The organism is Streptomyces sp. SD15, assembly GCF_054462255.1.
In genome coordinates this window covers 1-229,866 of the sequence record NZ_JBTLMO010000003.1, presented here as the reverse complement: position 1 = coordinate 229,866, position 229,866 = coordinate 1, and the positions used below count along the sequence as shown (strand labels likewise).

The 229,866-nt window shown below is 70.0% G+C and carries 183 protein-coding genes, 21 pseudogenes and 1 riboswitch; of the genes and pseudogenes, 111 read left to right on the top strand and 93 right to left on the bottom strand.

Annotated features, from left to right (window positions below):
* Positions 1–4: 4 nt before the first annotated feature.
* Positions 5–448, bottom strand: coding sequence for a nitroreductase family deazaflavin-dependent oxidoreductase (locus ACX28W_RS04535; RefSeq protein ID WP_458997436.1), 444 nt, complete (start codon positions 446–448; stop codon positions 5–7).
* A 184-nt stretch (positions 449–632) separates the two neighbouring features.
* On the opposite strand from ACX28W_RS04535, the gene ACX28W_RS04530 reads away from it, so the two are divergent.
* Positions 633–1,073, top strand: coding sequence for a nuclear transport factor 2 family protein (locus ACX28W_RS04530; RefSeq protein WP_458997435.1), 441 nt, complete (start codon positions 633–635; stop codon positions 1,071–1,073).
* Between the two features lie 69 nt (positions 1,074–1,142).
* Here ACX28W_RS04530 and ACX28W_RS04525 read toward each other — a convergent pair whose 3' ends face one another.
* Positions 1,143–1,775 carry a LysE family transporter gene (locus ACX28W_RS04525; protein WP_458997434.1) on the bottom strand — a complete coding sequence of 211 codons (633 nt, stop codon included), beginning with the start codon at positions 1,773–1,775 and terminating at the stop codon, positions 1,143–1,145.
* A 434-nt stretch (positions 1,776–2,209) separates the two neighbouring features.
* Between ACX28W_RS04525 and ACX28W_RS04520 the strand changes: the two genes are divergently transcribed.
* From ACX28W_RS04520 to ACX28W_RS04510, 3 genes are all read left to right on the top strand, one after another.
* Complete coding sequence (locus ACX28W_RS04520; protein ID WP_458997433.1) at positions 2,210–3,394, top strand: cytochrome P450; 1,185 nt, start codon at positions 2,210–2,212, stop codon at positions 3,392–3,394.
* A gap of 18 nt (positions 3,395–3,412) precedes the next feature.
* On the top strand, positions 3,413–3,607 hold the full coding sequence (locus ACX28W_RS04515; RefSeq protein ID WP_458997532.1) for a ferredoxin: 195 nt from the start codon (positions 3,413–3,415) through the stop codon (positions 3,605–3,607).
* 185 nt (positions 3,608–3,792) lie between these two features.
* A complete protein-coding gene (locus ACX28W_RS04510) occupies positions 3,793–4,350 on the top strand; it encodes a flavoprotein (protein ID WP_458997432.1) in 558 nt (185 codons plus the stop codon).
* On the opposite strand, the gene ACX28W_RS04505 is transcribed toward ACX28W_RS04510, so the two are convergent.
* Together ACX28W_RS04505 and ACX28W_RS04500 are read right to left on the bottom strand one after the other, a co-directional pair.
* Positions 4,328–6,028 carry an ArnT family glycosyltransferase gene (locus ACX28W_RS04505; protein WP_458997431.1) on the bottom strand — a complete coding sequence of 567 codons (1,701 nt, stop codon included), beginning with the start codon at positions 6,026–6,028 and terminating at the stop codon, positions 4,328–4,330. The two genes, ACX28W_RS04510 and ACX28W_RS04505, sit on opposite strands and share 23 nt — an antisense overlap.
* A 68-nt stretch (positions 6,029–6,096) precedes the next feature.
* Positions 6,097–6,951, bottom strand: coding sequence for an endo alpha-1,4 polygalactosaminidase (locus ACX28W_RS04500; protein ID WP_458997430.1), 855 nt, complete (start codon positions 6,949–6,951; stop codon positions 6,097–6,099).
* Positions 6,952–7,247: 296 nt separating this feature from the next.
* Between ACX28W_RS04500 and ACX28W_RS04495 the strand changes: the two genes are divergently transcribed.
* Positions 7,248–7,853 carry an NADPH-dependent F420 reductase gene (locus ACX28W_RS04495; protein ID WP_458997429.1) on the top strand — a complete coding sequence of 202 codons (606 nt, stop codon included), beginning with the start codon at positions 7,248–7,250 and terminating at the stop codon, positions 7,851–7,853.
* Positions 7,854–7,875: 22 nt separating this feature from the next.
* Complete coding sequence (locus ACX28W_RS04490) at positions 7,876–8,790, top strand: alpha/beta fold hydrolase (RefSeq protein ID WP_458997428.1); 915 nt, start codon at positions 7,876–7,878, stop codon at positions 8,788–8,790.
* A 380-nt stretch (positions 8,791–9,170) separates the two neighbouring features.
* On the opposite strand, the gene ACX28W_RS04485 is transcribed toward ACX28W_RS04490, so the two are convergent.
* The gene (locus ACX28W_RS04485; protein WP_458997427.1) at positions 9,171–9,992 is read right to left on the bottom strand and encodes a phytanoyl-CoA dioxygenase family protein; all 822 of its coding nucleotides are present in this window, start codon (positions 9,990–9,992) and stop codon (positions 9,171–9,173) included.
* Positions 9,993–10,056: 64 nt separating this feature from the next.
* Between ACX28W_RS04485 and ACX28W_RS04480 the strand changes: the two genes are divergently transcribed.
* Positions 10,057–11,031, top strand: coding sequence for a helix-turn-helix domain-containing protein (locus ACX28W_RS04480; protein WP_458997426.1), 975 nt, complete (start codon positions 10,057–10,059; stop codon positions 11,029–11,031).
* Positions 11,032–11,117: 86 nt separating this feature from the next.
* Here the strand turns inward: ACX28W_RS04480 and ACX28W_RS04475 are convergent, their stop codons facing one another.
* Positions 11,118–13,511 (bottom strand): SpoIIE family protein phosphatase, encoded by a 2,394-nt coding sequence (locus tag ACX28W_RS04475; RefSeq protein ID WP_458997425.1) that lies wholly within the window; start codon positions 13,509–13,511, stop codon positions 11,118–11,120.
* A gap of 253 nt (positions 13,512–13,764) precedes the next feature.
* Here ACX28W_RS04475 and ACX28W_RS04470 point away from each other — a divergent pair, with 253 nt between their 5' ends.
* Positions 13,765–16,857 (top strand): glycoside hydrolase family 2 TIM barrel-domain containing protein, encoded by a 3,093-nt coding sequence (locus ACX28W_RS04470; RefSeq protein WP_458997424.1) that lies wholly within the window; start codon positions 13,765–13,767, stop codon positions 16,855–16,857.
* A 62-nt stretch (positions 16,858–16,919) separates the two neighbouring features.
* Here the strand turns inward: ACX28W_RS04470 and sigJ are convergent, their stop codons facing one another.
* On the bottom strand, positions 16,920–17,867 hold the full coding sequence (gene sigJ, locus ACX28W_RS04465; RefSeq protein WP_458997423.1) for an RNA polymerase sigma factor SigJ: 948 nt from the start codon (positions 17,865–17,867) through the stop codon (positions 16,920–16,922).
* A gap of 743 nt (positions 17,868–18,610) precedes the next feature.
* Between sigJ and ACX28W_RS04460 the strand changes: the two genes are divergently transcribed.
* From ACX28W_RS04460 to ACX28W_RS04425, 8 genes are all read left to right on the top strand, one after another.
* A complete protein-coding gene (locus ACX28W_RS04460) occupies positions 18,611–18,793 on the top strand; it encodes a hypothetical protein (RefSeq protein WP_458997422.1) in 183 nt (60 codons plus the stop codon).
* A gap of 110 nt (positions 18,794–18,903) precedes the next feature.
* Positions 18,904–19,245 (top strand): hypothetical protein, encoded by a 342-nt coding sequence (locus ACX28W_RS04455; RefSeq protein ID WP_458997421.1) that lies wholly within the window; start codon positions 18,904–18,906, stop codon positions 19,243–19,245.
* A 405-nt stretch (positions 19,246–19,650) separates the two neighbouring features.
* Positions 19,651–20,274: a hypothetical protein gene (locus ACX28W_RS04450; protein WP_458997420.1), complete on the top strand. Its 624-nt coding sequence runs from the start codon at positions 19,651–19,653 to the stop codon at positions 20,272–20,274.
* Between the two features lie 201 nt (positions 20,275–20,475).
* On the top strand, positions 20,476–20,949 hold the full coding sequence (locus ACX28W_RS04445; RefSeq protein ID WP_458997419.1) for a DUF1153 domain-containing protein: 474 nt from the start codon (positions 20,476–20,478) through the stop codon (positions 20,947–20,949).
* Between the two features lie 378 nt (positions 20,950–21,327).
* Positions 21,328–21,918, top strand: a complete 591-nt coding sequence (locus ACX28W_RS04440) for a hypothetical protein (protein WP_458997418.1) — start codon at positions 21,328–21,330, stop codon at positions 21,916–21,918.
* Positions 21,919–22,582: 664 nt separating this feature from the next.
* Entirely contained in the window at positions 22,583–22,828 is a 246-nt protein-coding gene (locus tag ACX28W_RS04435) for a hypothetical protein (protein WP_362075225.1), read from the top strand.
* A 3-nt stretch (positions 22,829–22,831) separates the two neighbouring features.
* Positions 22,832–23,209, top strand: a complete 378-nt coding sequence (locus ACX28W_RS04430) for a toxin Doc (RefSeq protein WP_458997417.1) — start codon at positions 22,832–22,834, stop codon at positions 23,207–23,209.
* Positions 23,210–23,841: 632 nt separating this feature from the next.
* On the top strand, positions 23,842–25,737 hold the full coding sequence (locus ACX28W_RS04425) for an RICIN domain-containing protein (RefSeq protein ID WP_458997416.1): 1,896 nt from the start codon (positions 23,842–23,844) through the stop codon (positions 25,735–25,737).
* Between the two features lie 390 nt (positions 25,738–26,127).
* On the opposite strand, the gene ACX28W_RS04420 is transcribed toward ACX28W_RS04425, so the two are convergent.
* The gene (locus ACX28W_RS04420) at positions 26,128–26,679 is read right to left on the bottom strand and encodes a hypothetical protein (RefSeq protein ID WP_458997415.1); all 552 of its coding nucleotides are present in this window, start codon (positions 26,677–26,679) and stop codon (positions 26,128–26,130) included.
* A 309-nt stretch (positions 26,680–26,988) separates the two neighbouring features.
* Here ACX28W_RS04420 and ACX28W_RS04415 point away from each other — a divergent pair, with 309 nt between their 5' ends.
* The gene (locus ACX28W_RS04415; RefSeq protein WP_458997414.1) at positions 26,989–27,447 is read left to right on the top strand and encodes a protease inhibitor; all 459 of its coding nucleotides are present in this window, start codon (positions 26,989–26,991) and stop codon (positions 27,445–27,447) included.
* 140 nt (positions 27,448–27,587) lie between these two features.
* Here the strand turns inward: ACX28W_RS04415 and ACX28W_RS04410 are convergent, their stop codons facing one another.
* Complete coding sequence (locus tag ACX28W_RS04410; RefSeq protein WP_458997413.1) at positions 27,588–27,776, bottom strand: hypothetical protein; 189 nt, start codon at positions 27,774–27,776, stop codon at positions 27,588–27,590.
* 268 nt (positions 27,777–28,044) lie between these two features.
* Between ACX28W_RS04410 and ACX28W_RS04405 the strand changes: the two genes are divergently transcribed.
* Genes ACX28W_RS04405 through ACX28W_RS04385 form a run of 5 tightly spaced genes read left to right on the top strand, consistent with a single transcriptional unit; the run spans position 28,045 to position 34,488 of the window.
* Positions 28,045–28,899: an ABC transporter permease gene (locus ACX28W_RS04405; RefSeq protein ID WP_458997531.1), complete on the top strand. Its 855-nt coding sequence runs from the start codon at positions 28,045–28,047 to the stop codon at positions 28,897–28,899.
* A complete protein-coding gene (locus ACX28W_RS04400) occupies positions 28,896–29,783 on the top strand; it encodes a carbohydrate ABC transporter permease (RefSeq protein ID WP_458997412.1) in 888 nt (295 codons plus the stop codon). The genes ACX28W_RS04405 and ACX28W_RS04400 overlap by 4 nt, the downstream gene beginning before the upstream one ends.
* Positions 29,784–29,812: 29 nt before the next feature.
* The gene (locus ACX28W_RS04395; RefSeq protein WP_458997411.1) at positions 29,813–31,462 is read left to right on the top strand and encodes a type 2 periplasmic-binding domain-containing protein; all 1,650 of its coding nucleotides are present in this window, start codon (positions 29,813–29,815) and stop codon (positions 31,460–31,462) included.
* A 46-nt stretch (positions 31,463–31,508) separates the two neighbouring features.
* Entirely contained in the window at positions 31,509–32,582 is a 1,074-nt protein-coding gene (locus ACX28W_RS04390; protein ID WP_458997530.1) for a LacI family DNA-binding transcriptional regulator, read from the top strand.
* 22 nt (positions 32,583–32,604) lie between these two features.
* Positions 32,605–34,488 (top strand): DUF2264 domain-containing protein, encoded by a 1,884-nt coding sequence (locus ACX28W_RS04385; RefSeq protein WP_458997410.1) that lies wholly within the window; start codon positions 32,605–32,607, stop codon positions 34,486–34,488.
* Positions 34,489–34,496: 8 nt separating this feature from the next.
* Here the strand turns inward: ACX28W_RS04385 and ACX28W_RS04380 are convergent, their stop codons facing one another.
* Together ACX28W_RS04380 and ACX28W_RS04375 are read right to left on the bottom strand one after the other, a co-directional pair.
* Positions 34,497–36,767, bottom strand: coding sequence for a caspase family protein (locus ACX28W_RS04380; protein WP_458997409.1), 2,271 nt, complete (start codon positions 36,765–36,767; stop codon positions 34,497–34,499).
* Positions 36,764–37,702, bottom strand: a complete 939-nt coding sequence (locus ACX28W_RS04375; RefSeq protein WP_458997408.1) for a hypothetical protein — start codon at positions 37,700–37,702, stop codon at positions 36,764–36,766. The genes ACX28W_RS04380 and ACX28W_RS04375 overlap by 4 nt, the downstream gene beginning before the upstream one ends.
* Before the next feature lie 195 nt (positions 37,703–37,897).
* Here ACX28W_RS04375 and ACX28W_RS04370 point away from each other — a divergent pair, with 195 nt between their 5' ends.
* The gene (locus ACX28W_RS04370; RefSeq protein WP_458997529.1) at positions 37,898–39,172 is read left to right on the top strand and encodes an MDR family MFS transporter; all 1,275 of its coding nucleotides are present in this window, start codon (positions 37,898–37,900) and stop codon (positions 39,170–39,172) included.
* Between the two features lie 114 nt (positions 39,173–39,286).
* A complete protein-coding gene (locus ACX28W_RS04365; RefSeq protein ID WP_458997407.1) occupies positions 39,287–40,870 on the top strand; it encodes a phosphatase PAP2 family protein in 1,584 nt (527 codons plus the stop codon).
* A 10-nt stretch (positions 40,871–40,880) separates the two neighbouring features.
* Here the strand turns inward: ACX28W_RS04365 and ACX28W_RS04360 are convergent, their stop codons facing one another.
* The gene (locus ACX28W_RS04360) at positions 40,881–42,380 is read right to left on the bottom strand and encodes an MFS transporter (RefSeq protein WP_458997406.1); all 1,500 of its coding nucleotides are present in this window, start codon (positions 42,378–42,380) and stop codon (positions 40,881–40,883) included.
* Positions 42,381–42,730: 350 nt separating this feature from the next.
* Here ACX28W_RS04360 and ACX28W_RS04355 point away from each other — a divergent pair, with 350 nt between their 5' ends.
* Positions 42,731–42,949 carry a hypothetical protein gene (locus ACX28W_RS04355; protein WP_458997405.1) on the top strand — a complete coding sequence of 73 codons (219 nt, stop codon included), beginning with the start codon at positions 42,731–42,733 and terminating at the stop codon, positions 42,947–42,949.
* Positions 42,950–43,038: 89 nt separating this feature from the next.
* Entirely contained in the window at positions 43,039–43,575 is a 537-nt protein-coding gene (locus ACX28W_RS04350; RefSeq protein ID WP_458997404.1) for an SRPBCC family protein, read from the top strand.
* Positions 43,576–43,579: 4 nt separating this feature from the next.
* Here the strand turns inward: ACX28W_RS04350 and ACX28W_RS04345 are convergent, their stop codons facing one another.
* The 4 genes from ACX28W_RS04345 to ACX28W_RS04330 all read right to left on the bottom strand — a co-directional run bounded on the left by ACX28W_RS04345 (position 43,580) and on the right by ACX28W_RS04330 (position 49,745).
* Positions 43,580–46,408, bottom strand: a complete 2,829-nt coding sequence (locus tag ACX28W_RS04345; RefSeq protein WP_458997403.1) for an NHLP bacteriocin export ABC transporter permease/ATPase subunit — start codon at positions 46,406–46,408, stop codon at positions 43,580–43,582.
* A 1-nt stretch (position 46,409) separates the two neighbouring features.
* Positions 46,410–48,632: an NHLP family bacteriocin export ABC transporter peptidase/permease/ATPase subunit gene (locus ACX28W_RS04340; protein WP_458997402.1), complete on the bottom strand. Its 2,223-nt coding sequence runs from the start codon at positions 48,630–48,632 to the stop codon at positions 46,410–46,412.
* On the bottom strand, positions 48,629–49,438 hold the full coding sequence (locus ACX28W_RS04335; RefSeq protein WP_458997401.1) for an HlyD family efflux transporter periplasmic adaptor subunit: 810 nt from the start codon (positions 49,436–49,438) through the stop codon (positions 48,629–48,631). The genes ACX28W_RS04340 and ACX28W_RS04335 overlap by 4 nt, the downstream gene beginning before the upstream one ends.
* A gap of 91 nt (positions 49,439–49,529) precedes the next feature.
* On the bottom strand, positions 49,530–49,745 hold the full coding sequence (locus tag ACX28W_RS04330) for a type A2 lantipeptide (RefSeq protein ID WP_405877391.1): 216 nt from the start codon (positions 49,743–49,745) through the stop codon (positions 49,530–49,532).
* Positions 49,746–50,474: 729 nt separating this feature from the next.
* Between ACX28W_RS04330 and ACX28W_RS04325 the strand changes: the two genes are divergently transcribed.
* Entirely contained in the window at positions 50,475–51,791 is a 1,317-nt protein-coding gene (locus tag ACX28W_RS04325; RefSeq protein ID WP_458997400.1) for a S1 family peptidase, read from the top strand.
* Positions 51,792–51,914: 123 nt separating this feature from the next.
* Here the strand turns inward: ACX28W_RS04325 and ACX28W_RS04320 are convergent, their stop codons facing one another.
* Positions 51,915–54,050, bottom strand: coding sequence for a SpoIIE family protein phosphatase (locus tag ACX28W_RS04320; protein WP_458997399.1), 2,136 nt, complete (start codon positions 54,048–54,050; stop codon positions 51,915–51,917).
* Between the two features lie 170 nt (positions 54,051–54,220).
* Between ACX28W_RS04320 and ACX28W_RS04315 the strand changes: the two genes are divergently transcribed.
* The 5 genes from ACX28W_RS04315 to ACX28W_RS04295 all read left to right on the top strand — a co-directional run bounded on the left by ACX28W_RS04315 (position 54,221) and on the right by ACX28W_RS04295 (position 59,497).
* Complete coding sequence (locus ACX28W_RS04315) at positions 54,221–56,671, top strand: SpoIIE family protein phosphatase (RefSeq protein ID WP_458997398.1); 2,451 nt, start codon at positions 54,221–54,223, stop codon at positions 56,669–56,671.
* Positions 56,672–56,735: 64 nt separating this feature from the next.
* The gene (locus ACX28W_RS04310; protein WP_458997397.1) at positions 56,736–57,026 is read left to right on the top strand and encodes a cupin domain-containing protein; all 291 of its coding nucleotides are present in this window, start codon (positions 56,736–56,738) and stop codon (positions 57,024–57,026) included.
* 431 nt (positions 57,027–57,457) lie between these two features.
* Positions 57,458–58,354 carry a hypothetical protein gene (locus tag ACX28W_RS04305; protein ID WP_458997396.1) on the top strand — a complete coding sequence of 299 codons (897 nt, stop codon included), beginning with the start codon at positions 57,458–57,460 and terminating at the stop codon, positions 58,352–58,354.
* Positions 58,333–58,956: a hypothetical protein gene (locus ACX28W_RS04300; protein WP_458997395.1), complete on the top strand. Its 624-nt coding sequence runs from the start codon at positions 58,333–58,335 to the stop codon at positions 58,954–58,956. The genes ACX28W_RS04305 and ACX28W_RS04300 overlap by 22 nt, the downstream gene beginning before the upstream one ends.
* A 10-nt stretch (positions 58,957–58,966) precedes the next feature.
* Positions 58,967–59,497 (top strand): metallophosphoesterase family protein, encoded by a 531-nt coding sequence (locus tag ACX28W_RS04295; RefSeq protein WP_458997394.1) that lies wholly within the window; start codon positions 58,967–58,969, stop codon positions 59,495–59,497.
* A gap of 15 nt (positions 59,498–59,512) precedes the next feature.
* On the opposite strand, the gene ACX28W_RS04290 is transcribed toward ACX28W_RS04295, so the two are convergent.
* The gene (locus ACX28W_RS04290) at positions 59,513–60,628 is read right to left on the bottom strand and encodes an XdhC family protein (protein ID WP_458997393.1); all 1,116 of its coding nucleotides are present in this window, start codon (positions 60,626–60,628) and stop codon (positions 59,513–59,515) included.
* 1,961 nt (positions 60,629–62,589) lie between these two features.
* Here ACX28W_RS04290 and ACX28W_RS04285 point away from each other — a divergent pair.
* The 4 genes and pseudogenes from ACX28W_RS04285 (at position 62,590) to ACX28W_RS04270 (ending at position 66,305) form a co-directional block, all read left to right on the top strand.
* The gene (locus ACX28W_RS04285) at positions 62,590–62,964 is read left to right on the top strand and encodes a VOC family protein (protein ID WP_458997392.1); all 375 of its coding nucleotides are present in this window, start codon (positions 62,590–62,592) and stop codon (positions 62,962–62,964) included.
* Positions 62,965–63,569: 605 nt separating this feature from the next.
* Positions 63,570–64,097, top strand: a pseudogene (locus ACX28W_RS04280) (GTP-binding protein); the annotation flags it as partial.
* A gap of 88 nt (positions 64,098–64,185) precedes the next feature.
* Entirely contained in the window at positions 64,186–66,054 is a 1,869-nt protein-coding gene (locus ACX28W_RS04275; protein ID WP_458997391.1) for a glycoside hydrolase family 5 protein, read from the top strand.
* Positions 66,030–66,305: a transposase gene (locus tag ACX28W_RS04270; RefSeq protein ID WP_458997390.1), complete on the top strand. Its 276-nt coding sequence runs from the start codon at positions 66,030–66,032 to the stop codon at positions 66,303–66,305. Before ACX28W_RS04275 ends, ACX28W_RS04270 begins: the two co-directional genes overlap by 25 nt.
* On the opposite strand, the gene ACX28W_RS04265 is transcribed toward ACX28W_RS04270, so the two are convergent.
* Together ACX28W_RS04265 and ACX28W_RS04260 are read right to left on the bottom strand one after the other, a co-directional pair.
* Positions 66,251–67,195 carry an ornithine cyclodeaminase family protein gene (locus tag ACX28W_RS04265; RefSeq protein ID WP_458997389.1) on the bottom strand — a complete coding sequence of 315 codons (945 nt, stop codon included), beginning with the start codon at positions 67,193–67,195 and terminating at the stop codon, positions 66,251–66,253. The genes ACX28W_RS04270 and ACX28W_RS04265 overlap by 55 nt on opposite strands.
* A 247-nt stretch (positions 67,196–67,442) precedes the next feature.
* A complete protein-coding gene (locus tag ACX28W_RS04260; RefSeq protein WP_458997386.1) occupies positions 67,443–67,991 on the bottom strand; it encodes a MarR family winged helix-turn-helix transcriptional regulator in 549 nt (182 codons plus the stop codon).
* A 140-nt stretch (positions 67,992–68,131) separates the two neighbouring features.
* Here ACX28W_RS04260 and ACX28W_RS04255 point away from each other — a divergent pair, with 140 nt between their 5' ends.
* Both ACX28W_RS04255 and ACX28W_RS04250 read left to right on the top strand, forming a co-directional pair.
* Positions 68,132–68,695 carry an NADPH-dependent FMN reductase gene (locus ACX28W_RS04255; RefSeq protein ID WP_458997388.1) on the top strand — a complete coding sequence of 188 codons (564 nt, stop codon included), beginning with the start codon at positions 68,132–68,134 and terminating at the stop codon, positions 68,693–68,695.
* Between the two features lie 579 nt (positions 68,696–69,274).
* A complete protein-coding gene (locus tag ACX28W_RS04250) occupies positions 69,275–70,783 on the top strand; it encodes an MFS transporter (protein WP_458997387.1) in 1,509 nt (502 codons plus the stop codon).
* 341 nt (positions 70,784–71,124) lie between these two features.
* Here ACX28W_RS04250 and ACX28W_RS04245 read toward each other — a convergent pair whose 3' ends face one another.
* Entirely contained in the window at positions 71,125–71,673 is a 549-nt protein-coding gene (locus tag ACX28W_RS04245) for a MarR family winged helix-turn-helix transcriptional regulator (RefSeq protein WP_458997386.1), read from the bottom strand.
* Between the two features lie 413 nt (positions 71,674–72,086).
* Here ACX28W_RS04245 and ACX28W_RS04240 point away from each other — a divergent pair, with 413 nt between their 5' ends.
* From ACX28W_RS04240 to ACX28W_RS04230, 3 genes and pseudogenes are all read left to right on the top strand, one after another.
* Positions 72,087–72,647 (top strand): DoxX family membrane protein, encoded by a 561-nt coding sequence (locus ACX28W_RS04240; RefSeq protein ID WP_458997385.1) that lies wholly within the window; start codon positions 72,087–72,089, stop codon positions 72,645–72,647.
* 412 nt (positions 72,648–73,059) lie between these two features.
* A complete protein-coding gene (mca, locus tag ACX28W_RS04235; protein WP_458997384.1) occupies positions 73,060–73,941 on the top strand; it encodes a mycothiol conjugate amidase Mca in 882 nt (293 codons plus the stop codon).
* Positions 73,942–74,308: 367 nt separating this feature from the next.
* Positions 74,309–75,022 (top strand): annotated as a pseudogene (locus ACX28W_RS04230) (IS5 family transposase).
* Between the two features lie 20 nt (positions 75,023–75,042).
* Here the strand turns inward: ACX28W_RS04230 and ACX28W_RS04225 are convergent.
* A complete protein-coding gene (locus ACX28W_RS04225) occupies positions 75,043–76,302 on the bottom strand; it encodes a YncE family protein (protein ID WP_458997383.1) in 1,260 nt (419 codons plus the stop codon).
* Between the two features lie 204 nt (positions 76,303–76,506).
* Between ACX28W_RS04225 and ACX28W_RS04220 the strand changes: the two are divergent.
* Positions 76,507–76,671 (top strand): annotated as a pseudogene (locus ACX28W_RS04220) (TetR/AcrR family transcriptional regulator); the annotation flags it as partial.
* A gap of 135 nt (positions 76,672–76,806) precedes the next feature.
* Here the strand turns inward: ACX28W_RS04220 and ACX28W_RS04215 are convergent.
* Positions 76,807–78,102, bottom strand: coding sequence for an alpha/beta fold hydrolase (locus ACX28W_RS04215; RefSeq protein WP_458997382.1), 1,296 nt, complete (start codon positions 78,100–78,102; stop codon positions 76,807–76,809).
* Positions 78,103–78,143: 41 nt separating this feature from the next.
* Between ACX28W_RS04215 and ACX28W_RS04210 the strand changes: the two genes are divergently transcribed.
* Both ACX28W_RS04210 and ACX28W_RS04205 read left to right on the top strand, forming a co-directional pair.
* Positions 78,144–78,812: a response regulator gene (locus ACX28W_RS04210; protein ID WP_458997381.1), complete on the top strand. Its 669-nt coding sequence runs from the start codon at positions 78,144–78,146 to the stop codon at positions 78,810–78,812.
* Positions 78,813–78,948: 136 nt separating this feature from the next.
* On the top strand, positions 78,949–79,941 hold the full coding sequence (locus ACX28W_RS04205) for a polyprenyl synthetase family protein (protein ID WP_458997528.1): 993 nt from the start codon (positions 78,949–78,951) through the stop codon (positions 79,939–79,941).
* On the opposite strand, the gene ACX28W_RS04200 is transcribed toward ACX28W_RS04205, so the two are convergent.
* From ACX28W_RS04200 to ACX28W_RS04190, 3 genes are all read right to left on the bottom strand, one after another.
* Entirely contained in the window at positions 79,928–80,236 is a 309-nt protein-coding gene (locus ACX28W_RS04200) for a hypothetical protein (RefSeq protein ID WP_458997380.1), read from the bottom strand. The two genes, ACX28W_RS04205 and ACX28W_RS04200, sit on opposite strands and share 14 nt — an antisense overlap.
* Entirely contained in the window at positions 80,233–81,126 is an 894-nt protein-coding gene (locus ACX28W_RS04195) for a bifunctional 5,10-methylenetetrahydrofolate dehydrogenase/5,10-methenyltetrahydrofolate cyclohydrolase (protein ID WP_458997379.1), read from the bottom strand. Before ACX28W_RS04195 ends, ACX28W_RS04200 begins: the two co-directional genes overlap by 4 nt.
* Before the next feature lie 23 nt (positions 81,127–81,149).
* A riboswitch (ZMP/ZTP riboswitch) is annotated at positions 81,150–81,236 on the bottom strand.
* 247 nt (positions 81,237–81,483) lie between these two features.
* Entirely contained in the window at positions 81,484–81,849 is a 366-nt protein-coding gene (locus ACX28W_RS04190; protein ID WP_458997378.1) for a nuclear transport factor 2 family protein, read from the bottom strand.
* Between the two features lie 241 nt (positions 81,850–82,090).
* On the opposite strand from ACX28W_RS04190, the pseudogene ACX28W_RS04185 reads away from it, so the two are divergent.
* Positions 82,091–82,321, top strand: a pseudogene (locus ACX28W_RS04185) (hypothetical protein); the annotation flags it as partial.
* 139 nt (positions 82,322–82,460) lie between these two features.
* Here the strand turns inward: ACX28W_RS04185 and ACX28W_RS04180 are convergent.
* Positions 82,461–84,215, bottom strand: a complete 1,755-nt coding sequence (locus ACX28W_RS04180; protein WP_458997377.1) for an ABC transporter ATP-binding protein — start codon at positions 84,213–84,215, stop codon at positions 82,461–82,463.
* A 234-nt stretch (positions 84,216–84,449) separates the two neighbouring features.
* Here ACX28W_RS04180 and ACX28W_RS04175 point away from each other — a divergent pair, with 234 nt between their 5' ends.
* From ACX28W_RS04175 to ACX28W_RS04165, 3 genes are all read left to right on the top strand, one after another.
* Positions 84,450–85,535 (top strand): S-(hydroxymethyl)mycothiol dehydrogenase, encoded by a 1,086-nt coding sequence (locus ACX28W_RS04175; RefSeq protein WP_458997376.1) that lies wholly within the window; start codon positions 84,450–84,452, stop codon positions 85,533–85,535.
* Positions 85,535–86,164 carry an MBL fold metallo-hydrolase gene (locus ACX28W_RS04170; RefSeq protein WP_458997375.1) on the top strand — a complete coding sequence of 210 codons (630 nt, stop codon included), beginning with the start codon at positions 85,535–85,537 and terminating at the stop codon, positions 86,162–86,164. Before ACX28W_RS04175 ends, ACX28W_RS04170 begins: the two co-directional genes overlap by 1 nt.
* Before the next feature lie 113 nt (positions 86,165–86,277).
* Positions 86,278–87,204 carry an SDR family oxidoreductase gene (locus ACX28W_RS04165; RefSeq protein WP_458997374.1) on the top strand — a complete coding sequence of 309 codons (927 nt, stop codon included), beginning with the start codon at positions 86,278–86,280 and terminating at the stop codon, positions 87,202–87,204.
* Positions 87,205–87,206: 2 nt separating this feature from the next.
* Here the strand turns inward: ACX28W_RS04165 and ACX28W_RS04160 are convergent, their stop codons facing one another.
* Complete coding sequence (locus ACX28W_RS04160; RefSeq protein ID WP_458997373.1) at positions 87,207–87,737, bottom strand: hypothetical protein; 531 nt, start codon at positions 87,735–87,737, stop codon at positions 87,207–87,209.
* Positions 87,738–87,778: 41 nt separating this feature from the next.
* On the opposite strand from ACX28W_RS04160, the pseudogene ACX28W_RS04155 reads away from it, so the two are divergent.
* The 3 genes and pseudogenes from ACX28W_RS04155 to ACX28W_RS04145 form a co-directional block, all read left to right on the top strand.
* Positions 87,779–88,372 (top strand): annotated as a pseudogene (locus ACX28W_RS04155) (SDR family NAD(P)-dependent oxidoreductase); the annotation flags it as partial.
* 150 nt (positions 88,373–88,522) lie between these two features.
* Positions 88,523–89,218, top strand: a complete 696-nt coding sequence (locus tag ACX28W_RS04150) for a L,D-transpeptidase family protein (RefSeq protein ID WP_458997372.1) — start codon at positions 88,523–88,525, stop codon at positions 89,216–89,218.
* Positions 89,219–89,315: 97 nt separating this feature from the next.
* On the top strand, positions 89,316–89,507 hold the full coding sequence (locus ACX28W_RS04145; RefSeq protein ID WP_458997371.1) for a hypothetical protein: 192 nt from the start codon (positions 89,316–89,318) through the stop codon (positions 89,505–89,507).
* Between the two features lie 44 nt (positions 89,508–89,551).
* On the opposite strand, the gene ACX28W_RS04140 is transcribed toward ACX28W_RS04145, so the two are convergent.
* Positions 89,552–90,934, bottom strand: coding sequence for a S1 family peptidase (locus ACX28W_RS04140; protein WP_458997370.1), 1,383 nt, complete (start codon positions 90,932–90,934; stop codon positions 89,552–89,554).
* A gap of 256 nt (positions 90,935–91,190) precedes the next feature.
* The gene (locus tag ACX28W_RS04135; protein ID WP_458997369.1) at positions 91,191–92,537 is read right to left on the bottom strand and encodes an NAD(P)/FAD-dependent oxidoreductase; all 1,347 of its coding nucleotides are present in this window, start codon (positions 92,535–92,537) and stop codon (positions 91,191–91,193) included.
* Positions 92,538–92,766: 229 nt separating this feature from the next.
* Between ACX28W_RS04135 and ACX28W_RS04130 the strand changes: the two genes are divergently transcribed.
* Both ACX28W_RS04130 and ACX28W_RS04125 read left to right on the top strand, forming a co-directional pair.
* Positions 92,767–93,405 (top strand): HAD family acid phosphatase, encoded by a 639-nt coding sequence (locus ACX28W_RS04130; RefSeq protein ID WP_458997368.1) that lies wholly within the window; start codon positions 92,767–92,769, stop codon positions 93,403–93,405.
* A gap of 23 nt (positions 93,406–93,428) precedes the next feature.
* On the top strand, positions 93,429–93,815 hold the full coding sequence (locus ACX28W_RS04125) for a PPOX class F420-dependent oxidoreductase (RefSeq protein ID WP_458997367.1): 387 nt from the start codon (positions 93,429–93,431) through the stop codon (positions 93,813–93,815).
* 55 nt (positions 93,816–93,870) lie between these two features.
* On the opposite strand, the gene ACX28W_RS04120 is transcribed toward ACX28W_RS04125, so the two are convergent.
* Complete coding sequence (locus ACX28W_RS04120) at positions 93,871–94,542, bottom strand: hypothetical protein (protein WP_458997366.1); 672 nt, start codon at positions 94,540–94,542, stop codon at positions 93,871–93,873.
* A 449-nt stretch (positions 94,543–94,991) separates the two neighbouring features.
* Here ACX28W_RS04120 and ACX28W_RS04115 point away from each other — a divergent pair, with 449 nt between their 5' ends.
* The gene (locus ACX28W_RS04115; protein WP_458997365.1) at positions 94,992–95,972 is read left to right on the top strand and encodes a pectate lyase family protein; all 981 of its coding nucleotides are present in this window, start codon (positions 94,992–94,994) and stop codon (positions 95,970–95,972) included.
* A 37-nt stretch (positions 95,973–96,009) separates the two neighbouring features.
* A complete protein-coding gene (locus tag ACX28W_RS04110; protein ID WP_458997364.1) occupies positions 96,010–96,816 on the top strand; it encodes a pectate lyase in 807 nt (268 codons plus the stop codon).
* 80 nt (positions 96,817–96,896) lie between these two features.
* Here ACX28W_RS04110 and ACX28W_RS04105 read toward each other — a convergent pair whose 3' ends face one another.
* The 3 genes and pseudogenes from ACX28W_RS04105 to ACX28W_RS04095 all read right to left on the bottom strand — a co-directional run.
* The gene (locus ACX28W_RS04105) at positions 96,897–97,367 is read right to left on the bottom strand and encodes a Zn-ribbon domain-containing OB-fold protein (protein WP_458997363.1); all 471 of its coding nucleotides are present in this window, start codon (positions 97,365–97,367) and stop codon (positions 96,897–96,899) included.
* Positions 97,368–97,494: 127 nt separating this feature from the next.
* Positions 97,495–98,163 (bottom strand): TetR family transcriptional regulator, encoded by a 669-nt coding sequence (locus tag ACX28W_RS04100; RefSeq protein WP_458997527.1) that lies wholly within the window; start codon positions 98,161–98,163, stop codon positions 97,495–97,497.
* 142 nt (positions 98,164–98,305) lie between these two features.
* Positions 98,306–98,577, bottom strand: a pseudogene (locus tag ACX28W_RS04095) (low molecular weight phosphatase family protein); the annotation flags it as partial.
* On the opposite strand from ACX28W_RS04095, the pseudogene ACX28W_RS04090 reads away from it, so the two are divergent.
* A pseudogene (locus ACX28W_RS04090) lies at positions 98,578–98,718 on the top strand (aquaporin family protein); the annotation flags it as partial.
* On the opposite strand, the gene ACX28W_RS04085 reads toward ACX28W_RS04090, so the two are convergent.
* Entirely contained in the window at positions 98,705–99,091 is a 387-nt protein-coding gene (locus tag ACX28W_RS04085) for an ArsR/SmtB family transcription factor (protein WP_458997362.1), read from the bottom strand. The pseudogene ACX28W_RS04090 and the gene ACX28W_RS04085 sit on opposite strands and share 14 nt — an antisense overlap.
* Positions 99,092–99,197: 106 nt before the next feature.
* Between ACX28W_RS04085 and ACX28W_RS04080 the strand changes: the two genes are divergently transcribed.
* The 3 genes from ACX28W_RS04080 (at position 99,198) to ACX28W_RS04070 (ending at position 102,319) form a co-directional block, all read left to right on the top strand.
* Positions 99,198–100,562: an NAD(P)-binding domain-containing protein gene (locus tag ACX28W_RS04080; RefSeq protein ID WP_458997361.1), complete on the top strand. Its 1,365-nt coding sequence runs from the start codon at positions 99,198–99,200 to the stop codon at positions 100,560–100,562.
* 247 nt (positions 100,563–100,809) lie between these two features.
* Positions 100,810–101,763: an LAETG motif-containing sortase-dependent surface protein gene (locus tag ACX28W_RS04075; protein ID WP_458997360.1), complete on the top strand. Its 954-nt coding sequence runs from the start codon at positions 100,810–100,812 to the stop codon at positions 101,761–101,763.
* A gap of 187 nt (positions 101,764–101,950) precedes the next feature.
* The gene (locus ACX28W_RS04070; protein ID WP_458997359.1) at positions 101,951–102,319 is read left to right on the top strand and encodes a hypothetical protein; all 369 of its coding nucleotides are present in this window, start codon (positions 101,951–101,953) and stop codon (positions 102,317–102,319) included.
* A gap of 41 nt (positions 102,320–102,360) precedes the next feature.
* Here the strand turns inward: ACX28W_RS04070 and ACX28W_RS04065 are convergent, their stop codons facing one another.
* Positions 102,361–102,756, bottom strand: coding sequence for a luciferase domain-containing protein (locus ACX28W_RS04065; RefSeq protein ID WP_458997358.1), 396 nt, complete (start codon positions 102,754–102,756; stop codon positions 102,361–102,363).
* Positions 102,757–103,094: 338 nt separating this feature from the next.
* Positions 103,095–105,563, bottom strand: coding sequence for a SpoIIE family protein phosphatase (locus tag ACX28W_RS04060; RefSeq protein ID WP_458997357.1), 2,469 nt, complete (start codon positions 105,561–105,563; stop codon positions 103,095–103,097).
* 203 nt (positions 105,564–105,766) lie between these two features.
* On the opposite strand from ACX28W_RS04060, the gene ACX28W_RS04055 reads away from it, so the two are divergent.
* Complete coding sequence (locus tag ACX28W_RS04055) at positions 105,767–106,516, top strand: peptidoglycan-binding protein (protein ID WP_458997356.1); 750 nt, start codon at positions 105,767–105,769, stop codon at positions 106,514–106,516.
* Between the two features lie 11 nt (positions 106,517–106,527).
* Here the strand turns inward: ACX28W_RS04055 and ACX28W_RS04050 are convergent, their stop codons facing one another.
* The 5 genes from ACX28W_RS04050 to ACX28W_RS04030 all read right to left on the bottom strand — a co-directional run bounded on the left by ACX28W_RS04050 (position 106,528) and on the right by ACX28W_RS04030 (position 112,783).
* Positions 106,528–107,604 carry an SGNH/GDSL hydrolase family protein gene (locus ACX28W_RS04050; RefSeq protein WP_458997355.1) on the bottom strand — a complete coding sequence of 359 codons (1,077 nt, stop codon included), beginning with the start codon at positions 107,602–107,604 and terminating at the stop codon, positions 106,528–106,530.
* Between the two features lies 1 nt (position 107,605).
* Entirely contained in the window at positions 107,606–108,589 is a 984-nt protein-coding gene (locus ACX28W_RS04045; RefSeq protein WP_458997354.1) for an alpha/beta fold hydrolase, read from the bottom strand.
* 446 nt (positions 108,590–109,035) lie between these two features.
* The gene (locus ACX28W_RS04040) at positions 109,036–109,545 is read right to left on the bottom strand and encodes a methylated-DNA--[protein]-cysteine S-methyltransferase (RefSeq protein WP_458997353.1); all 510 of its coding nucleotides are present in this window, start codon (positions 109,543–109,545) and stop codon (positions 109,036–109,038) included.
* Positions 109,546–109,746: 201 nt separating this feature from the next.
* Positions 109,747–111,696 carry a phosphatase PAP2 family protein gene (locus ACX28W_RS04035; RefSeq protein WP_458997352.1) on the bottom strand — a complete coding sequence of 650 codons (1,950 nt, stop codon included), beginning with the start codon at positions 111,694–111,696 and terminating at the stop codon, positions 109,747–109,749.
* Positions 111,697–111,871: 175 nt separating this feature from the next.
* A complete protein-coding gene (locus tag ACX28W_RS04030) occupies positions 111,872–112,783 on the bottom strand; it encodes an N-acetylglucosamine kinase (RefSeq protein WP_458997526.1) in 912 nt (303 codons plus the stop codon).
* Between the two features lie 239 nt (positions 112,784–113,022).
* Between ACX28W_RS04030 and ACX28W_RS04025 the strand changes: the two genes are divergently transcribed.
* The 5 genes from ACX28W_RS04025 (at position 113,023) to ACX28W_RS04005 (ending at position 119,754) form a co-directional block, all read left to right on the top strand.
* Entirely contained in the window at positions 113,023–114,159 is a 1,137-nt protein-coding gene (locus tag ACX28W_RS04025; RefSeq protein ID WP_458997351.1) for an ROK family transcriptional regulator, read from the top strand.
* Positions 114,160–114,428: 269 nt separating this feature from the next.
* Positions 114,429–115,760 (top strand): ABC transporter substrate-binding protein, encoded by a 1,332-nt coding sequence (locus tag ACX28W_RS04020; protein ID WP_458997350.1) that lies wholly within the window; start codon positions 114,429–114,431, stop codon positions 115,758–115,760.
* A gap of 272 nt (positions 115,761–116,032) precedes the next feature.
* Positions 116,033–117,010 carry a carbohydrate ABC transporter permease gene (locus tag ACX28W_RS04015; protein WP_458997349.1) on the top strand — a complete coding sequence of 326 codons (978 nt, stop codon included), beginning with the start codon at positions 116,033–116,035 and terminating at the stop codon, positions 117,008–117,010.
* Positions 117,011–117,029: 19 nt separating this feature from the next.
* On the top strand, positions 117,030–117,917 hold the full coding sequence (locus tag ACX28W_RS04010; RefSeq protein WP_458997348.1) for a carbohydrate ABC transporter permease: 888 nt from the start codon (positions 117,030–117,032) through the stop codon (positions 117,915–117,917).
* Between the two features lie 4 nt (positions 117,918–117,921).
* Complete coding sequence (locus tag ACX28W_RS04005; protein ID WP_458997347.1) at positions 117,922–119,754, top strand: hypothetical protein; 1,833 nt, start codon at positions 117,922–117,924, stop codon at positions 119,752–119,754.
* Here the strand turns inward: ACX28W_RS04005 and ACX28W_RS04000 are convergent.
* From ACX28W_RS04000 to ACX28W_RS03955, 10 genes are all read right to left on the bottom strand, one after another.
* Complete coding sequence (locus ACX28W_RS04000) at positions 119,684–120,382, bottom strand: nucleoside/nucleotide kinase family protein (RefSeq protein WP_458997525.1); 699 nt, start codon at positions 120,380–120,382, stop codon at positions 119,684–119,686. The two genes, ACX28W_RS04005 and ACX28W_RS04000, sit on opposite strands and share 71 nt — an antisense overlap.
* 365 nt (positions 120,383–120,747) lie before the next feature.
* Positions 120,748–121,980, bottom strand: coding sequence for a serine hydrolase domain-containing protein (locus ACX28W_RS03995; protein WP_458997346.1), 1,233 nt, complete (start codon positions 121,978–121,980; stop codon positions 120,748–120,750).
* A gap of 131 nt (positions 121,981–122,111) precedes the next feature.
* Positions 122,112–123,392, bottom strand: coding sequence for a CAP domain-containing protein (locus ACX28W_RS03990; protein WP_458997345.1), 1,281 nt, complete (start codon positions 123,390–123,392; stop codon positions 122,112–122,114).
* Between the two features lie 75 nt (positions 123,393–123,467).
* Positions 123,468–123,779 (bottom strand): DUF1232 domain-containing protein, encoded by a 312-nt coding sequence (locus tag ACX28W_RS03985; RefSeq protein ID WP_458997344.1) that lies wholly within the window; start codon positions 123,777–123,779, stop codon positions 123,468–123,470.
* Positions 123,780–123,911: 132 nt separating this feature from the next.
* Positions 123,912–124,289, bottom strand: a complete 378-nt coding sequence (locus ACX28W_RS03980) for a hypothetical protein (RefSeq protein ID WP_458997524.1) — start codon at positions 124,287–124,289, stop codon at positions 123,912–123,914.
* Positions 124,290–124,570: 281 nt separating this feature from the next.
* A complete protein-coding gene (locus ACX28W_RS03975; RefSeq protein ID WP_458997343.1) occupies positions 124,571–125,494 on the bottom strand; it encodes a MurR/RpiR family transcriptional regulator in 924 nt (307 codons plus the stop codon).
* A gap of 323 nt (positions 125,495–125,817) precedes the next feature.
* Entirely contained in the window at positions 125,818–127,110 is a 1,293-nt protein-coding gene (locus ACX28W_RS03970; protein ID WP_458997342.1) for a ThuA domain-containing protein, read from the bottom strand.
* Between the two features lie 22 nt (positions 127,111–127,132).
* A complete protein-coding gene (locus ACX28W_RS03965) occupies positions 127,133–129,283 on the bottom strand; it encodes an RICIN domain-containing protein (RefSeq protein ID WP_458997523.1) in 2,151 nt (716 codons plus the stop codon).
* A 106-nt stretch (positions 129,284–129,389) separates the two neighbouring features.
* Complete coding sequence (locus tag ACX28W_RS03960; protein ID WP_458997341.1) at positions 129,390–130,769, bottom strand: ricin-type beta-trefoil lectin domain protein; 1,380 nt, start codon at positions 130,767–130,769, stop codon at positions 129,390–129,392.
* Positions 130,770–130,956: 187 nt separating this feature from the next.
* Complete coding sequence (locus ACX28W_RS03955) at positions 130,957–132,687, bottom strand: cholesterol oxidase substrate-binding domain-containing protein (RefSeq protein ID WP_458997340.1); 1,731 nt, start codon at positions 132,685–132,687, stop codon at positions 130,957–130,959.
* A 161-nt stretch (positions 132,688–132,848) separates the two neighbouring features.
* On the opposite strand from ACX28W_RS03955, the gene ACX28W_RS03950 reads away from it, so the two are divergent.
* The 5 genes and pseudogenes from ACX28W_RS03950 to ACX28W_RS03930 form a co-directional block, all read left to right on the top strand.
* Positions 132,849–133,832, top strand: coding sequence for an aldo/keto reductase (locus ACX28W_RS03950; RefSeq protein ID WP_458997339.1), 984 nt, complete (start codon positions 132,849–132,851; stop codon positions 133,830–133,832).
* A 128-nt stretch (positions 133,833–133,960) separates the two neighbouring features.
* Complete coding sequence (locus tag ACX28W_RS03945) at positions 133,961–134,140, top strand: hypothetical protein (RefSeq protein WP_458997338.1); 180 nt, start codon at positions 133,961–133,963, stop codon at positions 134,138–134,140.
* Positions 134,141–134,350: 210 nt separating this feature from the next.
* Entirely contained in the window at positions 134,351–134,542 is a 192-nt protein-coding gene (gene tgmA / locus ACX28W_RS03940; protein WP_362068321.1) for a putative ATP-grasp-modified RiPP, read from the top strand.
* A 15-nt stretch (positions 134,543–134,557) separates the two neighbouring features.
* On the top strand, positions 134,558–135,499 hold the full coding sequence (locus tag ACX28W_RS03935) for an MvdC/MvdD family ATP grasp protein (protein WP_458997337.1): 942 nt from the start codon (positions 134,558–134,560) through the stop codon (positions 135,497–135,499).
* A gap of 29 nt (positions 135,500–135,528) precedes the next feature.
* A pseudogene (locus ACX28W_RS03930) lies at positions 135,529–136,015 on the top strand (amidohydrolase family protein); the annotation flags it as partial.
* Here the strand turns inward: ACX28W_RS03930 and ACX28W_RS03925 are convergent.
* Entirely contained in the window at positions 136,007–137,620 is a 1,614-nt protein-coding gene (locus ACX28W_RS03925) for a serine/threonine protein kinase (RefSeq protein WP_458997336.1), read from the bottom strand. The pseudogene ACX28W_RS03930 and the gene ACX28W_RS03925 sit on opposite strands and share 9 nt — an antisense overlap.
* Positions 137,621–137,779: 159 nt before the next feature.
* A complete protein-coding gene (locus ACX28W_RS03920; RefSeq protein ID WP_458997335.1) occupies positions 137,780–138,997 on the bottom strand; it encodes a 4-hydroxybenzoate 3-monooxygenase in 1,218 nt (405 codons plus the stop codon).
* 300 nt (positions 138,998–139,297) lie between these two features.
* Here ACX28W_RS03920 and ACX28W_RS03915 point away from each other — a divergent pair, with 300 nt between their 5' ends.
* From ACX28W_RS03915 to ACX28W_RS03900, 4 genes are all read left to right on the top strand, one after another.
* On the top strand, positions 139,298–141,922 hold the full coding sequence (locus ACX28W_RS03915; protein ID WP_458997334.1) for a hypothetical protein: 2,625 nt from the start codon (positions 139,298–139,300) through the stop codon (positions 141,920–141,922).
* The gene (locus ACX28W_RS03910; protein ID WP_458997333.1) at positions 141,919–145,344 is read left to right on the top strand and encodes a hypothetical protein; all 3,426 of its coding nucleotides are present in this window, start codon (positions 141,919–141,921) and stop codon (positions 145,342–145,344) included. Before ACX28W_RS03915 ends, ACX28W_RS03910 begins: the two co-directional genes overlap by 4 nt.
* Positions 145,341–146,453 (top strand): hypothetical protein, encoded by a 1,113-nt coding sequence (locus ACX28W_RS03905; RefSeq protein WP_458997332.1) that lies wholly within the window; start codon positions 145,341–145,343, stop codon positions 146,451–146,453. Before ACX28W_RS03910 ends, ACX28W_RS03905 begins: the two co-directional genes overlap by 4 nt.
* A 103-nt stretch (positions 146,454–146,556) precedes the next feature.
* Positions 146,557–147,057, top strand: coding sequence for a VOC family protein (locus tag ACX28W_RS03900; RefSeq protein ID WP_458997331.1), 501 nt, complete (start codon positions 146,557–146,559; stop codon positions 147,055–147,057).
* A 109-nt stretch (positions 147,058–147,166) separates the two neighbouring features.
* Here ACX28W_RS03900 and ACX28W_RS03895 read toward each other — a convergent pair whose 3' ends face one another.
* From ACX28W_RS03895 to ACX28W_RS03865, 7 genes are all read right to left on the bottom strand, one after another.
* Entirely contained in the window at positions 147,167–147,517 is a 351-nt protein-coding gene (locus ACX28W_RS03895; RefSeq protein ID WP_458997330.1) for a UBP-type zinc finger domain-containing protein, read from the bottom strand.
* Positions 147,514–148,962: an ATP-binding protein gene (locus tag ACX28W_RS03890; RefSeq protein WP_458997329.1), complete on the bottom strand. Its 1,449-nt coding sequence runs from the start codon at positions 148,960–148,962 to the stop codon at positions 147,514–147,516. Before ACX28W_RS03890 ends, ACX28W_RS03895 begins: the two co-directional genes overlap by 4 nt.
* A complete protein-coding gene (locus ACX28W_RS03885; protein ID WP_458997328.1) occupies positions 148,959–150,635 on the bottom strand; it encodes an NAD(P)/FAD-dependent oxidoreductase in 1,677 nt (558 codons plus the stop codon). The genes ACX28W_RS03890 and ACX28W_RS03885 overlap by 4 nt, the downstream gene beginning before the upstream one ends.
* Positions 150,636–150,722: 87 nt before the next feature.
* A complete protein-coding gene (locus ACX28W_RS03880) occupies positions 150,723–151,973 on the bottom strand; it encodes a DUF4032 domain-containing protein (protein ID WP_458997327.1) in 1,251 nt (416 codons plus the stop codon).
* A gap of 163 nt (positions 151,974–152,136) precedes the next feature.
* The gene (locus ACX28W_RS03875; protein WP_458997326.1) at positions 152,137–152,934 is read right to left on the bottom strand and encodes an N-formylglutamate amidohydrolase; all 798 of its coding nucleotides are present in this window, start codon (positions 152,932–152,934) and stop codon (positions 152,137–152,139) included.
* A 57-nt stretch (positions 152,935–152,991) separates the two neighbouring features.
* Complete coding sequence (locus ACX28W_RS03870) at positions 152,992–153,444, bottom strand: Crp/Fnr family transcriptional regulator (RefSeq protein ID WP_458997325.1); 453 nt, start codon at positions 153,442–153,444, stop codon at positions 152,992–152,994.
* Positions 153,445–153,595: 151 nt separating this feature from the next.
* Positions 153,596–156,298: a SpoIIE family protein phosphatase gene (locus ACX28W_RS03865; RefSeq protein ID WP_458997324.1), complete on the bottom strand. Its 2,703-nt coding sequence runs from the start codon at positions 156,296–156,298 to the stop codon at positions 153,596–153,598.
* 159 nt (positions 156,299–156,457) lie between these two features.
* Here ACX28W_RS03865 and ACX28W_RS03860 point away from each other — a divergent pair, with 159 nt between their 5' ends.
* Positions 156,458–156,694, top strand: a complete 237-nt coding sequence (locus ACX28W_RS03860; RefSeq protein WP_458997323.1) for a DUF6296 family protein — start codon at positions 156,458–156,460, stop codon at positions 156,692–156,694.
* Here ACX28W_RS03860 and ACX28W_RS03855 read toward each other — a convergent pair.
* Complete coding sequence (locus ACX28W_RS03855) at positions 156,612–157,856, bottom strand: MFS transporter (RefSeq protein ID WP_458997322.1); 1,245 nt, start codon at positions 157,854–157,856, stop codon at positions 156,612–156,614. The two genes, ACX28W_RS03860 and ACX28W_RS03855, sit on opposite strands and share 83 nt — an antisense overlap.
* Positions 157,857–158,066: 210 nt before the next feature.
* Here ACX28W_RS03855 and ACX28W_RS03850 point away from each other — a divergent pair, with 210 nt between their 5' ends.
* The gene (locus ACX28W_RS03850) at positions 158,067–159,059 is read left to right on the top strand and encodes an ArsR/SmtB family transcription factor (protein ID WP_458997321.1); all 993 of its coding nucleotides are present in this window, start codon (positions 158,067–158,069) and stop codon (positions 159,057–159,059) included.
* Between the two features lies 1 nt (position 159,060).
* Here the strand turns inward: ACX28W_RS03850 and ACX28W_RS03845 are convergent, their stop codons facing one another.
* From ACX28W_RS03845 to ACX28W_RS03835, 3 genes are all read right to left on the bottom strand, one after another.
* Entirely contained in the window at positions 159,061–159,861 is an 801-nt protein-coding gene (locus ACX28W_RS03845) for a VOC family protein (protein WP_458997320.1), read from the bottom strand.
* A gap of 228 nt (positions 159,862–160,089) precedes the next feature.
* Positions 160,090–160,305, bottom strand: a complete 216-nt coding sequence (locus ACX28W_RS03840) for a DUF4177 domain-containing protein (protein WP_028804134.1) — start codon at positions 160,303–160,305, stop codon at positions 160,090–160,092.
* Between the two features lie 361 nt (positions 160,306–160,666).
* On the bottom strand, positions 160,667–162,382 hold the full coding sequence (locus ACX28W_RS03835; protein WP_458997319.1) for an acyltransferase: 1,716 nt from the start codon (positions 162,380–162,382) through the stop codon (positions 160,667–160,669).
* Between the two features lie 163 nt (positions 162,383–162,545).
* Between ACX28W_RS03835 and ACX28W_RS03830 the strand changes: the two genes are divergently transcribed.
* The 3 genes and pseudogenes from ACX28W_RS03830 to ACX28W_RS03820 all read left to right on the top strand — a co-directional run.
* Positions 162,546–163,175, top strand: coding sequence for a DUF6629 family protein (locus ACX28W_RS03830; protein ID WP_458997318.1), 630 nt, complete (start codon positions 162,546–162,548; stop codon positions 163,173–163,175).
* 174 nt (positions 163,176–163,349) lie between these two features.
* A pseudogene (locus tag ACX28W_RS03825) lies at positions 163,350–163,577 on the top strand (ABC transporter substrate-binding protein); the annotation flags it as partial.
* Positions 163,578–163,626: 49 nt separating this feature from the next.
* Positions 163,627–163,829 (top strand): annotated as a pseudogene (locus tag ACX28W_RS03820) (LuxR C-terminal-related transcriptional regulator); the annotation flags it as partial.
* Positions 163,830–163,914: 85 nt separating this feature from the next.
* On the opposite strand, the gene ACX28W_RS03815 reads toward ACX28W_RS03820, so the two are convergent.
* The 5 genes from ACX28W_RS03815 to ACX28W_RS03795 form a co-directional block, all read right to left on the bottom strand.
* Positions 163,915–165,981 (bottom strand): RICIN domain-containing protein, encoded by a 2,067-nt coding sequence (locus tag ACX28W_RS03815; RefSeq protein ID WP_458997317.1) that lies wholly within the window; start codon positions 165,979–165,981, stop codon positions 163,915–163,917.
* A 106-nt stretch (positions 165,982–166,087) separates the two neighbouring features.
* Entirely contained in the window at positions 166,088–168,157 is a 2,070-nt protein-coding gene (locus ACX28W_RS03810; RefSeq protein ID WP_458997316.1) for a beta-galactosidase, read from the bottom strand.
* Between the two features lie 101 nt (positions 168,158–168,258).
* The gene (locus ACX28W_RS03805) at positions 168,259–169,593 is read right to left on the bottom strand and encodes an ABC transporter substrate-binding protein (protein ID WP_458997315.1); all 1,335 of its coding nucleotides are present in this window, start codon (positions 169,591–169,593) and stop codon (positions 168,259–168,261) included.
* A gap of 84 nt (positions 169,594–169,677) precedes the next feature.
* The gene (locus ACX28W_RS03800) at positions 169,678–170,634 is read right to left on the bottom strand and encodes a carbohydrate ABC transporter permease (RefSeq protein WP_458997314.1); all 957 of its coding nucleotides are present in this window, start codon (positions 170,632–170,634) and stop codon (positions 169,678–169,680) included.
* 4 nt (positions 170,635–170,638) lie between these two features.
* Positions 170,639–171,565 (bottom strand): carbohydrate ABC transporter permease, encoded by a 927-nt coding sequence (locus ACX28W_RS03795; protein ID WP_458997313.1) that lies wholly within the window; start codon positions 171,563–171,565, stop codon positions 170,639–170,641.
* A 244-nt stretch (positions 171,566–171,809) separates the two neighbouring features.
* Here ACX28W_RS03795 and ACX28W_RS03790 point away from each other — a divergent pair, with 244 nt between their 5' ends.
* From ACX28W_RS03790 to hypE, 17 genes are all read left to right on the top strand, one after another.
* Positions 171,810–172,892: a LacI family DNA-binding transcriptional regulator gene (locus ACX28W_RS03790; protein ID WP_458997522.1), complete on the top strand. Its 1,083-nt coding sequence runs from the start codon at positions 171,810–171,812 to the stop codon at positions 172,890–172,892.
* A gap of 246 nt (positions 172,893–173,138) precedes the next feature.
* Complete coding sequence (locus tag ACX28W_RS03785; RefSeq protein WP_458997312.1) at positions 173,139–173,891, top strand: NUDIX domain-containing protein; 753 nt, start codon at positions 173,139–173,141, stop codon at positions 173,889–173,891.
* 385 nt (positions 173,892–174,276) lie between these two features.
* Positions 174,277–176,034 carry a hydrogenase maturation protein gene (locus ACX28W_RS03780; RefSeq protein WP_458997311.1) on the top strand — a complete coding sequence of 586 codons (1,758 nt, stop codon included), beginning with the start codon at positions 174,277–174,279 and terminating at the stop codon, positions 176,032–176,034.
* 52 nt (positions 176,035–176,086) lie between these two features.
* Positions 176,087–177,175, top strand: a complete 1,089-nt coding sequence (locus ACX28W_RS03775) for an NADH-quinone oxidoreductase subunit B family protein (RefSeq protein ID WP_458997310.1) — start codon at positions 176,087–176,089, stop codon at positions 177,173–177,175.
* 74 nt (positions 177,176–177,249) lie between these two features.
* A complete protein-coding gene (locus tag ACX28W_RS03770; protein ID WP_458997309.1) occupies positions 177,250–179,034 on the top strand; it encodes a nickel-dependent hydrogenase large subunit in 1,785 nt (594 codons plus the stop codon).
* Positions 179,031–179,627 (top strand): hypothetical protein, encoded by a 597-nt coding sequence (locus tag ACX28W_RS03765; RefSeq protein ID WP_458997308.1) that lies wholly within the window; start codon positions 179,031–179,033, stop codon positions 179,625–179,627. The genes ACX28W_RS03770 and ACX28W_RS03765 overlap by 4 nt, the downstream gene beginning before the upstream one ends.
* Positions 179,624–180,274, top strand: coding sequence for a DUF5947 family protein (locus ACX28W_RS03760; protein ID WP_458997307.1), 651 nt, complete (start codon positions 179,624–179,626; stop codon positions 180,272–180,274). Before ACX28W_RS03765 ends, ACX28W_RS03760 begins: the two co-directional genes overlap by 4 nt.
* Positions 180,271–180,966 carry a DUF6084 family protein gene (locus tag ACX28W_RS03755; RefSeq protein ID WP_458997306.1) on the top strand — a complete coding sequence of 232 codons (696 nt, stop codon included), beginning with the start codon at positions 180,271–180,273 and terminating at the stop codon, positions 180,964–180,966. Before ACX28W_RS03760 ends, ACX28W_RS03755 begins: the two co-directional genes overlap by 4 nt.
* On the top strand, positions 180,963–182,393 hold the full coding sequence (locus ACX28W_RS03750; RefSeq protein WP_458997305.1) for a hypothetical protein: 1,431 nt from the start codon (positions 180,963–180,965) through the stop codon (positions 182,391–182,393). The genes ACX28W_RS03755 and ACX28W_RS03750 overlap by 4 nt, the downstream gene beginning before the upstream one ends.
* Positions 182,390–182,935: a hydrogenase maturation protease gene (locus ACX28W_RS03745; RefSeq protein WP_458997304.1), complete on the top strand. Its 546-nt coding sequence runs from the start codon at positions 182,390–182,392 to the stop codon at positions 182,933–182,935. The genes ACX28W_RS03750 and ACX28W_RS03745 overlap by 4 nt, the downstream gene beginning before the upstream one ends.
* Positions 182,936–182,946: 11 nt before the next feature.
* The gene (locus tag ACX28W_RS03740; protein ID WP_458997303.1) at positions 182,947–183,051 is read left to right on the top strand and encodes a DUF6893 family small protein; all 105 of its coding nucleotides are present in this window, start codon (positions 182,947–182,949) and stop codon (positions 183,049–183,051) included.
* Positions 183,052–183,242: 191 nt separating this feature from the next.
* Positions 183,243–183,638: a hydrogenase maturation nickel metallochaperone HypA gene (gene hypA, locus ACX28W_RS03735; protein WP_458997302.1), complete on the top strand. Its 396-nt coding sequence runs from the start codon at positions 183,243–183,245 to the stop codon at positions 183,636–183,638.
* Between the two features lie 4 nt (positions 183,639–183,642).
* Positions 183,643–184,419 (top strand): hydrogenase nickel incorporation protein HypB, encoded by a 777-nt coding sequence (hypB, locus tag ACX28W_RS03730; RefSeq protein WP_458997301.1) that lies wholly within the window; start codon positions 183,643–183,645, stop codon positions 184,417–184,419.
* Positions 184,416–186,845, top strand: coding sequence for a carbamoyltransferase HypF (hypF, locus tag ACX28W_RS03725; RefSeq protein ID WP_458997300.1), 2,430 nt, complete (start codon positions 184,416–184,418; stop codon positions 186,843–186,845). Before hypB ends, hypF begins: the two co-directional genes overlap by 4 nt.
* A 54-nt stretch (positions 186,846–186,899) precedes the next feature.
* Complete coding sequence (locus ACX28W_RS03720; protein ID WP_458997299.1) at positions 186,900–187,220, top strand: HypC/HybG/HupF family hydrogenase formation chaperone; 321 nt, start codon at positions 186,900–186,902, stop codon at positions 187,218–187,220.
* Complete coding sequence (gene hypD, locus ACX28W_RS03715; RefSeq protein WP_458997298.1) at positions 187,217–188,341, top strand: hydrogenase formation protein HypD; 1,125 nt, start codon at positions 187,217–187,219, stop codon at positions 188,339–188,341. Before ACX28W_RS03720 ends, hypD begins: the two co-directional genes overlap by 4 nt.
* Positions 188,334–189,413: a hydrogenase expression/formation protein HypE gene (gene hypE / locus ACX28W_RS03710; protein ID WP_458997297.1), complete on the top strand. Its 1,080-nt coding sequence runs from the start codon at positions 188,334–188,336 to the stop codon at positions 189,411–189,413. The genes hypD and hypE overlap by 8 nt, the downstream gene beginning before the upstream one ends.
* A 15-nt stretch (positions 189,414–189,428) precedes the next feature.
* Here the strand turns inward: hypE and ACX28W_RS03705 are convergent.
* The 3 genes and pseudogenes from ACX28W_RS03705 to ACX28W_RS03695 form a co-directional block, all read right to left on the bottom strand.
* Positions 189,429–192,424: pseudogene (locus tag ACX28W_RS03705) on the bottom strand (glycosyl hydrolase).
* An 855-nt stretch (positions 192,425–193,279) separates the two neighbouring features.
* The gene (locus ACX28W_RS03700) at positions 193,280–195,184 is read right to left on the bottom strand and encodes an AMP-dependent synthetase/ligase (protein WP_458997296.1); all 1,905 of its coding nucleotides are present in this window, start codon (positions 195,182–195,184) and stop codon (positions 193,280–193,282) included.
* A gap of 316 nt (positions 195,185–195,500) precedes the next feature.
* A complete protein-coding gene (locus tag ACX28W_RS03695; RefSeq protein WP_458997521.1) occupies positions 195,501–196,376 on the bottom strand; it encodes a carbohydrate kinase family protein in 876 nt (291 codons plus the stop codon).
* A gap of 315 nt (positions 196,377–196,691) precedes the next feature.
* On the opposite strand from ACX28W_RS03695, the gene kstD reads away from it, so the two are divergent.
* Together kstD and ACX28W_RS03685 are read left to right on the top strand one after the other, a co-directional pair.
* The gene (kstD, locus tag ACX28W_RS03690) at positions 196,692–198,494 is read left to right on the top strand and encodes a 3-oxosteroid 1-dehydrogenase (RefSeq protein ID WP_458997295.1); all 1,803 of its coding nucleotides are present in this window, start codon (positions 196,692–196,694) and stop codon (positions 198,492–198,494) included.
* A gap of 81 nt (positions 198,495–198,575) precedes the next feature.
* Complete coding sequence (locus ACX28W_RS03685) at positions 198,576–198,965, top strand: 4'-phosphopantetheinyl transferase family protein (protein ID WP_458997294.1); 390 nt, start codon at positions 198,576–198,578, stop codon at positions 198,963–198,965.
* Positions 198,966–199,099: 134 nt separating this feature from the next.
* On the opposite strand, the gene ACX28W_RS03680 is transcribed toward ACX28W_RS03685, so the two are convergent.
* The 5 genes and pseudogenes from ACX28W_RS03680 to ACX28W_RS03660 form a co-directional block, all read right to left on the bottom strand.
* Positions 199,100–200,056 carry an alpha/beta hydrolase gene (locus ACX28W_RS03680; RefSeq protein ID WP_458997293.1) on the bottom strand — a complete coding sequence of 319 codons (957 nt, stop codon included), beginning with the start codon at positions 200,054–200,056 and terminating at the stop codon, positions 199,100–199,102.
* A gap of 348 nt (positions 200,057–200,404) precedes the next feature.
* Positions 200,405–200,599 carry a hypothetical protein gene (locus ACX28W_RS03675; protein WP_458997292.1) on the bottom strand — a complete coding sequence of 65 codons (195 nt, stop codon included), beginning with the start codon at positions 200,597–200,599 and terminating at the stop codon, positions 200,405–200,407.
* A gap of 105 nt (positions 200,600–200,704) precedes the next feature.
* A pseudogene (locus tag ACX28W_RS03670) lies at positions 200,705–201,307 on the bottom strand (transposase); the annotation flags it as partial.
* A gap of 143 nt (positions 201,308–201,450) precedes the next feature.
* On the bottom strand, positions 201,451–201,780 hold the full coding sequence (locus ACX28W_RS03665; protein ID WP_458997291.1) for an antibiotic biosynthesis monooxygenase family protein: 330 nt from the start codon (positions 201,778–201,780) through the stop codon (positions 201,451–201,453).
* Between the two features lie 76 nt (positions 201,781–201,856).
* Positions 201,857–202,012, bottom strand: a complete 156-nt coding sequence (locus tag ACX28W_RS03660; RefSeq protein ID WP_458997290.1) for a hypothetical protein — start codon at positions 202,010–202,012, stop codon at positions 201,857–201,859.
* A gap of 1,064 nt (positions 202,013–203,076) precedes the next feature.
* On the opposite strand from ACX28W_RS03660, the pseudogene ACX28W_RS03655 reads away from it, so the two are divergent.
* A pseudogene (locus ACX28W_RS03655) lies at positions 203,077–203,625 on the top strand (YciI family protein); the annotation flags it as partial.
* 574 nt (positions 203,626–204,199) lie between these two features.
* Here the strand turns inward: ACX28W_RS03655 and ACX28W_RS03650 are convergent.
* Together ACX28W_RS03650 and ACX28W_RS03645 are read right to left on the bottom strand one after the other, a co-directional pair.
* On the bottom strand, positions 204,200–204,826 hold the full coding sequence (locus ACX28W_RS03650; protein ID WP_458997289.1) for a glyoxalase: 627 nt from the start codon (positions 204,824–204,826) through the stop codon (positions 204,200–204,202).
* 5 nt (positions 204,827–204,831) lie between these two features.
* Positions 204,832–205,189: pseudogene (locus ACX28W_RS03645) on the bottom strand (helix-turn-helix domain-containing protein); the annotation flags it as partial.
* A gap of 602 nt (positions 205,190–205,791) precedes the next feature.
* Between ACX28W_RS03645 and ACX28W_RS03640 the strand changes: the two are divergent.
* Positions 205,792–206,583, top strand: a complete 792-nt coding sequence (locus ACX28W_RS03640; RefSeq protein WP_458997288.1) for an inositol monophosphatase family protein — start codon at positions 205,792–205,794, stop codon at positions 206,581–206,583.
* Between the two features lie 416 nt (positions 206,584–206,999).
* Here ACX28W_RS03640 and ACX28W_RS03635 read toward each other — a convergent pair.
* Both ACX28W_RS03635 and ACX28W_RS03630 read right to left on the bottom strand, forming a co-directional pair.
* Positions 207,000–207,380, bottom strand: a pseudogene (locus ACX28W_RS03635) (transposase); the annotation flags it as partial.
* 549 nt (positions 207,381–207,929) lie between these two features.
* Complete coding sequence (locus tag ACX28W_RS03630) at positions 207,930–210,278, bottom strand: GH92 family glycosyl hydrolase (protein WP_458997287.1); 2,349 nt, start codon at positions 210,276–210,278, stop codon at positions 207,930–207,932.
* 395 nt (positions 210,279–210,673) lie between these two features.
* On the opposite strand from ACX28W_RS03630, the gene ACX28W_RS03625 reads away from it, so the two are divergent.
* Both ACX28W_RS03625 and ACX28W_RS03620 read left to right on the top strand, forming a co-directional pair.
* Positions 210,674–210,802, top strand: a complete 129-nt coding sequence (locus ACX28W_RS03625; RefSeq protein WP_458997286.1) for a hypothetical protein — start codon at positions 210,674–210,676, stop codon at positions 210,800–210,802.
* Between the two features lie 31 nt (positions 210,803–210,833).
* Positions 210,834–211,076: a hypothetical protein gene (locus ACX28W_RS03620; protein WP_458997285.1), complete on the top strand. Its 243-nt coding sequence runs from the start codon at positions 210,834–210,836 to the stop codon at positions 211,074–211,076.
* A 153-nt stretch (positions 211,077–211,229) separates the two neighbouring features.
* On the opposite strand, the pseudogene ACX28W_RS03615 reads toward ACX28W_RS03620, so the two are convergent.
* Together ACX28W_RS03615 and ACX28W_RS03610 are read right to left on the bottom strand one after the other, a co-directional pair.
* Positions 211,230–211,358 (bottom strand): annotated as a pseudogene (locus ACX28W_RS03615) (oxidoreductase); the annotation flags it as partial.
* A gap of 410 nt (positions 211,359–211,768) precedes the next feature.
* Positions 211,769–212,446, bottom strand: a complete 678-nt coding sequence (locus tag ACX28W_RS03610) for a winged helix-turn-helix transcriptional regulator (protein ID WP_458997284.1) — start codon at positions 212,444–212,446, stop codon at positions 211,769–211,771.
* Between the two features lie 154 nt (positions 212,447–212,600).
* On the opposite strand from ACX28W_RS03610, the gene ACX28W_RS03605 reads away from it, so the two are divergent.
* Together ACX28W_RS03605 and ACX28W_RS03600 are read left to right on the top strand one after the other, a co-directional pair.
* Complete coding sequence (locus tag ACX28W_RS03605; protein WP_458997283.1) at positions 212,601–213,440, top strand: class I SAM-dependent methyltransferase; 840 nt, start codon at positions 212,601–212,603, stop codon at positions 213,438–213,440.
* A 298-nt stretch (positions 213,441–213,738) separates the two neighbouring features.
* On the top strand, positions 213,739–213,930 hold the full coding sequence (locus tag ACX28W_RS03600; RefSeq protein WP_458997282.1) for a hypothetical protein: 192 nt from the start codon (positions 213,739–213,741) through the stop codon (positions 213,928–213,930).
* A gap of 511 nt (positions 213,931–214,441) precedes the next feature.
* Here the strand turns inward: ACX28W_RS03600 and ACX28W_RS03595 are convergent.
* The 3 genes and pseudogenes from ACX28W_RS03595 to ACX28W_RS03585 all read right to left on the bottom strand — a co-directional run.
* Entirely contained in the window at positions 214,442–214,930 is a 489-nt protein-coding gene (locus ACX28W_RS03595; RefSeq protein ID WP_458997281.1) for a GNAT family N-acetyltransferase, read from the bottom strand.
* A 191-nt stretch (positions 214,931–215,121) separates the two neighbouring features.
* Entirely contained in the window at positions 215,122–215,298 is a 177-nt protein-coding gene (locus tag ACX28W_RS03590; RefSeq protein ID WP_458997280.1) for a hypothetical protein, read from the bottom strand.
* A gap of 350 nt (positions 215,299–215,648) precedes the next feature.
* A pseudogene (locus ACX28W_RS03585) lies at positions 215,649–216,016 on the bottom strand (ISAzo13 family transposase); the annotation flags it as partial.
* A gap of 367 nt (positions 216,017–216,383) precedes the next feature.
* On the opposite strand from ACX28W_RS03585, the gene ACX28W_RS03580 reads away from it, so the two are divergent.
* On the top strand, positions 216,384–217,253 hold the full coding sequence (locus ACX28W_RS03580; protein WP_458997279.1) for a hypothetical protein: 870 nt from the start codon (positions 216,384–216,386) through the stop codon (positions 217,251–217,253).
* Between the two features lie 95 nt (positions 217,254–217,348).
* Here ACX28W_RS03580 and ACX28W_RS03575 read toward each other — a convergent pair.
* Positions 217,349–217,513 (bottom strand): annotated as a pseudogene (locus ACX28W_RS03575) (DUF899 domain-containing protein); the annotation flags it as partial.
* Positions 217,514–217,752: 239 nt separating this feature from the next.
* Between ACX28W_RS03575 and ACX28W_RS03570 the strand changes: the two are divergent.
* Positions 217,753–218,151, top strand: a complete 399-nt coding sequence (locus ACX28W_RS03570; RefSeq protein ID WP_458997278.1) for a hypothetical protein — start codon at positions 217,753–217,755, stop codon at positions 218,149–218,151.
* Between the two features lie 231 nt (positions 218,152–218,382).
* Here ACX28W_RS03570 and ACX28W_RS03565 read toward each other — a convergent pair whose 3' ends face one another.
* Entirely contained in the window at positions 218,383–219,030 is a 648-nt protein-coding gene (locus tag ACX28W_RS03565; protein WP_458997277.1) for a TetR/AcrR family transcriptional regulator, read from the bottom strand.
* A gap of 110 nt (positions 219,031–219,140) precedes the next feature.
* Here ACX28W_RS03565 and ACX28W_RS03560 point away from each other — a divergent pair, with 110 nt between their 5' ends.
* On the top strand, positions 219,141–220,151 hold the full coding sequence (locus tag ACX28W_RS03560) for an NADP-dependent oxidoreductase (protein WP_458997276.1): 1,011 nt from the start codon (positions 219,141–219,143) through the stop codon (positions 220,149–220,151).
* 72 nt (positions 220,152–220,223) lie between these two features.
* Here the strand turns inward: ACX28W_RS03560 and ACX28W_RS03555 are convergent, their stop codons facing one another.
* Positions 220,224–220,883: a CoA transferase subunit B gene (locus ACX28W_RS03555; RefSeq protein ID WP_458997275.1), complete on the bottom strand. Its 660-nt coding sequence runs from the start codon at positions 220,881–220,883 to the stop codon at positions 220,224–220,226.
* A 1-nt stretch (position 220,884) separates the two neighbouring features.
* The gene (locus ACX28W_RS03550; RefSeq protein ID WP_458997274.1) at positions 220,885–221,661 is read right to left on the bottom strand and encodes a CoA transferase subunit A; all 777 of its coding nucleotides are present in this window, start codon (positions 221,659–221,661) and stop codon (positions 220,885–220,887) included.
* Between the two features lie 1,262 nt (positions 221,662–222,923).
* Here ACX28W_RS03550 and ACX28W_RS03545 point away from each other — a divergent pair.
* From ACX28W_RS03545 to ACX28W_RS03535, 3 genes are all read left to right on the top strand, one after another.
* Positions 222,924–223,718 (top strand): 3-hydroxybutyrate dehydrogenase, encoded by a 795-nt coding sequence (locus tag ACX28W_RS03545; protein ID WP_458997273.1) that lies wholly within the window; start codon positions 222,924–222,926, stop codon positions 223,716–223,718.
* Between the two features lie 73 nt (positions 223,719–223,791).
* Positions 223,792–225,153 carry an MFS transporter gene (locus ACX28W_RS03540; RefSeq protein ID WP_458997272.1) on the top strand — a complete coding sequence of 454 codons (1,362 nt, stop codon included), beginning with the start codon at positions 223,792–223,794 and terminating at the stop codon, positions 225,151–225,153.
* A gap of 105 nt (positions 225,154–225,258) precedes the next feature.
* Positions 225,259–227,193 carry a helix-turn-helix domain-containing protein gene (locus tag ACX28W_RS03535; RefSeq protein ID WP_458997271.1) on the top strand — a complete coding sequence of 645 codons (1,935 nt, stop codon included), beginning with the start codon at positions 225,259–225,261 and terminating at the stop codon, positions 227,191–227,193.
* A 266-nt stretch (positions 227,194–227,459) separates the two neighbouring features.
* On the opposite strand, the pseudogene ACX28W_RS03530 reads toward ACX28W_RS03535, so the two are convergent.
* Positions 227,460–227,592: pseudogene (locus ACX28W_RS03530) on the bottom strand (transposase); the annotation flags it as partial.
* A 76-nt stretch (positions 227,593–227,668) separates the two neighbouring features.
* Between ACX28W_RS03530 and ACX28W_RS03525 the strand changes: the two are divergent.
* Positions 227,669–229,470 (top strand): annotated as a pseudogene (locus ACX28W_RS03525) (ISAzo13 family transposase).
* On the opposite strand, the pseudogene ACX28W_RS03520 reads toward ACX28W_RS03525, so the two are convergent.
* A pseudogene (locus ACX28W_RS03520) lies at positions 229,353–229,727 on the bottom strand (transposase); the annotation flags it as partial. The pseudogenes ACX28W_RS03525 and ACX28W_RS03520 sit on opposite strands and share 118 nt — an antisense overlap.
* Positions 229,728–229,866: the final 139 nt, after the last annotated feature.

The following is a 229,866-nucleotide window of genomic DNA, read 5'->3' as shown; positions in this document are numbered from 1 at the left end:
CCGGTCAGTCGGTCGGCTCCAGCACGAAGACGGGGATCTCCCGGTCGGTCTTCTTCTGGTAGTCGGCGTACGGGGGATACGCCGCGACCGCGCGCTCCCACCACTGGGCCTTCTCCTCGCCCGTGACCTCACGGGCCCTCAGTTCCCGGCGTTCGGGGCCGTCCTGGAGCTCCACGTGCGGGTCGGACTTCACGTTGTGGTACCAGACGGGGTGTTTGGGCGCACCGCCGAGCGAGGCCACCGCCGCGTAGCGTCCGTCGTGCTCGACGCGCATCAGCGGGGTCTTGCGGATCTTGCCGCTCTTGGCGCCGCGGGTCGTGAGAATGATGACCGGGAGGCCCGTGTCCATCAGCGTATTTCCCTTGGTGCCGCCGGAGCTCTCGTACAACTCCACCTGCTCGCGTACCCACTGTGTCGGGCTGGGTTCGTACTCACCCTCAAGAGGCATGACTGCCGTCCCATCGTCACGTCGTACCGGTGTTGTCTCCGCCTGATTCAAACACCGAAGCCCAGGCAATTCATCCACACCATTACCTCGCGCGTCATCGCCGCCGAGGGTGGACTCCTGGCACGGTGGAACGGTTCCCGCGCAGTAAAGATGACAGACACGACACAACAGAGGGGCGGCCCCCATGCCCATTCCCACCGACCGCGCGACGACGACGCGCGCCGTGGTCGAGGAACTCTTGCGCCGGATGGGCGCCGGCGACCCCGAACGGATCGCCGAACTGTACGCCGAGCGGGGCGACTGGAAACTGAGCTGGCCGCAGGACGAGCACGGGCGTGCCGAAACGCCGTGGATCCGCCACCGGTCCACGCGCGCCGATGCCGCCGCCCACTACCGCGAACTCGGCGCGCACCATGTGCCCGGTAGCGCGGCCACCGAGATCGAGCGGATTCTCGTCGACGGTGGCGACGCCGTCGTGCTGGGTGAGATCCGGCAGACGGCTCGGGAGACCGGGCGCGCCTATCGCGCCCGGTTCGCTCTCCACCTGACGGTCGAGGACGGGCTCGTCGTACGGCATCACGTGTACGAGGACAGCCTCGCCGTGGCTCGCGCGTTCGAGGTGTGAGCGCGCGCCGGGTGCGTCGGCCCGGCGCCCGCTCACGGCTCATCCCCAGGTGGCTCCCGCCGGCTCCACTCATTGCGGCGCGAGGAGCATCCGCACCGCGAGCACCATGGTCACGACGCCGGCCGCGAGCGCCGTGACCAGTCGCCCCCGGTGGCCGGTCAGCGCTCGGCCGAGCAGCGCTCCACCCCCGGCGAGCAGCAACTGCCAGCTCGCGGACGCGACGAACGCGGCGAGGACGAACACCCCTTGCTCCAGGGGCCGCACCGCCTCGGCCGTCCGGCTGCCCAGGACCAACGCGGCGAAGTAGACGACGGTGGTGGGATTCAGCAGGGTGATCCCCAGCAGCGTCAGAAACGCCCGCGCCGGGCGCTCGGGATCCCGGCCGGACCGGGCGGCGAGCCGCCGCTCGCGGTACTGCCGGCACGCGGTGACCGCGCCCCGTACCGCCAGCGCCACCAGTACCAGCCCGGCGGCCCAGCGCAGCGGCACGAGTACAGGCTGCAGCACGGTCGCGAGCCCGGTACCCCCGACCACCGCGACCAGGGCGTACAGCCCGTCGGCGGTCGCGACGCCGAGCGCGGCGCACCCGCCGATCCGCAGGGACGTGCGCGCGCTGAGGGAGACGAGGTAGGTCCCGACCGCTCCGACGGGGATGGCGATGCCGAAGCCCGCGAGGAGCCCCGCGACGAGCGCGGCCGTCATGACCCGGGAAGCTCGGGCCTTTGCGGTCGGCCGGGCTGCTGCTGGACCCGCACCGGACGAACGGCGGTGAAGGTCGGCGGCAGGAAGGCTTCGATCGTGGACATGGGTAGATCCTGGGGCCCGAGGATCTGCCCGGGCAACCGAATTTCGGGGACGCCGACGAGTCACGGGAGCCAGGCGTTCACAGCGGCGGGAGCAGGGGATCGAGCCATCCGCGTGTCACCGCGCGATCACATCGGCCCGTAGGAGCTCGGCGGCAGTCCCCACGGGCAACGGCGTTCGGCCAGATCGCCTCTCCGGCCCATCTGGCCGAACTTTACGTGGCCCTATAGATGCCTGGGGCATCTAATGGGGAGTAGGATCAGAAAAAGGTATGAAAGGTGCGAAAGGTCGGAAAGATAAGCAAGAGGGAACCGTCGTCTGCGAGGTCACTCATGACAGAACCCGTCGCCTTCCCCCAGGACCGTACGTGTCCCTACCACCCGCCCACCGGTTATGACGCTCTGCGCGCGGCCCGCCCCCTGTCGCGGATCTCCCTGTTCGACGGGCGCGGCGTATGGGTCGTCACCGGGCATGCCGCCGCCCGTGCACTCCTCACCGATCCCCGATTGTCGTCCGACCGCACCAGCCCGGCGTTCCCGATGATCACGGAGCGGCTCGCCGGAGTCCGCGACCGGCGCGTCGCACTGCTCGGGCTCGACGATCCGGCGCACCACACCCAACGCCGCATGCTGGTCCCGAGCTTCACCCTGAAGCGGACCGCGGCCCTGCGCCCGCGCATCCAGGAGACCGTGGACCGGCTGCTGGACGCCATGGAGAAGCAGGGCCCGCCCGCCGAGCTGGTGAGCGCCTTCGCGCTGCCTGTGCCCTCGATGGTGATCTGCAATCTGCTCGGTGTTCCGTACGCCGACCACGACTTCTTCGAGGAACAGTCCCGCAGGGTGCTGCGCGGCACCGTCGCGGACACCCAGGACGCGCGCGACCGACTGCACGGGTACCTGGGCTCGCTGATCGACCGCAAACGGAAGGATCCGGGAGACGGCCTCCTCGACGAACTCGTCCAGGAACAGCTGCGCGAGGGGACGGTGGACCGCCGGGAGGTGATCGACCTGGCGCTGATTCTCCTGGTCGCCGGGCACGAGACGACCGCGAACATGATCTCGCTCGGCACGTTCACGCTGCTGACGCACCCGGAGCAGCTGGCCGAACTGCGCGCCGAACCGACCCTCATGTCCGCCGCCGTCGAGGAACTGCTGCGCTTCCTCTCCATCGCGGACGGGCTGCTGCGGGTGGCCACCGAGGACATCGAGGTGGCCGGGACGACGATCCGGGCCGGCGAGGGCGTCGTCTTCTCCACCTCCGTCATCAACCGCGACGCGGACACCTTCCCCGAGCCGGACGCCCTGGACTGGCGCCGCTCGGCCCGCCACCACGTCGCGTTCGGCTTCGGCATCCACCAGTGCCTCGGCCAGAACCTCGCCCGCGCCGAGATGGAGATCGCCCTGCTCGCCCTCTTCGACCGGCTGCCCGGGCTGCGCCTTGCCGCCCGGGCGGAGGACATCCCCTTCAAAGCCGGCGACACGATCCAGGGGATGCTGGAACTCCCCGTGACCTGGTAAGAGGCTGCGGCCATGACTATCGAGATCTCCATCGACCGGGACGTCTGCATCGGCGCGGGACAGTGCGCGCTGACCGCACCGAATGTCTTCACCCAGGACGACGACGGATTCAGCGCGCTGCTGCCCGGCCGGGAGGACGGCGGCGGCGACCCGCTCGTCCGGGAGGCCGCCCGAGCCTGCCCGGTGGGCGCCATCACCGTCGCCGAGACGTGACGGGCCGAGCCCCGACGGTCACTCACAGGGAACGGCCGGACCGAGTCGGCGTAGGCGTACGGGGTCCGCGATCACGTTGATCCGTTGACCAGGGCGGGCGCGGCGAACCGCGCCCGCCGTCAGCCACCGTGCCCGCGCCACACCGCCGAGCGCGGGGCGCCTTCCCGGTTCATCAGGGTGCCCGCGTGACCGAACACGCCGAGCAAGCCCCCGCCGTCAAGCCCTTCCTCTGTCTCGTCGTCTGCGCCGCGGGCATCGCGCAGGACGTCGGCGAACTGATCACCGCGGCGCGGAAGCGGAACTGGGAGGTCGGTGTCATCGCCACCCCGCAGGGGCTCGGCTTCTTCGACGCGACGGCCGTGGCGGCGCAGACCGGCCGACAGATCCGGTCCGCCTGGAGATCCCCGGGCGACCCGCGCCCCTTCCCCGCCCCCGACGCGGTGGCCCTCGCTCCGGCCACCTTCAACACCGTCAACAAGTGGGCGGCCGGCATATCCGACACGCTCGCCCTGGGCACCCTGTGCGAGGCATATGGCCTCGGTGTCCCGATCGCCTTACTGCCCTGTGTGAGCGACGCGTTGGCGGCCCACCCCGCCTACCGTGCGAGCGTCGACCGCCTGCGCGGTATGGGTGTCCGGTTCGGTGACCGCTACTCCGGGGAGCCACGGGAGGACGGCCGCCGCGAGGAGTTCCGCTGGGAGCGGGCGCTGGACCTGCTCGCTACGGCCGACGGTAGATCGTGATCGAATGGCCGACCTCGTCGACCGGCGTACTGCCCTCGAGCAGCGCCGCCAGCCGGCCGTCGGCCTTCGCGGCGGAGGTGTCCGAGACGACGAGCAGCCCGTGCACCTCGCTCGGCGGTGCCTTGCGCGGATCGGCCGCTTCGATTCCGTAGTACGACGGCACACCGCTGCCCTTGTAGACGAGCCAGACCCGCTCGTGCGGATACCGCTCGTCCAGGCGGTCGGCCAGCCGCCCCAGATCCTGTCCCCAGTCGACGTTCGAGTCGTGCAGACGCAGATGGGTCTTCGACGGACCGCCGAACGTCTCGTTGGAGTACGGCAGGTAGTACGGGAACGCGCGGAGCGAACTGACCGCGACGAACAGGACCAGCGCCGCCGCGGCGGTGTGGGCCCAGCGTTGTCGAAGGGCGAGGACCCCGGCCGCGGCGACCGCCAGGAAAACCGGGATGAAAAGGGCGTACCGAACGCCGAGGTCACGGGATCCGCTCATGGCCACAGCCAGCAGTACGGCCGGGGGGAGAAGGATGTGGACGCTCGCGGGCCGCAGCCGGGGAACGGCCGCCATCGCCACCCCGCCGGCCGCCCAGAGCGCGAGCATGCCGAGCGGCGTCTTCACCAGCAGCGCGGCCGGCAGGTAGTACCAGAGCGAACCGTGGTAGAGCCTGCCGAAGAGAAAGCCTCCCCAGGTGGCGTTCTCCAAGCCGAACTGGATGCGCATCCCGTCCCGGTACGGCCTCGGGAAGGGCAGCCGGTCGAGGACGAGCCCGCGCAGACCGTGCACGGCCGGGAGGTTGGCGGGCGGCGTCCAGCGCAGCTGCGGGTCGACGACGAGGTAGGTGGCCCACACCACGGCGAGGGCCAGCAGCCCCATGCCGGACGCCACCGCGATACCCAGCCCGGCGAGCCGCCGTCGCGCACGCGGGCCGAGGTCACCCGCGTGGCGGGCACGCCGGAAGGACCAGAAGGCGAGGACGGCCAGGATCAGCAGCACCGGAACCCCCGGCAAGGTGCTCATCTTGGTGGCGATCGCCGCGCCGAGCGCCACTCCCGCGAGCGAGAGGTGAAGGAGGGGCCGCCGCTGCCGGGCCCGCCACACCAGCCACACCGACGTCAGCAGAAAACCGACCGCCGGCATGTCGAGCGTGGCCAGTGATCCGTTCGCGATGATGTCCGGCGAGAACGCGTACAGCGCGAGCGCCACCAACCCGCCCACGCGGCCGGCGAGTTCACGGGCGAACGTGAGGACGACCAGACCGAACAGCAGCGTCAGCACGATCACCGGCAGCCGCGCCCACAGCATCACCCGCCATGGATCATTGCCCGACTCGTACAGCACGCTCCGTCCGAGCGCCGTCTGACCGCCCGTGAAGTGGGCGTCGAGGCGCGGGTGGGCGAACACCAGCCCGCTCGCGATGATCAGTTTGCCCAGCGGCGGATGCTCGGGGTTGTAGCGCAGGCTGTGTTCGCGGACGTGGACCACGGCCGTGCCCACATACACCGGCTCGTCGATCGTCGGGGTCTGACGCACGGCCGTCGTGACCATCGCTACCGCCATCTGGGCCAGCAGCGCGATCACGACCGACAAGAACAGCCGGCGCCGGTGCTGCCGGAGCCCGGCGAACCGCCCCGGCGGCTCGCCGGAGCTCGTCAGCGGGCGGACTTCCTGTCGGTCGGCCATGGACGTCGACATACCCTTTGTTACGTTCGCCCCACACAAACCCGTTCATCCGGCGGCATCCGACCCGGTCAGCGGGTCCGGCGCACATACTCCGCGCTGTCGGGCGTCGACACCAGCACATCCCGGCGCACGACGCTCAGCCGATCGCCGTAGCCCGCAAGGGCCTTGCGCAGTCCGCTGTCGGTGTACTCGATGACGACCACCCGGTCGTCGAACGCCTTCGCGTACGTGCCGCACTCGTCGTACTCACCGCACTCCTCCGCCACCGCGAAGTCGAGACCGGCCCTCGACCTGAGTCCGGCCAACTCTGCGGTGTTCTTCTGCCCGATGGCCAGCCCGCGGGAGTGCGCGCGCGCCGAGAGCTGGGTGATGAACGCGGTGGCGTCGTCCGCGGTCAGCAGATTCTGGGAGCGGGTGTAGCTGTCGTAGTTGTCCGGCTCGACCGCGTCGAATCCGCTGTCCGCGCAGCCGTCGATCCACTGGTTGATCCGTGCGGCCACCCGCTTGCGCTTGGCCGGGGTGCCGATGTCGAGGAGCGCCTCGTCCCAGGTGCGGTCGACGACGACCTCGCCCCGCGCGTCCCGCAGCAGCAGGTCGGCGGGCCATTGCCGCTGCTCGCCCGGCTGGACCTGGAAGGCGTTGACGTAACAGATGTTGTAGAGCCCGGGCGCGGGCGCCGCCGCACGGTCGCGGCTGACGATGCGGACACCGGACGGCGGCGGATAGACGCCGCCGATCTGGTAGTCGAAGCCCGCGTGGAGCGGGGGGAGCTTCACGGCCGTCGAGGCGGCCTGGGAGGACGTGGGTTTCCGGGACGGCCCGCCCTCGTCCGGCTCGGACGTACAGCCCACCAGCGTCACGAGCGCCAGCAGGGCGGCGGCCACGCCGAGAACTCCGACGCGGGGCGCACGCGTGACGGGCATGTCCACTCCATCAATCGCGAGTACGGCCCCGCCTCGGACGCTTTCGCGATCCTGGCGACTTGGGCCGGACTTGAACCGTGTTCGCTACCGGCTGGGCGCACCTCTGGGTGCCGGGCGGCACGCCTCGGCACGTCACGATCAAAGCCTCTGGACAAAGTCCGCGTCAAGGCCACACGACGCGATCGCGCCGCGGCCCGAGTCCGGTCATCTGACAGACGCGCCGCTGTAACCTGCGGCGCGATGCTGCATGGCACCTCTTGTAGTAGTCGCGCGGACCTAGAGGAAGAGGACACGTCATGCCCATCGGAATCATCGGGGCCGGAGCCATCGGGCAGGCCCTCGCGTCCCGGTTACTGGCCGCGGGTGAGCGGGTGGTCATCAGCAACAGTCGTGGCCCCCAGTCGCTGCGGGGCCTCGCCTCCTCGATGGGGCCGGGGCTCAAAGCCGCCACCGTCGCCGAGTCGGCCGGCGAGGAGATCGTCGTCCTCGCCGTACCGTGGCGGCGGCTGCGCGAGGCGGTGGCCGCGGCGGACGTGCCCGACTGGCAGGAGCGGATCGTCATCGACACCACCAACCCGCTGGGCCCGCCCGACTTCAAGGCCGCCGACCTCGGCGGCCGTACCTCCAGCGAGGTCGTCTCCGAACTCGTGCCCGGAGCCCGCCTGGTGAAGGCATTCAACACGCTGACACCGGCGGTCCTCGGCTCGGACCCCCGAACGTTCGTCGGACGACGGGTGATCTTCCTGTCCGGCAACCACGCCGGCGCCAACGAGCGCGTCACCCGACTCGCCGACCGCGTGGGCTGGGCGGTCATCGACCTCGGCCCGCTGGAGGTCGGAGGACGGCTGCAACAATTCCCGGGAGGCCCGTTGCCGACGCTCAATCTGCTCCTGGAGCCCTGACCCGAGGCCTTATTGTCAGGACATGACCGGAGACCGCATCGCACTGGCCGTAGACGACCACGGGGGCGAGGGCCCACCTCTGCTCCTGCTGCACGGAGCCGGACGCACCCTGGCCGACTGGACCGCCGTGGCCCCGCTCCTCGTCCCGCACCACCGCGTGCTCGCCGTGGACCTGCGCGGACACGGTCGCTCACCGTCCGGAACCTGGAGTCTTCCCCGGGTGCTCGGGGACATCGAGACGCTCTTGGAGGAGTACGGCATCCCCGGCGCACTCCCCGTCGGGCATTCGCTCGGCGGGATGATCGCCGTGCGCTACGCGCTGGAGCACCCGGACGTCACTCCCGGCGCGGTCAATCTGGACGGATATGCGTGGGGCCGCCCCGACCAGTACGTGGGCCTGGACCCGGAGTATGTCGAGCAACGGCTCACGCAGGTACGGGAATGGGCGGCCGCGACGCTGTTGCGCGAGCCGCTTCCGGCCGACGGCTTGAAGGTCCTGCTCGCGCAGCGGCGCGCGATGTCGGAACAACTGGGCATCCCCTATGAACTGTTGGAGGCCTGCCTCCTGCGTTCGGTGCACACCAGGTCCGACGGGCGGCTGGAGTTTCGGCCGGAACGTCCGCACGCGCTGGAGATGCTGGCCGAGATCGAGTCGCTCGACCTCTTCGACCTCTTCGGGAGCATGCGGCGGCCACTGCTGCTCGGACGGGCACTGCGGCCTGTGCCGTCCATCCCCGGCGTCGACTGGTTCGACGAGCTGATGACGGCGTACGGGAAGGGGCTCGCCCGGGACCTCGCCGCACTGGCCGAGCGGAGGGCCAATGTGACGGTGGTGGGGATCGACGGAACGCACGAGATGCTGCTGGAGAACCCCAGGGCGGCCGCCGCCGCGATCATCGCCTTCGCCTCCGAAGCACTCGCCGGGTTCACCTCATAACTCCGCTCGGGGACGAGTGGATCGTCGGCCGAGATCATGAACTTGCCTTGCTGACAAGGCTGGTGGGCTAGATCACCGCAGGGTCGACCGGGGCCCTGATGATGGCGGGCGGCCCCGGCGCGGGCAAGAGCGTCCTCCTGGACGCCGCCGCGCGCTTGGCCCGCCGGGCCGGGGTGCGGGTGCTGCGCTGCCGGGGCAGCGAGGGCGAATCGGGCCTGCCCTTCGCCGGACTGCACCAGCTGCTGCGGCCCGTCCTGGACCGGGCCGAAGGGCTGCCCTTACGTCAACGGGCCGCGCTGCCCGGTGTGTTCGGCCTCGACGACGCAACGGAGACGGTCTCCGATCCCTGGCTGACCTCGCTCGGCGCGCTGAACCTGACGTCAGTGGGGGGCCGTCGCGGCGAACTCCGTGCCGCACGGCCCCGAGCCCTCGCTCTCGGGCAGGGCGACCGGATCGCCGCTCATCGTGAGTGCGCGGTACCAGCCGCCGATCTGCTGGGTGGAGGCGCCGACGTAGTGGCCGATGAAGGAGCGGCGGAAGCGGTCGGCGCTGCGGTTGGGCCCGGAACCGTGCACCAGGCTGCCGTTGAAGAACAACACGTCGCCCCGCTCCATGTCGACCGGTACCGCGGTGAGTCCGGGCGGCGGCGGCACGTACTCCTGTACGAACGACAGCGCCGGGTCCGCCTCCTCCGGACAGAACAGGTCCATGCGGTGCGTGCCCGGCACGACCTCCAGGCCGCCGTTCTCCCGGTCGATCGCCTCGCAGGCGACCCAGGCGGCGACACAGGTGCCCGGCTCGACCCGCAGATAGAAGTTGTCCTGGTGCAGCGCCTGGCCGCGGGCGCCGGGCGGCTTGAAGTAGAACATGCTCTGCGCGGCCAGCACCTCTTCGCCCAGCAGGGTCTCCAGCACGTCCCGCAGTCGGGGGTCGAGCAGGAGCCGCAGGGACAGCGCGTTGATGCGGTGCGGCTGCATGACCCGGGGGTAGGCGTGCAGCGGATCGGCCGGGCCGCCGGTCCCCGCGGGGCGAGGTTCGAAGTGCCCCGGGACCGGCCCCGCGGCATGCAGCGCCGCGAACTCGGCGCACAGCTCGTCGATTTCGGCGGCGGTGAACAGCCCGCGCACAACTGCGAACCCGTTCTCCTCGAACTCCTCGAACTCCTCGAACCGCCGAGGCCGGCTCATGTCCGTGACTGTCATCCGACTGTCCCTTCTCATCGGTGTCCCAGGTGCTTCACGCTAGGTCGGTGAGTCATTCGGGAGGATGCCTGTGCGTGCTGACGTGTTGCCCGAGCCTGCTGTCCCGTCCCCGCCGCCGGGCCTGGTGACCATCGGGCGCTTCGACCAGCGAACGGGGTACCGCATCAACCGGCCGCGTGGCTCGGACAGTTGGCTCTTCACCTGGACCACCGCAGGACGAGGACTGCTGCGACAGGGGGCGACCCGGACCGTGGCCGGCGCCGGTGACCTGGTGGTCCTGGGTCCTGGCGTACCGCAGCGCTACGCCGTCGAACCGGGCGCCGGGCACTGGGCCTTCTGGTGGGCGCACTGCCAGGCCAGGTCGTCCTGGGCCGGGTGGCTGCGGCCGTACGCGCTCGACGACGGGGTGTACGCCGTCGGGCCCGGGCAGGACCGGGAGCGCATCGAGGGGGAACGCGACGCGTGGGAGCGTAGGGAGCCGGAACGTGACGAGGCGGCGTTCCCGGGGCGGGAACGCATCGAGGCGGCGTTCCGGCGGATGCTCGCCGACGCCCGCTGGACGGGGGACGGTCCGCCGCCCGGCCCCTCGGAGCCCGTCGACGGGGCCATGGCTGTCGCTGTCGCGCACGGCACCGCCGCGAGAGAGCTGACGCTCTGTTCCCTGGAGGAGATCGTCCTGCTCACCACCGCCCGGGTGGAGCGGCGCCGCCCCGACGTCGACGCCCGCGTCCGTCGGGCCGAGGCATTGATCGCCGCCGATCCGAGCGCGCCGCACACCGTCCGATCGCTGGCCGAAGCGGTCTCCCTCTCACCGTCCCGTTTCGCCCACCTCTTCACCGAACAGCTCGGCCGTTCCCCGATGCGGGCCCTGCGCGAGGCCCGACTGCTGCACGCGGCCCGCCTCCTGGAAGCCACCCGGCTCCCGGTGGAGCGGGTGGCCGCGGCCTCCGGTTTCACCAGCGCCTTCCACTTCAACCGGGTCTTCCGGCAGCGGTACGGGACACCGCCGGGCGCCTACCGGACTCGAACCGCTAGGTGAGATAGTCCAGGGTTCGGTGCTGCGGGACACGGTCGTGGCGCGCGGCCGTCACATGAGACGCCGCACCATCCGCCCCGGTGAGGCTGTCAGGCCTCGCCGAGCAGCGTCATCTCCGCCCAGATCGTCTTGCCTTCGGCCGTGTGGCGGCTGCCCCAGCGCTGGGTGAGCTGGGCGACCAGCAGCAGCCCGCGCCCGCCCTCGTCGAAGGTCTTGGCCCGGCGTAGATGCGGCGCGGTGTGGCTGCTGTCGGAGACCTCGCAGATCAGGGTCACGGCGTCGTGGATGAGCCGCAGCCGTATGGGCGGCTCGCCGTACCGGATCGCGTTGGTGACCAGTTCGCTCACCACGAGTTCGGCGGTGAACGTCGCCCCGCTCAGCGCCCAGGTGTCCAGCTGCTCCACGACCTGCTTGCGGATCGGCGCGACCAGGGCAGGGTCCGCGGGGATCTCCCAGGTCGCCACCTGCGAGGGGTCCAGCCCGCGGGTGCGGGCAACCAGCAGCGCCACGTCGTCCTGGGCCCCGCCGACGGGCAGCAGGGCCTGGAGGATCGCGTGGCACGCGCCTTCCAGGGAGTTCGCGGACCATGCCAGGGCGTGGTGCAGCAGCTGCTGGCTGGTGTCGAGGTCCCGCCCGCGGGTCTCGATCAGACCGTCGGTGTACAGGGCGAGCACCGTGCCCTCTTGAAGGGTGAGTTCGACGGACTCGAACGGCAGCCCGCCCAGGCCCAGCGGCGGCCCGGCCGGGACGTCGATCTCCCTGGGCGGTTCGCCCGGCGGGAGAATGACGGGCGGTGGATGCCCGGCCCGGGCGAGGGTGCAGCGCCGCGACACCGGGTCGTACACCGCGTACAGGCAGGTCGCGCCGACTTCGCCGGTGATGCCCTCTGCTCCGGCCTCGGTGGACAGCCGTAGTACGAGGTCGTCCAGGTGGGTGAGCAGTTCGTCCGGGGCCAGGTCGATGTCGGCGAGCGTACGGACGGCCGTGCGCAGCCGTCCCATGGTCGCGGAGGCCTGGATGCCATGCCCGACGACGTCGCCGACGACCATGGCGACACGCATCCCGGACAGCGGGATCACGTCGAACCAGTCGCCGCCCACCCCGGCCCGCGCCGCCGGAAGGTAGCGCGAGGCCGCTTCCAGGGCGGCCGTCCGGGGCAGCGACTGGGGGAGCAGGCTGCGCTGAAGGGCGAGCGCGGTCTCGCGCTCCCGGGTGAAGCGGCGGGCGTTGTCGATGCAGACGGCGGCCCTGGCCGTCACTTCCTCGGCGAGCAGCACGTCGTCGGCGGTGAAGGGGTCGCGGCGCCGGAACCGTGTCATGACGGCCACGCCGAGGGTCTGGCCGCGGGCCTGGATCGGCACCGACATGGTGGCGTGTATGCCGTACTGCGCGATGCGTGAGCCGCGCACCTTGTCCCAGGAGAGCCATTCGGTCAGCGAAGTGGTGGCGTCGGGCGCCACGATCGTCCGGCCGGCTGTGAGGGAGGCCGCCTGCGGTGAGGTGGCGGGGTAGACGTCGATCTGTCCGAGGTTGACGACTGCTTCGGGGGAGCCCGGGTTCACGGACCGATGGGCGGTGCGGCGCAGGGTGATCGGGGGGGTCGGCGGGTCCGTGTGGGGTTCGCCGCCGTGCTCCGGCGGATCCAGCAGATCGACGCTGACGAAGTCGGCGAGGGCGGGCACACAGATGTCGGCCAGCTCCTGGGCCGTTCGCGTGACGTCGAGGGTGCTGCCGATCCGCACGCTTGCCTCGTTGACCAGCTGCAGGCGCTCGCGGGACTGGAACTGCTCGGTGAAGTCGTGCGCGGCCAGGCACACGCCCTGCACCCGGCCCTCGGGGTCGACGAGCGGCGAAAGCCGCGCCAGCCAGGCACGCGCGTGGTCCTCGCCACCCGTCTGCAGGCTCGTCTCCACGTCGCGCTCGGTTCCGGAGGCGAGCACCTCGTAAAGGTGCCGTTCAAGCTCCTCGCTCTCGGGCTTCCCGCCGATCTCGGAGAGCCTGAGGCCCAGGACGAGTTCTCCCGGCAGACCGATCGCGTCGGCCATGGCGCGGTTGAGCCCGTACAGCCGCAGTCGCTCGTCGTAGACGGCCGTGGCGCACGGGGACTGCGCCAGCACGGCCGTCGCCAGCGGATCGCCCAGCGGGCGGCGCTCGGGGGCCTCCAGTGGAGTGACCACGAGCCAGTCGCCGCGCTTGCCCCGCTTCGGCTGTCGGTGATGGGCGAGCAGCCACACGGACACGGTGTGCCCGTCGCGATGCCGCAGGTCAACGATGCCGTTCCAGTGCATACCGCGAGGTACCGGCGGCTCGGCCGGTACGGGCGACCCCGCGGCCAGCAGATCGGCGGCGGGCCGGCCCTCGACCTCCTCGGGGGCATGGCCCAGCAGACGGCTGGCCCCTTCGCTCCAGCGGAGCAGGGTGCCGTTCTCGTCGATGACAGCCCGTGCTGTGGCGGCCTCGTCGAGGGGGTGGACCGGGCTCATCGTCGCCACTCCATTGCGGACACTCACAGTGGTCAAGCGCGTCACTCGGGTTCCAGCCTAGTGCGTGGGCGCGTTCCGCACCCGGGACACGGGCTGTGGATGGGGCGCATGGGCATGACGGTTTCAGGCCGATGTGATCTCTGAGGCGGAAGTGAGTTCCGGACCCTTGACGGCCGTGTGTGTCACACCGTCAGAATCTGTTTGTTCACGATTAGTTGTGATGATTTATGGGTCCTGATGAGGGAGAGCCGCCATGACGGTCACTCGAAGATCGGTATTGATCGCAGGAACCGCCGCGCCCGCCGCCGGAGCGCTCCTTGGCGCCTCCGACGCCTGGGCCGCGTCCCCGGGGCGGGCGGGGGGCCGACGCACCGTCGCGTTGCGCAACGGCTGGCGCTTCGCGCTGGTGAATCCGGGCGGGATCACCGATCCCACGGGCGCGTACGAGGGCGCCGCACAGCCCGGCCATGACGACTCCGCGTGGCGCGAGATCGCCGTCCCGCACGACTGGAGCATCGAGCAGACACCCACCACGGACCACGGCACCACCAGCGGCACCGGCTTCTTCCCGGGCGGCCTCGGCTGGTACCGCACCACGTTCACCCTGCCGCCCGCCCTGGCCGGCAAGCGGATCTCCGTGGAGTTCGACGGCGTCTACATGGACTCGTACGTCTACTGCAACGGCAAGGAAGTCGGCCGCCACCCCTACGGCTACACGGGGTTCGCCTTCGACCTCACCGACTTGCTGCACACGGACGGCACCACCGACAACGTCATTGCGGTCAAGGTCCACAACCAACTCCCCAGCAGCCGCTGGTACTCGGGCAGCGGCATCTACCGCGAGGCCCGCCTCGTCGTCACCGACCCGGTGCACGTCCAGCGGTGGGGTACGTATGTCACGACGCCGGACATCACCGAGGCGAAGGCGGTCGTACGGGTCCGAACGACCGTGGTGAACGAGTCGGGCGGCGCGAGCGACGTGCAGGTCCGGTCGAAGGTGGTGGACCCAGACGGCCGTACCGTCGCCCGCGCCGCCTTCACGGTCACCGTCGGCGACCAGCACACCGAGCCCCATGAACTCACCGTGACCGAACCGAAGTTGTGGGACTTCGCGACCCCGCACCGCTACACCCTGGAGACCGAACTGCGCGTCGGCGGCGAGATCGTCGACACCTACCGCACCCCCTTCGGCATCCGGCAGTTCCGCTTCGACCCGGATGAGGGGTTCCACCTCAACGGCGGCTACGCCAAGATCAAGGGCGTCGACCTGCACCACGACCTCGGCGCGCTCGGGGCAGCGATCAGCATCGACGCCGTGCGCCGACAGATGACCATCATGAAGTCGATGGGCGTCAACGCCTTCCGCACCTCCCACAACCCGCCCTCGCCCGAGATGATCCAGGTCTGCGAGGAGCTGGGCATCGTGATGATGGTGGAGGCGTTCGACTGCTGGCGCACCGGCAAGACGACCTACGACTACGGCCGGTTCTTCGACGAGTGGTGCGAGAAGGACACCACCGAGATGGTGCTCGCGGCCCGCAACTCGCCCGCCGTGGTCCTGTGGTCCATCGGCAACGAGGTCCCCGACTCCACGTCCACCGCCGGGCTCGCCATGGCCGACCGGGTCATCGACGCGATCAGGGCGGCGGACGACACCCGTCCGCTGGTCATCGGCTCGGACAAGTACCGCCGCCTCCCCACGAAGGGCTCCGCGGCCGACCTCATGCTCGCCAAGCTGGACGGGCTCGGCCTCAACTACAACACCGCCAAGTCGGTGGACGCCCTGCACGCCGCCTATCCGCACCTCTTTCTCTTCGAGTCCGAGTCGTCGTCCGAGACCTCGACGCGCGGCACGTACGAGGAGCCGGAGCATCTCAACACGGGCGAGAACCACACCCCCGGCAGACGGGCGACGTCCTCCTACGACAACAACCTCGCGTCCTGGACGATGAGCGGGGAGTACGGGCACAAGAAGGACCGGGACCGGAAGTGGTTCGCGGGGGAGTTCCTGTGGTCGGGCATCGACTACATCGGGGAGCCCACGCCGTACGACGTCTTCCCGGTGAAGGCCTCGTTCTTCGGCGCGGTGGACACGGCCGGTTTCCCCAAGGACATGTACCACCTGTTCAAGAGCCAGTGGACGAGCGAGCCCATGGTCCATCTGCTGCCCATGACCTGGAACCACGAGCCGGGCGACACGGTCGAGGTCTGGGCGTACGCGAACGTCGACACCGTGGAGCTCTTCCTCAACGGAAAGTCTCTCGGTATCAGGCAGTTCGACACCAAGAAGACCACCGACGGCCGTACCTATCTGGAGACCACCGAGGCGACCGGGGACGACAAGACGTTCACCTCGGGCCCGTATCCGGGCAGTTACACCAGCCCGAACGGCAGCGCGGGCAAGCTCCACCTCACCTGGAAAGTGCCGTACGAACCGGGCGAGTTGAAGGCGGTCGCCCGCCGTGACGGCCGTACGGTCGCCACCGACACCCTGCGCACGGCCGGGGCGCCGCACACGATACGGCTCACTCCCGACCGCAAGTCGACGGCCGCCGACGGCCGTTCGCTGGTCTTCGTGACCGCGGAGGTGGTCGACGCCCGAGGTGTGGTCGTGCCCGACGCCGATCAGCTGATCGCGTTCGACGTCGATGGCGGATCGCTCGCGGGTCTGGACAACGGCCAGGAAGAGAGTGCCGAGCGCTATCAGGCGAGTACGCGAACGGCCTTCCACGGCAAGGCACTCGCGATCGTGAGGTCCGGCACGAAGGCGGGCACCTTGAAGGTGACCGCCCGCGCGGAAGGCCTGCGTTCGGGTTCCGTCACCGTACGCACCACTCCCGCAGGGGTGAAGGCGACCACTCGGGCGTCGGCCTTCCGCCCCGACTACCCGGCGGCCCTGAACTACCCACACGCGGACGCCAGTTACTCGGGTCGTCCGGACACCCTGCCCGCCGCCATGCTCGACGGCGACTCGGCCACCGGCTGGTCCAACGCCTTCTACAAGTCGGCCACGGCCCTGCTGCCCGCCTTCAACGGGGCCCGGCCCAAGGACTGGGTCTCGATCACCTGGGCCCGCCCCCGCACCGTCGACCGCGTCGAGGTCTCCTTCACGGCCGACGCCACGCACGCCCTGCCCGCCTCGGTCGAGGTCTCGGTGTGGGACGGCAAGCGGTATGTGCCGGTGACCGGGACGGCCGTCGACTGGGCCACCGGGTCCGACGCGCCCACCGTGATCACCTTCGACGCGGTACGCGGCGCACGGCTGCGGCTCGTCATGACCAGCGGCCACCCGGGCTCCGCCGCCGGCGGACTGCGGATCAGTCGCCTGGAGGTCCCGGTCGGCTGAGGACAGCCGTCGCTCCTGCGCGGTCGGGGTGGGGGTTTCTACGGGTGGGCGCTGCGGCGCCGTCACGCGGGCTCCCCCTCCTCGGTCGCGGCCTCCTCGTCCCGCCGTACGTGAGTGAGTTTCTCGGGATTGGTGACGATGTAGACGTCGGACACCTGCTCGCCGTCCGCAGTGAGGTCCATGACCATGACCGCGTACGGCGACTCGCCCTCGAAGATCACCGCGGAGTCGTCGCCGTTGACCCGGCGATAGCGGATGTCGAGGTTCGTGCCGCGGCGCGTGGCGTAACCGGAGAGCAGCCGCGCCGCCTTGTCCCGGCCGTGCACCGGCCGCAGCCCGGCCGACGCCTTGCCGCCGCCGTCCGTCCACACCGTCACGTCCGGCGCGAGGATCTCCATCAGGGCGGCGATGTCCCCGCCGAGCGCGGCCGCCACGAAGCGCTCGGTCGCCTGACGGCGGACGCGAGGATGGGCCCGGTAGAGCGGTCGGCGGGCGTGCACATGCTCCCGCGCGCGATGCGCGAGCTGGCGTACCGCCGCGGGGCTGCGGTCGATGACCTCCGCGATCTCGGTGTGCGGGTAGCCGAACACCTCGTGGAGGACGAAGACCGCCCGCTCCAGCGGAGTGAGCGATTCGAGGACCACGAGCATCGCCAGCGACACCGACTCCGCCCGCAGCGCGCGGTCGGCCGAGTCGTCGGAGGCGGGTTCGTCGAGCAGCGGCTCCGGCAGCCACGGGCCGACGTACGTCTCCCGGCGGCGGGTGATCGCGGCGCGCCGGGCGAGGGCGTGGTTCACGGCGATGCGTACGAGGTAGGCGCGCGGGTTGGTGATCCCTTCGAGCGGGGAACGGCGGGCGCGGGCCGTCCATGACAGCCAGGTCTCCTGGAGCACGTCCTCGGTGTCGGCGACGCTGCCGAGGATGTTGTAGACGATCGCGAAGAGCAGCTCGCGCCGGCCGACGAACACCTGCGTCGGACCGTCGGTCGCGGCCTCGGGGCTGTCCGACATGCCTTGCCTCCCTCGATGCGTTCACTACTGCGAGGGGAGAACGGGCCGGAATGTGACGCCCGACGGGCGAAATGTGATGTAGGTCTCAGGTGCTCGACATCGACGTTTTCGTTGATCGGCGTGGGGGTCGCTTGAGCTGAGGACAGACGAGTCCGCCAGAAGGGTAGCGGCGCTGCGCCCGTGTGCCGCTGCCATGTCTCGGCGAACGCGGTGGCGGTGTCGTGGTCCGCGATGACGTCGGAGGGGGAGTGGCCGAGGCCGGCCAGGTGAGTGGCGAGGGTGCTGGCCTGCTCGGCAGAGAGGGAGGGTGAGGGTCAGGCGGCCGCGCGGAGTGCGATAAAAGATGGCGCGGACCTCGCCTTCTGATGTACTCGACTTGGGTGCGCGCTTGCCCAGAGATGAGCCGCCGCCGCCGTGACTGGCTAGGGCCTGTCCGGCGGATCAGGTCGGAGGGAAGCGGCGGTGCCTTGTCGGCGCAGGTGAGCGGGGTCTGGTGCGTCGAGCTGCAAGGCGGAGGAGGGCGTCGACGCGATGGGGGTCCCCCCTGTTCGGGCGAAGCCGAGAGTGGGGGAGTCGGCAACCGACGACAACGCCGCAGATCGGCGTGCCGGACCCCGCGTCTCCGGCATGATCCGCCGGCCAGGCCCTAAACCTCTGCCAGCCACATGGGCGTTCGGGGCGATCGTGCTCACGCTCGCGTTCCTCTCGCGTCGCTCCCCGGTCGGCGAAGCCCGGCTTGACGAATGGCGCAACGGGTCGGGTGCGCGCGATCAGTCCTCGTCCTCGGCATCTTCGACGGCATCCGGGTTGCGGAAGGGGCGCAGGCCCTGGCCAGGGCCTGCGCCCCTTCCGCCTGCGAGGGCGCCCGCGCTGTCGGCCGCGACGCCGTGGCTCAGGACCTGGTCCGCGAGCTGACCCGCCGCTAGGACCACGCCGTGGCCTGCGGGAAAGCGGCCAATCCCCACCGGCCGGGAACCAAGAAGCCCTTCGCCCGCCAGGTCTCCGACCGCATAGAGCGCCGCCGAGCCGACATCCTGTGCTTCTGCGCGACCTCGCCGTCCCCTTCACCAGCAACCAGGGCGAGCAGGACATCCGCAGGGTCAAGGTCCAGGTGAAGACCAGCGGCGGCCGGCGCCCTCTCGACGGCGCCAACCGCCGGCTCCTGGTGCGCTCCTGCCTCTCCACCGCCCGCAAGCACGGACAAAACTCCCTCGCTGTGCTCCGCGACGTGTTCACCGGGAAGCTCTGGCTACCGCCACTCCGGCGTGGTCAACAGGCCTGGGCAGTCACCGTCCCGCTGGTGCTTTCGCCGGTCAGAGGCCGCTTCCGCTGGGCGGAGGCGGCCTTTGGCGTGTCCTGCCGCGAGGCGTTCGGGTGAACGGTGGCGTCCCACACCCGGAAATCCGACAATCGGCGTGCTTGATCACCGTAACGTGGCCTTGATCGCTCGCGCGACCCCCTGGGCGTCCGCGCCGGGCTCCCGAACGGCCGGAGGCTGTCGGCGGCGGTCGCGTGCTTTTATCCGACGCCTCCGGCTCCGTCAAGTCCCGAGTCCTCGGAACATGACCAGGCTTTGCCGGTCAGGCCTACTTGAAGTGCGGGCCTCACCGGAACGGAAACGAGGCAGCACGGTAAGGCGGAATTCCTCACCGAGGATACTCCCTCTCACTGAACCGCAGGTTATTCAGGTATGGCGGTCCCGGTCGAAACCGGTCCGCCGACCGGCACCCCGAATTTTCCGGGGAATGCCAGAAATCCCCTCTGTGTCAGAAAGAGATAATCCATGACCCATGACGTTCACACTCACAACCAGGCCCAGCCCAAGCGACGGGGCTTCCGCCTCGCGATGCTTTGCGCCACGACCGCTCTGGTCTCTGGGGCTGTCGCCCTTCCGGCGTCCGCCTCGACGCCGGTCATGAGCCAGCCCACGTCCGCGATCTCCCTCGTCACCGACGGTGGAAAGGGCGGCGCCGGCGGTGCCGGCGGCAACAGCGAGACCGGCAACGCCGGCAACGGTGGTGCCGGTGGTGCCGGCGGCAGCAGCGAGGACGGCGACGCCGGCGACGGCGGCCGCGGCGGCGACGGCGGCAACAGCAAGACCGGCTCCGGCGGCGGTGGCGGCTCCGGCGGTGCCGGCGGCAGCAGCGAGGACGGCGACGGCGGCAACGGCGGCCGTGGCGGCAACGGCGGCGACAGCGAGACCGGTGGCGGCGGCGGTGGTGGCGGCGGCGGTGGTGGCGGCGACAGCGAGACCGGCGACGGCGGCAACGGCGGCCGTGGCGGCAACGGCGGCGACAGCGACGAAGGCGACGGTGGTGACGGCGGCGTCGGCGGTGGCGGCGGCGACAGCGACGAAGGCGACGCAGGGGTCGGCGGCGGCGGTGGTACGGGAGGCACCGGCAACTGATCGTCACACGTCGGCGGCCCGGACTTCCCGCGACGTCCGGGCCGCGATTGCCCACCTCAACGGGGTGGAGGTCTTCAGCACCTCCACCCCACTCCCCCCCAGCCCCCCATCGACCACCGCAAGCGGCCCGGTCGCCCGAACACGACGTCCGGGGGCGCAGCGCCCGCAGGGGACACCCTTGTCATGGAAACGGAGAACCCAATGCCCAGAAGTCTCTGGCAGCGTCCATTCATCCTGGCGATAGCCGCTCTGGCCATTGCCACCGGCACCGCGACCGTGTGCACTGCACAGGCGCCGCAGAGTGCCACGGAAGTCACAAGCAACTCCGTCAGTGCCGGCGACCTCCTCGGCCACCGTTCGGACTGCGGCAAGGGCGGGGAAGGCGGCAAGGGCGGGGAAGGCGGCAAGGGCGGCGAGGGCGGCAAGGGCGGCGAGCCCGGTGAGCCCGGCCAGCCCGGCCAGCCCGGCTGTTCCCCCTCCGACGACCTGGACGAGTTCGACGACCTGGACGACCTGCCGGACAAGCCGAAGGAAGAGCTCTCAGAGGTGGACAAGGTACGGATCGTGATGACCGTGCTGTCCGGGAACGTGACGAAGGACGAGGTCGCCGAGAAGTACGAGATCTCGGAAGACGAGATCGACAAGTGGGCGCTGCAGGCCCTCGACAGCGACTAGTCCGCGTTCATCACAGAGGAGAGGCGTGCATCCAGCTGTGGGGGATCACGCAGTAGCCGATCGGCCGCCCGGGCCTTGTCGTCCAGGTGGCCGATCCCAGTGCGAGGCGCTCCGGCCGATGCGGGCCGGGGCGCCCACGTGCCTGAAGGGTGTCGTGTCACCTTCCGGCTCTGGCGAAACGCGAGGCTGCTTATACCGCTTCCCTCGATTGCCTCTAAAGTTCCGGCATCTCGGAGCGTGACGACCGGGCCTAATCGATACAGGGCATCGCCCGGCAGCCCTTTCCGCTTCTTCCCACATCGTCCTCATGAGGCGAAGTGGAAAAAGCGAGCAAGGGAAACCGTTGCACGGACAAAATTTTCGGAAAGAGAGAACTACATGCGTATGCACTCTTGGAAATTCCGTCTCGGCCTCGTGGTCTCGACCGCCCTGATCGGCGGGGGCGCGATGGCGCCGGCCGCGACTGCAGCGCCGATGCCACAGACAGATGTGACCGTCACGAACGCAGCCCAGCACCTTCCTGCCGCACCCAAGGGCGACGGCAACTCATCGGGCGGCGGTCGGTTCGTCGGCAACGGAGAGTTCGGCGACATCCAGGTGGGCAGCGACAGCGTCCGCATCGGCGACCGGGTGTGCGCGGGTAACTGCAGCGGGACCGTCAACGGCAGCAACGGCTCGAACGGCGGCATCTGCGCCGGGGTGTGCAACGGCAGTGCCAACGGCGGCAACGGCACCAACGGCGGGCCAGGCCGCAACGGCACCAACGGCGGCAACGGCGGAATCTGCGCCGGGGTCTGCGGTGGCAGTGCCAACGGGGGCAACGGGGGCAACGGCGGGGACGCGGTCAATGGCGGCGACGGCGGCAACGGCGGGAAGGGCGGCAACGGCGGGACCTGCACCGGTACCGGCTGCCAGACCAGCGGTCAGGGTGGCCGCGGTGGCAACGGCGGCAACGGCGGCAACGGCTGACGTCCAACGGTTCCGTGCCGCGCCGTGTCCAGCTGGTCGTCCTCGCCACGAAGTTCCGCATCGGCGGTACGCCCAACCGCCAAGAGTTGAGCCATCAGATCCGCGCCCACCTGGACACTTCCCTGGCCCGACTCGGATCCGGACACGCCGCTTGCGGAGTTGGTCACCCGGTACGCGTGGCGCTGGTCGATCGAGGTCACCTTCGCCGAGGCCCGCGACCTGCTCGGGGCCGGCCAGACTCAAAGCCACACCCGCCACGCGGTGGAGCGCGCCGTGCCGTTCGGGCTGTACTGCTACACGATCACCGTGGTACACCACCAAGGCCGAGCCGTCCCTGTCCGACAGGGTCGCCAGGCTCCGCCGGGTGATCATCGCTGCCCGATTTACGCCCATCAGCCCAAGCCGGCCCACGGATGCGGAAATCCGCGCCGTCCAGCAGGCATGGGCCGCAGCCAGCGCAGCCTGATCACCCAAAACCGTCAGAACGTCGAAAGTCGAGTCAGGTGTCGAGTCAGGTAGCGTGTCGGTGGAATGGGAACCCCAGGGAGGTCCTCCCTGGCCCGGACGGTTCCGCTGATCCCCGTCGGTCGCCGCCGGTACCGCTGTGCATGCCTCTTGAGCAGGGAATATTTACGGGTAAGTACCCTGGCGGTACCGTGGGAGCATGCCAGCTCTGAATGTGGAGTTCAGCGACCGCGAGCTAGAGGACCTGCGGCAGATAGCCAAGGAGCGCGGTACGTCGATGAAGGCCCTGGTGCGCGAGGCGGCTGCCGCAGACATCGTGCGGCACCGGGCGCTGCAGGAAGGCGCCGAAGTGTTCCGCCGGTTCTTCGCGGCGCACGCGGAGGAGTTCGCCGCCGCCTTCCCGGAGGACGAACCGCCCGGCAAGGGCGAGGGGCGGGCCGCCTGACCGATGGCTCCCGTCATCCATATCGACGTTCCCTGGCTGCTGCAGCGCCACGAAGAGGTGCTGCCCGACCAGCCCACGGTCAATGACTTCTCGGCCCTGGTCGCCGCCGTGGCCCGACATCGTGTCGACCCGCCCCGCCTCGGCGTCGACTCCGACCCGGCCTGGCGCGCCGCCGCCCTCCTGCACACCCTGGCCCTGCTGAAGCCCTTACCGGCGTCCAATGCCCGATTCGCCTGTTCGGCGGCGGTGGCGTACATGTTCGTCAGCGGCGTGGGGATCGACCCGCCGTACGGGGCACTCGTCGACCTCGCCCGGGATCTGATCGACGGCAAGACGGACGTCTACGGCGCGGCCGACCGCCTCCGGTCCTGGCAGATCTGACTCCGGTCCTCACGGGTCCGACTCCGATCGCGGCAGATCGACTCCGATCGCGGCGGATCTGGGACCGGCTGCGACGGATTTGGGACCGGCCGCGCGGTCCGTGCTGCGACCGCCTTGGGGCCGCCGGCCGAGGGAGGGGGGATCGGGGCCGGCGGCCGGTTTCGCGCGGGAGAGCCGCCGTCCTGCGGCGGGCCTCCGAGAAGGGCCGGTTCCAGTGGACTACGGAGTTCCGTGCGCCGGGAGTGTGTGATGGGCTCCGGTGCGAGCGCGCGGTTCACACCGGGCGCATGGAATTTCGAAAGCCGGTACGAGTCACACGAGTTGACGCAGTGTCTGACTATCTTTCAAACATACGGATGTTGCTCAAGTGCCTTGTTGGCCATGAGCGTGTTGTGCAAGGGTGAACTTACTGCGCGTGGTCAATGGCCGGGCATGAAATCGGTGTTCGTTTATTCCGGACTGTCGACGAGCTCAAAAGGCTCTTGGTCGAAGGTCGTCGTACGGCCCTCGCCCCCGGCCGTTTCCCCGGCGCACCGTCAAAAAGGCACGCACCGAGCACATCAAGCGGCAGCTCCTTTTCGGCGGTCAAGAACTTCAGTGCGCCACCTTGCACCGTGGAAGGAACCGGCTCTGTGCCCACCCCCCACCCCCCTCGTCCCTCCTATCCTCCCGGCGGCGCCCCCGGGGAATCCGACGAGAGACTCGCCGCCCAGCTCAGAGGCCGGCCGGAGAGCGAGGCCGCGCACCCCGTCGCACTGCTGATGGCACGGCACTGGCAGCCGACGTACGACTACTCGGTCATCTGCCTCGCTTCTTCGGCGAACGTCGCCTCGATGGTTGCCGCGACCTCCTTCCATCATGTGCTCGACCGGCTGACGCGCGGCAGGTCCGGAGTCGCCCTGCGACCCCAACTCCTCGTGGCGGTCAGGGACACCGTCAGGGAGTGGTCCGCGGAGGACCGTATATCCGGTGTTCTGCCGGACCTGAGGAAACCCGCCGGAGGTCGCGGTATGCGGGCGGCGAAGTCCATGACGGCCGAAAATCGGAAGCTCGCCGAGCGCTCTTTCCAGGCCCTCCCACCACTCGCCCAGTGCCTGCTGTGGCACACCGAGGTCGAGGCCGAACACATATCCGTACCGGCCGGTCTGTCCGGCATGGATGCCGACATCGCGTCGGCCGCTGTCGAGCAGGCCCGGGAACAATTCCGCGAAGGCTGTGTGCGCGCCCACCGGGAACTGGCGCCGACCAAGGAATGCGGCTTCTACAACCGGTTGCTGGACGTCCCGATCCGACGCGGCGGCGCCTTGCTGCCGGATGTCCAACAGCATCTGGCGGAGTGCCGCTACTGCCGTTACGCGGCCGAGCAACTCGGCCATTTCGAGGGCGGGTTGGGACTGCTGCTCGCCGAGTCGGTGCTCGGCTGGGGCGCGCGTCGCTATCTCGAGGCGCGCCGGGGGCGGGCGCAGCAAGGAGTGCGCTCCCGGGGAGGTTCCGCGTTCGGCGGCAGGCGCCAGGGCGGCGGCGGGCGCGTCGGGAGTGGTGGAGTTTTCGGGGGTGGCGGAGGGTTCGGGGGTGGCGGGCGCGTCCGGGATGGCGGACGTCCGGGGAGCGGCGGGCGCCACCGTCTGCTGGTCCGGTTGCCCACGCCGGGCCGCCGGACCGGGGCGGCACCGCGGCCGTCGAAGGCCCTGATCACGGGGGCGGGTACGGTCTCGGCCGTGCTGGTCGTGAGCGTCCTCGCCGTCAGCCTGTTGTCCCACGAGGACGGCGGCGCCGATCCCGCCGCCTCCACGGGCGCCGGGAGCAGCCGCACCATCTCCCCGACGCCCGGTTCCACGGACCCGTCCGCCATGTCGTCGCCGCCGACCTCGGCCGGACTGCCCACGAGCACCGAACGGACCCGGCTGCGCAACCTCGCCGCCGACCTGTGCCTCGACATCAGGGGAGGCGAGGCGAAGTCCGGTGTCGAGACCGAGCTGGCGGTCTGCTCGTCGGCCTGGACCCAGCAGTGGTCGTACGAGAACGACGGTCTGCTGCGCAGCATCGCCGACCCCGCATTGTGCCTGGACTCCCGCGCCGCGGACGGTGTCGTCTTCCTGGACCGCTGCGTCGCGCGGAGCGACGCACGCGGCGGCAACGTGCGCTACGACCTCACAGTGCGGGGCGAGTTGCTGCCCCGGTCGCGCGAGGGGCTGGCGCTCGCGCCCACTTCCACCGATCCGGGCGTTGACATCGTAGTCAAGGTCCGGGACGGCTCCGACGCACAGCGATGGCGGACCGACTCCCTGTCGGCCGGCCCCGAGTCGCTCTCGGTCGCGGGGACGGCGAGTGCGTCGATGCGGCCTGAGCCGCCGTCCGCCGACAGTACGGCCGGGCAGCCGACGGGCGTGGCGTCCGAGCCGGAGACGACCCCGACGGAGAACTATGGGGAGCCCCGTTCTGTGACCGCCGGCGACGACACGAGCCGGGGGCCTGTGCTTCCGTTGCCCGTCCAACTCCCGGTCCTTGCCATGGGAGGGGGGCTGTAGCAGTCAGGGTGGGTTTGTCGCCCCCGCCGCCCCTACCCGTCCCATCCCTACCTGGGGGCTGCCGCCCCCAGACCCCCGCTTCGGCCTGAACGGCCTCGTCCTCAAACGCCGGACGGGCTGAAAGGCTGCCGGTTGGCGCCAAAAACCTTCAAGCGCCGCCCGGCACCATCCAGCCCGTCCGGCGGGGCTCCAGCGGGGGACGGGCGGTGGAGCGCATGGTGGCGCGTGGGGTGGACGGCCCTGTCACCGCTGGGGTGTGCGGTGCGAGCGGATGCCGTTCTCATGGGGTTTGCCGACGCCAAGGCTGGGCGCAAGCACCACACCAGAGGACGGTTCATCCGTCTTTCTGGCTCTCGGCGGACGAAAGCTCCCTCGGGGTCGGGCCTTGTTTCACTCCTCGTCCGCCGGCGTGCCCTGAGGTTCCGCGTCCGGTCCCTGTGCCCGGACCCGCTGCACGTGTTCGAGCGAGTCGCGCAGCTCGGTGAGCCAGTCGTCGGTGTGGCGCTGGACGAGGCGGACGCACCAGGCGAGGGCGTCGCTGCGGCTGCGGGCGACGCCGGCCGCGATCAGGGTGTCCAGGACCTGGCGCTCGGGCTGGCGCAGCCGGGTCATGACGGGCGCGGCGATGTGCGTGAACAGGGCGCGCTCGTCACCGCACTCCACACCCCAGGAGACCTTCTTGCGGAAGTGGTGCTCCGCCTCGCGCGCCACCGCGACGCGGTCCTCGCGTGTGCGCTCCCGGAATTCCTGGATACGCGCCTGGACGGCCGCCTCCTTCTCGGTGTCCGAAGCGCCTTCGGCGAGCCGGGGCTCGGGGATACGGCCGACGACAGTGATCTCCTCACGGTCGACCGTCACCTCTTCGAGGCTCTCGAAAAGATCGTCGGGCAGGCGGCCGGCGAACCAGCCGCGCAGCTTCTCTCGTTGCTCTGCAGTAATCATGTAATGACGATTACTCCGTAGCGGGAGATGAGCAAGAGGATCCGCCCTGGGCTGAAGCGGAATGTTTCAGGACGATTGCCGAGCCGTGGGAAACCGGCCAGGAGGAGACTCCCGACGATCAACGACCGCTCAGTTCCGGGGCTTGAACGTTCGAATTTCGTTACTTCACGCCAGTGATTCAATACTCAAAGTTACCGAAAGACGTCGGGTCGATGTGTGTTTCCGGTCCGGACTCGGCAGACTCGCGCTCGCCGTACCGGCATCCGACCGAGCCGGTACCGCATTCGATCGAGCGGAAGGATGCACACAATGCCGAACACCGCACGCTGGGCAGCGGCTCTCACCCTCACGGCCGCCGCCGTCGGCGGACCCCTCGGAGGGGCCGCCCTCGCCGCCCCCGGCGTCGTCCCGAGTCAAGCCTCGGTGTCCGCCCCCTCGGGGCTCTATGCACCCTCGGCCCTGGTGCTCACCACGGGCCACGGCCAGAGCGCCGCCACCGTCACTCCGGAACGCGCGGTCACGCTGAACTGCGCCCCGACCGCCTCCGGCACCCACCCCGCCGCCGCCCGGGCCTGCGCCGAACTCCGCGGAGCCGGCGGCGACCTCGACGCCCTGACCGTCAGAGACGGGGCGATGTGTACCAGGCAGTTCGACCCGGTGGTCGTCACGGTCGCCGGTGTCTGGCAGGGCAAGCGTGTCGCCTACGAGCGCACCTTCGCGAACGAGTGCGTGAAGAACTCCTACGGGACGACCCTCTTCACGTTCTGAGGGACCGGGATCGCGCGGCCGCTGTGAACGACTGACCGAGGGCGCGTAGCTGGGGAGTGCGAGCCCTCGAAGCGGTGCGCCGGGCGATCTCGCACCGGGGGCCGGCCTGACGGAGTGGGGCCGTCGGCCGGCCCTCGGGATCAGTCGGACGCGATGGACCAGCGCCCCACCTCGCGGTAAGCGGAGTCGTATACGACCGACCCGTCCCCGGGCTTCAACTCGTAGTGGCCGAGGTTCCCGCCCCAGTACCGCAGGATCCGCCCCAACTCCTGAGCGGTCTCCGCGCCCCAGCCCGCTTCCTCCAGGTCGACTTCGAGTACGAACTTCACCTACGCGCCTCCACTTCCGGATCGTCGTCCACCCGAGCCCCGATCGTTTCACGGGCAACTCCCAGTTGTGTCAGAAGTGTTGACCCGACTCTGAAAACGTTTTAACTTCCCCTCACCCGACAGCCAGAGGTGAGGAGGTTCCGTGGCAGCGCTGCTACGGGAGCGCCCAGGTAAGACGACCGTGACCCCTTCCCGTCGTCGCCCACCCGGCGCTCGTACGAAGCGAAAAGGTTTTCAGGGCAGGCGGAGCTGGGCGCTGTTCCTGCTGATGCTCCCCGGGCTCGCCTACTTCCTGGTGTTCCACTACGGCGCGCTGCTCGGCAACGTCATCGCGTTCAAGGACTACGTGCCCTTCGACGGCATCTGGGGCAGCCGCTGGGTGGGTCTCGGCAACTTCCAACGGATGTTCGAGGACGGCGAGTTCTGGGACGCGGTCCTCAACACGCTCTGGATCGCGGTCCTCCAGATCGTCTTCTACTTCCCCGTCCCGCTCGCCCTCGCGCTGCTGCTGCACAGCCTCACCTGGAGCAGCGTCCGCCGCTTCGTGCAGTCGGTGGCGTATCTGCCGCACTTCATCTCGTGGGTGATCGTCGTCGCCCTGTTCCAGCAGGTCCTGGGCGACACGGGCATGGTGAACGGTTATCTCGGCGACGCGGGCCTGCACACCGTGGACATCATCGGCAACCCGGACGCCTTCAAGCCGCTCGTGGTCGCCCAGGTCGTCTGGAAGGACGCCGGCTGGGGCACGATCATCTTCCTCGCCGCGCTCTCCCAGGTCGACGAGCAGCAGTACGAGGCCGCCGCCATCGACGGCGCGGGCCCCTGGCGCCGCTTCTGGCACGTCACGCTGCCCGCCATCCGCCCGGTGATCGTGCTGCTGCTCATCATGCGGCTCGGCGAGATCCTCTCCGTCGGCTTCGAGCAGATGCTGCTCCAGCGCGACGCGGTCGGCCCGCAGGCCGCCGAGATCATCGACACCTTCGTGTACTACCAGGGCATCGTCGGCGGCGACTACGGATTCGCCGCCGCCGCGGGCCTGTTCAAGGGTGTCGTCGGCGCCCTGCTCGTCTACGCGGCCAACAAGGTCGCCCACCGCCTCGGCGAACAGGGGGTCTACAAGTGAGCGCCCACGCACGGCCCGGCTGGATGGAGAAGCCGAAGCCCGTGACCCAGGCGGCCAAGGCCGTCGCCCTCGTCATCGTCGTCCTGCTGGTCTGCGTACCGTTCCTCGTCATCCTGTCGACCTCGCTGGCCTCCCAGCGCGAGGTCGTCGCGAACGGCGGCTGGGTGCTCTGGCCGCAGGAGCCCACGCTCAAGGCCTACCGCGACATCCTCGACGGCGGCATCGTCACCCACGCCCTCGGCGTCAGCGCGGGCGTCACCCTCATCGGCACCCTGCTCAGCCTCGCCTGCACCGTCACCCTCGCCTACGCCCTGTCCCGCCCCGGCGTCTTCGGCGGCAAACCCGTCCTGGTCCTTGTCCTGTTCACCTTCCTCTTCCCACCGGGCATGATCCCCGGCTTTCTGCTGGTCAAAGAGCTGGGCATGCTCGACTCGTACAGCTCACTGATCCTGCCCGTGCTGGTGAACGTCTTCAACCTCGTCGTCCTGCGCGGCTTCTTCCAGGCGATCCCGGAGGAGCTGTACGAGGCCGCACGGCTCGACGGCGCGGGGGACTGGCGGGTGCTGTGGGCGGTCGTCATACCCCTGTCGAAGGCGGCCCTCGCCGTCGTCGGCCTCTTCTACGCGGTGGCCTACTGGAACTCCTGGTTCTATGCGTCCCTCTACCTGGAGAGCGATCACTGGCCGCTCCAACAGGTGCTGCGCACCTATGTGGTGGCCGGCTCCGGACTCACCGACACGACCGTCGGCGAGGGCACCGTCAACGCCCCGCAGACCGTGCAGATGGCGGTCCTGGTGATCGCCACCGTGCCGATCCTGCTCGTCTACCCCTTCCTTCAGAAGTACTTCACCAAGGGCGTGCTCACCGGCGCCATCAAGAGCTGACTCCCGCCACCAGGAAAGGTCGGTTTCCCATGCCCTCCCTGTCCCGGCGCACTCTGCTGCGCTCGATCGCCGTCGGCGGCGCCGCACTCGCCGCGCCCGGCGTGCTCACCGCCTGTTCGACCGGTTCGGACGACGGCGATGTCTCCAACGCGGGCAAGAAACTCGCCCCTTGGCCCGCCTACAAGGCGTTCTCCGGGCCGAAGCCCGATCTCGCTCCCACCGACGCGGGGGTTCAGGCCGGATACCCGACCTACCCCTCCGACCTGGTCACCGCGGTCTCCCGGACACCGGGCGACGGTTCCACCGTCAAGGTCATGTCGGTGACCTTCGGTACGCCGCCCAAGCCGGCCTCGGCGAACAAGTTCTGGGCCGCTGTCGAGAAGGCGCTCGGCGTGAAGATCGAGTACACGATCATCGCGCAGAGCGACTACCAGAAGAAGATGGCCACCGTGATGGCAGGTGATCCGGGCGAACTGCCCGACATCATCAACATCTTCTCCGGCTTCACCCTGCCCCGTGAGGCCCAGTTCGTGCAGCGCAGGGCCGAGGACCTCACGCCCTACCTGTCCGGCGAGGCGATCGCCGACTACCCCAACCTCGCCAACATCCCCACCCACGCCTGGCGCGACATGGGCCGCATCGGCGGGCAGATCTACGGCATCCCCCTCGAACGCCCGCTGCCCGGCTCCACCCTCTGGGTCAACCAGGGCTTCTTCACCGACGCCGGGATGAAGGAGGGCTGGACTGCCGAGGACTTCGCCGCCGTCGCCAAGAAGGGCACCAGCGGCAAGAAGTACGCGCTCGGTGCGGCGAACGGTTCGCTCTTCGGCAACGCGGTGCACTCCGCCGCGCACAACGCCCCGCAGGGCTGGGCCGTCGACAAGGACGGCACCTTCCGCGCCAACTACGGCGACGAGCGCTACAAGGCCGCGGTCGCCTACCAGGCACAGCTGCGCAAGAACGGCTCCTACCACCCCGACGCCACCTCCTTGTCCCAGCCGGACCTGACCACCCTCTTCCTCAACGGCACCGTCGGCTCCATGCAGGACGGGTTCGGCGGCTATCTGCCGAAGTACCTCGACTCCAAGGGATTGCTGACCCCGGCCGCCGCACTGCCGTACAGCGTGGACGGCACGCCCGGCGGCATCGTCGCGGCCCGCCGCTCCTTCGGTTACACCATCCTGAAGAAGGCGAAGAAGGAACGCGTCGAGCTGCTGCTGCGCATCCTGGACCACCTGGCCGCGCCCTTCGGCAGCAAGGAGTGGGAACTCGTCCACTACGGCGTCGAGGGCACCCACTTCACCCGCGGCCAGGACGGCTCGCCCGAGGCGACCGAGCTGGGCAAGGTCGAGAACAACACCAACCTGCCGCTGAAGTACCTCGCCGAGGGACCGCAGGTGCTGTTCGTGCCCGGTATGCCCGACGCCGTACGAGCCCTGCACGCCTGGCAGCAGAAGGTGGTGCCGGTCGCCATCCGCAACGCCTCCTTCGGGCTGCAGTCCCCGACCTACACCTCCCAGGGCACCACGCTCAGGGCGCTGATGGACGACACCGTCACCGGCGTCGTCGCGGGCCGCGTGCCGCTGTCCGAGCTCGACGCGGCCGCGAAGAAATGGCGGGCCCGCGGCGGCGACAGAATGGCCGAGGAGTTCGCAGAGGACTACGCCGCCAACACCTGAGGCGGCGGGGCCGGTTGAGGGAAAGGCGCGGGGGATGGGGAACGAGATGACGTCGAAGGGCCGGGTCACGATCCGCGAAGTGGCCGAGCGGGCCGGAGTGTCCATGGCCACGGTCTCGCGGGTGCTCAGCGGCAACTACCCGGTGCCCGCGTCCACCAGGGCCCGGGTCCTGCGCGCGGCCCGCGACCTCGACTACGTCGCCAACGCGCACGCCCGCGCCCTGGTCGGCGGCGGCCGCAAGATGGTCGCCGTCGTCCTGCGCCAGGTCACCAGCCCCTTCTACGCCCAGGTCGCCGAGGGCGTCGAGGCGGAGGCGGCCTCCCGAGGCTGGCTCTGCCTGGTCGGCACCACCGGAGGCGACCCTGGGCGTGAGCTGGAATTCGTCCAGTTGATGCGGGAGGAGGGCGCCCGGCTGGTGATCCTGGTCGGCGGGGTCGTCGAGGACGACGCCTACCGGGAGCGCGTCGCGCACTACGCGCAGGCCCTCGCCGCGTCCGGTGCGCGGCTCGTGCTGTGCGGACGGCCCGCTCCCGACCCCGACATCCCCGCACTCGTCGTCGAGTTCGACAACGAGGCCGGCGCCCGGGCCATCACCGGCCACCTGCTGTCGGCCGGCCACCGCAGGATCGTGTTCCTGGGCGGCCTGCCGGGCAACACGGCCCTCGATGCCCGCGTCGCCGGATACCGGGCCGCGCTCGCCGAACACGGTCTCGGACCCGAAGCCGCCCATGTGGTCGACTGCGGGCTCGGCCGCGCGGCGGGGCACCGCGCGATGACCGAACTGCTCAAGGGCGGCGGGGATGGACGCGCGCCCTTCACCGCGCCCTTCACCGCGGTCTTCGCCGGGGACGACATGGTCGCCGCCGGAGCCTTGCGGGCCATCTCCGACGCGGGGCTGCGCGTGCCCCAGGACATCTCCGTCGTCGGCTACAACGACATCCCGCTCGCCGAGGACTTCAACCCACCGCTCACCACCGTCCGCACCCCCGCCGAGGAACTCGGCCGCGCCGCCGTCCGCATCGCCCTGCGGGATCCCGAACACGCGGCGGGCGCCCACCACTTGCTCGGCACGCACATCGTCGTACGCGACAGCGTTCAGCCGCCCCCGCCCGGGGCTTAGAAGACGGAGGATCCACCCCCGTATGACCCTGCCGCATGTGTCGCCCACCGCCCCGACGCACCTGCCGCCCCCCGACCTCACGCACTCACCCGTCACCGGCTGGACCCGGGCCCACTGGGAGGCCACGGCGGACCACCTCCTGGACGGACTACTCCCTTACGCGTCACCGGAATTGGCCCAGTACCGGCTGCCGGGCCGGGCCAGTCACTCCGGCCCCTGGTCCGACGGTCTCGAAGGCTACGCACGCTCCTTCCTGCTCGCCGCCTTCCGTATCGCGGGCTCCGGCGGGCAGGTGAGCCCCGCCCTGATCGAGCGGTACGCGGCCGGACTCGCCGCCGGCACGGACCCGCACAGTGCGGACCGATGGCCGCACATCACCGACCGGGGGCAGCCGATGGTCGAGGCGGCGTCCGTCGCGATCGCGCTGCACGAGACCCGGCCCTGGATCTGGGACCGCCTCGACGACCGCGTCCGCCAGCGGGTCGTGGACTGGCTGAGCGGGTTCATCGGCGCGACGGTCAACGACTCCAACTGGCGCCTCTTCCAGGTCATCACCGAGGAGTTCCTCGCCTCGGTCGGCGCCCCGCACAGCCGTGCCGAGATCGACGCGGGACTGGCACGGCTGGGGGACTGGTACCGGGGCGGCGGCTGGTACACGGACGGCGACGGCCGCAAATTCGACTACTACAACGCCTGGGCCCTGCACCTGTACCCGGTGCTGTGGGAGCGCGTCGCGGGAGAGCGGGCCGACCAGGAGCTGGTGGCGCTGCACCGCGCCCGGCTGCGCGAATTCCTGGGCATCCACCAGTACTTCTTCGGCTCGGACGGCGCACCCGTGCACCAGGGCCGCTCCCTCACCTACCGCTTCGCGACCACCGCCCCCCTGTGGGCGGGCGTCCTCGCCGACGCGACCCCGCTGTCACCGGGCCTCACCCGGCGGCTCGCCTCCGGAGCCCTGAAGCACTTCGCCGAACGCGGAGTGCCCGACGAGAAGGGACTGCTGTCCCTGGGCTGGTACCGCCCCCATCTCCCGGTCACCCAGCGCTACTCCGGGCCCGCCTCCCCGTACTGGGCGAGCAAGGCGTTCCTCGGTCTGCTGCTTCCCGCCGACCACCCCGTGTGGACGGCTCCCGAAGAGCCCGGCCTTGTCGACACGGCCGACCGCTGCGTTGCGCTGCCCGCCCCGGGCTGGCTGCTGCACTCGACGGCCGCCGACGGTGTCGTACGACTGGTCAACCACGGCAGCGACCGGCTGCCGCCGCCACCGGCCGAGGCGGAGGACAGCCCGCACTACGCGAAGTTCGCGTACGCCAGCGCGAGCGCACCCGACACCGTGGGGGCCGGGATCGACAACCACATCGCGCTGGTCGCGGCGGACGGCACGGCGTCCCGCCGCGGCCGGATCCACCCCTTGGGCGCGGCCGGGTGCCGCGCCGCCTCATGGCACATGGCGAGCCTGTCCGGCGCGGACCATCGCATCGAGACGACCAGCGTGGTGCACGGTGCGTGGGAGGTCCGGGTGCACCGGGTGGCGGGGCCGCGTGGTGCGGTCGTACGGGAAGGGGGGTGGGCGCTGGCCGACGACGCCGGGCCGTTGGCGCAGGACGTGGGGCCAGGGTGGGCGCGGGCGCGGCGCCCGGACGGGCTGACGAGTGCGGTGGTCGCGCTGTACGGCTGGGACGGCGCGCGTCCCGGCGCGGTCGCGCACGCCCGGGACGCCAACGCCTATGGGGAGCACTCGGCAACTCCCCATCTGCTGCTGCCCGTTCACCCGGGTGGCGTCCATCTCCTCGTCACCTTGGTGGTGCTCGGCGCCGACCCCGAGATCGCCGGTGCCGGCGCCCGGGTCACGGCCGAGGGCGGGGTGGTCGTCCGCTTCCCGGACGGGACGGAGCAGGAGGTTTGAGGTAGCTGTCAGGGTGGCGGTGGTTGTCGTCGCAGTTGGCGGACGTAGAGGCTCTTGTCGGCTGCCGCGCGGACGGTGACCTCTTTGCTGCCCCGTTGGTCCTGGGTCACCACGATCTCGGGGGTTCCAGGGGTCGCGATGAGCACCACGGCGGAAGGTGCGTCGAACATCTCGGGCATGCCGTCGACGAGTTGGCCCCACATGTGCTCGGTGAGGGGTTGCAGGACGTCGGATGCCCCCGTGCCTGCGGGAAGGTGATCCGGCGGGGAGGGGGCGACCGGAGGGTCCGGGCTCTTCCGGGTGTCTGCGTTCCGTTCCGCCGCGAGCGCCTGTGCCATCCGGTCCGAGGTGCCCGGTGGCGCGGCGTCGCGCAGTTCCTTGGCGAACGACTCGTGGTAGAGCCGGTACACCGAGCGTCCGGTCGCGTCCAGGCCCTCGACGACGAAGGGCGCCGCGGCGTCCAGGGCCCGTCGGACGTCGTCGTCTTCCAGCGGCAGAGGGAAATGGAAGAGGCCGGACACGGTGTCCGGCCACAGTCCGCCGGCCCACGGCAGACCCGCATCGGGAGCGAAGGCGAGTCCGGTCAGCAGGGCATGTGTCGTCCTCAGCTCGTCGGGGTCGCGGCAGCGCGCTTTCAACGCGTCGAGGAACACCCCGCCGACGCCGGCCGTTTCCCCGTCCGGCTCGGGCGGCGGGCCGGCATCCGTCGGCGGTGGCGCGGCATCAGTCGGCGGTGGCGCGGCCAACGTCAGCCGGGCCAACAGGTTCAGCAGCAGATGGTTGCCCTGCGCCTTGTGGACCAGAGCCGGTGCGGCCCGGTCCGCCTGGTCGGAGGACCAGCCGCCGGTGCTGCCCGGACCGTCCGGTCGGGTCAGCAGACGAGCCGCATGAGCCGTGAGGTCGCCCTCTCCCGCCTCCTCCAGCTGATCCAGGTCGAGCACGTCGGGGCGCGGCTGCTTGCCCACCAGGTCTCGCGACGCCGTGCCGATCACGCGCATCCAACGCACCAGCGATGTGAGGACGTCGAGGTACCGAGTGATCCGGGCCGGCTCGCTCGTGTCGTCCGGCGATCCCGCCTCCTCCACTCCGTCCACCACCAGGACGAACCGTTCCGTCCGGCTGTGCAGGATCGACAGCAGCTGATCCGGCGGGATCCCGGGGTCGGCGCCTTCGGCGACGGCCAGCTGCTCGAGCAGGTCTTCGAGGTGCCGGTGCCGGACGTCGACGAACAGCCATGTCGCAGACTTGGCGCCGTCCGGCCGGTCCGGCTCATCGACGAAGCGGCGGTAGAACTCGGCGAGGAGTGCCGACTTGCCGGTACCGGGATCGCCGGTGACCGCGAGCCAGGTGCCGGGCGGATCCACCGCGGCCACCCAGGCACGGAGGTGTTCCAGCGCGGCGGCGCGGCCGACGAATCGGCCACCCGCCGGCGGGGGCGGAACGGCCGCGGACCGTCCACTCGGGGGCAGCGGGGCGCCGTTGGGATGCGTGCGCGCCCATGCGTCCTGATGGGACACGGAGACACCTTCCGGAGCGCCCGGTATGAAGGCCGGATTGGGGAAGAACGGTTCGCCCTGGAGGTCGCTCAGGAGGGTCACATGGGTGACGTCCTGCCCCTGGCCCCGGCTCCTGAGCTTGCGGCCGACGTGCTCCACCACGGTTTCCAGCTGCAGCCGCTCGGCCAGCATCCCGCCACACGCCTTGCCGTGCACCGTCTCGGCCAGGGCTTCGGAAAAGGCGCAGTCGTAGGCCCGCTGGTAGTCCCGTGCCGCCGATATCACCGAGAACGCCACCAGTTGCCGGTCGGCGTAGATTTCGAGACGCTGCGCCATTTCCATGGCGGCGCTCCGGGCGGCCTGGCCCGCTCCCGCTCCCGCCCAGCACGTGTCGATGAGGAGAAGCAGCCGCCGGGCTCCCCGCTCCGCCAGGATCCGCACCAGATCCTCGGTCGCGAGTGCCGTCGCCGTCGGCCGCTCCCTGGCACTCTCCTCGCACACGAGGTAGTGGCGGCTGTTGGCGTTGGTCCCATGGCCGCTGTAGTAGACCACCACGGTGTCCTCCGGGCGGAAGGTCCGGCCGGGCTCTCCTGCCAGCCCCTTGCGCAGCGTCTCCGCGGTCCGGGCGTCCAACTCCTCGGCGAGCTCGTACGAAAGTTGCTGCTCGAAGAGGGCGTTCATCCGGCTCAGGTCGGTCACCACTCCGGCCAGCGGCAGGTACTCCGGGTCGTCGTACTCCGCGGCTCCGGCGGCGAAGAACCGCCGCCTGCCCGGCCGTGTCATAGGAGCAACCCCCTGCCGATCGCGGCGCCCGTCCGACGCGCTGTGAGGTAGTGCGCCAGGGAGTGGGCCTCCCATCCGTTGTCCACGGTGAGGTCCTCGACCGCTCGCGCCTGCTCGGCGTCCGCGTCGACATCGACCGAGAGGTCCTCGACCGCGCCCTCGTCGCCGTCGAACAGCGGGCCCAACCTCTCCACCAGCGCCACCACATCGTTGCGATCACAGACGTTGGTCCACCGCGCGACACACCCCGGCCAGGGCCCTCTGCCCGCGACCGGTGTGGGCTGAAGCCGGTCGAAGACGAGGTGACGGATACCCAGTGGTGAGCCGAGTGTGACCAGCACGCGCGCCGGGTCGTCAGGGCGGGCACACAGGACTTCGTACGCCACCACGGAGCCGAGGGAGTGCCCCACCACGACCCTGGTGTCCTTGGTGATCTCGGCGGACACGGCGGCCTGGACGCGGGCGCGTATGTCGGGGTCGTGGAGGTAGTCCCGTACCTGGCGCAGCGTGCCGCGCAACGCGCGCTCCGTGAGACGGGTCGCGAAGCGGGACATGCTGAGGGCGCGCAACGCCGCCTTCACCGTCAGCGGTGTCCTCGCCTTCGCTCCCTCGACGTCGTCCGGCCGCTGGACGTGGTCGCGGTCGATGAGAGCCGCCGCGGCCCACCAGGCGCGGGCGAGGTCGGCCTCGAAGGGATCGTTGGGATCATTGGGATCATTGGGATCGCCCTCGTCGGAGGACGGATCGGATGCGCCTTTGCCTCCCGATGCCCTGAAGACATCCCCGTAGAAGGCCGTACGGATGTCCTCCACTGCGGGCGGAACCAGTCCCGCGAAGCCCACGCCGTCGCGCAGCGAGCGAGCGAGCGGGAGGTGAAGCGTTTCCGGCCCCTCGTACTGCTGTCCGATGCCATGCACCACCACGACTGCTGCCACTGGACGGCCCCCCCGGGTTTCCGTTGCAGGAAAGCCTCCCCCCGTAATGGGGAGAGATGCCGGGAAATTACCCACAGGTCAAAATCACTACCCTTCGATGCGGTCTGCACCGTTCTCGGTCCATGTCCGGGGCGGATCGAAGGGGTATCTCATAATGCCTATGATGTGCAGGTGCGGAAATTCGACAAAAGAACGGTGGTCCAGTCGAAAGCCGCTCCGCGCGAACGCGTCCGCAAGCAGCTGTCTCCTCTCCTGCGCCTGCTGATCCTCACCCAACTCGCCTTCAACATCGGTTTCTTCGCCGTGCTGCCCTTTCTGGCCGAGCACCTCGGCACGGCGATCGGAATGACGGGCTGGCTGGTCGGGCTGGTGCTCGGGCTGCGGACGTTCAGTCAGCAGGGGATGTTCGTGCTGGGTGGCTGGCTGAGCGACCGTTACGGGGTGCGGCCCGTGGTGCTCGCGGGGTGCGTGCTGCGGATCGCGGGGTTCGCCTGGCTGGGATACGCGGCTCACACGTGGGCGGTGATCGGGGCAGTCGTCCTGATCGGCTTCGCGGCCGCGCTGTTCTCGCCCGCCGTGGAGTCGGAGGTCGCACGACAGGCCGTGGCCTGGGAACAGGACGGTGGCGGGTCCCGCACGCGGGTGCTGGCGCTGTTCACCGTGGCGGGCCAGGCCGGCGCGTTCGTCGGGCCCCTGCTGGGCGCGCTGTTGCTGGCGGTGGACTTCCGCGCCGTCTGCCTCGCCGGAGCGGCTGTCTTCGTGGTGGTCCTGGCGGGGCATGCGTGGCTGTTGCCGCAGCACATACCGGGCCGCATACGGGTGACGGGCGGGGGAGGTTTCCGCGCCCTGGCCCGCAACCGCCGTTTTCTGGCGCTGTGTGGTGCGTACGGCGCCTATCTGCTCGCGTACAACCAGCTCTATCTCATCCTGCCCGAGGAGGTGGAGCGCGCGGCGGGCTCTCAGGCGCCGCTGGCCTGGCTGTTCGCGCTGTCCTCCCTGCTGGTCGTGACCGCCCAGCTGCCGGTCACCCGCCTGGTCGCGGACCGGCTCGACCTGCGCCGGTGCATGGCGGCCGGGCTGCTGCTCATCGGCGCCGGGTTCGGCGTGGTGGCCGTGGCCCGGCCCGCCGCGTCGACGGGAACCGTGGGGCTGCTGCCCGCGGCGGGCTTCGTCGTCCTGCTCACCCTCGGTCAGATGCTTGTCGCGCCCGCCGCCCGCGCCTGGGTGCCCGACCTCGCCGACGACGGCCGGCTCGGTCTCTACACCGGTGCGATGTCCTCAGTCTCCGGCCTCATCGTTCTCGTCGGCAGCGCGGGAACCGGCTCCCTGCTGGACACAGGACTGCCACCCGCGGTGCCCTGGCTGGTCCTCGCCGCGATCCCCGTGGCGTCGATCGCGCTGCTGCCCCGCCACCCGGAGCCGCGCCAGGGGCGCAGCCACGACCACCAGCCGGGCACCGCCCAGCGGTAGCGCTCGTACTCCGAGCCGAACCGGTCGGCCGTGCGTGCGCTCGGTGAAGCAGTGCCGACGCCGGTGCGCGTCGTACGGGATGCCGACATGGGCGTGGCGCCGTAACGATGGAGCATGCGTGTTCTCGGCGAGTGGGACCAGCGACTGTTCACATGGGTGGCCGCGGCGCGGCTGCCCGGCGCCGATCCGGCGCTGCGGCGGCTCAGCCACTCCGCCGATCACGGACGGCTGTGGCTGGGCGCGGCGGCCGGCCTCACCGTCATCGGGGGCCGCACGGCCAGACGGGCGGCCCTGCGGGGCGTCGGCTCGCTCGCGCTGGCCTCGCTGACCGTCAACACCGTCGTGAAGTGGAGTACCCGGCGGCCCCGTCCGCTGCTGGACCTCGTACCGCCGATCCGGCATCTCACCCGGCAGCCGCACACCACCTCCTTCCCCTCCGGGCACTCCGCCTCGGCCGCGGCCTTCACCACCGGAGTCGCCCTGGAGTCCGCCGGATACGGCGCGCTGGTCGCGCCCGTCGCGGCCGCGATCGCCTTCTCGCGTGTCTACGTGGGGGTGCACTACCCCGCGGACGTGCTGGCCGGGGCGGCGATCGGCGTCGGGGCCGCCGCGCTCACCTGCCGCTGGTGGCCGCCCCGCCCGGCGCTCCGGGAGCGGGAACGGCCCTCGGCACCCGCGCCCGCGCTGCCCGGCGGCGAGGGGCTCGTCGTCTTCGTCAACAGCCGGGCCGGGACGGGGACGCCCGTGGCGCCGCTGCCGCCCGCCGAGCGGCTGCGCGGGCTGCTGCCCCGGGCCGAGCTGATCGAGCGGGGCCCGGACGACGACTTCGCCGCGCTGCTCGCCCGCGCGGTCGACCGGGCCGCGGAGGCGGGCGGAGCGCTGGGGGTGTGCGGGGGCGACGGCAGCGTCAACGCCGCCGCCCGTGCGGCGGCCCGGCGGGAGCTCGCACTCGCGGTGTTCCCCGGCGGCACCTTCAACCACTTCGCCCAGGACCTGGGCGCGGCCGACTTCGAGGACACCGCCGCCGCCGTCGAGCGCGGCGAGGCGGTGGCCGTGGACGTCGGTGTGGCGAGGTCGGGGGCCGGACACGAGGTGCGGTTCCTCAACACCTTCAGCATCGGCCTGTATCCCGAACTTGTCCGGATGCGCGAACACTTGGAGGAGCGGTGGGGCAAGTGGCCCGCGGCGGCCGTCGCCCTGGTCCGCGTCCTGCGCACCGCGACCCCCATCGAACTGCACGTCGACGGCCGCCACCGACGCCTGTGGCTGCTCTTCGCGGGCAACGGCCGCTACGAACCCGAGGGCTTCGCCCCCGCCTTCCGGCCACGTCTGGACGATGGCCTGCTCGATCTGCGCCTGATCGACGGTGACCACCGCCTCGCCCGCACCCGCGTCGTCGTCTCCGCGCTCGCCGGGGCGCTCGGCCGGTCCCGTGTCTACAGCGCCGAGGCTGTTTCCTGGGTCGAGCTGGAGGAGCTCGGAGGAACGGACGCACTGGCCTATGACGGTGAAGTCGCTCCCACGCCACCCGGGTGGAGGCTGAGGTTGGAGAAGGAGCGGCGCGCGCTGGTCGTGTACCGGCCCGCCGTGCCGCGGAGTGAGGTCGTCCAGCAGGCCCGCCTCGCCGCCGCGACGGCGCGCCACCGCGGACGCGGGAGGGGCCGCCGTCTCCCTGCAGACGGCGGCCCCTCGGTCTAGGGACGGACGGTCACATGTGAACGGCCCGTACGGCGTCCAGGTCCGGCTCCTGAGTGCCGCGGCGGTAGAGCAGGACGGTGATCAACGCGCCCGCGGCGAAGAATCCGGCCGACCACCAGAAGGTGGTGGTGTAGCTCTCGATCGTCGACTGGGCCTGGACCAGTTTGTCGGTCGCGTCCTTGCCGGACAGGTAGCTCGTCGCAGCGCTCGCGGCCAGCGTGTTCAGCAGTGCGGTGCCGATCGAACCGCCCACTTGCTGCATGGTGTTGACCGTCGCCGAGGCGACACCCGCGTCCTCGGCCGCGATCCCGCTCGTGGCCAGCGACATGGCGGGCGGCATCACCATGCCGAGGCCCGCGCCGATCAGGAGCAACTGCGGCAGCACGGCGGTCGAGAAGTCCGAGCCGACACCGATGCCGGTCAGCCAGGCCATACCGGCCACCGCGATCGCGAAGCCCGCGGGGATGACGGCCTTGGGGCCGATCCGCGGCACCAGGACGGTGGTGGAGACCTGCGCCATGACCATCAGGGCCGCCATCATCGGCAGGAAGGCGACACCGGTTCTGGTCGGGCTGAAGCCCAGGTTCAGCTGCAGGTAGTAGGTGAGGAAGAGGAAGACGCCGAACATACCCGCGCCGGTGATCAGCACGGTGACGAACGAGGCGGCACGGTTGCGGTCGAGCAGTACGCGCAACGGCAGCAGCGGGTGCTCGGCCCGGGTCTGCCACCAGGCGAACGCGCTCAGCAGAATGCCGCCGGCCGCCAGGAAGCCCCATGTCTGGGGCGAACTCCAGTCGTGTGTCTCGGCGTTGGAGAAGCCGTAGACGAGGGTGAAGAGACCGGAGGAGACCAACAGCGTGCCTGGCAGGTCCAGCTTGGAGTTCGCCGCGTCCCGGCGGTTGCTCAGCAGCATCCAGCCGCCGGCGAAGGCGGCGATCGCGAAGACGATGTTGACGTACAGCGTCCAGCGCCAGTCGAGCGCGTCGGTCAGCAGGCCGCCGAGCAGCAGCCCGATCGCACCACCCGCGCCGGCGATCGCGCCGTAGACGCTGAACGCCTTGGCGCGCTCCTTCGCGTCGGTGAACGTCGTGTTCAGCAGCGAGAGCGCGGCGGGCGCGAGCAGCGCGCCGAAGACACCCTGCAGGGCGCGTGCGGTGACCAGCATGCCGAAGCTGGTGGAGGCGCCGCCGAGCACGGAGGCGCCGGCGAAACCGGCGATACCGACGAGGAAGGCGGGCTTGCGGCCGAAGAGGTCGGCGATGCGCCCGCCGAGCAGCAGCAGGGAGGCGAAGGCCAGGGAGTAGGCCGTGACGATCCACTGCCGGTTGCCGTCGGAGAAGCCGAGGTCCGCCTGTGCGGACGGCAGGGCGATGTTCACGATGGTGGCGTCGAGGACGACCATCAGCTGGGCGATGCCGATGATCGCGAGGATCCACCACCGCTTCGACGATGGCGCGGACCGCGCGTCCACGGAGCCCTTGCGGGCCCCCTCGGCCAGGGTTTGGGGCATGGGAGAACCACTCCAGGGAAGTCGCTCAAAGGCAATGAGAACGTAAACGAAACTGTTTCGTACGCGTGGAGGCTAGATCAGTTCTAGCGAAACGGCAACGTTTCGCTAGCGGTGGCGTGTGAGGTGGACGTCACAGTTGATCGCGAGGGAGGCTTCTGCTGCGGCGACGAGTCCGCGACTCGGGGCACAGGAGCGGAGTCCAGGGATGCGCACGGGCAGGTACGACGTCGACGGGGCCGAGCTCTCCTACGAGGTGCGCGGCGGCGGGCCCGCGCTGCTGCTCATCGGCGGAGCCGGGGGAGACGCCTGGCCACCACGAGGCCGCGCCGACGGCGGCCCCGTTTCCGATCGTGCTGGGCGCGGGCTCGGCCGACCGTGGCACGTACTACGCCCGGCCCTCGGTCGAGATCGCGCGGCGGATCGGCGTGCCGTGGGTGGAGCTCCCCGGCATCCACCTGGAATTCCTGCCGCGCCCCGCGGGCTTCGCGGCGGCCGTACGGGTACTCGCTACGGAGATGTACAGCCGCGGCTCGGGGGTGCCCGAGTACTGGCGGGGCGCGACGAACTGAAGGACCACACAAGCCCCTTCCCCGGAAGCCGACCCCTTCCCCAGAAGCCGAACCCCCCGGAAGACCCCTCCCCGAAGGACTGAGCCACCATGCCCGTCGACCCCATCGCCCGCACCGGCACCTGTCTAACCCTCGACGACGGCCGCCCCGCCGTCCGTTTCAGCCGCACCTACGAACACCCCGTCGACCGAGTCTGGCGATTCGTGACCGATGCGGACGAGCTCGCCGGATGGTTCCCGTCCCGCCCCGAGATCGAGCTGCGGCCCGGCGGCACGATCACGTTCAGCGGCGACCCGCACGCGGCCGACTCCACCGGACATGTCATCGCCGTCGACCCGCCCCGGCACCTCTCCTTCGACTGGGGCGGCGACGAGCTGTGCTTCGATCTCGAAGCACTCGAGGAGAAGCGCACGTTCTTCACGCTCACCGACATCCTCGCGGCAGAGAACACCGCGGCCCGCAACGCCGCCGGCTGGGAGGTGTGTCTCGCCGCCCTCGACGCGACGGCGCGGGGTGAGCGCGTCGAAGGGCCACACGCCGGAGCCACGGCTCCCTGGAAGGAGATCTACCGCGGCTATGTCGAGGCCGGCGTCCCCTCGGGTGCCCCGGTCCCGGGTCTCGACTGACCACCTACCGCATCTGCCGCCGCACCAACTCGTGCAACCGCCCGCCCGTGTCCGCGAGGAGCTGCGCGGGCGGGCCCTGCTGGGCGACCCGGCCGTCCTCCATCACGATGACCCGGTCCGCGTCCATCACCGTGGACAGGCGGTGCGCGATCACGACCCGAGTGGCGTTGAGAGCCCGGGTGCTTTCGATGACCGTGCGCTGGGTCTCGTTGTCCAGGGCGCTGGTCGCCTCGTCGAAGAAGAGGATGCGGGGGCGGCGGATCAGCGCCTGGGCGATCATCAGGCGCTGACGCTGACCGCCGGAGATCGCTCCACTGCCGGAGACGATCGTGTGCAGGCCCATCGGCATCCGCTTGATGTCCTCGGCGAGCCCCGCCATCTGGGCCGCCGCCATCGCCTCCTCGGGCGTGTACGGCTCGGTGCCGCAGATGCAGTCCAGGATCGACCCGGTGAACGGCTGCGCGTGCTGGAGCACCACTCCGCATTGACGGCGTACAGCGGACTGGTCGAGGGCGGCCAGATCCTGGCCGTCGTACAGCACACTGCCCGAGACCGGCTTGTCGAAGCCGATCAGCAGCCGCAGCAGGGTGGACTTGCCGCAGCCGCTGGGGCCGACGATCGCCACGAACTCGCCCGGCCTGATGTCGAACGACACGTCGTCCAGGACCAGCGGACCGTCGTCGGAGTACCGGAAGGAGAGCCTCCGGGCCTCGATGCCACCGGAGAGGACGCCGGGGCGGGTGCTGGCTCCCCGCACCTCGGGCGTCGCGTCGAGCACCGGCTTGATCTCCTCGAACATCGGCAGCGCGGCCGCCGCCGAGACGAACGCGCCGGTGATCTGGGTGACCGAGGTCAACAGCATCGTCATCGACGTGTTGAAGGTGAGGAAGTCGGCGGCCGAAAGAGAACCGCTCGCCGGGCCCGCCAGCAGCATGAACATCAACAGCGAGCAGAGCGGCAGATACACCGCGCCCATCACCGTCGTCAGGTTCTTGATGCGACCGACCTTCTGCTGGAGCTCACGGCTGCGCGCGAACTCACCCGCCCAGGCGGCGTACGCGTAGTTCTCGGCGGCGGCGACCCGCAGCTTGGGCAGGCCCCGCAGGGTCTGGAACGCCTGGTTGTTCAGCTTGTTGCTCAGCACCACCAGCCGCCGCTGCCAGCGCACCTGCCACAGGCCGAGCCCCAGGAACCCGGCCGCGATGACGACGAGCATGCCGATCGCGGCCAGCGCCAGGGGCACGCTGAACCAGAGCAGCAGGCCCAGGTTCATCGCGCCGACCGTGCCCGCCTGCGCGAGTGTCGGGCCGACGCCCGCGAGGAGCCGGCGGATCGCGCTGATGCCCATCGCGGCGCTGGCCAGTTCACCGGTCGAGCGGGAGGTGAAGAACTTGGTCGGCAGCCGCAGCAGCCGGTCCCACACGGCCGGTTGGAGGGTGGCCTCGATCCGCCCCTCCATCCGCAGGATGGTGAGGTTCTGCAGCAGCATGAATGCCGCCGACACCACGCTGGTGATCATGATGGCCAGGCAGACCTGCACGATGAGGCTGTGCTGGGCCTTCGGCACGTACTCGCCGAGCACCTTGCCGGTGGCGATCGGCACCAGCGCGCCGATCGCGACGGTCACCAGCCCGCTGATCGCGAGATTGCGCAGATCGCCGCCCGTGCCCTGGAGACAGAAGCGCAGCAGCCGCAGCGGACTGAGCCGACTCTCGGGAAGCGGGCGGTAGAACATCACGGCCCGCGGCTCGAACTCCCCTGCGTTGGCTTTCTCGACCGGCGTCTCCCGGCCAGAGGACGGTTGTACGGCCACGTATCCGCCGCGCCGCCACAGCAGCGCGACCGGTGTCCCCGACACGGCCCGGTGGCCCACCAGCGGGCCGACGTTGTCCCGCCACCAGCGCCCGTCGAGGCGCACCGCGCGGGTGCGCACGCGCGAGGCGAGCGCGATCCGCTCGACCGGGTCGAGCCGATCGCTCTCCGCGCCGCTGTGCGACGGCTCCGCGAGCGTGATCCCGGCCGCGCGGGCGACCAGCTTGCAGGCCGCGTAGGAGGCGTCCGTGTCGGCCGTGGTCGGGCGCTTCGCCGACGGCTTTCCGATGGACGCCAGCAGCGTCCGGTCGGCCTGGGCGCGGACGGCCTCGCCCGCCTTGATGCCCGCCGCCGTACGGTCCTCGTGGCCGGCCTCGACCCGCTCGATCCAGCGGTCGAGCGTGGCCAGCAGTCGGTACTGCTGGTCGACCATGCCCTGCCAGACCGCCGAGTCCATCAGCAGGTCGGCCGCGGCCTCCGCGCCGTACAGCGAGCCGTACTGCACGCTCCCGGGCGGCACCTGCATCCAGAAGACGTCGTCGTCGGTGAGCGCGGCGGCGTTCTCCGTGGCCATCGGCGCCTGGAAGAGGATGGAGAGGCTGCGGCCGACGCCGAGGGCGAGGGCGTACTCCAGTGGGCTCGAAGTCGGGGGTACGTACTGGGGGTTGCCGTACTCGTCGTAGGACCAGGTCTGGGTGTCGACGGGCTGGTACAGCTCGCGCAGCACGATCCGGCGCACCGCACAGTCTCTGAGCGGCCGTCCGACGAGCGTGTGCTGGGGCCCCGCGACCGGGCCGAGCAGCAGCGAGCCCGCTTCGAGGCGGCCGAGGTGGTGCCAGTGGCCCTGCTGCACGGCGTCGACCGCGAACAGGTCCATGGCGCCCGCCGCGACGAGCCACAGCACCTGCGGGCCTTCCAGGTCAAGGCGGTTGAGCCCGGAGCAGTCGATCGGCGTGCCCATACCGCCGAGCGCGCCGAGGACGAGATCTCCCTCGCGTGCGCCCTCGTGAACCGTGGTCATCTCATCGCTCCTTGACCAGCTCGGCGTACGGACCGCCGGCCGCGACCAGGGCGTCGTGCCGCCCGCGTTCCACGATCGTGCCGTGCTGGAGCACCACGATCTCGTCACTGTCGCGCACGGTGCTGAGCCGGTGCGCGATCACCACACAGGCGCAGCCGCGCTTGCGCAGGTTGTCGATGACGGTCTGCTCGGTCTCCGCGTCCAGCGCGCTCGTCACCTCGTCGAGGACCAGGATGCTGGGCCTGCGCACCAACGCCCGTGCGATCTCGAGGCGCTGCCGCTGGCCGCCGGAGAAGTTGTGCCCGTCCTGCTCGACCCGGCTGTGGATGCCACCGGGGCGACGCATGACCACGTCGTACAGCGCCGCGTCCTCCAGCGCCGCGACCACCGCGTCGTCGGGGATCGAGGGGTCCCACAGCGCCACGTTGTCGCGGACCGTCCCCTCGAAGAGGAAGACGTCCTGGTCGACGAAGGAGACGGAGGCCGCGAGCGCGCCGCGCGGGATGTCCTCCAGACGCTGCCCGTCGATGCGGATCACCCCCTCCCACGGGGCGTACAGTCCCGAAATCAGCCGGGAAACCGTCGACTTGCCGCTTCCCGAGCCGCCGACCAGCGCGACCTGCTGGCCCGGGCCGACCGTCAGCGAGAAGCCGGTGAGCAGGGGCTTGTCCAGCGGGCTGTAGCCGAACGTGATGTTCTCCAGCTCGACATGGCCGTGCAGGCGGCGGGTGGAATCGCCGCTGCCGGAGCGGGCGTACAGCGGGTCGGCCTGGAAGTTCTCGACGTCCTTGAGGCGCGCGACGTCGGCCGCGAAGTCCTGGATACGGCCCGCGACGCCGTTGAGCCGGGTGAGCGGCGCGGTGAAGCGGGTGACGAGAGCCTGGAAGGCGACCAGCAGACCGACCGAGATGTGGCCCTCGATCGCTCGCAGACCGCCGATCCACAGAATCAGCGCGGAGTTGAGCGTCGCGAGCGTCGGCGCGACCACGCCCAGCCAGGCGCTCGGCACACCGAGGCGTTGCTCCTCCTCCAGCGTGGTGGCGTGCTGCCCGGCCCACTTGCGGAAGTAGCCGTCCTCCCCGCCGGTCGCCTTCATCGTCTCGATCAACTGAAGCCCGGTGTACGCCGTGTTGGTGAGGCGGGCGCTGTCCGCGCGCAGCTTCGCGGTGCGGGTCGCGCGCAGCCGGATCACCACCCGCATCGCCACCACGTTCAGCAGCGCGACACCGATACCCACGGCCGTGAGCTGCGGATCGTAGGTGTAGAGCAGCACGGCGTAGAGGACGATCACGATCGCGTCCACGCCCGCCGCCGCCAGGTCGCGGGCCAGGGTCTCGGCCACCGCGTCGTTCGACTGGAGCCGCTGCACCAGGTCGGCCGGGCTGCGCTGGGAGAAGAAGGTGACAGGCAGCCGCAGCAGATGGCGCAGGAAGCGGGCGCTGGAGAGCGTCGAGGAGATGATGCGGCCGTGCAGCAGATTCGCCTGTTGCAGCCAGGTCAGCACCACCGTGAGCACCACGGAGGCGCCCATCGACGCGAACAGCACGCCGAGCAGTGAGGTCTGACCACCGATCAGATAGCTGTCGATGTACGTCCGGCTGAGCGCCGGCACCGCCGCGCCGACCGCCACCAGCAGCAGGCTCGCCAGCACGGCCGCGGGCATCGTGCCCGAAGTGCCGCGCAGCCGGGCCGGCATGGCACCGAGGACGCCCGGCTTGCGGCCGCCCCTGCGGAAGTCGGGCCCCGGCTCCATGACCAGGACCACACCGGTGAAACTGGTGTCGAAGTCCTCCATCGGGATGAAACGGCGGCCCTTGCCGGGGTCGTTGATATGCACGCCGCGACGTCCGAAGCGGCGGCCCATGCCGTCGTACACGACGTAGTGGTTGAACTCCCAGAACAGGATCGCGGGCGCCTTCACCTCGGCGAGCGCGGCCGTGTCCATCTGCATGCCCTTGGCCGTGAGGCCGTAACTGCGCGCCGCCTTCAGGAGGTTGCTGGCGCGTGAGCCGTCCCTGGAGACACCGCACGCGATGCGCAGCTCCTCGAGGGGGAGGTGGCGCCCATAGTGGCCGAGCACCATGGCGAGGGAGGCCGCGCCGCACTCCACGGCCTCCATCTGGAGCACGGTGGGGGTACGGACGGTCTTGCCCCGGCCCTTGGGAGTCGTGCGCTTCGGCGGGGCGGAGCGGCGCCTGCCCCGGGTGTCCTGTGCGGCGGTCACGGCAGGAGCCAATCGATCGGGCGCTGGTCGGCCAGACGGATCGCACCCGTGGCCAGGGTCATGGAGGTCAGCGCGTACGGTGGTCCGTCCATCGAGGACCACTTGAGGCCGCTCTCGGTGCCGGACGAACGGTCGAGGCGGACCAGGACGGCCACCGGCCTGCCCTTCTTGGTGAACTGCTCGCCGAGCTGGCTGTCACCGAGGAACGAGGCGATCTGCTGTTGGGTCTGCACACTCCGGCCGACCGCCTTCACATGGCCGCGCAGCACCCCGTACTGCTGGGTCGGCACCGACTGGACGGTGAGGTCGACCGCGGCGTTCGCGGGGATCGTGGAGGCGCTCTCGGCGGGGACGTAGACCGTCGCGTACAGCGGATCGTCGGCGTCCGCGACCTTCTCGACAGCGGCGACGTTCGCGCCGGTGGAGATGATCGCGCCGATGGTGGCGGCGAGCGCGGTGACGCGGCCCGCGGCGACCGTGCGTACGACAGCCGTTTCGCCCTCTGCGGTACGGACCTTCAGTACCGGGGCGTTCGCGGCGAGCTGTTCGCCCTCTTTGGCGAGGACCGCGGTGACCTGACCGGCGACCGGGCTCTGCAAGACGTAACTGCCCTGCCCGTGGGTGAGGATGGCGGGGGCGCTGACCGTGGACGCCACGGTGCCCGTCACCGCCCAGACGGAGGCGGCCGCCATGACGACCACCGTCACGGACAGCACCAGCCAGCCCTGTGGGCGAGCGAAGCGCACCGGAAGGTCGAGCTCTTCGGGCGACTGCAGCTTGGCGAGGGCCTGTTGGCGGAACTGCACGGTACTTCCCTCACCTGTTCGAGAGATTTACGGCATCCGAGAGTCCCGGAACCGGGGAGTGGTTCCGGGACTCAACGGCACATACCTGCGATCAGAGACCGGCAACCAGGCCGGTGACCGGGGCGGTGTTCAGACCGGTCACGCCCTCGACGGTGCCGACGACGGTGCCCACGAGGCCGGAGACCGGGGCGATGCCGTCGACCAGGCCGGTGACGGTGCCAACGGCGTTCAGCGACAGGCCGCCGGAGACGTTGTCGAGGTCGGCGTCCGAGATCTCGGCGGTCTCAACACGGGGGGTGGAGTTCATGATGGAACTTCCCTTCGTATGGGTATTCATAAGGGGGTAGAGCGGCCCCCTCTGGGGACAGTGACGGCCGCCACCGCGGGGGTGCGGCACCCGTTTGCGGGAACCGTGTGGTCCCCGTTCCCGGGAGCTTTGCTGCGACCTCCGCGGTGCAACGGATCAAAGCACGGTCGCGGGGTACGCATCCAATCAACCAGGGCTCTCACCTGGGAATTTGAACGCCGTCGCGGTCCAACCGTGCAGGTGTGCGCACGTCTCGACGGTCAGTTCTTCACATGCTGCACAGCAAAGTCCTGGGCCGGCCCTTGCCGCCCCGCGAGCGAAAGGGACAGTCCCACCGCAATGGCGCGGAGCGGCCCGCGCGACTGTGCAGATCTGTCGCACGCCGTGACGCGCCTGCGTATTCGATGTGCAGATTCCCTGAAGCAGGGATTCCGATCCGGTGGAGAGACGGAACGTCACCAACTGGTCGCGGACTGTGTGCTGTTCGGCCGAAGGGCGCGTACACGGTGCTCGCGCGCGCCGTGTCGGTCGACAGGTCCAGGTCGAGCTCCCGGGGGCGGTGGAAAGGCCCGATTGCCTGGCAATCCGCACCTTTCGTCGATGCAACTCCTGTCTTTCTTCAGGGCAGTTGAACAACCCACGCGGCTCACGCGTACCAACAAGCATCCAGGCGCCCCCCTAATCAGCTGCCGGACGGCGGCATCGACCCCGTCCCCAGGAGGTCAAGAGTTGAGTCACAAAAGGATTCCCAAGCGCAAGGCCGCACTGGCTGTAGGAAGCGTCGCGGCGCTCGGAGCGGCGGCCCTGCTGCTGCCCAACGCCAACGCGTCCCAGACCGACGCGACCGACGCCGCGCCCAAGACGCTGAAGGCCGCGGACGCCTCGGACCTCGCTGCCCTCCTCGCCTCCCAGCTCGGTGAGGCCTTCGGTGGCGCCTACTACGACGCCGCGAAGCAGCAGGTCATCATCAACGTCGTCGGCGACAACAGCAGTGTCGTCCAGGTGATCGAGAGCGCCGGAGCCGTCCCGCGCAGCGTGGACAACAGCCTGGCCACCCTCGAGACCGCGGCCAAGACGCTGAAGACGGACGCGACCATCCCCGGCACCGCATGGTCCGTCGACCCCAAGACGAACCAGATACAGGTGACCGCCGACAGCACCGTCACAGGTGCGAAGTGGGACCAGCTGACGTCGACCGTCGACTCGCTCGGCTCCGGCGTGGCCACCGTCAAGAAGTCCGCCGGTACGTTCAAGACGTTCGTGGACGGCGGCGACGCCATCTTCGGCGGCGGAGCCCGCTGCTCGCTGGGCTTCAACGTCACCGCGGGCGACGGCAGCCCCGCCTTCCTGACCGCGGGCCACTGCGGTGTCGCCGCGGCCGCGTGGTCGGACGCGCAGGACGGCGAGCCGATCGCCACCGTCGACCAGGCCACCTTCCCCGGCGACGGCGACTTCGCCCTCGTCAAGTACGACGACCCGGCCACGGTGACCAACAGCGTGGTCAACGTCGGAGACGGCCAGACCGTCGAGATCAACCAGGCCGCCGACGCCGCGGTGGGCCAAGAGGTCTTCCGGATGGGCAGCACCACCGGTCTGTTCGACGGCACCGTCACCGGACTCGACGCCACCGTGAACTACCCGGAGGGCACGGTCACCGGTCTCATTCAGACCAACGTGTGCGCCGAACCGGGCGACAGCGGCGGCTCGCTGTTCACCCAGGACGGCAGCGCGATCGGCTTGACCTCGGGCGGCAGCGGTGACTGCACCGTGGGCGGCGAGACCTTCTTCCAGCCCGTGACCACCGCGCTGGAGGCGGTCGGCGCGACGCTGGGAGCGGGTGACGCCATCGGCGGCGCGGGTGACGCGGAAGGTGGCGCGGGTGACGCCGAGGGTGGCGCGGGTGACGCCGGCGACGTGAGCGCCGAGCCCAGCGACCCCGCGGTGGGTGACGAGGCCGGGGCCGGCGCCGAGGAGTCGGGCGCCGCGGGTGACGACTCCGGCACCGGTGTGGACGACGGCTCCGGCCTGGTCACCACGACCCCGTGACGCCGGTGACGCACAGCCACTGACCTGGCCGCGGAACAACGGTCCCGGTCGACAGTGGAAAGGTCCGGCCCTCCGGCGGGAGGGCCGGACCGCACTGTTGGCGTAACCGCCCTGAGAGTTGCCTCAGTCGTGCGGTCGCGCCCGCAGCAGGAGCAGCGCGACGTCGTCGCGTCGCTCCCCCGTCGCCGTCTGGCTCCGCTGGACCAGGCTGTCGGCCAGCGCGTCCAACGGCAGGTCGTCGCCCTCGGCGAGCCACCGCCCGAGGTCGGCCAGGGCGTCCTCGATGTCCACGCCGGGGGACTCGATCAGGCCGTCGGTGTAGAGGGCGAGCACGGAACCTGGGACGAGCGGGACCTCGGTCGTCGGATAGGTGGCGGCGGCGTCGATCCCCAGCAGCGGCCCTCCGGCCAGGTCCAGCACCCGCACCCGGCCGTCCGGCCGCCGCAGCAGCGGGGGCGGGTGACCCGCCCGCGCCATGACGGCCACCTCGCGCGCGGGGTCGAGCCACAGATACAGGCAGCTCGCGAACAGCTCGGTACCCAGGTCGATCAGCATCCGGTTGGTGCTGCGCATGACCTCCTCCGGTGGCTGACCGACGGTCGTGTACGCGCGTACGGCGGTACGGAGCTGCCCCATCAGCCCCGCCGCCGTCACGTTGTGGCCCTGGACGTCTCCGATGACCGCCGCGGCCCGCCCGTGCGAGGGCACCAGGTCGTAGAAGTCGCCGCCGATGTCCATGCCCTGGGTGGCCGGGAGATAACGTGCGGCCGCCTCGATCGAGGGCAGCGAAGGCAGTGAGTGCGGCAGTAGTGCGGCCTGCAGACCGTGCGCCAGCTGCAGCTTGGCGTCGTAGAGGAGGGCCCGCTCCAGCGCCTGCGCGATCAGACTGCTCAGGCTCGTCAGCACCGCCCGCTCGTCCGCCGGGAAGGTGTGCGGCTGCGCGTACCCGAGGACGCAGGTGCCCACCGGACGTCCGGACGCGATCAGCGGCAGATACGCCCACGCGGCCATGCCGTCGGCTGTCGCGCTCCGGGCCGGATAGAGGAGCTCCAACTGCTGACGGGAGCCGAAGAAGGCCGGCACCCCGGTGTTCAGGGCCTGGGTGCCCGGCGTGTGCTCGCTGAGCGGCAGCCCCTCGAAGCGCTCCACGATGTGCGCGTCCGGGTACCCATGGTGTCCGAGCACATGCAGGCGGCCCGCCCGTGAACCGAGGACGGCCAGGGCCTGGCTTCCCGCGGCGGGCGCGATCTCGTCCGCGACCAGCTGCACCACGTCCTGCACACTCGCCGCCTCGGTGAGCGCGCTGGCCAGGCTGAGCACATGGGAGATGGTCACCAGACCCGGGGTGGCGTCGTCGCCGTCCTGCGCCCCGCCGCGGCTCGACCTGGACACAGGCCGGGCCCGGGAGATACGGATGCTCACCCCGTTCGTACTGGGATAGAGACGGAACGACAGCCAGTCGCCCGGCGGCCGCAGCGCCATGAACGACGTCACTTGCTGGCTGATCAGCGCGCCGCGGTATCGGTCCGCGTGGACGGGGTCGTCCAGCCAGGGCACGGACTCCCACAGCCGGGTGCCCAGCAGATCACCGACCGGGACGCCGAGCAACTCGCCCGTCGCCGCGTTGGCGAAGCTGACCCGCCCGTTCAGGTCCAGTGCGCACAGCCCGTACGGCAGCCGGGCCACCATCCGCGTCGCCTCCGCCGCGCCGAGCGGGCCGACGAGTAGATCCGGCTCGGGGTGGACCGGCCGGTCCTCTTCCGCCGCCCGTTCCAGGTGCAGCGCGAGCCGGTCGCAGGCCGCGGTGATACGGCCGCGGACCCGGTCGTACAGCTCCGGCGGATGGGCGCCGGGCCAGAGCAGGAAGACGGCGCCGTACGTGGTCTTCTCGGTCGCCACCGGCAGGGCTGCCAGCGCGAAGGGATAGGGCAGGACCACGGCGACCCGGGGAAAGCGGCGGGCCATCTCCTCCTCGCCGCTGACCCAGATCGGCCGACGCTCGCGCACCGCCGCGGCGACCGGAATCGGGGTGTTGAGCCCCACTCGCGCCCACGGCGAGGCGAACGCCCTGGGCATGCCTGCCATCACCGCCAACTCCAAGACGGGCTCGCCGGACGCCAGCAGATACACCCCGCCCGAGTCAGCGTGCACGTCGTCCATCAGAGAGGCCAGCGTCAACGACAGCAGCGGCCGTTCGACCGGCGCCGCACCTTCGGCCGGCTCCCGCTCGGACCCCTGCCCGTCGGACACGCCGACCACCTCCTAGCAGGGCCGCGCGACAAGGTCCCAGGGATCAAGGCTCCCCCTTGACCACCCTTTCCGCACGGCGAGCACACGCCCGCCGCGGGGTGCGGCTGCTGGGCTCCGTCGCAGGCCCGACGGCCTCGGAACGGTCACAGGGGCTGCGCGAGCGCCCCGGAAGCGCTGTAATGACGGACGTGGCAAGTCAGGGCGCGACGGAACGCGGAACGAGAACGCTGCGTGCCGAACTTGCCCTCAAGACGCTCACCACGGACCTGGAACCGGGTGAACGGCTGCGCCGCCTCCTCGAACAGGCCCTCGTCTTCGCCGACGCGACCATCGTCGTGGTGTACTCGCCCACACAGAGCGGTGACGAACTCTGCCTGGCCGAGTCCGTCGGCGTGCCCAGGACGCTCTACGGGCTGCGCGACAGCTATCCCCTCACCGGCACATCCCTCGCGGCGGACGTACAGCGCTCGGGCCGCCCGCGGTGGTTCGGCCCGGCGGAACTGGGCCGCTGCGCCGATGCCCGTCGGCTGCCGTCCCAGGACTTCTGGCTGGCCGTCCTGCCGCTGCGGGACGCCGGCTGCCTGGTCGCCGTCAGCGAGAAGCCAGGCGGATTCGACCCCGAGAACCGGGCATGCCTGGCGCTGATCGCCGAGGCCGGGGTCTCCCCGCCCCCCGCCGCCGCCGCCGCCGCGGCCGACCACGACGAACGGCCGGCCAGCTCGTTCGACCTCGCCATGGACACCGGGCACGTCGAGGTCGACGACGAGATGCTGGAGCTGTTCGGCCTGGGCCCGGCCGAATTCGACGGCAAGGTCGAGACCCTGCTGTCGTTCACCGTCCCGGAGGACCTGCCCTCGCTGATGTCCGTGGTGGAGGCGGACCACATGTCCATCGGCGACCGCGAGCTGGAGTTCCGCATCCTGCAGCCCTCCGGCGAGCAGAAGTGGCTACGGCTGCGCGGCCGCCTCCTGCCCGGCGGTGAGGGCCGCCCGGCCCGGCTGGTGGGCACGGTCTCCGACACCTCCGAACTGCGCCCCGGCGTCAACGACGTGGCTCGCGTCCAGCGGCTCGCCGCCGCCCTCGCCACCGCGGGCACCGTCCGCGACGTCGGCCGGGCCGTGGTCGCCGCGCTGCGGACGCCCCTCCAGGCCGACCGGATCGCCCTCGCCGAGCTCGAGGGAGACCGCCTGGTCGTCACCGTCCTCGACCCGCCCGAAGCGGATGCCTGGCCCGACCTGTGGCGCTCCGAGTGGCGCTCGGAGTGGCCCGACGCGCCAGTACGTTCCATGCCGACGCTCGAGGCGGCCCTCAGAGAGGGGCGCCCCGCCGTCTGGCCCGCCGGGGCACCCCTGGAACCTGCGCTCGCCGACGTGGGTCCCGGCGGTCTCGCCGTCCTCCCGCTGCCCGCCGGTGGACGCATCGCCGGCGCCTGCCTGATCGGCTGGGACGCCCCGCACGAGTTCGGTACCGACGAACGCGCCCTGCTCACCGCGTCCGCGGGCCTCGCCGGCCAGGCCCTGGTGCGTGCCCGCGCCTTCGACGCCGAACACGAGCTGATCGGCATGCTCCAGCGCACCCTGCTCCCGCGCAGGCTGCCCAAGCTCCCCGGAGCGGTCGCCGTGGCCCGCTATCTGCCCACCACGGCGGGCCTGGAGGTCGGCGGCGACTGGTATGACGTGATCCCGCTGCCCGACAACCACGTCGCCCTCGTCATCGGCGACGTCCAGGGACACAACGCCTCGGCTGCGACGCTGATGGGCCAGATGCGCACGGCGCTACGCGCGTACGCCGTGGAGGGCCACCCCCCGGACGTCGTCGTCTCGCACGCCAACCGCCTCCTCATGGACCTCGAGACCGACCTCTTCGCCACCTGCTGCTACGTCGACGTGGATATGGAGGAGGGCTCCGCCTGGTGCGTACGCGCCGGACACCATCCACCGGTGCTGCGCCACCCGGACGGCGGTACGGAGGTCGTCCAGTCCGAGGGCGGGCCGCCGCTCGGCGTGGTCCTGCAGGCCGACTTCCCGATGAGCCCGCTGCGGCTCCAGCCCGGCACGATCGTGGCCCTGACCACGGACGGGCTCGTCGAATCCGTCGAGGTCGACATCGAGGACGGCCTGGACCGGCTCGCCGGGGAGCTCGCCGCCTCCGACCCCGCACACCTCGGAGTGGTGGCGGACGGACTCCTCACGGGCGCCAACCGCAGCGACGACGTCGCCCTTCTCCTCATGCGCTACGACGGCTTGGCCGTGCGCCCGCTGCGCGAGACCTGGACGGTCTGGCGCGTCCCCGAGGCGGTCCGGCACGCCCGCCGCTTCACCCGGCGCACCCTGCGCGCCTGGGGCGTCGGCGACGAGATCGACGCCGCACTCCTCGTCGTCTCCGAACTCGTCACCAACGCCCTCGTGCACACCGACGGTCCGGTCCGATTCGACCTCACGCTCATCAACCACCGCCTGCGGATCGCCGTCGCCGACTCCTCACCACGGACACCGGTCAAGCCCACCAGCATCGGCTGGGAGGCCACCGGCGGCCGCGGCATCCTCCTCGTCGAGGCCATGTCGGCGGCCTGGGGCACGGTGCCGGTCAGTGGCGGCAAGCAGGTGTGGAGCGAGATCCTTCTGGACTGAGCTCGTTTCTTCGACTCCCTGGTGTGACAGGGCACCCCACGCGCCTGGATGTTGTCCTCCCGGGATGGCCTCGACCGACCCGCCCCTCGCCACGGACGACCGCCACGGCAGCGCATGCCGCGGCGGCATCCGAAGGAGAAAGGACGCCAGCCATGTCGGCAATGAGCAGCGACTGGAACCGACGATCCGTACCGCGAGCCTCCGCGGGCCTCTCCGCACCCGCGGCGCCTGGCACCGCCATCTCCTCGGACAGCCCCTGCACGTCACCGAGGGCATCGGCCTGGTCCGGGCACGCGGCGGCAAGCTCATCGTCATGCGCCCCGGCGACACCGTCTACACGCCGCCGGGCGAGTGACACTGGCACGGCGCAGCCCGCGAGCACTTCATGATCCACCTCGCCATGGTGGAATTCCAGGGCGACGGGGGCGGCGCCACCGAGTGGGGCGACCTCGTCACCGACGAGGAGTACGACGGCAAGTAACGCCCCCCGTTCGCCGCCGGCCCTCGACCGGCCATCCGCCTGCTCAGGTGGCGTCAGACATCCTCGTACTTCCCCTTCGGCCGCCGATGCGCACCAGGTATCTCGTCGCCGTTGCGGCTTGTCGTGCTTCCTTCTCCTCCACATGACGATGATTGTGGCCCCCGGCACTGCGAGGCCCTGATAGCTGGGCCTCGCAGCACGTGAACACGGCCTTCGGCTCAACCTCACGTCCGGGGCCGGTCAGGCGGATAAGGTCGCGGACCAGACGCTCCAGAGGGGGCCGGTCGACACGGGGGGCACCAGGCATGCAGACGCCGGATCAGATAGGGGACGACGCCGATCTGCCCACCCGACGGCTCGCCGGGCTGGCGCTCAACCCGTCCGCGCCGCAGGACGTCCTGCTGCGCCTGCTTGCCGACGGTCCGCTCGCCGTACGGATGGTGCTGTGCCGGGACCGGATCCTGCCCGACGCCGTCGTCGATGCCGTGATCGAGCACCCCGACACATACACCCGCAGCTTCTTCGCCCGTAACCCGCACGTCGATCCGGCCCAGCGGGCACGGCTGATCGACGACCCGGAGTGGTTCGTCCGCGCCCACCTCGCCGAGGGGCCCCGGATGCCCAGCCCCGCACGGCCCAGGCCGCTGCCCGACGAGGCCATCGTGCACATGATCAGCACGTACGACGACGAACACATGGGCAGCCTCGGCTTCTACCAGCAGATCTCCACCGGGCTGAGACGGTCCATGCACACGCATCCGGTCGCGAAGGTCCGCTGTTGGGGGGTCGGCAGATGGTCAGTGCTGTCCGCCGATGCGCGGGCCGCGCTGCTGGCGGACCCCGACGCCGATGTCCGGGAGCGGGCGCAGCGGCACCAGCGCTACGAGGATCCGGCGTGCATGGAGAGGGAGTTGCCCGCGAGGCCCTGCCACACACGCACCGACATCCTGCGCAACCGGGCCCTCAGCAGAGCAGTCGTGGACAGCGTCCTCGCCGCTCCGGCCAGAGAGGAAGAGCGGGCGACGATCGCCGCCAACCCCAGCCTCCCCACCGACGTGGTGGTCCTCCTGGCCGCCGATCCGGACCCGGAGGTACGGAGGAGGATCGCGTCCCGCGCGGACCTCGGCCCGCTGAGCGCCGCGCACTCGCCGTGGACCCCGACCCGAAGGTGCGACTGGCGGTGTCCGTGCACCCCGAGCTGAGCGAGAAGGAGCGGGCCGCGATCGACTACAAGGTCCCCATGGACTGCGGCTTCTGCTTCCGACACACGCCCGAGGTGACCCCGGCCCCCGAGGACGTTCGCCGCGACGCACTCTCCGCCCACCCGCTGCTACGCCGGAAAGCGGCCGGGGACCACTCGCTGCCGCCGGACCTCGTGGCACGCCTGGCCGCCGACGAGGACCTCGGCGTACGCGTGTTGCTGGCCCAGAACCATCCGCACGCCCCGGCGCCCCTCCTGCTGCGCAGCTTCCTGGAGTACACCGGCCCGGAGCGCGCCCATCTCACCACCCGGCCGAACTTCCCGACCACCGGACTGGCCGCCTTCGCCGACCACGAGGACCCCGAGGTCCGCGCCTCGGTCGCGCTCGACCTCGAGACAGCTCCGGCAACCGCGGAACGCCTCACCCGGGACCCGGACCCCGCCGTACGGGCTGCCCTGGCACGCCACCCGAACCTCCCGCCACCCCGGCTGACGGAACTCCTCGACGACGAGGAACTGGCCCACGCGGCCGCCGCGAACCCGGCATGGGACGCGGACACGATCCGCCGACTCGCGGCGACACCCCTGGACGACAGGACATAGCCTGAACGCCGTGCGTCTGCTCCTCATGTCCGACACCCACCTCCCCAAGCGGGCCAAGGAATTGCCCCCGCAGTTGTTGGCCGAACTTCCGCGCGCCGACGTCGTCGTCCACGCGGGCGACTGGGTGGACACCGCCACCCTCGATCTCCTGGAGGAGCGTGCGCGCAGGGTCGTCGGGGTGTACGGCAACAACGACGGCGCGGCCCTGCGCGCCCGCCTCCCCGAGGTCGCCCGCGTGGAACTCGACGGCCTACGCCTCGGAGTCGTCCACGAGACCGGAGCCGCCCAGGGCCGCGAGTGGCGCTGCGCCGAGCGCTACCCCGACCTCGACGTCCTGGTCTTCGGCCACAGCCACATCCCGTGGGACACCACCACGGAGACCGGCCTGCGCCTCCTCAACCCGGGCTCCCCGACCGACCGTCGTCGCCAGCCCCACTGCACGTACATGACCGCGACCGTGGCCGACGGGCAGTTGGCCGACGTGACCCTGCACCGGCTTTCGCCCCGCACCGGTGTGCCAGCCCCCGCGTCTCCGGCATGATCCGCCGGACAGGCCCTAGCTCCCTGGTTCGAGGTGCCGTGGATGGATCGCGCCGCCCGTCGCCGTCAGCGGCGTCCCGCTGCCGCCCCACCGCAGCGCGACGATCTCCGCGGCGACGGACACGGCCACTTCCTCCGGTGTACGCGCGCCCAGGTCGAGCCCGACCGGCGAACGCAGCCGTGACAGCTCGCGCTCGTCGAGCCCGGCGTCCCGCAGCCGTTGCATCCGGTCCTCGTGGGTACGTCGGCTGCCCATCGCCCCGATGTACGCGGCGGGGCGGCGCAGCGCCGCCTCCAGCAGGGGCACGTCGAACTTGAGGTCGTGGGTGAGGACGCAGATCACCGTGCGCGCGTCGGTCGTCGTAGCGCTCAGATAGCGGTGCGGCCAGTCGACGACGACCTCCACGCCTTCGGGGAACCGCTTCGGCGTGGCGAAGACCGGGCGGGCGTCGCACACGGTGACGCGGTAGCCGAGGAAGTCGCCGATGCGGGCGACCGCGGCCGCGTAGTCGATCGCGCCGAAGACCAGCATGCGCGGCGGCGGCGCGAAGGAGTGGAGGAAGACGGCGACGGCGTCCTCGCGGCGCTCGCCGTTCGGACCGTAGTGCCGCTGTCCGGTGGCGCCCTGCGCCAGTTCGCCGCGGGCGTCGGCGGTGACGGCCACGTCGAGACCGGTCGCCCCGAGGGAGCCGGAGACCTGGTCGGGCCAGACGGCGAGCGTGGCCCCGCGCGGCGCCGGGCCGCCGATCACCGTCGCCACGGTCACCGGGCGTCCGGCGGCCACCGACTCGGCCACCGCGCCGAAGGAGGGATCCTCGGCGGGCGTCACCCGGCGGACGAGCAGCGTGATCTCGCCGCCGCAGGTGAGCCCGACCGCGAACGCGTCCTCATCGCTGTATCCGAAGGTCGCGAGGCGTGTCTCGCCGCACTCGACCACCTCCTGGGCCAGCTCGAAGACCGCCCCCTCGACACAGCCGCCCGAGACACTGCCCACGACCTCGTCGCCGGGCCCCACGGCCATGGCGGCTCCCGGGTCGCGGGGCGCGCTGCGGCTGACCGCGACCACCGTGGCGAGCCCGAACGGGGACCCCGCCGTGTACCACCGATGCAGCGCCGGGAGGATCTCACGCATGGCTCGCTCCGCTCTCCGCAGGGTGCGTCTCACTCAAGGTTCCGCTCCTCTCACCGCCGCCGCCCTCCCGGCGGCCAGGGGTGCGTAACCGGGGCCTCACCACGCACTGCGCAAGCGGCCGCGTGGCGCCGTTGCCGGCGCGGCGCGCTGCCCACAGCGCGAGGTGGTCGCCCCACCGGTCGGGCGGCGGGGCGCCGGTGTCGACGTCGGCGACCTTCAGAAGATGTGCGGCTGTGGGGTCGGCCGCCTCGTCGAGCAGGTCGGCGGCGGTGACGGTGGTTGCCGAGCGGGCCCGGCGGCGGGAGTACCTCTCGCTGGCGGCGTCCCACAGGGGGGATTCGCCGGGGTCGCAGCCGCCGCCCAGCAGGAACCACCGACGCTCCGCAGAGGTGGGCCGACGGCAGGCGCCGGCCCACCAACCGGATTTCCTCCATCAGCGTGCTGGGGTTGTAGCCGACCAAGTCCGCGGCCTCGTACAAGGTGGCCGGGGAGTTGTCGCTGTGCCAGTTGTTCAGCTGCGTGACGGTGTTCCGCGCGGTCTGGAGCAGGTCTGCCGGGCTGTTCAGTCCGGCTTGGAGGCCGGGGTAGACGGCCTGGATGGCGACGTCGTTGCCGTCGCTGACCCAGCCGGAGCCTTCCGAGGTCTGCCGGAAGACGGTCTGACCGTTTCTCGTCATCGTGGGCAGCGGCGCGAGGTCGCTGTCGATGTGCTGCCAGGTGGGGATGAGCGAGTCGTTGATGCCCAGGTCCCTGCTCATGTCGATCAGCCCCTGGAACAGCAGGTGCACCAGCCCGAGCGAGAGGATGCTGTTGGTCCGCGGATAGACGCCACCCTCCTGCGGCGCGTCGTTGTGGATGTTGTACGTGCCCGTGGAGCTGGACGAGCTCTTCGCGGCGCAGTGCGCCGTCGTAGGCGAGCGTGATCAACAGCCGGTTGCGCAGTGATTCCTCGGCCGCGGCGGCCAGAATCCGTTGCCAGACCTGTTCGTTGGGGATCCAGGGTGCCTGTTCGATGCGCCGCACGAGGCCCTGCCGGGCTCTGCGACCGCCGCGGCTTGCCTGTCCTCGGCGGACCGGGTTCTGCTCACGCAGCCCGTCTTCCACCAGGTACTCGTAGTACGAACGGACGGCCACCAGACGCTGCTGGATCGTCGCGTTCGCCAGACCCGTCTCGCCCTGGCGAGGCCCCTTCGACCGTCGTTTCACAGGCCGGTCCAGCATGGCCCTGATCCAGGCGGCGATGGCGTCCGCAGGGGCCAACAGCGGGTCGATGCCTCCCGCGGTACAGAATCGCAGATGGTCCTCGACCGCCCGCCCGTACGCGTCGATCGTGTTCGGTGCCCGACCGATGTTCGCTGTGAACTGCAACCACCGATGGGCCAGTTGATGTTCCGCGACAGTGGGGAACTTGCCCCATGGGATGGGGGCCATGACTGCAGGCTAGACCCGGTCGATTCCACATAGGACAGCCGAGACAACTCGACTTGGGTGTTTCTGCCAGGCCGATGGAGGTCAGGTAACGGACACAGTCCGTGCGGGACCAGCCGAGGTCGATGGACCGCCCGAAGTTCAGCGGAACTGAAACTTCTTTGGGTTGAACTTCGGTGGAAAGGGTGGCTCTGCGTGCAATGGGGGTGGAAGTTTTCGGGAGCCCGGTTTGGGGAGTTGGGGTCGTTGACGGGCTGGGGGTGCGGCGCATTCGGGGCTTGGGTATGGGTTTATGTAATGTGCCTTATTCGTTCGTGATGTGGGTGCTCAGGGCGGTTGTTGTTCGGGGTCCGGTTCGAGGATTGAGCGGGCGGCGTTCGCGTAGCGGATGGCAGATCCTGCCGCTGCCTCCCCTTTCGGTGAAGCGCGGCGGCGGTCCGGCGTACCGCCGCGCATGCCCGCCGCCGCGGCGGGTACGACCCCTCCCGTACGGGGACGTCGCGGAAGCGGCTGAAGAGCGAGGGGTGTCGGAAGTGATTCGAAAGCTGCAGGCGGTCGCGCTGGACTGCGCCGATCCGGTACGGCTCGCGGAGTTCTACGCGGATCTGCTCGGCGGCCGGGTGGTCGCGGACCCGGAGGATCCCGACTGGGTCGAGGTGCACGGGTTCGAGGGGACGCCGCTGGCCTGCCAGCGGGTGGACGGCTACCGACCGCCCGAATGGCCCGGCCAGCAGCGCCCGCAGCAGCTCCACCTGGACTTCGACGTGGACGACCTCGACGGCGAGGAGAAGCGGGCGCTCACCCTCGGCGCGACCGTGCTGGAGCGGACGGACCAGCTCCGCCCGGAGGCCAACTGGCGGATTTACGCGGACCCGGCCGGCCATCCGTTCTGCCTCTGCCTCCACTGAATCCACCGGGCCCATCGCAGTCACTGAGGCGCGGCGTCAGGATCGGCCGTCGGGCGGGGACTTCGGCCCGGGTTCGATCAGCCAGGCGCAGCCCAGCGACACGGCCAGCACCAGCGCGTCGACGCGGGTGTGGTGGGTTTGCGCAGTGGGTTTGTGCAATGTGCTGTAGAAGTCGATTGGTCCCGGTGCGCGAGCGACCTCGCCAGCACCCTCATCTGCTACCGCCTCTACACCAAATGAGGCGATCTTTTATTGGTTTGCCGCCGGCCAGCCCGGTCGGATAGGAAGCTTGCATACTAAAGGGCAGCAAGGTCGGGCTCAGGGCCCGGCACGAGGACGACATCCCGATCCTGCAGGCCGAGCTCTACGACGACGTGATCAACTCCTCGCGGTCCGAAGGCCGGCCGTGGCGGCCGATCACGCCCGGCTCGAAGGACTCGCTGCTCGTGGTGGGCGACAAGGAACAGTGGCACGTCCCGTTCTCCGTGGTGGAGCTGGACGGCGGCACGCTGCTCGGCACCGCGTCGCTGTGGAGCATCGACAACCACAACCGGTCCGCGCACATCGGGCTGGGACTGCTGCCGTCCTCCCGCGGCAAGGGCTACGACGAATTCGGCGTCGACGTCCTGTTCCACGGGACCACACCCCTCTGCATCGAACGGCCGGTCGGAACCGGAGCGTCGGTCGAGTTCAACGGAAAGGACCCCAATCTCGACAAGAGCATGTCCGGCACGGGCGCCGACTTCCGGAGCCTGACACCGCTGGTGGTGATGAGCGCGCTGCGGGAAGCGGGCACACGCGTGTACGAGCCGATGCACCGTTTCCGCCTGGAGGCCCCGGCGGACACGCTGGGAGCGGTGCCGCCGGTGCTCGCCAAGCAGCGAGCCGTACCGGGAGCCACCGAGATGCGCGGGGCGTCATGCGGGCTGGAGGGGCGGATCCCGGTCGCCCAGGTGCATGAACTCGAGCCGCAGCTCCCGGGGCTGACCCGTGGTGAGGGCGACCTGGAATGCGCCTTCGACCACTACGCACCCGTGGACCCCGGCACGGTCCCCGACCGACCGCGTACCGATCTCAACCCGATCGGCCGGAAGGAGTACCTGCTGAACGTGACACGGCGGGTCGGCGCGTAAAGGCAGGGGCCCAAGGTCGCAAAAGCTGAAACTTACTCTGGAGTCAGAGGTGTTGACGCCCCCTGATGCAGCCGCGACTGTTGTGAACATGTCGAAGTTACGTGCGCGTCTGCTCGGCGTCCTCGTACTCCTCACCGGCTTCCTCTCGGCGGCGGGCACACAGCCCGCCGCCGCGGACGGACTCCCCGACTCCCTGTGGTTCGACGCACCGGCGGCGGCCACCCTCACGGTCGACGGCGGCCGCTTCACCGACGGTCTCGGCCGCGAGGTCGTCCTGCGCGGCTACAACGTCTCCGGCGAAACGAAGCTGGCGGAGAACAAGGGACTGCCCTTCGCCTCGGTCGCCGACGCCAAGAAGTCCGCGTCGGCCCTGCGCGCCCTCGGCGGTGGCAACTCCGTACGCTTCCTGCTTTCCTGGGCCTACGCCGAACCCGTACGCGGACAGGTCGACACCACCTACCTCGCCGCGGCCACCGACCAGATGCGCGCCTTCCTCGACGTCGGAATCCGCGTGTACCCCGACTTCCACCAGGACCTCTACTCCCGCTACCTCTTCAACACGGGCAGCTGGTACACCGGCGACGGCGCCCCCAAGTGGGCTGTGGATGCCGGTAATTACCCCAGCGAGTCCTGCGGGATCTGCATCTTCTGGGGCCAGAACATCACCCAGAACGGGGCCGTGACAAAGGCGTCGTACGACTTCTGGCACAACGCGTACGGCCTCCAGGACGCCTTCCTCACCACTGCCCAGGCCACCATGACCTACGTCAGACAGCACCTCACCACCGCCCAGTTCGCGGGTCTCGTCGGCTTCGACCCGTTCAACGAGCCGCACGCGGGCACCTACTCCTCCGGGCAGACCAGCCGCATGTGGGAACGGGATGTGCTCTGGCCGTTCTATGTGAAGTTCCGGGCCCGGATGGACGCGGCCGGCTGGCAGGACAAGCCCGCCTTCGTCGAACCGAACCTCTTCTGGAACGCCAACATCGACACGCAGAAGCAGGAGGGCGGCCTGCTGGACGCGGGCACACTGGGCCCGCGCTATGTGTTCAACACGCACTTCTACGACCAGAAGGCGATCTCAGGCATCCTGATGTGGGGCAACGCGCAGGACGGCCAGTACGCCACCGACTTCGGGACGGTGCGCGACCGCGCCTCGGCCGCCGGTACGACGGCGATCGTGAGCGAGTTCGGCCATCCGCTGGCGGGAACGGTCGCGGGCAAGGCCCCGACCGTCCTGAAGGCGATGTATCAAGCCCTCGACTCCCGGGTGCCGGGCGCGAGTTGGTGGTCCAGGCCGGCGTCCTCCGGCCCGGTGCTCTCCGGCACCCAGTGGCAGTGGGACATCTACAACGGCCGTCACCACGAGCTGATGAACAACAACCCCGACAAGGTCCTGACCTCCGGAGACGCCTGGAACGACGAGGACCTTTCCGCCGTACGCCTCGACGACTCCGGTACGGCCGTACTGCGCCAGGACGCCCGCCTCCTGGACCGCGTCTACCCGAGTGCGACCTCGGGCAGCACCGTCGCCTTCACCTACGAGGACCGCTCCCGGGACGGCTCCACCACCCTGACCTGGAACCCGGTTCCGTCGTCCCTGCCGCGCGTCTCCCAGCTGGTCGGATCGGGCCAGTACAGCCTGCTGCTCTGGCGCTCCGACGGCACCAGCGCGCCCACCGAACTCCATCTGCCGGCGTCCTTCCCGACCTCGGCCACGACGGTGGTGTCCGACCTCGGCACCACGTTCTCCCCGCCCGCCTACACCACGACCACACCGATCGCCGTGGCCCCCGAGCCGGGCGGCACCGGCAGTCGCCGCCTCCTGCTCACCGCACCGGACTCGGGAACCCTGCACTACGCGCTGGTCACGAACGGGGCGAGCGCTCCGTCCGCCGAACTGTTGAGTGCGGCCCGGTCCGAACTGACCTCGTGGGCCGCGACGGCGGTCAACTAGGCGGTTTCGTTTGGATCGGTCGGTCGTTTGGTCCGGGTGTGCCGTTAACAGACGCGCAGTGGGCTCGGATCGAGCCGTTACTCCCGGACCGGACGCCGAAGCGGGGCGGCCGCTGGCGGGATCACCGGGAGGTGATCGACGCGATCGCCTTCAAGTTCCAGACCGGAACGCAGTGGGTCTACCTGCCGGAGAAGTGTCAGGAGAGCAGGTCGATCTTCTGTCCGATGTCATGCTGCTCTGCCTGCTGGTAGGCGACCCACGCCAGAGCGAGGTCTTGCCAGGGAAGTCCGACAGGCGCGTAGACGGAGCGGTCCGTCGCGCGGGTACGTCCCGGATGGTCGCCACGCAGAACCTCGCTGAGTGTGGCCTCGGCAGCCCAGGCCGCAAGGCCGGCGGCCGACAGCGCGCCTGTGGTCGCGGCGAGTTCTCGGTCGTCGACGACCAGGAGTGCAGATTCCAGCAGGTCGGCGGCGAGTTCCTGTTTGCCGGGTTCGTCGGCTCCTAGGCTTGTGATGTGCTGTCCTGGCCGGGTATCGGCCAGCCGGAGCAGCGGTGAGCGTGACCAGGTGGCGAGCAGGACGATGTCAGCGGCTGCGGCGACCTGTGTGGCAGATGTCAGGAGGCGGCCGTCGTGGCGTGAGGCGAAGGCGTGGGCGCGATCCGGATCCGAGTCGTGAATGACGATCTCGCGATGCCGTCGCAAGGCACTCAGACCACGCACCACGAGCTCGGCCTGCGCGCCTGCGCCGATCACTCCGAGTACTGACCCGGCCGCCGAGGCGGGGCTGGCCAGAAGGTGGGTTCCCAGGGCCGCAGCCAGTCCGGTGCGCCATGCGGTGATGGTGGCGGAATCCATCAGCGCGAGAAGTCGACCGTCATCACCACTGTGGAGGCAGACAACTCCGCGCAGAGCTGGTCGGGCACCTGGGAACTTGGCGTTGACTTTCACCGTGTACGCCTTGATGCCAGGCAGCACACCGGGGATCAGAGCCGTGGCCGTTCCGGGAAATGGCAGGTCAGTACGTATTCTTTGTCCGGCTATCGGGGAGGCGGCGGCGCGGAAGCCGTCGCGCAGCGCAGCCATGCAAGACACCGGCTCCAGCACGGCCTGCAAGTCACTTCGAGTCAGTAGGCGGGTCATTCACTCATGATCTCTCTGGGCTTCAGGTCTCTGCCCCCGTACATGGGCGTGGCTTGTATGGGCGTAGGCGACGGCTGCCGGTGGCCGGTCCCGCCCGTTTGCCCGGATCAAGCGGTGTGATGAAACCGCCCCGGGTTCGGTAGGGATCTCACGACGTCTGGGATGGGGATGAGTGGCGCCACCGTGACGGCTGTTGCCGGGGTCGTTGCGTGCGACGTCGGGTGTTCGGCGTTGCTCGCGTCGAGGTTCATTGTGGCGTGGTGTCCTGCTGTGGTTGCCGGGGGGCGGTGTTCTTGCGGGGGTTGGCCTGCTGTTCCTGGCGGTCGATCGTCTCGTTGATCTTCTCGGCGGTGGTGCGCAGGGTGTCGAGTTCGGCGGGGTGGAGAACGTCGAAGACGAGGTCGCGTACCCGGGCTACGTGTCCTGGGGCGGTTTCGGCGAGGTGGGCGTGGCCGGCTTCGGTCAGGATCGCTTGGGTGTAGCGGCCGTTGGTGGGGTCGGGTTCGCGGCGGACGAATCCTCGGCGTTCCAGCCTGCTGATCAGGTGGGAGAGGCGGGACTGTTCGGAGTTGGCGCGGACGGCCAGGTCGCTCATGCGCATGCGGTGTCCCGGCTGCTCGGACAGTCCGGCGAGGACGTAGTACTCGATGTAACTGAGGTGCGCGTCTTGCTGCAGCTGCGCTTCCAGGGCGCTGGGCAGTCTCTGCATCATCAGGCCGAGTTGCTGCCATGTCTTTAGCTCCGCCGGGGTCAGCCAGCGGCGCTGATCGTTCGGGTGCGGAGGCTGTTCAGGCATGCCTGGAGTCTATCTGGCATGAACGTTCAGGAGTCGCGGCTCACACTTGAACATTCATGAGTCATTGCTCTAGGGTGTGACATGAAAGTTCATGTGAAAGGGCCGGCCTCGCATCGGCGGCCCATCAAGGAGAAGACCCCATGAGTGACCTGAAGATCGCCGTCATCCTCGGCAGCACCCGGCCCGGCCGCAACGGCAAGGTTGTCGCGGACTGGGTGGTGGACCGGTCCGGCGCCCGCACCGGCGTCGAGTACGAGCTGGTCGACCTCGCCGACTACCCGCTGCCCCACCTGGACGAGGCCATTCCGCCGGCCATGGGCCAGTACCAGGGTGAGCACACCAAGGCGTGGGCGGCCAAGATCGCCGAGTTCGACGGATACATCTTCGTGACCCCCGAGTACAACCACTCCACCTCCGGCGTACTCAAGAACGCGATCGACTACCTGTACGGCGAGTGGAACAACAAGGCCGCCGCCTTCGTCTCCTACGGCTCGCTCGGCGGCGCTCGGGCCATCGAGCACCTGCGGAGCGTGGCCAGCGAACTGCAGTTGGCCCACGTACGTCAGCAGCTGTCCTTCTCGCTGTTCACCGACTTCGAGAACTTCTCCGTCTTCAAGCCGGGCGAGCAGCACGACGTTGCCGCGACCACCCTGTTCGACCAGCTCGAGTCCTGGGCCCGCGCCCTCAAGACCGTCCGGGGCTGACGCCCTCGCCCGTCGGAAGGCGGGCGACGGGGAGACCGTCCATTCTCAGGTGAGTCCCGGAACGGACTGCGTTCCGGTTCCGGGACCGCACCTGAGAGCCCCACCATTCCCGCTACCGGGCCACGGAGTGGTTCTTCGACCGCGAGGGCCCCTCGGGCCGCTTCACGATGCGGCGTACCGCTGCCGTCCGGATCAACCTGGACGGCGGGGATGAGTCCAACAGTTTCTCTGGCCGTCGTCACCGCTGGGAACTCGCTCACCGTGTCGGCCCCGTCCGCGTAGCCGCCTTCGCCACTCCCCGATCGAGGACGGCCTGCCCAGTGGATGATTGTCCACGGGGCAGGCCGTCCGAGGGACCAGCCGCTCCGCATCATCGACCTCACGCCCTGACCGGGCACGGGGGCGGGGGTCTGGGGGCGCAGTACCGCCGAACGCGACGACGCGAGCGGGAATCCGCCGGACAAGTAGTCACCTCTTCCGTGGCGGAGGCCCTCGCGGAGAGCGGTGATCCCTTCGAGGCGCGCCCTCAGGCGCCTGCAGCCAGCCTTTTCCTCACGAAGTCCCGAAGTGGATACCTTCATGTCTCGAACAGCTTTCAAGGCTCCCGGTGACGCGCACGCCAACCGCTGGAAAGCGCTCGTCTTCATCGCGCTCGCCCAGCTGATGGTCGTCCTCGACACCACCATCGTGAACATCGCCCTGCCTTCCGCCCAGCAGGATCTGGGCATCTCCGACGGTGACCGGCAGTGGGTCGTCACGGCCTACGCCCTGGCCTTCGGCGGTCTGCTCCTGTTCGGCGGCCGGGTGGGCGACCTGTGGGGCCGCAAGCGCGCCTTCGTCATAGGCCTGATCGGTTTCGCCGCCGCCTCCGCGCTCGGCGGCGCGGCGACCACCGGCGCGATGATGTTCGGCGCCCGCGCCCTCCAGGGCGTCTTCGGCGCCCTGCTCGCCCCGGCCGCGCTCTCGCTGCTCGCCGTGATGTTCACGGACGCCAAGGAGCGCGCCAAGGCGTTCGGCATCTACGGCGCCATCGCCGGTGGCGGCAGCGCCGTCGGCTTCATCCTCGGAGGTGTGCTCACCCAGTACCTGGACTGGCGCTGGACGTTCTTCGTCAACGTCCCGTTCGCGATCGCCGCAGCGGCCGGCGCCTACTTCGTCGTCCGTGAGCCCGAGGGCGGCCGCAACCACTCGCCGCTCGACATCCCCGGCGTCGTCCTGTCCACCCTGGGCCTGGTCTCGCTGGTCTACGGCTTCACCCGTGCCGAGTCCGACGGCTGGGGCGACACCACGACCATCTCCCTGTTCGTCGTGTCGGTGGTCCTGCTGCTTACCTTCGTTTTCACCGAGGCCAAGGTCAGGGCACCGCTGCTGCCCCTGCGCGTGATCACCGACCGCAACCGCGGTGGCGTCTACCTCTCCCTCGGTATCGCGGTCATCGCGATGTTCGGCACCTTCCTGTTCCTGACGTACTACCTGCAGGTCGTGAAGGGCTACTCGCCGGCCAAGAGCGGGTTCTGCTTCCTGCCGATGGTGGCGGGCATGATGGTCGGCTCGACCCAGATCGGCACGCGTCTGGTGACCCGCGTCCCGCCCCGGTTCCTGATGGGCCCCGGCTTCCTGGTGGCCATGGCCGGCATGCTCCTGCTGGCGCAGCTGGAGGTCAGCTCGTCGTACGCCTCGACCGTCCTGCCGGCGCTGGTGCTGCTGGGTCTCGGTATGGGTACGACGTTCACGCCCGCCATGTCCCTGCCCACCCTGGGCATCGAGCCCCGGGACGCCGGTGTCGCCTCCGCGATGATCAACACCTCGCAGCAGGTGGGTGGCGCGATCGGCACGGCCCTGCTGAACACGCTCGCCGCCTCCGCCACGACCTCGTACGTCAAGGACCACATCGCCGACGCCGCGACGGAGCCGCAGCGGCAGCTGGTCCAGCTGCAGGGTGTGGTGCACGGCTACGCCAACGCCATCTGGTTCGCCGTCGGCATGCTGGTGATCGCCACGCTGATCGTCCTGGCCCTGGTCAACGCCGGCCGCGCGGGCAGTGAGGGCGTCGAGGACGACGTGGCGGTGCCGGTGGTTGCCCACTGAGGCACCGGGTAGCCCTGAGGAAACCTGTCGTGGGGGCGTTGAGGGACGCCGTGCAGCCACGGATCCCCGGGACCTGCCCCTGCTTCCTGAATGAGCGGCTCAGCGGAGCCAGGGCAGGTGCACACCCGCTTCGTTCAGATGAAGATCCTCCAGATGAAGACCCTCGGCGACGATCTCCATGTTCTCGTCGAGGGTCTCTGCTGCTCGGATGGGCCAGCCGCTCGAACAGCGCCAGGCGCACGGCGGTCACACGGCCCGGCGTCGTGCGCCGCAGACCGCCACACCCTCGTCGATGATCCTTGCGTGCGACGTCGGGTGTCCGGCGTTGCTCGCGTCGAGGTTCATTGCGGCGTGGTGTCCTGCTGTGGTTGCCGGGGGGCGGTGTTCTTGCGGGGGTTGGCCTGCTGTTCCTGGCGGTCGATCGTCTCGTTGATCTTCTCGGCGGTGGTGCGCAGGGTGTCGAGTTCGGCGGGGTGGAGAACGTCGAAGACGAGGTCGCGTACCCGGGCTACGTGTCCTGGGGCGGTTTCGGCGAGGTGGGCGTGGCCGGCTTCGGTCAGGATCGCTTGGGTGTAGCGGCCGTTGGTGGGGTCGGGTTCGCGGCGGACGAATCCTCGGCGTTCCAGCCTGCTGATCAGGTGGGAGAGGCGGGACTGTTCGGAGTTGGCGCGGACGGCCAGGTCGCTCATGCGCATGCGGTGTCCCGGCTGCTCGGACAGTCCGGCGAGGACGTAGTACTCGATGTAACTGAGGTGCGCGTCTTGCTGCAGCTGCGCTTCCAGGGCGCTGGGCAGTCTCTGCATCATCAGGCCGAGTTGCTGCCATGTCTTTAGCTCCGCCGGGGTCAGCCAGCGGCGCTGATCGTTCGGGTGCGGAGGCTGTTCAGGCATGCCTGGAGTCTATCTGGCATGAACGTTCAGGAGTCGCGGCTCACACTTGAACATTCATGAGTCATTGCTCTAGGGTGTGACATGAAAGTTCAAATGAAGGGTCGTCCTCCTGCGTGGCGGCCCGTGGTAGCCGAGAAGGCGAAGCCGCAAGGGTGCACCCGTCCGGCACGCACCCGCGCGTCCTCACACCGTCCGACGCCGCCCGGCTGCACCCAAGCGCGCCAGGAAGGTCCTGGACGACTGCGAGCCCGCCGGTCGGCGCCCTGCTTGATCTCCCGTTCCCGCACCTCCGGACCGATACATGCGACCCGACATCTCCTCGCCATGCAGTCGCTGCGCCCTCATGGGTCGCGCGGCGCGACGCGACGTCGGGCTCGCAGGCCGTACAAAGCATCCTCAGAAAGGACTCCGAGATGTCCGTTTTGCCTGTCGACACTCTGGACCACTCCGACTCCCGCGCTTCCGGAGCCGGTGAGCCAGGTACCCGGCTGCACGCCCACGACGCCGGGCTGCTGCTGTTGCGCCTGGCCCTCGGCCTGCCGATGGCGAGCCACGGAGCGCAGAAACTGTTCGGCTGGTTCTCCGGGGGAGGTGTGGACGGTACGGGACAGTTCTTCACCTCCGTCGGTTATCCGTCCGGGAAGACGATGGCCGTGGTGGCAGGGCTGAGCGAACTGCTCGGCGGGCTGGGCCTCGCCCTGGGGCTGCTGACGCCGCTCGCCGGAGCGGCGGTCGTCGGAATCATGGTGAACGCCGTGGCCGTGAAGTGGGGTGGCGGCTTCTTCGCCCCGACGGGCGTGGAGTACGAACTCACCCTTGCCGCAGGGGCGGCGGCCCTGGCCCTCAGCGGGCCCGGCCGCCTCGCTCTCGACGCTCACCTGCCCGGCGTGCGGACGCACCGTGCGGGCTACGGCGTCGCCGCGGTGGCTCTCGGCGTACTCGTGGCCACGATCGTGCTGCTGTTCCGCGCCTGACCGCGGACCGGTCTGACAGCCCCCCGGCGTCGGGCATCGGGATCGCGGCCGCCACAGCGGGCGTCCCGCTCCGGGCCCCACCTCACCGCGCAACCCACGGGCTCGACAAGGAGCACGGGGCGTACGAGCTGAGCCGCGATCCGCAACCCGGTGCGACGCCGACGGCATGTGGAGGCTGAACGGCCCGCTGAACAGCCCGCGGCGTCCGGGCACCGGGCGTGTACACCATGACGTGGACCCAGATGCTCGACGAAGAACTCGAGTTGACCGCCACGGCGACGGTGGACCGATACGCACACAACATTACGGCCATGAAAGGCATGGCAGGCCGGTGAGTGGTCCTCTGTTCGGTGCGGAGGGCCCCGGCTGAGGACTCCCGCCCCGCTGCGGGGCGATTCGGAAGGAACATGCGTTGACAGAGCAGTTGCGGATGATGGCGGTCCACGCCCACCCGGACGACGAGTCCAGCAAGGGCGCGGCCAGCATGGCGAAGTACGTCGCCCAGGGCGTGGACGTCCTGGTGGCCACCTGCACCGGGGGAGAGCGCGGTTCCATCCTCAACCCCAAGCTCCAGGGCGACCCGGAGATCGAGGCCAACCTCCACGAGGTCCGGCGCAAGGAGATGGATGCCGCGCGGGAGATCCTCGGCGTCAAGCAGGCATGGCTGGGCTTTGTCGACTCCGGCCTGCCGGAGGGCGACCCGCTGCCCCCGCTGCCCGAGGGCTGCTTCGCCCTGGAGTCGGGGGAGAAGGCCGCGGAGCCGCTGGTGCGGCTCATCCGCGAGTTCCGCCCGCACGTGATCACCACGTACGACGAGACCGGCGGCTACCCGCACCCCGACCACATCATGACCCACACGATCACGAAGGCCGCCTTCGATGCGGCCGGGGACCCCGACGCCTACCCGGAGTCCGGTGAGCCCTGGCAGCCGCTGAAGCTGTACTACAACCACGGCATGTCGATGGCCCGGATCCGAGCCCTCCACGCCTACCTGGTGGAACACGGCCACGAGTCCCCCTACGGCGAGTGGATCGCCGGCTGGGAGAAGGAGGGCCGCAAGGAGCGCGAGTTCACCACCCGGGTGCAGTGCGCCGACTGGTTCGAGGTGCGCGACCGGGCGTTGATCGCCCACGCCACCCAGATCGACCCGGACGGCCCATGGTTCCGGGTACCGCTCGACGTCCAGCGCGAGGTCTGGCCGACCGAGGAGTACGAGCTGGCCCGCTCGCTGGTCGACACCTCGCTCCCTGAGGACGACCTGTTCGCCGGCGTCACCGCCGACATCACCGTCTGACCCTGTCCGCTCTTGTCGGCAATTCCAACTGTCACGCGTTGACACGGAGCTGGAGCCGGGATGGGTGGCTGTGGTTGGCGCGGTCGAGGGGGCGACCTTTGCACCAGGCTGCGAGGCGGATGAGGTCGAGGGCGGTAGCGCCGGTGATGTGGTCGAGGTGGGTCTCGGCGAGGCCGCGGTAGCGGGCGCGACGTAGTCCGGTGGTGTGGGAGGCCTGGCGGATGGCGCCTGCCCTCGATGCCGGCGCGCAGGGCGTAGTCGTGATTCCATTCGTTGGTTTGGTTGGGTCGGCAGCTGGCCGCCATCGTGCAGGTGCTGCCGGGTGAGGTGAAACGCCCTCTGCCATTCCGCGGCTAGGCGGTTTCGTTTGAATGGGCCGGTCGTTGGTCCGGGTGTGCCGTTAACAGATGCGCAGTGGGCTCGGATCGAGCCGTTGCTCCCGGACCGGACGCCGAAGCGGGGCGGCCGCCGGCGGGATCACCGGGAGGTGATCGACGCGATCGCCTTCAAGTTCCAGACCGGAACGCAGTGGGTCCACCTGCCGGAGAAGTACGGCAACTGGCGGGGCATCTACAACCGGCTGCGCATGTGGGCTGTCGACGGCACCTGGGAGCGGGCGTTCACCGCGCTCATGGCTCAGGCCGACGCCGAAGAGGACCTGGCCTGGGCCGTGTCGGTGGACTCCACGATCGTGCGGGCTCACCAGCACGCGGCCGGGGCCCGCAAAAAGGGGCCCCTGCCGGCGAACCGGCCGACCACGCCATCGGCCGGTCCCGCGGCGGGCTGACCACCAAGATCCACCTGGCAGCCGATGCCCGCTGCCGACCTCTGGCATTCGTTCTCACCGCCGGACAGGCCGGCGACGCTCCCGCCTTCACCGACGTCATGGCCCGCCTGCGCGTTCCCCGACGGCGCGGCCGTCCGCGCACCAGGCCGGACGTGGTCCTTGCGGATAAGGCTCGAGCGGTGCATCAACCGCATGAAACAGTGGCGAGGCATCGCGACCCGCTACGAGAAGACCGCGACTATCTACCTGGCCGGACTCCACATCGCCGGCATCTTCCTGTGGTCCGCCCGGTGATCCAAACGAAATCCCCTAGGTCAACCAGCCGAGGGACCGGTCCAGTTCGCCTCCACATGGCCGAGGCGAACGCGCTGGGGGTGGTCGCCGACCGGCACCGACACCGTCTTCTGCCCAGTGGCGAAGTCGATGGCGGTGACCTGGTCGGCGCCGCTCTCGGAGACGACGCAGTCCTTGCCGTCACCGCTGACGGTCGCCCAGTACGGCTTGGCGGCGGTGACCAGCGGACCCTCCTGGAGGGTCGCCCGGTCGACCACGGTCGCGTAGTCGTCCATCGTGCCCGCGACGCACAGCTTGGTGCCGGCCGGGTTCATCGAAATGCCGTGGTGGCGGGAGTCGTTGACCCAGGTGGTGCGGTCCGTGCTGGTGGCGGGGTTCTTCGGCAGGGTCTTCACCCGGGTGATCTTGTCGGTGGCGATGTCGTACTCCAGGAAGCCGTTGAAGAAGGAGACCTGGAAGTACAGCTTGGACTCGTCCGGCGAGAAGACGGCGGGGCGGACGGCGTCCGAGTAGTCCGTGAGGCCGATCGCGTCGAGCCGCGCCCGCATGTCGATCACCTTGACCTGCTGGAAGGTGGTCGCGTCGACGACGGTGATGCGCCGGTCGCCCTTCGTCCAGTCCAGCCACGGGTCGTCGAGCGCGGTGTTCACGTCGCCGATGGCCATGTTCCAGATGTACTTGCCGTCACGCGTGAAGATGTTCTCGTGCGGCTTGTCGCCCGTGGCGAAGGAGCCGAGCTGCTTGCCGGTGCTGATGTCCAGGACATGCACGGTGTTCGAGGTCGACGCGGAGACCGCCACCCGGGTGCCGTCCGGGGACACCGCCATGTGGTCGGAGCGGTAACCGGAGACGGGGAAACGCCAGTTGATCTGCCCGGAGGCGAGGTCGATCGAGACGACGTCGGCGAAGCTCGGGCGGGAGACGACCACCGACTTGCCGTCGGGGGTGGAGTACATGTCGTCGACGAACTGGTCGTGGCCCTCCCCGACGCCGTTGCGGATGGCGAGGAAGTAGATCCATTTGATCGGGTCGGCGTTGATCGCCGCCATCCGCGCGTCCTTGTCCGGGATGACGTTGATCCGGCCGACCTTCGCGAAGTCACCGGTGGACTTGATGACGTCCGCGGTGCCGTCCCAGTTGTTGCCCACGAACATCACCTCGCGCAGATCGTTCGCGGCGGCCTGTGCGGTGGCTGTGGCGGACGCGGTCGCCGTGCTGCCCAGAGTGAGGGCGAGGGTGGCGGCGAGGGCGCAAAGGTGCCTGGGTCTGAGGGCAGACATGGGGGGTCCTTGTCGTAGGCGGGGCATGCGGGTGCCGAGGGCATGGCAAGCGATGGCAAGCGAGAAATAACTGAACACGGCTGTGTTCAGAGTGACTTACTGGAAAGTAAGTATGGGGCTCCCTTCTTCACAAGGGGCCGTACACGACAAAATCGAGGGAGAACGGAGGGGTGAACCGTTCGTCGGACTGCGGAGGGGGAACGCGTGGCGGGCAGGCCCGAACAGCCGGCCGGCCGTCACGGGGGCAGGACCGCCGCCGAACGCCAGGCCGAGAGACGCGTGCGGTTCCTGGATGCCGCACTCCAACTCTTCGGCGACAGCCCCGGCTTGTACATCACTCGCATGCGCGGCCTCGATGAGGTCGTCGGTCATCCGCCCGATCAGCGCCCTGGCCATCTCGACCACCCGCAGGAGCTTCCCGGCCCCGGTGGTGCTGCGGTGCAGGCCCTGCCCCCGGGCCGACTCCAACTCCGCCCGAGGCCACATCGCCCAGCGATCCCGCGGTCATGATCGCTGCTCGCACACTGGCCAGTTTGGCGGGGGCCACGGCCGGTGCCCCGTGGCTCGACCGGCCGGTTCCGCGTCGAGGAATCCCGTGACAGCCCTGCGGTAGAGCTCGGGCTGTTCGGCGTCGACGATGTGACCGGCGCCGACGCCGGCGATGGTGCGGAGCGTGGAGTTCGGCAGTACCTCGTCGTACTCCCGGGCGATGCCGGGGTTCTTGTAGTCGCAGGCGCCGCGCAGGACCAGGACCGGGACCCGGGTGCGGCGCAGCGCGGGGCGCGGGTCGGGGACCGTGAGCTGGTCCTCGGTGGTGAACTGGTTGGAGTAGAAGCCGGGCAGCGAGGCCGGGAGGTGCTTCAGCGGGCGCTCGGGATGACAGGTCGCGGCCGGGGCGGCGATGGTCAGGAGCTTCTCGAAGACCGGGTCGAGCTCGGAGTCGGGTACCAGCGCGTGGGCGGCCTTCGGGTTCGCGTCCATCAGCAGCGACCAGGCCGCCGGCCGCGGACTCGCCTCGAGCGCGTCGATCCGGCGCTGCTGCGCCGGCGTGAGCCGGTCCCAGATGTCGCCCTCCTCACGGTCCTGCCAGGCAGGGGCCCACAGCACACCGGGCGAGGTGAGCACCATCCGGGCCACCCGGCCGGGATGGGCGGCCAGATACTCGGCGGCCAGCGTCGCGCCCCAGGACGCACCGAGCAGCACGACACGGTCGGCGCCGATCCGTCGGCGTACGGCTTCCAGGTCGGCGACCTGCCGGGCCACCGTGTACCCGGTGGGATCGGCCAGCCGGTTCGAGCGGCCGGAACCGAGCTGGTCGTAGGAGTACACGTCGTAGCCGCGCGCGGCGAGGGCGCGCTCGACCGGATCGGGCCCGTCACCGGGCGTGCCGGGGCCGCCGTGCAGCACGATCACCGGCGCGGCACGCGGTGTGCCGTGTGCGCGCTGGAGGCTGTAGGCCAGGCGCGAGCCCGTCGGGAGGTTCCAGTACCCGGTCGGTTGGGAGTGCGGCTGGGGGACGGTTTCGTCAAGGGGCTGAAAGGCCGTCAAGAAGGCTGCAGACGTGGCGAGAAGTGTCACGACGGCGGTCACCAGCACGGTGACGCCCCGGCGGCGCACCCCCGCGTACACCGGCAGCGCGCAGCCCACGATCAGTGCCGCCAGCGCGGCCGCGACGAGCAGCACGATGCGGTCTGTGACCGTGGCGGTGGCGAGGAAGGCCGCGACCGCCGAGACCGGTCCCAGTGCGACGCCGAGCGGAGTGAGGAGGATCGCGCGCAGCAGGTGCCGCCCGGCAGCCACCGCTGGTGTGTGAGGGCCCTCATTCCCCTGAAGGAGCTGGTGTGATCCGCTTTCTGTTGGCCGACGACGAAGACCTCATGCGGGCCGGGCTGCGGATGATGCTGGGGACCCAGCCCGACATCACGGTGGTCGGCGAGGCGGCCGACGGGCGGGAGGCGGTGCGGCTGGCGGGCGCCACCGCACCCGACGTCGTCCTGATGGACATCCGTATGCCGCGCCTGGACGGAGTCTCCGCCACCCGGGTCATCGTCGACGCGTCGGTGAACGGCACGCCCAAGGTGCTGGTCCTGACGACGTTCGAGCTGGAGGAGTACGTCTTCGCGGCCGTCCGCGCGGGCGCCGGCGGCTTTCTGCTCAAGCGCAGCGCGCCCGAGACCCTGATCGAGGGCGTCCGCACCCTCGCCGCGGGCGACGCCCTGCTCGGCCCCTCGGTCACCCGCCGTCTGCTCGCCGAGTTCGCCCGCACCACGCCCGCCGCACCCCCACCCGAGGTCACTCGCCGTCTGTCCCGTCTGACCGACCGCGAACGCGAGGTGTTGCTCCTGCTGGGTCGCGGACTGTCGAACGCGGAGATCGCCGCCCGACTCCACGTCGGCGAAGCCACCGTGAAGACCCACGTGGGCCGTGTCCTCGACAAGCTGGGCCTGCGCGACCGTGTGCACGCGGTGGTGTTCGCCTTCGACCACGGTCTGGTGCGGCCAGGGGGGTAGCCGTCGGGGGCAGAACCGCCACCGTCACCGCCACTGGCCGGCCATGGCCGAAAGTCGCTCTGGTTGCCCGGCATCCGGAGTGATCGAATCGGTGCTCGATTCAATCTTGGTGGTGGGGAGTCGGCACGTGCGTTCCATGTCGTACCTGGATCTACATCGGCAGTTCTCGGCGGCCATCGACGCGGAGATGCGGGCCACGCTCGAAGGACTCGCCCCGGAGGCCGGCGCGGTGCGCGACGCGGTTGCGCAACTTGTGCGGAATCGGGGGTTCAAGTACCCCCTGTCCGTGCTGCCGATGATTGTGCACGCCGTCGAGACGGGCGCGCCCGAACCCGCCGTTCCGCTGGCTGTCGTGCATGAGCTGTGGTGGACTTCGGCGTGCTGTCTCGATGACCTGGCCGACGGACAGGGCGCGTTCCTCGCCGGTGAACTCAGCGAGAGCGAGGCACTGCTCGCGACGTTCGTCTGTGGAATTCCCCTCCCTCATCTCGTCGTTCAGTCGCAGCGCATTCCGGCATCGGTGCGCGGCGCCCTGTCGGACGAGATCGTGCGGTGCTGCATCGTCGCGACCCAGGGCCAGCTGAGAGACCTTCGCGGAGATGCGCGCGCCGCCACGCGAGACGCGGTGACCACGGCGTACAGAGGAAAGTCCGGAGCCCCCTTCAGCATGGTCACGGCGATGGCAGCACAACTGGCGGGTGTCGAGAAGGAGAGGGTGGAGCTCTGGCGCGAGTTCGGCGATGTCTTCGGCATCCTGTGGCAGATATTCAACGACCAGGAAGACATCCTGTCCGGCCGTAACGAAGACCTCCTGAACGGCACGGCGACGTATCTCCTGGCCTGCGCCCTTGAGGAGCCGGAGCCTCATGCCACGGAACGTGTCCTGGGGCTGAGCGCCGCCGCGAGGAACTCCCCGCACGCCCGGGCGGAACTCACCGACGTACTTCTCTCACCCGTGGTTCTTCGTCGGTACGAGGACGACATCAACGAGTTCCGCGCCGCATCCCACCGCATTCTGGATGAACTGGGCGGCGACGAAGCCTACGTGTCCGTCCTGCGACACCTGGTGGACGAGTCGTCCAGGATGCTGCTGCGCGCCGACCTCGCCCAAAGGGTCAACGTCGGCTGACCGAAAAGAGCGTCACCAGGGCGAGGTCAGGCCGAGCAGGAACCCGGTGCACAGATGTCGCCGCAGCACCCGGTACGTCGCACGAGGCGCTGAACACCTCCCCACTCAACTGGACGCGCAGAGGCTGCGCCCGGCCGGAGCCGTCACCGACCGGCTGGGCCGCCAGGGGCAGGCGTGCGTGTACGACGACAAGGCCCGCTTCGAGCGCCGGATGCTGATCCTGGACCCGGCGACCGGCGCCGTACTCGGCCTTGAGGACACCGTCACGAAGGACGATCCCGAGTACGGGCCTCAAGGCCGGGGATGTGATGTCGTACCGCGCGTGGATGCGCTGATCAGGCCCCGAACCTGGCGCTCGGCCCCGGTCACCGTCTGCTCCAGCAGGACCGCGATCGTCATCGGGCCGACACCACCCGGCACCGGCGTGATCAGTCCGGCCCGTTCGCGGGCGGTGTCGAAGTCGACGTCACCGACGTTGCCCGGGTTGTAGCCCGCGTCGATCACGACGGCTCCCGGCTTGATGTCCGCACCGTGGATCAGCCGGGGCCGTCCCACCGCGGCCACCACGATGTCCGCCTCGCGGACGACCGAGGACAGATCGGTCGTCCGCGAGTGGCAGTACGTCACCGTCGCGTCGCGGCCGAGCAGCAGCATGCCGACCGGCTTGCCGAGAATCGCGCTGCGCCCCACCACGACGGCGCGCTTGCCCGCCGGGTCCACGTCGTACTCGTCGAGCAGCCGCATGATGCCGCCGGGGGTGCAGGACACGAAGCCGGGCAGCCCGAAGCTCATCGCCGAGTACGAGCTCAGCGTCACCCCGTCCACGTCCTTCTCCGGCGCGATGGCCTCGAACGCCGCCCGCTCGTCGATGTGCGGCCCGACGGGGTGCTGCAGCAGGATGCCGTGCACGCTGGGGTCGCCGGACAGTGCCGTCAGCGTCTCGACCAGCTCGGCCGTCGTGGTGTCGGCGGGCAGGGCCACGTGCCGCGACTCGATACCGGCCTTGCGGCTGCGGTTCTGCTTCATCCGGACGTAGGTGACCGAGGCGGGATCCTCGCCGACCAGCACCGTCGCGAGACACGGCGCCACCCCCGTGCGCCCGGTGAGATCCGCCGCACGCTTGGCGGTCTCCTCGACGATGCGGCGCGCGAGACCCGCGCCGTCCATGAGCTGGGCCTGGGACATGGGCTACTCCTGAGCGTCGTTGACACAATCGCCCAGGCGCGCGGCAAAGACGCGTTCGTCAGACCGCTCCCCGGTGGTACTCCACCTCAGCGCCAGTCACAGCCCGCGACCAGGGTATCTCGTACGATCAACCGCTCGGACGCCGGAAGCGCCGTGTTCGAACGGCACGCGGTGTCGGAGGGTGAGGGTGAGAACGCGCTGCTCTGAGTGCCGACCGCACAAGCGAGACGGAAACGCGCCTGCCTGCCGCGGAAACCAGCCGTGGCCGCCGGGCCCGGCGCGACCGCCCCATCGCGGCCTTCGCCGAGAAGGTCCAGGTCAGACGAGACGTGATCTGGACCTTCGGCCAGTTCCTTCCTACTCGTCCCATGCCTGGAGCAACGTATGGTCGACGATCTTGCCGTCGCGCAGCGAGACCATCGAGCTGGCCAGCACCCGCACGCCGTCGGGATACTCGCAGGACTCGGTGAAGGCGACGTGGTTGCCCTGGATGACACACTGTTCCAGTTTGTGTGTCATGTCCCGGCTGTAGACCTCGTTGAGCATGTCGGCGATCTCGCCGCGGCCGTGTTTGACCATCGGGTGGCTCGGCTGGGTGTTGCGGTCGACGATGCGTACCTCCGCGTCGTCCGCGTAGAGCGACAGCAGAGCTGCCGCACTGTGTCCTTCAATGCCCCGGCGAAGCGTTTCGATGTCGAAGGCGGGGCCTAGCGCGGTGCCCATGATGACCTCCTCGGAAGGCCGCAGTCCGCTAAGGGGCGGGCCGCGAAGGGCGTCTCCTTCGAGACTCCTCCGCCGCAGGGCACGCGGCAAGCGCAGTCGGCACGATGCGCCTCTCGGGCGAGGAGCGGGGCCGGGCCGTGACCGTGAGGGGTCCGGGACCGTTGCCGACAGCATGATCTCAACCTGACGTACGGTCGCCGCCGTTGGTCTCGCCGTCGGCGTCACGGGCCTCGCCGCGCCGATGGCGGCCGCCGCCGCGAACCACGACGCGGGAAAGCCGAACCCGATCGCCCAGCTCGACGCGCTTGCCGTGAGGAGCATCCCCGCGGAGCACCAGGACGACATCCCGCGGGTCTCCAGTCAGCTGCGCGGGCTCAGCCGCCTGAACGACCTCAATCAGTTGCACCAGTTGCACCAGTTGCACCAGCTCACCGACCTGGCCGCCCCCGTCACCGGGCTGCTTCCGGCCGTCAGGCCTAGCCAGGGCCTGTCGCCGGGTCGTCCCGGTGCCGGGGGCATACATGTGTGCGCGAAGACGCTCTCGCGGAGCGGAGCGGGTCGGTCGCGCTTCGTGTGGTGAACGGGCATCCCCCCACGAAGTCCCTCGGTCGTCAGCCGGTGGTGGCGAGGAACTGCGTGGCGGCCAGTTCCGCGTAGAGCGGGTCCCCGGCCACGAGTTCCCGGTGGGTGCCCACGGCGCGTACCCGGCCCGCGTCCATGACGACGATGCGGTCGGCCATGGTGACGGTGGACAGCCGGTGCGCGACGACGAGGACCGTGGTCGTACGGGCGACATCGGCGACCGTGTCGCGCAGCGCGGCCTCGTTGACCGCGTCGAGCTGCGACGTCGCCTCGTCCAGGAGCAGCAGCCGCGGACGGCGCAGCAGGGCGCGGGCGATCGCGACGCGCTGGCGCTCGCCGCCGGACAGCTTGGTGCCGCGATGCCCGACCAGCGTGTCGAGACCGCGCGGCAGCCGCGCGACCAGTCCGTCGAGCCGCGTCGTCTTCAGCACGCGAGTGACGTCGGTGTCGTCGGCCTCCGGATTGCCGAGCAGCAGATTGTCGCGCAGGGAACCCGACAGGACCGGGGCGTCCTGCTCCACATAGCCGATGGAGGAGCGGAGCCGGGGCAGATCCCAGTCCTCCAGCGGACGCCCGTCGAGCGTGATGACGCCCGCTTCGGGCTCGTAGAACCGCTCGATGAGCGAGAAGACGGTGGTTTTGCCTGCCCCGGAGGGACCGACGAACGCGGTCATGCCGCGGGCCGGGACGGCGAAGGTCACACCGTGGTGGACGTACGCCAGATCGTCGGCGTACCGGAAGCGGACGTCGTCGAAGGCGAGCGCCGCCGGTTCGGCGCCCGGCGTCGGCAACGGCGCGGGCAGGGCGGCCGGTTCGGCGGGCAGCCGCAGCGCCTCCTGGATGCGGGCGAGCGCCGCGGCGCCGGTCTGGTACTGCGTGATCGCGCCGACGACCTGCTGGATGGGCGACATCAGATAGAAGACGTAGAGAAGGAAGGCGACCAGCGTGCCCACGTCGATGGCGCCGGTGGCGACCCGCGCGCCGCCCACCGCGAGAACCGTGATGAAGGCGATCTGCATCGCCAGACCGGCCGTATTGCCCGCGGCCGCCGACCACTTGGCGGCCCGCACGCTCTGCCGCCAGGACTCCTCGGCCGCGGCGTGGATGGTCTGCTCCTCGCGGTGCTCGGCACCGGACGCCTTGATCGTGCGCAGGGCGCCGAGGATCCGCTCCAGCGAGGCGCCCATCACGCCGACGGCGTCCTGCGCCCGCTTGCTGGCCCGGTTGATGCGCGGGACGATCACGCCGAGCACCGTACCCGCGCACAGGATCACCCCCAGGGTGACGCCGAGCAGGACCACGTCGACCAGGCCCATCATCACCACCGTCGCGACGAGCGTGAGGCCGCCGGTGCCGAGGCCCACCAGCGAGTCGGTCGTGACCTCGCGCAGCAGTGTCGTGTCGGAGGTGATGCGGGCCATCAGGTCGCCCGGCTCGCTGCGGTCCACCGCCGGTATGCGCAGCCGCAGCAGATACGACGACAGGGCACGCCGCGCACCGAGCACCACCGACTCGGCGGTGCGCCGCAGCACATACGAACCGAGCGCCCCCACCGCCGCGTTGGTGACGACCAGCGCCGCCATGCCGAGCAGCGCCCGCCCGATGGGCCGGTCGTGCGACAGGTCGTCGATGAGCCCCCGCGCCACGAGCGGCAGCACCAGTCCGGTGGCGCCGGTCGTCAGGGCCAGCAAGGCGCCCACCAGCAGCGCCCATCGATGCGGTCGTACATAGCCGAGAAGCAGCCGCCAGGTGGGCGGTCCGGCTTGCTTACCTGCGATGCTCACGGCGCTCCTTGAGGGAATGGACGCGGAACGTTCAGGCTACGTCGGCGCGGACGCGGGCCGATAACTCGCCGACGGGTGGGACTCGAGACGGTCGTCATCCCCAACGGGGCGGCCCACAGGCCGGCCGGGCGACACACCTGGACCGAGGTGACTGGACGTCACCTGGCCTGCTACCGGTCGGTCACGCCGTAGGGTCGTTCGACGGAACGTCGATCTACGGAAGGGTTCACCACCATGGCGCAGGAAGTACGTGGCGTGATCGCCCCGGGCAAGAACCAGCCGGTGCGCGTCGAGACCATCGTCGTACCGGATCCGGGGCCGGGAGAGGCCGTGGTGAAGGTTCAGGCATGCGGGGTCTGCCACACCGACCTGCACTACAAGCAGGGCGGCATCAACGACGAATTCCCGTTCCTGCTCGGCCACGAGGCCTCCGGGATTGTGGAGTCGGTCGGCGACGGGGTCACCGACGTCGCCCCTGGCGACTTCGTGATCCTCAACTGGCGTGCGGTGTGCGGGCAGTGCCGGGCCTGTCTGCGCGGGCGGCCCTGGTACTGCTTCAACACGCACAACGCGAAGCAGAAGATGACCCTCAAGGACGGCACCGAGCTGTCCCCGGCGCTGGGCATCGGCGCCTTCGCCGAAAAGACCCTCGTCGCCGCCGGGCAGTGCACCAAGGTCGACCCGGCGGTCTCACCGGCCGTGGCAGGGCTGCTCGGCTGCGGTGTGATGGCGGGCATCGGCGCCGCCATCAACACCGGGAACGTGGGCCGGGGCGACTCCGTCGCCGTCATCGGATGCGGCGGCGTGGGCAACGCGGCGATCGCCGGGGCCCGGCTCGCGGGCGCGGCGAAGATCATCGCCATCGACATCGACGACCGGAAGCTGACCACCGCGTCGAAGATCGGCGCGACACACACCGTCAACTCCGCCTCCACCGACCCCGTCGAGGCGATCCAGCAGCTCACCGGCGGCTTCGGCGCCGACGTCGTCATCGAGGCGGTCGGCCGCCCGGAGACGTACAAACAGGCCTTCTACGCCCGCGACCTGGCGGGCACGGTCGTCCTCGTCGGCGTACCGACCCCGGAGATGAAGCTCGAGCTGCCGCTTCTCGACGTGTTCGGGCGCGGCGGAGCCCTCAAGTCGTCCTGGTACGGCGACTGCCTGCCGTCCCGCGACTTCCCGATGCTGATCGACCTGCACCTCCAGGGACGACTTGACCTGGACGCGTTCGTGACCGAGACGATCGCCCTGGACGAGATCGAGCCCGCCTTCGAGCGGATGCACCACGGCGACGTGCTGCGTTCGGTGGTGGTGCTGTGATGAGCGCGCGCGTCGAGCACCTCGTCACCTCGGGCACCTTCTCCCTCGACGGCGGCACCTGGGACGTCGAGAACAACGTGTGGATTGTCGGCGACGACCACGAGGCGATCGTCATCGACGCCGCCCACGACGCCGACGCCATCGCCGAGGCGGTGGGCGACCGGCGGCTGCGGGCCATCGTGTGCACCCACGCCCACAACGACCACATCGACGCCGCGCCCGCCCTCGCGGAGCGCACCGGCGCCACGATCTGGCTGCACCCCGACGATCTGCCGCTGTGGAAGCAGACCCACCCGGACCGCCTGCCCGACGCCTGGCTCCAGGACGGCCAGGTCATCGAGGCCGCCGGCGCCGACCTCACCGTCCTGCACACCCCGGGCCACGCCCCGGGCGCGGTCTGCCTCTACGACCCGGGCCTGGGCACCGTCTTCACCGGCGACACGCTCTTCCAGGGCGGGCCGGGAGCCACCGGCCGCTCCTTCTCCCACTTCCCGACGATCGTCGACTCGATCCGCGAACGGCTGCTCGGCCTTCCCGCCGACACGATCGTCCGTACGGGACACGGGGAGTCGACCACGATCGGGGCGGAGGCCCCGCACCTGGAGGAGTGGATCGCGCGCGGCCACTGACGCGACACGACGGCCGGAAGAAACCTGACAGGAGATGTCCGGCTTCCGCGGCACCCTCGTAGGGACACAGGGGCGAAGGCAGCCCGTGAGCACTACGAGCACGGAGGTCGGACATGTCGGGACCGCTGGAAGGTCCGCTGGAAGGCAAGGTCGCACTGGTCGCCGGAGCGACCCGGGGCGCGGGGCGCGGGATTGCCGTGGAACTCGGCGCGGCCGGGGCCACCGTCTATGTGACCGGGCGCAGTACGCGCGAGAAGCGTTCGGAGTACGACCGTCCCGAGACCCTTGAGGACACCGCGGACCTGGTCACCGCGGCGGGCGGCGTCGGCCTTGCGGTGCCCACCGACCACCTGGTCCCCGCCGAGGTCGAGGCCCTGATCGCACGCGTCGCCGACGAACAGGGGCGCCTCGACATCCTGGTGAACGACATCTGGGGCGGCGAAAAACTCTTCGCGTGGGACACCCCGGTCTGGGAACACGACCTCGACAACGGTCTGCGGCTGCTACGCCTCGCCGTCGAGACGCACGCGATCACCAACCACCACGCGCTGCCCTTGCTGCTGCGCAATCCCGGCGGCCTCGTCGTCGAGATGACCGACGGCACCGCGGAATACAACCGGGACACCTACCGGGTCTCCTTCTTCTACGACCTCGCCAAGTCGTCCGTCCTGCGCATGGCGTTCGCGCTGGGACACGAACTCGGCCCGCGAGGCGCCACCGCCGTCGCGCTCACCCCCGGCTGGCTGCGCTCGGAGATGATGCTCGACAACTTCGGCGTGAGGGAGGAGAACTGGCGCGACGCCCTGGAGCGCGTCCCGCACTTCGCCATCTCCGAGACGCCCTACTACGTCGGTCGCGCCGTCGCCGCGCTGGCCGCCGACCCGGACGTCGCCCGCTGGAACGGCGACTCGCTCTCCAGCGGCCGGCTCGCCCAGGTGTATGGCTTCACCGACCGCGACGGCAGCCGACCGGACGCCTGGCGCTACCTAGTCGAGGTCCAGGACGCGGGCAGGCCGGCGGATGTGACGGGGTATCGCTGAGGTCAGACGCGCAGGTGGGGCTCCCAGCGGGCGCCATGACCGGGCGGGAGCGCCAGATCGCTGCGGACGGCCGTGTAGTACGCCTCGCGGCGGGCGCGTTGTCGTTCGAGCAGAGCCTGCCATGTCTCCGACGAGGGGGTCGGCTCCTGTACGACCCGCTCCATGTCGATGGCCACCACGACCCAGGCGCGGGCCGTTTCCACCACGTCCGGAGCACCGAGGAGCAGCAGCGACTCCCAGGCCGGATCCCGGGCGTCGAGGGCCTCCGCCATCTGGGGCGCAGCCTCCTGGGGCGTCAGTGGGTGCGGATGCGGATCGATTTCCAGATGGGCGGCCACCCGGTAGGTCAGCGTGACGGTCTTCTTCAGGCACCGGGCATAGTCGGAGTACGCCGCGAGTCGCCGCTCCTCCCAGCGGACCGCCTGCTCCCGACGGAAGCGGGCCCGATCGCCCCGAACGATCGCCAGATACGAACCGAGGGCGCCGATGACCACGCCGATCAGCGCCGGGAGTTGTTGTATGAACGCGGACATGGGCGCACGGTATCTGTACCGGTGACGATCGTGGCAGCAGGGACCGGGCGAGCCTGGAGGCGGCCGTCGCGTACGCCGTGGACGCCTTTGGTTCGCTGGACGTCCTGGTCAACAACGCCTGTGGGTGTACCCCCGACGCCCCGCTCTTCGAGGACGAGCCGGACGAGGTGTGGGCCCGCGATCTGGACCTCACCCTGACCGGTGCGTACCGCTGCTGCCGCGCGGCACTCCCGCACCTGGTGGCCTCCGGTTGCGGCGCCATCGTCAGCATCGGCTCCGTCAACGGCATCCAGGACTTCGGCAACCACGCCTACAGCGCGGCCAAGGCGGGTCTCACCTCACTGACGCGCACCCTCGCGGGGCACGCCGCCGCACGTGGTGTGCGCGTCAATTTGGTCGCGCCGGGCACGGTCCGTACCTCGGCGTGGGAGGGACGCGACGCCGATCTCGCGGCGGTGAGGGAGGTGTATCCGCTGGGCCGGGTCGGCGAGCCGGCGGACATCGCGGCCGCCGTCGCCTTCCTGGCTTCCCGGGACGCGGCCTGGATCACCGGGACGACGTTGTGCGTGGACGGGGGCCTGCTGGCGGTCAACACCGGTTTCCAGCAGGCGGTTCGGGGTCACGGGGACGCGTGAGGGGGTCGCGCTCGGAGTCGACCCCTGTACGGCTTGGCGGCGCGCAATGTCACCGTTTGGTCGCAGCCCGAATCGGCCGTACAACGCATACCCCCAGACGAGGGTCTAGCAGGCGGAAACCGCGAGAAGCACACGAAGGAAAGGCCTGCCATGGGCGACATACGCAGACGGGGAGCCGTCGCACTGGGGATCACCGGACTCGTCGCACCGCTGACGCTCGCGCTGGGTACGGCGCCCGCGCAGGCCGCGAGCTGCACGACACAGACCGGCCCCTATCAGAAGCAGGTGGAGAAGTTCCTCGGCCGACCGGTCGACGGCAGGCAGTCCGCCGCCGACTGCAAGGCGATCCAGGCCTTCCAGACCAAGCACGGCATCACCCCGAACGCCGGGTACGCGGGATCCATCACCTGGGGCGTGATGGACCTGATGAACAAGCAGAAGGCCGTCGGAAGCAACCCCAACAAGGACGGCAAGTGCCCCGTCAACAAGGGGCGTATCGCCTGCGTCAACCTGACGCTCCAGCTCAGCTGGATCCAGGACGGCAGCAGGCTTGTGTACGGGCCGGTGCCGGTCCGTACCGGACGCGATCGCTACGAGACCCGCACCGGGCTGAAGAAGATCTACTGGCGGCACATCGACCACGTCTCGAGCATCTACGACGTCCCCATGCCCTACAGCCAGTTCTTCGACGGCGGCCAGGCCTTCCACTCGGTCGGCGTGAGCATGTGGAACCCGCCCGGCTCGCACGGCTGCGTCAACATGACCACGGCCACCGCCAAGAAGTACTGGTCGCTGTTGAAGACCGGCGACGACGTCTTCGTGTACGGCCGCAAGCCGGGCACCTGACGGGGCCGGGCGTTCCGGCGATCGAGGTGATCAGATTCACGGTCCGTTATGTCGTGAGGCGCACCTTTACTCACAGCGCCTTCACGTCAAGCCTCGTATGCTTCACGCCATGTCCACCACCACTCCTGAAGCCGACTCCGAGCGTTCCGCAGCCGAGGTCAACGAGGAGATCCGGGCCCTCTGGTTCCGGGCCGGCGGGACGCTGAGCATGGAGGAGCGGCGGGAGTACCAGCGGCTCGTCCTGGAGTGGGCGGAAGCCGCCCCGCAGTCGCCCACGCAAGCCGCCTGACGAGCCGGGGACTTGGCCCCGGCTCCGCGAGCCTGACCGCGACCTCAGCCCCAACTCTGTGAGTACTGCCTGCGATAGCGGTTGCGGTCCTGTTCCGTGCGGATGTAGCGGGTGGCGACCAGGGCGATGATGCTTCCGGCGATGACCAGCAGGCCCGGGCCGATGTTCTTGGAGTCGGTGAGCCGGGAGAGGATCGTGTCGGACTCGCCGACCGCCTGGACCGAGCCCGGCGTCGCGGGACCCGGCGCGATGGCCGCTCCCTGCGAGGCCGCCGACGAAGGCGCGGGGGAGGCCTGCGCGGTCGCACCGGCCGCACCCTGGCCCTGCGCGCCCGGGCCGGTCAGCTTCACGTTGAGCGCCGTCATCGCCTTGGTGATCGGCTGGAAGAACGTCGTACCGCCCGTGGTGCAGTCCCCGTTGCCCCCCGACGTCACACCGAGCGCGATGCCCTCCGAGAACATAGGTCCGCCGCTGTCGCCCGGTTCGGCGCACACGGTGGTCTCGATGAGGCCGGTCACGGTGCCCTCGGGATAGTTGACCGTCGCGTTGAGAGCGGTCACCTTCCCGTCGCGCAGCCCGCTGGTGCTGCCGCTGCGGAAGATCCGCTGGCCGACGGTCGGATCGGCGGACCCGATGATCTCCACTCCCTTGCCGCCGCCGATCGAGACGACGTTGTTCGTGGTGTCGTTCTGGCCGTTGGTGTACTGGATGAGGGAGAAGTCGCCGCCGGGGAACGATTTGCTGACGGTCTGTCCCAGCTGCTGGGCGCCCTGGTTGTCGCCGAACCAGACCGAACCGGCCGGCCCGCAGTGCCCGGCCGTCAGGATGAACTCGTTCCGTCCGTTGGTCACGTTGAAGCCCGCCGAACAGCGCCCCGCCGTCGAGAACATGGGCTGGGCGGCGTTCAGCCGGGTGGTGAACGTGCCGTCGGTCCGCTCCATCCGCACCGAGCCTCCGAGGCTGTCGGCCAACTTCGTCAAACGGGACCAGTCGGAGGCGGAGACGGTGCTGTCGGCCTGCACCACCACCTCGTTGTTCGTGTAGTCCACCGCCCAGGCGGTACCGGCCACCCGAGGCGCCGAACTGAGGCTCTTCGTCGCGGACTTGAGCTCCTGCATGCTGTGGTCCACGACCTTGGGGCGGGCCCCCGCCTGTTTCACCTCCGCCGCCGCGTCCGAGTCGGTCACCGCGACCACGGGGCTGCCGTCGGCGGCGATCCAACTGCCTGCCGTACGGGAGGTGCCGAGGGTCGACACCAGACCTGCCCCCTTCTTGGCGGCGGCCTGCGCGGCACTCTCCGGGGCACGCGACGCGGCGGACGGCTCACTCGCCATGGCCTGCGTGACCATCAGCCCTCCGCAGAGGAGTCCGCCGACGGCCGCGATACGCGCCCCCCGTTGGACGATCCGTCGTCGTGCGTGCCTCATGCATGGGCTCCCGAAGCCGAACGGCGCGGCGTCACCGCCGCCGGGGCCCCGGTCGTGAGCCCTCCTTCCATACGTGCGCCCGCGCCACCGCGTTCACCGTGCGCCCGGACTCGGCCTCACGGCTCGCGTCCCAGCGGTACTCCGGCACGCACCGGGAATCACCGCCGAACGCCAGGACCCGTCCGGCCGATCACGGCGGAGACGCGGGGCGGGGCACGCACCGCTGCTTTCCTCTACCGTGATCGACCGGCAGGTCCTAGCCGCGGGTGCGGAGGGAGACCTGCTCCGGTGTCAGGTACGCGTCGGTGTGCTCGAAGTCCCGCAGGGTTCCCTTGCGGTCGGCGAGGAAGCCGGTGCGCACGAAGTCGTCGCCCGCGACGGCGTTGAGGAACCAGTTGGCGCCGGTACGGAAACGGGCCGTACCCGTGCGCAGCGCGAGCAGGTGGTACCCACGGGCCACGACCTGCGCGGGCACCCCCTTGAGGCCGATGCCGAGTGGCTTGGAGACCGCGTCATGACCCCCGAGGTCGACGACCAGGCCGAGATCCCTGTGCCGGTACGGCGTGGTGGGCTGCCCGTTCAGCAGCGCCGCCAGGTTCTTCGCCGCGTGCCGGCCCTGCCGGGCGGCGTGCTGGGCGGTCGGCACACAGTACGAACCGTCCGCCTTGGCCAGGTCGGGCACGGCGGCCGCGTCGCCCAGCGCGAACACCCCGTCCAGGCTCGGCACCTTGAAGTCCGGGTCGGCGGCGATCCGGCCGCGTACGGTCTCGACGCCCAGCGAATCGACCAGCGGGCTGGCCGCGACTCCGGCCGTCCATACCAGCGTTCGTGAGGGCAGCGTCCGGCCGTCCGTGAGGGTGACCTTGTCCTCGGTGACGGAGGCGACGGACGTCTTGAGGGAGATCTGCACTCCGCGCCCGCTCAGCAGGCGCAGCGCGCTCGCCCCCAGTTTGTCGCCGAGCTCCGGGAGCAGCTTGGGGGCCACGTCCACGAGGTGCCACTTGAAGAGGCGGGGATCGAGGCGTGGGTAGTAGCGCTTCGACGCGGCTGTGGTGAGGCGCTGCAGGCAGGCCGCGGTCTCGGTGCCCGCGTAACCGCCGCCCACCACCACGAACTGCAGCCGCGCTGCCCGCTCCGCCTCGTCCAAGGTGGCTGCGGCCAGGTCGAGTTGGGCGATCACATGGTCGCGCAGGTACACGGCCTGGGCGAGCGTCTTCATACCGTGCGCCTCGTCGAGGAGGCCGGGGATGTCGAAGGTGCGGGTCACGCTGCCCGGGGTGAGCATCAGGTAGTCGTACGGCAGGTCGACGACCTCCCCGGTGATCTTGCGTACGACACACACCTTGGACCCGGGATCGACACCGATCACCGCGCCCGGCACCAGCGCCGTGCGGTGCAGGATCCGCCGCAGCGAGGGTGCCACGGACTGCGGTGTGAGGACACCGGCGGCGACGTGTGGCAGCAGTGGCAGATAGAGCTGGTAGGCGGTGGGGCTGATCAGGGCGATCCGGGCTTCGCCCGGCTCGAGCGTGCGCTCGAGACCCCGCGCGCACTCGACGCCGGCGAAACCGCCGCCGACGATCACGATGTTCGGTGCGTTCATCCGCACTGCCTCTCTTCCCGTGCCGACGCCGCGGCCCGCCGACCGTGAGCCCAGGCTCACACGGGAAGTCCCCGCCTGCCACCCCACGATGGGGCCGGGGCGGCGATCGCGAGACTTTCTACTAAGCGGTAACTTAATCTTCCCCCTTGGTACATCCTCAAGCCTGATCATGTGTGCAGCGGCGATGGTCGAGGCACCCTCGCCGCTCCGACGTGAGAAGGGGAAAGGCATGACAGGACGCGGTATGGGGCGCCGGATAGGCGCGGTCTCGGCGGTCGTGGCGCTGGGCATCGGGGGGACGGTCACCACCGCGGGGTCCGCCGCCGCCGCTCCGGCCCAGGCGGCGGTGAGCGCGACGGCGACGGCGGCCGACGTCGACTACGCCACGTGGCAGAGTGACGTGAAGGCCGTCATCGACCAGGCCACACCCTATGTAGAGCAGCGCACCGCGAATACCGCCGGGCAGAAGCCGGCCATCGTCTTCGACATCGACAACACCACCCTGGAGACGGACTTCCACCCCTGGTACGAGCTGCCCACCCCGGCGCTCAAGCCCTCGCTGGCACTCGCGAAGTACGCGAAGTCGCGCGGTGTCGACATCTTCTTCGTCACCGCACGCCCGGGCATCATTTACAGCCTGACGGAGTGGAACCTGACGTCCGTGGGCTACCCGGTCGACGGCCTCTACGTACGCGACCTGCCGGACCTGTTCGCCGAGGTCAGCGCCTACAAGACCGCCCAGCGTGCGGAGATCGAGTCGAAGGGCTACGCGATCATCGCCAATGTCGGCAACAACGACACCGACCTCGTCGGGGGCCACGCCGAGCGTACCTTCAAGCTGCCGGACTACGACGGTCAGCTTTCCTGAGCGCGACTGCTTAGACTCCCGGCATGGATGAGACGACGCTGGACAGGCTCGGTTCGGGCAAGTACCTGCTGATCACCAGCTACCGCAAGAACGGTACGGGAGTCGCGACGCCGGTGTGGGTGGTCCGGGACGGTGCCGCGCTCGGCGCATGGACCTTTGCCGGCAGCTGGAAGGTGAAGCGGATCCGCAACCGGGCCGATGTCCTGGTGGGACCCTGCGACATGCGCGGCAATCCGACCGGTGACCAGGTCCCCGCCACGGCGGAGATCCTCGACCCGGCCGCGACCGAGCAGTACCGCCGACTGATCGCCCGCAAGTACGGCGTCGTCGGCCGCCTCACCCTTTTCGGCAGCCGCCTGCGCCGCGGCAAGCAGGGCACGGTCGGGATCCGCATCTCCCCGACCTCCTGACAGGCGTACGAGGGCCCGGCGTCGGCCGGACCCTCGTACGCACTCGGCGCCGCCGCTATCCGTAGAACGGACCCGGAGTGCTCCAGGTCGTCGTGCCGAAAACGTTCGGGTCGTCGATGCTGATGTTGATGTCGGAGACCTTGAGGCCGTACTGGGTCGGCGTCATGCCCTCGGGGCAACTCACCTGCACGGCCGGGAAGTTCATGTAGAACGCCGGGCCCACGTCCGAGGGGTAGTTCTGGTTCCAGTACAGGACCCAGTTGCTGTCCGGATAGTAGTAGTTGTCCAGGAGCCGCTGCTGCTCGGTGCGGACGACGAAACTCGTGTCGTGGTCGAAGGTTCCGTCCGCGCGCAGACAGCCGAAGGTGCGCGCGGTGTCGGCGTACGCGGCGAATCTGCCGCCCAGGCTGCTGAGTCCGGCCAGATAGCCGGGCTGGTTGCGTACGTTGTGCAGGGTCACGTCGAGCTTGAAGCCGCCGCAGCCCGGGGTCGGCTCGTAGTCGTGGTAGACGACCAGGCACTTGCGGTCGCCGAAGTGGGCGGTGGGGTCCGGGTTGTAGGGCTGTGGCACCGTCTGCCTGTACAACCTGACGGTCGCCGAGACGCCGCCGTCGGTCGCTGCCGGGATCTCGACGGTGGTCGTGGCCTGGGCGGCCCCCGAACCGGCCAGGACCAGCGCGGCCCCCGCGAGCAACGCGAGGGCCGACCGTCCCAGCACTCTGGGCATGCGCATCTTCCCCATGAGCAATTCCCCCCTCGTGTACCTGGTGCACACACATGTGAACAGTGGCAGGTGCACGCTAATGCCGCTCGGGTCACTCTTCCGGCAAACGCCCCAACGCTCACAAGCGGAACGTACGACTGTCCCGCCGCGTAAGTCGGGACCGGAAGTCGTGGTGTCCATCGACCCGGCCGGCGCAGTGGTTGACCGGATGTGTTCTGCGCGAAGCGTTGACTAGAAAGCGCTTGCCCTCTACGTTTCCCGTTCAGAAGCGTGACCCGCGCGTGGCATCTCGTATACGAGACATCAGATCTCCGAGCCGCACCACCTGGGAAACCCCCCGTCCTGGGGCTGATGAGACGTCGAAGGTATGTCATGCACGCCTCATGCCGTTCAGCATCGTGATCATTGTTCGCGAGCATGGTCCACGGATATTCTCGAAGGGACACACCCGCATGCGTACAGGCCCCCCACCGACGCGTCCTCGCAGACTGGCCCTGGCAACCGCCACGGCGGCCGCCCTGGCCGTCACCACCGCTCTCGTTCTCCCGCAGGCCGCGGCAGGCGCTGAGACCTCACCGATCGGCTACGGCGCCGGAACCACCGGCGGCGGGAGCGCCGCCGTCGTCACCGTCTCGACTCTCGACGCCTTCAAGACGGCCGTCACGGGCAACACGGCCAAGGTGGTGCGCGTCAACGGCCTGATCTCACTCAGCGGGCAGGTCGACATCGGCTCCAACACCACGGTCCTGGGCGTGGGTTCGGCGTCCGGGTTCACCGGCGGCGGGCTGCGCCTGAAGAAGGTGACCAACGTCGTCGTCCGCAACCTGAACATCAGCAAGCCGCTCAAGCCCTCCGACGGCATCACGGTCCAGGCGTCGACGAAGGTGTGGATCGACCACAACTCCTTCTCGGCGGACCGCGACCACGACAAGGACTACTACGACGGTCTGCTCGACATCAATCACGCCTCCGACTCGGTCACCGTGTCCTGGAACACCTTCAAGGATCACTTCAAGGGCTCCCTCGTCGGCCACAGCGACAACAACGCCTCCGAGGACACCGGGCACCTGCATGTGACGTACCACCACAACTACTTCAGCAACATCTACTCGCGCATCCCCAGCCTGCGCTTCGGCACCGGTCACTTCTACGACAACTACGTCGTCGGGGCCGAGACCGCCGTGCACTCCAGGATGGGCGCCCAGATGCTCGTCGAGAACAACGTCTTCCGTTCCACGCCGGTCGCCGTCACCACGAACCGCGACAGCGACGTGGACGGTTTCGCCAACCTGCGCGGCAACGACCTCGGCGGAGCCGCTACCGAGATCTCGCAGGTGGGCACTTTCACCACCCCGCCCTACAGCTACACCGCCGAGTCCGCCTCGACCGTCGTCGCCTCGGTGACGGGCGGCGCGGGCGCCGGAAAGCTCTGACACCCCCACCGCAACAGACGACAGAAGGAATCGGGACATGACTTCTGCAGCACGTCCGCGCGTCCGCACGCGCGCACTGACCGGCGCCCTGGCCGCACTCGGCCTCTCGGTTGCCATGATCATGACAGAGGGCGCCCTGTCTCCGGCGAGCGCCGCCACCTGGCCCACCGCGACCGGCAGTCAGGCGGTCTCCTCCACCATCCCGCTCTCCGGCACCAAGGACTACGGGATGGTCCGCCTCTACGGCACCGGAGACCTGGGCAGCGGCAGCCAGGACGAGGACCAGGGACCGATCCTGCAACTGGCCGCCGGCACGGTTCTGAAGAACGTCATCATCGGCGCCCCGGCCGCGGACGGCATCCACTGTCTCGGTAGCTGCACGCTGCAGAACGTCTGGTGGGAGGACGTCGGCGAGGACGCGGCGACGTTCCGGGGCTCCTCGTCGTCGAGCGTCTACACCATCTCCGGTGGTGGCGCCAAGGAAGCCAGCGACAAGGTGTTCCAGTTCAACGGCGCCGGAACGCTGAACGTCTCGAACTTCGCGGTGAAGAACTTCGGCACCTTCATCCGGTCGTGCGGCAACTGCTCCACGCAGTACAAGCGCACGATCAACCTCAACAACATCGAGGTGTCCTGGAAGGGCAGCCGAATCGTCGGCATCAACACCAACTACGGCGACAGTGCGACCCTGAAGGGCATCAAGATCGTCGGAGATACCAGCAAGAAGATCATCCCTTGCCAGAAGTACATCGGCAACAACTCGGGTGCGGAACCGCCCACGAACGGCAGCGGCCCTGACAGTACGTACTGCAAGTACGCGACGTCCGACATCACCTACAGCTGACGGCCTGCCCCGGCCATCCCTGGCGGCTGAACGAACCGTCCCCGTGCGGCGGTTCGTTCAGCCGCCGCAGGCGCGGGGTGTCAGCTCCAGCTCCGGTAGGGACCGTCGACGAGCTGGAACACCGGCTGCCGGCGCACCGGGTCCGCCGCGGTGCTGAGGTGGACCCGGTCTCCGCTGTGGACGTCGGTCGGCGAGCCCGTGACCCTGCCGCGGACGGTGAATCCCTCCGCCATCTCGATGAGGGAGACATTCCGCGCCGCCGGGGTGTTGCGGTGGACGACGGTGGAGTGGCGCACCACGCCGGTCCCCGCACTCGCTTCCGTCCGCAGGTCGCTGCCCGCGCAGACCGGGCAGAGGAGGCGCTGGAACATCGCGGTGCCGCACCAGTGGCACCGCTGGAAGAGCAGGGCATCCGTGGCCGGCGTTCCGCTCGGCGCGGAGCGGGTACCGGGGGCGCTGAGATTCGGCCCCGTATGCCCCGCCGGGTCGTTTTCGAGTACGTCCGTCGCGGGTCCGAGGCCCGGATGAAGGGCGATTCCTGGGTGGTACACGATGTCATCTCCCTGCGCTCGGCCGGAGTCTGATGTGCGAGGATCGCCGCGCACGAGCCACAGAGTATGGCACTGAGTGCCACCAGTAAAGGCACTCGGTACCCTCAGATCGTGGAAAAGGCGCCCTTCAGTCCCGCCCGAGCGTGGACTCGATCTCCCGGACGACGCGCCACATCGGCGCTCCACGCCGGGCGATGACGACGACCACGTCCTCCTGTTCCGTGGCCGGAGCGGCGCCGGGGGAGTCGCCGAACGAGGCCTGTACGTATCCGAGCGCGTGGTCCACGGCGGTGTCCGCATCGCCCTGGCCGTCCGAACGCAGCCAGGAGCGCAGAGCGTTGTTGTGCGCGGCGACCACCGCCGCGGCGACGACATCCGCTCGCAGGGTGCCGTCGGCTCGGCCGGCGTAGCGCCCGCGCAGATACTCCGCGAGGGCACGCTCGTAACGCCAGACCACCGACAACTCGTAGGCGCGCAGGCCGGGGACCTTCTTGGTGAGGCGGTAGCGCTGTACGGAGAAGGTCGGGTTCTCGGCGTACATGCGCAGCACGAGCCGGGCGGCGTCGCAGACCCGCTGTACCGGTTCGTCCTCGTCGCCGCCGGCGCTCAGGAATGCCGTCATGTCCGCCAGGCAGCGCTCGTGGTCCGGGAAGACCACGTCCTCCTTGGACGGGAAGTAGCGGAAGAACGACCGGCGGCCGACCCCGGCGACTGCCACGATGTCGTCGACCGTGGTCTGCTCGTAGCCGCGCTCCAGGAAGAGCTGGAAGGCCGCCGCGACCAGCGCGTCCCGCATGGGCGGCTTCGCCGTCGTCGTGTCGGCGCAGGCGCTGCGCCGGGGTCCCTCGCTCATGGACGGGAACCTAGCATCGCGCGCGGCGGATGGCACTCAGTGCACAAGATCGAGGGAACTGAGTGCCTCGGAGAGGCGTCGCCGGTTACGCGTCCCGGCAGCCGTCGATCTCACTGATCAGAGCCTCGATACGGGCCTTGACCTCGTCGCGGATCGGCCGGACTCCACGTCCTCGCCCGCGGGGTCTTCGAGGGGCCGGTCGAGGCAGGGCTTGCCGGGGAAGATCGGGCAGGCGTCGCCGCAGCCCATGGTGGTGCCGCAGGCGGAGGCCTGGACGGCCTCGGTGGTCAGCACCTTCGGCCGCCGGCCGGTGATGTCGACGTTGATCTCCTTCATGGCCTCGACCGCGGCCGGATTCCGGTGGTGACGATCGGCCGCGCCTACGCCGACACCTTCGCGGGCGTCGCGCCAGGGTCGGTCCCGGCGTTCTTCGGGGCTCAACTCGCAGGTGTCGTGGTGGGGTTGGCTGTTGTGGCAGTCATCTTCACGCCCGGCTGAGCAGGTGCCCCAGCGCCGTCGGCACACTCGGCTCCACCCGGTAATACACCCATGTACCCCGCCGCTCGGACGTGAGCAGCCCGGCGTCCTTGAGCTTCTTCAGGTGATGGGAGACGGTCGGCTGCGAGACGCCGACGTCGGAGATGTCGCACACGCAGGCTTCGCCGCCCTCGTGCGAGGCGACCAGGGAGAACAGTCGCAGTCGCACCGGGTCGCCGAGTGCCTTGAACATCTTCGCGGTGCGTCCGGCCTCCTCGGCCGTCAGGGGACGCTCGGTGAGCGGCGGACAGCACGGCGCCGTCTGTGCGAACACTGTGCCCTCTGTGACGTCCGAGTCCAGAACTGGCAGCTCCGTCACGCTTGACTTCGACATGCATCGATATTGACATCCGTCGATTCAAGCGACAAGCTCCTTCTTGAATAGATGAATGTCGATGCAGAGGCTCTACGGCCTCCACCTCCGTCCCCGGGAGCACCCGATGAACGACAGCACCTCCGCCGCCCTGCCGACCGTGGTCATCGGCGCCGGTCCCGTCGGCCTGGCCGCCGCCGCCCACCTGGTCGAACGCGGCATCGAGCCATTGGTCCTCGAGGCCGGGCCGAGCGCGGGAACGGCGGTGCGGGAGTGGTCGCACCTGCGGCTGTTCTCCCCGTGGACCGAGGTCGTCGCCCCCGCCGCCGAGAAGCTGCTGGCTGCCACCGGCTGGATCCGCCCGGACGGCGTGACGTACCCGACCGGCGGCGAATGGGCCGAGCGATACCTCCAGCCGCTCGCCGACGCGCTCGGCGAGCGGGTCCGCTACGGCGCCCGTGTCACCGGCGTCTCCCGTCTCGGCCGGGACCGCATCGTGGACGCGGACCGCGGGCGGCAGCCCTTCACCGTCCATGTGCGCGAGGCGGACGGCACCGAGGTGCGGACCATCGCCCGCGCTGTCATCGACGCCTCCGGCACCTGGTCCACGCCGGGCCCGCTCGGCGGCGACGGCCTGCCCGCCCTCGGCGAGCGTGTCGCGGCCGACCGGATCTCCTACCGCGTGCCCGACTTCAAGGATCCCGCCGTACGCGCGCGTTACGCGGGCAGGCGCACCGCGGTCGTGGGCTCCGGTGCCTCCGCGTTCACCGCCCTCGCCGCCCTGGCCGACCTCGCGAAGGGCGCCCCGGGCACCCACGCGGTGTGGGTCTTGCGGCGCGGCATCGGCGGCTCCACCTTCGGCGGCGGCGAGGACGATCAGCTTCCGGCCCGGGGCGCGCTGGGCCTCGCGGCCAAGGCTGCCGTGGACGACGGTCGCGCCGACGCGGTCACCGGATTCCGTACGGCCGCCGTGGACCGCGGCGGCGACCGGCTCGTGCTCGCGGCCGAGGACGGGCGCCGCCTCGAACCGGTCGACGAGGTCATCGTGCTGACCGGCTTCCGCCCCGACCTCTCCTTCCTCTCGGAGGTCCGCCTCGGCCTGGACGAGCGACTCCAGGCGCCGGTGGGCCTGGCGCCGCTCATCGATCCCAACATCCACTCCTGCGGCACCGTCTACCCGCACGGCGTGAACGAGCTCGCGCACCCCGAGCCGGACGTCTACCTCGTCGGCATGAAGAGCTACGGGCGTGCCCCGACCTTCCTCGCGATGACCGGCTACGAGCAGACCCGTTCCATCGCCGCGGCACTCGCCGGGGACCAGGAGGCCGCCGAGCGGGTGGAGTTGACCCTGCCGGAGACCGGGGTCTGCGGCGGCGCGGGCCTGTTCGACGAGTCCGACACCGGGCGGGCCGACGAGGACGGCGGATGCTGCGCGGCCCCCACGATCCTCCAGGTCGGCGTCGGCGCCCCGTCCGCCGCGGGCGGCTGCTGACCCACTCTCCGAGCCGTTCCGGAGCGTCTCATTCCTGATGTGGCTGAACTGTGATTACGCATGAAGTCCTTGTCGATTCACTGAGGTTGACAGTCCCTTTCTGTTGATCGACTATGTGGTCGAGCTGTGGCCCATGTGACCAATGGGCCCAGTGTTTCTTCGACCACTCACCCCCGGTACGGCCCCCGGCTGCTTGTGCTGCCCTGCTGCCGTCGACCGGGTCATGGATCACCAAGATGGGATCTGCATGTCCATAGCGAGACGTGTCACCCTTCGCTGCCTGCTGGGGACGGGCGCGGCGGCGCTCGCCCTCTCAGCGGCCACCACCAGCGCCTGGGCCACCGGCACCCCCGGCGGCGACGGCTGGGACAACAACGGGGGCGGCTACAAGCCCGGCCAGGGCGCCGGCACGGTGACCGCGGCCGATCGCTGCGAGTTCTCCCTGGACGGGACGAACTTCTACGACTGGGTCCGCGTCGACGACCAGAACCTCAAGCCCACCGACGACGGCAAGGTGCACATCAAGGTGCGCGCGGCGAGCGATGCCGGCTCCTGCACCGCCTCCCTCGCCGCGTACCGCACCCACGGTGCCACCTTCAAGACCTCCGGTGAGCAGGTCTTCCACGACTTCGACACCGTCAAGGTCAAGCCGGGCGAGACCGACTCCCTCGACATCGCCGTGCCCGACGTCGGCTGCTACGCACAGATCGACCTCTACCGCGGCGCGGTGAAGTTCGACGGAAAGTTCGACGCCAACGACGGCTTTGAGCACGGCGATCTGCCCAAGGGGCCGGACCGCGCCGTCATCAAGGACAAGCTGATCATGGCGTGGAACGGCGGCAAGAAGGACTGCACGGCGCAGCCGCCCAGCGCGCCCGAGACGACGCCTCCGGCCTCGACTCCGCCCGCCTCGACGCCCCCGGCCTCGACTCCGCCGGCGGAGACCCCGGGCACTCCGACTCCGACGACGCCCACCGAGTCGACGCCGTCCGAGACGCCGAGCGGCCCGTCGGCCTCCGAGTCGACCACACCGCCGGCTCCCACGCCGAACGGCGGGCAGTCGACCCCGCCCGGTGACCTCGCGGAGACCGGGGGCGGCAACGCCCTGCCGATCGCCGCCGGCGCCGCGGCTCTCCTCGTGGCCGGCGGTGCGATCACCGTCGCCACCCGCCGCCGACGCTCCCCGCGCACCAGCTCCTGACCCGAGGGGTCATCGGGCTTCGGCGACCCCTCGAAGGGCCCCGGCACTCACCGAGTACGTGAGTGCCGGGGCCTCTTGCGTCGATGTACGGGCGAAACGATTCTTGGCTTGCACCGCATGGTGGAACAACGTCGACGACGGCTTCGACGCCTGAAAGTTCACCTCGCCCATCCTCATCGAGAACACCGTGTCGTACGGCAACGGCTTCCATCGCTGGAACTTCCCCGACTTCGCGGGCGACGGCAACGGCTTCAAGCTCGGCGGCGGCAGCCCGGCCCCGGCGGTGGCCGACACCGTGCGCAACGCCGATGTGGCCGGCTCGCAGGCAGGGCTCACCGCCAACCTGTCCGTCGCGGACGGCCGGGCGGCGGCCCTGGGCTCCACCACCACATCGAGAGCCAATTCCTGGCATGGAGGCGGCACTTGGGACGAATCCTCGGTCCTGAGTACGGATCCGGCCGCCCTCACCGGCGCGCGCGACCCCGACGGCTCCCTCCCGTCCGCCCCGACCTTCCTCGTGCCGCGCGACGGCACGAGCATCGGCGCCAGGTTCTGAGCCGTGACTCACCCAGAAAGCCTTCAGGCGGAAACGCTCCTTCAGCCTCCGGTGAGACTGTCGCGCGACAGCGTCACTCTGCGGTGGTCGTTGCAGCCCGCCGGTGGTGCGTCGCGGGGAACCGGCCACGCCTGGTGGGACTGGAGAGCCACGCTCACCAGAGTCAGGAGCAGGTCGATGTCGGCGTCGACCTCGAGACGTATGGTCACCCACCGCGAGCCGGGCACCATCCGGACTACGGTGGCGCCCTTGAGGTGATCCTCGAAGCGGTGAATGGCACGGGCCGTGAGGTGCAGGTCCACCTCGCGGTCCGAATGGAAGTGGACGATCTCGCCATGGACCGAGCGCAGCGCGCGCCCGGTGCCGCAGCTCGGCCGGGCCTCCGTGAGGTCCGGCCAACTCGCCAGTCGCGCCATGGCGCGCGAGGCCAACGTCATGCGTCCATCATGACCAGCTCACCGTCCGGACACCAGGACTTGAGAAAGCTGTAACTGAGCCGTATCGCGCTCATGTCCGGAAATAACCGCACAAGAATGCGATGTGTATCTCCTCGGGGGTAACTGAGCCCTCATGCCATCCAGAAGGTGACCGCGGTCATCCGCTTGTCCTGGATGGTGCCGCCCCAGTAACCGGTGGCGCTGTGCATCAGGTTGCAGGTTCTGCCGGTAGAAGCTGGTCCCGCAGTCCTTGGGCACGGCCGGGTTCAGACAGATCCTCAACCAGTCACCGGAGTTCCGCGACTGCTGACCCCAACACGGCGGACCTCACGGGGACGTCACATCGGCGGTTCCGTGAGGGACTGCTCGGCCCAGATGATCTTCCCCTCGGAGGTGTAACGGGTGCCCCAGCGCTGAGTGAACTGGGAGATCAGGAACAGCCCGCGGCCGCCCTCGTCGGTCGTCTTCGGATGGCGCAGATGCGGAGCGGTGGCTCCGCCGTCGAAGACCTCGCAGACCAGGGCATGCTCCGTGATCAGCCGTAGCCGGATCGGGCCCGAGGCGTGCCGGATGGCGTTGGTGACGAGTTCGCTCACGACCAGCTCGGTGGTGAAGGCCAGCTCGTCCAGGCCCCAGACGCCGAGCTGCTGCGTGGTCGCCTTGCGGGCCTCGGCGACCACGGCCGGATCGAGGGGCAGGTCCCAGGTCGCGACCTGTTCGGCACCCAGGCGCCGGGTGCGGGCCATGAGCAGCGCCACGTCGTCGTACGGCCGTGTCGGCACCAGGTCGTCCACGATGGTGCGGCAGAGGGCGTCGAGTGGCTGGTGGCGTGCCTCCAGGGCCCGCCGCAGTCGCTCCCGGCCCGCTTCCGGGTCCCGACCGGTACGGGGCGTGGCGATGAGCCCGTCGGTGTGGAGGGCGAGCACGCTGCCTTCCTCGAGGGTGAACTCGACCGCTTCGAAGGGCAGTCCGCCCACGCCCAGCGCGGGACCGTGGGGGAGCTCCGCGAACGAGACCGTCCCGTCCGGGGCGACGATGGCGGGTGTGGGATGACCCGCGCCCGCCATGGCGCACTGCCCGCTCACCGGGTCGTACACCGCGTACAGACAACTGGCGCCCACGGCCTGCATCCCGCTGGTGCGGGTGTCCGCGCCGCTGCCCTCCTCCCGGGCGGCCCGGCTGACCAGGTCGTCCAGGTGCGCGAGTACTTCCTCGGGCCGCAGGTCCAGATCGGCGAGGGTCTGCACGGCGGCCCGCAGCCGTCCCATGGCCGCGGCGCCGTCGATGCCGTGACCGGCCACTTCGCCCACGACCAGCGCCACCCGGGCCCCGGACAGCGGAATGACGTCGAACCAGTCGCCGGCCAGTCCGGTCAGCTCGTCGGCGGGCCGGTAGCAGGCGGCGACCTCCACCGCGTCCTGCTCGGGGAAGCGGTGCGGGAGCAGATTGCGTTGCAGGACGAGGGCGGCGTCGCGCTCGCGGGTGTAACGGCGGGCGTTGTCGACGCACAGGGCCGCCCGGCCGACGAATTCCTCCGCCAGGCTCAGATCGTCCTCGGCGAAGGGGTCCTGGTTGTGACGCCGGTAGAAGGTGGTGATCCCCAGGGTGATGCCGCGGGCACGGAGCGGGACGATCATCACGCTGTGCAGCCCGAGCTCGAGGAACGAGGCGGCGGGGCCCCCGGGGATTCCCGTGGCCCACTCCCTGGCCGACGGGTCCAGCTGTTCCTCGCGCCAGGACTCGCCCTCGGCCAGACACCGGATCGGGGGGGAGCCCGCCGTGTACGTCGCCGCCGCACCGATCGACACGGCGGTCTCGGGGATCTGGGCGCCGGCCGACTGCTGTCCGGCCCGCCGCAGCGGCGGCTCCGCGGCCGTGCCGCTCAGCGGACCGGGCGTCGGCTCGGCTCCCGTGAACACGGATTCCAGCAGGTCCACGACGACGAGGTCGGCCAGACCCGGCACGGCGACGTCGGCCAGTTCCTGCGCCGTCTGCAGGACGTCCAGGCTGCGGCCGATGTGCTCGCCGGCCCGGTCGAGGAGCGCGAAGCGCTGCCGGGCGCGGTAGCGCTCGGTGACGTCGACGACGGTGTAGTACAGGCCGATCGGATGGCCGTGGTCGTCCTCCAGCCGTATGAACGACAAGGAGTGGGCCGTCTCGCGGTGCGGCGTCGACCGTACGCGGCCCACATGCTCGTACGCGACCACCGGCTCGCCGCTCTGCAGCACCTGGCGCATCTGCGCCTCGAGCCGCTCGGTGTCCAGGCCCGGCTGGATCTCCGCGAGTCTTCGGCCCAGCCGCTGATGGGGCGGGCCGCCGCCGAACTGCTCCAGCGCGGCGTTCGACCACACGTACCGCAGGTCCGTGTCGACGATCGCGATGCCCACCGGCGAGCTGGCGTTCATCCGCTCCAGCACGGACCGGCTCATGTCCCAGCCGGGGCCACCGGCCAGGTCGGCAAGCAGCACCACCCACCGCGGCGGCGGCCCGTCACCCTGCCGTACGGGGACGACCCGCACCATCAGCCGGATCGCGTGTCCGTCGCGGTGCAGCGCGGAGAGCAGTCCGGCCCAGCCGCCGCCGTTGCGGCACCGTTCGGCCAGCTCGGGGACGCGCGCCGCGTCCTCCGGGAGCAGCAGGTCGGCGGCGCTCCTGCCGAGTACCTCGGCGGGCCTGTACCCCAGCAGCCGCTCGGCGTCCGCGGTCCAGCTGGTCACCGTCATCCGGGCGTCGAGCAGCAGCGGCGCGGCGTCCGCCATGTCGAAGCGCCGCTGGGCCGCTCCGTCTCGTTCCTCGCTCGCACCCACTGCGACCCTCTCCGCTCCCCGAAGGTGGTCCTACCCCTTTCTGTCCATTCTTCACGTCGTACGGCCGGAGTGCGGGCCGTGGCCCAGCGCATCGATCGCTCGTTCGTTCGTGCTGGTGAGGCGGTCCGCTGAACTCACGGGCCGGTGTCCGCGTATCACTGCACGGGGATGGCGTGAGACCGCGCGCACGGAAGGGGAGCAGTGTGTCGACACCGTCCGAACCAGGGCAGCCCGTGAGGCGACGGGCGCTCGAGCCCACCTATGTCGAGCGTCGTCGCCGCACGGAGGCGCTGGCGGAACTGCTGCGGCAGGTGCGCGAGGAGGAGAAGGGGGCCGATCCGGACGAGAACTACGAGTCCATCCCTCTGCCGCTGACCGGCACGAAGGATCTGCCCCCGGCGGAGGACGCGACCGAGGAGCTGCCGCCCGTCCTGGTGGGGGAGGACTACACCGGTCGCGGGAGTTTCGTGAGGGCAGGGCAGCCCGAGCCGGACCCCGGCTTCGACCGGGGGCGCGAGGTCGGACACGGGCGGGGGCGCGGCGCGGGTCTGCGCCGGGCCGTGATCGTCGGCGCGGTGACGACGGCGGCCCTCGGCGGCTTCGCCCTCGCGCTCCTGCTGCCGGGCGGGGGCTCGGACGGGGGCTCACAGGCCGGGCAGGCCGGGACCGGCCCAGCCGCGACGGCCGCCGCCCAGGCCCCGTCCCCGGCCGCCGACCCGGACGGTGCGGGCACGCTCCGCGAGGGGGCCAGCGGCTCGGAGGTGACCGAGTTGCAGCAACGGCTGCTCGACATCCCGGACGTGTACACCGACGGCTCGACGAGCGGGACCTATGACGCCACGCTCACCGCCGCGGTCGCGCGGTTCCAACTCTGGTACGGCATCCGGGGGGACGAGACGGGCGTCTACGGCAACGACACCCGCGCCGCCCTCGAATCCCGTACGACGCTGTAGGGAGTGGCCGGCTACTTCGTCGCGAACGGTCGGGCCGGGACGGCGTCGGCGAGGAGCTGGTAACCGGTCGGGTTGAGGCGGAGGTGGTCGACGTCGTCGATCGTCGCCGACAGCCGTGCGGGTTCCTGCGGATCACGGGCGGCCCGGTCGAAGTCGACCACGGCGTCGAAGCGGCCGCTCGTGCGAATCCACTGGTTGACCGCCTGCCGGGAGGCCTCGCGATACCCCGCCGCGTCGTCGTATCGGGCGTTGCCTCCGAAGGGCGTCAAGGTCGCTCCGTACACCCGGATGCCCTGCGCGTGCGCCCTGACGACGATCTGTTCGTAGGCCGCGATCAGGTCTGCCGTGACCTGCTTCTGGGCGGCTTCGGTGGGAGCGGCGGTGCCGATGTCGTTGACGCCCTCGAAGACGCGCAGTCGATCGACTCCACGCTGGGCGAAGACGTCACGGTCGATTCGGGCCAGGGCGTTCGGGCCGAGGCCGTCGTTGAGCATCCGGTTGCCGTCGGCCGCCTGATGGAGGATCGCGGTGTCGGCCGTGTCCTCGTCGGACCGCAGCCGCTCGAACAGCCGGTCCGGCCAGCGGTTGTCGAGGTTGGTCGTGGAGCCCCGGCCGTCGGCCAGCGAGTCGCCCAGGATCACTGCCGCCGAGGTGGAGCGCCGGGACCAGGTCTCGACGCCGCTGAGGAAGTACCAGTGGTTGGTGGGGGTCGCTCCGGGCAGGTCTTCGTCCCCGACGTGGTTCCCGGTCCGGAGGTAGGAGGTGGTCCGTGAACCGGGGTGAGAGGTGATGTTGCTGGATGCCTGGCCTTCGGCGAGGTGCGTCGTCACAGTGAGGTTGGATCCCGGCTCGAGATCGAGGTCCAGAGCATCGGAAACCACCTGCGCTCCCACCGGAACCACCGTCGAGGACCGGCCGCTGAAGGTCACCGACGGGGAGGTCCCCGGTTGGATCGCGCTGACACCCGCCTGCCCGTCCAGCGGGAGCGCCACGAAGACCGAGGTGATCGGCAGCGAGGCGCCTCCGAAGGGCACGCTTCCCGGCCGTTCTGCGCGGCGGCCGAATCCTTCGGCTTGAGCGAACGGCACGTCAGGAGGGCAGCGCTGCAAGCCAGTTGATCAGGAGTCGGTTGACGTCGTCGGGGCGCTCCTGCTGGATCCAGTGGCCGCAGTCGTCGAGGAGGTGGGACGAGATCAGGCCGGGCAGGGTGGTGGGGTAGGCGTTGATCGCGTCGGCCATCCAGGTGGTGGAGGCATCCAGACCGCCGCCGATGAACAGCGAGGGCTGGGTGAGGGGCGCGCCGTCGTAGTCGGTCAGGTCCTCCCAGTCCCGGTCCATGTTCCGGTAGCGGCTGAGCGCCCCGCTCATCCCGGTCCGCTCGAACTCCCCCGCGTAGACGTCGAGATCGTGCTCGCCGAGCCAGTGCGGGAGCCGTCCGGTGGGAAACCGGTCGCGCAGCGTTCCGCCGGGGCTCACGAAGTGCGGATCGGGCGCCGCGGGGGCGAGCATGGTGTCGGCGGACAGCGCCGCGTAGAAGCCCGCGAGCCAGCCGCGCACATCGGGCTCGATCTCGGCCTCGGCCCGGCCGGGCTCCTGGAAGTAGGAGACATAGAACTCCTCGTGACCGCCCAACTGCGCGAAGACGTCGCTGGGGCGCGGCCCGCCGCGTGGGGCGTAGGGCACGCTGAGCAGCCCGACGGCGCGGAACACGTCGGGACGGATCAGCGCGGAGGCGGCGGCGATGTTCGCGCCCCAGTCGTGCCCGACGACCACCGCGGACCGCTCACCCAGGGCATGCACCACGGCGACGTTGTCCGCCACCAGGTCGAGCATGCGGTACGAGTTCACCGCTTCGGGTTTGGAGGAGCGCCCGTAGCCCCGGACGTCGACGGCGACCGCCCGGTAGCCGGCCGCGGCGAGCGCCGGAAGCTGATGGCGCCAGGAGTACCAGGACTCCGGGAAACCGTGAACGAGCAGCACCAGCGGGCCCGTTCCTTGCTCCACCAGATGGGTCCGTCCGCCGGGGGAGAAAACCAGGCGGTGGGTGCGGTCTGCTGCGGATTCCTGCGGCACGAGTCCTCCCGTGGGCGCTCTGCGTGTGGCCGGTGCGACGAATGCGGCGGCAGGGTTCCCGTACCGCGCCCGTCGGCACTATCGGCGATCATGCGGCGCTCGGTGCGGCGGGGCGAGGCCTTTTGCTGATCCGGCAAATCCTCGGCGCGGCGGGCCGACGCCGGGCCGGTTCGCCTTCGACCGGGCGTACTCGGCGGGCAGGGACACCGCGCAGGGCCGGTATCCGGCCGGGCCATGTCGACGGTCGTGCGGAAGTGGTCGGGCCGGTCGTACAGGGCGGTGATCCTGCGGCACTCCTCGGGGGTCAGCAGCTGATCGGTGAGCGCGTGGCCGTGCTCGTCGAGTTCGTCGGTCAGCGCGTTCCAGTCCTGGGCCCCGACGCGGTCGGCGATGTGGCCCGTCAGGTGCGTGGTGTCGAGCGTGATCGTGCGGTCCTTCGGGAGAAGTCAGTCGGCCGGGAGCGCGCTTTCCAGGTCCAGGAGCCGCTGTTTGCGTTCCAGCCCGGCGGCGTAGCCGGTGAGGGCGCCGCTCGCGCCGATCACACGGTGGCAGGGGCGTACGACCAGCAGGGGGTTCGCGCCGATCGCCGTACCCACGGCGCGCATGGCGGCCTTCGACGCCCCGATCCGCGCGGCGATCTCGCCGTAGCTGACGGTCGTGCCGTACGGGACGGTCTCGACCGCCTTCCACACCCGCTGCTGGAAGTCGCTGCCGCCGCCGCTCACGTATTCGATGTCGAAGCCGGTGAGCCTGCCGTCGAAGTAGGAGCGCAGCTGGGAGGCGATCTCGGCGAACGCGTCCTCGTCCCTCGTCCAGCCTTCCTGGACGACAGCGCCGGACTTCTGGCCGGGCATGGACAGCGAGACCAGCGCCGTACCGCCCTTCGCGGTGACCGACTCCTCGCCCACCAGCAGCAACTCGCCCAGCGGACTGTCCATCGTCGTGTAGACCGTCATCGGTCGCGTCCTTTCGCCATGAACGGAGTCCCAGAGCCTGAGGTCACACGGTCTCAGCCTTGGTCGTGGTCTCCACTGTGCAACGCGTATGCCGCTCCGTCCGGCGGAAATCGGACATCGCTCTCATGACGTGGGCCGGTCCCGCCGCACGGCGGGACCGGCCCAGGTGTCCTCTTTCAGCCCTCAGCCCTCAGCCCGAGGTCAGTGCCGCACCAGTCGTACGGACAGCCCCTCGACCGAGTACACGGGCACCGCCCGGTAGCCGTCCGCCTGGACCGTGACGCGACCGAACTGGCCGCGCAGCGACGAGGTCCGGATCACCGGAATGATGGTGCCCGGTGCCGGACGGTGGACCGTGTCCAGCCGAAGCGTGAGCACACTGTCCTTGCTGAGCAGCACCCGTCGGTCCACCGTCAGCGCGGGCACGCGGCCCTCGCGGAGCGTCGCCTCCAGGCTCGCGCCGGACGCCTGGGTGTAGCTGCCGCGCACGCGCACGGCCGATCCGGCGGCCGCACCCGCCCGCAGCGTCCCGCCCCGCGCCTGGACGTCGCCGCGACCCAGCGCGCCCGCGGAACCGGCCGTCAGGACGCCCTCCTCCAGCACGGTGCCGCCCGTGTGGGTATTGGCTCCGGTGAGGGTCAGCGCACCGCTGCCGCGCTTGACCAGCCGGCCGCACCCGGAGATGTCGTTGCGCCAGGTGTCGGCCGCGCCGAAGCCCCCGTCGGCGGCGTTCAGGGTGACGTCCACGTCGGAGTCGAAGGCGCCGTACCCGTCGGCGGCGACGAAGAGGTTGAGGCGGCCCCACTGCTCGGCGCCGTCCAGCAGGACGTACCCGGAGGGCAGGGCGGTGGTACGGAGCACCTCGCGGCGCTGCGCGGCGTCGAGGTAGGGGAGCCGCGTCTCCAGCAGGACTTCGGCGCCCTTGGGCACGGTCATGTCCTCGGAGCGGCCGTGCCTCGTGAGGACGTAGGTCAGGCGCGGCGTGAGAGCACGGGCGTTGGCGGCCCGGTCGGCGTACGGGTCGGTGCCGACGCCCGCCGAGTGCGCGTAGGCGTACAGCGTGTCCGCCGTCGTACCGGTCTGCGCCTGGAAGTACGCGAGGGCCTGGGCACGCGCCGCGGCCTTGAGCTCGGCGTTGGCCGGATCGGCGAGCGTGGCGGCGGCCAGGGCGGTGGCCATGATGCGGCCGCCCAGGACGTCGACGGGGGAGTGCATGCCCGACATGATCCGGGTGTGGCTGAGCTCCAGGGCGCGTGTCACCAGCTCCTGGAAACGCTCGGGAACCGCGTACGCGAAGGCGAGAGCCGCCAGGTGGAAGGCGTTGGTGTGGCCGCTGGGGAAGCCGCCGTCCTCGGCCGGCGCCGTGCTGCGCTGCCGCAGCAGCTGCGTGGCGACGACCACCTCGGAGTCGTACGCCGGGTAGCCGAGCGCGTCGACCGCGCCCGTGTCGACGACCTCGCTGTCCTCGTTCATGCGCCACGGACGCGGGTACTGGAAGGCGTACTTGGCGGGGTTGCCGGACGCGTACGGGCCGCGCACGGTGTCGACCAGCTTCGCCACCTGGCCGAGGTCCGAGGTGTACGAGCCCGCGCCGAGCGCGGATCCGGCCGGGGCGCCGGCGGGGACGGCGTCGCTGATGGTGGTGGCGGGCGTGGTGTCCGGCGCGCTGGTGATCGACGTGACCGCCCTGGCACCCGACTTGTACAGGTCGGCCAGCGGACCCAGAGCGGCGATCATCGCGTAACTCTGGTGCTGCCGGTCGTAGATGAAGGCTTCCTTCGCCTGTGCCTCGGTGCGTGCGCCGGTGATCCGGGCGCAGTAGCGCACGTTGGCGCGCAGCACCTCGCGCATCAGCGGCGTGCCGGTGTTCCAGGCGTCGCCCGTCTTCCACACCTCGGCCATGCCGCCGAGTATCCGGATCACCGCGTTGGTCTCGGGCGTGAGGTTCGTGAGGACGTTGGTCTTGTAGGCGTCGACGAACGCGGCGGGCGGGGTGGCGGCCTTTGCATCGGCGGCTGCCCGCCAGCTCACCAGGGTCGGGGCGGCCAGCAGACCGGCCGAAGTGCCCAGTGAGGTCCGGAGGAACCCTCGCCTGTTCACGGCGAGTCGACCGTTCGACGAGGTGGAGGGGCGCCCGGCGGGTGACGGCATGGATGTGCCTCTCTTGGGTTCTTCGGCCGTGCGGCCGGGAGGGAGAGTGTGCGACGACCGGATCTCGTGCGGCACCTGAGATGGGGCATGTGCCCTGTGGCGAGGGTGAGTCGTACGGGTGAAGACCTACGGCTGAGTAATGTCGTGTCGGGGTTGGCTCAGCGACCGGAAAGTGTCATACGAGTGAACGGGCCAGGGTCACAGCGCCCTCGACCGGCGGCACCCGCAGCGGCCTCGGCCGCGCGCCCGGAACGGCCTCGGCGAGCGACGCCGCGAACGCGTCGTACAGCGCGGGTTGGGCGAGAACGGTGCCGCCCGCGACCACCACGTCGTCGACGGGAACCCCGCGCTCGGCGAGCCGCACGACGAGCGAGGCAAGGGACCGGCCACCGTCGGCGATGACCTTGTGGGCGATCCGGGAGCCGTGCTCGGCGGCCGCGAACACGACGGGAGCGTGCCGGCCCCAGTCGGCCGAGGCATTCGTGGCACTCTCCAACGCCACGCCCAGGGCCGGGACTTCGCTCACACCGAACGCGGCGATGAGCCCCAGCGCCAGTTGGTCGGGGGTCTCACCGCGGTCGTGCGCCGCCCACACGGCCCGCGCCGCCTCGCGTACGAGACCGGCGGATCCGCCCTCGTCGCCGAGCACCGCACCCCAGCCGCCGACCTGAACGGGGCTGCCGTCGGCCAGCCGCCCCACCACCACCGAACCGGTACCGGCGACCAGACCGACCCCCTTGTCCAGCCCCGCGGCGGGGACCAGCAGTTCGGCGTCGCCCACGACGAGGCAGGGAACCTGTAGGCGGGCCTCCAGCGCCGAGCGGATTTCGGCGCACTGCCCGGACGTCTCGCAGCCGTGCCCACCCACGGCCACGGCGGACGCGGGCGAGTCGGGCGGGAGCGCTTCGCGCAGCAGCGCGGCGAGCCATGCGGCGGCGGCCGCCGGGTCGTGCGGCCGCCATCCCCTGCTCGTACGGAGGTGATCGGCGACGGAACTCTGTCCCGCGCTCTGTCCCGCGCAGGCGCGGAGATGGGTCTTGGTGCCGCCCACGTCGATACCGACCACAAGGGGCGTGGAGTCCTGCACGGCCTGCACGGATCCTCTTTCGTCGCTCAGGTGCGAAGCGAATCGCTTCGCACCGCTGTGCTGCGAACGGCGGGCGAACCGTGCCTGGATGAAAGGGAATTGAACAGTCGGGAAGCCCCGGGACGGGCCTCTGAACGGACCACGGCAGGCGAGTACCGTGAAGTTCGTTAGGAAGTTAACTAACCAAGTAGGGTGCGTCAAGAGTCATGCGCGCGATCCGTCGGATTGGTGGGGGAGCTGTGGCACACGAGCTGGCGGACGGCGCACGGCTGAGCGAGAGCGCGGGTGCCGTGTTCGCCGTGCTGGCCGCGTCGGGCCGTGCGACACGGCCCCAGTTGGCCGCCCGCGCGGGCCTGTCCAAGCCGACGGTGTCCGCCGCGGTCGCCGAACTGGAGACGGCCTCGCTCGCCGCCCGCTCCGGCACCGCGCACGGCACGACCGGCCGTTCGGCCGCCGTATACCGCCTCGGCCCCGCCGCCGGCTGCGTCCTCGCCGTCGATCTCGGCTCCACCCACACCGAAGTCCGCGGCTGCGCTCTGGACGGCACCGTCCTCACCAGGCGCGCCACGGACGGTCGTACGAGACCGGCCGAGGCCCTGCGCGGCGCGCTCGACGAGCTGCCGACGGGCTCGCTGCGGGCCGTCGTGGTCGCCGTCCCCGACGTGGCGTCCGATCGCAGTGCCTTGGGTGCCCGGCCCGCGACTCCTTCCGTAGCGGCCGCGGTGGAAGCGCTTTCCCTTCCGTCCGGCAGCTGCGTCCACATCGAGAACAACGTCAACTGCGCCGCCCTCGCCGAACTTCACGAGGGCGCTGCCCGGGGCCGCCGCACCTTCGGCTATCTGCAGGTCGGTTATGGCATCGGTCTGGGCATCGTGGTCGGCGGCGAGGTGCTGCGCGGGAGCAACGGCGCGGCCGGCGAGATAGCGCGGCTTCCGTACCCGTGGACGGAGGGCGAGGAGTCCGTGCACGAGGGCATGGAGCGGTACGCCGGAGCCGCCGCGCTCCTTCGCCGCGTCGCCGCCTCCTGGCTCGAGCAGGACGGCCCGCAGCCGCACGATGCGGCTCAACTCTTCGAACTCGCCGCCGAGGGACACGTGAAGGCCCTCCGCTTCGTCGACGGACACGCCCGCGAAGTGGGCCGGCTCGCCGCGGCGGCCACCGCGGTCCTCGACCCCGGCCTGATCGTCCTCGGCGGGGGCATCGGCGCGAATCCACAACTCCTGCCCGGGGTCAGGGCCGAACTCGCCCGGCTCAGCTGGCCCACCGAGGTGGTCAGCAGCGAACTCGGCGACAGCGGCACGGTCGTGGGCGCGGCCAGGCTGGCGGTGGCACACGGAATCCGGACCGTGATCGGCGGTGTCCAGGTCGAGCATTGACGGACTCCATCCGCTTGTGCCAATGTCCGGACAAGCGCTTTCTGAGTCGGCGGGACCCCGACTCCGGATGAGGCGTCCCGCCGTACGCAATCCGTACGGCAACCGACGAGGGCGTGCTCGTACGGTCGCGGCCGGGACTACGGCCGGGGACCCCCACCCGACAGGCGACGTGGCCGGGCGAGGCCGCGCGCCGAGGGCGTACCCCAGGGAAAAGACCCGAGCCGCACTGGCCGGCCGGGAGATCCGTCACGCACATCCAGGAGGACCCGGTGGGTCACGAGATCTCGCGCAGAACCCTGTTCCGCACCGCGAGCGGCATAGCCGCCGCGGCCGCAGTCGGCGGCTCGCTGAGCGCCTGCGGCGGAGGCACCGGCGCAGGCACCACCAGCGACAAGCTCACCATGACGTGGTGGGGCAGCGACGACCGGCACAACGCCTACAAGAAGGCGCTCGCCACGTTCCAGAAGAGCAACTCGAAGATCAAGATCGAGGAACGCTACTCCGGCTACGACGGCTACTTCGACAAGTTCAACACCAACATCGCCGGCGGCAGCGCCCCCGACCTGCTGCAGATGGACACCGCCCTGGTCGCGCAGTACGCGCGCAAGGGCATCCTCGCTCCGCTCGACTCCTACGTCGGCAAGACCCTGGACCTCACCGGCTTCTCCAAGACGCTCCTCGCGGCCGGCACCGTCGACGGCAAGTTCTACGGCGTCCCGTCCGGCATCGGCGTGAACCAGCTCACCGTCAACCGCAGCGGCCTGGAGGACCTGGGCCTGAAGCTGCCCGACCGCGAGTGGACCTGGGCCGACCTGAAGAAGATCGCCACCGACGTCTACAAGAAGAGCGACGGCAAGATCTACGGCGTCGACGACGGCGGCGGCTCCACCCTCCAGTGCTTCGAGATCTTCGCCCGCGAGAAGGGCGAGACCTTCTTCACCGAGGACGGCAAGAAGCTCGGCTTCACCTCCGACACCCTCCAGGAGTGGTGGGAGTACTGGGCCGACATGCGCAAGGCCAACGCCTCCCCGCCGCCCGCGATCACCTCCGCCGCGCACAACGACCTCACCAAGAACGCGGTCGTCATCGGCAAGGCCCTGTTCACCTTCGACTCCGGCGTCTACGGCGCGGGCGGCTCCATCACCGACGCGCAGCTGGACTTCCTGCCCACCCCGCAGGGCGACTTCTCCGGCGCCCGTGAGGGCAACTTCGTCAACGGCGGTGTGCTGCTGAGCGCCACCAAGGCGAGCAAGAAGGTCGCCGACTCCGTGAAGATCATGTCGTTCTTCGCGCAGGACGAGACAGCGATCAAGGACATGCAGCTGCTGCGCGGCATCCCGCCGACGGAGAAGGCCCGCACCCTGATCGCCTCGGGTCTGACCGAGACGGACAAGCTGAACATGGCGAACGCCGACTACATCTCCCAGCGGGTCGGCAAGGCGACCAACGCCCTGGCCGCTCCGGTGCCTCCGCCGCAGGGAGCCGACCAGATCTGGGACCTGCTGTTCCAGTCCAACCTGGCCGTCGCCTTCGGCAAGAAGTCGATCAAGGCGCAGCTCGGCGAGTTCTTCGACCAGGCGGCCGGGATCCTGGCCGAGTAGGGGGTGTCTTGTGGATCAGGCCGGCTCCGAGCACCGGTGCCTGGTCAACACGGCCGAGCGGGGTCTGGTGCGTGCAACTGCAAGGCGGAGGAGGGGGGCGACGCGATGGGGGTCCCCCCTGTTCGAGCGAAGCCGAGAACTTGGGGGAGTCGGCGACCGACGACAACGCGGCAGATGTGCGTGCCAGACCCCGCGACCCCGGCAGGATCCACAAGGCACCCCCTCAGCCGCGCAGCACATCTGAACACCGGGAGAGGGCCAGGGAGATGAGTATGACCACCGCGCAGACTGACGAGGTCGTGAAGGAGCAGTCCGCTCCCACGACCGCGTCCGACCAGCGGGAGCGCGACCGTATGCGCCGCCGCCTCGCCAGACGGCGGGGCGGGGGCTGGTGGCCGTACCTCTTCCTGGCCCCCTGGTTCGTCGGCCTGTTCGGCCTGACGATCTACCCGATGCTCGACTCGCTGTACCTGTCCTTCACCGACTTCGACCTGCTGACGCCCGCGCAGTGGGTCGGCGTGGACAACTACGACCGCATGTTCACCGACGACCCGGTCTTCTGGGACTCGGTGCACGCCACCCTCGTGTACGTCCTCGTCTCCGTGCCACTGAAGCTGGCCCTCGCCCTCGGCGTGGCGATGCTGCTCAACCGCAATCTGAAGGGCATCGGCCTTTATCGGGCCGCCTTCTATCTGCCGTCGCTGCTCGGCGGGGCGGTGGCCATCGCCATCGTGTGGCGGCAGGTCTTCGGCGGCGACGGCCTGTTCAACGACTTCCTCGGCTGGTTCGGCATCAAGGGCCAGGACTGGATCTCCAGCCCCGACACCGCGCTCTACACGCTCGTCCTGCTGGCCGTCTGGCAGTTCGGCACCCCGATGGTCATCTTCCTCGCCGGTCTGAAGCAGCTGCCGAAGGACGTGTACGAGGCGGCCGCGATCGACGGTGCCGGCCCCGTCACCCGGTTCTTCAAGATCACCCTGCCGCTGCTGACCCCGATCGTCTTCTTCAACGTGGTCCTGCAGATCATCGACGCGTTCAAGACCTTCACCCCCGCCTTCGTGATCAGCAACGGCTCCGGCGGACCGCTCAACTCGACCATGCTGTACTCCCTCTACCTCTACAAGAAGGGCTTCACCGACCTCCAGATGGGATACGCCTCGGCGCTGGCCTGGGTGCTGTTCCTGGTCATCGCAGGCTTCACGGCGGTCAACTTCATCGCCAGCCGCTACTGGGTCCACTACGACGACTGAGCGAGGAGTCCTTCACCCCATGTCCGCCGTCACCCCGGCCCGGACCCCGAAGTCGCCGCTGCAGAAGCTGCGCTCCACCACCGGTTCCCGCCGTATCTACATCCACACCCTGCTCATCGGCGTGGCGATCGTCATGCTGTACCCGCTGCTGTGGATGCTGAGCAGTTCGCTCAAGCCCGACACCGAGATCTTCACCCACCCGGGACTCATCCCGAACGCGCTGCGCCCGGAGAACTACTCCGAAGGCTGGAGCGGCTCCGGGAACTCCTTCTCCCTCTATATCACCAACTCGCTGATCGTCACGATCGGCGCGGTGATCGGCAACGTCATCTCCTGCTCCCTTGCCGCCTACGCCTTCGCGCGCTTTGAGTTCCGCGGCAAGAAGATCTGGTTCGGCCTGATGCTCGGCACGCTGATGCTGCCCACGCAGGCCGTCCTGATCCCGCAGTACACGATCTTCTACAACCTGACCTGGATCAACACGTACCTGCCGCTGATCGTGCCGAAGTTCCTCGCGGTGGACGCCTTCTTCATCTTCCTGATGGTCCAGTTCATCCGCTCCATCCCGCGCGAGCTCGACCACGCGGCCATGATGGACGGCGCCAACCCCCTGCAGATCTACTGGAAGATCATCCTGCCGCTGATGAAGCCGGCCCTGATCACCACCACGATCTTCACCTTCATCTGGACCTACGACGACTTCCTCCACCAGCTCGTCTACCTCCAGCAGAACGACAAATTCACCGTCCCCCTCGGCCTGACCCTGTTCCTGGACCAGACCAGCGGCTCCTCCTACGGCGCGATGTTCGCCATGTCGACACTCGCCCTCGTGCCCACGCTCATCTGCTTCCTCATCTTCCAGAAGAGGCTGGTGGAGGGACTGGCGACCTCCGGCATGAAGGGCTGACCTCATGTATCTCCCCCACCAGCGCGGCCGGTTGCACGACCTCGCGGACGACCCGGCCGCGTACGACACCGTCCTCGCCGCCGTCACCGAAGAGGCCCTGGCCCGCCTCACCCCGGCCGGCAACCTCGAACACCCCACCGCGGTCGACGACATCGGCGACACCTCGCTCGGCATCACCTCACTGCTGGCGCTCGCCTGGCACCGGACGAAAGACCCGCGCCTGCCGGAGGCCGTCCGCCGCGCTCTGGCCTTCCATCTGCACGAGCGGGTCTACACGCGGGACAACCCCGGCTACCCGAACCTGAGGGGCCGCGACTTAGGCCTGCCGTACGCCCGTTACGTACTGGAAGCGGGCGCGCACCCCATCGGCGACTGGCCGAGCACGGTGTGGGCGCTGCTCCAGACGGTCAACCTGCTGGACGCGGCGGACGGACTCGTCGACGACGAACAGCGCGACGAGCTGAGGGAGATGGCGCGCGGCTACTGGCGGTGGCTCACCGAGGCCACCTTCTTCAACCCGCAAGAGGCCGGCAACCAGGCCATCGGCTGCGTCGTCGGGGGACTGATGCTCGCTCGCCATCTCCCTTCCCCCGACGGTGAGTTGGTCCGCTCGCGCGCGATGAGCCTGTACGTCGACGAGATCCGCGCCCGTCGGGTGCGCGACCGGGGCGCCCTGCTGCCCCCGGAGCACGGCGGCGCGTACGACAACAACTACGGGCCGATCTCCCTCTCCTTCCTCGCCCAGGCCCACCGGGGCAGCGGGGAGCCGGTGTTCGCCGAGGACGGCGACGCGCTCGCCCGCTACATCGACGCGCGGCTGAGCGTCGGCGGCTTCGACATCGGAGGCCCGCGCTACAGCGAACAGCACTCCGGCTTCGAGTCCGTCCTGGGCCTGCGCTACTTCGGCGCGCGCATCGGCGCCGACCTCGGCCGCTACCGGGGCGACACCCGCTGGGGCCGTCACGCCGTCGCGACCGACGGCGGCATCGACGGCCACTTCGCCTTCATGCTGGTCTGGCAGATCCAGGACACCGCGCGCTGGCACCGGACGCCGTCGAAGGACCCCGTACGGCATCAGCTCCGCGCGGGCACGGTCTCGGCGGCCTTCGACGATCACATGACCCCCTCGCTGATCGAGGCGGCGGGCACCTACTACCTGCCCGCCGTGGTCGATCGCCAGCACGGCTTCGGCCCGGTGACCGACGGCTTTCTGCTGTGCCGCCCCATGGGCGAGGTCCGCGTACGCGACGTCCGCACCGACACACTGACCGGCAAGCTGGTCACCAAGCCGGTCGTCGGCCGCGACCACGTCCTGCGACACGTGCGCTCCCTGTACGTCACGGACGGCACCAGCCTGTGGACGACGGTTGCCGTCGAACGGCTCGACGCAGACCCCTACCTGCTCGCCGGGCTGCCGTACGCCACGGACGACGGCGATCGGGTACGCAGGACCGCGCAGGCCGCGGTGACGTCCGCGGGCGCCCTTCGGCTGACGCACCCGCGGACGCAGGATGCCGACCATTTCGACGCCCGCTCGGAGACGACCCAGGAGCAGGCCGCCTTCGCCCTGGCCGCCGACCCGCGCGGCTACGGCAACCCCGACGACGGCTGGCACCGCCTGATCACCTCCACCGCCCTGGAGGCGGACCCGGCACCCGGCTCCCCCGAAGGCCTGAACGTCTTCGCCGTCCGCTACGGCCCTTCCGGTCCCTTCACTCCGGCATTCGAACACGGACCGGCGGGCCTCACGGTCCACACCGAGACGTTCACCGCACTGATCGGGAATCCCGCGGGCGATGCGCGAGGGGAACCCGAGCTGGAGCTGCGCGCCCGCTGACCGCTCCGACGACCAGGTCGGCGCGGTCCCGGGTCGCGGCGACCAGCTCGGCGTTGCGCTGGTCCGGGCCGAGCACCCAGGCCACCGCCGTGTCGTGATCCTTGCCGAACTCCTCGTGGCGGGCGACGAGACGGCGTACACGCTCGGCTTCGTCGAGCTCGCAGAACCACACCTCGTCCAGGTGCGACCGTACGCGGACCCATGCCTCGTCCGGCAGGAGGAGGTAGTTGCCCTCGGTGATGATCAGGCGGGCGGTGGGAGGGACAGGCAGGGCGCCCGCGAGGGGCTGCTCCAGGGTCCGCTCGAAGCCCGGCGCGTAGACGACGCCGTCCTCCTCGTCGCGCAGTCGGCGCAGCAGCGCCGCGTAACCCGCCGCGTCGAAGGTGTCGGGAGCACCCTTGCGGTCGCGGCGGCCGAGGCGGTCCAGCTCGACGTCCGCGAGATGGAAGCCGTCCATCGGCACGTGCGCGACCCAGTCGGGCCCGTCACCGTTCAGCCGCCGGACCAGGCGCTCGGCGAGCGTCGTCTTCCCCGCGCCGGGACTTCCGGTGATGCCGAGGATCGCGCGCCGCCCGGGACGGACGAGCGACGTCGCCCGCTCCAGGAGGTCGTCCAGGGCCAAAGTGATGAACATGGCGGGTTCCATGTCATCAGTATCAGGGCAAAGGGCTGGAATTCGGCTACCCTGCAACGATCCGAGGTCCCCAGCCGGTCATCTGGCATATGCTCATGAGGCTGTTGAATATCGGTCAATAACTGGCGAAGCAGCCGCCACCCACGGGGAGAACGTCATGTCGCAGCAGAGCCCTACGCTTGCACCGCACAGCTACCGGGCGTACTTCGACCATCTGCTCGGCTGCCAGAAGTGCAGTGCGCCCCCGAGGCGATGTGACGACGGTAGCGCGCTGTACCGGACCTATCGGGCCGACTTGAAGAAGTCATGAGCGCCGAGGGGTGCGGCCGGACGATCGAGTCCGGCCGCACCTCGTCACGTCAGTCGCGGGCGATGCCCGGTGCGATGTCCTCGTACTGCTGCTTCACGGGAGCCACGCTGCGCGCGGTGGCTTTGGTCGTGGCCGTGGTCGACGGCTTGCCGCAGAACGCGGATTCCAGGGTGCCGGCCATGGTGTTGAGCACGGTGGCGTTGTTGGAGGTGTTGGCGAGCGCGGCGACGCTGCGCTTGCCGTCCTTCGAGGTGAAGGCGTATGTGTAGTAGCCCTGCACGGTGCCCGTGTGCCCGTACACGGAAATGCCGCAGGACAGGTCGCGGCGGCGCAGGCCGAGGCCGTAGCCCTGGGTGCTGTTGACCGTCGTCCACTGCTGCATCTGGGTGAGTTGCGTGGCGGACATGAGCTGCCCGCCCATCAGGGCGGAGAAGAACGTGTTCAGGTCCCGCGTGCTGGAGACGATCGCGCCCGCGCTCTGCGCCCAGGACAGCGTCTGCTCGGTGGAGTCCACCAGCGCCGCACCGGTCTCGTCGGGCGTGAGATAGCCGTTGACGTGGCGGCCCGGGACGGCGGTGTGGGGATGGACGTAGAAGGTGTCGCTGAGATTCAGCGGCGTGAAGATGCGCTTCTGGTATTCCGCGGCCACGGCGTGGCCGGTGAGCTTCTCGATGAGCATGCCCGCGACGACGAAGTTGGTGTTGGAGTACGAATAGGCCGCGCCCGGCGTGTTGTTGAGAGGCTTCTTCAGGGACAGGTTCACCAGGTCCTGGTAGCTGAAGACCTTGTTGCGGACTGCCTCGAAACCCGGGACCGTCTGCGCGAACATGTCGTTGGTGTAGTCGTACAGTCCGCTGCGGTGGCTCAGCACATGGCGCACGGTGATCCGGTCGTCGGGCAGCAGCCCGGGCAGATAGCTGTTCACCGAGGTGTCCAGACTCAGTCTGCCCTCGTCGACCAGTTGCAGCAGGACCACCGCGGAGAAGCTCTTGGTGACGCTGCCGACGCGGAACCGGTCGGTCGTGATGACGGCCCGCCTGGTGTCGCGGTCGGCGACTCCCTCGGCCCACCGGTGGAGCGTGCCGTTGTCGTCGACCCGCACCATCGCGCCGGGGGCTCCCTGAGTCAGCGCCGAGTGCAGTACGCTCCGCAGCCCGGCGTCGTCCGGCGCCGCCGACTCCGCGCTCGCGACGTCAGTGGCGGCCGCTTGCGCGGGCACAGCCAGGAGGGACAGCAGCACCGCGCCCAGCGCCGTACCTGAGCCCACCGTTCTCGAGACCATCTGATTCTTCTCCCGGTTTTTCTCTGCGTACCGCGCCGCGGATGCGGCGTCGGCACCATCTCTACGCGCCGACCCGGCACGCGGGTTGCATTGTCCGGGGTGAATGTGGAGGTGAGTCGGAAAGTGGCCAGTCAGCCGCCGAAGAGCTGCGTCCAGTACGTGCCCGCCTTGCCGCCGCCGGCGAGGCCGATGCCTATGTGGGTGAAGGCGGGCTTGAGGATGTTGGCGCGGTGGCCGGGGCTGTTCATCCAGCCGCGGACCACCTCGGCGGGGGAGCGCTGGCCGCAGGCGATGTTCTCGCCGATGGTGCGGCGGGTGGAGCCCGCCGCGGCGGCCCGGTCCCAGGGCTGGCTGCCGTCGGGGGAGGTGTGGGAGTAGAAGGCGCGGGTCACCATGTCGGCGCTGTGCGCCTGGGCCGCCGCGGTCAGCAAGGGGTCGACGGCCAGCGGCGGCAGGCCCCCCGCGGCTCGCTCGGCATTGGTCAGCGCGACGACCTCGTTCGCCGTCCGCGCCAGGCCGCCCGCGCTGAACGGCCGTGCCCACAGGGCGGTCCAGTACAGGTCGCCCGAGCGGTGGTCGGCGACGTACGCGAGCCCCGCCTGGCGGTACGCGGGCTCGTACAGAGTGAGCCGGGACTGCTCGGTGGACAGGCAGTACTCCACGAACTCGGCCGGTGTGCGCGGGCCGGAGACGAGGTGCTCGCCGACGGTGAGATACGCGTAACCGGCGGACGTGACGCGCTGGTACACCGAGATGCCGTTCGCGCTCTCGGAGCTGAGGAGCCCGCGGGCGGCCATGTCGGAGGCGTGTGCCCGCGCCGCGGCCGCGAGCCGTGCGTCGAGGGAGACGGGCGGGGAACCGGCCGCGGTGCGGACGGAGTTCACCAGATCGAGGAAGCCGTCCGGGTCGGGTGCCGCGACCGGCGTCGCGTCGTCCTCGGCGACATCGACCCCGAAGTCCCGCGCTATGCCGGCCAGCCCGTCCGCGTACCCCTGGCCGAGCGCGCGCAGCTTCCAGGTGGTGCCGCGCCGGTAGATCTCGGCGAGCAGCAGCACGGTCTCGCGCTGCGGACGCGGCGGGGTGAACCGGGCGAGGGTGCGGCCGCCCGGACCGGTGAGGTGCAGGGTGGGAGCGGGCAGTCGGCCCAGTGGTGTACCGGGATCGGAGGGGCTGATGACCACGGTGACGCGGCTCGCCCCGGACCGCAGGCCCGACGGGTCGATGGTGAGGTGCTCCGCGACGAGCCGGGCCCCCGGCGCGGTCGGCTGGTTGTAGAACACGAAGTCGCCGTCGCCGCGCACCTTTCCGCTGTCATCGGTGATGAGCGCGGAGACGTCGAAGGGACCCGGCACCCGGATCGTCAGGGTGCCGCCCGGCAGGGGCACATTGCCCCCGGGAACCAGCTCGCTCATGGTGCCGCCCGTCGCAGTGATGATCCCTGCGGACCTCCGACGCGGGCGTCCACGCCCCCCGGCCCGCTCACCACGTCAACGTTCTGTTCTCGTACGAGGGTTCCCACCGCCCTTTACCTCGATCACCTCGTCACGGCGCAACGAGCGCAGCGCCAGCAGGAGTACGCCGATGTCGTCCAGGTAGATCGGGTCCGGCAGCAGGTCGGCCGGGAGCAGGAGGTAGGCGACGGCGCCCCAGAAGACCCAGCGGGGTCCGGTCGGGAGTCCGGCACGCCGCAGATCTCGGCGGGTACGGACGAGTCGGACCAGGAGCGCGATCGCCGCCCCGAGTACGGCGGCGGCCAGGATCGCGACGATGGCGACCACCGTCCATGTCGTGGAATCCATGAGTCCGTCCATCCGTCCAGGGCTGTCGGCGGGCTGTTCCTCCCTGTCGTCTTCCCGCTCGAGGGATCCGTATCGCTCCCGGTTCGGCCATTGAAGGTGATCCCGCCGGGACCACCACCTGGGCCCGGGACCTCAGTTTCGCGCGGTGTTGCTGTCCACAAGGGCCTGGGTGACCGCTCGGATGCTGCGGGCGATGTGGTTGAGCTGCAGCACCTCGGCGGCGTACATCTTGATGGTGTGTTCGATGACCGACTCGTGCAGGCCGAGGGCGGGCAGTTCGGCCCGGGCGGTCTGCAGCGCGGTGCGGGCGACCCGTATCTCGTGCTGCACCTGGATCTGCGCGTGGCGGCCGAGCAGAACGGGATGCTTGATCAGCGTCGGATAGCTCGCGTACCGGGCCGGCACCAGGTCGCGCAGCCACTTGGTCGCCGATCGCTCCCAGTCGAAGCTGCCGGGGGGCTTGACCTGGCACGGCCAGTCCGCGGTGATCGGTGAGTACGTCAGGGCCATGTTCATCGCTTCCGGGTCACGTCGGCGGCAAGGTGGTCAGCGGTTCTGGGGGCGGCCCCGGTCTAGGGGATGGCCGGGGCCGCCACCACGGGCGCCCGCTCGCGCGGGGCTCGTCCGACCACCCGGGGCCCATGCGGGTAGGAGCGGACGGCCCCGAGTGGTCGTTGGGAAGTATTTATATATACCGCCGGATACGCAAGAACATGAAAAAATTCATGTGAGATTTGGTGTGAATGATCCAGTGATGCCAGGGTGACAGACGGTGCAGGTCAGTCCTCAGGTCAGTCCTTGAGGAAGAACTGGTGCTGCTCGGCGATCTGCTCGTACTCCTCAAGGCGTGCCCGGGTCCGCTCCGGATCGGCGTCGCTCATGGCCTGGAGCAGTGCCGCCGACATGACGACGGGGGCGGCATAGGAGTCGAAGACGAGGCGTGATCCGGTGCCGATGGTGAAGGTGACGTCGGCCTCGTCGGCCAGCGGTCCGAGCGCCAGGTCGGTGATCAGGGCCACCCGCAGACCCGCACTGCGCGCGACGCGCACGGCGGTCAGTGTCTCCTGGGCGTGCCGGGGCATCCCGAAGGCGAGCAGCCAGGTGCCGCCCGCCTCGCGCGACTGGAGCAGCGCGTCGTACGCGACGCTGCCGCCGCGTGTGACCAGCCGGACGTCGGGGTGGATACGGCGGGCGGCGTACGCGAAGTACTCCGCCAGTGACACGGAGATACGCAGCCCCAGCACGGTGAGCGGGGTCGACTGCGACAGCGCCCGGCCGACGGTGATCACCCGATCCGGATCGGCGAAGTCCCGCCGCAGGTTCTCCAGGTTCTCGATCTCGGCGTCCACCGCCGCCTGCAGCTCGTTGGTGCCGTCCTCCGCGGGCGCGGCGGGGGCGCCGGCGAGCGTGCTGAGCGCGATGGCCTGGAGTTTCTCCCGCAACGCGGGGTAGCCGCTGAAGCCGACCGCGGCGGCGAAGCGGGTCACCGAGGGCTGGCTCACCCCGACGCGTTCCGCGAGATCGGTGATCGACAGGAACGCCGCCTCGGTGATGTGCTCGATCAGATACTGGGCGATCTGGCGCTGGCCGGGCGAGAGCCTGGGCCCGTCGAACAACTCCCTGAGCTGGGACGTGGGAGCCGCGCCCGCCACCGGAACCGTCTTCCCCGAGGTGATCGCGGACGCCTGCGCGCGTGCCTGCTGCGGCGATGGCACCGATGCGCCTCCTTCGTGTCCCACGAGGATTCAACATAGCTCACGGCCCGTGCTGACCAGGGAATGGACGACCACGCGCAGTAGCTCGGCGAGCGCCTGGTCACCCGGCCGTACACCCCGACGGCCTCCTCGGCTACGTCCATCCAGAACGTCGGCGACCGCCGGAGTCCGGCCGGCCCGTCACCTACGACAGCACCGCGAACTTCGGCGTGGGCGCCTTCCTGCTCGCCGGCACCGAACTCGCCCGACTGACCCGCTCCAGATGGCGACAGACCGCTGCCCCCGCCGCCGGCCTGCGGCGGGGGCACCCCGGGGCCGGTCGGTCAGGGCTGTGCGGTGAGCGTGAAGCTCTGCTCGGAAGATCCGTCGCAGCCGCGCTGGGTGAGCTGGACGCTGTTCGTCGAGGCACTCGCCGCACTCAGGCACTTGCCGCTGTGGCGGGCGACGAAGTGGTACCGCCCGGTGGCCTCCTTCACGGGCTGCCACTGCTGGTTCTGCCCGCTCGAGTAACTCCACAGCTGGAGCGGCGCGTTGTCGGCCGTCGAGACGCCGGTCACGTCGATGACCTGCTGTGGATTGCCACGGATGGTGATCCGCAGATAGCCGCTGTCGGTCGAGCGGAACTGGAACTGCTGTGCCTGAGTGCCGTTGCAGGCGTACTGCTGGATCGCGGTCCCGTTCGCGGTGGCGGCCGAACGGGCGTCCACACAGGTGCCGTTGGCGGCACTTGTCAGCGAGTACCAGGAGGTCTCGGAGATCGAGTCCGCCGGGGGAGGGGTTGTGTCGGCCCCGCCCAGCCACTTCAGCCCGTCCAGCAGGAACCGGTTCTGTGTCTCACTCGCGAACGTCGACGACAGACGGGTGTTGGTCGAGTAGTCCATCGCGTTGTGGCCGAAGTTCGCGTACAGCATCTTGTAGTTCGTGTTGGTCCACAGGATCGGGTAGTAGCCGCTGTACCAGCTCTGGTTGGGATCCGTGCCCAGGGGGAAGCTGCTGGGGTCGACCGAGGCGAGGATCTTGATGGCCGGGTTCTGTCGCAGGTCGTTCGACCAGCTGTACCACTCGCTGACCGACGAGGTGAAGGTCGCGGACAGGTTCTTGGTCGAGGCGTGTGTACGGTCCTCGACCTTCAGCACCGACGTCGTCGGCCCCCAGGTGTTCGACTTGAAGTTGCCGCTGCCGAGGAACTGGTTGTGGTACCACGGCCAGCCCGCCGCATTGGTCGTGAAGGCCGAGACATGGAAACCCAGCCAGGCGCCGCCACCCCGCATGTATGTCTCGAAACCCGTCCGTTGGGCGGACGTCTGCGGCAAGTCGTCCAGGAACAGCACGACTTGATAGGCGTTGACGCCGCCGTTGCTGAGCAGGTCCCAGTTGTTGCTGGCCGTGTAGGTGAAGCCGTTCGCCGCGGCCTGCTTGGGGAACCAGTCGTTCGCGTCCTTGACGAAGTCGATGTGCGCCGCGTCCCAGGTGCCGCTGTAGAGCGCCAGCACCTTGAACGGTGTCGCCGCGCTGCTCGCGTGGGCAGCGGGCGGGGCTGCCAGGCCGAGCAGTGTCGCCAGGAGGACGAGAACCCGCAGGGCCGCGCGCGCAGGACCCGATCTGATGGTGTGCATCGGACGTTCCTTCCCGTACGGGTCAGGGGTAGCTGACGAGGTTGGCGACATTGGTGGAGGAGTTGGACGGGCCGCCCCTGTCGTTGATGACGTGCCGGATCGTGCCCGTACCGCCGAGTGAGACCGTCACCATGTCCTTGAAGCGCACGTTCGCGTTGTTCGGCGCCTCGATGGCGCGCTCCGCGGCCACGCTCGGGTTGACGTTGAAGTAGCAGTAGCTGCCGAAGCCGTACACCTGGTGGCTGGTCACGGAGTTCGCGACCTTGTAGGCGGCGTAGCCCTGCGTCGAACCGTTCATCCAGGACGACTGGTTGGGCGGGTCGTACGGCATCTCGTTCTGGTAGAAGTACGTCCGGCCGCCATTGCCGTTCCAGATGGTCTGGTATTTCTGGTAGTGCTCGGCGAACAGGCCGTACATCGTCACGTCGTCGCCGTTGACGACCAGTCCGGTGTCGGCGGTGTTGCTCGTCCAGCCCACCCCGCTGCCGTGGTCGGCGCGCCACAGCCACAGGTGGTCGCCGATGACGTCGTCGCTGTTGATGGTCAGGCTGGTGGTGGCCTTGCCGACGCCCGGGCCGCCGATGCGGAAGAAGACGTCGTGCAGGGAGCTGGGGTTTGCGCTGTGGTCCGCGGAGGAGCCGCTCGGCCCCATCTCCATGAGCTGCGCGGAGTTGGTGGTACCGGCGTCGATCAGAAGCCCGGCGAGCTGGACACCGTTCACGTCGGCGACCGTCATCGCGGTGATCCCGTTGTCGGGGATGAGCGTGGCCAGGCCGAGGCCCAGGACGACGGTGTCGGACCTGGTCACCTTGAGTGTCTGGTCGAGGTGGTAGACACCTGGCGTCACCAGCAGGTTCTTGCCCTGGGCGAGCGCGTCGTTCATCTGCGCGGCGGTCGCGCCGGGCTTGACGATGAAGAAGTCGGCGATCGGCAGGGACGTGCCCGCGGGGGTGCCGGAACTCCACGTGGTGCCACTGGTGTTGGTGCGCACGGAGGGCACGAACACTTTCCAGGCGCCGGCGGAGTCGACGTACAGGAAGGGCTTCTCACGCGTCACCGGCGCCTGGTCGACCGTGGTGTACGGCGGGCTCGGGAAGCTGTTCGCCGGAGCGTTCTTGGAGCCGACGAAGACCATGTTCCAGTTGGAACCGGTCCAGCTGCCCCACTCGGTGTTCCGCGACAGCCACTGCTGCTGCGAACCGGAGTTGACCTGACCGTCGACCTTCGTGTCGGCCATGTAGCCGCCACTGGACCAGCCGCCGTCGTCCAGCGCGAGGTTGCCGCGCAGATGCATCCGCCGGTACGGCGCTGCCTGCGACACCGCCCAGCGGTCCGAGCCGTTGGTCGGAGTCACCGACAGGTTCTCCGCCGACCGCCAGAAGTTCTGGGTGGCGTTGCCCTGGAACCAGTCCGCCTCGGCGTGCACCGAGCCGCGGATGTTCACGTCGTCGGGGGAGAGGCCCAGACCGGCGACCTGGGTGTAGAAGCCGACGTTGGCGTTGGCGTCGTACGTACCGGGCTTGAAGAGGAAGGCCTTCCGCGCGGTGCCGAACTGGTTGGTCTCCTGCTGGGAGAAGGCCGAGTTGAGGCTGCTCTGGATCGTGGCGGCAGGCGTCGACGGATCGAAGACGGTGACGTTCGGGCCGAGGTCCGGGGTCCCGGGCGGCGGCGTCGCGTCGACGGGATTGACGTAGAAGGACTGGGCCGCCGTGCCGTTGCACGTGTACTGAGCCAGCTGCACACTGTCCGCGGTGGAGGCGCTCGGCACGTCGAGGCACTTGCCGCTGTTGCGGTTCACGAAGTGGTAGGCGCCGCTGGACTCCGCCACGGCCTGCCACTGCTGGTTGTTGCCGCCGCCGTACGTCCACAGCTGCACCAGCGCGTTGTCCGCCGTCGAGACGTCGGTGACGTCCCAGGCCTTGGTGGCGTCGGCGCGATTGTCGACCTGCGAGTATCCACCGGGGGTGGCCGCGAACTGCCACTGCTGGGCCTGGCTGCTGTTGCACGCGTACTGCTGGACCGCGGTGCCGTCCGCCGTCGCGGCGGCGCGCGCGTCGACGCACTTGCCGCTGCCCGCGTTGACGACGGTGGCCCAACCGGTGGGCAGCGCGGCGGCCTGCGCGGTCGCCTCGTCCTGCGCGGCGAACGTGACGCCTGACACCGTTGTCGCCACGAGGGCGACCACGGTCAGTATCTTCGGTATCCGGTGGCGGCCTGACTGTTTTCTGGATCTGGACACGTGGGCTCTCCTGCGCTGGTGGGGGGTGGGGTGGGGAAGGTCAGCCGGTGTACTTCGCGAAGACGCGCGTGTAGTCCCAGGCCTGCTGGCTCACTCCGGAGCAGCTGTCGGCGACACCGCTCGTGCACGGCCGGTCGCGGTTGACCGACCAGAACGTCAGCCGTGCCAGGTGGTGCTGTTGCGCGTAGCTGAGGATGGTCTGGAAGTCGGCGACGGTGACCGTCTCGCTCTGGTCGGTGATCCCGTTCATGGAGGAGATGCCCATGACCCGGTACGCCTGGTCGTCGCTGTAGCCGTAGGCGTTCTTGAGGGCCGTCTTCAGGCCCTCCGCGGCCCGCTGGGTGAGTGTTCCCATGTTCTGGCCGGCTCCGCCGAAGTCGAACGGCATGATCGTCCAGCCCTCCACGGTCAGTCCGGACGCCGCGGCCCGGTTGATGAGGCCCGTGTCGGGGCCGGACTGCCCGGTGCCGATGGTGACGTACACCTTGATGCCCGGGTTGTTGGCCTTGATGGTCTTCAGGGCGTCCACGGTGCGCTGCTGGACCGTCGGGTTGCTGTAGGCGTCGGCCTCGATGTCGATGTCGATGGCCTTGAGTCCGTAGGCGTTGATGACCTTCTGGTACGCCGCTGCCAGCTCGCCCGCGCTGGAGCAGGAACTCTCCAGCTTGTTGCCGCTGTACCCGCCGAACGACGGGATGATGTCACCGCCGTTCGCCCGCACCGTGTTGACGGTCTGCTGGTCGACACCCCCGGTCAGCGGGCGGCTGCCGTCCCACTGCGGGTTGCAGTAGCCGTGGCTGAGCACGAAGGCCAGCGTGAACCACTTGACGCCGGTGGCGTTCATGACGGTGGTGGGGCTCGGCGGGCTGCCCCAGCCGTTGTAGAGGTACGGGGCGACGGCCATCGGCGCGGTGGGGGGCGTGCCCCCGTCGGCGGCGGGCGCGGTCCATTTCTGGTTGGCGGCGCCGGTGCAGTTCCAGATCTGTATCGGGGTGCCGTTGGCCGAGGTGTTCCCCGTGACGTCGGCGCACTTGTCGGCCTGCGGATTGACGAGGTCGCGGGCCGCGCTCACCGTCCACTTCTGGTTCGCGCTGCCGCTGCAGTCCCACAACTGGAGTTTGGCGCCGTCGGCGGTCGCATTGCCGGTGACGTCAAGGCACTTGCCGAGGGCGCGTATCGTCCCGTCGGAGCCGACGGACCACTGCTGGGCCGCGGTGCCGTTGCAGTCGTAGAGCTGTACGGCCGTGCCGTTCGCGGAGTTCGCCCCGGCGACGTCGAGGCACTTGCCCCCGAGTCCGCTGATGGTGCCGGTGGCGGCCGCGACGGGCGACACGCTGAGGGCGCCGGCCGAGAGAGCGAGCACCGCGGTGGTGAGGGTTCCGCGCAGTGTGGTGGAGCGCGCAAGGGAATGTCTGGTCATCACGGGGATCACAGCCCTTCGCAAGTGGCTGATGGTGGGGGGTTCACATCCATGAACGTTGAGCGCATTCATGGGGCGCCGGTGACCGGTGAACCTAAAGGTCTGAACCAGACACGTCAAGGCATGAAGCAAAGGAGCCCAGTAATTGGGCTCCTCGCAGAAGGAGTTGAACGCGCGGTGGAAGCGCTTACGGGAACAGGCGCTTGAGAAAGGTGTTGTCGTACACCCCGTGCGGGTCGAGTCGGTCCAGGACGGCGGCCGCCTCGGTCCAGCCCGGTCCCGTGCCGTCGTCGAAGGACATCGGCACGGCGGTGCCCAGGACCTCCTCCTCCGACCAGGCGGCCTCGTCCGTGTAGGCCCAGCCCTTCGACCACTCGACGCGGGTGAGGGCGTACTCGCCGTCGTACGTCGCGAGCAGGAACCGCTCCAACTCCCGGTAGAACGCCTCCGCGTGGGGCGTGCCCGGCAGGGTCAGGACGTCCAGCCAGACCGCGGTGTCCCACTCGGGGTGATCCGCACGGGGCCGCAGCGCGGACAGTGACGGGGCGCGTGCGCCGGGTGATGCGACGTCGGACGGGTCGTCGAGGCCGGTCACGCGGATCTCGACCTGACCGTTGACGGGATGGCGCCCCGTGGCGGCGTAGGCGGCCAGCCGCTCCCGGAAGAAGGCCGTGAACTCCGCGACGACGCGCTGCACTTCGGCCCGTGAGGTGAGCACGGCGTAACCGTTGGCCGTCACCCGCAGGGTGGTGGGCTTGATGTAGAGCAGGGTGTTCTTGGACGGCCCCCAGATGTCGGCGGACAGCGTCGTGGTCAGACCGAGGACGGCCGCGTCGAGCTGTGCGTTGCCCAGGACCGGGGCCAGGTACCAGGCCGCGTCGGACACGATCCGTCCGGCCAGATCCGCCACGAGGGTCGGGATGTTGTCGGAGAAGGGGTAGTTGTACGGCGAGGTCACCCGGCGCGAGGTGAGCGGGCGCCGTGGGGCGACGCTCCACACCTTCAGCCAGGGGAACTCGGTGAACGCGAACCAGATCGCCTCGGCGCGTCCGGACTCGTCCAGGAAGCTCGCGAAGGTACGTCCGTCACCGCCCGGCGCCGCGAAGAGCTCGGATGCGGGGATGTCGGTACGGCTGACGCAGCGCAGGTTGGTGTTCGCGCCCACCCGCAGGACGACCTCGGTGACCAGGGCGCGGCCGAGGTGCGCGAGGAGCGCCGCGCCGTCCGCGTCGTTGCGTTCGTACGTCCGCAGCACGTAGGCGTCGCTTTCCGCGTCCCACACCACCGCCGTCAGCGACAGCACGAGATTGCTGAGCGAGCCGTACGTGTGCCCGGGCAGCCGGCTCTCGCCGTGGGCCGGGACGGCGGTGCCGTGCGCGTCGATGGCCAGGGCGCCGCCGAGCGTGAGGTCGCCGGGCGCGGGCGTCGCGGTGAGCCCGAGACCGTGGTCCTCCAGGTGTCCGAGCAGGGCTTCGAGGGTGACACCGGCACCGGCTCGTACGGCGGCGGGGGCGGTGGACTCCACCGACAGACCGGTGAGGTGGGTGGCGGTGTCGACCAGCAGCACCGGGGCGCCGGGCGCGGTCCCTGCGGGGATCGTCAGCGGCGACCAGCCGTGGGAGCAACCTCGGGCGCGCACTGTCCAGCCCTGTTTCCAGGCCCAGTTGACCACGGCGACCACTTGGTCGGCGTCGGCCGGCGCACAGGCCCACAGCCCCGTGGCGGTGATCTCGCCGACCCAGTTGCGGTACGCGGACCGGTAGACGTCGACGCCCTCGGGGAACCCGGGCAGCTCGGCGGACGCGGCGGCGCGGTCCTGGAGCGCGAGGTGGGGCACCGCGGCGAGCGAGGCCGCGGTCAGCAGGAACCCCCGACGGGACCAGGGGGTGTTCCCTTCACTTCCTATATGGTCGGTCACGCGGCTCACGGTAGGTGACGGTTGACACGCATCACCACCCTGTCAAAACGATTCATCCATGTGGGTGAATAACTCACTGTTGCCACCGCGCCCGAGGGCCGCATCTGCTCTCAGCGGGTGTGACGTCCTGCGCAGCGGCGGGAAGATGTCAGACTGACGGCATGGACGAGCGTGAATTCGGCAGGTCAGGTCAGAAGGCATCGGTCATCGGTCTCGGCACGTGGCAACTCGGCGCCGACTGGGGCGACGTGAGCGACCCGGACGCCAGGGCGGTGCTGGAGACGGCGGCGGAGTCCGGGGTGACGTTCTTCGACACCGCGGACGTGTACGGCGACGGGCGCAGCGAGCAGACCATCGCGTCCTTCCTCAGCGGCCGTCCCGATCTGCATGTCATGGTGGCGACGAAGATGGGCCGCCGGGTCGAGCAGATCCCGCAGAATTACGTCCTCGACAACTTCCGGGCGTGGAACGACCGTTCCCGGCGCAACCTCGGCGTCGACCGCGTCGACCTGGTGCAGTTGCACTGCCCGCCGACCCCCGTCTACTCGTCGGACGAGGTGTTCGACGCGCTGGACACGCTGGTCGAGGAGGAGCGGATCGCCGCGTACGGCGTGAGCGTCGAGACGTGCGACGAGGCGCTGACGGCGATCGCCCGCCCGAATGTGGCGAGCGTCCAGATCATCCTCAACCCGTTCCGTTTGAAGCCGCTGCGGCAGGTGCTCCCGGCGGCACGGGAAGCGGGCGTCGGCATCATCGCCCGTGTCCCGCTGGCCTCCGGGCTGCTCTCCGGCAAGTACACCAAGGACACGGTGTTCGCGGACAACGACCACCGGACGTTCAACCGCCACGGGGAGTCCTTCGACCAGGGCGAGACCTTCTCCGGCGTCGACTTCGTGACGGGCGTGGAGGCGGCGGCCGAGTTCTCCGCTCTCGCCCCGGAGGGCTGGACCCCGGCCCAGCTGGCGCTGCGCTGGATCATCCAGCAGCCCGGCGTCACCACGGTGATCCCGGGCGCCCGCTCGCGCGAACAGGCCCGCGCCAACGCGGCGGCCGCGAAGCTGCCGCCGCTGCCGCAGCGGACGCTGGACGCGATCGAGGAGCTCTACGACCGGCGGATCAAGGAGCAGGTGGAAGGCCGCTGGTAGCGGATGGGTACAGCATCGTGAGGGTCGGGATCCGCACGGACGGCGCTTGCGATGGGTAGCGGCTCGGGGCGTCGGGGTTCGGGACGGTGGCCCTGACCGCGTCTTGATCATTCCAGTGGCGGTGGCCGGTGCAGTGGGTCCGGTCACCGCCTCTGTGCGCCGAACTGGGCCTGGATCCACGGCGGATGAACCCGCACGGTGGCTCGATCGCCTTGAGTGAGCCCTGCGGCGCGGCCGGGGCCCGGCTGATCACCCCTGCCCAAAACCTGTTCGCATGGGCTGCGCACACCGGGAACTCTTGTGGGTAAGAACGGCGTTGAGATCACGGAGAATGAAGCTATGGCCGAAGCTTCGGCCGGAATCAAGCGGACACCCAAGCCAAATACGGAACCAAGTAAGCCTGAAACGACGCGATGTGATGCCCTTCACCCCGATGTGGCGGAAAGTGATGAATTCCTTACGGTCGTGACACGTATGGGAGGGGGCAGAGCATCGTGAGACCGGCGGGAGGATCTTTCGTGCGACCGTTCACCCTCAACTACGCCTTGCCCACAGGGCATTCGGCCGCAATACCCCCGTACCACTTCGATGTGTGCCTGCAACTGAACGTGCTGCCGGACGGCCGTCCGGCCGTCAGTGACCGCGCCCTGCTGATGGCCACCGGCACGACCACCTCCACCGCAGGTTCCCAGACGCACTTCGACGACTGACGGCCACTCACGCAGATGACGGTATTGATTCTCACGGCGGAGCAGGACGTCACCGCCGACATGGTCGTGGCCAGGCTGCACGAACAGGGCGTGCCCATGGTGCGCCTGGACCCGGCGGATCTGCCGGGCAAGGCGGTGCTGTCCGCGGACTACGCGCACGGCGACTTCGACGGCTATCTCTCGGTCAACGGCCATGTGCTCAGCATGGGCGGCCTGCGATCCGTCTGGGTGCGTCGGCCGGGTGAGCCCGCGGCGCACGCGGCGGAGCCCTCGCCGTGGCTCACCGCGGAGACCCGGCAGGCGCTGTTCGGGATGCTCTACTCCGCCTCGACCCGTTGGATGAACCACCCGCGCCGGGCCGAGCAGGCCCGGCACAAACCCTGGCAGCTGCGGGTCGCCCACGGCAGCGGCTTCGCGGTGCCGCCCACCGTCATCACGACCGCTCCGCGGGTGGCCCAGCAGTTCGTGGAGGAGTACCGACAGGTGGTGGTGAAATCCGCCTCGGGGCCGCCGCCCGGCGAACCCGCGGTGGCCCTGCCGACCACCCTGATCGGCCCCGACGCGGACTTCTCCGGCGTCGCGGCCGGACCCGCGCTGCTTCAGCAGTACATCTCCAAGCGGGCCGACATCCGGCTCACCTCCATCGGTCCCCGCCTGTTCGCCGCCCGGAAGACCGCTGTGCCCGGCCAGGTCGACGGGCGCTTCGGCGACACCGGGCACAGCTGGGAGGCCACCGCGGTGCCCGGCCGCATCGCCCGCTCGGTCCAGGAGTACACGGCCTTCACCGGACTCGCGTACGCCGCCTTCGACTTCGCCGAGGACGAGGACGGGGTCTGGTGGTTCCTGGAGGGCAATCAGGGTGGGCAGTTCGGCTTCATCGAGCTGGAGACCGGTCAGCCCATCTCCGAGGCGGTGGCCCTGTGGCTGTCGCAGCGAAGACCCGGAAAAGGCCGTTGACACCCATCCGCCACCACCCGCGCACCGCCGTACGGCAGTCGGCGGGTGTGCCGCCGACCCCCGCCCAACTGGCCACCCTGCGCGCGGAGACGGACGTCTACCGGCGGGTGCTGGCCACGGGCGGCCTCGTCGCGCTCGGCACCGACCAGCCGCTCGTGCCGGTCGGGCTCTCGCTGCATCTGGGCCTGCGCGCCTTGCACCGCGACGGTCTCTCCCCGGCGCAGGCACTGCGCACCGCGACCGTTCTGCCGCCCGGCTGTTCGGCGTCAACACGGACCTCGGCACCGTACAGCCGGGGAAGCTCGCCGATCTGACGGTGGTGGACGGTGACCCGTTCGAGGACTTCCACACGCTCGTACGGACGGCGTCGGTGCTCAGGGGCGGGACACCGTACGAGGCCGCCGACCTGGTGGCCGCGTTCGAGCCGTCGTCGCGGCACGCGGCGGCCGGGGACGACGGCTCGAAGTGGGGCGGCTGCTGCGACGGGACGGCTGCTGCGACGCCGGGTCACCGTGACGTGCCCTTGAAGGACTGCAGGAACACATCCAGGGTCCGCCGGTTGTCGGCGGTGTCCCAGTCCTCGGCCGGGGTGGTGTACCGGAGGGAGAAGCCCTTGCCGTCGCCGATGAGGAACCCGCGGCCGAAGGTGCGCTCACGCACCCCGTCGGACACCGAGAACCACTCCATGTCGGCGCCCTCGCGGGAGCGATAGGTCACGGGGCGGATGGCGCCCACCCGCTGGTAGCCGATGGAGTCGCCGCGCAGGGACGTGTCCACATCGCTCCAGACCGCGACCGGATCCGAGCCGAGCTGGGTGCTGTAGGTGATGGCCAGGGTGCGCGGGTCGTCGCTCGCGCCGAGGGTGACGCGGTAGGAGCGGTCGGGGGATTCGTCGGTCCGCAGGGGCTTCCAGCCCTGGGGAAGGTCGATGGAGAAGCCCTCGGGCGCGTCGTAGCGGTAGAAGCCGGCCGCCGGATCGCCGGGAGTGGCGGACCGGGAAGGAGACGCCGAGGCGGACGGTGTCTGCCGGGGAGGAGTGCCGGGTGCTGTCGGGTTGGTGGGGGTGGGCGCGGCGGACGGGCTGCCGGGCGCGGTGGGCGAAGGCGCGGCGCCGGACGCGGACGTACTTCGGTCGAACAGTCCGCCCGCCGCGGTGAGCCCGGCGAAGCAGACCACGGTGACGGCCAGCGCTCCGCCCAGCAGCACCGGTCGGCTGACGGGCCGACTGCCCCGGGCCTGCCGTGCGCACGGGGCTTCGACGCCTGTGTCCCGGAAGACGGGCAAAGTCTCCGTGGGCGTGGAGTCTTCGAGTCCCGCCGTGAGGATGCGCGTCAGTGCTTCGCGTACGACCGACTCGGGCACCCGCTCCACGGGATCCCTGCGCAGGAGTCCCTGAATGGCCGGACTGAGCGGACCGGCGTTCAGCGGGGTCCGGATGGGAAGCCGTTCCACGGCGCGGAGCGTGGCTTCGAGCCCTCCCCGGTCCCGGATGGCCGGACGCCCCTCGACCATCTCGTACATGATCGCGCCCAGCGCCCACAGGTCGGTGGCCGGTCCGCCGCCCTCGCCGCGGGCCTGCTCCGGGGAGGCGTACGAGGGGGTCGTGACGCGTGCGGACGAGGTGGCCCCCATCAGACCGAATCCGCCCACCGTGACCCCGCCCAGCTCCTGCACCCACACCTGCCCGGGGCTGAGATCGCCGTGCGTGATCCCTTCTTGATGGGCGGCTCCCAGGACATCGAGAATGCCGAGCCCGATCCGGGCCACCCGGACGTGGTTCACGGGGCCGTGCCCGAGCAGCGTGCTCAGGGGAACGCCCTCCGGCCGTGCCGTGACCGTCCACAGGAAGTCGTTGTCCTCGACGACGTCGATGACGATGGCCACCCGCCCCGGGCAGACCAGCCCCAGGGCCTCGGACTCACGGGTGATCCGGACAGCCGTCCGCAGCTCCGCCTCCTCGCGCAGATGGTCCGGCAGCAGTGAGCGGGTCAAGGTGACCGGCCGCTCGGACTCGACGTCCTGCCCGTACCAGCCGTCGCGCCCCGTTTCCTGGTGGACGACCTCCAGCAGCCGATATCTTCCGGCGACCAACTCATCCGTGGAGACTTGCACCTTGACCATGGTCATCCCTCGCTGCGCCCCGGGCTCTCACCTTTCCCGGTTGTACGGAGGATGTGACGTTGAGTGTTCAAAGGCGGGCGATACCAGAATCCTGTTTTTCCTGAATTCCTTTCGTGTCGCGCACGCGTGCGAAAAAACAGGCCCGTCATCCCCCGCGGTTCATCTCACGGCCTCCTTGCCGATGTATGACTCGGCGAACGTGGCCGCCGCCGAGGGCGAGCCGAGGATCCGCCGCAGCCGGGCCTGGGCGGAACCCGCCCGGAAGGGATCGCCCGACGACGGTCCGTGGATCAACTCCGAGAGCCACTGCGAGAATTCCTGGTACTCCCAGACCCGTCGCAGACAGGCCGCCGAGTAGCCGCGCAGTCCGCTGTCGTCCCCCGCGCCGCAGTACGCGACGAGCGCGTCGGCCAGCAACAGGGCGTCGTGCAACGCGAGGTTCATGCCCTTGGCGGCGATCGGCGCGACCAGATGGGCGGAGTCGCCCGCCAGGAACAGCCGCCCGTACGTCATCGGCTCCACGACGTAGCTGTGCATGTCGAGCACACGCTTCTCGATCAGCCGGCCCTCGGTGAGCGGCGGGGCTCCGGCCACCGCCAGCCGGGCGTGCAGCTCCGACCACACCCGGTCGTGCGACCAGTTCTCCGCGTCGTCCCCGGGCGGGACTTCGAGGTAGTAGCGGGTGACCTCGGGACTGCGGGCCATATGGGCGCCGAATCCGCGTGGGTGGATGCCGAAGACGACACAGTCCGAGGACGGAGGGGCCTCGGCGAGCAGTGCCAGCCAGCCCACTCCGTAGTCGTACCGGGAGACCGTGCCCCGATCAGGTTTCACATAGGTGCGGGTCACTCCGCGCGCGCCGTCGCAGCCCGCGATGATCCGGCAGTCGATCCGCCGGCGCTCGCCCGTCGCCGGGTCGGTGTACAGCACCGCGGGACGGTCGCCGTCGACGCCGTGCAGGGCGACATCCCGTACGCCGAAACGGATGTCGCCGCCCCGCACGTCGGCGTATTCGCGTACCAGGTCGGTCACCAACAGCGGCTGCGGATATGTGAAGTGCCGGTCCCCGGTCAGCGCGGCGTACGGGAAGCGGTGACGCTCGCCGTCGATCCGGAACTCGCATTCGCTGTGCGGCTGTGCCCGCTCCACGAGCCGGTCGGCCAGCCCCCGCTGCCGCAGCGCCCGCACCGCCCACTCCTCGATGAACCCCGCGCGGGGCCGCTGTTCGATGAACTCCCGGCTCTCGGTCTCGAGGAGCACGCAGTCGACGGACGCGGCCCGCAGGATGTTGGCGACGGTGAGACCGGCCGGTCCGGCACCGATGATGACTACGGGGACGCGCTGGGCCGGCGCGGATGTGGGGGAGGGGGTGACCATCCGAACATTATGACGGTGACGCGACAATTCTTTCCGGGCAGCCCCGCCCCGTTCCCCGGTTCCGGGGAATCGGACGTGGACGTAAAGAATCATGATGAACTTCCTAGTACCGCATAATTGAAGATTCTTTCTTCATATCGCTTTCTTCGGGCATTCCGCACCCCCTACCGTGAGGGCTCATCCGCTCGGGGGCGGAACGTGGACCGGCCGTGTCGGCGGCCGGAACGTGCCGGGAGGTGTGCCGTGTCCTTGGGGGAACTGACACGCAGTGCGACAGACGCGTCGGGTCTGATCGAGTTGTTGACGCGACATCAGCCGACGGGATCCGGCTCGGACCCCGCCGTCCGCGACGCGCACCGTCGCGCACTGGAGGCGCTGTACCGGGCCAGGGAGAGTGCTCAGGCACCCTTCAGCATCGGACTCACCGGCGAGATGAGCGTCGGCAAGTCACTGTTGCTCGGAGTGCTGCTGGGCCTGCCCGAACTGCTGCCGGTCGGCGAGGAGGCCGTCACCGCCAACGTCACCCTCATCCACGCGAAGGCAGGGGATCCGCAGCTCCATGAGTCGTACGAAACCGCGGTGCGCGTCGAGTACTTCAGCCCGGCGCAGACGGTGGGATACGTGCGCCACCTCAGGAAGGAGTTGGCGGACCAGGCGCGGGCCGCGGGACTCGACGACACCGTGGTGCGGCAGCTGGAACAGTTGCCGCTGCGCGACCCCGACTGCGGCGAGCTGATCCGCTTCCGGGACACGTACCTGAGCGGGGCCCTGGCCCAGCCGCTCGCCGGAGTGCTCGAGGAACTCCGCGCCCTGGACGCGGCGTTGACGCGGATGCGCGAATACGGTCCCTCGCTGCTCGGGCTGACCGCCCAACTCGGTGCCGACCACGCCCGGGCGGCCCTCGTCCTGCCGGGCGCGGACGAGCGACGCGGCCGTGACCCCCGTACCCTCTGGACCTCGGGAGACTCGCCCCGCCCGAGCGCGTCGCCCCGCCCGACCGCCTCGTCGGAGCCCTCCGCCGAGCTCCTGCGCGCGACGCTCCCGCTGATCCGCCGGGTCGTCCGGGAGGTCCATGTCGCGCCGTCCGTCTGGGATCTGAGCGCCTTTCCCGGGGCCGAGCTGCGCTTCCTCGACTTTCCCGGGCTCAACAGCGACTTCAGCTCCGTACGGGACCAGTACGTGTGCGGCGCGGAACTGCACTCCGTACACAGTCTGCTCATCCTGCTGCACGCCGGAGACGGTGCCAAGGACACCCCGCAGCGCATCGTGCGCATGTGGCACTCGGCGCGGCGGACCGACGCGATGGAGGACTCCGTCATCGCGCTGATCAGCCGGTTCCACGACCTCCGCGTCGCCGAGACGACGCTGAAGGGCTATCTGCACGACGACCAACCACTGACCCGGGAACGGCTGCTGAGCGGGATGAAGGTGCTGCGCGACCTGCTTGCCAGCGCCGAACGCCTGGTGACCTCCCCGCGGCAGCAGACGATGGCCCCGGGCGACCGCGTCCTGTTCACCTCGGCGATACGGGCGCTGAGCACCGGGTATCGGACCGAGCGGCTCAGCAAGGAATTCGTCGACAAGTGCGACCTGGAAGCCCAGTTGCCGAAGGCCGACCGGCTGGCCGGCATCTGGGGCGACATCGGTCGACGGCTCACCACCGACCCGCTCGGCGGCGGCCTGGACCGGATGCTGACCGACTTCGCCGACGACGGCGGTGTACGGCGGCTACGCCAGTCCTTGGCCACGCATGTCACCCGGCACGGGGCCGCGCTCCAGCTGGCCCAGTTCACCGGCCACCGTGTCGCCGCCGCCGAGGCGCTGCGGGAACTGCACACCGCCCTCGACGCGTCCGGTGACCGCGGCCGGGTCGACCACGGTGCCGAGACCGCGGTGCGCCAGCGACTCGTCGCCCTGCTCTCCGTGTGGTCGGACGTACGCAACCGGGCCGGCGCGGAGCTGCTCGACGCCCGCCGACTGCATCCGGGCAGGGCGGGGGACCCGCCCGGCGCGACGCTCTTCGGCGAACTGGAGCGGGACACCGCGCAGCGGGTCTACACCTGGCGGTCCTGGGCCCGGCTGCTCGACACGGTGCACGACGAGCACGTCGATCTCCGCCGGCTGCACAGCGACCCCTCGGTCCCCGCGCGTACGGAGGACTTCTTCACGGAGTTCCGCGACGCGTGCCACGAGGCGGAGAACGCCGGATCGGCCCGTCTGCTGAGCGCCGTGGAGGCCTGGCTGCTCACCCATCAGCAGCGCGTGGTGGCCGCGGCCCGCGAACTGGGCACCGTGGTCACGGCCGAGGCGTTCGACCGGCTGCGCTCCGGTCCCGACGGGGACCGGCTGGTCGCTCTGCTCTCGCGGGCCACGAGCCTGCAGTGGGTACGGGACGAGGCGGAGAAGGCGCTGCGCGACAAGGAGCCGACGCAGGCGCAGACGGACGACGGCGAACTGCGCGACCGGTTCCCGCTGCGCCCGGGCCATCTGCTGCCCTGGCATCCGGACAGTCCCTTCGATCCCGTGGAGGACGCCGCGGCCCGCCATCAGATCGCCATCGCCCGGCAACGGCGCGAGATGGCGACGATGGTGCTCCGCCAAGCCCTGACCGGGCTGGTCCGTCGCCAGCGTCTGGTGGTGTCCCACCTGCACGGCGAAATCGGGGCCTTCACCACCGAGGTGCGGCAGGCGGCGCTGGCCGGGGCACTGATCACCGCGGTCGCCGGCGTGACCGATCGCGGCGGTTCGCTGACCGGGCTCGCCGAGCAACTGCGGCTGCGCGCGGCCGATTCCGTCTACACCTGGGAGCAGTCCCCGTGGAGTCCGCAGGACGGGGGGCCGAGTCTGTGGCCGGACGCGACCACCGGGCGCAGCGAGCACGGCAGCGTGTTCCACATCGGTCCCGACGCGGGAGGCGCGCGATGACGCTGGAGGCCGGTTTCCTCGGCGACGGACAGGAGCTTCGCCCCGATTCCTTCGGACGGTACTCGCTGCCCCCGGTCCTGCTGGCGGTCGCGGGCGCAGGCTCCGGGCCGGTGCTGGTGGAGGAGTTCGGCTGCCACGCGGAGGGGCTGCCGCCGTCCGCGCGGCACTGGACCGCCCACCTGGCCGAGGCCTGGCGCGCCGTGGATCCTCGCGGGCGGCGCATCGACGCAACCCATGAGGTACGGCCGACGCCGGTGCCCCATCCGGGGTTCGTGGACGCTCACGGCCGTACGACGCTGCGCCTGGTGGTCAACGTGAGGTACTACTCCGTCGACCCGCTGACCGGCCGGGAAGTACGGGGCATGCCCTACCTCAGTACCGCCTTCGTGACGGTGTCGTTCGGCGCCCCGCCACGGATGCCCGCGGTGGAGGAGACCGTCGCGGGAGAGGTGCCCGCGGCTGCCCGGAGCGGTACGGCGCCCGCCGGCTCCCCGTCGTACATCAAGGCCCGATCGGTTCCCGCCGACACCGATGGCCCCGCCGTCCGGCCGAAGCGGAGGGTGGAGAACGCGAACGACGCGTTCCTGGGCCACGCGGCGATCGACTACGGCACCTCCAACTCGACGGTGGCGCTGTACGACGGTCAGTTCCAGGACCCTCAGCCCTTCTCGCCCGCCCAGGTCGCCCGGCTGCGCTCCGAGGTACTGGGGCGAGTGCTGGGCGAACCGTATCCGGAGCTCGTGCGGGAAGAATGGGAGTCGGTGTTGGCCCTGGCCCGGACCGCGATGAACGGGACGGGCACCGTGGACGCGCGGTCGGTTGCCGAGGTCATCGGGTCCGAGACCGGCACCACGGGCCTGTTGCGGCTCTGTCTGCTGCTGGACCAGCGGGTCGCCGACTGCTCGCACCTGCTGCGCAGGGAACTCGCCACCCGGCTGCACCGCTGCTACGACGCCGCGTTCACGGTGCCGCCGCTGGAGCAGATGCGACTGTTCCCGGTGGAACTCGGCGACGGTACCGCCGAGGTGTCCAGCCGGCTGGAGGTGCTGACCACCGAACCGCTCACCGTGCGCATGGGGGAACCCGAGCGGTCGGCCGGAACGGCGGTCGGCGGGCAGCAGCCTTTGGCCGCCTTCCGAGGGCTCAAACTGAAGCTCGGCAGCCCGCGGGTCATGGACGAACTGCCGGGGCACCGGCCGCCCACCTCGGACCGGCTCATCGAGTCCGCCCTGGAGTTCCTTGTCGACCGATCCGACCGCTTCATCGCGCGACAGGCCCTCGGACGTCTCGGCTCGGGTCCGCTCGACGACCTCGTCGTGACCTATCCGACGGTGGCGACCCCCGACGTACGGCGCAGGCTCCGGTCACTGGTGGTGGACGGCGTCGGCGCCGGCCGGGTGTCGATGCACTTCGACGAGGCCGTCGCCGCCGTCATGTTCTTCGTGATGCGGGACTTCGGCGGAGACCTGGACACCGGCGTCGAGGCGTTCAGGGCCCGCTCCCGCAAAGTGGGCCGTGCGGACTGGACGCAGAACGTCCTGGCGCTGGACATCGGCGGCGGCACCACGGACATGGCACTGCTGACGCTGTCCCTGAAGGACACGACCCCCGTCGAGGTGCTGAGCCGACCCGACGCGGACCGGCTGGGCCGCCACTACACGCTGACGCCCACCGTGCAGGGCTCCAGCGGCCACACCCGTCTCGGCGGCGACCTGCTGACCCTCTCGGTGTTCCACTGGCTCAAGTCGGAACTGGCGGACCGTTTGATCGCCGCGCATCCCGAACGGTTCCGCACGGACTTGGAGGAGGCGAAATCCGCCTACCTCGACGATGCCGGGCGGTATCTCCAGGGCAGGCTGGCGCTCAACGCGCTGTCGACCAACGCCGAACCCCGCGCCCAGGCCCGACGGCTGGCGGAGGCCGCGGTGCCCACCTGCTGGCGGACGGCTCCCACCAGCGAACGCGACCGGATGCGCTGGACTTTCGAACAGCTGTGGCAACTCGCCGACCAGGCCAAGATCCACCTGGGCGCGTCCGACGCCACTACGGCCGGTGCCCCGTCGCCCTACCGTTTCGGCGAGCAGGAACTGTCCGGGCTGCTGGACGGCTTCGGCCGGAGCGGGGACGCGCGGGCCGCCGTCGAGTTCGAGCTGGGTCCGGCCGGATTCGAGGAACTCGTCAAGGGGCACCTCGCGACCGTGGGCGGCCTGGCCGACGGCATGCTCCGGGAACGGCTGCTGGAGGGGCAGCCCCTCGACCGCGTGGTCCTGACCGGCAAATCCTGTGCCATGCCGTTGGTTCGCGATGTCCTGGTCCGCTCGATCGGCAAGGACCGCAAGCTGGAATGGGACCCGGCGAGCATCGAGGTGGAGCGGGAGTACGCCAAGACGGCCACCTCGATCGGCGCCGCCTGGGCCGAGCAGGTGCGGCAGACCTCCTTCACGCCCAAGGGCTCCTTGCAGGCACTGGAGCAGGGACGCACGGTCGTCCAGATCGACGTGGAGAACCTGTTCTTCTCACTGCCGTGCCGCTTCGAGCTGGGCATGCAGGAAGGAACGCCCAGCCTCCTCCTCTTCGGTGCCAACACGATGCTCCGCCACCTCGCCCACACCGCGGGACAGCCCCCGGTCCTCGCCGTGCGCACCGACGACCCCAAGGAGATCCAGGAGGTCATCCGGGTCGTCAGGGTGCGCCAGGGCGCCGAGAACATCACCTGGGGCCAGTTCAAATCCCCGGAGACCGGCGGTGTTCGCACCCCGGGATCCACCGGGGCGGCGGACCGCATCTGGCCGAAGAGGATCAGGGCCCGCTACGAGGTCACTGCCGATCTCGACGTATTCGCCTACTTCTCCCAGGGGAACCCGCACTACACCGTCGAGCAGCGGGGGGAGTCCATCGACCTGTGGCACAAGCTCGCCCGGGCGGGCCTGTTGCAGCCCGGCGAGCGACCGGACACGCTGCCCCTGGCGATCTGCGTCGGCTTCACCATCGGGGGGTCCTCGCGTGCGACCAAGGGCACGGAGATCTTCGCGGCGGGCACGGCCCTCACGGAGATGTTCCACGACTCCGACGCGCCGGACGCGCCCGCTCGTGCGGGACTGCTCGGGCAGCGGGCCCTGCCCGAGCCGTTCGGCTCCGGCGAGTGGGAGTTCGGGGCGCGGGTGGAGGAGAGCGGCACCGTGCGGACCGTGCCGCTGGGCCGGCTGCGCGCGCCTGGGACGGAGGCTGGGGCCCGTGCGTACTTCGTGGCATCGCTGGACGCGGAGGGCGCTTTGCGGGTGCACCTGGGCGGCGTGCCGTTCTGGGCGGCACGTTCCTTCGCTGACGTGGAGCATGAACAAGGGCGAGTACTACGGCATTTGATGACCGTTCAGGACAAGGACCGGGACGACCTCGACGACCCGTTCGGAGGGCTGCAGTGACCGTGCCGCGGTCCGGGGCTTCGGAGCGCGTCGTGTGGGAGGAGTTGCTGCACACGGAGGAGTCGCTGCTCGCGAAGGTGGCCGCCGCGGGACTGGCGGGACTGGCCGGCACGCTGCGGGCCGCCCTCGACGCGGCCCCGTCCGACACCGGAGCGCCCGCTTGCGCCCTCCTCCTGGAAGCACTCGACGGACTGCTGGCCGGGTACCCGCACACCGCGCCCGACACGCCTCTCGAGGCCCCCTCGGTGCTCCCGCCCCCACCGTCCGCGCCCCCACGCAGCACGCCCTCCCCGATCCGGGTCCTGGCCGGGGAACTCGCCGCGTCGGCGGAACTCCACGACTTCGCACCCGGTGCCGTACCGCCCGCACCGGAGGAAGCCGGAGCCGAGGACCGGGTTCGTCGGTGGTTCCACCTCACTCTCCTCAGGCTGCCGGAACGGCACGCCGCGCCCTGGCGCGAGCGTGCGGTCCAGGCGGAACCTCCGCCGGACGAGCCGTGGCGGACTCTGCGGGGCTGGACCGACGAGATACTGCTGCCCCCGTCGGGCGAGGGGCGGCCCGGCATCCGCACCGTGCACGACAAGGCGGTGGAACCGCAGGACCTCGCCCGGCTCGTCGTGACGCTCGCCGAGTACGACGAGGCACTGTGTCTCCTGCTGGCCGGGCTCTGGACGGGCGGCTCCGAACGGCTCGCGGATCCCGCGGTGTTACGGGCCTACCGGGGCGAACTCGACAAGCGCCTGGACCTGTGGGGGCGCAGCCCGCAGGAGAGCACGGAACAGTTGCGGGCCGGCGTCTCCCTGGACGAGGCCCTCTGTTCGGTGACGCACCTGCCGCCCGGCGCCCCGGCCGGCTGGTGGAGCCGGCTGGCGGAGGAGTCGCACGCGACGGTGCTCGAAATGTCCCGCCGAATGGGCGCGGCGGGCCGGAACGTGGAGGCGGTGCTGCCGGCCCGGCCGTACGGCAAGGCCCGTACCCACACCCGGGGCGACGACATCCGGCTCGGCGTCGGCGGCCGCCCGGGCGACACGTTCACCTGTCTGCGACTGTGGCTGCGCATCGACGACCAGGTGTTCCCGGGGCGCGTCGTCTACCGGGGGCAGGAGTGACGCCCCGGGCACCCGCGGCGCCGTACTGAGCGCGCCGACTTGACCGGGAGCGGCGGAGGTCTAAGGTGAGAGCAAATTGGTTGAAGAATGGACGGAGTCTCCGATGGCCCCCTCGGACCCCTTGGATCTCGCCGCGATCGAGGCCGAGCGCGCGCGTATCCGGGACACTTATCTCACCTCGGACCGGCGGCCGAGCTCGGCCCGGGGGGTGCACCATGTGGCGCTGCTCTCCTCGGACGTGGAGCGGACCGTGCGGTTCTACCAGGATGTCCTGGAGTTCCCGCTCACCGAGATGATCGAGAACCGCGACTACAAGGGCTCCACCCACTTCTTCTTCGACGTGGGCAACGGCAATCTGCTGGCCTTCTTCGACTTCCCCGGCCTCGACGTCGGCCCCTACGCGGAGGTGCTCGGCGGACTGCACCACCTGGCCATCTCGGTCGACCCCACCACCTGGCGGCGACTGCGCGAGCGGCTCGGTGAAGCCGGAGTGGAGTACGAGGAGGAGAGCGGCACCTCGCTGTACTTCCGCGACCCCGACGGCGCACGCGTCGAACTGCTCGCCGACCCGCTCGGGGAGATGTACGGCAGCTCGGTGCTCTGAGGGCGCGGTCGTCGGTCGGTGCTACAGACAAAGGGGCGATCCGCTGTGCCAAGCCCCGGATCTGCGAAAGACCGATCGAAGCCCGCGCCGTCCCGTCGATCCTCGTCAGTCAGCCCAGTGTGTCGACCCAGTCGGCGGGCACGCGTCCCGCGGGGCCGGGTGTGGGCTGGTCGGCGGGGTGGCTCAGCGGGGGAGCGAGGTCCGGCCCCGACTCGTACAGCTCGGACGTGTCGTAGTTCCAAAACCAGCTCTCGCCCGGCTCGAAGCTCTGAACGAGGGGATGCCCCGTGGTCTTCGCGTGAGAGGTGGCGTGCTTCGCGGGAGAGGAGTCGCAGCAGCCGATGTGCCCGCACTGGGCGCAGCGCCGCAGATGGAACCACCATCCGCCGACTGCGTCGCAATCGACGCAGCCGGTGCCGCTCGGCGTGGCGGTCGGGTCGATTCCGGTCGGCACGGTCATGAGGACTCCTCGGAGGTGTCGGGGTCTGCGACGGCCAGCGGAAGACGTACCTGGAATCGCGTGTCCCCGGGGACAGACTGCACCTGAAGGCTCCCGTGGTGCTTGTTGACGACGATCCGCCAGGAGATGTCCAGCCCGAGCCCGGTGCCCTCACCCACCGGCTTGGTGGTGAAGAACGGGTCGAAGATACGGCCCTGGATCTCGGCCGGCACACCGGGCCCGGTGTCGCGGAACTCGACGAGCACCTGGTCCCGGTCGTGCGAGGTGCACACGGTCAGCGTCCCTTCGCCGCCCATCGCCGAGACGGCGTTGTCGATGAGGTTCGTCCACACCTGGTTCAACTCGCCGGGGTAGGCGGGGATCTTCGGCAGCGTACGGTCGAACTCCTTGACGACCTTGATACCGGATCCGATCTTCCCGGCGAGCATCATCAGCGTGCTGTCGAGCAGTTCGTGCACGTCGACGACCTGGTAGGGCGCGCGGTCGAGCTGCGAGTACTGCTTGGCGGCGTCGACGAGGTGCGAGATGCGGGTGGTGGAGTCCTCGATCTCGTTCATGAGGAGCTCGGTCTCCACGGTGTAGTTCAGCCAGCGGACCGCGCCTTCGAGGGTCTCCTCGTCCACGGCCGCCGCGACCTGGTCCAGCCAGTCCGTGTCGAGCCCGGCCTGCACGAACGTCGGCGCGAGCTGCCAGCCGCCCGCGATGTCGTGGTCGTCGAGCCAGTCGGCGAGGGCGTCCTCCCGGTCGGAGGCCTCCAGCGGGCTCAACGGCGTTGCTTTGGAGACCTGTTCGGCGGTGCGCTCCTGGATCTCGACGAGCGTCTCCAGAGCGGCGCGCGCGTACGGACCCGCCGCGATCATGCCGAGCTTGTGCCGCATCCCGGCCACCCGGTCCCGCAGCGCTGACGTGGCCCGTACCGCCGCCGCGGCCGGATTGTTGAGCTCGTGCGTCAGCCCGGCCGACAGCGAGCCGAGCGCCAGCAGCCGCTCGCGCTGCCCGACGGTCCGCTGGGTGTTCTGGCTGCCGAAGAACAGCCCCTCCAGCAGATGCACGGCCATCGGGAACCAGTCCCGCAGGACCGCGGCGAACGTCTCGGCCGGCAGGATGAAGAACCGAGACGGCTCGGTGGCCCGCATGGAACCCTTGTAGTGCGCCTGGTCCGAACCGCTCAGATAGGCCTGCATGGCCCCCGCGTACACCCCGCGCTGGGAGCTGCGGCTGATCTCCACGTCGTCGCCGCCCACCCGGCGCGACATCACGACGGTGCCGTTGAGCAGCACGAAGAAGCAGGTGGCCGGCTCGCCCTCGGTATAGACGGGACCGGGGTCGAACTGCTCCACCCGGCCTTCCCGGCACAACCGCTCCAGCTGTTCGGTGTTCAGCTTCTCGAACAGGAACAGGGTGCTGAGCTCCGCCATGTCGCAGGGCATCGGCCGCCCGCTCATGACTGCTCCAGATAACGGTGGACGAGCATGACGGCCATGGCTCCCTCTCCGACCGCGGACGCGACCCGCTTCGCGGACTCGGCACGTGCGTCCCCGGCCACGAACACGCCGGGAATATTGGTCTCCAGGTGGTACGGCGGCCGGTCCAGCTCCCAGTCCGCGGGCGGTTGCCCGTCGACGGTCATGTCGGGCCCGGCCATGATGTATCCGCGCTCGTCCCTGAGCACGGTCCCCTCCAGCCAGCCGGTGAGCGGGGCCGCGCCGATGAACACGAACATCCACTGCGCGTCGACGAGTTCGGTGTGTCCGCTCGCCACATCCCGCAGGGTGAGCTGCTCCAGATGGTCCGAGCCGTGCACCGACTCGACGACCGTGCCGGTGCGCACAGTGATGTTGGGCGCCTCCTCGATCTGCTGGATCAGGTAGTGCGACATCGACGCGGACAGTGAGGAGCCCCGTACGAGGAGGGTGACCGACTTGGCGCCCCGGGCCAGGTACATGGCGGCCTGCCCGGCCGAGTTCGCGCCGCCCACGATGTACACGTCGTGGCCCTGGCATGCGGCCGCCTCCGTCAGCGCGGAGCCGTAGAAGACCCCGCACCCCGTCAGATCCGTCGTACCGGGCGCGTCCAGCTGCCGGTACGACACACCGGTCGCCAGGATCACGGAGTGCGCGGCGATCGCCGAGCCGTCCGAGAACCGGATGACGCGCGACGCGCCGCACACCTCGAGGCCGGTCACTTCCCGTGCGGTCAGGATCTCGGCGCCGAACTTCGCCGCCTGCCGCCTGGCCCGGTCGGTGAGCTGCGCCCCGGACACGCCGTCCGGGAAGCCGAGGTAGTTCTCGATGCGTGAGCTCTGCCCGGCCTGCCCGCCGGTCGCCGACCGCTCGACGAGCACGGTCCGCAGCCCCTCGGACGCGCCGTACACGGCGGCTCCGAGCCCGGCCGGACCACCGCCGATGACGACGAGGTCGTAGAACTCCGCCGTCGGCGTGGTGGCCAGCCCGACCCGCGCCGCGAGATCGGGGTCCTCGGGTTCGACGAGTGGTGTGCCGTCCGGCGTGATCACCAGCGGCAGCCGCTTCCCGTCCTGACCGGCCGCGGACAGCAGCCGCCGTCCCTCCGGGGTGTCGGAGGAGTACCAGCGGTACGGCACCTGGTTGCGGGCCAGGAACTCCCGTACGTCCGACGACCGCGCCGACCACCGGTGCCCGACCACCTTGCAGGTCGGCACGGGACGGTAGTCGCTGGCCCGCCAGGCGGTCAGCAGATCGTCCAGTACCGGGTAGAGCTTCTCCTCGGGCGGATCCCACGGCTTGAGCAGATAGTGGTCAAGATCGATCACATTGATCGCGTCGATCGCCGCGTTCGTGTCCGCGTACGCGGTCAGCAGCACCCGGCGCGCGCCCGGATACACGTCGAGCGCCTGCTCCAGGAACTCGATGCCGTTCATCTGCGGCATCCGGTAGTCGGCCAGGATCACCGCCACCTGGTCGCCCCGCAGCTTGAGCTCCCGCAGCGCCTCCAGTGCCGTCTCCCCGGACTCGGCGCGCACGATCCGGTGCGACTCGCCGTAGCGGCGCCTGAGGTCGCGGGCCACGGCACGCGACACTCCGGGATCGTCATCCACGGTCAGAATGACGGTCCGCGCTGGACCGGCGGCCTGTGTCATGGGTCTCCCACCCCGAGAGGTCAGTGTCGCCCTCAATCGTATGTATGAACGGTCACCTTCGCTCCGGAACCGCTCCGTAACCGGTGCTCACGCGGGCCCGGCGGAGGCGTCCGCCCGTGGTGGCAGGGACTCCCGGACCTTGGGGAGGATGTTCGTGACGTAGTCCTCGACGACCGTGTCCAGGTCGATGTCGTGCTGGGCGCGCTCGGACAGGTACCAGCGGTGCTCCAGGAGCTCGTGGTAGAGCTCGGCCGGGTCCATGGAGCCGCGGAGGTCCAGCGGCACGGCCCGGACGGTCGGCCGGAAGACATCCCGTACCCAGCGATGGGCGAGGACTTCGGGTCGGGCGGCGAGGGGGTCGCCGGGGGCATAGTCGTCCTGGGTGGCCATCCAGCTCTCGAGGTCGTTCAGGAGCCGGCGTGCCTGGTTCTCCTCGGCGTCGAGGCCGGTCAGCCGCAGCAGCTGGCGCTGGTGGTGGCCCGCGTCGACGACCTTGGGGACGAAGGTGACGGTGTCGCCGTTCGAGGAGTGCGCTATCTGCATCTCGGCGACGTCGAAACCGAGGTCGTTGAGGCGGCGGATGCGGCGGTCGATGTAGTGGTACTTGCCCGCCGGGTACACGGACGTACGGGTCAGCTCCTCCCACAGGTCCTGGTAGCGGGCGCAGATCTCCATGCCGAACTCGATCGGGTCGACGGAGGGGTGCAGGGCCCCGGCCGCCTCCAGGTCCAGCAGCTCGCCGCTGATGTTGACACGGGCCAGATCGAGGTCGTACTCCCTTTGCCCACTGCTGAGTTGGGGGTGCAGCTCGCCGGTCTCGGCGTCCACCAGGTACGCCGCGTACGCCCCGGCGTCGCGTCGGAACAGCGTGTTGGACAGCGAGCAGTCGCCCCACGCGAACCCGGCCAGATGCAGCCGCACCAGCAGCACCGCCAGCGCGTCCATCAGCCGGTGCATGGTGGCGGGCCGCATGGTCGTCTCGAACATCGACCGGTACGGCATCGAGCCGCCCAGATGCCGGGTGATGAGGACGGACTCCAGCGGCCCGCCGTCGGCGTCGGTGCGCCCGGTGACCACGGCGAGCGGATCCACGGCGGGGATGGAGAGCCGGTCCAGGCTGAGCAGCAGCCCGTACTCGCGCACCGCGGGTCGCTCGGCGAGCTCCTTGACGGCCACCACCTCGGTTCCGGCGCGCGCGTAGCGCACCACGTGCCGCGAGATACCGCGCGGCAGCGGGACCAGGTAGTGCTCGGGCCACTCCTCCAGGGGCAGCTGCCAGGGCAGTTCGAGCAGGAGCGCGGGATGCTCGGGATTGGTGGCGCTGATCTGCAAAGCCATCGACGGGCTGCCCTCACCTCGGGTTGAACGTGTACATGGCCCAGCATCTACGAATGATCGCCGAGGCGGAAGACACGGCGCGACCGGCATGATCCCGTGCCCTCTCCGAACCTCCCGCTAAGCGGTTGCTTACCAGGCCTTCAGAGGGCGCCACGCCGTTCCGCTACCCGGACACGGCATCGACCAGCGACGCCAGCGCGGCGCCGACGCGCGCGAGCCCCGGGCCCGCCGGGCCGCCCGGCTCGCTCATGTACGTGTCCCGTCGGATCTCCACCATCAGCGCCGTGACCCGCGTGTCCTCGCCGTGGAACCGCAGCGGGACGTACGCGCCGGAGAATGGGCTGTCGATCCCCACACCCCCGAGGTCCGTGAACGCCTTCTCCGCGACGGCCACCAGCCCCGGCGGCGTGTGAAAGGCGTCGGTGCCCAGACAGACCGGCGGTCGCGGACCGTCGCCGTGCAGCTCGTAGGGCAGCCGAGCCGTCGGATACGAATGGACGTCGACGATCACGGCCCGCCCGGCGACGGCCAGCCGGTCGGCGACGGCCGCCGTCATCGCCTGCGCGTACGGGTGGAAGTAGCGGTCGATCAGCGGCTTCGGGTCGGCGTCCGCGGGCCGCAGCGGGGCGCGATGCGTCGTCCGTGTGTAGACCGCGCCCATCCCGACGGCCAGCATCTCCTCCCGTTCGTCGGGAAAGCGTTCGGGGTCGACCACCAGCCGGGACAGCCGGTTGACGAACCGCCAGGGAGTGACCCCGGCCGCCCGCGCCGCGGCCCCGGCCAGCTCGACGGTGTGCGCGTCCGTGATGTGGTCCAACTCGCGCTCCAGCGCGGCGTCGTCGAGCACGATGCCGTCGCGCACCGGCGCCGGTATCCGCCGCGCGGAGTGCGGGACGTGCAGGATGACGGGCGAGTCGTCGGCACCGGGGAGGAGTTCGAAGGAATCCAGGATGTCGTCCATAAGGGATTCATACGGGATTCCTGTCCCCGTCCGCATGTCTGCCGGCGAGGCCTCCCCTCAGCCGGAGCCGCCGTGGCGCGCGTAGTGCTCGATCAGCGTCTCGCGGGTCGTTTCGAGCCGATGCGCCAGGATGGCGCCGATCGTCCGGGTCAGGGCCAGCTCCAGCGTCGGATCCTTGTCGCACAGGGCCCGCACCCGCGCGGCATCGAATTCGTAGGCGCGTACGGGGCTGAAGGCCTCGGCACCGAAATCCCAGGTGTGCGGCGGGAACAGCCATGACCAGCCGAGCAGATCGCCGGGGCCCAGCGTGGCGACGGAGATACGCCTGTCGGCGATCACCCGCTGGTACAGGGAGACCGTTCCGGAGCGGACCACCCAGAAACGGTCGGCGGTACCTCCTGCTTCGAAGATCCTTCCGTCCGCCGGGAACGAGACCTCCTTGGCCAGAGTCATCAGCCGTTCGCGATGGTCCCGGGAGAGGGCGGGCAGGAGCCGGAGAGCAGTGGGCATCGCGGACCTCCATCGCGCCGCCGCATGGCTGCGGGGGCTCAGCGGCGCATGTCGTACCGGTGGTATCCCGTCACCCTCCATTGGAGCCGGATCCGCGGGATTCGTCGCGTCGGGGGACGAGATTGCGGCGTACGCCCTCACCTCCGGTGTCTCAGGGCAGGGATTGTTCGGCCCAGATCACCTTTCCGGCGAGGGTGTAGCGGGTGCCCCAGCGTTCGGCGAGCTGTGCGACGAGGAACAGGCCGCGTCCGCCCTCGTCGGTGGTGGCCGCGTAGCGCAGCCGGGGTGAGGTGCTGCTGGCGTCGAAGACCTCGCAGACCAGACTGCGGTCGTACAGCATGCGGACCTGGATGGGCCCATTGCCGTAGCGGATCGCGTTGGTGACCAGCTCGCTGAGGATCAGCTCCGTCGTGAACGCCATCTCGTCGAGTCCCCACTCGGCCAGCTGCCGGGTGACCGCGGCACGCACCTCGCCGACGGCGGCCGGCTCGGCCGGTACCTGCCAGTCGGCGATGCGATCGGCACCGAGGGCGCGGGTGCCGGCGACGATCAGGGCGACGTCGTCGCTCGGCCGGGCCGGGAGCAGCTCGTCCAGGACGGTCTGGCAGATGTCCTCCGGTGATCCGTCGGCCCGGGCCAGCGCGCTGCGCAACAGCTCGAGCCCGACGTCGATGTCCCGTACCCGGTCCTCGACGAGCCCGTCCGTGTACAGCACCAGCCGACTGCCCTCCGCCAGTTCGAGTTCGGCCGTCTCGAACGGGAGGCCGCCCAGGCCGAGCGGCGGACCGGCGGGCACCTCGGGGAACTCGACGCGGCCGTCGGCCCGGACCAGCGCGGGCGGCGGATGGCCGGCCCGGGCGACGGTGCAGCGCTGGGAGACCGGGTCGTAGATGGCGTACAGGCAGGTGGCGCCGGTGATCGTGGCGCCGCTGTCCTCCGCCTCGTCCTGGTCGATGCGGCCCACCAGCTCGTCGAGAAGTCCGAGGATTTCATCGGGCGGCAGGTCCAGGGCGGAGAAGTTGTGGACCGCGGTACGCAGCCGTCCCATCGTGGCCGCGGCGTGCAGCCCGTGGCCGACGACATCGCCCACGACGACCGCGACCCGGGCGCTGGACAGCGGCAGGACGTCGAACCAGTCCCCGCCCACCCCCGCCTGCGCGGGAAGGTAGCGGTAGGCGATGTCCAGGGCGCTCTGCTCGGGCAGATTGCGCGGCAGCAGACTGCGCTGCAGCGTCACGGCCATGGTGTGCTCGCGCGTGTAGCGGCGGGCATTGTCGATGGTGACCGCGGCACGGGCGACCAGCTCCTCGGCGAGGGCCAGCTCCTCCTCGTCGAAGGGCTCGGGCTTCTCGGAGCGCCAGAAGTTGGCCACGCCCATCACCAGGTGTCCCACGCGCAGGGGGACGGTGATGAGCGAGTGGATTCCGTACTCCACGACCTGAGCGGTGCGCTCGAGATCCTGGGCAAGCCATCCGGGAGCCCCTTCGAGGTCGGGCTCGACGATGGCCTCGCCGGTGCTGAGGCTGCGGGCCTGGGGCGAGGAGGGAACGAATCCGATCTGCTTGCCCACCGGGTAGAGGGGGGCGTCGTCGCGGATCCCGCTGAACGCCGTGCGCCGCAGTTCGGTGACGGCTTCCGGTTCCCCGCCCTGCAGCACGGCGTCGGCCAGGTCGACCGTGACGAAGTCCGCGAATCGCGGCACGGCCACCTCCGCCAGTTCCTCGGCGGTGCGGGTCACGTCCAGGGTCGTGCCGACGCCCACGCCGGCGTCGTACAGCAGTTTGAGGCGTTCCCGTGCCACCTCGGCCCTGCCGGACAGCGCACGCAGCTCGGTCGAATCACGGAGCGTCGCGACACTGCCGGACGGGGCGCCCTGGAGGTCCGTGGGGCGTTGGTTGATCGCCAGCAGTCGGTCGCCGACCAGGTGCACCTCGTCCGTGGCGACGCGTCCCGAGGCCAGCAGGTCGGCAGTGTCCGAGTCGAGGCCGAGCCCGATGACGGGCCGCCCCTCGGCGTCACCGGGGAGATCGAGCAGTCGGTGCGCCTCATCGTTGGCGAGCAGCATCTGGCCCTCGCCGCCGACGATGATCACTCCCTCCCGGACGGCGTGCAGCACCGCGTCGTGGTGCTCGTACATGCGCGTCATCTCGTACGGGCCCAGGCCGCGGGTCTGGCGCAGCAGCCGCCTGCTCACCAGGGCCGTCCCCGCCGTGGCCAGAGCGAGTGCCGCGGCCGCCGTGCCCAGCAGGAGGGGCAGCTGCCGGTTGGCGACACCGCCCACGTTCGCGGTCGTGATACCGGCCGACACGATGCCCACGACCGAGCCGTCGGGCGCCTTGACCGGAACCACGGCCTGCACCAGCGGCCCGATCGTTCCCCTGATCTGCTCGGTGCTGGAGTGGCCCGCCAGCGCGGGTTCGATGTTCCCGACGAACTTCTTTCCGATCCGGTCCGGCTTGGGATGGGTGTAGCGCACCCCGTCGGTGTTCATCACGACGATGAAGTCCACCTTGGACCGCTCGCGGGCGGCCTCCGCCCGCGGCTGCAGCACAGCAGACGGGTCGGGGGCGCTCAGTGCCTCGCGGGTGCCCGGTGCGTTGGCGAAGGTCTCGGCGACGGCGAGCGAACGGTTGCGGGCCTCCTGCGTGCTGTCGTGCCGTACTTGCAGTACAAGAGTCACCACCGCGGAGATGACCAGCAGCAGGACGATCACCACTTGCAGCACGAACACCTGGCCCGCGACACTGCGCCCGCGCAGCGCCGACCTCAGCCCTGTGGCAGGCCTGCGCTGCTCGCGTGCACCGGGGGGACAGGGGGTCGACTGAGCCCGGGATCGACCCAATAGCCGGACCATGTGCCTATGTCTACACTGCCCGACGCCGTGAGGCGAGGGACGTCCCATGGGGTGATCGGGCGCCGGGAGCTGCTATCGGCATGATCTGGCTGCATCATGGAGAAGGGTTATTTGCCTGTATTTGTTTCCGCATGTCTTTCTCGGGCGCTGGAGGCCGTCATGAACACTCCTGACCGTTACCGGCTGAGCTTCACCCACCAGGAATCGGGAATCGGCGTCATCACCGACGAGGTGGTCGTCGAGCGGACCGATGCCCTCGGACCGGGCGGAAACCCGGTGTACTGCGATCCCACCGGCATTCTCCGTGCCGAGATCAGTCCGGCGGGGGAGGTGCGGATGCTGGCCAGCGGCGGTTACCAGGCGCCGCTCGTGCCCTCCGCCGAACCCCTGCCCTGAGCAGCCCCGGTGCGGGCCGGATCAGGACCGTCAGCGCACCGAGCGTGAGCACTCCGCCGACCAGGAACGTTCCGCGTACCCCGACGGCGGGGAGCAGGGCGGCGCCGGTCAGCGCGCCCGCCGCGACGCCCGTGTTGAAGGCGGCCGAGTTCGCCGCCAGGGCCAGCTCCGTCCGCCCGGGAGCGACGTGGAGGACGTGGCTCTGCGTGGCCATGAAAACGGGTCCCACGGACGCGCCCAGGAGCATCAGGAGGGCGACGGTCGCCACCTGACTGTGCCCGCCGCCCCCATACAGGCCGAGCAGGGCCACCGCCTGGGCCGCCACCGGGACCGTCAGGGTCGCGTGCGGGAAGCGGTCGAGGAGTGGCCCGGCCGTCGAGACGCCGACGATCCCCGCCACTCCGAACACCATGAGCAGAGCACTCACCGAGCCCTCGGCGAAGCCACTCACCTCGTCGAGGAAGGTGACGATGTAGGTGAACCCCGCGAAGGCCCCGGTCACCGACAGGGCGGTGGTCGCCAGCACGACGAGGAAGCGGCGGGTGTCGGGAGCGGCCCCGTACGCCGCGTGCCCCTCCTGCGGACGTGAGGTCGGCAGCAGCACGGCGATGGCGACGAGCGCGACCAGTCCGAGCGCGCCCAGCACCACGAAGGGCGCCCGCCAGCCGCTGTACCCGCCCAGCCAGGTGCCCGCCGGAACCCCGAGCACCGTGGCGAGCGACCCCCCGACGGACAGCAGCCCCATCACCCGGCCGCGCCGCTGGGGCGGGAACAGCCCCACCGCGACCGGACCCGTCACCGCCCAGAACAGCGCCTGGGCCAAGGCGGTCGCCACCCGCGCCGCGAGCAGGAAGCCGTACGAGAGGGCACCCAGGGCCGATACCCAGCTTGCCAGCACGAGCAGTGCCAGCAGTCCCGACAGGACATGGCGGCGCGGGATCGACCGGGTGGCGTGCGCGACGGGCAGCGAGACGACGGCCACCGTCAGTCCGTAGCCGGTGACCAGCAGTCCGACGGACCCCAGGGACACCCGCAGGTCGTCCGACATGAGCGGGAGCAGTCCGACGGGCAGGTTCTCCGTGGTGTTGAACGTGAAGGCGGCCAGCATGAGCGCGGCGACGACGGCGGCTCTGCGCCGGCCGGTGAGACGTACGCTCGTCATCCACGAGCCTTTCTGCGACGGGCTGTTGGGAGTCGGCCGGATTCGGCCAGGGCAAGCGTGCGGGGTCCTCGCGCGGCCCTCTACTCTTTCGGGTGGAGCCGAATCACTCACCCCGGCCTCGTGAGCTGTGCGGCTTCACCGGATGGCACCGGACGTCACCGGACATCACGGGAAGTCTCCGAGGGCTCCCCGAAGGCGACGGAGGCCGTTTTGCCGCTGACCCTGCACCTGGGTACCGACGACCTGACGCGGTGCCGCTTCGCGGTGTCCCCGCTCTGCCAGACGCACGAGGCGCTGCGCATGCTGCGGCGGCCCGCCCGGCACGCCTTTCACCGGGACTGGCTGCGGCGCGTACGCGACACCGTGGCAGGCCTGGACCTGTCGGAGCTGTGGCTGTTCATCCCCCGCAAGGGCGGATACACCCCGGACTTCCTGGGACCGCCGCCCCAGGCGCCGAGCGCCTCCTTCGAGGAGGAACTGGCGCGGATGCGGGCCACGGACCCTGCCATGGCCCGCGGGGAGCTGGCGCGTTCGCTGGCGTGCACCCCGGGCGCGGCCCAATCACCGTACGGCCGCGCGGCGTTGGACGACCCCGCGGCCACCGTGCACCGCCTTGCCGATCTCACCGAGCGGGCCTGGCACGCGCTGCTCGCCCCGGACTGGCCCCGCCACCAGGCCCTCCTGGAGGCCGACATCACCCACCGCGCACGGCAGTTGGCGGACGGCGGCCTCGAAGCGCTCTTCGGCGACCTGCACCCCGAGATCGAGTGGGCCCACGACACGCTGACCCTGCGCGGGTACGGCGACCACAAGGAGGCGCAGGGCGCCGACGGGCGGGGTGTGCTGCTGATGCCCAGCGTCTTCGTGCGGCCGGACGTGGTGAGCGGCTTCGCCCGGCCCTGGCAGCCGACGGTGATCTATCCGGCCCGGGGCACGGGCGGCCTGCCGGCCGGGCACGCCACCGCCGAGGCGCCCGCGGCCCTGACCCGGCTGCTGGGACACCATCGTGCCACCGTCCTGGCCGGCCTCGACGCCCCCGCCTCGACCACGACCCTGGCCGACCGCCACGGCCTGGCCCCTTCGTCCGTCTCGGCCCACCTCTCGGTGCTGCGCGACGCGGGACTGCTGGTCTCGCACCGACGGGGCTACTACGTCCTGTACGAGCGCACGGCGCTGGGGGACGAGCTGGCGGGCGGGGCTTGAGCTATCCGGCGCCCTTGGAGGTCACCGTGAAGTGTGCCCCGTCGGGATCGCTCAGGATCGCCTCCGTCGAGCCGACCCCCTGCTGGTGGGCCGTGCCTCCGTGGGCGCGCGCGGCCCGGGCGCAGGCCTCCACGTCGTCGACCGTGAAGTGGATCCGCCAGTGCGGCCTGATCGTGGGGTCGGGTGCCGCCTCCACCGCGCCGGAGTGGATACGGGCCACGACGTCGCCCTGGCTGCGCAGCACGACTTCGTTGTCCTCGTAGTCGACCTCGCAGCATCCGGGGGCCGAGGTGGCCCACTGGAGGACCTCCCCGTAGAAAATGGCGGCGTCGAAGGCGTCGCGGGTGTGCAGCCGTACGAAGACCGGTGCCGCGCGGCGCCACTTCTCCCAGTCGGCCACGAGTTCGCCCTCCCAGATGCCGAAGACCGCTCCGTCCCGGTCGGCGAGCAGTGCCGCCCGCCCCGGCGGGAACGAGATCGGCCCCACCGCGGTCGTGCCGCCGCGCTCCTGGCTGCGGGACACGGTCTCGTCCGCGTTGGCCACGGCGAAGTAGGGGGTCCAGGCGGCGGCCTTCGGCCCGATGGCGGCAACCGCCGCGACGCCGGCCACCGGCACGCCGTTGACCCGCGCGAATTTGTACTGTCGGCCCAGTCTGCCCAGGTGCCACTCCCAGCCCAGCACCGCGTGGTAGAACTCCTGTGCGGCCCGCAGGTCGCGCGTGGTCAGACTGACCCAGCACGGTGCACCGCACACCGAATGACTCGAGACGACCCCACTGTCGAGGGTTCTGCCGCTCTTCATCGCCGCACCGTCCTGACATCACTGGCCGGCAGCGGTCCGGCGCGGGTATGGGTGGGCGCCCGTGGCATGCAGCACGCCCGGCATCCGCTCAGCCGAGAGAGGCCTTCCGTGCCGGAAGGCCTCCGACGGCGTCAGTACCGCCCGCGGTTCCGCTGTCCCATCAGCTCCAGCATCCCTCGCCTCGGCGTTCCGCGCACTCCACGGGGACATGTGCGGGCAGGGGAGGAGCTATCCGCGCGGCCTCTCGAAGGTCAGCAGCAGGCCCTCGACGGCGCCGGGGCCTATGCGGCCCTTGACGTCGGCGGACGTGATGGCCTTGAGCGCCCAGCCGTCCCCCGCATGCTTGTTCAGGACCTTCTCCAGCTTGTCGCTGTCCAGCGCGTCGCCGATGAGCGACTCCCGGAACGTGACGACCTTGTACTCGTAGGTGTAAGGGCTGCTCATGGCTGCGGGCTCTCCTGCGGGTCGGTTGGCATGGCCGGGGCCCACCCCATCACACATACCTTTGTTGAAGCTTCATGAATGGCTGGTCCGGGGTAGGAGAAGGACCGGTCGGGCGGAGCGGACTCATGGACGAGGCACAGCCACCGGTCACATTGGGGCACCAAAGACGTCTCCGGCATCGAGGGGGAGCGCCGAGTGGATCAACGGCGGGTTATTCGGCAACCCGCACTCCGAAAACCCGGCCTCCCGCTCCTCGGGACTCCTGCTCGCGCAGGCCCGGAGCGGTCCTCAGGACCCAGGCTTCGGTGGACGAGCGTGGCTGTCTGCGTGCGGCATGCCGGGGAGCGCCGCACCGCGTGGCCTACCCGGGCGCCCCGAACCCCGACGACCGACCCGGTTCCGGGCGATGAACGCCCCGAGGCCGGTACCCCAACCGGTCCGCCACCCCCGCCAGATCCGCCAGCAGCCAAACCGTCGCGAGCCACATCTCGGTGCCTTGCAGCCCCGGCTCCCGCCCCGGACCCGAGCCCCCCTCACCCGCAGGGCCGAAACCGAATCCGGCGCCGTCCCGCCAGCGCCCCAGCGCCCGCGTCAGCTGCTCCTCGGCCCACGCCCGCACCTCGGCCCCCCGATGACCGGTCCGGCGCCCCGCGAGCCACAAGGGGTGCGCCACGTCCAGCACATTGCAGGCGTTCTCCCGACCCGCCGTGAACCAGCGGGGCTCTCCGCCATGGGCCAGCGCGGTGTCCACGACCCGCTCCGGGTACGGCACTTCGAGGCCGAACTGCGCGAAGGAGCCGCGGGTGAGCCGGTAGTAGCCGTTGACCAGCTGGAGCCGACCCGCGGCCGGCGAGTCGGCCTCGCCCCACATCCCCGTCCACGGATCCACCCGCGTGGTCAGCCAGCCGAACAGCGCTTCCAGCGCGCCGGGTTGCCCGGACTCGGCGCCGAGCTCCAGATTGCGATACGCGCCGGTCGCCCAGCAGTCCACCCAGGCACCGGCCGACCAGGCCCGCGTCCGCCACGGCAGCGACTCCAGGCGGGACATCAACTGACCCGGCGTCATGTTCCGTACGACATGGACCGGTTGGGTGAAACGGGAACCCAGCAGGTCCAGGGCGTACCCCACGGACAGCACGTGGTACTCGGCGGCGCCGTCGTCGATCCAGCCGTCGTCGGCCGGGGTGGGCAGCACTCCCGGACCGCCGTCGGGGGCGAACTCGGGCACAAGACCGCTGCCGGGGTCCTGCAGGCCCCGCAGCCGCTCGGTGTGTTCGGCGGTGGCCAACTGCTCGGGGGGCGAGCCCAGCAGCAGGTCGGCGATCTCGATGGCGTCGCACTGCGCGCGCACCGTCGCCGCCGCGCCCGGCCGATCGGCATAGCGGCCGGTGTCAGGATCCCAGCAGCGGGCGATGAGGTCGGCGGCCTGCGCCCGGGCCCGGTCGGCGAACCGGGCGACGGCGTCCCCCAGGTCACCCGGAACCGCTCGATCCGGTGATGCGCCCTGGGCGCGGCGATCGCGCAGCGGGCGGGCCGGGTTGCCGGCGGCGATGGTCCACGGCGGCAGGTCCTTGGTGACGACCGCGCCCGCGCCCACCACACAGTGGTCGCCGATGGCCACCCCGTCGAGGACGACGACGTGCGAGCCGATCCACACGTCGTCGCCGACGGTGATGCCCTTGCTGGTGAGTGGCTGCCGGTGCACGGGCCGGTCGGGGGCGAAGCCGTGGTTGAAGCCGAGCAGCGAACTGTGCGCGCCGATCCGCACCCCGTCGCCGAGGGCGATCCGGCCCCGGACCGTGGCGTACGGGTTGATGGTGCAGTCGGAGCCCGCGGTCACCTCTCCGGTGACATAGGCATGCCCGGCGATATAGGAGTTCGCGCCCAGCCGCAGCGCGTCGGCGAAGACACCGGCGGCCTCAGAGACGTAGCAGTCCGGCCCGAAGCTCGCGCCGGAATCCGCCAGCCGCCGCTGGTGGGCGTCCTGTGCGGCGCGCTGCCCGGCGGAGGCACGAGGAACGAAATCCCAGGGGCAGGAGTCGAAGTAGGCGTCTTCGAGGGAGGTTTCCGTGTCCATCGCACGGGAGTCTAGAGAGCGCTTACCGGCCGGGCAATCCCAGGGGTTCCTGGGCCGTCCCCCGTGACTGCCGTGTCCACCGGGGACATGGGTGCGCCGCCCCCGTAGCGTGGTGCACCGTAGAGGTGTGTCATCACCTGACGGCCGACCCCATGGTGACGCGATGTGCTGGAGTGCGACGGCCGACCTGGCAGCCGGTGCGGGTATCGCCGCTGTGGGAGTGGTCTGTGTGACATGGGCGCGACGGGCCCGTGATCTCCCGTTGGCCGCGCTGCCGTTGCTCCTCGGGGCTCATCAGATCGTCGAGTCCGTGGTCTGGGACTCCGGTGGGGGTACGGGGCCCGCCACCGTCGCCTGGGCCGTCATCGCCCTTCCGCTGCTGGCGGTGTGGGTGCCGGCCGGTGTGATGTGCGCGGCGCCAGGGCACGCCCGGCGCCGCCTCATGGTCCCGCTGGCCATCGGCGCCGCGACCGCCGCGGCACTGGCGTACGCTCTCGCGGCCCGTCCCGTGCGGGCCGAGATCCACGGCCACACCCTGGGCTACGTCGTCGATCTGTCCCACCCGGAACTGCTCGTCGCGGGCTACCTCCTGGCCACCGTCGGCTCCTTCCTGCTCTCCGGCGATCGTCGACTTCTGCTGTTCGGTGTGCTGGTCGGCGAGGGTGCGGGGATCTGCTGTGCGCTGTGGGAGCTGGAGTTCGTGTCGACCTGGTGCGCGTTCGCGGCAGTGTGTTCGGTGGCTCTGTTCGGGTGGGTGCGCCGACGACCGGTACTCCCGGACGCGGGTCGGTGACCCGGGGTCTTCGGTCACCGGCGTTCAACCGTTCCATTGAACGCCGGTTCCATCGTCGGCGTGTCGTCCGCTCCGAATCGACGACGCGAAAGGCCTCTCTGCGGGGCCAGACTCACCACTGACCATGGTGGCGAGTCGCGCCCAGGTCCTCACCCCCGAAGAGAGGCCCGCAGAGTGTCCAGCTTCCTCAGCAGACGACGTGTACTTGCCACCGGAGCCGGTGCGGCCCTCGGCGTCGGCGCGCTCGGTACCACGGCGATCCCCGCCGCCGCTGCCTCGCCCGCCGGATCCCGACGGGCCGCCGGATCCGAGGAGACCAGGACGCTCGACGAGCTGTACCAGGCGGCCCTGGCGGAGGGCGGCAAGCTCGTCATCTACGCCGGGGGTGACACCCCGACGCGCGGCGGAGATCGTCGCTGAACTCGTCGGCCAAGTGGTCGATACCCACCATGACTTGAGCCATCGCGAGATCGAGGTTGTCCGGCTGATGGCCGCGGGACGAAGCAACCGGGCCATTGCCGACGCGACGCGCTGTTCCTCAGTGAGGCCTCGGTCAAGACGCACCTCGTGCGCGTCTATCGCGAACTCAAGGTCGACAATCGGGCGGCGGCTGTGTCGGAGGCCGTGCGCCGAGGTCTTCTCGACCTCACCTGACGCACAAGGCCCCGCAGCCCACCCGGAAGACGCGGGGATGCGGATGCGGGGTTACCAAACGCCGGGACCCCGCATCCGCTGAACGCTACGACCCGACCCGCTCGGTCACGTCGGAGACCTTCCACCGCTGATTGGAACCGGAGTTCGGCGTCCACATCGTGACGGCGGATCCCTCGGCGGTGGCCTGGCCGCCTACCTCGAGGAGCCCGCCGGTGGCGGCGTTGACCAGGGTCCACGTGCCGTCGCCGGTCGTCGACATGATCCACTGAGTGGCCTTGTCACGCCGACCGCTGTCCGCCTCCAGGACCGGGGCGCCGTCACGAACGGCCAGCCGCTTTCCTTCCGCGGGGTTGGTGAACACGTACCGCTGCCGGTTGCCGGTGTCACCGCTGATCTGCCGCAGCTGCCACTGCTGACCCGTGCCGACCGCGTCCGCACTCGCGGTCTTGATGACGAGCTTGGTGCCGTCGTCCGCGACGGTGAGCGCCTTGCCGCTCTGGACGCCGGTCAGTTCGTACGTGTGGCCCTTCTTCAGCAGGGCGGCGTCCTTCGCCACACCGGACACGCCCTTCACGACGAAGGAGGTCACGGACTGGGCGGGCACGGTGAACGTGGCCTGGCGGCCGGTGACCGCGACAGGTGTCTGCCGAGCGAGCTTGCCGTCGGCGCTGGTGACGACAGGAGTCACCGTCGCGTTGCGGGCGATGTGGCCGAACTTGGACAGGTCGATGGTGACCGTACGGGCGTCGGTGGTGCGGTTGACGTGGACGACGGTCGCCGCCTTGCCCGACTTGGAGACCGCGGCCGCGCTGGAGGTGTCGTCGGTCTTGATCAGTCGGTCGCCCGGCTTGATGTAGTGCGTGAAGTTGCGGGCGGTGTCGAACTTGGTGTTCGTGTAGATCGGGCAGGATTCGAGGGTGTCCTCGGAGGTGCAGCTGAACGGGAGCTGGATGCTGCCCCAGTTGCCGCCCTTGGCCGACTCCCCGCCGGGCTTCATGTTGTCGTAGTCCTCGACGGGCTGCCAGAACACCCAGGCCTTGGGCTCGAGTTCGCGCAGGTCGTCGACCATTTGCTGGGCCAGCCCGAGGCCGGGACGCATGTCCGTGAAGCTCTGGCCGTCACCCCAGTCGCCCTCGACCTCGCTCATCCACAGCGGCTTGTCCGCGGCCTTGGCCAGGTCACGCGCGCTGGTGCGGCCGCCGGTGCCGTAGGTGTGGACGTTCATCTGGCCGACGAGATCGCGCACATCCTGGGAGTACGAGTTCCAGTTCTGCGCGAAGAGGTTCGGGTTGGTCTCGTCCATCGCCGAGATCTCCGCGCCGGTCTTCGCCTTCTTGAGGGCGGGGGCCAGCGCGCGGATCACCTTCTGCTGGAGTTCGGGGCCGATGTGAGCCCCTTCCTGACGGCCGCCGACCGGCTGGCCGTCGGTTCCCAGACGGGTGCCCCAGTAGTTGGTGTTCGGTTCGTTGAACGGGTCGAGGGTGTCGACCTTGATGCCGTGCGCCTTCTCCAGTCGCTTGGTCGCGCCCGCCAGATAGGCGGCGAAGTCGTCGACGGAGTCCGCCTTGAGCTGTTCGTCGGTGGAGTTGAAGCCGCCGGAGACATAGCCGCTGGTGGTCATGAACCAGGGCGGCGAATTGCTGAACGTCTCCCAGTGGTCGATGTCGTTCTTGATCCGGTCCACCCACCAGCGCTGCGTGGCGTCGGAGTCCGGGTTCCAGTCGGCGGCGTCGTCGGCGCTCCACCAGTCGGTGTCCGTGCGGGTGGTGCCGTCCGGGGCCTTCCACCAGCCCTCGACCGCCCCGCCGGCCCGGAGGTAGTCCTTGACGTCGGGGGCGTTGCCGCCACCTATGTTGTAGCGGGCGATGTTGAGGGCCAGGCCGTCGTCGCCGAAGAGGAGCTGGGCCAGCTTCTCGCGGATCTCCGCCGGGTAGTCGCCGGTGGCGTTGGCGAACCAGACCAGGCTGGTGCCCCACCCCTCGAAGCTCTGCTCCTTGTAGGAGGGGTCCGGCCGGACGGTGACGGAAGCGGCCGCCACCGTCGAGGTTTCCGCGCTCGTCGGCGGGGCGGTGACCAGTGCTGCCCCGGTGGCCAGGGCGGTGACTCCGATGGTTCCCAAAAGCCGTCTCGTGCGGGTACGGCGGCGTGCCATCGTGTGCTCCCAACTCGTCTGTGGTCGCTTCGGTGCACCGCCCGTGCCCTGAGCGGGCACGGGCGGTGTATGACCCTCCGAACGGTTTGGTGCTGTTCGAGGGGCGTCAGGGGGCGGGCTGCCGCAGCACGGCGACGTCCCGCGGGGAGAGGACGACGGTGCCGTCGTCGTCCGTCCGGCCGACCAGGAGATCCCCGGCGAGTCCGGTCAGCGGCACCGTCTCGTCGGTCCGGTTGACCAGGAACAGATAGCGGCTGTCGGCGTTGCGCCGCACGATCAGCTCGACGCTTCCGCGCGCCGAGTCGGGCAGTTCACTGCCGACACCGGCCGGGGCGAGCAGCTTCGGCAGCAGACCGGTGAGGCCGTCGGCTCCGAGCCGGGTGGAGACGTACGCCGCCGAGCCCCGGCCCGTCGTGCGGCGGGTGACTGCGGGGCGGTCGGCGTACGTACCGCTGCGGTAGTGGGCCAGCACCTCCACGTCCGGGTCGGTGACGGTGACCCGGTCGGTCCACAGGGTTCCGGTGCCCGTGGCGGCGCCGTCCGGTTCGCCGTCCACTGCGACATCGACCGTGTCGCCGTCGAGCAGGGGGCCGAACTCCTCGATGCGGATGCCGAGCAGTTCACGCAGAGCTCCGGGATAGCCGCCGAGCCAGATGTGGTCGTTCTCGTCGACGACGCCGGAGAAGTACGTGGTGACCAGGTGGCCGCCGTTCTCGACGTACCGGGTGAGTTCCTTGGCCAGCGCGGCGGGGACGACATGCAGCACCGGTGTGATCAGCACCTGGTAGCGGTCCAGCTCCGTCTGCGCGGTGACGACATCGGCCCGGACGCCGAGGGCGAGGAGGGCGGAATACCAGTCGAGCGCCTCCTGGCGGTAGTCGAGCCGGGCGGTGGGGTGGGAGTCCTGCTCACTGGCCCACCACGACTCCCAGTCGAAGACGATCCCGACCCGCGCAGGCTCGCGCTCGGTACCCGCGACCGGGGCCAGCGTCTTGAGGGTCTGCCCGAGGCCGGTCACCGCACGGAAGACCTCGCTGTCGCGTCCGGCGTGCGGCACCATCGCCGAGTGGTACTTCTCCGCGCCGGCCGCCGACTGGCGCCACTGGAAGTAGCACACGGCGTCGGCGCCGTGCGCGACGTGCACCAGCGAGTCACGGGCCAGGTCACCGGGACGCTTGGCCACATTGATCGGCTGCCAGTTGACGGCGCTGGTGGAGTGCTCCATGAGGAACCAGGGACGTCCGCCGGCGATGCCACTGACCAGGTTGGCGGAGAAGGACAGCTCGTCCCGGTCCTGCGGGCCGGGGACGACGTAGTGGTCGTTGGAGACGAAGTCGACCTCGGCGGCCCAGTCGGCGTAGTTCATCCCCTTGGTGTTGCCCATCACCATGAAGTTGGTGGTGATCGGAACATCGGGCGTGATCTCGCGCAGCAGGTCGCGCTCCGCGCGCAGGTACTCCTTCAGTACGTCGGAGGAGAAGCGCTTGAAGTCCAGCTGCTGCGTGGGGTTCGGGTGGGAGCCGGCCAGCCGGGGCGGCAGGATCTGCTCCCAGGCGCTGTACCGCTGGGACCAGAAGGAGGTGCCCCAGGCGTGGTTGAGCGCGTCCAGGGTGGTGTAGCGGGTGCGCAGCCAGTCGCGGAAGGCACGGGCGGCGTCGTCGGAGTAGTCGTAGATGTTGTGGCAGCCCAGCTCGTTGGAGACGTGCCAGGCCACCAGCGCGGGGTGGTTCGCATACCGCTCCGCCATCTTCCGCACCAGGCGCAGCGCGTGCTCACGGAAGACGGGCGAGGTGGGCCGCCAGTGCTGCCGCGCCCCCGGCCACACCGTCTCACCGGAGGCGGTCACCGGAAGGATCTCCGGGTGCGCCGTGGTGAGCCAGGGCGGCGGGGACGCGGTGGCGGTGGCCAGGTCGACCCCGATGCCACCCGCGTGCAGCAGGTCCATGACCTCGTCGAGCCAGGCGAAGTCCCACTCGTTCTCGGCCGGCTGGATGCGGGCCCAGGAGAAGATCCCCACCGAGACGATGTTGACGCCGGCCTCGCGCATCAGCCGTACGTCCTCCTCCCACACCTCGCGTGGCCACTGCTCCGGGTTGTAGTCGGCGCCGTAGGCGAGGCGGGGAGTGGAATCACCGTCCGCCCCGTGCTGCAACTGGGACAGGAGGGTGGAGATCATGATGGTCCTTCCGGGTGTGCTGCACGGGGCGGCGCGGGGTGCTTGGGTACTTCTGAGCGTTACTTCAGAGGGCTTACTGCGGAACTGTCACTTCGGAACGGCTACTTCACCGTGAAGCCCTGCTCCGTGCCGTACTTGATGGAGGCGTCCTGCCAGGACTTCAGCCCCTCGGCCAGCTTCGTGCCGGAGATGTAGGCCTTGCCGACGGTGTCGTTGAAGATCGAGTTGGCGTACTGCTGGAAGGGCAGGTACGACCAGTCGCTGGCGACGTTGGCGGCGGAGTCGGCGAAGATCTCGTTGGCCTTCTGCCCGCCGAAGTACTCGAACTCCTTGTTCTGGAACGAGTCGGACTGGAGTTCCGCGGTGGTCGCCGGGAAGGCGCCCTCGTCGACACGGGACTGCACACCGTCACCGGCGTTCGCGTACTCGACGAAGGCGTAGGCGAGTTCCTTGTTCTTGCCCAGCTCGGGCAGGGTCAGGGAGCTGCCGCCGTTCTCCGCGCTCGCCTTTTCGCCCTTGGTCCAGGCCGGCATCGGGGCCGCGCGCCAGTCACCGGCCGCCTGCGGGACGCCGGTGACGAAGTTGGCGGGCATCCAGGCACCGGTGGTCAGGGTGGCGATGGTGCCGTCGCCCAGGCCCTTGTACCAGTCGTCGGTCCAGCCGTTGATGGGCGAGACGAGCTTGTCGTCGATGAGCTTCTGCCAGGTGTCCGTGTACTTCTTGGCGCCCGCGTCGGAGAAGTCGACGTTCACCGTGGTGCCGTCGACCTTGTAGGGACGCGAACCGGCCTGCCACAGCATGCTGGTGGTGAAGCCCGCGTCGCCGGCGTCGTTGGCGATGTAGACCTTGGGGTCGGCCTTGTGCAGCTTGCCGGCCGCCTCGACGTACTCGTCCCAGGTGGTCGGGACCGCGATCTTGTACTTGTCGAAGATCTTCTTGTTGTAGAACATCGCCATGGGGCCCGAGTCCATCGGCAGGCCGTAGACGGCGTCACCCTCGCTCACGGCGTTCCACGGGCCGGGCGTGTACTTGTCCTTGAGCTTGTCGGCGCCGAAGGGGGCCAGGTTGCTGAGGCCCTCGGTGAGGGAGTACTGGCTCAGCGCGAAGTACTCGACCTGCGCGACGTCGGGGACGCCCTTCTTGGCCGAGATGGCGTTCGACAGGGCGGTGTAGTGCTTGTCGCCGGACCGCTCGCCGACAAGGTTGATCTTGACCTTGGGGTACTTCTTCTCGAAGTCGGCGGCGACCGTCTTGAGCGTGGGCTCCCAGGCCCAGACCGTGACCGTGCCGCCCTTCTCCAGAGCCGCCTGGATGTCCCCGGCGGAGACCGGCTTCTGGTCGGCGCTGTCGTCACTGGAACCGCAGGCGGTCGCTCCCAGGGCGAGGGCGGAGACGAGGGCTATGCCGCGCAGCAGGCGGCTGGTGGTTCTGCGCATGGAGATGCTTCCACTTCTTCGTGGGTGGGACAGGGTGAGGGTGAATGCGGTGACGCTGAGGGGGGTGTGGGGGCCTGAGGGTGGTTATTCCTTGACGCTTCCGGCGGCGAGCCCGGACTGCCAGTACTTCTGCAGCAGCAGGAACGCGACGATCAGCGGCACGATGGTGAGCAGTGAACCGGTGATCACCAGGTTGAAGATCACGTCGCCACCGATCGTCTGGGCCTGGGAGTTCCAGGCGTCCAGGCCCAGGGTCAAGGGGTACCAGTTCGGATCCTTGAGCATGATCAACGGCAGGAAGTAGTTGTTCCAGGTAGCGACCGTGGTGAACAGCAGGACGGTCACGATGCCCGGCGCCAGCAGCGGCAGGCTCACCTGGAAGAAGGTCCGCACCTCGCTCGCGCCGTCCATCCGGGCGGCCTCGAGCAGTTCGTTCGGGATGGCCTCGGTGGCGAAGACCCACATCAGATAGAGGCCGAAGGGTGAGACGAGCGAGGGGATGATCACCGCCCACGGTGTGTCGGTCAGCCCCATCTTGCTGAACATCAGGAAGGTGGGCACCGCCAGGGCGGTACCCGGGACGGCGACGGCACCGATGACCACGGCGAAGACGGCGCGCTTTCCGGGGAAGGTGAACTTCGCCAGCGCGTAGCCGCCCAGGATCGCCAGGAACGTGGCACCGCCGGCGCCGAGCCCGACGTACAGCAGGGTGTTCAGGAACCAGCGTACGAAGATGCCGTCGTTGTAGGTGAACGTCTCCCTGATGTTGTCCCAGAGAGCGAAGTCGTCGCTGAACCAGAGGCCGGACGACGTGGCCAGCCCTTCCTGGGTCTTGGTGGCGCTGATGACCAGCCACACCAGGGGCACCAGGGTGTAGAGCAGGAACACGCCGGTGAGCAGGGTCAGGAGCACGCTGCGCTTGGGGCGCCCGGGCTCGTTCCGACGGGACTTGCGCAGTCGGGGCGCACCCTTGCTCGCTTCGACGGTCTGGACGGATGCGGACGGGGAGGCGGTGGTGACGGGGCTGCTCGTGCTGCTCATCGTGTCACGCTCCCTTGCGCATGCCGCGGAGCTGCACGACATAGGCGACGACCATGGTGATCAGCCCCATGATGATGGCGACCGCCGCGGAGTAGTTGTGCTGCTGGCCGTTGAAGGACAGCGAGTAGGTGTAGTAGTTCGGGGTGTAGTCCGTCGTGATGGCGTTGCGCGCCAGCAGCCGCAGGATGCTCGGCTCGTTGAAGAGCTGGAAACTGCCGATGATCGAGAAGATCGTCGCGATGACGAGGGCGCCGCGGATCGCGGGGAGCTTGATGGCGGTGATGACGCGGAACTGTCCGGCGCCGTCGATCTCCGCGGCCTCGTAGAGGGAGTTCGGGATGACGCGCAGCGCGGAGTAGAAGATCAGCATGTTGTAGCCGACGAATTCCCAGGTGACGATGTTGCCGATCGACGCCAGGACCAGGTCGGTCGAGAGCGGGTCGGGCAGGGTCACACCGAAGGCGTCGTTGATGTCCCCGACGAGTCCGAAGCGCGTGCCGTACATGAAGCCCCACATCAGGGTGGCCACCACGGCGGGCACGGCGTACGGCAGGAAGATCGTGATGCGGAAGAAGTCCCTGCCGTAGAGACGGCCGCTGTCCAGCGCGAGGGCGATCAACAGGGCGATGCCGAGCATGATCGGCACCTGTATGACCAGGAACAGCGACACCCGTACGAGGGAGTTCCAGAACTGGTCGTCTTCCAGGGCCTGTTGGTAGTTGTCCAGGCCGACGAAGCTTGTGCCGCCGATCAGCTGGTCCCTGAAGAGGCTGAGGTAGATCGAGTACCCGATGGGTGCCAGGAAGACGAGGGCGAACACGGCCACGAAGGGGCCGATGAACCCCCACCCCGTCCAGGAGCGGCGATCCCCTTTCACCGGAGACCGGGTTGTGCGCCGCTCAGCGGCCGCCGACGGTTGTAGCGTCGTCATGTCGTTCCTCGCTCGTCCATCTCGGAGCCGGCGTCTCACGCCGTCGCGATGTTTGCGCAAACACGGCGCCCCAGACAGATCTGCGGGCTGTTATGTTTACGTAAACATCTGATGGCGGCATGTCTACACTGCGCCAATGTCGGCGGTCAAGGGTCGTCTGGTGAATCTGCGACTCGGGTAGCGAAGGAGACGGGTGGACACCACGGACAGCGCCTCGACGGGCAAGGATCCGGCCCGCACACACATGGGGAAACGGGCCGTGCGGCGCACCCAGAGTGTGTCCATGGCGGATGTCGCACGCCTGGCCGGAGTCTCCTCGCAGACCGTCTCCCGTGTGTCCAATGGTTACGAGAATGTGAACGAAGAGACCCGGCAACAGGTGCTGGCGGCGATGAAGGAACTGGGCTACCGGCCCAACAGCGCCGCCCGGGCCCTCAAGCGCGGCGAATTCCGCACCATCGGGGTCATCACCTTCAACCTCTCCACCACGGGCAATATGCGCACCCTGGAGGCGATCGCCACGTCCGCGGCGCAGGAGGGCTACGCCGTCACGCTCCTGCCCGTCGCCGTCCCCACCCAGGACGAGGTGCGCGGCGCCTTCTCCCGGCTGGGAGAGCTAGCCGTCGACGCCGTCATCGTCATCATGGAAGTGCACCTTCTCGATGCGGTGACCGTCTCCCTGCCTCCTCATGTCCAGGTCGTCGTCGCCGACTCGGACGCCGGCGACCGCTACAGCGTGGTCGACACCGACCAGGCCGGCGGTGCCCGTGCCGCCGTACGGCATCTGCTGGACCTCGGCCATCGCACGGTCTGGCATCTGGCCGGCCCCGCGGAGTCCTTCGCGGCACAACGCCGTGCCGACGCCTGGCACACCGCGCTGACCGAGGCGGGCCGCGTCCCGCCACCCCTGGTGCGAGGCGACTGGTCGGCGGAGTCCGGCTATCGCGCGGGTCTGCTGCTCGCCGACCAGGAGGACTGTACGGCGGTCTTCGCCGCCAACGACCAGATGGCACTGGGGCTCTTGCGGGCCTTGCACGAGCGCGGCCGGAAGGTCCCCGACGACGTCAGCGTCATCGGCTTCGACGACATCCCCGAGGCAGGTTCCTTCGTGCCGCCCCTGACCACGGTGCACCAGGACTTCGCCGGAGTGGGGCGCCTCTGCGTCGAGGGCGTACTGCGGCGGATGCGCCACGAGGGTGCGGAACACGGCACCAGGCTGGTACCCACCAAGCTCGTCGTGCGCGACAGCACGGCACCGCCGCCCGCCGCTTCGCGCCAGGGTGGTTCGGCCGGGGACGTGGTCTGCGCGGACGGGGAGCTTCCATAGTTCCTGCGTGGCCGTGGACCTTGGCTGCGGCGGGGAACTCCGGAGCCGTCGGCATCCCCAAGGACCTCGTCCTTGCGGTGATCAGCGGGGCGGGAGCGGAAATGAACCGCCCCCGCCCGTACCCGAGTTGTCCCGCAGGTGCCCGGCGCCGTTACCGGGGCGGATCGCCCGACTTACGACCCGCCACCCGAAATCTCACGAGGCCGCGAGCCGCCGTCGGTGACACCGGCGTGCCAGCATGAGCCGATGGCCGAGCCACAGAGGCAACCCCGCGGCGTCGAACTCCTGGAGTTCCATCGACTCCGCCTGGTCGAAACCGCCGCGCCTCTGGTGTCGCCCGAAGACCTGGCGGCCATGAACCGGGTGTGGGACGCGGCCCGTCAGGCGAACCCCCGCCTCTTCGACGGGCCGGTGGCGGCATGCGCGGGGCTCGACCGGGACGGGCCGCGCGACGTGGTCGTCACCTGGGCCCGGACGACCTACCGGCTCCGCGCCCTGCGTCGGGTCCCAGGCGCCACCTCGTGGCTGTCGTCGCTGTTCGTCGCGGTCGTGCAGCCGACGGACGACGGGGGTCTGCTGGTGGGGCGGATGTCGTCGTGGACGGCCTCCCCGGGGCGCTGGCAGCTGCCGGGCGGCTCCGTGGAACCGCCGGACGACCACGAGCCCCTGGACGCGGCCGCGCTCCGTCGGCACGCGGCCCGGGAACTGGTCGAGGAGACCGGAGTCGACATACCGCCCGACGACCTGACCCCGTGGCGCGTCACACGCGCCGGGAACGGGAGCGTCGGTGTCCTGTTCCTCGCTCCGTACCTGCCGACATCGTTCCTGCGCGAACGGTTCGCGGACCTGGTGTCCTCGGTGGCGGCACAGGGTCGTGATCCGGAACTGGACCGGATCGTCCTCATTCGCTCCCCGGACGGATTGGCGGCCCTGGGCGGTTCGCAAGTGGACTACTTGGAGCCGGTCCTACAGGGATGGTTCTCAGATGTCCGTCGCTAAGAACGTCCGCCAGTAGGTGCAGTAGGTGCGGTAGGTCGGTGGCAGCCCACAGCGCCTACCCGGCGTGTCGCGAGGGGCGGCCCCAACCCGCCTGGCCGTCGTGCACCGCCGGACGCCGGACGCCGGACGCCGGACGCCGGACGCCGGACGCCGGACGCCGGACGCCGGACGCCGGACGCCGGACGCCGGACGCCGGACGCCGGACGCCGGACGCCGGCCGCCCATCCGACCACCAGAACCGGCCGGATGGCCGCGGCGATGATGCCGAGGGCCCCGCTTTTCGGGTGACCGCACAGCCTGTCGCCGGGGTCGACGGCTCGACGTGCCCGACGATCGCAGTCGGCCGGGGCTTCGCCGCCCGCACTGTCGCCGCCGGGAGGTCCTGGTGCACATCCTGCTCGTGGCCAGCGCGTTCAACAGCCTTACGCAGCGTGTCCATGCCGAACTGCGCGACCACGGGCACACGGTCGCGGTGGAACTCGCCCTGCCCGACTGCCCGTTGCCCGAGTCGGTACGGCGGCACGCGCCGCAGCTCGTCGTCGCCCCCATGCTGAAGACGGCGATCCCCCAGGAGGTGTGGGCCGCCTACCCGTGCTTCATCGTCCATCCGGGGCCGCTCGGGGACCGAGGCCCGTCCTCTCTCGACTGGGCGATCCACGAGGGCGCCGAACACTGGGGTGTGACGGTCCTTCAGGCCGACGAGGAAATGGACGCCGGGGACGTCTGGGCGTGCGTACCGTGTCCGGTCCCGCCGGTTTCCAAGAGTGACCTGTACCGCAACGAGATCGCCGACGCCGCGCTGACGGCCGTCATGCTCGCCGTCGAGCGCTTCGCCTCCGGGACCCACACCCCGCGAGGGCAGATCGCGGCGCCCGCGGGTGACACCCCGGTGCGCATCCGCCCGTACCTCGACCAGAGCGTCCGGCGGATCGACTGGGACGCGGACCGTACAGAGACCGTCCTGCGCAAGCTGCGCGCGGCGGACTCGCAGCCCGGCGTGTTGGACGTGCTGCTCGGCACCGAGTGGTACCTCCACGGCGGTCACCCCGAGGACGGTCTGCGCGGGGCACCGGGAACGCTGCTGGCCACCAGGGCGGGAGCGATCTGCCGGGCCACGAAGGACGGTGCCGTCTGGATTCCCGAGCTGCGGGGCCGGCGCGCGCCCGGACAGCCGCGCACCTTCAAACTCCCCGCCGTGCTCGCCCTCGGCGACCGGCTGCCCGCCCTGCCCGAACTCGCCGCCCCCCTGTCCCCGGACGCACGGCGGCGCACCTGGGCGGACATCCGTTACCGCGAGGACGGCAACGTCGGCTTCCTCTCCTTCTCCTTCCCCGGCGGGGCGATGAACACCACCCAGTGCCGACGTCTGCTGGACGCCTACCGGGAGGCGTGCACACGCCCCACCTCGGTGCTTGTGCTCGGTGGCCAACGGGACTTCTTCTCCAACGGGATCCACCTCAACGTCATCGAGGCGGCCGCGGACCCCGGCGCCGAGTCCTGGGCCAACATCAACGCCATGGACGACCTCGTCGAGGCGATCCTGACGACCACCGACAAACTGGTGGTCTCCGCGGTCGCCGGCAACGCGGCCGCGGGCGGCGTGATGCTCGCCCTGGCGGCCGACGAGGTGTGGTGCCGCACCGGCTGCGTACTGAATCCGCACTACCGCCTCATGGGCCTGTACGGCTCGGAGTACTGGACGCACACGCTGCCTCGCCGCGTGGGAGCCGCGGCGGCCGACCGGCTCATGCGTGAGGCCCTGCCGATGAGCGCCGCGAGCGCCCGCGGCCTCGGACTCGTCGACCGGGTGATCGACTGCGGTCCGGGGTATTTCGCCGCCGAGGTCGGCCGGTTGGCGGCCCGCCTGGCGGCGCTGCCCGGAACGCGGTCACGTATCGCCGCGAAGAAGGCCGAGCTGGAACGCCAGGAGAGCGACGCGCCCCTCGCTTCCTTCCGGGAGCGGGAGCTGGCTCGGATGCGCGAGACGTTCGACGACCCCGCTGCGCCGTATCACGCACTGCGTCGCGCGTTCGTCCGCAAGGAGAGGCCGCCCCTCACGCGGGGGACGGGAGCGGACCGGTCCACCACCCTCGTCACCGGAACGGCCGCCTATGGCGACTCGCCCCGGCCGGATTACTGGTAGCAAGGAAACGATGGTCGAAATAGATGCTTCTGTTCAGGTAGGAGACGGTCCCATGACAGCCGCGACGCGGAGCACGGCAGGCGCACCGGACACCGGTGGTACGCCTGCCGACGAGACGCCCACGATCCATATCCTCTGGATCAACGCCGGGCTGAGCTGCGACGGAGACTCGGTCGCGCTGACAGCCGCGATGCAGCCCAGCATCGAGCAGATCGCGCTCGGAGTGCTGCCGGGTCTGCCGAAGATCGCCGTCCACTGGCCCCTCATCGACTTCGAATGCGGTCCGGTCGGCGGCGCGGACACGTTCATCGAGTGGTTCTTCAAGGGGGAGCGGGGCGAGATCGACCCGTTCGTGCTGGTCGTCGAGGGATCCATCCCCAATGAGTCGATCAAACCCGAGGGTTACTGGTGCGGCTTCGGCGACAACCCGGAGACCGGCCAGCCGATCACGACCAGCGAGTGGATCGACCGGCTCGCGCCCAAGGCCTTGGCCGTCGTCGCCATCGGCACCTGTGCCACGTACGGCGGTATCCACGCCATGGCGGGCAACCCGACCGGCGCGATGGGCGTGCCCGACTACCTCGGCTGGGACTGGAAGTCCCACGCCGGTATCCCCATCGTGTGCGTCCCCGGCTGCCCGATCCAGCCCGACAACTTCTCCGAGACGCTCACCTACCTGCTCTACCAGGCGGCCGGCTCCGCCCCGATGATCCCCCTCGACGACAAGCTGCGTCCGTCATGGCTGTTCGGCGCCACCGTGCACGAGGGCTGCGACCGCGCGGGCTACTACGAACAGGGCGACTTCGCCACGACGTACGACTCACCCAAGTGCCTGGTCAAGCTCGGCTGCTGGGGCCCGGTCGTCAAGTGCAACGTGCCCAAGCGCGGCTGGATGAACGGCATCGGCGGCTGCCCGAACGTCGGCGGCATCTGCATCGCCTGCACCATGCCCGGCTTCCCGGACAAGTTCATGCCGTTCATGGACCAGCCTCCGGGCGCGACGTTGTCCACCAAGGCGAGCGGCGCCTACGGCACGGTGGTCCGCAGACTGCGGTCCCTGACCGCCCACACCGTGGACAAAGAGCCGAAGTGGCGCCACAAGGGAGACAAGGTCACCACCGGATACCGGCCCCCGTGGTGACCCACCGCCGCACCTGAGCCGCGCACCCCAGATCCGTCCCCCAACCCCCCTCGAAGAAGGGCACGACACACACGATGGCACCGAAGACGAAGGCGGCAGGCGACGGTAGCGGCCTGATGGAGATGTCCTGGGACCCGATCACCCGGATCGTGGGCAGCCTGGGGATCCACACGAAGATCGACTTCAAGCAGAAGCGGGTCGCGGAGTGCTACAGCACCTCGTCGGTCTTCCGTGGCTACAGCGTCTTCATGCGGGGCAAGGACCCCCGCGACGCCCACTTCATCACCAGCCGGATCTGCGGTATCTGCGGCGACAACCACGCCACCTGCTCGGTGTACGCGCAGAACATGGCGTACGGAGTGAAGCCGCCGCACCTCGGTGAGTGGATCATCAACCTCGGCGAGTCCGCGGAGTACATGTTCGACCACAACATCTTCCAGGAGAACCTGGTGGGGGTCGACTACTGCGAGAAGATGGTCAAGGAGACCAACCCCGGCGTCCTCGAACTCGCCGAGCGCACCGAGGCGCCGCACGCGGGGGAGCACGGTTACCGCACGATCGCCGACATCATGCGGTCCCTGAACCCCCTCGAGGGCGAGTTCTACCGCGAGGCCCTCCAGGTGAGCCGCTACACCCGGGAGATGTTCTGCCTCATGGAGGGACGCCATGTGCACCCCTCCACGCTCTACCCGGGCGGCGTCGGCACCATCGCCTCCGTACAGCTCTTCACGGACTACCTCAGCCGCCTGATGCGCTACGTGGAGTTCATGAAGCGAGTCGTCCCGCTGCACGACGACCTGTTCGACTTCTTCTACGAGGCGCTGCCCGGGTACGAGGAAGTGGGGCGCCGAAGGGTCCTGCTCGGCTGTTGGGGCGCGCTCAACGACCCGGAGTACTGCGACTTCACCTACGCCAACATGACGGACTGGGGCCGGCGGATGTTCGTCACCCCCGGCATCATCGTCGACGGCAAACTCGTCACCAACGACCTCACCGAGATCAACCTCGGCATCCGTATCCTGCTGGGCAGTTCCTACTACGAGGACTGGCAGGGCCAGGAGCAGTTCGTCACCCACGACCCGCTCGGCAACCCGGTCGACCCGCGCCACCCGTGGAACCAGCACACCATCCCCGCCCCGCAGAAGCGGAACTTCGACGACAAGTACAGCTGGGTCATGTCGCCCCGCTGGTTCGACGGCAAGGACCACCTTGCGCTGGACACCGGCGGCGGACCCATCGCCCGCCTGTGGTCCACCGCCCTGTCCGGGCTCGTCGACACCGGCTATGTCAAGGCCACCGGCAACAGTGTGGTCATCAACCTGCCGCGCACCATGACCAAGCCCGAGACCACCTTCGAGTGGAAGATCCCGCGCTGGAGCAACGCACTGGAACGCAACCGCGCGCGCACCTACTTCCAGGCCTACACCGCCGCCGTCGCACTGCACTTCGCGGAGAAGGGACTGGAGGAGGTCCGCGCCGGACGCACCCAGACCTGGGAGAAGTTCGAGGTGCCCGACGAGAGCATCGGCGTCGGCTTCACCGAGGCGGTCCGCGGCGTCCTCTCCCACCACATGGTGATCCGCGACGGCAAGATCGCCAACTACCACCCGTACCCGCCCACTCCCTGGAACGCCAGCACCCGGGACACCTTCGGCACGCCCGGCCCGTACGAGGACGCCGTGCAGAACACGCCGATCTTCGAGGAGAACACCCCGGAGAACTTCAAGGGCATCGACATCATGCGTACCGTCCGCAGCTTCGACCCCTGCCTGCCCTGCGGCGTCCACATGTACGTCGGCGGCGGCCAGACCGTACAGAAGATGCACGTTCCCACCGGCCTGAGCGGACTGGGCGGATGAGCGCGGGCACGGCGGGCGACGCGACGAAGACGACGGCGGTCGACGCGACGAGGACGGTGGACGCGGTACAGACCGGGCGGAGGATCGAGGACGTGCTCGACCGGCTCGCCGCCACCGGCGATCCGGCCGCCCGCGCGGCGGCCGAGGAACTCGTGCAAGCCCTCATGGACTTCTACGGGGCAGGACTGGCCCGGGTGCTCCACCTGTTGTCCGCGTCCGAGAACCGCACGGCTTCGGGCGGCCCGACGGCGGCGCTGCTCGGCGACGACCTGGTCGCGAGCCTCCTCGTCCTGCACGACCTCCACCCCGAGGACCGGGACACCCGTATCGCCCGCGCGCTCGACAGCGTCCGCGACCACGACCTGGACGTCGTGGACTTCGACGAGACGACCGGTACCCTCCGGCTGCGTACCGCCGGGGGCGGCGGATGCGGCTGCGCGGGCGGCGGTACGGCGGCCCGGCAGGCGGCCGAGGACGCGCTCGCCTGCTTTGCGCCGGAGGTCACCACGGTCGAAATGCAGCCCGCCGCGACTCCGGGGGAGCCTGCGCTTCTCCAGATCGGCGCCGCCCCGGCGTCGGCGACGGCCCGATGAGCGCGCCCCCGGCCTCCAGGCCTGCCCTCCGCGGTCTGCGCAAGTTCCTTGCTCCACGCGCGCCCCAGCCCGAGCGATGCGGGCTGTGCGCGGTGGCGGTGGACGAGGCGCACCACCGCCACCTGGTGGACATCGAGCAACGTGCCCTCGTCTGCGCCTGCGTTTCCTGCGCGATGCTGATGGAGCAGCCGGGCGCCGCCGCGGGCCGCTTCCGCGCGGTTCCGGACCGCTATCTCACCGACCCGGACCACCGCCTCGACGACCATGCCTGGGAGGCTCTGCAGATCCCGGTCGGTGTCGCCTTCTTCTTCCGCAATGCCGCGCTGGACCGGCTGGTGGCTCTCTACCCGAGCCCGGCCGGGGCCACCGAGAGCGAGCTCGAACCGGCGACCTGGACTGCGGTCCTCGGCGACAGCCGCCTCGCCGAACTCCTCGAACCCGACGTGGAGGCGCTGCTGCTGCGCCGCACCGACGGCAACTGCGCCTGCTATCTCGTACCGATCGACATCTGCTACGAACTGGTCGGCCGGATGCGCCTGTTGTGGCAGGGGTTCGACGGCGGGGCCGAGGCCCGCGCCGCCCTGGACGCGTTCTTCGACCACGTCGGTCAACGCGCCCGCCCTGTGGGCGGGGAGGGGCGGCCGTGACCGAGTTCTCCTTCGCCTGCACCGGAGTTCGCGCCGACCGTTACGCCGCCGGACCGACGCTGGTGTTCCGGCTGCGCGTCACCGCGTCCGGCGACGCACCGGTGCATGCCCTCGCGCTGCGCTGCCAGATCCGTATCGAGCCCGCCCGACGCGGCTACGACAGCGCCGAGGCCGAGGGACTGGCGGACCTCTTCGGCGAACGCTCGCGCTGGGGCAGCACCCTGCAGCCCGTGCAGTTCGCGCAGGTCTCCCTCATGGTCCCCGGCTTCACCGGGGAGACCGAGACCGACCTCGTCGTGCCCTGCACCTACGACATGGACATCGCCGCCACCCGGTATTTCGCCGCACTCACCGACGGCGAGGTACCTCTGCTGATGCTGTTCTCCGGCACGGCGTTCACCGGAGCGGGCGGCTTCCGCGTCGAACCCGTCCCCTGGGACCGGGAAGCCACCTTCAGGATGCCGGTCGCGACCTGGCGGGAGATGGTCGAACAGCACTTCCCCGGCTGCGGCTGGATCCGGCTGCCCCGCGCCACCATGGACGCCCTGCTCGCCTTCCGCTCACGACGGGCGCTGCCCTCCTGGGAGGCGACCGTACGGGCCCTGCTCGACGAATCCGGCACCGCAGCCCCGCCCCGACAGGGCGCCGCTCTCACCGGCAGCACCGCCGGCACCGGAAGGACCGCTCCGTGAGCGTGACCGCCTTCGCCCCGGAGACCGAGGCGCGCTTCGCCGTCGCCCGCCAAGTGGCCGACGCCGTCCTCTTCGAGGGCTATGTGCTCTACCCGTACCGCGCCTCCGCCGCCAAGAACCGGCTGCGCTGGCAGTTCGGCGTGCTCGTCCCGCCCGCCTGGGGCGCCGACTGCGAGGAGCACGACTTCCAGCACACCGAATGCCTGATGGAACCCAAAGCGGGCGCCACCCTGGCGGTCGAACTGCGCTTCCTGCGCGCCCGACGGCGGACGGTTCAGCAAGCACGCCCCGACGGAGGCTTCGACCCGGTCCCCGAACTCCGGCTGGGAGACCGGGTCCTGGTCCCCTGGGACGAGGGCACCGAGGAGCGCGTCGAGGCGGTCGTGGCGGTGGACGACCTCCTGGGTGACGGGGTCACCGTCCCCTTCGACCGCCCCGCCGGGGAGGGGACGGAGCCCGTCCTCGACGAGGCCGGCCGGACCGTCGGCCGGCTGGTGCGCCGGTGCGAGGAGATCAGCGGCGTACTCCGGCTGTCGGCGCGCGAACTCGACGGGCCCTACCGGGTCCTGAGACTGACCGCCGTCGTCGAGAACACCAACACCTGGACGCCTCCGGCCGGCCGGGCCGCCGACCGGGACGCGGCGCTCCCGCGTTCCCTGGTGGCCGCGCACATGCTCCTGGGGCTGGGAGCCGGATCGTTCCTGTCGATGACGGATCCCCCGGAGTGGGCGAGGGGCGCGATCGCGACCTGCCGCAACCTGCACACCTGGCCCGTGCTCGCCGGCGAACCCGGCCGCACGGACGTCGTGCTGTCCTCGCCGATCATCCTGGAGGACCACCCGGCCATCGCTCCGGAAAGCCTGGGGGCGCTCTACGACGCCACCGAGATCGACGAGATCCTCGCGCTGCGCACCGCCGCCCTCACCGACGAGGAGAAACGCGAGGCCCGGGGCACCGACGAACGGGCCGCCGCCGTGATCGACCTGGCCGACTCGATGCCCCCCGAGGTCCTGGAACGCCTGCACGGGGCGGTGCGCGGCCTGCGCGAGGTTACGGGAGCGGCGCCCACCGCGGCCGCCGCCGGATTCCCCGACGAGTACGGCGTCGCGCGCCCGGACACCCCGTGGTGGGACCCGGCGAGCGACGCGGGCTTCGACCCGGGACGCGACCGCGTCGTCGTGGACGGCCACTCGCTGGGCGCGGGCAGCCGGGTGCTGCTGCGACCGGGGCTGCGGCAGACCGACGCGCAGGACCTCTTCATCGCGGGTCGCAACGCGAAGGTCGAGGCCGTACTGCACGACGTGGACGGCGGGGTGCACCTCGCGGTGACGGTGGAGGACGATCCGGGCGCCGACATCCGCCGCGAGCAGGGACGCTTCCTGTACTTCCAGCCCGACGAAATCACCCCGCTGGAGGACGGCGCATGAACCCGTCCCCGGAGCGCGACAAGGTCCTCGTCGCGGGCATCGGAAACATCTTCCTCGGCGACGACGGCTTCGGCGTCGAGACCGTGCGGGCACTCGGCGCACGTGATCTGCCCGGCCACGTCGAAGTTGTGGACATCGGCGTACGGGGAGTGCACCTCGCCTACCAACTCCTCGACGGCTACGACACCTTGATCCTGGTGGACGCCACCGCACGCGGCGGAGTTCCCGGCACCCTGTACCTGATCGAGCACGACGGTCCCGGCGGCGACGAGCCACCCGCCGCACCGCTCGACGGCCACCGGATGACCCCCGACACCGTGCTCGCCCTGCTGGGCACGCTCTGCGTCGCGACCGGGGCCAGGCCGCCGCGGCGTACGCGGGTGGTGGGATGCGAACCGGCCACGGTGGAAGAGCGCATCGGTCTCAGCGCCCCGGTGTCCGACGCCGTACCGGAGGCCGTACGGCTCATCGAAGAAATGCTCCGGCCCGACGAACCGGGAGAGCCGGCGCCGCGGGCCCTGGCCGCCGACGCCGCGAAGTGAGGAGAGACAGGATGATGAAGTACCTCATCGGTGGCGCGCTGGTCGCCGCCCTGGCCGCCCTCGTCGTGCAGTCCCTGCCCGACATCAGGCGCTACGTGCGGATGCGCATGATGTGAGTCGACGCCGGCCCGCCCGGCCGACCACGCCGTGCCGATGTGCTGTTGCGGCGAACGGTGTACGCGGCCGGGCGGCGACGGCGTGCCGGTCGGTCGGCCAGTGGTGCCTCACCTCTAATGGACCGCGGCGGGCCGCTCATGTACGCCCTGCCCCGCGGGGCGGTGACCGGCCTCCGCCAGGACGGAGACCGATGCACGAGATGTCCATCGCGCTGGCGGTGATCGGCCAGGTGGAAGAGGCGGCGGAACGGACCGGCGACGTCACCACGGTACGAACGGTGCGACTCCAGGTCGGTGAACTGGCCGGCGTCGTACCCGACGCCCTGTCCTTCTGCTTCGAACTCGCCTGCGCCGGGACCGTGCTGGAAGGCGCCGAACTGGTCACCGACACGGTACCGGGGAGGGCCCGCTGTGGACCGTGCGCGCACGAATGGGCCGTCGGCATGCCGCCCCTGCTGAGCTGCCCCCGGTGCGACGGAGCGAGCACCGAACTGCTGTCGGGCCGTGAACTGCAGATCGTCAGCGTGCGCTGGGAGGACGGCCGGACGCACGCGCCCACCCGCCAACCGATCCCCGAGGAGCGCTGAAACCATGTGCCGTGTGGTCGACCTGCAACAGGCCGTACTCGCCAAGAACGACGCGACCGCGCACACCCTGCGCGCCGCACTGGCCGCCCGCGGCATCACGGTCGTCAACCTGCTGTCCAGCCCGGGCAGCGGCAAGACCGCCCTCCTGGAACGCGAACTGATGCTGGCGCGACAGCGGTCCGTGCCGGTCGCGGCGCTGACCGCCGACCTCGCCACCGAGAACGACGCGGCGCGACTGGCCCGCTCGGGCGTCCCGGTCAAGCAGGTGCTCACCGACGGGCTGTGCCATCTGGAGGCCGGGATGCTCGGCCGCCACCTGGAGGGCTGGCCGCCCGGCGACACCCGGCTGCTCTTCGTGGAGAATGTCGGCAACCTCGTCTGCCCGGCTTCCTACGACCTCGGGGAGACCCTGCGCGTCGCGCTCGCCTCCGTGACGGAGGGCGAGGACAAGCCGCTGAAGTACCCCACCGCCTTCGGCCTGGCCCACCTTGTGGTGGTCACCAAGACCGACCTCGCCGAGGCCGCCGAATTCGACGAGGCCGCGTTCCGGGCCAACGTCCAGCAGGTGAATCCCGGAGTGGACGTGCTGCTGACGTCGGCCCGCCGGGGCAGGGGAGTCGGCACCCTGCTCGACCGGGCGCTGGCAGCCGCCGAAGACGCTCCTTTGCACACGCCCGTCATGGCCCGTCGGCCGGAGGACTCCGCACACGTCCATGCCGGGCATACCCACCACCACGACCACGCGGACGGCACCCCCACCATGGCGCAGACGCGCTCGTGAGCGGCCCGACGCACGCGACCGCCGTCGCCGACGAGACACCGCGGCGCCGTCGCGTCACCGTACGGGGCGTGGTGCAGGGCGTCGGCTTCCGGCCCTACGTCTACACCCTCGCCACCGCCCTCGACCTCCGCGGACATGTGACCAACACCCCGGAGGGCGTCATCGCGGAGGTCGAAGGGGCTCCCGCGGCCGTGGCCCGGTTCTGCGACCGGATCGCCGTACACGCGCCGCCGCTGGCACGCGTGGAGTCCGTCCACCACCAGGAGCTGCCCGCCACGGGCGACGCCGCGTTCACCATCCTCGCCTCGCGCACGGACGGACCGGCGCGCACCCTGATTCCGCCGGACACCGCCACCTGCGCCGCGTGCCTGCGCGAACTGGCCGACCCTGGTGACCGGCGCCACCGGCACCCCTTCATCAACTGCACGCACTGCGGCCCGCGCTTCACGATCGTCACCGGCCTGCCCTACGACCGGGCACACACCACCATGGCCGACTTCCCGATGTGCCCCGACTGCGCCCGGGAGTACGCCGATCCGGCCGACCGCCGCTTCCATGCGCAACCGGTGGCCTGCCCGGCCTGCGGCCCACGGCTGCGCCTGCTCACCCCCCGACCGGGCACGGACGGGCCGCCGGTGCCCGTCGCGGAGGGGGATCCGATCGCCGTGGCGCGCAGCCTGCTGGCGGGCGGCACGATCCTCGCGGTGAAGGGACTGGGCGGCTACCACCTCGCCTGCGACGCCACCGACCCCGACGCCGTCGCCCTGCTGCGCCGCCGCAAGGCCCGGGGGGACAAACCGTTCGCCGTCATGGCCAGGAGCCTCGACGACATCGAGCACCTCGTGCGGATCGGTCCCGAGGAGCGGAGCCTGCTCACCGGCGCCACCCGGCCCATCGTGCTGCTGCGCCGACGTCCGGACGGCTCGCCCGCGGCGATGACCCCACAGCCTGCCGCGGCCGTCGCACCCGGTAGCCCCGACCTCGGCATCATGCTGCCGTACACCCCCCTGCACCACCTGCTGCTGGGCCTGCCCGGCGACGCCGAGGGCCCTCGGCTGCTCGTCATGACCAGCGGCAATGTCGCCGGTGAGCCGATCGTCACGGACGACGGGGAGGCGCTGCTGCGGCTGGCCCACCTGGCCGACGCCTGGCTGACGCACGACCGGCCGATCCATGTGCCGTGCGACGACTCCGTGGTCCGCGTGTGCGACGGGGAGCCATTGATGATGCGCCGCGCCCGTGGCTACGCGCCGCTGCCGCTGGCCCTGCCGGTGCCCGTGCGGCCGGCCCTCGCGGTCGGCGGAGACCTCAAGAACGCGTTCTGCCTCGGTGAGGGGCGCCGGGCCTGGCTGTCCGCCCACATCGGCGACATGGACGACCTCGCCACCCAGACGGCCTTCGCACGCGCCGTGACACAACTGGAGTCGATCACCCCGGTACGGCCGCGACTGCTGGCGGCCGACCGTCATCCCGCCTACCGTTCCGCCGGGTGGGCCGCCCGGAACGCGGCGGGCAGGACTCTCGTACGCGTCCAGCACCATCACGCCCATGTCGCCGCCGCGATGGCCGAACAAGGGCTGGACGGCCGCCACCCGGTGATCGGTGTCGCCTTCGACGGTACGGGGTACGGGGACGACGCAGCGGTGTGGGGCGGCGAGATCCTGCTCGCGGACTACACGGGCTTCACCCGGTTCGGGCACCTCGCGTACGTTCCGCTGCCCGGAGGAGACGCCGCGGTACAGCGGCCGTACCGGATGGCGCTCGCGCATCTGCGGGCTGCCGGCCTCGGTCGGCCGGAGGGGCTGCCCTGCGTGGCCGCCTGCCCGGACGACGAACTCCTGGTGCTGGAAAGGCAGTTGGACCGAAATCTGAACTGCTCGCCCACCTCCAGCATGGGCCGGCTCTTTGACGCCGTGTCGTCCCTCGCCGGTGTGTGCCACCGGGCCGGGTACGAGGCGCAGGCCGCCGTCGAACTGGAGGCCATCGCGCTGCGGGCGCCCGCCGGGGACACCGGCGCGTACACCTTCGCCGTGCGGGAGCCGGAGCCGGGACCGGGACCGGACGCGGAGCGGGCGGTCGGCGCCCCCGTCGTCGCGGATCCCGCCCCCGTCCTGGCGGCGATCGTCGAGGACCTGCGAGCGGGCACGGAACCGGCCCTGGTCGCGGTCCGATTCCACCGGGCCGTCACCGGCCTCGTCCACCGCATGTGTGTGCTGGCACGTGAGCGACACGGACTCGACACGGTCGCCCTGACCGGCGGCGTGTTCGCCAACGCCCTGCTCTCCTCGGCCTGCGCCGCGGCCCTGCGCGAGGACGGTTTTACGGTCTTGCGCCACCACCTGGTGCCGCCGGGGGACGGCGGCCTGGCGCTCGGTCAGCTCATGGTGGCCGCCCACACCGAGGACCGTACCGGAGCGACCGACTGACGAACCGTCCCGGCGGCGCCGGGCGACGCACCACCCACAGCGAGGAGAGGCTCCATGTGTCTGGCGGTACCCGGCAGAGTGCTGGACATCGAGGAACGTGACGGCACCCGGATGGCCACGGTCGACTTCGGCGGCGTGGTCAAGGAGGTGTGCCTGGAGTACCTGCCCGACCTCCAGGTCGGCGAGTACGCCATCGTCCATGTCGGGTTCGCGCTGCAACGCCTCGACGAGGAGTCGGCGAAGCAGACGCTCGACCTGTTCGCGACCCTCGGCCTGCTGCAGGAGGAGTTCGGCGACCCCTGGGAGATGGCCGCGGAGCCGGGCGGAACCGTCCCGTCCGTGGGCGAGAACCTCATCGAGGAGACGCGTAAGTGAAGTACATCGACGAGTTCCAGGACCCGGAGCTGGCACGCCGGCTCCTGGACGACATCCACTCCACGGTGACCAGGCCGTGGGCGCTGATGGAGGTGTGCGGGGGCCAGACGCACACCATCATCCGGCACGGCATCGACCAACTGCTGCCGGAGCAGGTCGAATTGATCCACGGACCCGGCTGCCCGGTGTGCGTCACCCCGCTCGAAGTCATCGACAAGGCGCTGGAGATCGCCTCCCGCCCGGAGGTGATCTTCTGCTCCTTCGGCGACATGCTCCGCGTTCCGGGTACCGGGCGAGACCTGTTCCAGGTGCGGGGAGAAGGCGGCGACGTACGAGTCGTCTACTCGCCGCTCGACGCGCTGAAGGTCGCCCGGCAGAACCCGGACCGGGAGGTGGTGTTCTTCGGTATCGGCTTCGAAACGACCGCACCCCCCAACGCGATGACGGTCCACCAGGCCCGCAAGCTCGGCATCCCCAACTTCAGCCTGCTGGTGTCCCATGTGCGGGTACCGCCCGCCATCGAGGCGATCATGCAGTCACCGAGCTGTCGCGTGCAGGGCTTCCTGGCGGCCGGGCATGTGTGCAGCGTGATGGGCGTGGACGAGTACCCGGAGCTGGCCGAACGCTTCCGCGTTCCGATCGTCGTGACCGGATTCGAGCCCCTGGACATCCTCGAAGGCGTACGCCGGACCGTCCGGCAACTGGAACGCGGCGAACACACCGTCGACAACGCCTACCCGCGCGCCGTCCGTCCGGAGGGGAACGCGGCCGCCAAGGCGATGCTGGAGGACGTCTTCGAAGTCACCGACCGCGCCTGGCGCGGCATCGGCGTGATTCCGCAGAGCGGCTGGCGACTGTCCGCGAAGTACCGCGAGTACGACGCCGAGTACCGTTTCTCGGTCGACGGCATCCAGACCCGGGAACCGGCCGCATGCCGCAGCGGAGAGGTTCTGCAGGGCCTGCTCAAGCCGCACGAGTGTGAGGCGTTCGGCACGCTCTGCACACCCCGCACCCCGCTCGGAGCCACCATGGTCTCCAGCGAGGGCGCCTGCGCCGCGTACTACCTCTACCGGCGCCTGGACCTCACCCCCGTCGCCCGGGAGGCGAGCCCCGTTGTCTGAGACCACTTCCCTGCGTACTCCCGCGGTGGACGCGGCGGCCTGGACCTGCCCGGCTCCGCTGCGCGACCAGTCCCGTGTCGTGATGGGTCACGGCGGGGGCGGGGCGCTCTCCGCCGAACTGGTCCAGCACATCTTCGCGCCCGCCTTCGGAGGAGCCGTCCTCGCCCAGCTGGGCGACGCCGCCGCACTCACGCTCGGCGGTGTCCGGCTGGCCTTCTCCACCGACTCCTTCGTGGTGCGGCCGCTGTTCTTCCCCGGCGGCAGCATCGGCGATCTCGCCGTCAACGGCACCGTCAACGACCTCGCCATGAGCGGCGCCCGTGCCGCCTACCTCTCCTGCGGCTTCATCCTGGAGGAGGGCGTCGAGATGGAGACCGTCGCCCGCGTGGCCGAAGCGCTCGGGGCGGCCGCGCGGACGGCGGGCGTCGAGGTGGCGACCGGCGACACCAAGGTGGTGGAGGCCGGTCACGGCGACGGGATCTTCATCAACACCGCCGGAATCGGGCTCATCCCGGCGGGTGTCGACCTGCGTCCGCAGCGGGTCGTGCCCGGCGATGTCGTGATCGTCAGCGGCGCCATCGGCGTGCACGGTGTGGCGATCATGAGCGTCCGCGAGGGCCTGGAGTTCGGTGTGGAGATCGAGAGTGACTGCGCGGCGCTCGGTGGCCTGGTCGACTCCATGCTCGCCGTCACCGCTGACCTGCATGTGCTGCGCGATCCCACGCGCGGCGGGCTCGCGGCGGCGCTCAACGAGATCGCGGCCGCCTCGGGCACCGGCGTCGTCATCCGGGAGCGCGAGGTGCCGGTCCCCCCGGCCGTCGCCAACGCCTGCGCGATCCTGGGCCTGGATCCGTTGTACGTCGCCAACGAGGGCAAGTTGGTGGCATTCATCCCGCGCGAGCACGCCGACGCCGTACTCGACGCGATGCGGGCACACCCACTGGGCACCGACTCCAGGATCATCGGCGAGGCCGTGGAGGCCCACCCCGGCATGGTCGTGGCCCGCACCGGGCTGGGCGGCTCCCGGGTGGTCGATCTGCCGATCGGGGAGCAGCTGCCGAGGATCTGCTGACGGCGTGCCCGGGCTTCATACGACCCGGGCCTCGCCGTACGGCACCAGCCGCACCGGCCCGATCAGTCCGTACGCCTGTCGGGCCTGCCCGCCGTAGACCGCGGGGTCACTGACCCGCAGCCGGTTGGCCGGCGGAGTGGCCACCTCGACCTCGATGAGGTTGGCCCCTCGTCCGAGCAGGCCCCCCAGGTCCACCACCGGGTGGATCTGGTCGACCGGATCGAGCCGGTGGCCGTTCACGGTGACCCGGCAGGTGTCGGTCACGCTGCCCAGCTCGAGCAGCGCGCCGTGGCTCCCGCTCCAGTCGCTGCCCAGGGTGACGGTGGTGCGGTAGCGGCCGACGCCCGCGACGTCCGCGAGTTCGGTGATCTGCGACCAGGGCAGCAGCGCGTCGAGGGTGAGGTCGTGTGCGACGACGGTGGTGCGGTAGGCCGTGTCGCCAGGCCGCCAGTCCTCGACGTGCAGCTGCCAGGACGTCAGTTCCCTCGGCTCGGGGACGGCCTTGAGTGTCGTACGCACGGTGCGGCCGTCGGAGAGGACGGTGCTGTACGTGCCTGCCGTGGCGGCTCGGACGGTGAGTCCGGCGTCGGTGCGGCGCACCTCGTCCGCCTCGCTGCTGACGGCGTGCCTCCGGCCGCGGTGGTGGTCGCCGAAGAGGCCGGGGCGGCCGATGGCCACGATCAGGGTCTGCGCGGGCTGCAACGCCACCCGCACGGTGATGTCGTCGCCGTGCTCGGTGTAGCGGGCGAGGCGCTCGGCCTTTCCGGTCCAGGGGTCGAGGAGGTAGGGCACGCCGTCGGCGGTGGTGCGGTGCAGGGTGACCTCGTGGTCGATCGGGGCCACCGGGGGTTTGACGGTCTCGGCGTGCTTGCCGTTGCACAGGTAGTAGTAGTCGATGCCGTCGGCCACGCGGTGGGCGTTGAGCAGGGTGGAGGGGGCCGCGTAGCGGACGTCCGGCCGCACACCGAGGTCGGCGAGAGCCGTCGGGACGGCCGCCTTGTCGGTGCGGTGACGGACCAGCGGCTGGGCGAGCAACTCGCCCACCACAGCACGCAGTTCATCGGTCTCGCCGCTGTCCGGGACGCCAGGCGGCACGACGGAGTCCCAGGAGCCGAGCAGCACGACGGGCAGTCCGGCGCGGGTGAGCCGCAGCAGGGCTCGGGCATCCGACAGCGCGAGGGTCACGGTGGAGCCGTAGAAGAAGTCGCCCTCGATGAACAGGGCCTTGTAGGCCGGGCCGTCGGGCGCGAGGCGCCCTCGGCGCACGGTGGCGGGGGCAGGTCGAGCAGCGGCCCGCTGAGGAACTGGTGGGTCCAGCCCAGGGGGATGCCCGTCGCGGTGAACCAGGAGGCGCCGATGCCGGTGGCGGCGTATCCGGTCTGCCGGAAGACCGCCACATCGGCGCGCGGACGGCCGGTCTGCAACACCCGGTGCACCCGGCCCAGATACCCGGACACGTCCCGGACGTGCCGCCAGGTCGGATGCCTCGGTCCCCACGACTCGCCGTAGCCGACCGTGCCCTTGTACGGGGTGAAGGCCGCGTATCCAGGCCAGTTGACGCCCGGGAGTTCGGCGTACGAGAAGCCGTGCACGACGGTCTGGTTGACCCCGGCGGCGTAGGCGCCGCCCATGGTGCGCAGGAACTTCTGCCAGGTGGTGCTGTACGCTCCGCCGGCGTAGGCGCCCGCCTCGCAGGAGAGCACCGTACGGCCCGCCATGTCACGGCCTCCGGCCAGGCAGCGGTAGTCGTCGAGGTTCTTGAAGCCGAGGGATTCGCCCTCGGGGATGTCCAGGATCGCGGCCGAGGCGATCGCGTCGGTCTGCAGACCGTAGGGCTGGGAGCGCAGGTGGAGGCCGAGGGAGTGGGCCCAGGTGCGCAGCGCCGTCACATGGTGCCGGTTGAAGAGGGTGGAGACGGTCTCCCAGAAGTCGTGCCGGATCTGCCGGGTGACGGCCGCCTCGAAGGCGAAGACCTGGTTGCCGTTGCCGAGGATCACGGCGGGCAGCAGCGGCAGCAGGGAGCGGCCGGTGTGCGCGAGGAAAGCCGCCGGCAGACCGGGTGTCCACTGCAGCGCGTCGGTCTCCAGCTCGATGGAGTCCTCGAACAGCGCTCCGCCGGACACTTTCAGCAACCGGCGGACAGTGGGGGAGAGGATGTGGGCTTCCCAGAAGTCGGTCACCGCGCGCGTGCCGGCCGCACTGAAGTGGTCGACCACATAGGCGGCTGGGGCGGTGTGCGGGCCGCCCTCCGGGGTCTGTCCGGAGCCGCGCACCCAGTACGAGACGATCACCCAACTGCCGTCGTCGGGCGCGGTCCAGGTGAGGGTGGAGTCGGCGACGTCGTTGGTGAGGTCGAGGACCGAGTCCAGGTCGAGACCCGTCTCCTTGCGGGTGGAGTTCGCGGTGTTCACCCGTGCCGCCTGTACCAGCAGCAATCGCTGCCGGGTCACTCCGGACGCCGCGGCGTGGACGGGTGCGGGCACGGGACCCGAGTAGGCGGCGCCCGCGGCCAAGGTGACCGATCCGTAGGCGAGTTCCTTGACGGCGGCTTCGCTGTCGGGGGTGATGCCGGGGACCGCCGCGGGCCAGCTGGGGCCGATGGTCAGATCGATGGTGAGGCCGCGCCGGGCGGCCTGGCCGAGCGCCGCCTCCACCCCGGCCACCCAGGCGGCACTGCCCCAGCCATGGCGTGCGGTGTCCAGTACCGAGGGGTCCGTGACGCTGTGATGCACGGCGGCGATCTCCGCCCCGCCGAAGCCGGCGTCGGCGATCTGGTCGATCTCCCGTCTGATCTCCTCGGGGCGCACCAGGCCGTCGGGCCACCACCAGCGGAACTTCGGCCGCACCGCGCGACCGGGCTCGGCGAACGACAACGGCGCGTCGGAGGAAGCCGCCGCTGGTGACGTGGGCAGGCTCCAGTCGAGCGCGCCTGCGGCCGCGGTGGCGACGGCGGCTCCGAAAAGAGTGCGGCGGCGGAGTGCCGTACGGCCGGCCGACGTGTGGTCACTCATGAGTCTTCTCCACTCTCTCGGCGGCCGGGTCTCTTGGAGGACGCCGGTGGGCAACGCAAAGAGGACCCTGTTGGGGCCCGTGTTTTGAATCGTTTTAATCCCTGGGGAAGCTAAGGCTCGCGATCCGACAACGTCAAGATCCGTGCACGAGTGGGAGTTTCGCGTGCGGAACTCATACGCCGCTCACTACTGACGGAGGGACACTGCTGGACCTTGTCGTCCTGGACCTCGACCTGCGGAACCTGGTTGCGTCCATACCAGGATCCGCGGTCCTGCCCACAGGAGGGATCTGGCTGCCGCGACACCCTGGAAGCAGTGTGGTCCCATGAACACCACCAGGATGCCGAGGGCCGGAAGCCGTGTCACGCCGCTGCGGTTGCTCGCCGGGCGCACGTACGTCCCGCGCCGGAGAAGAAGGGGAGAAGGGGCAGAGAGTCAGGCTCCGGCTGTCGAGGTGGCCGGGGGTGACGGTGAAGATGTCGGGGGTGTTGTCCGTGACGCGGAGCTTCCGGACGCCGTTGGCGGGATCGCTGAGGCGTCGACGGTGTAGGTCGCGTGCAACTGCGTTCCGGTGTCCCGGGCGAAGTCCTTCACGAGACCGATGGTCCAGGCGAACGGCAGCGTGAGGATCTCCGCCGCGGAGTTCTCGAAGGTGACGGCCGGTGCGAAGTCACCGGCCGTCGTCCGAGTGCCGGCCGAAAGTCCGTCAGCCGCCCGGCTGTGTGCCCGCTGTCGGGCGCAGTGGATCACCCGGGGCTTTACGTGATGGCAACACGGCCCGCGACCGCCCCTTGGCTACTTGCCCACTATGGGAGGGTGTGGTCGCGGTGCCCCGCACGGGAATCGCGATTCCCCTTACCGGAATACGTTGTCCGAATCGTCCCAGAGCGAGAGGTCACTCGGCGATGCGTACTCTCGAGGGAGCCTCGAGGACGTCTGATACATCGCGTCGATCTCGGCGGCGAAGCGTTGCGCAATGGCGTCCCGGCGCAGCTTCAGCGAGGGGGTCAGAAGGCCGTTTGTCAGGGCGAAGGATTCCGGGAGTACACGGAACACCCGGATGGACTCCGATCGGGACACGGTGCTGTTGGCCGCGGCCACGGCGCGTCTGACCTCCTCCCGCAGTTCGTTCTCCTCCCGCGCGTCCCGTGCCGCTGCGTCGCCCTTGGACAAGGCTCCGCGCCAGTGCGCGAGGAAGTCGGGATCGAGGGTGATCAGGGCACCCACGCATGGCCGGTTGTCGCCCACGATCACGGCTTGATGGATTAACGGATGGACGCGCAGGCGCTCTTCGAGGGCCGCGGGAGCCACGCTCTTGCCGCCGCTCGTGATGATGATGTCCTTCTTGCGACCGGTGATGGTCAGATACCCCTCGGCGTCGAGGCGGCCGATGTCGCCCGTCGCCAGCCACCCGTCCTCGAACGACGCGTACGTGGCCGGGGCGTTGTTGATGTACCCCTGGAACAGCGAGGGGCCCCACACCAGAATCTCTCCGTCGTCGGCCACCCGGATGTCCGTGCCGGGCAGGGCGCGGCCGACGGTGCCGAGCTTCTCACGCCCCAAGGGCTGCATCGTGATTCCGCCGCTGGTCTCCGTGAGCCCGTAGCCGTCGTGGAGGGGGATCCCGATTCCCGTGTAGAAGAGGGCCAGTTCACGGTTGAGCGGGGAGCCACCCGACACCGCGCCGCACACCCTTCCGCCCAAGGAGGCGCGCAGCTTGCGGTAGACGGTCTTCTCGTAGAGGGCGTGCTGCAGTCGCAGGTCGAAGCCGGGGCCGGGGCCGGTGCCCAGCCGGTGGCGTTCGGCCGCCGTGGCGAAGTCCTTCGCTGTCTGGACAGCGCGCTCGAACAGGGCGCCGCGGCCCGTCCGCTGCGCGGAACGCAGGAAGCTTTTGTAGATCTTCTCGAAGACGAACGGCACAGCGTAGAGATAGGTGGGACGGAAGGAGAGGAGGGCCGCGGACAGTGCCTCCTCGCTCAGATCGGGCTCATGTCCCAGCAGCATGCCGCCCCGCAGGCAGAGCCCCTGGATCAAGAGGCCGTACACATGGGAGAAGGGCAGGAAGGCGAGGATGGCGGGCTGCTCACCGGGGGGAGCGGCCGTGTGTCTCCAGCCCGCGAGGAGTGCGTCGCAGGGGCTGGCCAGGCTGCGGTGGGTCAGGGCGCAGCCCTTGGGGCGCCCCGTCGTGCCGGACGTGTAGGCGATGACAGCGGTCGAGTCGGGCAGCACGATACGGCGGAGCGAGTCGACCGTCGTCGGAGGGATCACCCGGCCACGCTCGACCAGCCGTGTCAGGGCGCCGGTGTCCAACTGCCAGACGTGGCGCAGTGACGGCAGTGACGCGCACGCCGAGGCCACTGTCATGACACCCGGCTCGTCGTCGACGACCACGGCTACGCAGCCCGCGTCCTGGAGGATCCACGCGACCTGGTCGTGCGACGACGTCGGGTAGATCGGAACGACCTCGGCGCCCACCGTCCACAGCGCGTAGCTGAGCACGGTCCACTCGTAGCGTGTACGCGCCATGATGGCCACCCGGTTCCCTGGGCAGATGCCGGACGCGACCAATCCCCTGGCCACGTCGACCACTTCGCCCCACAGCTCGGCCGCGGTGATCGGTGTCCAGGGATCGGGAGAACCGTCGAGACGGCGGGCGACCTGTGGAAGGTCCGGCTCGCGGCGTGCCGTTCCCAGAAGACTGTCGGCGAGGCCCCCCTGCATCACTGTCGTATCCGAGGGTGGCAGTTCGAACGCGTGCATCGCCGCTCCAGAATTCTCCTCAACGTGCCCTCACCGAGAGGCGCCAGTGCTGAGGATTCCCGAATCTAGCCCAGTCCGATGACAATCGTGATGGATTCATGGAGCCGTTCGCCTACCGATGCGGTTACGGTTGGCGCGCCTCCTCCGGAACATGCGCGAGTCCGTCCGCGCCGCCGTACCTGCCTCCGTCCCGAGCAGGCGGTGGTCCATGAGGTGGAGCAGGCGCCGGCACGCGTACCGCAGCCGGCACCTCCCGCCGGAGCGGATGCCGCCGACGCTGCCGCAGCCCGACGGCACCCGCGAGAGCACCCCCAGATCACGGAGGGGACAGGAGCGCATCCGAGGTGATGAGGGCGGTCGAGCCCGGGGCCGTACACGCGTAGGCGCCCGCGATCGCTCCCAGCCGGGCGCACTCCCGTATGTCCCGCCCGGTGAGCCTGCCGTACAGGAAGCCGCAGACGAAGGCATCGCCCGCGCCGTTGGAGTCGACCACCGGAGCGGGTGGGACGGCCGCCGGGATGTGCTGCGGGGTGGAGCCGCCGTCGCGGGTGAGGACGTAGGAGCCGTCCGCGCCCGCCGTGGCGACCACGGTCTGCGCGCGCCCTTCCTGGAGGATCTTCCGCATCAGTGTGGGCGTGCCTTCTCCGGCTCCCGCCGCGCTGAGGAAGACGAGGTCGGAGCGGAGGGCGAACTCGCGGTGATGGTCGGCCAGTCCGTCCCAGTCGTGCAGATCGGTGGAAACGGGTACGCCGAGGTCCTCGATGTCGTCGTAGAGGAATCGCCCGAAGTTCATGATGGAGAGGTGGATGTGGCGGGCGCGTCGCAACCGGGGCAGATAGAAATCCCGGGGCATCCGTAGATCCGCCGGATCGCGGCTGTCGTAGAAGGACATCCGACGGCCGGACGCGTCCACCAGATTCACCGCGCGGCGCGTTCCGGCGGGGGAGATCAGCGGGACGAACTCCACATTCCCCTTGGCCATGCGCTCGCGCACCTGCGCGCCGATCCAGTCGTCACCGATGCAGTCGAGCAGGGCGACCGTGAGGCCCAGCGCCCGGGTGCCGAGGGCGACGTTCCCTCCGGTGTGACCGGGCCACTCCTCGATCGGGCCGACAAGAACCGAGTCGGCGAGTGGGACCGGCAGGGAGTCGACGCGGACGATGGTGTCCACGCCACTGCCTCCGACCACCAGGACGTCGTATTCCTCGGACTGGTCGTATTCCGCGTGTTGTTGGATCACTGATCCATCTGCCTCTCTTTCCCCGCCTACCTCAGTATGAGGTGTGGCCCCGCAGTGTGCGGGGGAGTCGCATCACCTCGCGGTGACTCGTCGTGGCCGCGACGGAAACCGGCTGCCAACTGCGTGGCTCAACCCTTGACTTCACAAGACCCAAGCGCGACATTCCTGACTCTGCATCAGAACTGGGACGCCGCAGGCTCGTTGTCTCCGTCGCCTCCCGGGGTACAGCACGCTCTCCCATTCCTTCGCCCGTTGGAGCGCCCTGCCATGTCCACAAGCGCGGACCCTGCGAGACGCAACGATTCCTCTTTCGAGCCCGGCCCGTCACGGCGCCGGGTGCTCGGCGCGGCAACGGGAGCCGGGCTCGCGCTCGCGGCCGGGCTCCCCGCTGTCGCGGACGCGGCCGACCTGCCGCTGCTCGGCACGTACGACGTCGTCGTGATCGGTTCCGGAGCGGCGGGGATGACCGCTGCTCTTACGGCCGCGAAGCGGGGTCTGACCTGCGTGGTCGTGGAGAAGGCGGCCACGTTCGGGGGCTCGGCGGCGCGCTCCGGCGCGGGCATCTGGATCCCGAACAATCCGGTGATCCTTGCCGCGGGGGTGCCGGACACCCCGGCGAAGGCAGCCACTTACCTCGCGGCAGTGGTCGGCCCCGACGTCTCCGTCGAACGCCGGCAGGCCTTCCTCGGCCGCGGGCCCGACATGATCTCCTTCGTCATGGCCAACAGCCCGCTCCGCTTCCGCTGGATGGAGGGCTACAGCGACTACTACCCCGAGCTGCCCGGCGGACTGCCGGGTGGCCGCTCCATCGAGCCCGACCAGCTCGACGGAAAGATCCTTGGCGCCGAACTGGCCCATCTGAACCCGTCGTACATGACCGTCCCGAGCGGCATGGTCGTCTTCAGCGCCGACTACAAGTGGCTCACGCTCTCCGCGGTCAGTGTGAAGGGCGCCGCCGTGGCCGCCGAGTGCCTGGCCCGCGGCACCAAGGCGGCACTCCTCGGCCAGAAGCCTCTCACCATGGGTCAGTCGCTGGCGGCCGGCCTGCGCGCCGGACTGCTCGCGGCCCAGGTGCCGGTGTGGCTGAACACCCCGCTGTCCGACCTGTACTTGGAGAACGGAACCGCCAAGGGAGTGGTGGTCGCCAAGAACGGCACACCGGGCCTGATCAGGGCCCGGCACGGGGTGATCGTCGGCTCCGGCGGCTTCGAGCACAACGCGGCCATGCGTGCCCAGTACCAGCAGCAGCCCATCGGCACCGAGTGGACGGTCGGAGCCAAGGAGAACACCGGCGACGGCATCCGGGCGGGCCAACGGGCCGGTGCCGCGCTCGATCTGATGGACGATGCCTGGTGGGGGCCCGCGATCCCGCTGCCCGGCCAGCCGTATTTCTGCCTCGCCGAACGCACCCTGCCCGGCGGACTCCTCGTCAACGCCGCCGGCGCGCGCTTCGTCAACGAAGCGGCCCCCTACAGCGATGTCGTGCACATCATGTACGAACGTGACGCGACCGCCCCGGACATCCCGGCCTGGCTGATTGTCGACCAGAACTACCGCAACCGCTACCTCTTCAAGGACGTGCTGCCGACTTTCACCTTCCCGGACGCGTGGTACACGTCCGGCGCCGCCCACAAGGCATGGACCCTTGACGCCCTCGCCGCACAGATCGGCATACCCGCGCCCGCCCTGCGCTCCACCGTCAACCGCTTCAACGCCCTCGCCCAGAACGGCCGCGACACCGACTTCCACCGCGGCGACAGCGCGTACGACCACTACTACACCGACCCCGCCATCCTCCCCAACTCCTGCCTGGCCCCCCTGTGGCTCGCTCCCTTCTACGCCTTCAAGATCGTCCCGGGCGATCTGGGTACCAAGGGCGGCTTGCGCACGGACGCCCGGGCGCGCGTGCTGCGGCCGGACGGATCCGTCATCCCGAGCCTGTACGCCGCCGGAAACGCCAGTGCGGCAGTCATGGGCCACAGCTACGCGGGCGCGGGTTCGACGATCGGTCCCGCGATGACCTTCGGCTATATCGCGGCCCTGGACATCGCGGCCGGTGCGGGGGTCTGAAGAACTCGACGCCCTCGGTGTGCTGTACGGGCGCACGGTGGGGGTGGCGGCGGTGGTGGGCCGGGCCGGTGGCTGGCGGCGGTGCTGTTGGATCCCGGGTTGCGGGCGCTGGGCCGCGACCGGCCGCGTTACCGGCAGCTGGCCGGGGCGTCCGGGCGGCTGCGGTTCGCCGTCTCGCGGGCCGTCCTCAAGCACACCGCGGCGGCCGCCCTGCAGGTCCCCACGCAGACGCTCGACCTCGCCTACCGGTCTGCCGACGGGCCGTGGCTGGGCGAGGTGGAGGTGAGCCTCGCTCACACCGACGAGCTGATCGTGGTGGGCGTCAGCCGTACCGGGCCGGTCGGGGTGGACGCGGAGCCGGTCGCCCGCGTGATGTCCTTCGAGCTGCTGGCGCCCGCATCAAGCTGCCCCGAACATGCCTGTCCCGTGGCTGAGGCAGGTCACGGCTCCAGCACAACTGCCGTACGGTAGCGAGCCACATCGCTGTACGAAAGGGGCGTGCTGAGTGTCGTCCCCCGCCGGGGCTTCGGATGCTTGGCACGGACCGAGGCCCTACTGAGAAGGTGTCGGCTCCTCCCTCGGCAGTTCTTGGCCGAGGGCATGGGTTAGAGGGTGCCGAGTGCTTTTCGCAGGACATGGATGGCTTGTTCGATGGCTGCCGTTGTGGCCTTGGTGGAGCGGACCGGGTTGAGCATCATGAAGTCGTGGATGATGCCGTTGTAGCGAACACTCGTGGTCGGGACGCCGGCCTGGGTGAGCTTGGCAGCGTAGGCCTCGCCCTCGTCGCGGAGGACGTCGTTTTCGTCGACGATCACGAAGGCCGGGGGGAGTCCTGCGAGGTCTTCGAGGGTGGCGCGCAGCGGCGACGCCGTGATCTCGTTTCGCTTCTCGGGAGAACTCGGAATATACGCGTCCCAGAACCAGGCCATCCCCGGGGCGGTGAGGAACGGGCCGTCGGCGAACTCCCGATAACTCTCGGTGTCCTGACCGGCGTCGGTGACCGGGTAGTAGAGCGACTGGTGCACGAAGTCCACGTCCCCGCGCTGCTTGGCCATGATCGCGACCGCGGCGGCCATGTTGCCGCCGACGGAGTCGCCTGCGATCGCCATGCGGCTGGCGTCGAGACTCTCACTCGACCCGTTCTTGATGATCCACTGCGCGGTCGCGTACGCCTGCTCGATGGCGACGGGGTACTGAGCCTCCGGTGAGCGGTCGTACTCGACGAACGCGACGGCCGCCTGGGCGCCGTCGGCCAGTTCACGAATGAGCCTGTCGTGCGTGTCGGCGTTGCCGAGGATCCACCCGCCGCCGTGGATGTAGAGGATCACGGGCAGGGGCCCGGTGGCGCCTACGGGCTTGATCAAGCGGACCCGAACGTCCCCGACCTGAGCCGGGACCGTGATCCACTTGTCCTCGCCGACCGGGACTTTCTCGATGGGGGCGGCCTGGATGTCATCGAGCACCTTGCGGGCGCCCTCGGGACCGAGTTCGTAGAGGAAGGGCGGGCTCGCAGTTGCTTCCGCGAGTTCCTGGGCCTCCGGCTCAAGGACGTGCTTAGCCACGAGTCGAGTCCTTTCGGGGGGTTATTCGGAGATTGGTTGGTATCTCATCAGGGAAAACTCTGCCGAGCCGGGAAGTGCAGCGGCCATGTCACCCGCTTGGCGCCGCAGTCGCCGCCCCCTGCGAGGGGGCGTGGTGTCCGTTCGACATACCTCCGACACACTCTGTGTCGCCGCGCACGCCACGGGGCTGTGCTGGTGGCGGGTCCGCTGTACGATCCGCGGCGGGCAAGTCGCGCAGTCCACCGACGCGCAGATGGACTGCTCGCGCCAGGCCGGCACGGGCGAGAAATACACGGAAGCGCTGCGGGCTGTGCAATCCGCCCGAACGGACCTCTTCCATGATCAGCATCAGCGGGGCGGGATGGGATGGGACCCGATCACCGAACGCGCCGCCCAGCAGCTCGCGCAGATCTGGCCCGCCAGACCCGTACCGCACTGGGAAGAGAAGTTCGGCGAGCCGTGCTGGAAGACCTTCCCGTGGTGGGACGCTCCCGCCGCAGCCGCGGCGGTGGTGAGGAAGGCGTTCTCAGAGGCGGCGATCACATGCCAGACCTGTCCGTCGCGAGGGAGCAAGCGGGTGGTCTGGATCTGGGACCGGAGTATGGATGGACGAGCAACTGTCAAGAGTTGTAGGTCGGTTGAGGTGTGTCACGCTGCGACGGGTTCCTCGGGGCGTTCGACGAGGTGACCGTTCTCGAAGCGGGCGCCGGCCTCCGGCGAGGGCGACGAGGTGGGGTGTGGTCACAGCGCGCCAGCGGGGCCGGGCAGACTCGACAAGCTTGAACACCATCGCCAGGGCGGCGGCCGGGCTGCCCGCGCCGCGGGTGACCTTCGTACGGAGGTTCACCGTGGAGAAGGTCGACTCGATGGGGTTGGTGGTCCGCAGGTGGATCAAGTGCTCGGCGGGGAAGTCGTAGAACGCCAGCGGCTCGTCGACCTCGTCGGTGATCTTCTTCACGGTCTTCGGCCATTTCGCGCCGTACGCCTTCTCGAACGCCTTGACGGCCTTCTTGGCGTGGGTGCGGTCCTCGGCGTGGTTGATCTCCTGCAGGGCCTTCTTTCGCGCCCGGCCGTGCGGACGCCGACAGGGCGTTCGCGACATTCCGGGTTTTGTGAACCCAGCACCCTTGATGCCGGGCATCGGGGAGCACGTCCGCGAGGGCCTTCCCCAGGCCCGTCGCGCCGTCCCCCGACAACCGGCGCCGGACCGCGCATGCCGCGCCGACGGCAGTAGTGCAGCGGGTCGGCCCACCATGCCGCATCCGCGTTGGCCACCGTCGCCCAGGCGGATCATTGTGCGACGGCCGGACAAACACGGAGTGCGTGTGCGTCAGGGGCAGGTGACCGTGCCGGTGCGGTTCCGTACTGGCACGGGGGCGCCCGCGACGAAGTGTCTACGCGCTTGGCGGTGCCGCCTGCTGCACGACCTCGAAGGACCACAGTGTGGACCCGCTCGCTGCCGGCTTGGGGCGCTCACTGCTCTCCGCGCCACCGCCCTGGTGGGCCGCCTTCATGGGGCCCTCCATCCAGGCTTGGAAGGACTCCTCGTCACGCCACCGCGTGTAGACGAGGTAGTTGTCGGTGCCTTCGACGGGGCGGAGGAGTTCGAACCACTCGAATCCGTCGGAGTTCTCCACGGCATGGGCACGGGAGGCGAAGCGCTTCTCCAGCGTCTCCCGCTGCTCGGTGGGGACGGTCAGTACGTTGATTTTGACGACGCTCATGGCCCCATCCTGCCGCACGGCGGTCGGCAGACAAGGAGCGGCCCGTACAGGTGTGTCTCCGCTGGGCACCGCCCGGTCACGTGAGCGCCGTGAATGCCGCCGGCAAGGGCGTGCCGGCGGCGTACGGGCCGAGGTCGGTGATGTCCAGGCAGAGGAAGGGCGGATAGGGCTGCTGCCCCTCCGAGCGCACGCGGTAGCCGAGGCTGATCGGGAGTTCGGTCTCCGCGTACATGAGGGCGACAGCGGCCTGGAGCAGCGGCGCGGCTTGGTCGTCGGTGTCGGACCGGCGAGTCAGTGCGGGCTCGTTTGTGCGGTTCAGGAGCGGGTAGGTCCGGTGACTTCCGCCGGTGAGGGACGCGGGTACGGGGTGGAGTGGTTGCGGGCAGAGGGATCTCGTCCAGGCGCAGGTGCTGCGGGCCGTCCGGTCCCTGCAGGGCGAAAGTGTAGATTGCGCCGATTTCGCCGCGCTGCACGGCCATGAGAGTCCCGGGCGGCAGTAGATGTCCTGGCTTGGCTTTGTTCACGATTTTGGGTTCTGGTTCAACTTGTGTGGCGCGGTCGCCCTCCGTGACGACCGGGATTGAGTTGGGGTCCGTGGCAGGGGCATCCTGATACGGCTCCTTGCCGTGTTTGCCCGGCCGAGGGCTTGGCCCAACGGGTGTTACAGAGCGATCAGACCGGCTGTGGGCTCCTTGAAGCCGCAGGCAGCAGAGGACGCAGTACGGGGCCGGCTACGAATCACCGGGATCACCGCAGGGGGAAGCCTCGCCTGGTATCTGCGGAGGCCGATGAGGGGGTGCTTGAACTCGGCTGAGAAGAGGATCTCCCCGCGGTGCGCGTGTTCTGGATCGCCCTCGATCAAGGCCCTCAGTGGGTGATCGTCGACGAGCGGATAGGTCTTGGTGCTGCGAAAGTCCCAGCGGAGTCGTGTCTGGGAGGACCCGTAACCTCTTGCGATCCACTCGTGCCCTGTAGCAGAACCGCCGACCGGGGTTTGCACCCCGGCGCTGACGAGTGGGAAGTTGAAGGCGACAGAAACTGTGGACGGCGTCGTGTTCACCGGCCGCGTTCGTTCCTGGGGTTCAAGGAGAGGGGCAACGGGCGTTCGACCGCCGGCTCGAAGAGGCCCGCACCCATGGCGCCGACCCACTGCACCTCGCCCTCGTCTTCGGTATCGACGAGAAGACGGCCATCCGCTACGCGGAGTCGGCGCGCGTGTTTCTCGATGAGGCTGCCGAGCAGCCATCGCAGTGAAACCCGCTCGACCTGGTTACCTCCTTGAAGAGATCCTTGGGCATGGAGTTCCTCTGCTACCACCGTGACCGGCCCGGCTCCGTAGCGCTGCGCGACGAGCTGCTGGAAGAGCATTGGTCCTATATGGACCGGTACGCGAAGGGGATGATCGCCCGGGGCCCGACCCTCGCCGACGACGGCGACACACCCACCGGCAGCATGCACATCGTCGACCTGCCCGATCCCGCCGCTGCCCGCGCGTTCGCCTTCGACGAGCCGAACTACCAGGCCGGCATCTACCGGGACGTGCTGCTGCGACGGTGGCGCAACACGTTGGGGCGCACCATGTGGGACTTCCCCGGCGGCCGGACCGGTGGCACCCGATACCTGGTGCTCGGCCTCGGCGCGGGGCATGCCGCCGACCTCGCGGTGCCGCCCGACCGGGACGAGCTGATCGCCTACGGGCCGCTGCTGTCCGACAACGGCGCCACCTGGCTGGGCACGGCGGCGTTGCTCCGGGCGCCGGACCCGGCCACGGCACGCGCCATCCTGACCCCGGACCGGTACGCCGACATTGAGGTGCACAACTGGCAGTTCGGCGGGCGGCCGTCATCACCCGAGGACGTCCAGGCCGACGCCACCGCCGAAGCCCTTCGGACCGCTCAGCATCCTGGTGTTTCACCCGAACCCGCGGATCCATCGGCCTGACGTACACCGGTGGACCCATGGGTTCGCGCTGAAGGACCTTCGTTTTCCCTGAACCCACGGGGACCGTGGCTCTGTTCTCGTACAGCTACGGCGAACGGACATGCAGGTGTCAGTAGCCCAGGTCACCTTGTGTGTGAGCTATCAGTCGAAGCTCCGGCCGGTGGGAGGTCTCTCCCGCAGCATCCGCGGGCCTGCAACGGGTCCGCGACGCCCTGCCGCCCGCACCGGCGACCCGTACGTCCCACCCGCCCCGCGGCCGGCAGGCGACGAGGTACCTCCCGAGCTGCTGGCGCTGGTCACGATCCACTCGGCGGCGACAGTACTCGAACCCCATGGCCGGCGAGGCGCGCGGTGCGCTCGGTCCGAGTGACGATGGCGGTCGGCCGTGGCGGGCGCATCAGGTCGGCACCCGGCACAGCCCCAAGCCCGGCGGCTTTCTCGTGATCGGCGACCAGGCAGTGCAGGCAGCAGTGACACATCAGGGCGTGAGCGCCGGCGATGCGGCCTCCCATGCAAACCCGTCCGGGTCGGTGAAAGGCCCGGCATCGCCACCGATCATGAGCCGGTGCGATCCGGTGCCGTCGGGAGAGACTCCGGCGTCCTTGGCAAGGGCACGGCGCCTGTACAGCGCCAGCTTGACGGGACTCGCCCCAGCAGCGAACTCGACGTACATCCGGCCGAAGCTCTTCGCCACGGCAAGGCCTTGGTCGACGTAGAACCGCTTGCTCGCGGTCACGTCCGCGACTCCCAGCAGGAGCACGATCTCGTCGATCTGCCTGGTGGCAGGGCCGGTGTCCTTCTTCGCCGAGGTCGCGACCTTCCAGATCGTCCCGTCCGGGGCTTGTACGACACCGCCGTAGCCCCAGAGCGACTTCGCGGCAGGCTTCAGCGGCGTGGCGCCGGCGTCGAGGGCGGCGTCGATGAGGCTGTTGACGGTGGCCGGCTGGGACACCGTGAGCGACAGCGTGAACCCACGGAAGCCGGTTGTGGGTGCCTGCGAGGCCCGCAGGCGTATCTGCGTGTCCAAATCGAAGGCGGCGGTGTAGAAGCGGTTGGCGGCCGTGGGGTCGGCCACGTCGAGGGTGACGGATTCGATGGATGCCATGACCATCACGCTAGTTGCGGCTCGGCGACCGGCGCTTCTTCATTCCTGACCGGTCTTGTCACCTGCTTCGCCACACACGGCGGCATCCCCGCCGCAGCGCCCGTTGCGCGGCGCCGGCAGGCGCTGGGCGGCATGCCGACCAGCTCGGTGAAGCGGGTGCTGAAGGTGCCCAGCTGAGCAGCCGACCGCGAAGCAGACCTCGGTGACGCTGAGGTCGCCACGACGCAGCATCGCCGTCGCGCGCTCGATGCGACGCGTCATCAGGTACGCGTACGGCGACTTGCCGTAGGCCTGCCGGAACTGGCGGCTGAGGTGCCCGGCGGACATGTTCACGCCGTGGGCGAGTGCCTCGACGTCGCACCCCCAAGCGGTGCGTCGCTATCTCCGCCCGCTGCGGACCGGCCTCGGCTCGATCCGGTTGCCCGCCCCCGTACTACGCGACACCTTGCAAGAAGCCATGCGTCACCTGCCTCGCGGTGCCCGGCATGACCTGGGCCGACTCGTGCAGCGAATAGACACCGAGTTCGAGCGTCGCACTCTGCCGGACCCTGGCCCGGCGGGCGAGTGGACCGCGGGCCGCTGGTGGTGGTGGCGAATCCGAGAGCGCTGACCGATGGAAACACCCGACTCGTCCACGCTCTCGGAAACCTCGAACGCCTTCTGCACCGTCAGAAACCCGACGCCGTACTTCCGCTGAAGGGCACGGTTTTTCGACAGACTCTGACGCGAATCACGGCGGACCGCCGCGTACAGATCGACCTTGGACTGCGGCAGCCCCCCGGCCCCCTCGTCGTGCAGAGCACAACCATGGTCGCGAAGCAAGCGCCTGGGTGCTCTCAAAACTCGGTTCTGGCACAGGTCTTGGGGAGTGGTCGTGGAGCGTAACAGCAGCGTTCGATTGCGAGGGTTCGGGATTGGCCTGGCAGGCGAAGATCTGAGCCTCTGCCGCCGATATCCTGCGTGACATGATCAACTCATATGCGGGCCTTGACGATGCTGGGGTCGCGATAGCTGCGGCACGTGCCGGCGCGGACGTAGTGCGCAACATGTACGGCCAGCGGCTTGCCCGCACCGACAAGGGCGCCGGGGACTTCGCCACCGCCGCCGATGTCGAGGCCGAGGAGACGATCCTCAGCATCATCCAGGCTGCCCGGCCCGATGACGCTGTGCTTGGCGAAGAGGGCGGGCAGCAGGGTGCCGCAGAGGCCGCGCGCCAGTGGCTGGTGGATCCCCTGTGCGGCACGCTGAACTACGCCGTCGGCAACATGCTCGTGGCCGTCAACGTGGCGCTGCGCGGCAGCGCGGCTGCAGTGGCCGACCCGTTCAGCGACGAGATCTTCTTCACCGATGGTGAGACCGCCTGGGTGCGACACGATGGTGCCGATGCCCAGCTGGCGCCCACATCTGCCACCCAACTCGTGGATGTCAATCTGGATCCGCCGTTCCCCAGCGCGCCCGGCTTCCGGGCTGTGGACCTGCTGACCCAGCACCGGTTCGTGGAACGGTTCCGGCCCCGGGTCGTGTCCACCACTCTGGCGTTGGCCTGGGTCGCCGCTGGCAAGCGCGCCGCATACGTCACGGATGGCGGCGACCTGTCCGGGAGCGTGCATTTCGCTGCCGGCATCGCTCTGTGCCAGGCCGCTGGCTGCGTAGTCACCGGGATCGACGGCGGCCCGATCGGACAGGCAGGCCGCGGACTTGTCGCGGCCGCGGACGGCGAAATCCACCAGCTGCTGATGTCGATGATCCGCAGCTGAAGCCGCGCAACAGATAGAACAGCTGCGGCCGCACTCCTGAGCGGCGAACGGGGAGCGTAAGAAGCGCCATCATCCGCAGCCCGCGCAGGGTCAGCGCTGTCCAAACCCGTGAACATTTCGACGCGCCCGCGGGCGCCGAATGCTTCCAAACTGATGGACAAGCGTTGCCCGTTCCGGCGCTGATCCTGGGGAGCGGTCGCGGAGGGTTACTGAAGCAGGATCATCTTGCGGAGTAGTTCGAATCCGGCTCGTCCGTAGAGCTGCCTTTTGATCTTTATCCTCGGCTGCCAACGCGGGATGGCCATCGATCCGGAGCTTGCGCAGCGCGGCGACAGCGCCTGGTGGATCGGCCGGTAGAAGTGATTCGGCGCGAGCCGGTCGAGGTGCGCGAGCTGGCCGGGGTCGAGCAGGTCCCGGCTGCGGCCGAAGGTGTGGCAGAACAGCCGCTCCGCGCTGCACGGCGCGTCCGGCCGCAGCCAGTTGCTCACATCCACGGCCCGGACGAGCCGATCATCAGCTGCCTTCGGCTGGGGTGGCGAGGCCAGAGTCCGCCGCAGCCGTCCGGCGTCGATCCGGCCGCGGTTGAGAGCGTCGTAGCGCGTGTTGTGCCCGCGGCGGTGCTCGGCCAGCAGCGTCAGGTCCACCGGAATCGTCACCGGCGCGTCGGCGCAGAGCACGGCGTCGGTCAGCTCGAACAGTTCGTCACGGCGGGCAGTCAGACACGCAACGAAGTCGTCCCGGAAGTGTGACGCCACAGCGAACGGCTCCCGCTGGGCATCGTGATGCAGCAATCCCATCCTCCACGGTCCTGAGGGGGAGAGGCGCATGCAGGAGACAGCCGGGGGCGGCGCACCGGGTCCGGCGAAATGACGGGCTTTCCTCGGCCGCTTCGCTCCGGCGTTCTGTGACGTGGCGAATCCTCGCCAGGTGGAGGGCCAGTTGATGGCCAACGCCATCCCCCCTCTCTTCGGGTACCTCCCCCCTCGAGACACGGCAGCGGTTCCAAAACGACCAAACACTCGCAGCGTAGAAGAAAAGCGTCCAGGATCACGGGTCAACTTCACATGACGGCGTGACCCGATGCGTCGATCGGGCCCCTGCACCGCGCGAAGCTCCGGTCCGAGGCGACGGAGGCCGTCGAGTGACGGCCGCGGCGCCCGCCATGCGCATCCGTTTGACCAGCGCATGGGCGATTGCCGCGACCGCGTCTCGTCAGCGGTGTGGCGTGTGCCGAAGTGCTGCGGTCGGACATTCGGCCGGGGGATCAACAGCTACGCGTTTTCCCACGACCCGTCCGGAACCCTCCGACCCACGTACGCCGCTCGACGCACTGCCCAACGACTGCCTCACGGCGTAGGTCCCAGGGCGGGCGGGGCGGCGTCGGCGGACGTCCCCCAGCCGGACGGTTCGGCGCCGACTGTAAAGGAGAGCGACCGCAGGCCTCGGAGCGACTCGGTCGTCAGATACGTACGGCCGTAGGAGGAACCGTCGACCCTCGCCGACTGGATGTACCGGTCACGGTCCGAGGTGCCCGTCGCTGTCACGGTCAGGGCGCCCCGAGGGTAGTAGCGCCGGTCGAGCGTCAGATCGACCCGCTCGAAGACGGGCGTCGACAGGCCCCAGGTGTCGTAGCCGGGCTGCACCGGGAAGATCCCGATGGACGAGAGCACGTTCCAGGCGGACATCGTGCCGAGGTCGTCGTTGCCGGTCATGCCGGTCGGCGCGTCCGTGAACAAGGTCAGCGCGGCGTGCACCACATCGGTCGTCTTCCACGGCTGACCGGTCGACAGATACGTGTACGGGGCGATCAGGTCGGGCTCGTTCTGCGGGTTGTACTTGTCCGCGTTGTAGTAGTCGTACGGGCCGTTGACCCACACCTCTCGTGCGGTCTTCGCCGGCTCCTTCAGAAGCTGCTCGTACGCGAAGAACGAGTCGAGCCGGTCGTTGGCCGTCTGCTTGCCGCCGATCAGGTCGACCATGCCCGGCAGGTCCTGCGGCACGAGCCACTGGTACTGCCAGGACGTGCCCTCGTGGAAACCCTCGCTCACGGCCGGGTCCGCCGGTCCGGTAAAGGTGCCGGAGGCATCCCGCGCGCGGAAGAAGCCGGTCGAACCGTCGTAGATCTTCCGGTAGTTCTGGGACCGTGCGGCATAGCGTGCGGCGTCCGCGCCGTGGCCCAGATCCCGTGCCATCGCGCCGAGCATGGCGTCCGACAGGGCGTACTCCAGGGTCGCGGAGGCTCCGTGGTCGTAGTCCGAGTCGCCGGGCTTCGCGTGTGGGCGGTCCTTGACGTACGGCGCGAAGCCGTTCGCGGTGTACTCCTTGTTGGCTTCGCGGCCCACCGCGGGCGAATCGGCGGGCGGCACTCCGTCGGCATTCTTCTTCAGGGCGCGGTAGGCCCGTTCCTCGTATCCGTTGAGCAGGCCCTGCTGGTAGGCGTTGGTCAGGAACGGGGTGACCGGGTCGCCGGTCATGATGTTCGTCTCGACCGTGCCGTAGCCCCACTTGGGCAGCCAGCCGCTGTCTTCGTCGATCTTGATGACGGAGATCGCCATGTCCCTGGCCTCACGCGGCGCGAGCAGGGAGAGGAGCTGCGACTGGGTGCGGTAGGTGTCCCACAGCGACCAGTTCTGGTAGTAGGTGAAGCCCTGTGCGCGGTGGACCCGCTGGTCCCAGCCGGTGTAGCGACCGTCGGCGTCGCTGCCGATGTTGGGCGCGAGGAAGGACCGGTAGAGCGATGAGTAGAACGTGCGGCGCAAGGTGTCACCGCCGCCCTGGGCGCGTACGTCGTCGAGCCGGTCCTCCCACGTGCGGTGCGCCTGGCTCCGGACGGCGTCGAACGAACGGCCCTCCTCGGAGCGGAGGTTGAGGGCGGCGCCGCGGGCGTCCACGTACGAGAGCGCGGTGGTCGCTTCGACTGTCCGGTCCTTCGTCGTGTCGAAGCGGACGAAGGCGCCGTTGCGTTCCGCGCTCACGGATTCCTTGGAACCCTCGGTGACGGTATCGCCGTTCCAAGTGCCCGAAGTGGTGAACGGGCGGTCGAAGCGGGTGACCGTGTAGACGGTGTACGGCTTGGTGTCCTGGCAGAAGCCACTGCCGGTGATGGCGGTGCGCACCGTGCGGTTGTCGAGGATCTCGACCTTGGTGGAGATCGTCCTGTGCAGCGACTGCCCCGCGTTGAGCAGGACGTTGGCCTTGTCCGTGGCCGGGAAGGTGTAGCGCTGCACCCCGGTCCGGGCGGTCGCGGTCAGCTCGGCCTCGATGCCGGTCTTCAGGTCGACCCGGTACGAGCCGGGGCTCGCCCACTCGCTGTCGTGGCTGAACTCCGCCTCGTACTTGCCGTAGTCCGTCTCGGTGACGTCACCCGTGGTCGGCAGCACGGGCAGGTCGCCGCCCAGGCCGCAGCCGACGCCCGAGAGGTGGACGAGGGAGAAGCCGCGGATGTGATTCTGGGAGTAGTCGTAGCCGGTGTTGTGGCCGGTGTCCGGCGAGAACTGCACCATGCCGAAGGGCACGGCTGCGCCGGGGTAGGTGTTGCCTTCGTTCTCCGTTCCGATGAACGGGTTGACCAGATCGGTGAGCGGGGCGCTCGGCGGGACGGCCGCCCGAGCCGCCGGAACCGCGAGGGAGCCGCCGAGGAGGATGGTGGTCGCCACCACCATCCCCGCATCGCGTAGCCGTTGAGTCCATCCCATGGGCGGGAATGCCTCCTCGAAGCCTAGACAACGTTGTCAAGGGTAGGGCGCGATCATTCTTCGTCGTGTACACGTAATCGTCAAGTGCTGCGAGCGGACCGGCAGTTCAGCGGATCACGCGAACCTGTAGCCTTCCGCGACCGATCACGCGAGCCGGTCGCCGGCGCGTTCGCGCAACTCGGGTGCACCGAGGTGTCCACGGTCAGGGGCAAAGGCCCATCTGCTCCAACGGGGCTCCACTGCCTACGTTTCGTTCCGACGCCGAGCCTCACCAACTCGCGTGCCACCAGCGCAAAGAAGTCGGCCCGTCCAAAACGGGTGCCGTCACCACGCTGATCACTGTCCGAGTGTCCGCGCTCGGTCGCGTAATTTGTGCGACTGCTGGAGGGTGGCGTATGCCCACGCAATTCATGGACGTCAAGGAGATCGCGGAGTACGTGACGGTGCGCCGCATCAACTGGATCCTGCTCCCTCTCATCGGGCGGTTGGCCGAGATGATGCTGAGGCAGCGGTCCGGGCACTGATGACAGTCCGTCCGCGCTCCGATTCCGGGAAGTGGTTGAGCATCTCGCGCAGTTCCTCGGCATCGACGTTGGCGCCGAACGGCTCGGTGCCCGGTTCGAGCCGTACTCCTGCGGCAAGTGGCCCTGCAACGACGGGGTCGAAGCCGAAGTCGTCGACGAGGTGCGCGACGAGGACAGGGTGAGGAGCGCGCTGAGAATGGCGGCGGTGACGTACATCGGATGGTTCCTTCCGTGCGGCCTCCGCCGCGAGCGCGGGGACACAGGAAGTTGTTGATCCGTCAACTGGCAACTCTCGCGCGGCGGAGCGGGCCGGGCCGTGTGGGGGTGGATGCCTACGCCTTGGCCTCAATGCCTCGAGCTCTGACAACAGATAGATGACCAGTCAACGATTAGCTGCATTCATGCGCCTGAACGAGACACCGCAGCCGGCGCCGTGGATCTCCACGCCGTCGAAGCCGATGCGCTCGGCCGCGGCCGCCGCCTCGGCGTAGGCGGCGATGACATCGTCGATGTCCCGCTGTGTCATCGTCGCGCCGTTACGCGTGCCGTCGACTCGCCTCGGCCTCGCCACCTGCCTGATCACCCACCGCCACGTCCAGCGCCTTTGTTGGGACCTCCAAGGAACCATTCATGGCTCACACCGACTTGTCACCAGCCGACGACTCGGACCGCGACGACGTCAGCCTCCGGTTGCTGTGGCCCCAGTGGCAGGGCGCCGGCGCATCGATCGTCGGGTTTGTCGGCGACGAATACGCGACACCTCAACATGCGCGCCTACCAGTCCAACCCCCAAGCAGGGCTCGGTGCGCGCCGGACGGTGGGCGGTGGTGAGTGGGCGGCGGTCCGGCTGCGGCAGCCGCTGGCGTCGCGATCGCCAAGGCGGCGGGCGCGGCGGCAAAGCGCCTGCGTCGTAGCAACGGGTCCCGCGCGCCGGATGCTCGGGACCTGCATGACGGCTGTGTACGGCTAAGCAGGCCGGGGGACTGCGGCGAACGGCGGTAGTGTGAACCAGCCCGGGACTGCTCGCCGTAGACTCTCCGGGCCCTGGACCGTGAGGGCACCGGTGCTCAGAGCGTCGGACCAGCCCAGGTCGCCGCGCCAGATCTCGACCATGTGACGCAGGCTCGCGGAGACGGTGACGGCCACCTCGAAGCCCGGGTCCAGGTCGCAGACGTCGGCTTCGGAGGCTGTGATCACGAGCCACCATTCGCGGTTGCGTGTGGCCACGTCCGAGAACATGAACCGGACCACCGTGCGCCCTTCCGGGACGGCGTCATGGTTGATACGGCGATGCATGTCCCACAGCAGCAGTTTCGGGTCGAGATCCTCGTCGCCGAGCTCTCCGATCCAGCGGATGCCCCAGATGCTCAACGCCTCGACCACCGGCCGCAGTTCCTGGCCTGCCGGGGTCAGAACGTAGCGCACTTGATGGTCCTTTGGGCGTCGCTCCACGATTCCGGCGCGCATGAGCTGCTGCAGCCGCTTGGAAAGGAGCGTGGGGGACATCCGCGGCACCCCGCGCCGCAGTGCGTTGAAGTGCTCGGTCCCCTCCATCAATTCGCGCACGATGAGCAGCGTCCAGCGTTCGTCGAGCAGTTCCATCGCCTTGGCGACGGGGCAGAACTGGTAGTACGAGGACCCCATGGGTGCACGGTAGGTGCCCGGCGGCGGCGCGGCTACAGCGCGGGACGATCCTACGGCTCGCGCCCGGCGGCCGCTGGTACAGATTCCGTACTAGGACGGGAGCCCCGCACGCTCCTATCTTCGGTGCTACGGCAATAGACACCGGAGGGCAGCCATGACCGAAGCGATCGACGCCGTCGAAGCTGACCGCGCACTCAAGACGAAACACCGGAAGATGTGGGCGCTCGGTGACTACTCTGCCGTGGCCACCCAGCTGATCCAGGACCTCGGCCCGGAACTGGTCCAGGCATGCGGGGTCAGGGGCGGCGAACGCGTGCTGGATGTTGCGGCCGGATCGGGCAATGCCGCGATCCCTGCCGCCCTGGCCGGGGCGCACGTCGTGGCCTGCGACCTGACGCCCGAACTGCTCGAGGCCGGGCGCAAGCTCGCGGCCGACCGCGGCGCCGAGTTGGAGTGGCGTACGGCCGACGCGGAGGAACTGCCATTCGCGGACGGAGAGTTCGACACCGTCATGTCCTGCGTGGGGATCATGTTCGCCCCGCACCATCAGGCCGGCGCGGACGAGTTGGTCCGGGTCTGCCGCCCTGGCGGCACCATCGGGCTGCTCAACTGGACCCCGGAAGGATTCATCGGCGAGCTTTTCGCCACGATGAAGCCGTACGCCCCCAAGAGCCCGCCCGGGGCCCAACCCCCGCCGCTGTGGGGCCGTGCGGACCACGTCCGCAGCCTCCTCGGCGACCGGGTGAGCGACGTCGAAGCGCACCGGCGCACCGTACGGGTCGAGCGCTTCGAGAAGCCCGCGGCCTTCCGGGACTACTTCAAGACCAACTACGGCCCGACCATCGCCACCTACCGCAACGTCGCGGACGACCCCGACCGGGTCGCCGCGCTGGACAAGGCCCTCGACGACCTCGCCCAGCGCCACATCGACGTGGCGGACTCCGCCGGTATGGATTGGGAGTACCTCTTGGTGACGGCCCGTAAGCGCAGGTGAGGAACAGAGCGTCGGCCGCCTCGCCCCTGACGCGTCTCTTGGATGCACGTCAGGGGCGGGGACGCGATGCGCCACCCTATCTCCGATGGGTGTAGCTCCTCTGGAGGGACAGGCTGAGGTGGGGCTTCGCCACATCGGCCGCGCGCGGTGCGGCTGCCTGTCGGGAGCGCGCCGCAGATGGTCGCACCAGCCGGAACCAAGATCGCAGCAAAGCCGTCGCTACCCGTCCCCGGACTGCATTGTGCCGGAGACCGGATGGCTCTTATGATTTCCGGCGTGGGCTGCTGGGTCCCGCGGGGTGCATAAGCCGGACGGCACCCCTCTCCCATTCCGCTGGGACATACCGGACGACGGCACCCCGCCTGAGGCACAGGCCGCCGCGGCCCTGCGCCAGCTGGCCGAGGAGGACCCGAAGACCTACGGGCAGGTGTGCGGCGGAAACCGCGAACGCGCCGAAGAACTCGGGTTCCCCTGGCCCGACGGCGCCTAACCCTCGCGCCCGCAGGGGTAGCTCGGCCCCCTTCGACGAGCCGTTGCGAGGACCGCTCCAGGCCTTTCGCGGAGCGGGCGTTGCCGCCCAGCCTGCGCACCGCGTCCATGCTGAAGTTCATCAGGAACTCCGTCGGCGGCCAGCTGCGCGCGCTGCGGCGTGCCGTCATGGTCCCCACGAGCCGGCCGTAGGGCAGGCCGAGGCCGCACGGGTCCAGGAACAGGAACAGCGGCGCGCGCACCACCTGGTCCTCGGTGAAGAAGCAGGTCCAGCGCAGCTGATGCTGGTTCAGGTGCTTGGTCGCCACCCGCATGCGATCTCCGCCGATCCGGGCTCGCCGCTTTCGTACCGGCCCTCGCCGGCGTACCCGTCCAGGTACACCACGCGCTTTGCTCACGGCGCCATGCGGTGGGACAGGTCTCTGTTTGCCGTTCGGATCGGCGTCCATCGACGCCGATCCGGACGGCGGGTGGCAGGTTCTGGATCGTCTGTCTTCAGTTTCTGCTGTGGCTCAGAGGGCGTGGTGCATGATGTGGAGCCCGACGTAACCCTTCGAGGGATGTCGGAAGCCTTCCGGCAACGTGCCCAGCACCTCGAAGCCGATGGACCGATACAGTTTCACCGCATGCACGTTCGTCTCAACGACCGCGTTGAACTGCATCGCCCGGAAGCCGGCCGCGCGCGCCCACTCCACCGTGTACTCACATAGCGCTCGGCCCACGCCCTGGCCAGAGTGCGCTGGGTCGACCATGTAGCTGGCGCTCGCGATGTGTGAGCCGTTGCCCATGTGGTTGTTGTTCATCTTCGCCGTGCCGAGGATGGTTCCGGCGTCGTCGACGGCGACGACCGTGCGGTTCGGGGCCGGCAGGAGCCACCAGTCGCGGCCCTGCTCCTCGCTGAGATCGATCGGATAGGTGAAGGTTTCACCAGCGGAAACGATCTTGTGGAAGAAGGGCCAAATGACAGGCCAGTCCTCGGCGTTGGCTTCCCTGATCAGCATGCGGACAGGATGTCGGCCTGCGCCACGGGGGCGCCAACGCTTTTCGCGCCCGGGGCCACATCACGTGAGAAGCTGAGTCACGTCCTTTTTTCGCAGGTCACGGGGACATGAAGGGTGGTAGTGATCCCGCTTGCGGTTCGGTTGGGCGTCGATGGTCGCTGTTCCGAACGGCAGCGGCAGCGCGTTGGTCGTCAGGAGGCTGCGAGGGTGACCGGCAATGCCTCGGTCTGGCGGCGGGGGCGGGCCAGGCGGCGGGACATGAGGGTGATGAAGGCCCACTGGATGTGGGCTTCGGCGTGGGACATCAGGCGCTCATAGTCCCTCGCGTTGCGCCGGGCCCGCATCGTCCACGAGTTACTCCGTTCCACCCCCACCTCTTCGGCAGCAGAACGAAGGGATGCTCGGCGTGCAGGCGGGCGAGTAGGACGCGGGCCGCGTCGCGTTCCTGGACGTCGGCAGGGGTGACCAGCAGATCGACGAGCAGGCCGTAGTACTGGTCAACAGGGATGCCGCTTCCACCCATTTATATGCTTGTTCGAATCGTATCCGCGCGTCGCGTTCGACACTGTCTCCGCGCCTTTGACGGACTGGGCGTCCACGATCACCCGGACGGGCGGTGGGCTGGATGAAGATGGTGCGGATGGTCGCCGCGGCCATTTCCCCGGATCCCTTGGGTATCACGGAGAACACGTTCCTCAGGAAGTGGAGCTGTGCGGAATTAACGTGGTGGATTCCCCTGTCGGGGAACGGAGGAGGCCAAGAGGCGCCGACAGTTCGGTATTTCCTCGGGGCTGCTTTGAGGTGGAATCCGTCTTCTTCGAGGAGCGGGCGCACGTCGAGGAGAGCGTTGCCGATGGTGCGGCGGCTCACCTGGAACAGCTCGGCCACGACCTTGCCGGCGCAGACCCGGCGGTGGAAGAGCACGGCGGCCAGCAGGCGCTCCGCGTCGCCGATCTTTTGAGGAAAGATGCCGCCGCGGGTGCCCGGCTGACGGGGGCCGCCTCGCTGTTGGTGACGGCGCCGTTCCACTCGGGCGGCCTGAGTTCTCCTGGAGCGCCGTTGAATGCTTGCCCCTGTAAAGCCAGGGGGTTGTTCCTCCTTTGTGTGCTCTGCCGTCCGGTGAGGTAATTTCGGGATTCTTGAAGCGTTCTCATCTCGTCCGACCGATCTGCGGTCCGGCCGCAGGCGAGGAGGCTCGGGTTGGAGCGGTACTTCTTCCTCGATGACGCGGACCGGGAGCTGAACCGGGACGCCACACACTCTTGCCCAGCCCCGGCTGCACCAAGGCCCCGGTCACGGACCGTAATCACCCTGTCAGCTCCTCCAGGCTGCCGTCGCGCGCCGGAGAGGGCAGAGTGGGGCCGTGGCGCGACCCGCCGAGCGCACAGGCGCCGGCCGTATCCCTGCGCCATCGGGTCCTTCCCACCGGCCGACGCAGGTCAGGAGACCGCCCATGGCAGCAGGAGCGAGCAACACCACCGCGAATGCCGACTGGGGCAAAGCGAACTTCAACGACATCTATGACTGTCCCGACCCCCGCCCGTACTTCGCAACCCTGCGATCCCTGGAGTACCAGATACCCCACCATGGCCAGGCCGTCTTCCGGGCACTGACCTATGCCCTGCGCCGGCTGCACCCCGACCGGACGCCACTGAACGTGGTGGACCTGTGCTGCTCCTACGGGATCAACACAGCTCTCCTCAACTACCGTGTCACTCTGGCGGACCTGTTCACCCGGTACGCCTCCCACCACCTCTCCGCCCTGCCGGCCCGGCACCTCGCGGCCGAGGACCGGACCTTCTTCGCAGCGCGCCGCCGCCCGGAAGCCGCAACGGCGACAGGCATCGACTCGGCAGCCCGGGCCGTCGGATACGCCCGCGCCGTCGGCCTGCTCGACCACGCCTTCGCGGAGAACCTCGAAGTCACCGAACCGAGCCCCGCCCTGCGCCGCACACTGGCGGGCACGGACCTCATCACCGTCACAGGCGGCGTCGGCTACGTCTTCACCCGGACCTTCACCAGGCTTCTCGACTGCATGCCGACCCCGCCGTGGGTCGCGGCGTTCGTGCTGCGCACTGTGCCCTACCAGCCGATCGCCGATCTGCTCGCCCGGTCGGGCCTGGTGACGGAGAAACTGCCCACCCGTACCTTCCGGCAGCGCCGCTTCGCCGACAGCGCCGAACGGTCCGCAGCGTTCGACGCCCTGGCTGTGAACGGACTGCACACGGCAGACAAGGAAGCGGACGGCTACTACCACACCGATCTGTATGTCTCCCGGCCCGCTCCCGACGTCGCGGCGCTGCCTCTCGCACGCCTGCTGTAACCCGAGGCGCGACGGCGAACCGTCGGTGCCTGGCTGGAACACCGGCGTCTGCCCGGCACCTAACACCTTTTGCCGACGCCGTCGACGAAGGCCCGTCAGTGGTGGCCGTGCCGGCCGAGGGTCTCCACGGAGGTCGCGCCGGGGCGGGTCCACTGCGGCACGGGCCGGCTGGTCGGGCCCCAGGTGGCGTTCCCGTCCGCGTCCGAGCGCCAGAACCAGCACGAGCGGCGCCCCTCGGGCCAGCCCTCGGGCTTGTCCTCCTGCCCCGACTGGCCACCGCGCGTGCCCAGGCCCAGCGCCCGCTCGATAGGCCGGTCGACCTGTCCCGCCTCCAGACCGCCGGGCTGACCACCCACATCGCCGAACTCGACCAAGCCATCGCCGAACTGCGCCCCATCACCGAAGACCCCGCACATGACTGACCGGTTCGGAGCTGCGCCTGCGGCACGCACTGGGAACTGCCAGCGTTCCCCTACGGTCGGGCGTCGACCAGGCCATCGTGCGTGCCTTCGAGCGGATCATGTCCGGACACCTCGAGCACACCGACGGCACCTGCACCATCACCGCGCTGTGCATCGAGGCGGGCATCTCGCGCGCCACCTACTACCGCTCACCCGTGGCGAAGGCCCTCACCGTGCTTCTCCACGCACCGGACACGCCCCGTCCCCAGACCGACACTCTCACCGCCGAGATCGCCCCCCTCAAACGAGCCGACCGCGCCCTGCGCTCCCAGCACTCGGCCGTACAGCGAGAGATGCGCGCCACCATCGCCGCGTACGCCTATCAGATCCAGGCCCTCAGCCTGCGCAACGCCGAACTCGAAGCGGAGAGTGCCGCCCTGCGCGAGCACCTTCACCAGTCCGACGGCACGCTCTCCTCCCTTCCGGTGACGTCCTGAGCCGTTGGCTCCGAAGAGGTGCGCACCATCTGGGTCTTCGGCCTCGGGGAACATCGGTACAGCGGTGGCCGGCCCGAAGAAGCCGGTGAGCTCGCGAATACGTTGAAGTCCGAACTGCTGGCGCGGCACGAGTGGCCAACAGCGACCGACGAGGACCTCTCCGGCCCCTCTCGCTGACGCAACCGCCCCCTCCGCGTCAGAGCGAGTCAACCGGTTGGTCGTGCCCAAGACTCACGCCGTCGGAGAGTCTCGCGGCCAAGTTCGCTGGTCCGCGTCCGCGACGATTTCAGATACGGGCTCGAAGGCAGCGTTCCCCCGGGGGTCGATGCTCGCTGGATTCGTCAGGATCGCGCTCACGACAACACCGAAGAGGTGATCGACGCGTGGCGCGAGCGAGGGTTGATCGCCGAGCCACGCGAGCGACCCGGCCAGCGCGAACAGGTCGGTGCCGTCGATGTCGGTTCGCGCCATGCCCTCAGCCTGAGCGCGGGCAAGGAGTCGCGTGCCGGCCGCGCGCATCGTGACGCACGAAGCGTGAAGTGCGGACTGCGTGTCCTCAATGGCAGTCACCATCAACGCCACAACGCCGCGATAGTTGTGCGCGCATGCGACGAAGTCGCGCAGCCACGACACCAGCGCATCGTCGGGCGAGCTCGACGTTTCGAGCGCGTCTGCCTTTGCCGTCAGCTCGTCGAAGCTCGTGCGAAGCAAGGCCTCGAGCAGCGCCTCTCGCGTCGGGAAGTGACGGAGCAGCGTGGCGAGCCCTACGCCGGCTCTGCGTGCGATGTCGCGCATCGATGCCTCGGCGCCTTGCTCGGTGATGACGGCGCCCGCAACTGCGAGCAGGTGGTCGTGATTCTTCCTGGCGTCGGCCCGCATCTGTCCCTCTTGACTATCCGGATCACTGATCCATATATTCGGATCAGTGATCCGTATAACCGGATCACTGATCCGGTGAGCGTATCCCGTGACGGGGGCAGGAGAAAACGATGCCGACACGCACGATGAGGGTGATCAGGGTGCATGAGCACGGCGGCCCTGAGGTTCTGCGTTGCGACGAGGTACCGATTCCCGATCTGAAGCCGGGTGAGGTGCTCGTTCGCGTTCACGCGGTCGGCGTCAATCCTCCGGACTGGTACCTGCGCGACGGGCTGACCAACCTGCCTCCGGAGACGAGGCCGAAGTTCAGCTTGCCCGTGATTCCGGGGACGGACGTGTCGGGCGTCGTCGAGGCCGTCGCCGCGGATGTGGACGGCCTCTCCGTCGGTGATGAAGTCTTCGGTCTCCTTCGCTTTCCCAGCTTCGATGGCAGCGCATATGCCGAGTACGTGGCCGCGCCTGCGTCGGACCTCGCACGCAAGCCGGCCGGCATCGATCACGTGCACGCCGCCGGGGCGCCCATGGCCGGACTGACGGCGTGGCAGTTCCTGATCGAACTCGGACACGATCACCCGTCGCCCTTCCAAGCGGCGCAGCATCGCCCGATGGCACTCGACGCCGACACGACGGTGCTCATCAACGGCGCCGCGGGCGGCGTGGGGCACTTCGCGCTACAGCTGGCGAAGTGGAAGGGTGCACGGGTCATCGCGGTGGCATCGGGCGCGCATGAGTCGTTCCTGAGCGAGCTCGGCGCCGACCAGTTCATCGACTACACCAAGAGTCGTCCCGAGGAACTCGTGCACGACGTCGACCTTGTTCTCGACGCCGTCGGTGGTCGCGACAGCAGCCGCTTCCTGCGCACCCTCAAGCGCGGCGGCGCCCTGTACCCGGTGTTCTTCGGCGACTACGACGACGAAGAGACCGCGAAGCTGGGCGTCACGGTGTCGGGCACCCAGGTCCGCTCGAACGGCGCGCAACTCGCTGAACTGGGACGCCTGCTCGACGCGGGCACGGTCCGCGTCGCGATTGACAGCACGTTTCCGCTCGCGGATGCCCGAGCGGCGCACGAACGCGCCGCCCGAGGGCATATCCAAGGCAAGATCGTGCTCACGGTCGCTTAAGACAGCGTTCCGTCGCTGCGCCGTGGGGGCCCGTAGCGCACCCCGGGCCCCCAGGTGCCCGGCCGGCTCCGTTCAGGCTGCCCGTACGGTACCGAGGTCGGCCGGCACCGTCAGGTCCGCGGCTGTGGCGGACCGGACTTCGTCGACGGTGACGCCGGGGGCGAGTTCGGCCAGGACGAAGCCGTCCCGGGTGATGTCGACCACGGCGAGGTCGGTGATGATGCGGTGGACGACGGCGCGGCCGGTGAGCGGCAGGCTGCATGTGTCCACGAGCTTGGGGGTGCCGTCCTTGGCGGTGTGTTCCATGAGGACGATGACCCGGCCGGCGCCGTGGACGAGGTCCATGGCGCCCCCCATGCCCTTGACCATCTTGCCGGGGATCATCCAGTTGGCGAGGTCGCCCGAGGAGGAGACCTGCATGGCCCCGAGTACGGCGGCGTCGATGTGGCCGCCGCGGATCATGCCGAAGGACAGGGCGGAGTCGAAGAACGAGGCGCCGGGCAGGGTGGTGACGGTCTCCTTGCCGGCGTTGATGAGGTCGGCGTCGAGTTCGTCCTCGGTCGGGTAGGGGCCGACCCCCAGGATGCCGTTCTCGGACTGCAGGACCACTTCGACGCCGGGCGGCAGGTGGTTGGGGATGAGCGTGGGCAGGCCGATGCCGAGATTGACGTAGCTGCCGTCGGTCAGTTCCCGGGCGGCGCGGGCTGCCATCTGCTCGCGGGTGAGAGCCATGTCAGGCACCGCCTTCCTGTCGAACGGTCCGGCGCTCGATGCGCCGCTCGGCTGCGGGGTCACCGGGAGTGACCCGGACCACGCGCTGGACGAAGATGCCGGGCAGGTGGACCTCGTCGGGATCGAGCTCGCCCGGTTCGACGAGGTGGTCCACCTCGGCGATGGTGATCCGCCCGGCCATGGCGGCGAGCGGGTTGAAGTTACGGGCGGACGAGCGGAAGACGAGGTTTCCGTGCCGGTCGCCGATGGTCGCGCGGACCAGCGCGAAGTCGGTGGTGATGCCGTGTTCGAGCAGGTGCGGGCGTCCGCCGAAGTCCCGTGTCTCCTTGGCGGGCGAGGCGACGGCGACCGACCCGTCGGCGGCGTAGCGCCAGGGCAGTCCGCCCTCGCCGACCTGGGTCCCGGTTCCGGCGGGGGTGTAGAACGCGGGGATGCCGGAGCCGCCGGCCCGCAGCCGTTCCGCCAGCGTCCCCTGGGGCACGAGCTCGACCTCCAGTTCACCGCTCAGGTATTGGCGGGCGAATTCCTTGTTCTCGCCCACGTACGAGCTCGTCATGCGGGCGATCTGTCCGGCGGCGAGCAGGAGTCCGAGGCCCCAGTCGTCGACGCCGCAGTTGTTCGAGACGATCCTGAGGTCGCGCACGTCACGCTGCCACAGGGCGTCGATCAGCGTGCCCGGTATGCCGCACAGCCCGAAGCCGCCTACCGCGAGCGAGGTGCCGTCGGAGATGTCGGCCACCGCCTCCGCGGCGCTCGCGACTGTCTTGTCCAGACCCATACGGTCCCTTTCCCTCGGGCAGCCGGGTTGACCGTGCTGGTCAGAGCCGGTGCCAGTACAACCGACTGGCAGCGAGCCTAGGCAGCCGGCAGAGGGGCGACCATGGCTGTCATCCATACATCGACCCCGGTGGAGGTGGTGGTGATCACCTGCACCGGGGCCCTTGGTGAGGGGATCAGGCCGAGCAGCTGGAGTCCGCGACGACGTAGTGGCCGGGGGCGGTCTGCTTGAGGGTCCCATGGGCTGACCGGAGCCCGTGGCGTAGGCGTAGCCGCCGCTCTGGTAGGCGCGTCCGGCGACCGTGTGGTTGTAGTTGCTCGCCGTGTGGCACGTGGGCGTGTACCCGGTGGTGGTCGTGGTCACGGCGGAGGAGACCGTGCCGGCCGCGCCCGCCGTGTCGACGGCCGCCACGGTGTAGCTGTACGTCGTCCCGGTGGCCAGGCCGGTGTCGGTGAAGGCGGTCGAGGCGGTGGTGCACACCTTCGTGCCCCCGCGGTAGACCTGGTACGAGGCCGCGCTGACCACCGCGCTCCAGCTCAGGGACGCCCTGCACGCCGCAGGGCTTCCCGGCCGGATCGGAGTTCCTCTGGCCGTACCACCACAAGGTCTACTGGGACCTGACCCCAGCGCATCTACCACTCGGCCTCGGCTTCGACGGGACGGCCGAGGCGGGCACCCCGTACTGCGCGACGGGCACACCGGCCTGTGACACCGACTACGACTACGCGGCCCGCCCCGACGAGGTCAGGGCGGCCGTAGAACGGATCGCGCTGACCGGGCGCATAGGCAAGCCACTGATCACCCTGCACGGCACCCTGGACGTCCTGCTGCCCATCGGCCAGGACTCCGACGTCTACGCCCGCATGGCACGCAAGGCCGGCCGCGGCCACCTGCACCGCTACAACCGCAACGAGGGCGCCACGCACATTGACGCCCTGGTCGGCCTGTTCCCGGACAGGCTGCGTCCCCTCCGCCATGCCACCGCGCGGCGTTCACCGCGCTCGAGGACTGGCTTGGCGCAGGCCACCGGCCGCCCGCTTCCCGGACCATCGGCCTGCCCGCCCAGGCGGACGCCGCGGCCCTCCTGGACAGCTGCTCCCTGGACGGACGGGACGGCGCTCCTTCCTCGTCCCGTACCTGCCCCGCCTTCCGCGGCCCGGCCCGACCGCCGAGCCTATGGTAAAAAGAACCACTCATGGGCAGTGGTTTGTAGCGGTCGCTTACATGGGAGGAGCCCGAGGCTCTCCCTACTGTTTCCGGCCATGACGAACACATTTCCCACCCCGGCTCCCTTGCCGCCGCCTACCGCCCCGGTCGACCTGAGCGGACGCACGGCTCTGGTGACCGGCGGCGGCAGCGGCATCGGCCGGGCCTGCGTGCTGGCCCTGGCGCACGCCGGGGCCCTCGTGCACGTGGTCGACCGGGACGCCGAGGCGGCCAAGGCCGTCGCGGAGACCGCCGGCGGTGAGGCGCACGTGACCGACCTCGCGGACGGGGGAGCCATCGACCTTCTCCCGGCCGAGGTCGACATCCTGGTCAACAACGCCGGCCTGCAGCACGTGGCCCCGCTCACGGAGTTCCCGACGGAGCGCTTCGAACTGATCCAGAAAGTGATGGTCACCGCCCCGTTCCTGCTGATGCGCCGCGTCCTGCCGCACATGTACGCCCGCGGCTGGGGCCGGGTCGTCAACGTCTCCAGCGTCCACGGGCTGCGGGCCAGCGCCTACAAGTCCGCCTACGTCGCCGCCAAGCACGCCCTGGAGGGGCTGAGCAAGGTCGCCGCGATCGAAGGCGCCCCCCACGGTGTGACCAGCAACTGTGTCAACCCCGGATACGTCCGCACCCCGCTCGTCGAAGGCCAGGTACGGGACCAGGCCGCCGCCCACGGCATCAGCGAGGGCGACGTGCTCTCCAACGTCATGCTGGCCCGCTCGCCCGTCAAGCGCCTCCTGGAGTCCGAGGAGGTTGCCGCCGCCGTCCTGTGGCTGTGCGGCCCCCACTCCGGCTACCTCACCGGTACCTCCCTGCCGCTCGACGGCGGCTGGACCGCGAGCTGAACCGCAGCCCGCACCGGCCCGCACCACCCTCGTACCACCCCGTCCCGTCCCGTTCGTGAAACCCGGTGAATCCATGTCTGAGACCAAGCAGAGGGGCGGCATCGGCCGCATCGTCGCCGCGAGCCTGATCGGCACCACCATCGAGTGGTACGACTTCTTCCTCTACGGCTCGGCCGCCGCCCTCGTGTTCAACACACTGTTCTTCCCCAGCGTCGACCCGCTGGTGGGCACGTTGATCGCCTTCATCACGTACGCCATCGGGTTCGCCGCCCGGCCGCTCGGCGGGATCGTCTTCGGTCACTACGGCGACAAGATCGGGCGCAAGAAGCTGCTGGTGGTCAGCCTGCTGATGATGGGCGGCGCGACCTTCGCGATGGGCCTGCTGCCCACCTACGACACCATCGGCGTCGGCGCGCCGATCCTGCTGACTGTGCTGCGCCTGGTCCAGGGCTTCGCGCTGGGCGGCGAGTGGGGCGGGGCCGTCCTGATCGTCTCCGAGCACGGCGGAGAGAAGCACCGTGGCTTCTGGGCCTCCTGGCCGCAGGCGGGCGCTCCGGGCGGCAACCTGCTCGCCACCGGCGTGCTGGCGCTGCTGGCCGCGTTCCAGTCGGAGGCCGCCTTCCAGTCCTGGGGCTGGCGCGTCCCCTTCCTGCTGTCCGGCGTCCTCGTCCTGATCGGCCTGTGGATCCGTATCTCGGTTTCCGAGTCCCCGGTGTTCCTCGCCGCCCAGGCCAAGGCCGAGGCCGCCGCCGCGCAGGGCGTGAAGGAGAAGGCCCCGGTCGTCGAGGTGTTCCGGCGCAGCTGGCGCGAGGTGCTGTCGGCCATCGGCACCCGCTTCGGCGAGAACATCTCGTACTACATCCTGACCTCGTTCCTCCTGGTGTACGTCACCGTGCACCTGGGGCTGCCGAAGAGCACCGCGCTGAACGCCGTCCTCATCGGCTCCGCCGTCCACTTCGTCACGATCCCCCTGTGGGGCGCGCTGTCCGACCGCATCGGTCGGCGGCCGGTCACCCTGATCGGCTCCGTGGGCATGGCCGCCTGGGCGTTCGCCTTCTTCGGCCTCGTCGACTCCACGTCGTTCCCCGTGATCACCCTGGCCGTCACCGTCGGCTTGCTGCTGCACGGTGCGATGTACGGGCCGCAGGCCGCGTTCATCTCCGAGATGTTCGACACCAGGGTTCGCTACTCCGGCGCCTCGATGGGCTCCCAGCTCGCCTCCATCGTCGCCGGAGCCCTCGCCCCGATTATTGCTGTTGAACTCCTCAAGGACTACGGCTCCTCCGCCCCCATCAGCATCTACCTCTGCGCGGCCGCTGTGATCACCACCATCACCGTGGCTATCACCCGGGAGACCCGGGGCCGCGACCTCGCCGACTCGCGGGACGAGGAGTCGGTCGACGCTCCCGCGGTTGCCGCGGGCGACCGGGTGTAGCGCCGCCGCCGCACTCGTGAGCAGCCCGGTCCGCCATGATGGGGAACACGGCAGACCGGGCCCTGCACCGCATCAGCCCCTATACACGGCCCGAGAGGAGGCACCATGACCGCCGGCCGTCGAGCCGACGCCCGGACGCCCGCCCCCGCCGAGGCGGCCGCCCGCCGCCTGCTGGACCTCCTCGCCGCCGACGCCCCCGCCGAGGAGCTCGCCGCCCAGCCGGCCCGCTCGCGCGTCGGTGGGGCCGCCGCGGCGGACGTCGCGTGGATGGAGGAGACCACCGAGGTCGCCCTGTCCGTGCGGCGCGTACTCGACCAGTACCGCCGCCGGGAGGCGGAGCTGGTGGCACTGTTCGACACCGCGGGCGATCTGGCGGGCCTGCGGGACCTCGATGCCGTGCTCCGCGCCATTGTTCGCAGGGCGAGAACCCTGCTGGGCGCCGACGTCGCCTACCTGACCCTCAACGACCCGCTCGCCCACGACACGTTCATGCGCGTCACCGACGGATCCGTCTCCGCGGCCTTCCAGCAGCTCCGACTGGGCATGGGAGAGGGACTGGGCGGGCTGGTCGCGCAGACCGCACGCCCCTACGCCAGCACGGACTACCGCACCGACCAGCGCTACCGGCACACCGGGGCCATCGACGACGGTGTGGCCGAGGAAGGACTGCGCGGAATCCTCGGCGTCCCGCTGCGGGTGGGAGAGGAGGTCATCGGGGTGTTGTTCGCGGCGGACCGCACCCCGCGCGAGTTCACCCCCGACGCCATCGCCCTCCTCGGCTCGCTCGCCGACCACGCCGCCGTCGCGATCGACAGCGCCCGACTGCTTGAGGAGACACGCAGCGCCCTCACCCGGCTCGGAGCCGCCAACGCGACGGCCCGTGCTCACGGCGAGGCGTTGCACCGGGCCTCCGACGCCCACGACCGGCTCACCAAACTCGTGCTGCGAGGCGCGGGCATCGACGACGTGGCAGCCGAGATCGCGGCGCTGCTCCGGGGCGGAGTGGCCGTCCACGACACCGACGGCAGCGAGCTGGCCCGGGCCGGCACCGGACCGGTGATGCCCTCTGCCGAGAGCCTCGCAGCCTCGCGCACCGACGGCCGCGCGGTCCACGCGGACGACATCTGGACCTGCGCCGTTCTCGCCGGCACCGAGTCGCTGGGCAGCATCGTGCTGACCGGACGGGCGGACCTCTCCGAGGCCGACCGGCGCCTGTTCGAGCGCGCGGCGCTTGTCACCGCGATGCTGCTCCTCATGCGCCGGTCCGTTGCCGAGACCGAGGACCGGGTACGCGGCGAACTCCTCGACGACCTTCTCGCGGACCCCTCATCGTCGGCACGCTGGGACGGCGGAAGCCTGACCCTGCGGGCCCGGCGCCTCGGAATCGACCTCGCCCGGCCCCACGCCATCGCCGTCCTCGACTGCGTGCCGCCCCTGCGCCCCCGGCTCTCCGCCGAGACCGCCCGCAGAGCCCGCGGACTCGGCGGCCTGGCGGGAACCCGGCACGGCCACGTCGTCCTGCTCGCCCCGTCCGACCAGCCGGGGACCCTCGCCCGCGGCCTGGCCTGGGACCTCACCCGCGCCCTCGGCGCACCCGTGACCGTTGGAGCCGCAGGCCCCGGCCACGGACCGGAGCACCTCGCCGCCCTCCACTCCGAGGCTCTGCGGTGCCTGAAGGCGCTCCACGCCCTCGACCGGACCGGGGAGGGAGCCGACATCGCCGACCTGGGCTTCATCGGAGTCCTGCTCGGCGACCGGGCCGACGTCGGCTCGTACGTCGAACGCGTCCTCGGCCCCGTCCTCGCCTACGACGCCGAGCGCGGCACCGAGCTGCTGCGCACCCTGCGCGCCTACTACGACCACGGGGCCAGCCTCTCCCGCGCCAAGGACGCCCTCCACGTCCACGTCAACACGGTCGTCCAGCGCCTCGACCGCGTCGCGCAACTCCTCGGCCCCGACTGGAACACCCCCGCCAGGGCCCTGGAGACCCACCTGGCGCTGCGCCTTCACCAGCTCACCCGTGACGTCGGCGAAGCCTGAGCGCTGACGGGCTGCCCCAGCGCGTTGTGCATGGCGGGGGCAGGTTGCCGGGCGCCGTCGGGCCGGACGGCGCGGATCGACTTCAGCGCGGCCAGCGTGTGTTCACGGCTCCCCTCCTGCGGCGGTTGACACCCCACAACGTGTCGGGTGCCGGCCTCCTGTACGGCGACCGTCACGGCGCCGAGTCCGAGCGCCGCCGTGCCGAGCCGGTTGGACACCCGCATCCGGGCCGCGCGACCCCCGACGCTGGTGTGGATCACGTTGCGCACCGACGTCTCGAAGGCGACGCTGTCGTCGATACCGGCCCGCCGGCAGCGTTCCCGGTCGTCCGTCCATGAGGTGGGCAGATACAAGCGGCGGTCGATCAGGGTGCGTCCGCGGCTGGTGGCGTAGGCCGATCTGGGAGTTCTCGGTGCGGCCGGGGGCCGCATTTCAATAAGTGCTCGGTAGCGGGGTGTTGGTGGGAGTCTGAGATATGACTGCGTGTCTGCCAGGCCGCTTCGTTGCACAGGCGCTGCGGGCCAAGTTCGATCAGATTCAGATCCTGCCGCACTTCGATGAGCGTCGCCGTCGGTTGTACCTGGCCAGCGAGGCCACCGCTATCGGCCGCGGCGGGATCGCTCGAGTCGCCGCTGCCTCTGGCACCAGCACTGCCACCATCGCGCGTGGTATCGCCGAGTTGGCCGGTTGCACCGCGCCGACCTTACGGATCCGGGCTCCGGGCGCTGGCCGTAAGCGGCTCACGGACACCGACTCCGGTCTGCTTCCGGCACTGGAGGTACTGATCGAGCCGCACACCCGAGGTGATCCCGTCTCTCCGTTGCGCTGGACCGCTTTGTCACTTCGAGCCCTGGCCTCGACCCTTACCGCACAGGGCCACCCGGTCAGCGCTTCAACCGTCGGGCACCTGCTGCACGCCATGGGCGACAGCCTGCAGGGAACCGCGAAGACGACCGAGGGCGTCAGGCATCCGGACCGCGATGCCCAGTTCGCCCACCTGAACGCCACCGCCACCGCCTTCCTCAACGACATCCAGCCGGTGATCAGCGTCGACACCAAGGCCAAGGAATGGCTCGGGAACCGTGACCGGCCCGGTCGCACCTGGCGTCCGGGCAAAGATGCCATCAAGGTGGACTGCCACACGTTCACCACCAACGACCAGCCGATGGCCATCCCTTACGGGATCTATGACGTCGCCAACACCGGATGGGTCAACGTCGGAACCGACCACGACACCTCCGAGTTCTTGGTGGAATCCATCCGCCGCTGGTGGCAGAACCGCGGGCGAGCAGACCACCCGAATGCCACCCGGCTCCTGATCACCGCCGACGCCGGCGGCTCCAACGACCCCCGCCGCTGGACATGGAAGAACAACCTGGCCGCATTCGCACGGGAGAGCGGCCTGGAGATCACGGTCTGCCACCTACCGCCCGGGACTTCGAAATGGAACAAAACAGAGCATCGAATGTTCTGCCACATCACCGCGAACTGGCGGGGGCGACCGCTGACCAGCTACCAGGTCGTCATCGAGACCATCGCCGCCACAACCACCAAGACCGGGCTGACCATCGGGGCCGAGCTCGGCACAGGAAGCTACGACCTGGGCGTCAGTGTCACACCCGCCGAATTCCACGCCCTGGCGATCACAACCAACGCCTTCCACAGCGACTGGAACTACTCACTGGCTCCTGTCCCACCTCGAACGCCAGAGGTGCTGGCAGTCGGCCGCCGGATCGACCCGGACCTGACCATGATGCTCACCAATCCGGCCCTGACCGGCATGCCACGGACCGACTTCGAACACCTGGTGGCGATCTCGGAACCATACTGGGACGTCATGGCCGAGGCGGCATTCCAGCGACGGTTCCACCGCCCACGCAGCTACCCCCACCCGCAAACCAGCAGCCCGGACCACTCCCACCGACTCCTGGCAGCCATCTTGCGCCGCCGCAAAGCGGTGACCAGTACATTCCTGGCACAGTTGCTGGGCGTCACCCGCACCAACTTGTCCAACCAGTTCCAAGACGGAAACCGGCTCCTGGACTTGCACCGAGTTGTCGTCGCGCCTCTACCCGGCTCGGCAGCCCGCACGTTGGAACAACTGCATGCCCGGGCGACTCCCATCGAGCCCCTTCACTGACAGTTATTCAATTACGGGTCCCGGCGGTGCCGGAGTACTGCCGTTGCACGCCGGCCGAGCGGATGCCCTTCTTGAGGAAGCCGGTGTCATCGACGATCAGGACGCCGTCCCGGTCACCGAGGTGTTCGACGACGTAGTCACGCACGTCGTCCAGGACCTCGTCGGCATCCCACTCGATCCGGTTCAGCAACCGGTGAATACGATCGGGACCCCCGTGACCGGCCTCCTCCGCCAACGTCCAGCCGTTCTTCCGCTCCAGCGGAGCAACCAGCCCCCGCATATAAGCCAGTGCCGACTGACGCGGCTCCTCCCGGTTGAACCGGTGCACGAACCGCTCGTGCAGAGCGTCCAGTTCCCCGGCCCACAACCTGACATCAGCAAGGTCCCCACCCATGACCACGCCAACGACCGAGCTGGCCAGCAGTCACGGCAAGCACCGTTGCAGTACTAATACTTCAGCAGCGTTTCGCTATCTGGTCTGGTCAGAGGCGTCGTCCGGAGTGTAGTTGGCTGATGGTGTGTCAGGGGCGGCC

What these genes read in the sequence shown, in the direction of transcription:
- ACX28W_RS04475 (WP_458997425.1), bottom strand. Translation starts at nt 13,511, where the DNA reads ATGAGCCCGGTCCACCCCCTCGACGAGGCCGCCACAGCACGGGCTGTC.
- ACX28W_RS03990 (WP_458997345.1), bottom strand. Translation starts at nt 123,392, where the DNA reads ATGAGCGAGCTGGTTCCCGGGGGCAATGTGCCCCTGCCGGGCGGCACC.
- ACX28W_RS03795 (WP_458997313.1), bottom strand. Translation starts at nt 171,565, where the DNA reads ATGACGACGCTACAACCGTCGGCGGCCGCTGAGCGGCGCACAACCCGG.
- ACX28W_RS04255 (WP_458997388.1), top strand. Translation starts at nt 68,132, where the DNA reads ATGAGTGACCTGAAGATCGCCGTCATCCTCGGCAGCACCCGGCCCGGC.
- ACX28W_RS03560 (WP_458997276.1), top strand. Translation starts at nt 219,141, where the DNA reads ATGCCGACACGCACGATGAGGGTGATCAGGGTGCATGAGCACGGCGGC.
- ACX28W_RS04165 (WP_458997374.1), top strand. Translation starts at nt 86,278, where the DNA reads ATGTCGGGACCGCTGGAAGGTCCGCTGGAAGGCAAGGTCGCACTGGTC.
- ACX28W_RS03895 (WP_458997330.1), bottom strand. Translation starts at nt 147,517, where the DNA reads ATGACCGTGCCGACCGGAATCGACCCGACCGCCACGCCGAGCGGCACC.
- ACX28W_RS04385 (WP_458997410.1), top strand. Translation starts at nt 32,605, where the DNA reads ATGACCCTGCCGCATGTGTCGCCCACCGCCCCGACGCACCTGCCGCCC.
- ACX28W_RS03700 (WP_458997296.1), bottom strand. Translation starts at nt 195,184, where the DNA reads ATGCACGCGTTCGAACTGCCACCCTCGGATACGACAGTGATGCAGGGG.
- ACX28W_RS04485 (WP_458997427.1), bottom strand. Translation starts at nt 9,992, where the DNA reads ATGACAGTCACGGACATGAGCCGGCCTCGGCGGTTCGAGGAGTTCGAG.
- ACX28W_RS04430 (WP_458997417.1), top strand. Translation starts at nt 22,832, where the DNA reads ATGGCTCCCGTCATCCATATCGACGTTCCCTGGCTGCTGCAGCGCCAC.
- ACX28W_RS04125 (WP_458997367.1), top strand. Translation starts at nt 93,429, where the DNA reads ATGGATGAGACGACGCTGGACAGGCTCGGTTCGGGCAAGTACCTGCTG.
- ACX28W_RS03540 (WP_458997272.1), top strand. Translation starts at nt 223,792, where the DNA reads ATGTCTGAGACCAAGCAGAGGGGCGGCATCGGCCGCATCGTCGCCGCG.
- ACX28W_RS04240 (WP_458997385.1), top strand. Translation starts at nt 72,087, where the DNA reads ATGTCCGTTTTGCCTGTCGACACTCTGGACCACTCCGACTCCCGCGCT.
- ACX28W_RS04500 (WP_458997430.1), bottom strand. Translation starts at nt 6,951, where the DNA reads ATGCCCGTCACGCGTGCGCCCCGCGTCGGAGTTCTCGGCGTGGCCGCC.
- ACX28W_RS04390 (WP_458997530.1), top strand. Translation starts at nt 31,509, where the DNA reads ATGACGTCGAAGGGCCGGGTCACGATCCGCGAAGTGGCCGAGCGGGCC.
- ACX28W_RS03630 (WP_458997287.1), bottom strand. Translation starts at nt 210,278, where the DNA reads ATGGGATGGACTCAACGGCTACGCGATGCGGGGATGGTGGTGGCGACC.
- ACX28W_RS03760 (WP_458997307.1), top strand. Translation starts at nt 179,624, where the DNA reads ATGAGCGCGCCCCCGGCCTCCAGGCCTGCCCTCCGCGGTCTGCGCAAG.
- ACX28W_RS03875 (WP_458997326.1), bottom strand. Translation starts at nt 152,934, where the DNA reads ATGGACGACATCCTGGATTCCTTCGAACTCCTCCCCGGTGCCGACGAC.
- ACX28W_RS03580 (WP_458997279.1), top strand. Translation starts at nt 216,384, where the DNA reads ATGGCAGCAGGAGCGAGCAACACCACCGCGAATGCCGACTGGGGCAAA.
- ACX28W_RS03650 (WP_458997289.1), bottom strand. Translation starts at nt 204,826, where the DNA reads ATGGCATCCATCGAATCCGTCACCCTCGACGTGGCCGACCCCACGGCC.
- ACX28W_RS04140 (WP_458997370.1), bottom strand. Translation starts at nt 90,934, where the DNA reads ATGAGGCACGCACGACGACGGATCGTCCAACGGGGGGCGCGTATCGCG.
- ACX28W_RS03555 (WP_458997275.1), bottom strand. Translation starts at nt 220,883, where the DNA reads ATGGCTCTCACCCGCGAGCAGATGGCAGCCCGCGCCGCCCGGGAACTG.
- ACX28W_RS04205 (WP_458997528.1), top strand. Translation starts at nt 78,949, where the DNA reads ATGTCGTACCTGGATCTACATCGGCAGTTCTCGGCGGCCATCGACGCG.
- ACX28W_RS04535 (WP_458997436.1), bottom strand. Translation starts at nt 448, where the DNA reads ATGCCTCTTGAGGGTGAGTACGAACCCAGCCCGACACAGTGGGTACGC.
- ACX28W_RS04315 (WP_458997398.1), top strand. Translation starts at nt 54,221, where the DNA reads ATGACGGACGTGGCAAGTCAGGGCGCGACGGAACGCGGAACGAGAACG.
- ACX28W_RS04195 (WP_458997379.1), bottom strand. Translation starts at nt 81,126, where the DNA reads ATGTCCCAGGCCCAGCTCATGGACGGCGCGGGTCTCGCGCGCCGCATC.
- hypB (WP_458997301.1), top strand. Translation starts at nt 183,643, where the DNA reads ATGTGCCGTGTGGTCGACCTGCAACAGGCCGTACTCGCCAAGAACGAC.
- ACX28W_RS04330 (WP_405877391.1), bottom strand. Translation starts at nt 49,745, where the DNA reads ATGAACTCCACCCCCCGTGTTGAGACCGCCGAGATCTCGGACGCCGAC.
- ACX28W_RS04145 (WP_458997371.1), top strand. Translation starts at nt 89,316, where the DNA reads ATGCTTCACGCCATGTCCACCACCACTCCTGAAGCCGACTCCGAGCGT.
- ACX28W_RS03970 (WP_458997342.1), bottom strand. Translation starts at nt 127,110, where the DNA reads ATGCACACCATCAGATCGGGTCCTGCGCGCGCGGCCCTGCGGGTTCTC.
- ACX28W_RS04040 (WP_458997353.1), bottom strand. Translation starts at nt 109,545, where the DNA reads ATGACGGTCTACACGACGATGGACAGTCCGCTGGGCGAGTTGCTGCTG.
- ACX28W_RS04495 (WP_458997429.1), top strand. Translation starts at nt 7,248, where the DNA reads ATGCCCATCGGAATCATCGGGGCCGGAGCCATCGGGCAGGCCCTCGCG.
- ACX28W_RS03665 (WP_458997291.1), bottom strand. Translation starts at nt 201,780, where the DNA reads ATGAGCGTCGTCAAAATCAACGTACTGACCGTCCCCACCGAGCAGCGG.
- ACX28W_RS04190 (WP_458997378.1), bottom strand. Translation starts at nt 81,849, where the DNA reads ATGGGCACCGCGCTAGGCCCCGCCTTCGACATCGAAACGCTTCGCCGG.
- ACX28W_RS04415 (WP_458997414.1), top strand. Translation starts at nt 26,989, where the DNA reads ATGCCGAACACCGCACGCTGGGCAGCGGCTCTCACCCTCACGGCCGCC.
- ACX28W_RS03775 (WP_458997310.1), top strand. Translation starts at nt 176,087, where the DNA reads ATGACAGCCGCGACGCGGAGCACGGCAGGCGCACCGGACACCGGTGGT.
- ACX28W_RS04445 (WP_458997419.1), top strand. Translation starts at nt 20,476, where the DNA reads ATGCCCAGAAGTCTCTGGCAGCGTCCATTCATCCTGGCGATAGCCGCT.
- ACX28W_RS03545 (WP_458997273.1), top strand. Translation starts at nt 222,924, where the DNA reads ATGACGAACACATTTCCCACCCCGGCTCCCTTGCCGCCGCCTACCGCC.
- ACX28W_RS03835 (WP_458997319.1), bottom strand. Translation starts at nt 162,382, where the DNA reads ATGGACACGGAAACCTCCCTCGAAGACGCCTACTTCGACTCCTGCCCC.
- ACX28W_RS03625 (WP_458997286.1), top strand. Translation starts at nt 210,674, where the DNA reads ATGCCCACGCAATTCATGGACGTCAAGGAGATCGCGGAGTACGTGACG.
- ACX28W_RS03900 (WP_458997331.1), top strand. Translation starts at nt 146,557, where the DNA reads ATGGCCCCCTCGGACCCCTTGGATCTCGCCGCGATCGAGGCCGAGCGC.
- ACX28W_RS03535 (WP_458997271.1), top strand. Translation starts at nt 225,259, where the DNA reads ATGACCGCCGGCCGTCGAGCCGACGCCCGGACGCCCGCCCCCGCCGAG.
- ACX28W_RS04290 (WP_458997393.1), bottom strand. Translation starts at nt 60,628, where the DNA reads ATGCGTGAGATCCTCCCGGCGCTGCATCGGTGGTACACGGCGGGGTCC.
- ACX28W_RS03640 (WP_458997288.1), top strand. Translation starts at nt 205,792, where the DNA reads ATGATCAACTCATATGCGGGCCTTGACGATGCTGGGGTCGCGATAGCT.
- ACX28W_RS03860 (WP_458997323.1), top strand. Translation starts at nt 156,458, where the DNA reads ATGAACACTCCTGACCGTTACCGGCTGAGCTTCACCCACCAGGAATCG.
- ACX28W_RS03610 (WP_458997284.1), bottom strand. Translation starts at nt 212,446, where the DNA reads ATGGGGTCCTCGTACTACCAGTTCTGCCCCGTCGCCAAGGCGATGGAA.
- ACX28W_RS04275 (WP_458997391.1), top strand. Translation starts at nt 64,186, where the DNA reads ATGTCGAAGTTACGTGCGCGTCTGCTCGGCGTCCTCGTACTCCTCACC.
- ACX28W_RS04405 (WP_458997531.1), top strand. Translation starts at nt 28,045, where the DNA reads ATGCTCCCCGGGCTCGCCTACTTCCTGGTGTTCCACTACGGCGCGCTG.
- ACX28W_RS04110 (WP_458997364.1), top strand. Translation starts at nt 96,010, where the DNA reads ATGACTTCTGCAGCACGTCCGCGCGTCCGCACGCGCGCACTGACCGGC.
- ACX28W_RS03920 (WP_458997335.1), bottom strand. Translation starts at nt 138,997, where the DNA reads ATGGTCACCCCCTCCCCCACATCCGCGCCGGCCCAGCGCGTCCCCGTA.
- ACX28W_RS04065 (WP_458997358.1), bottom strand. Translation starts at nt 102,756, where the DNA reads ATGACGTTGGCCTCGCGCGCCATGGCGCGACTGGCGAGTTGGCCGGAC.
- ACX28W_RS04305 (WP_458997396.1), top strand. Translation starts at nt 57,458, where the DNA reads ATGCAGACGCCGGATCAGATAGGGGACGACGCCGATCTGCCCACCCGA.
- ACX28W_RS04395 (WP_458997411.1), top strand. Translation starts at nt 29,813, where the DNA reads ATGCCCTCCCTGTCCCGGCGCACTCTGCTGCGCTCGATCGCCGTCGGC.
- ACX28W_RS04525 (WP_458997434.1), bottom strand. Translation starts at nt 1,775, where the DNA reads ATGACGGCCGCGCTCGTCGCGGGGCTCCTCGCGGGCTTCGGCATCGCC.
- ACX28W_RS04015 (WP_458997349.1), top strand. Translation starts at nt 116,033, where the DNA reads ATGACCACCGCGCAGACTGACGAGGTCGTGAAGGAGCAGTCCGCTCCC.
- ACX28W_RS03810 (WP_458997316.1), bottom strand. Translation starts at nt 168,157, where the DNA reads ATGATCTCCACCCTCCTGTCCCAGTTGCAGCACGGGGCGGACGGTGAT.
- ACX28W_RS03845 (WP_458997320.1), bottom strand. Translation starts at nt 159,861, where the DNA reads ATGAAGAGCGGCAGAACCCTCGACAGTGGGGTCGTCTCGAGTCATTCG.
- ACX28W_RS03840 (WP_028804134.1), bottom strand. Translation starts at nt 160,305, where the DNA reads ATGAGCAGCCCTTACACCTACGAGTACAAGGTCGTCACGTTCCGGGAG.
- ACX28W_RS04450 (WP_458997420.1), top strand. Translation starts at nt 19,651, where the DNA reads ATGACCCATGACGTTCACACTCACAACCAGGCCCAGCCCAAGCGACGG.
- ACX28W_RS04160 (WP_458997373.1), bottom strand. Translation starts at nt 87,737, where the DNA reads ATGTCCGCGTTCATACAACAACTCCCGGCGCTGATCGGCGTGGTCATC.
- ACX28W_RS03790 (WP_458997522.1), top strand. Translation starts at nt 171,810, where the DNA reads ATGGGGAAACGGGCCGTGCGGCGCACCCAGAGTGTGTCCATGGCGGAT.
- ACX28W_RS04365 (WP_458997407.1), top strand. Translation starts at nt 39,287, where the DNA reads ATGCGTGTTCTCGGCGAGTGGGACCAGCGACTGTTCACATGGGTGGCC.
- ACX28W_RS04120 (WP_458997366.1), bottom strand. Translation starts at nt 94,542, where the DNA reads ATGCCCAGAGTGCTGGGACGGTCGGCCCTCGCGTTGCTCGCGGGGGCC.
- ACX28W_RS04225 (WP_458997383.1), bottom strand. Translation starts at nt 76,302, where the DNA reads ATGTCTGCCCTCAGACCCAGGCACCTTTGCGCCCTCGCCGCCACCCTC.
- ACX28W_RS03870 (WP_458997325.1), bottom strand. Translation starts at nt 153,444, where the DNA reads ATGCCCACTGCTCTCCGGCTCCTGCCCGCCCTCTCCCGGGACCATCGC.
- ACX28W_RS03800 (WP_458997314.1), bottom strand. Translation starts at nt 170,634, where the DNA reads ATGAGCAGCACGAGCAGCCCCGTCACCACCGCCTCCCCGTCCGCATCC.
- ACX28W_RS04345 (WP_458997403.1), bottom strand. Translation starts at nt 46,408, where the DNA reads ATGACCACGGTTCACGAGGGCGCACGCGAGGGAGATCTCGTCCTCGGC.
- ACX28W_RS03855 (WP_458997322.1), bottom strand. Translation starts at nt 157,856, where the DNA reads ATGACGAGCGTACGTCTCACCGGCCGGCGCAGAGCCGCCGTCGTCGCC.
- ACX28W_RS03995 (WP_458997346.1), bottom strand. Translation starts at nt 121,980, where the DNA reads ATGGTCTCGAGAACGGTGGGCTCAGGTACGGCGCTGGGCGCGGTGCTG.
- ACX28W_RS04360 (WP_458997406.1), bottom strand. Translation starts at nt 42,380, where the DNA reads ATGCCCCAAACCCTGGCCGAGGGGGCCCGCAAGGGCTCCGTGGACGCG.
- kstD (WP_458997295.1), top strand. Translation starts at nt 196,692, where the DNA reads ATGTCCACAAGCGCGGACCCTGCGAGACGCAACGATTCCTCTTTCGAG.
- ACX28W_RS03595 (WP_458997281.1), bottom strand. Translation starts at nt 214,930, where the DNA reads ATGCTGATCAGGGAAGCCAACGCCGAGGACTGGCCTGTCATTTGGCCC.
- ACX28W_RS03865 (WP_458997324.1), bottom strand. Translation starts at nt 156,298, where the DNA reads ATGGTCCGGCTATTGGGTCGATCCCGGGCTCAGTCGACCCCCTGTCCC.
- ACX28W_RS04310 (WP_458997397.1), top strand. Translation starts at nt 56,736, where the DNA reads ATGGCCTCGACCGACCCGCCCCTCGCCACGGACGACCGCCACGGCAGC.
- ACX28W_RS04135 (WP_458997369.1), bottom strand. Translation starts at nt 92,537, where the DNA reads ATGAACGCACCGAACATCGTGATCGTCGGCGGCGGTTTCGCCGGCGTC.
- ACX28W_RS03985 (WP_458997344.1), bottom strand. Translation starts at nt 123,779, where the DNA reads ATGGATTCCACGACATGGACGGTGGTCGCCATCGTCGCGATCCTGGCC.
- ACX28W_RS04480 (WP_458997426.1), top strand. Translation starts at nt 10,057, where the DNA reads ATGCCTGTGCGTGCTGACGTGTTGCCCGAGCCTGCTGTCCCGTCCCCG.
- ACX28W_RS04250 (WP_458997387.1), top strand. Translation starts at nt 69,275, where the DNA reads ATGTCTCGAACAGCTTTCAAGGCTCCCGGTGACGCGCACGCCAACCGC.
- ACX28W_RS03745 (WP_458997304.1), top strand. Translation starts at nt 182,390, where the DNA reads ATGAACCCGTCCCCGGAGCGCGACAAGGTCCTCGTCGCGGGCATCGGA.
- ACX28W_RS04460 (WP_458997422.1), top strand. Translation starts at nt 18,611, where the DNA reads ATGGCGCAACGGGTCGGGTGCGCGCGATCAGTCCTCGTCCTCGGCATC.
- ACX28W_RS04520 (WP_458997433.1), top strand. Translation starts at nt 2,210, where the DNA reads ATGACAGAACCCGTCGCCTTCCCCCAGGACCGTACGTGTCCCTACCAC.
- ACX28W_RS04080 (WP_458997361.1), top strand. Translation starts at nt 99,198, where the DNA reads ATGAACGACAGCACCTCCGCCGCCCTGCCGACCGTGGTCATCGGCGCC.
- ACX28W_RS03890 (WP_458997329.1), bottom strand. Translation starts at nt 148,962, where the DNA reads ATGAGCGGGCGGCCGATGCCCTGCGACATGGCGGAGCTCAGCACCCTG.
- ACX28W_RS03885 (WP_458997328.1), bottom strand. Translation starts at nt 150,635, where the DNA reads ATGACACAGGCCGCCGGTCCAGCGCGGACCGTCATTCTGACCGTGGAT.
- ACX28W_RS04530 (WP_458997435.1), top strand. Translation starts at nt 633, where the DNA reads ATGCCCATTCCCACCGACCGCGCGACGACGACGCGCGCCGTGGTCGAG.
- ACX28W_RS03660 (WP_458997290.1), bottom strand. Translation starts at nt 202,012, where the DNA reads ATGTACGCGGAGACCGAACTCCCGATCAGCCTCGGCTACCGCGTGCGC.
- ACX28W_RS04175 (WP_458997376.1), top strand. Translation starts at nt 84,450, where the DNA reads ATGGCGCAGGAAGTACGTGGCGTGATCGCCCCGGGCAAGAACCAGCCG.
- ACX28W_RS04245 (WP_458997386.1), bottom strand. Translation starts at nt 71,673, where the DNA reads ATGCCTGAACAGCCTCCGCACCCGAACGATCAGCGCCGCTGGCTGACC.
- ACX28W_RS03935 (WP_458997337.1), top strand. Translation starts at nt 134,558, where the DNA reads ATGACGGTATTGATTCTCACGGCGGAGCAGGACGTCACCGCCGACATG.
- ACX28W_RS04440 (WP_458997418.1), top strand. Translation starts at nt 21,328, where the DNA reads ATGCGTATGCACTCTTGGAAATTCCGTCTCGGCCTCGTGGTCTCGACC.
- ACX28W_RS04100 (WP_458997527.1), bottom strand. Translation starts at nt 98,163, where the DNA reads ATGCGGGACGCGCTGGTCGCGGCGGCCTTCCAGCTCTTCCTGGAGCGC.
- ACX28W_RS04010 (WP_458997348.1), top strand. Translation starts at nt 117,030, where the DNA reads ATGTCCGCCGTCACCCCGGCCCGGACCCCGAAGTCGCCGCTGCAGAAG.
- sigJ (WP_458997423.1), bottom strand. Translation starts at nt 17,867, where the DNA reads ATGTCGGACAGCCCCGAGGCCGCGACCGACGGTCCGACGCAGGTGTTC.
- ACX28W_RS04150 (WP_458997372.1), top strand. Translation starts at nt 88,523, where the DNA reads ATGGGCGACATACGCAGACGGGGAGCCGTCGCACTGGGGATCACCGGA.
- ACX28W_RS03770 (WP_458997309.1), top strand. Translation starts at nt 177,250, where the DNA reads ATGGCACCGAAGACGAAGGCGGCAGGCGACGGTAGCGGCCTGATGGAG.
- ACX28W_RS04490 (WP_458997428.1), top strand. Translation starts at nt 7,876, where the DNA reads ATGACCGGAGACCGCATCGCACTGGCCGTAGACGACCACGGGGGCGAG.
- ACX28W_RS03815 (WP_458997317.1), bottom strand. Translation starts at nt 165,981, where the DNA reads ATGGCACGCCGCCGTACCCGCACGAGACGGCTTTTGGGAACCATCGGA.
- ACX28W_RS03740 (WP_458997303.1), top strand. Translation starts at nt 182,947, where the DNA reads ATGATGAAGTACCTCATCGGTGGCGCGCTGGTCGCCGCCCTGGCCGCC.
- ACX28W_RS04420 (WP_458997415.1), bottom strand. Translation starts at nt 26,679, where the DNA reads ATGATTACTGCAGAGCAACGAGAGAAGCTGCGCGGCTGGTTCGCCGGC.
- ACX28W_RS03605 (WP_458997283.1), top strand. Translation starts at nt 212,601, where the DNA reads ATGACCGAAGCGATCGACGCCGTCGAAGCTGACCGCGCACTCAAGACG.
- ACX28W_RS03765 (WP_458997308.1), top strand. Translation starts at nt 179,031, where the DNA reads ATGAGCGCGGGCACGGCGGGCGACGCGACGAAGACGACGGCGGTCGAC.
- ACX28W_RS04170 (WP_458997375.1), top strand. Translation starts at nt 85,535, where the DNA reads ATGAGCGCGCGCGTCGAGCACCTCGTCACCTCGGGCACCTTCTCCCTC.
- ACX28W_RS04115 (WP_458997365.1), top strand. Translation starts at nt 94,992, where the DNA reads ATGCGTACAGGCCCCCCACCGACGCGTCCTCGCAGACTGGCCCTGGCA.
- ACX28W_RS03830 (WP_458997318.1), top strand. Translation starts at nt 162,546, where the DNA reads ATGTGCTGGAGTGCGACGGCCGACCTGGCAGCCGGTGCGGGTATCGCC.
- ACX28W_RS04005 (WP_458997347.1), top strand. Translation starts at nt 117,922, where the DNA reads ATGTATCTCCCCCACCAGCGCGGCCGGTTGCACGACCTCGCGGACGAC.
- ACX28W_RS03925 (WP_458997336.1), bottom strand. Translation starts at nt 137,620, where the DNA reads ATGGTCAAGGTGCAAGTCTCCACGGATGAGTTGGTCGCCGGAAGATAT.
- ACX28W_RS04505 (WP_458997431.1), bottom strand. Translation starts at nt 6,028, where the DNA reads ATGGCCGACCGACAGGAAGTCCGCCCGCTGACGAGCTCCGGCGAGCCG.
- ACX28W_RS04435 (WP_362075225.1), top strand. Translation starts at nt 22,583, where the DNA reads ATGCCAGCTCTGAATGTGGAGTTCAGCGACCGCGAGCTAGAGGACCTG.
- ACX28W_RS04380 (WP_458997409.1), bottom strand. Translation starts at nt 36,767, where the DNA reads ATGACACGGCCGGGCAGGCGGCGGTTCTTCGCCGCCGGAGCCGCGGAG.
- ACX28W_RS03565 (WP_458997277.1), bottom strand. Translation starts at nt 219,030, where the DNA reads ATGCGGGCCGACGCCAGGAAGAATCACGACCACCTGCTCGCAGTTGCG.
- ACX28W_RS04085 (WP_458997362.1), bottom strand. Translation starts at nt 99,091, where the DNA reads ATGTCGAAGTCAAGCGTGACGGAGCTGCCAGTTCTGGACTCGGACGTC.
- ACX28W_RS03980 (WP_458997524.1), bottom strand. Translation starts at nt 124,289, where the DNA reads ATGGCCCTGACGTACTCACCGATCACCGCGGACTGGCCGTGCCAGGTC.
- ACX28W_RS03805 (WP_458997315.1), bottom strand. Translation starts at nt 169,593, where the DNA reads ATGCGCAGAACCACCAGCCGCCTGCTGCGCGGCATAGCCCTCGTCTCC.
- ACX28W_RS04130 (WP_458997368.1), top strand. Translation starts at nt 92,767, where the DNA reads ATGACAGGACGCGGTATGGGGCGCCGGATAGGCGCGGTCTCGGCGGTC.
- hypA (WP_458997302.1), top strand. Translation starts at nt 183,243, where the DNA reads ATGCACGAGATGTCCATCGCGCTGGCGGTGATCGGCCAGGTGGAAGAG.
- ACX28W_RS04260 (WP_458997386.1), bottom strand. Translation starts at nt 67,991, where the DNA reads ATGCCTGAACAGCCTCCGCACCCGAACGATCAGCGCCGCTGGCTGACC.
- ACX28W_RS04035 (WP_458997352.1), bottom strand. Translation starts at nt 111,696, where the DNA reads ATGCCGTCACCCGCCGGGCGCCCCTCCACCTCGTCGAACGGTCGACTC.
- ACX28W_RS04350 (WP_458997404.1), top strand. Translation starts at nt 43,039, where the DNA reads ATGCCCGTCGACCCCATCGCCCGCACCGGCACCTGTCTAACCCTCGAC.
- ACX28W_RS04265 (WP_458997389.1), bottom strand. Translation starts at nt 67,195, where the DNA reads ATGACCCGCCTACTGACTCGAAGTGACTTGCAGGCCGTGCTGGAGCCG.
- ACX28W_RS03550 (WP_458997274.1), bottom strand. Translation starts at nt 221,661, where the DNA reads ATGGGTCTGGACAAGACAGTCGCGAGCGCCGCGGAGGCGGTGGCCGAC.
- ACX28W_RS04470 (WP_458997424.1), top strand. Translation starts at nt 13,765, where the DNA reads ATGACGGTCACTCGAAGATCGGTATTGATCGCAGGAACCGCCGCGCCC.
- ACX28W_RS03950 (WP_458997339.1), top strand. Translation starts at nt 132,849, where the DNA reads ATGGACGAGCGTGAATTCGGCAGGTCAGGTCAGAAGGCATCGGTCATC.
- ACX28W_RS03910 (WP_458997333.1), top strand. Translation starts at nt 141,919, where the DNA reads ATGACGCTGGAGGCCGGTTTCCTCGGCGACGGACAGGAGCTTCGCCCC.
- ACX28W_RS03960 (WP_458997341.1), bottom strand. Translation starts at nt 130,769, where the DNA reads ATGACCAGACATTCCCTTGCGCGCTCCACCACACTGCGCGGAACCCTC.
- ACX28W_RS04075 (WP_458997360.1), top strand. Translation starts at nt 100,810, where the DNA reads ATGTCCATAGCGAGACGTGTCACCCTTCGCTGCCTGCTGGGGACGGGC.
- ACX28W_RS03720 (WP_458997299.1), top strand. Translation starts at nt 186,900, where the DNA reads ATGTGTCTGGCGGTACCCGGCAGAGTGCTGGACATCGAGGAACGTGAC.
- ACX28W_RS03785 (WP_458997312.1), top strand. Translation starts at nt 173,139, where the DNA reads ATGGCCGAGCCACAGAGGCAACCCCGCGGCGTCGAACTCCTGGAGTTC.
- ACX28W_RS03880 (WP_458997327.1), bottom strand. Translation starts at nt 151,973, where the DNA reads ATGGCTTTGCAGATCAGCGCCACCAATCCCGAGCATCCCGCGCTCCTG.